Annotated in this window: 187 protein-coding genes and 1 tRNA gene (2 of these 188 only partly in view); 104 read left to right on the top strand and 84 right to left on the bottom strand. The window is 59.3% G+C overall.

Going from position 1 to position 205,513, the window contains the following annotated elements; all coding sequences use genetic code 11:
- The 4 genes from AB8B33_RS22635 to AB8B33_RS22620 form a co-directional block, all read left to right on the top strand.
- A protein-coding gene (locus AB8B33_RS22635; RefSeq protein WP_439016951.1) for an ornithine cyclodeaminase family protein crosses the window boundary here: on the top strand, positions 1–712 show its 3' portion. 236 nt of this gene lie to the left of the window's left edge; only the last 712 of its 948 coding nucleotides appear in the window; its start codon lies off the left edge, out of view; it ends in the stop codon at positions 710–712.
- Entirely contained in the window at positions 709–3,174 is a 2,466-nt protein-coding gene (gene hrpB / locus AB8B33_RS22630; protein ID WP_439016950.1) for an ATP-dependent helicase HrpB, read from the top strand. The genes AB8B33_RS22635 and hrpB overlap by 4 nt, the downstream gene beginning before the upstream one ends.
- A gap of 123 nt (positions 3,175–3,297) precedes the next feature.
- Positions 3,298–4,608: an ActS/PrrB/RegB family redox-sensitive histidine kinase gene (locus AB8B33_RS22625; RefSeq protein ID WP_439016949.1), complete on the top strand. Its 1,311-nt coding sequence runs from the start codon at positions 3,298–3,300 to the stop codon at positions 4,606–4,608.
- Between the two features lie 67 nt (positions 4,609–4,675).
- Entirely contained in the window at positions 4,676–5,254 is a 579-nt protein-coding gene (locus tag AB8B33_RS22620) for an ActR/PrrA/RegA family redox response regulator transcription factor (protein WP_025670009.1), read from the top strand.
- Here AB8B33_RS22620 and AB8B33_RS22615 read toward each other — a convergent pair whose 3' ends face one another.
- A complete protein-coding gene (locus AB8B33_RS22615) occupies positions 5,255–5,749 on the bottom strand; it encodes an MmcB family DNA repair protein (protein WP_037070647.1) in 495 nt (164 codons plus the stop codon).
- A 9-nt stretch (positions 5,750–5,758) separates the two neighbouring features.
- Positions 5,759–5,929, bottom strand: coding sequence for a hypothetical protein (locus AB8B33_RS22610; RefSeq protein ID WP_162747990.1), 171 nt, complete (start codon positions 5,927–5,929; stop codon positions 5,759–5,761).
- A 2-nt stretch (positions 5,930–5,931) separates the two neighbouring features.
- Here AB8B33_RS22610 and AB8B33_RS22605 point away from each other — a divergent pair, with 2 nt between their 5' ends.
- The gene (locus AB8B33_RS22605) at positions 5,932–6,615 is read left to right on the top strand and encodes a L,D-transpeptidase (protein WP_113322127.1); all 684 of its coding nucleotides are present in this window, start codon (positions 5,932–5,934) and stop codon (positions 6,613–6,615) included.
- Positions 6,616–6,688: 73 nt separating this feature from the next.
- On the opposite strand, the gene AB8B33_RS22600 is transcribed toward AB8B33_RS22605, so the two are convergent.
- From AB8B33_RS22600 to hslV, 6 genes are all read right to left on the bottom strand, one after another.
- Entirely contained in the window at positions 6,689–8,860 is a 2,172-nt protein-coding gene (locus tag AB8B33_RS22600) for a malate synthase G (protein WP_439016948.1), read from the bottom strand.
- A gap of 89 nt (positions 8,861–8,949) precedes the next feature.
- Positions 8,950–10,362 (bottom strand): cytochrome P450, encoded by a 1,413-nt coding sequence (locus tag AB8B33_RS22595; RefSeq protein ID WP_439016947.1) that lies wholly within the window; start codon positions 10,360–10,362, stop codon positions 8,950–8,952.
- A 50-nt stretch (positions 10,363–10,412) separates the two neighbouring features.
- Entirely contained in the window at positions 10,413–11,360 is a 948-nt protein-coding gene (locus AB8B33_RS22590) for a DUF1402 family protein (protein WP_439016946.1), read from the bottom strand.
- Between the two features lie 186 nt (positions 11,361–11,546).
- Complete coding sequence (gene hslU / locus AB8B33_RS22585; RefSeq protein WP_113183717.1) at positions 11,547–12,854, bottom strand: ATP-dependent protease ATPase subunit HslU; 1,308 nt, start codon at positions 12,852–12,854, stop codon at positions 11,547–11,549.
- Positions 12,851–13,375, bottom strand: a complete 525-nt coding sequence (locus AB8B33_RS22580) for a GNAT family N-acetyltransferase (protein ID WP_439016945.1) — start codon at positions 13,373–13,375, stop codon at positions 12,851–12,853. The genes hslU and AB8B33_RS22580 overlap by 4 nt, the downstream gene beginning before the upstream one ends.
- Positions 13,362–13,889, bottom strand: coding sequence for an ATP-dependent protease subunit HslV (hslV, locus tag AB8B33_RS22575; RefSeq protein WP_113322131.1), 528 nt, complete (start codon positions 13,887–13,889; stop codon positions 13,362–13,364). The genes AB8B33_RS22580 and hslV overlap by 14 nt, the downstream gene beginning before the upstream one ends.
- A gap of 178 nt (positions 13,890–14,067) precedes the next feature.
- On the opposite strand from hslV, the gene hisB reads away from it, so the two are divergent.
- The 9 genes from hisB to coaA all read left to right on the top strand — a co-directional run bounded on the left by hisB (position 14,068) and on the right by coaA (position 19,494).
- The gene (gene hisB, locus AB8B33_RS22570) at positions 14,068–14,676 is read left to right on the top strand and encodes an imidazoleglycerol-phosphate dehydratase HisB (RefSeq protein ID WP_439016944.1); all 609 of its coding nucleotides are present in this window, start codon (positions 14,068–14,070) and stop codon (positions 14,674–14,676) included.
- 20 nt (positions 14,677–14,696) lie between these two features.
- A complete protein-coding gene (locus tag AB8B33_RS22565; protein WP_439016943.1) occupies positions 14,697–15,167 on the top strand; it encodes a DUF2628 domain-containing protein in 471 nt (156 codons plus the stop codon).
- On the top strand, positions 15,167–15,817 hold the full coding sequence (hisH, locus tag AB8B33_RS22560) for an imidazole glycerol phosphate synthase subunit HisH (protein ID WP_439016942.1): 651 nt from the start codon (positions 15,167–15,169) through the stop codon (positions 15,815–15,817). Before AB8B33_RS22565 ends, hisH begins: the two co-directional genes overlap by 1 nt.
- Before the next feature lie 68 nt (positions 15,818–15,885).
- Positions 15,886–16,068, top strand: coding sequence for a hypothetical protein (locus tag AB8B33_RS22555; RefSeq protein ID WP_113322135.1), 183 nt, complete (start codon positions 15,886–15,888; stop codon positions 16,066–16,068).
- Positions 16,068–16,622: a hypothetical protein gene (locus AB8B33_RS22550; protein WP_113322136.1), complete on the top strand. Its 555-nt coding sequence runs from the start codon at positions 16,068–16,070 to the stop codon at positions 16,620–16,622. The genes AB8B33_RS22555 and AB8B33_RS22550 overlap by 1 nt, the downstream gene beginning before the upstream one ends.
- Positions 16,623–16,627: 5 nt before the next feature.
- A complete protein-coding gene (gene hisA, locus AB8B33_RS22545) occupies positions 16,628–17,374 on the top strand; it encodes a 1-(5-phosphoribosyl)-5-[(5-phosphoribosylamino)methylideneamino]imidazole-4-carboxamide isomerase (protein ID WP_113322137.1) in 747 nt (248 codons plus the stop codon).
- The gene (hisF, locus tag AB8B33_RS22540; RefSeq protein WP_439016941.1) at positions 17,374–18,162 is read left to right on the top strand and encodes an imidazole glycerol phosphate synthase subunit HisF; all 789 of its coding nucleotides are present in this window, start codon (positions 17,374–17,376) and stop codon (positions 18,160–18,162) included. The genes hisA and hisF overlap by 1 nt, the downstream gene beginning before the upstream one ends.
- A 16-nt stretch (positions 18,163–18,178) precedes the next feature.
- Complete coding sequence (locus AB8B33_RS22535) at positions 18,179–18,502, top strand: phosphoribosyl-ATP diphosphatase (protein WP_113322139.1); 324 nt, start codon at positions 18,179–18,181, stop codon at positions 18,500–18,502.
- Complete coding sequence (coaA, locus tag AB8B33_RS22530) at positions 18,499–19,494, top strand: type I pantothenate kinase (RefSeq protein ID WP_310389856.1); 996 nt, start codon at positions 18,499–18,501, stop codon at positions 19,492–19,494. Before AB8B33_RS22535 ends, coaA begins: the two co-directional genes overlap by 4 nt.
- A 12-nt stretch (positions 19,495–19,506) precedes the next feature.
- On the opposite strand, the gene AB8B33_RS22525 is transcribed toward coaA, so the two are convergent.
- The 3 genes from AB8B33_RS22525 to AB8B33_RS22515 form a co-directional block, all read right to left on the bottom strand.
- Positions 19,507–20,118, bottom strand: a complete 612-nt coding sequence (locus AB8B33_RS22525) for an alpha-ketoglutarate-dependent dioxygenase AlkB family protein (protein WP_439016940.1) — start codon at positions 20,116–20,118, stop codon at positions 19,507–19,509.
- A 1-nt stretch (position 20,119) separates the two neighbouring features.
- Positions 20,120–20,557, bottom strand: a complete 438-nt coding sequence (gene arfB, locus AB8B33_RS22520; protein ID WP_439016939.1) for an alternative ribosome rescue aminoacyl-tRNA hydrolase ArfB — start codon at positions 20,555–20,557, stop codon at positions 20,120–20,122.
- A 121-nt stretch (positions 20,558–20,678) separates the two neighbouring features.
- Positions 20,679–22,289: a phosphoenolpyruvate carboxykinase gene (locus AB8B33_RS22515; RefSeq protein WP_439016938.1), complete on the bottom strand. Its 1,611-nt coding sequence runs from the start codon at positions 22,287–22,289 to the stop codon at positions 20,679–20,681.
- Between the two features lie 337 nt (positions 22,290–22,626).
- On the opposite strand from AB8B33_RS22515, the gene AB8B33_RS22510 reads away from it, so the two are divergent.
- The 12 genes from AB8B33_RS22510 to trxA all read left to right on the top strand — a co-directional run bounded on the left by AB8B33_RS22510 (position 22,627) and on the right by trxA (position 40,247).
- Positions 22,627–23,364 carry a response regulator transcription factor gene (locus AB8B33_RS22510; protein WP_439017291.1) on the top strand — a complete coding sequence of 246 codons (738 nt, stop codon included), beginning with the start codon at positions 22,627–22,629 and terminating at the stop codon, positions 23,362–23,364.
- A 77-nt stretch (positions 23,365–23,441) separates the two neighbouring features.
- Positions 23,442–25,232, top strand: coding sequence for a sensor histidine kinase (locus AB8B33_RS22505; protein WP_007813741.1), 1,791 nt, complete (start codon positions 23,442–23,444; stop codon positions 25,230–25,232).
- Complete coding sequence (locus tag AB8B33_RS22500; protein ID WP_439016937.1) at positions 25,229–25,669, top strand: HPr kinase/phosphorylase; 441 nt, start codon at positions 25,229–25,231, stop codon at positions 25,667–25,669. Before AB8B33_RS22505 ends, AB8B33_RS22500 begins: the two co-directional genes overlap by 4 nt.
- A gap of 153 nt (positions 25,670–25,822) precedes the next feature.
- Positions 25,823–26,224: a PTS sugar transporter subunit IIA gene (locus AB8B33_RS22495; RefSeq protein WP_007813746.1), complete on the top strand. Its 402-nt coding sequence runs from the start codon at positions 25,823–25,825 to the stop codon at positions 26,222–26,224.
- Between the two features lie 9 nt (positions 26,225–26,233).
- Positions 26,234–26,509 (top strand): HPr family phosphocarrier protein, encoded by a 276-nt coding sequence (locus AB8B33_RS22490; protein ID WP_007813748.1) that lies wholly within the window; start codon positions 26,234–26,236, stop codon positions 26,507–26,509.
- A gap of 168 nt (positions 26,510–26,677) precedes the next feature.
- Positions 26,678–28,078: an adenosylhomocysteinase gene (gene ahcY, locus AB8B33_RS22485; protein WP_113322147.1), complete on the top strand. Its 1,401-nt coding sequence runs from the start codon at positions 26,678–26,680 to the stop codon at positions 28,076–28,078.
- 202 nt (positions 28,079–28,280) lie between these two features.
- Entirely contained in the window at positions 28,281–30,866 is a 2,586-nt protein-coding gene (locus AB8B33_RS22480; RefSeq protein ID WP_439016936.1) for an ATP-binding protein, read from the top strand.
- Positions 30,863–32,374: a tRNA (adenosine(37)-N6)-threonylcarbamoyltransferase complex ATPase subunit type 1 TsaE gene (gene tsaE, locus AB8B33_RS22475; RefSeq protein ID WP_439016935.1), complete on the top strand. Its 1,512-nt coding sequence runs from the start codon at positions 30,863–30,865 to the stop codon at positions 32,372–32,374. Before AB8B33_RS22480 ends, tsaE begins: the two co-directional genes overlap by 4 nt.
- A gap of 12 nt (positions 32,375–32,386) precedes the next feature.
- Complete coding sequence (locus AB8B33_RS22470; protein ID WP_439016934.1) at positions 32,387–33,118, top strand: nucleotidyltransferase family protein; 732 nt, start codon at positions 32,387–32,389, stop codon at positions 33,116–33,118.
- A gap of 3 nt (positions 33,119–33,121) precedes the next feature.
- Positions 33,122–36,313: a double-strand break repair protein AddB gene (addB, locus tag AB8B33_RS22465; protein ID WP_439016933.1), complete on the top strand. Its 3,192-nt coding sequence runs from the start codon at positions 33,122–33,124 to the stop codon at positions 36,311–36,313.
- Complete coding sequence (addA, locus tag AB8B33_RS22460) at positions 36,306–39,851, top strand: double-strand break repair helicase AddA (RefSeq protein WP_439016932.1); 3,546 nt, start codon at positions 36,306–36,308, stop codon at positions 39,849–39,851. Before addB ends, addA begins: the two co-directional genes overlap by 8 nt.
- Positions 39,852–39,926: 75 nt before the next feature.
- Positions 39,927–40,247, top strand: coding sequence for a thioredoxin (gene trxA / locus AB8B33_RS22455; RefSeq protein ID WP_007813761.1), 321 nt, complete (start codon positions 39,927–39,929; stop codon positions 40,245–40,247).
- Between the two features lie 47 nt (positions 40,248–40,294).
- Here the strand turns inward: trxA and AB8B33_RS22450 are convergent, their stop codons facing one another.
- From AB8B33_RS22450 to AB8B33_RS22405, 10 genes are all read right to left on the bottom strand, one after another.
- On the bottom strand, positions 40,295–41,647 hold the full coding sequence (locus tag AB8B33_RS22450; RefSeq protein WP_439016931.1) for a bifunctional folylpolyglutamate synthase/dihydrofolate synthase: 1,353 nt from the start codon (positions 41,645–41,647) through the stop codon (positions 40,295–40,297).
- Positions 41,648–41,677: 30 nt separating this feature from the next.
- A complete protein-coding gene (gene accD, locus AB8B33_RS22445; RefSeq protein ID WP_439016930.1) occupies positions 41,678–42,580 on the bottom strand; it encodes an acetyl-CoA carboxylase, carboxyltransferase subunit beta in 903 nt (300 codons plus the stop codon).
- Positions 42,581–42,619: 39 nt separating this feature from the next.
- Complete coding sequence (gene trpA, locus AB8B33_RS22440) at positions 42,620–43,459, bottom strand: tryptophan synthase subunit alpha (protein WP_439016929.1); 840 nt, start codon at positions 43,457–43,459, stop codon at positions 42,620–42,622.
- Between the two features lie 6 nt (positions 43,460–43,465).
- Positions 43,466–44,686, bottom strand: coding sequence for a tryptophan synthase subunit beta (trpB, locus tag AB8B33_RS22435; RefSeq protein WP_439016928.1), 1,221 nt, complete (start codon positions 44,684–44,686; stop codon positions 43,466–43,468).
- Between the two features lie 2 nt (positions 44,687–44,688).
- Positions 44,689–45,357, bottom strand: a complete 669-nt coding sequence (locus tag AB8B33_RS22430; protein WP_439016927.1) for a phosphoribosylanthranilate isomerase — start codon at positions 45,355–45,357, stop codon at positions 44,689–44,691.
- Between the two features lie 72 nt (positions 45,358–45,429).
- The gene (locus AB8B33_RS22425; protein WP_007813775.1) at positions 45,430–46,188 is read right to left on the bottom strand and encodes a M48 family metallopeptidase; all 759 of its coding nucleotides are present in this window, start codon (positions 46,186–46,188) and stop codon (positions 45,430–45,432) included.
- Between the two features lie 90 nt (positions 46,189–46,278).
- Complete coding sequence (locus AB8B33_RS22420; protein WP_113300854.1) at positions 46,279–46,713, bottom strand: DUF2852 domain-containing protein; 435 nt, start codon at positions 46,711–46,713, stop codon at positions 46,279–46,281.
- A gap of 144 nt (positions 46,714–46,857) precedes the next feature.
- Positions 46,858–48,132, bottom strand: coding sequence for a polyhydroxyalkanoate depolymerase (locus AB8B33_RS22415; RefSeq protein ID WP_439017290.1), 1,275 nt, complete (start codon positions 48,130–48,132; stop codon positions 46,858–46,860).
- A 207-nt stretch (positions 48,133–48,339) separates the two neighbouring features.
- On the bottom strand, positions 48,340–49,182 hold the full coding sequence (locus AB8B33_RS22410) for a fumarylacetoacetate hydrolase family protein (RefSeq protein ID WP_439016926.1): 843 nt from the start codon (positions 49,180–49,182) through the stop codon (positions 48,340–48,342).
- Between the two features lie 92 nt (positions 49,183–49,274).
- Positions 49,275–50,228 (bottom strand): glutathione S-transferase family protein, encoded by a 954-nt coding sequence (locus AB8B33_RS22405; RefSeq protein WP_439016925.1) that lies wholly within the window; start codon positions 50,226–50,228, stop codon positions 49,275–49,277.
- A 194-nt stretch (positions 50,229–50,422) separates the two neighbouring features.
- Between AB8B33_RS22405 and AB8B33_RS22400 the strand changes: the two genes are divergently transcribed.
- A complete protein-coding gene (locus AB8B33_RS22400) occupies positions 50,423–51,019 on the top strand; it encodes a nitroreductase family protein (RefSeq protein ID WP_439016924.1) in 597 nt (198 codons plus the stop codon).
- A gap of 62 nt (positions 51,020–51,081) precedes the next feature.
- Here AB8B33_RS22400 and gyrB read toward each other — a convergent pair whose 3' ends face one another.
- From gyrB to AB8B33_RS22375, 5 genes are all read right to left on the bottom strand, one after another.
- Positions 51,082–53,517: a DNA topoisomerase (ATP-hydrolyzing) subunit B gene (gene gyrB / locus AB8B33_RS22395; RefSeq protein WP_113322163.1), complete on the bottom strand. Its 2,436-nt coding sequence runs from the start codon at positions 53,515–53,517 to the stop codon at positions 51,082–51,084.
- A 133-nt stretch (positions 53,518–53,650) separates the two neighbouring features.
- Complete coding sequence (locus tag AB8B33_RS22390) at positions 53,651–54,028, bottom strand: helix-turn-helix domain-containing protein (protein WP_113322164.1); 378 nt, start codon at positions 54,026–54,028, stop codon at positions 53,651–53,653.
- Positions 54,025–54,594, bottom strand: coding sequence for a Smr/MutS family protein (locus AB8B33_RS22385; protein ID WP_439016923.1), 570 nt, complete (start codon positions 54,592–54,594; stop codon positions 54,025–54,027). Before AB8B33_RS22385 ends, AB8B33_RS22390 begins: the two co-directional genes overlap by 4 nt.
- A complete protein-coding gene (mltA, locus tag AB8B33_RS22380) occupies positions 54,594–55,709 on the bottom strand; it encodes a murein transglycosylase A (protein WP_439016922.1) in 1,116 nt (371 codons plus the stop codon). Before mltA ends, AB8B33_RS22385 begins: the two co-directional genes overlap by 1 nt.
- Entirely contained in the window at positions 55,702–56,406 is a 705-nt protein-coding gene (locus AB8B33_RS22375) for a Tim44/TimA family putative adaptor protein (RefSeq protein WP_113322167.1), read from the bottom strand. The genes mltA and AB8B33_RS22375 overlap by 8 nt, the downstream gene beginning before the upstream one ends.
- 126 nt (positions 56,407–56,532) lie before the next feature.
- On the opposite strand from AB8B33_RS22375, the gene AB8B33_RS22370 reads away from it, so the two are divergent.
- Together AB8B33_RS22370 and secB are read left to right on the top strand one after the other, a co-directional pair.
- Entirely contained in the window at positions 56,533–57,042 is a 510-nt protein-coding gene (locus AB8B33_RS22370; RefSeq protein WP_439016921.1) for an FxsA family protein, read from the top strand.
- Between the two features lie 98 nt (positions 57,043–57,140).
- On the top strand, positions 57,141–57,623 hold the full coding sequence (gene secB, locus AB8B33_RS22365; protein WP_007813799.1) for a protein-export chaperone SecB: 483 nt from the start codon (positions 57,141–57,143) through the stop codon (positions 57,621–57,623).
- 57 nt (positions 57,624–57,680) lie between these two features.
- On the opposite strand, the gene dnaQ is transcribed toward secB, so the two are convergent.
- Genes dnaQ through AB8B33_RS22340 form a run of 5 tightly spaced genes read right to left on the bottom strand, consistent with a single transcriptional unit; the run spans position 57,681 to position 61,307 of the window.
- Positions 57,681–58,397, bottom strand: a complete 717-nt coding sequence (gene dnaQ, locus AB8B33_RS22360; protein WP_439016920.1) for a DNA polymerase III subunit epsilon — start codon at positions 58,395–58,397, stop codon at positions 57,681–57,683.
- Positions 58,390–59,001, bottom strand: coding sequence for a dephospho-CoA kinase (gene coaE, locus AB8B33_RS22355; RefSeq protein WP_113322171.1), 612 nt, complete (start codon positions 58,999–59,001; stop codon positions 58,390–58,392). The genes dnaQ and coaE overlap by 8 nt, the downstream gene beginning before the upstream one ends.
- Complete coding sequence (locus AB8B33_RS22350) at positions 59,001–59,858, bottom strand: shikimate dehydrogenase (RefSeq protein WP_439016919.1); 858 nt, start codon at positions 59,856–59,858, stop codon at positions 59,001–59,003. Before AB8B33_RS22350 ends, coaE begins: the two co-directional genes overlap by 1 nt.
- Complete coding sequence (locus tag AB8B33_RS22345) at positions 59,851–60,450, bottom strand: Maf-like protein (protein ID WP_439016918.1); 600 nt, start codon at positions 60,448–60,450, stop codon at positions 59,851–59,853. The genes AB8B33_RS22350 and AB8B33_RS22345 overlap by 8 nt, the downstream gene beginning before the upstream one ends.
- Positions 60,451–60,485: 35 nt before the next feature.
- Positions 60,486–61,307, bottom strand: a complete 822-nt coding sequence (locus tag AB8B33_RS22340) for a pyruvate, water dikinase regulatory protein (RefSeq protein WP_007813808.1) — start codon at positions 61,305–61,307, stop codon at positions 60,486–60,488.
- Between the two features lie 402 nt (positions 61,308–61,709).
- Here AB8B33_RS22340 and hemE point away from each other — a divergent pair, with 402 nt between their 5' ends.
- From hemE to AB8B33_RS22300, 8 genes are all read left to right on the top strand, one after another.
- Entirely contained in the window at positions 61,710–62,747 is a 1,038-nt protein-coding gene (hemE, locus tag AB8B33_RS22335; protein ID WP_439016917.1) for a uroporphyrinogen decarboxylase, read from the top strand.
- Positions 62,747–63,283 (top strand): protoporphyrinogen oxidase HemJ, encoded by a 537-nt coding sequence (hemJ, locus tag AB8B33_RS22330; protein ID WP_007813813.1) that lies wholly within the window; start codon positions 62,747–62,749, stop codon positions 63,281–63,283. The genes hemE and hemJ overlap by 1 nt, the downstream gene beginning before the upstream one ends.
- Positions 63,284–63,481: 198 nt before the next feature.
- On the top strand, positions 63,482–64,747 hold the full coding sequence (gene rho / locus AB8B33_RS22325; protein ID WP_113322177.1) for a transcription termination factor Rho: 1,266 nt from the start codon (positions 63,482–63,484) through the stop codon (positions 64,745–64,747).
- A 105-nt stretch (positions 64,748–64,852) separates the two neighbouring features.
- Positions 64,853–66,175, top strand: a complete 1,323-nt coding sequence (gene mnmE, locus AB8B33_RS22320) for a tRNA uridine-5-carboxymethylaminomethyl(34) synthesis GTPase MnmE (RefSeq protein ID WP_439016916.1) — start codon at positions 64,853–64,855, stop codon at positions 66,173–66,175.
- A gap of 65 nt (positions 66,176–66,240) precedes the next feature.
- Positions 66,241–68,115 carry a tRNA uridine-5-carboxymethylaminomethyl(34) synthesis enzyme MnmG gene (gene mnmG / locus AB8B33_RS22315; RefSeq protein WP_439016915.1) on the top strand — a complete coding sequence of 625 codons (1,875 nt, stop codon included), beginning with the start codon at positions 66,241–66,243 and terminating at the stop codon, positions 68,113–68,115.
- Between the two features lie 28 nt (positions 68,116–68,143).
- Positions 68,144–68,761, top strand: coding sequence for a 16S rRNA (guanine(527)-N(7))-methyltransferase RsmG (gene rsmG, locus AB8B33_RS22310; RefSeq protein WP_113322180.1), 618 nt, complete (start codon positions 68,144–68,146; stop codon positions 68,759–68,761).
- A gap of 19 nt (positions 68,762–68,780) precedes the next feature.
- Positions 68,781–69,575 (top strand): ParA family protein, encoded by a 795-nt coding sequence (locus AB8B33_RS22305; protein ID WP_439016914.1) that lies wholly within the window; start codon positions 68,781–68,783, stop codon positions 69,573–69,575.
- A 33-nt stretch (positions 69,576–69,608) separates the two neighbouring features.
- Positions 69,609–70,490 carry a ParB/RepB/Spo0J family partition protein gene (locus tag AB8B33_RS22300; protein ID WP_439016913.1) on the top strand — a complete coding sequence of 294 codons (882 nt, stop codon included), beginning with the start codon at positions 69,609–69,611 and terminating at the stop codon, positions 70,488–70,490.
- Here the strand turns inward: AB8B33_RS22300 and holA are convergent, their stop codons facing one another.
- The 3 genes from holA to leuS are packed head-to-tail and all read right to left on the bottom strand — an operon-like array spanning position 70,491 to position 74,691.
- Positions 70,491–71,537, bottom strand: coding sequence for a DNA polymerase III subunit delta (holA, locus tag AB8B33_RS22295; RefSeq protein WP_439016912.1), 1,047 nt, complete (start codon positions 71,535–71,537; stop codon positions 70,491–70,493).
- A gap of 12 nt (positions 71,538–71,549) precedes the next feature.
- Positions 71,550–72,071 (bottom strand): LPS assembly lipoprotein LptE, encoded by a 522-nt coding sequence (gene lptE / locus AB8B33_RS22290; RefSeq protein WP_113322184.1) that lies wholly within the window; start codon positions 72,069–72,071, stop codon positions 71,550–71,552.
- Entirely contained in the window at positions 72,061–74,691 is a 2,631-nt protein-coding gene (leuS, locus tag AB8B33_RS22285) for a leucine--tRNA ligase (RefSeq protein ID WP_439016911.1), read from the bottom strand. Before leuS ends, lptE begins: the two co-directional genes overlap by 11 nt.
- Before the next feature lie 196 nt (positions 74,692–74,887).
- Here leuS and AB8B33_RS22280 point away from each other — a divergent pair, with 196 nt between their 5' ends.
- Entirely contained in the window at positions 74,888–75,547 is a 660-nt protein-coding gene (locus AB8B33_RS22280; RefSeq protein WP_439016910.1) for a YggS family pyridoxal phosphate-dependent enzyme, read from the top strand.
- 417 nt (positions 75,548–75,964) lie between these two features.
- A complete protein-coding gene (locus tag AB8B33_RS22275; protein ID WP_439016909.1) occupies positions 75,965–76,900 on the top strand; it encodes a flagellin N-terminal helical domain-containing protein in 936 nt (311 codons plus the stop codon).
- Between the two features lie 71 nt (positions 76,901–76,971).
- Here AB8B33_RS22275 and AB8B33_RS22270 read toward each other — a convergent pair whose 3' ends face one another.
- A complete protein-coding gene (locus AB8B33_RS22270; RefSeq protein WP_037102176.1) occupies positions 76,972–77,673 on the bottom strand; it encodes a DUF1013 domain-containing protein in 702 nt (233 codons plus the stop codon).
- 233 nt (positions 77,674–77,906) lie between these two features.
- Between AB8B33_RS22270 and acs the strand changes: the two genes are divergently transcribed.
- Entirely contained in the window at positions 77,907–79,862 is a 1,956-nt protein-coding gene (acs, locus tag AB8B33_RS22265; RefSeq protein ID WP_439016908.1) for an acetate--CoA ligase, read from the top strand.
- A 32-nt stretch (positions 79,863–79,894) separates the two neighbouring features.
- On the opposite strand, the gene AB8B33_RS22260 is transcribed toward acs, so the two are convergent.
- Complete coding sequence (locus AB8B33_RS22260; RefSeq protein ID WP_439016907.1) at positions 79,895–80,311, bottom strand: thermonuclease family protein; 417 nt, start codon at positions 80,309–80,311, stop codon at positions 79,895–79,897.
- Positions 80,312–80,386: 75 nt separating this feature from the next.
- Positions 80,387–80,611, bottom strand: a complete 225-nt coding sequence (locus AB8B33_RS22255) for a DUF1674 domain-containing protein (RefSeq protein WP_310389758.1) — start codon at positions 80,609–80,611, stop codon at positions 80,387–80,389.
- Between the two features lie 110 nt (positions 80,612–80,721).
- Here AB8B33_RS22255 and htpX point away from each other — a divergent pair, with 110 nt between their 5' ends.
- From htpX to purH, 4 genes are all read left to right on the top strand, one after another.
- Positions 80,722–81,684, top strand: coding sequence for a zinc metalloprotease HtpX (htpX, locus tag AB8B33_RS22250; RefSeq protein WP_439016906.1), 963 nt, complete (start codon positions 80,722–80,724; stop codon positions 81,682–81,684).
- Positions 81,675–83,066: an RsmB/NOP family class I SAM-dependent RNA methyltransferase gene (locus AB8B33_RS22245; protein WP_439016905.1), complete on the top strand. Its 1,392-nt coding sequence runs from the start codon at positions 81,675–81,677 to the stop codon at positions 83,064–83,066. Before htpX ends, AB8B33_RS22245 begins: the two co-directional genes overlap by 10 nt.
- Positions 83,067–83,168: 102 nt before the next feature.
- Positions 83,169–84,836: a heparinase II/III family protein gene (locus tag AB8B33_RS22240; protein ID WP_310389752.1), complete on the top strand. Its 1,668-nt coding sequence runs from the start codon at positions 83,169–83,171 to the stop codon at positions 84,834–84,836.
- A gap of 92 nt (positions 84,837–84,928) precedes the next feature.
- The gene (purH, locus tag AB8B33_RS22235) at positions 84,929–86,545 is read left to right on the top strand and encodes a bifunctional phosphoribosylaminoimidazolecarboxamide formyltransferase/IMP cyclohydrolase (protein ID WP_310389750.1); all 1,617 of its coding nucleotides are present in this window, start codon (positions 84,929–84,931) and stop codon (positions 86,543–86,545) included.
- A gap of 45 nt (positions 86,546–86,590) precedes the next feature.
- Here purH and AB8B33_RS22230 read toward each other — a convergent pair whose 3' ends face one another.
- Positions 86,591–88,009 carry an MFS transporter gene (locus AB8B33_RS22230; RefSeq protein ID WP_439016904.1) on the bottom strand — a complete coding sequence of 473 codons (1,419 nt, stop codon included), beginning with the start codon at positions 88,007–88,009 and terminating at the stop codon, positions 86,591–86,593.
- A complete protein-coding gene (locus AB8B33_RS22225) occupies positions 88,006–92,784 on the bottom strand; it encodes an NAD-glutamate dehydrogenase (RefSeq protein ID WP_439016903.1) in 4,779 nt (1,592 codons plus the stop codon). Before AB8B33_RS22225 ends, AB8B33_RS22230 begins: the two co-directional genes overlap by 4 nt.
- Before the next feature lie 276 nt (positions 92,785–93,060).
- On the opposite strand from AB8B33_RS22225, the gene pdxY reads away from it, so the two are divergent.
- The 3 genes from pdxY to AB8B33_RS22210 all read left to right on the top strand — a co-directional run bounded on the left by pdxY (position 93,061) and on the right by AB8B33_RS22210 (position 96,356).
- The gene (gene pdxY, locus AB8B33_RS22220) at positions 93,061–93,936 is read left to right on the top strand and encodes a pyridoxal kinase PdxY (protein ID WP_439016902.1); all 876 of its coding nucleotides are present in this window, start codon (positions 93,061–93,063) and stop codon (positions 93,934–93,936) included.
- 60 nt (positions 93,937–93,996) lie between these two features.
- Complete coding sequence (locus tag AB8B33_RS22215; protein WP_037072467.1) at positions 93,997–94,638, top strand: carbonic anhydrase; 642 nt, start codon at positions 93,997–93,999, stop codon at positions 94,636–94,638.
- Between the two features lie 92 nt (positions 94,639–94,730).
- Positions 94,731–96,356 (top strand): GGDEF domain-containing protein, encoded by a 1,626-nt coding sequence (locus AB8B33_RS22210; RefSeq protein ID WP_439017289.1) that lies wholly within the window; start codon positions 94,731–94,733, stop codon positions 96,354–96,356.
- A gap of 53 nt (positions 96,357–96,409) precedes the next feature.
- Here the strand turns inward: AB8B33_RS22210 and AB8B33_RS22205 are convergent, their stop codons facing one another.
- The 3 genes from AB8B33_RS22205 to AB8B33_RS22195 form a co-directional block, all read right to left on the bottom strand.
- Complete coding sequence (locus AB8B33_RS22205) at positions 96,410–97,231, bottom strand: lytic murein transglycosylase (protein ID WP_439016901.1); 822 nt, start codon at positions 97,229–97,231, stop codon at positions 96,410–96,412.
- A 170-nt stretch (positions 97,232–97,401) separates the two neighbouring features.
- Positions 97,402–98,436 carry an aspartate-semialdehyde dehydrogenase gene (locus AB8B33_RS22200; RefSeq protein ID WP_113322194.1) on the bottom strand — a complete coding sequence of 345 codons (1,035 nt, stop codon included), beginning with the start codon at positions 98,434–98,436 and terminating at the stop codon, positions 97,402–97,404.
- Between the two features lie 114 nt (positions 98,437–98,550).
- A complete protein-coding gene (locus AB8B33_RS22195) occupies positions 98,551–98,781 on the bottom strand; it encodes a hypothetical protein (protein WP_439016900.1) in 231 nt (76 codons plus the stop codon).
- A 69-nt stretch (positions 98,782–98,850) separates the two neighbouring features.
- On the opposite strand from AB8B33_RS22195, the gene AB8B33_RS22190 reads away from it, so the two are divergent.
- The 5 genes from AB8B33_RS22190 to AB8B33_RS22170 all read left to right on the top strand — a co-directional run bounded on the left by AB8B33_RS22190 (position 98,851) and on the right by AB8B33_RS22170 (position 105,235).
- Positions 98,851–100,605: an alkaline phosphatase gene (locus AB8B33_RS22190; protein WP_439016899.1), complete on the top strand. Its 1,755-nt coding sequence runs from the start codon at positions 98,851–98,853 to the stop codon at positions 100,603–100,605.
- A gap of 99 nt (positions 100,606–100,704) precedes the next feature.
- Positions 100,705–101,166, top strand: coding sequence for a hypothetical protein (locus tag AB8B33_RS22185; RefSeq protein WP_113322196.1), 462 nt, complete (start codon positions 100,705–100,707; stop codon positions 101,164–101,166).
- A gap of 6 nt (positions 101,167–101,172) precedes the next feature.
- Positions 101,173–101,862, top strand: a complete 690-nt coding sequence (locus tag AB8B33_RS22180; protein WP_439016898.1) for an ABC transporter ATP-binding protein — start codon at positions 101,173–101,175, stop codon at positions 101,860–101,862.
- Positions 101,859–103,142 carry an FtsX-like permease family protein gene (locus AB8B33_RS22175; protein WP_439016897.1) on the top strand — a complete coding sequence of 428 codons (1,284 nt, stop codon included), beginning with the start codon at positions 101,859–101,861 and terminating at the stop codon, positions 103,140–103,142. Before AB8B33_RS22180 ends, AB8B33_RS22175 begins: the two co-directional genes overlap by 4 nt.
- A 206-nt stretch (positions 103,143–103,348) precedes the next feature.
- On the top strand, positions 103,349–105,235 hold the full coding sequence (locus AB8B33_RS22170; RefSeq protein ID WP_439016896.1) for an MFS transporter: 1,887 nt from the start codon (positions 103,349–103,351) through the stop codon (positions 105,233–105,235).
- Between the two features lie 84 nt (positions 105,236–105,319).
- Here the strand turns inward: AB8B33_RS22170 and lpxE are convergent, their stop codons facing one another.
- Positions 105,320–106,054 carry a lipid A 1-phosphatase LpxE gene (gene lpxE / locus AB8B33_RS22165; protein WP_439016895.1) on the bottom strand — a complete coding sequence of 245 codons (735 nt, stop codon included), beginning with the start codon at positions 106,052–106,054 and terminating at the stop codon, positions 105,320–105,322.
- A 293-nt stretch (positions 106,055–106,347) separates the two neighbouring features.
- Complete coding sequence (leuB, locus tag AB8B33_RS22160; protein WP_037102127.1) at positions 106,348–107,460, bottom strand: 3-isopropylmalate dehydrogenase; 1,113 nt, start codon at positions 107,458–107,460, stop codon at positions 106,348–106,350.
- A 181-nt stretch (positions 107,461–107,641) separates the two neighbouring features.
- Between leuB and AB8B33_RS22155 the strand changes: the two genes are divergently transcribed.
- Positions 107,642–108,574 (top strand): pyridoxal-phosphate dependent enzyme, encoded by a 933-nt coding sequence (locus AB8B33_RS22155; protein ID WP_113322201.1) that lies wholly within the window; start codon positions 107,642–107,644, stop codon positions 108,572–108,574.
- Positions 108,575–108,636: 62 nt separating this feature from the next.
- Here AB8B33_RS22155 and leuD read toward each other — a convergent pair whose 3' ends face one another.
- The 3 genes from leuD to AB8B33_RS22140 form a co-directional block, all read right to left on the bottom strand.
- The gene (leuD, locus tag AB8B33_RS22150; RefSeq protein WP_113322202.1) at positions 108,637–109,245 is read right to left on the bottom strand and encodes a 3-isopropylmalate dehydratase small subunit; all 609 of its coding nucleotides are present in this window, start codon (positions 109,243–109,245) and stop codon (positions 108,637–108,639) included.
- Positions 109,246–109,380: 135 nt separating this feature from the next.
- Positions 109,381–109,800, bottom strand: coding sequence for a VOC family protein (locus AB8B33_RS22145; protein WP_439016894.1), 420 nt, complete (start codon positions 109,798–109,800; stop codon positions 109,381–109,383).
- Positions 109,801–109,909: 109 nt separating this feature from the next.
- Entirely contained in the window at positions 109,910–110,140 is a 231-nt protein-coding gene (locus AB8B33_RS22140) for a hypothetical protein (protein WP_007824784.1), read from the bottom strand.
- 113 nt (positions 110,141–110,253) lie between these two features.
- On the opposite strand from AB8B33_RS22140, the gene AB8B33_RS22135 reads away from it, so the two are divergent.
- Both AB8B33_RS22135 and AB8B33_RS22130 read left to right on the top strand, forming a co-directional pair.
- Positions 110,254–111,159, top strand: coding sequence for an HpcH/HpaI aldolase/citrate lyase family protein (locus AB8B33_RS22135; RefSeq protein ID WP_439016893.1), 906 nt, complete (start codon positions 110,254–110,256; stop codon positions 111,157–111,159).
- Complete coding sequence (locus AB8B33_RS22130) at positions 111,159–111,365, top strand: DUF1737 domain-containing protein (RefSeq protein ID WP_113322205.1); 207 nt, start codon at positions 111,159–111,161, stop codon at positions 111,363–111,365. The genes AB8B33_RS22135 and AB8B33_RS22130 overlap by 1 nt, the downstream gene beginning before the upstream one ends.
- Before the next feature lie 2 nt (positions 111,366–111,367).
- Here the strand turns inward: AB8B33_RS22130 and AB8B33_RS22125 are convergent, their stop codons facing one another.
- On the bottom strand, positions 111,368–111,805 hold the full coding sequence (locus AB8B33_RS22125; protein WP_113322206.1) for a metallopeptidase family protein: 438 nt from the start codon (positions 111,803–111,805) through the stop codon (positions 111,368–111,370).
- A 162-nt stretch (positions 111,806–111,967) separates the two neighbouring features.
- Here AB8B33_RS22125 and AB8B33_RS22120 point away from each other — a divergent pair, with 162 nt between their 5' ends.
- The 5 genes from AB8B33_RS22120 to bfr all read left to right on the top strand — a co-directional run bounded on the left by AB8B33_RS22120 (position 111,968) and on the right by bfr (position 118,782).
- Positions 111,968–112,912, top strand: a complete 945-nt coding sequence (locus tag AB8B33_RS22120; protein ID WP_439016892.1) for an ImuA family protein — start codon at positions 111,968–111,970, stop codon at positions 112,910–112,912.
- Positions 112,824–114,371: a Y-family DNA polymerase gene (locus tag AB8B33_RS22115; RefSeq protein ID WP_439017288.1), complete on the top strand. Its 1,548-nt coding sequence runs from the start codon at positions 112,824–112,826 to the stop codon at positions 114,369–114,371. Before AB8B33_RS22120 ends, AB8B33_RS22115 begins: the two co-directional genes overlap by 89 nt.
- Positions 114,368–117,847: an error-prone DNA polymerase gene (locus AB8B33_RS22110; RefSeq protein WP_439016891.1), complete on the top strand. Its 3,480-nt coding sequence runs from the start codon at positions 114,368–114,370 to the stop codon at positions 117,845–117,847. The genes AB8B33_RS22115 and AB8B33_RS22110 overlap by 4 nt, the downstream gene beginning before the upstream one ends.
- A 109-nt stretch (positions 117,848–117,956) precedes the next feature.
- Positions 117,957–118,331, top strand: a complete 375-nt coding sequence (locus AB8B33_RS22105) for a BFD-like (2Fe-2S) protein (RefSeq protein ID WP_081493316.1) — start codon at positions 117,957–117,959, stop codon at positions 118,329–118,331.
- A complete protein-coding gene (gene bfr / locus AB8B33_RS22100) occupies positions 118,297–118,782 on the top strand; it encodes a bacterioferritin (protein WP_007824799.1) in 486 nt (161 codons plus the stop codon). The genes AB8B33_RS22105 and bfr overlap by 35 nt, the downstream gene beginning before the upstream one ends.
- Positions 118,783–118,868: 86 nt before the next feature.
- On the opposite strand, the gene AB8B33_RS22095 is transcribed toward bfr, so the two are convergent.
- The 6 genes from AB8B33_RS22095 to rsfS all read right to left on the bottom strand — a co-directional run bounded on the left by AB8B33_RS22095 (position 118,869) and on the right by rsfS (position 124,612).
- The gene (locus AB8B33_RS22095) at positions 118,869–119,402 is read right to left on the bottom strand and encodes an RNA pyrophosphohydrolase (RefSeq protein ID WP_439016890.1); all 534 of its coding nucleotides are present in this window, start codon (positions 119,400–119,402) and stop codon (positions 118,869–118,871) included.
- Positions 119,403–119,414: 12 nt separating this feature from the next.
- The gene (locus AB8B33_RS22090; RefSeq protein WP_439016889.1) at positions 119,415–120,614 is read right to left on the bottom strand and encodes a divergent polysaccharide deacetylase family protein; all 1,200 of its coding nucleotides are present in this window, start codon (positions 120,612–120,614) and stop codon (positions 119,415–119,417) included.
- A 77-nt stretch (positions 120,615–120,691) separates the two neighbouring features.
- The gene (locus AB8B33_RS22085) at positions 120,692–122,014 is read right to left on the bottom strand and encodes a S41 family peptidase (RefSeq protein WP_113183655.1); all 1,323 of its coding nucleotides are present in this window, start codon (positions 122,012–122,014) and stop codon (positions 120,692–120,694) included.
- Positions 122,004–123,413, bottom strand: a complete 1,410-nt coding sequence (locus AB8B33_RS22080) for a murein hydrolase activator EnvC family protein (RefSeq protein WP_439017287.1) — start codon at positions 123,411–123,413, stop codon at positions 122,004–122,006. The genes AB8B33_RS22085 and AB8B33_RS22080 overlap by 11 nt, the downstream gene beginning before the upstream one ends.
- 154 nt (positions 123,414–123,567) lie before the next feature.
- Complete coding sequence (gene rlmH, locus AB8B33_RS22075; protein ID WP_439016888.1) at positions 123,568–124,050, bottom strand: 23S rRNA (pseudouridine(1915)-N(3))-methyltransferase RlmH; 483 nt, start codon at positions 124,048–124,050, stop codon at positions 123,568–123,570.
- Between the two features lie 118 nt (positions 124,051–124,168).
- Positions 124,169–124,612, bottom strand: coding sequence for a ribosome silencing factor (rsfS, locus tag AB8B33_RS22070; protein ID WP_007824813.1), 444 nt, complete (start codon positions 124,610–124,612; stop codon positions 124,169–124,171).
- A gap of 209 nt (positions 124,613–124,821) precedes the next feature.
- Here rsfS and AB8B33_RS22065 point away from each other — a divergent pair, with 209 nt between their 5' ends.
- Entirely contained in the window at positions 124,822–125,199 is a 378-nt protein-coding gene (locus tag AB8B33_RS22065) for a winged helix-turn-helix domain-containing protein (RefSeq protein WP_439016887.1), read from the top strand.
- Here AB8B33_RS22065 and modC read toward each other — a convergent pair whose 3' ends face one another.
- The 7 genes from modC to obgE all read right to left on the bottom strand — a co-directional run bounded on the left by modC (position 125,200) and on the right by obgE (position 132,473).
- Positions 125,200–126,270 carry a molybdenum ABC transporter ATP-binding protein gene (gene modC / locus AB8B33_RS22060; protein ID WP_439016886.1) on the bottom strand — a complete coding sequence of 357 codons (1,071 nt, stop codon included), beginning with the start codon at positions 126,268–126,270 and terminating at the stop codon, positions 125,200–125,202. It abuts the gene before it with no gap.
- On the bottom strand, positions 126,267–126,968 hold the full coding sequence (gene modB / locus AB8B33_RS22055) for a molybdate ABC transporter permease subunit (RefSeq protein WP_439016885.1): 702 nt from the start codon (positions 126,966–126,968) through the stop codon (positions 126,267–126,269). Before modB ends, modC begins: the two co-directional genes overlap by 4 nt.
- Before the next feature lie 75 nt (positions 126,969–127,043).
- On the bottom strand, positions 127,044–127,835 hold the full coding sequence (modA, locus tag AB8B33_RS22050; protein WP_439016884.1) for a molybdate ABC transporter substrate-binding protein: 792 nt from the start codon (positions 127,833–127,835) through the stop codon (positions 127,044–127,046).
- 492 nt (positions 127,836–128,327) lie between these two features.
- Positions 128,328–128,927 carry a nicotinate-nucleotide adenylyltransferase gene (locus AB8B33_RS22045; protein WP_439017286.1) on the bottom strand — a complete coding sequence of 200 codons (600 nt, stop codon included), beginning with the start codon at positions 128,925–128,927 and terminating at the stop codon, positions 128,328–128,330.
- Between the two features lie 37 nt (positions 128,928–128,964).
- Positions 128,965–130,248: a glutamate-5-semialdehyde dehydrogenase gene (locus AB8B33_RS22040; RefSeq protein WP_439016883.1), complete on the bottom strand. Its 1,284-nt coding sequence runs from the start codon at positions 130,246–130,248 to the stop codon at positions 128,965–128,967.
- Positions 130,241–131,410 (bottom strand): glutamate 5-kinase, encoded by a 1,170-nt coding sequence (gene proB / locus AB8B33_RS22035; RefSeq protein ID WP_439016882.1) that lies wholly within the window; start codon positions 131,408–131,410, stop codon positions 130,241–130,243. The genes AB8B33_RS22040 and proB overlap by 8 nt, the downstream gene beginning before the upstream one ends.
- Entirely contained in the window at positions 131,403–132,473 is a 1,071-nt protein-coding gene (gene obgE, locus AB8B33_RS22030) for a GTPase ObgE (RefSeq protein ID WP_310389691.1), read from the bottom strand. The genes proB and obgE overlap by 8 nt, the downstream gene beginning before the upstream one ends.
- 83 nt (positions 132,474–132,556) lie before the next feature.
- Between obgE and AB8B33_RS22025 the strand changes: the two genes are divergently transcribed.
- Positions 132,557–133,423, top strand: a complete 867-nt coding sequence (locus AB8B33_RS22025) for an endonuclease/exonuclease/phosphatase family protein (protein WP_439016881.1) — start codon at positions 132,557–132,559, stop codon at positions 133,421–133,423.
- A 137-nt stretch (positions 133,424–133,560) separates the two neighbouring features.
- Here the strand turns inward: AB8B33_RS22025 and AB8B33_RS22020 are convergent, their stop codons facing one another.
- From AB8B33_RS22020 to rplU, 4 genes are all read right to left on the bottom strand, one after another.
- The gene (locus tag AB8B33_RS22020; RefSeq protein WP_439016880.1) at positions 133,561–134,148 is read right to left on the bottom strand and encodes a GNAT family N-acetyltransferase; all 588 of its coding nucleotides are present in this window, start codon (positions 134,146–134,148) and stop codon (positions 133,561–133,563) included.
- Positions 134,145–134,801: a GNAT family N-acetyltransferase gene (locus AB8B33_RS22015; RefSeq protein ID WP_310389685.1), complete on the bottom strand. Its 657-nt coding sequence runs from the start codon at positions 134,799–134,801 to the stop codon at positions 134,145–134,147. The genes AB8B33_RS22020 and AB8B33_RS22015 overlap by 4 nt, the downstream gene beginning before the upstream one ends.
- A 125-nt stretch (positions 134,802–134,926) precedes the next feature.
- On the bottom strand, positions 134,927–135,196 hold the full coding sequence (rpmA, locus tag AB8B33_RS22010) for a 50S ribosomal protein L27 (RefSeq protein ID WP_007824841.1): 270 nt from the start codon (positions 135,194–135,196) through the stop codon (positions 134,927–134,929).
- A gap of 34 nt (positions 135,197–135,230) precedes the next feature.
- Positions 135,231–135,548: a 50S ribosomal protein L21 gene (gene rplU / locus AB8B33_RS22005; RefSeq protein WP_088677425.1), complete on the bottom strand. Its 318-nt coding sequence runs from the start codon at positions 135,546–135,548 to the stop codon at positions 135,231–135,233.
- 303 nt (positions 135,549–135,851) lie between these two features.
- On the opposite strand from rplU, the gene AB8B33_RS22000 reads away from it, so the two are divergent.
- Positions 135,852–135,941: transfer RNA gene (locus AB8B33_RS22000), tRNA-Ser, on the top strand.
- Between the two features lie 307 nt (positions 135,942–136,248).
- Here AB8B33_RS22000 and AB8B33_RS21995 read toward each other — a convergent pair.
- From AB8B33_RS21995 to AB8B33_RS21985, 3 genes are all read right to left on the bottom strand, one after another.
- A complete protein-coding gene (locus AB8B33_RS21995) occupies positions 136,249–136,536 on the bottom strand; it encodes a hypothetical protein (protein ID WP_162747993.1) in 288 nt (95 codons plus the stop codon).
- A 336-nt stretch (positions 136,537–136,872) separates the two neighbouring features.
- Positions 136,873–137,082: a cold-shock protein gene (locus tag AB8B33_RS21990; protein ID WP_007824862.1), complete on the bottom strand. Its 210-nt coding sequence runs from the start codon at positions 137,080–137,082 to the stop codon at positions 136,873–136,875.
- A 414-nt stretch (positions 137,083–137,496) separates the two neighbouring features.
- Entirely contained in the window at positions 137,497–138,441 is a 945-nt protein-coding gene (locus AB8B33_RS21985) for a LysR family transcriptional regulator (RefSeq protein WP_439017285.1), read from the bottom strand.
- A 163-nt stretch (positions 138,442–138,604) separates the two neighbouring features.
- Here AB8B33_RS21985 and AB8B33_RS21980 point away from each other — a divergent pair, with 163 nt between their 5' ends.
- Both AB8B33_RS21980 and AB8B33_RS21975 read left to right on the top strand, forming a co-directional pair.
- Positions 138,605–140,134: an MFS transporter gene (locus tag AB8B33_RS21980; RefSeq protein WP_439016879.1), complete on the top strand. Its 1,530-nt coding sequence runs from the start codon at positions 138,605–138,607 to the stop codon at positions 140,132–140,134.
- Between the two features lie 178 nt (positions 140,135–140,312).
- Entirely contained in the window at positions 140,313–140,570 is a 258-nt protein-coding gene (locus AB8B33_RS21975) for a DUF2934 domain-containing protein (protein WP_439016878.1), read from the top strand.
- Positions 140,571–140,758: 188 nt separating this feature from the next.
- On the opposite strand, the gene AB8B33_RS21970 is transcribed toward AB8B33_RS21975, so the two are convergent.
- The gene (locus AB8B33_RS21970) at positions 140,759–141,403 is read right to left on the bottom strand and encodes a ThuA domain-containing protein (protein ID WP_439016877.1); all 645 of its coding nucleotides are present in this window, start codon (positions 141,401–141,403) and stop codon (positions 140,759–140,761) included.
- Between the two features lie 358 nt (positions 141,404–141,761).
- Between AB8B33_RS21970 and galE the strand changes: the two genes are divergently transcribed.
- Both galE and AB8B33_RS21960 read left to right on the top strand, forming a co-directional pair.
- Entirely contained in the window at positions 141,762–142,745 is a 984-nt protein-coding gene (galE, locus tag AB8B33_RS21965; protein WP_439016876.1) for a UDP-glucose 4-epimerase GalE, read from the top strand.
- Positions 142,723–144,267 (top strand): alkaline phosphatase family protein, encoded by a 1,545-nt coding sequence (locus AB8B33_RS21960; RefSeq protein ID WP_439016875.1) that lies wholly within the window; start codon positions 142,723–142,725, stop codon positions 144,265–144,267. The genes galE and AB8B33_RS21960 overlap by 23 nt, the downstream gene beginning before the upstream one ends.
- 7 nt (positions 144,268–144,274) lie before the next feature.
- Here the strand turns inward: AB8B33_RS21960 and AB8B33_RS21955 are convergent, their stop codons facing one another.
- Positions 144,275–144,778 carry a DUF1993 domain-containing protein gene (locus AB8B33_RS21955; RefSeq protein WP_113319869.1) on the bottom strand — a complete coding sequence of 168 codons (504 nt, stop codon included), beginning with the start codon at positions 144,776–144,778 and terminating at the stop codon, positions 144,275–144,277.
- A gap of 386 nt (positions 144,779–145,164) precedes the next feature.
- Here AB8B33_RS21955 and AB8B33_RS21950 point away from each other — a divergent pair, with 386 nt between their 5' ends.
- From AB8B33_RS21950 to AB8B33_RS21940, 3 genes are all read left to right on the top strand, one after another.
- Positions 145,165–146,094 carry a sugar ABC transporter substrate-binding protein gene (locus tag AB8B33_RS21950; RefSeq protein ID WP_310385441.1) on the top strand — a complete coding sequence of 310 codons (930 nt, stop codon included), beginning with the start codon at positions 145,165–145,167 and terminating at the stop codon, positions 146,092–146,094.
- A 69-nt stretch (positions 146,095–146,163) separates the two neighbouring features.
- Positions 146,164–147,705, top strand: a complete 1,542-nt coding sequence (locus AB8B33_RS21945) for a sugar ABC transporter ATP-binding protein (RefSeq protein ID WP_439016874.1) — start codon at positions 146,164–146,166, stop codon at positions 147,703–147,705.
- Positions 147,706–147,739: 34 nt separating this feature from the next.
- A complete protein-coding gene (locus AB8B33_RS21940; RefSeq protein ID WP_310385437.1) occupies positions 147,740–148,765 on the top strand; it encodes an ABC transporter permease in 1,026 nt (341 codons plus the stop codon).
- Positions 148,766–148,819: 54 nt separating this feature from the next.
- Here AB8B33_RS21940 and AB8B33_RS21935 read toward each other — a convergent pair whose 3' ends face one another.
- Positions 148,820–149,299, bottom strand: coding sequence for an NUDIX hydrolase (locus AB8B33_RS21935; protein ID WP_439016873.1), 480 nt, complete (start codon positions 149,297–149,299; stop codon positions 148,820–148,822).
- Positions 149,300–149,583: 284 nt separating this feature from the next.
- Between AB8B33_RS21935 and AB8B33_RS21930 the strand changes: the two genes are divergently transcribed.
- The 11 genes from AB8B33_RS21930 to AB8B33_RS21880 all read left to right on the top strand — a co-directional run bounded on the left by AB8B33_RS21930 (position 149,584) and on the right by AB8B33_RS21880 (position 168,161).
- Complete coding sequence (locus AB8B33_RS21930) at positions 149,584–150,642, top strand: dipeptidase (RefSeq protein WP_439016872.1); 1,059 nt, start codon at positions 149,584–149,586, stop codon at positions 150,640–150,642.
- Positions 150,643–150,686: 44 nt separating this feature from the next.
- Complete coding sequence (locus AB8B33_RS21925; RefSeq protein ID WP_439016871.1) at positions 150,687–152,327, top strand: ABC transporter substrate-binding protein; 1,641 nt, start codon at positions 150,687–150,689, stop codon at positions 152,325–152,327.
- Positions 152,328–152,348: 21 nt separating this feature from the next.
- Positions 152,349–153,416: an ABC transporter permease gene (locus AB8B33_RS21920; protein ID WP_439016870.1), complete on the top strand. Its 1,068-nt coding sequence runs from the start codon at positions 152,349–152,351 to the stop codon at positions 153,414–153,416.
- Positions 153,413–154,348: an ABC transporter permease gene (locus AB8B33_RS21915; protein WP_310385427.1), complete on the top strand. Its 936-nt coding sequence runs from the start codon at positions 153,413–153,415 to the stop codon at positions 154,346–154,348. Before AB8B33_RS21920 ends, AB8B33_RS21915 begins: the two co-directional genes overlap by 4 nt.
- A complete protein-coding gene (locus tag AB8B33_RS21910; RefSeq protein ID WP_113319860.1) occupies positions 154,345–155,178 on the top strand; it encodes an ABC transporter ATP-binding protein in 834 nt (277 codons plus the stop codon). Before AB8B33_RS21915 ends, AB8B33_RS21910 begins: the two co-directional genes overlap by 4 nt.
- The gene (locus AB8B33_RS21905; RefSeq protein WP_439016869.1) at positions 155,175–155,924 is read left to right on the top strand and encodes an ABC transporter ATP-binding protein; all 750 of its coding nucleotides are present in this window, start codon (positions 155,175–155,177) and stop codon (positions 155,922–155,924) included. Before AB8B33_RS21910 ends, AB8B33_RS21905 begins: the two co-directional genes overlap by 4 nt.
- A gap of 162 nt (positions 155,925–156,086) precedes the next feature.
- Positions 156,087–156,275, top strand: coding sequence for a hypothetical protein (locus tag AB8B33_RS21900; RefSeq protein WP_113319858.1), 189 nt, complete (start codon positions 156,087–156,089; stop codon positions 156,273–156,275).
- 858 nt (positions 156,276–157,133) lie between these two features.
- Positions 157,134–165,635, top strand: coding sequence for a GH36-type glycosyl hydrolase domain-containing protein (locus AB8B33_RS21895; protein ID WP_439016868.1), 8,502 nt, complete (start codon positions 157,134–157,136; stop codon positions 165,633–165,635).
- A 99-nt stretch (positions 165,636–165,734) separates the two neighbouring features.
- On the top strand, positions 165,735–166,967 hold the full coding sequence (locus AB8B33_RS21890; protein WP_439016867.1) for an OpgC family protein: 1,233 nt from the start codon (positions 165,735–165,737) through the stop codon (positions 166,965–166,967).
- A gap of 236 nt (positions 166,968–167,203) precedes the next feature.
- The gene (locus AB8B33_RS21885; RefSeq protein ID WP_439016866.1) at positions 167,204–167,974 is read left to right on the top strand and encodes a 2-keto-4-pentenoate hydratase; all 771 of its coding nucleotides are present in this window, start codon (positions 167,204–167,206) and stop codon (positions 167,972–167,974) included.
- Between the two features lie 28 nt (positions 167,975–168,002).
- Positions 168,003–168,161 (top strand): hypothetical protein, encoded by a 159-nt coding sequence (locus AB8B33_RS21880; RefSeq protein ID WP_310385411.1) that lies wholly within the window; start codon positions 168,003–168,005, stop codon positions 168,159–168,161.
- A 375-nt stretch (positions 168,162–168,536) separates the two neighbouring features.
- On the opposite strand, the gene AB8B33_RS21875 is transcribed toward AB8B33_RS21880, so the two are convergent.
- Complete coding sequence (locus AB8B33_RS21875; protein WP_113319853.1) at positions 168,537–170,300, bottom strand: glucan ABC transporter ATP-binding protein/ permease; 1,764 nt, start codon at positions 170,298–170,300, stop codon at positions 168,537–168,539.
- A 320-nt stretch (positions 170,301–170,620) separates the two neighbouring features.
- Between AB8B33_RS21875 and AB8B33_RS21870 the strand changes: the two genes are divergently transcribed.
- The 3 genes from AB8B33_RS21870 (at position 170,621) to AB8B33_RS21860 (ending at position 175,684) form a co-directional block, all read left to right on the top strand.
- A complete protein-coding gene (locus tag AB8B33_RS21870) occupies positions 170,621–171,361 on the top strand; it encodes a LuxR family transcriptional regulator (protein WP_113319852.1) in 741 nt (246 codons plus the stop codon).
- A gap of 118 nt (positions 171,362–171,479) precedes the next feature.
- On the top strand, positions 171,480–174,944 hold the full coding sequence (gene pyc / locus AB8B33_RS21865) for a pyruvate carboxylase (protein WP_439016865.1): 3,465 nt from the start codon (positions 171,480–171,482) through the stop codon (positions 174,942–174,944).
- Positions 174,945–175,111: 167 nt separating this feature from the next.
- Positions 175,112–175,684 carry an NAD(P)H-dependent oxidoreductase gene (locus AB8B33_RS21860; protein WP_113319850.1) on the top strand — a complete coding sequence of 191 codons (573 nt, stop codon included), beginning with the start codon at positions 175,112–175,114 and terminating at the stop codon, positions 175,682–175,684.
- Between the two features lie 42 nt (positions 175,685–175,726).
- On the opposite strand, the gene AB8B33_RS21855 is transcribed toward AB8B33_RS21860, so the two are convergent.
- The 4 genes from AB8B33_RS21855 to AB8B33_RS21840 all read right to left on the bottom strand — a co-directional run bounded on the left by AB8B33_RS21855 (position 175,727) and on the right by AB8B33_RS21840 (position 179,067).
- Entirely contained in the window at positions 175,727–176,488 is a 762-nt protein-coding gene (locus AB8B33_RS21855) for an amino acid ABC transporter ATP-binding protein (protein WP_113183627.1), read from the bottom strand.
- The gene (locus AB8B33_RS21850) at positions 176,485–177,165 is read right to left on the bottom strand and encodes an amino acid ABC transporter permease (RefSeq protein WP_113183626.1); all 681 of its coding nucleotides are present in this window, start codon (positions 177,163–177,165) and stop codon (positions 176,485–176,487) included. The genes AB8B33_RS21855 and AB8B33_RS21850 overlap by 4 nt, the downstream gene beginning before the upstream one ends.
- Before the next feature lie 104 nt (positions 177,166–177,269).
- Entirely contained in the window at positions 177,270–178,043 is a 774-nt protein-coding gene (locus AB8B33_RS21845) for an amino acid ABC transporter substrate-binding protein (protein ID WP_439016864.1), read from the bottom strand.
- Between the two features lie 154 nt (positions 178,044–178,197).
- Positions 178,198–179,067, bottom strand: coding sequence for a DMT family transporter (locus AB8B33_RS21840; RefSeq protein WP_310385396.1), 870 nt, complete (start codon positions 179,065–179,067; stop codon positions 178,198–178,200).
- 210 nt (positions 179,068–179,277) lie between these two features.
- Here AB8B33_RS21840 and AB8B33_RS21835 point away from each other — a divergent pair, with 210 nt between their 5' ends.
- The 3 genes from AB8B33_RS21835 (at position 179,278) to ispG (ending at position 182,652) form a co-directional block, all read left to right on the top strand.
- Positions 179,278–180,054, top strand: coding sequence for a DeoR/GlpR family DNA-binding transcription regulator (locus AB8B33_RS21835; protein WP_439016863.1), 777 nt, complete (start codon positions 179,278–179,280; stop codon positions 180,052–180,054).
- 61 nt (positions 180,055–180,115) lie between these two features.
- Positions 180,116–181,309 (top strand): MFS transporter, encoded by a 1,194-nt coding sequence (locus AB8B33_RS21830; RefSeq protein ID WP_439016862.1) that lies wholly within the window; start codon positions 180,116–180,118, stop codon positions 181,307–181,309.
- Between the two features lie 95 nt (positions 181,310–181,404).
- A complete protein-coding gene (gene ispG / locus AB8B33_RS21825) occupies positions 181,405–182,652 on the top strand; it encodes a flavodoxin-dependent (E)-4-hydroxy-3-methylbut-2-enyl-diphosphate synthase (RefSeq protein WP_439016861.1) in 1,248 nt (415 codons plus the stop codon).
- Positions 182,653–182,709: 57 nt separating this feature from the next.
- Here the strand turns inward: ispG and AB8B33_RS21820 are convergent, their stop codons facing one another.
- Positions 182,710–183,624 carry a polyprenyl synthetase family protein gene (locus tag AB8B33_RS21820; protein WP_439016860.1) on the bottom strand — a complete coding sequence of 305 codons (915 nt, stop codon included), beginning with the start codon at positions 183,622–183,624 and terminating at the stop codon, positions 182,710–182,712.
- Between the two features lie 134 nt (positions 183,625–183,758).
- On the opposite strand from AB8B33_RS21820, the gene mtgA reads away from it, so the two are divergent.
- From mtgA to AB8B33_RS21795, 5 genes are all read left to right on the top strand, one after another.
- A complete protein-coding gene (gene mtgA, locus AB8B33_RS21815; protein WP_439016859.1) occupies positions 183,759–184,496 on the top strand; it encodes a monofunctional biosynthetic peptidoglycan transglycosylase in 738 nt (245 codons plus the stop codon).
- A gap of 95 nt (positions 184,497–184,591) precedes the next feature.
- On the top strand, positions 184,592–185,314 hold the full coding sequence (locus AB8B33_RS21810) for a DUF1868 domain-containing protein (RefSeq protein ID WP_439016858.1): 723 nt from the start codon (positions 184,592–184,594) through the stop codon (positions 185,312–185,314).
- Positions 185,315–185,326: 12 nt separating this feature from the next.
- Positions 185,327–185,974: a glutathione S-transferase family protein gene (locus AB8B33_RS21805; RefSeq protein WP_439016857.1), complete on the top strand. Its 648-nt coding sequence runs from the start codon at positions 185,327–185,329 to the stop codon at positions 185,972–185,974.
- A gap of 155 nt (positions 185,975–186,129) precedes the next feature.
- Positions 186,130–186,315 carry a 50S ribosomal protein L32 gene (rpmF, locus tag AB8B33_RS21800; protein ID WP_003543812.1) on the top strand — a complete coding sequence of 62 codons (186 nt, stop codon included), beginning with the start codon at positions 186,130–186,132 and terminating at the stop codon, positions 186,313–186,315.
- 144 nt (positions 186,316–186,459) lie between these two features.
- Complete coding sequence (locus tag AB8B33_RS21795; protein ID WP_439016856.1) at positions 186,460–186,867, top strand: hypothetical protein; 408 nt, start codon at positions 186,460–186,462, stop codon at positions 186,865–186,867.
- Here AB8B33_RS21795 and phaR read toward each other — a convergent pair.
- Complete coding sequence (gene phaR / locus AB8B33_RS21790; RefSeq protein WP_113319841.1) at positions 186,862–187,434, bottom strand: polyhydroxyalkanoate synthesis repressor PhaR; 573 nt, start codon at positions 187,432–187,434, stop codon at positions 186,862–186,864. The two genes, AB8B33_RS21795 and phaR, sit on opposite strands and share 6 nt — an antisense overlap.
- A 233-nt stretch (positions 187,435–187,667) precedes the next feature.
- Between phaR and AB8B33_RS21785 the strand changes: the two genes are divergently transcribed.
- Both AB8B33_RS21785 and AB8B33_RS21780 read left to right on the top strand, forming a co-directional pair.
- The gene (locus AB8B33_RS21785) at positions 187,668–188,849 is read left to right on the top strand and encodes an acetyl-CoA C-acetyltransferase (protein ID WP_439016855.1); all 1,182 of its coding nucleotides are present in this window, start codon (positions 187,668–187,670) and stop codon (positions 188,847–188,849) included.
- A 67-nt stretch (positions 188,850–188,916) separates the two neighbouring features.
- Positions 188,917–189,642 carry a beta-ketoacyl-ACP reductase gene (locus AB8B33_RS21780; RefSeq protein WP_439016853.1) on the top strand — a complete coding sequence of 242 codons (726 nt, stop codon included), beginning with the start codon at positions 188,917–188,919 and terminating at the stop codon, positions 189,640–189,642.
- Positions 189,643–189,644: 2 nt separating this feature from the next.
- Here the strand turns inward: AB8B33_RS21780 and AB8B33_RS21775 are convergent, their stop codons facing one another.
- The 4 genes from AB8B33_RS21775 to AB8B33_RS21760 all read right to left on the bottom strand — a co-directional run bounded on the left by AB8B33_RS21775 (position 189,645) and on the right by AB8B33_RS21760 (position 190,612).
- Positions 189,645–189,770, bottom strand: coding sequence for a hypothetical protein (locus tag AB8B33_RS21775; RefSeq protein WP_439016852.1), 126 nt, complete (start codon positions 189,768–189,770; stop codon positions 189,645–189,647).
- A gap of 66 nt (positions 189,771–189,836) precedes the next feature.
- Positions 189,837–189,983 carry a hypothetical protein gene (locus AB8B33_RS21770; protein ID WP_439016851.1) on the bottom strand — a complete coding sequence of 49 codons (147 nt, stop codon included), beginning with the start codon at positions 189,981–189,983 and terminating at the stop codon, positions 189,837–189,839.
- A gap of 193 nt (positions 189,984–190,176) precedes the next feature.
- A complete protein-coding gene (locus AB8B33_RS21765) occupies positions 190,177–190,431 on the bottom strand; it encodes a YMGG-like glycine zipper-containing protein (RefSeq protein ID WP_132655954.1) in 255 nt (84 codons plus the stop codon).
- 25 nt (positions 190,432–190,456) lie between these two features.
- Complete coding sequence (locus AB8B33_RS21760; protein ID WP_007825451.1) at positions 190,457–190,612, bottom strand: DUF3309 family protein; 156 nt, start codon at positions 190,610–190,612, stop codon at positions 190,457–190,459.
- A gap of 859 nt (positions 190,613–191,471) precedes the next feature.
- Here AB8B33_RS21760 and AB8B33_RS21755 point away from each other — a divergent pair.
- The 5 genes from AB8B33_RS21755 (at position 191,472) to AB8B33_RS21735 (ending at position 197,758) form a co-directional block, all read left to right on the top strand.
- A complete protein-coding gene (locus AB8B33_RS21755; protein WP_439016850.1) occupies positions 191,472–194,603 on the top strand; it encodes a helicase-related protein in 3,132 nt (1,043 codons plus the stop codon).
- 2 nt (positions 194,604–194,605) lie between these two features.
- Entirely contained in the window at positions 194,606–195,010 is a 405-nt protein-coding gene (locus AB8B33_RS21750) for an RNA-binding S4 domain-containing protein (protein ID WP_113319837.1), read from the top strand.
- A gap of 195 nt (positions 195,011–195,205) precedes the next feature.
- The gene (fdxA, locus tag AB8B33_RS21745) at positions 195,206–195,544 is read left to right on the top strand and encodes a ferredoxin FdxA (RefSeq protein ID WP_007825445.1); all 339 of its coding nucleotides are present in this window, start codon (positions 195,206–195,208) and stop codon (positions 195,542–195,544) included.
- Positions 195,545–195,941: 397 nt separating this feature from the next.
- Positions 195,942–196,514, top strand: a complete 573-nt coding sequence (locus AB8B33_RS21740) for a CarD family transcriptional regulator (protein WP_007825443.1) — start codon at positions 195,942–195,944, stop codon at positions 196,512–196,514.
- A 380-nt stretch (positions 196,515–196,894) separates the two neighbouring features.
- Positions 196,895–197,758, top strand: a complete 864-nt coding sequence (locus tag AB8B33_RS21735; protein WP_007825441.1) for an RNA polymerase factor sigma-32 — start codon at positions 196,895–196,897, stop codon at positions 197,756–197,758.
- A 53-nt stretch (positions 197,759–197,811) separates the two neighbouring features.
- Here AB8B33_RS21735 and AB8B33_RS21730 read toward each other — a convergent pair whose 3' ends face one another.
- Both AB8B33_RS21730 and AB8B33_RS21725 read right to left on the bottom strand, forming a co-directional pair.
- Entirely contained in the window at positions 197,812–199,356 is a 1,545-nt protein-coding gene (locus AB8B33_RS21730) for a M48 family metalloprotease (RefSeq protein ID WP_439016847.1), read from the bottom strand.
- A gap of 382 nt (positions 199,357–199,738) precedes the next feature.
- Entirely contained in the window at positions 199,739–201,283 is a 1,545-nt protein-coding gene (locus tag AB8B33_RS21725) for an MDR family MFS transporter (protein WP_439016846.1), read from the bottom strand.
- Positions 201,284–201,400: 117 nt separating this feature from the next.
- Between AB8B33_RS21725 and AB8B33_RS21720 the strand changes: the two genes are divergently transcribed.
- The 5 genes from AB8B33_RS21720 to AB8B33_RS21700 form a co-directional block, all read left to right on the top strand.
- The gene (locus AB8B33_RS21720) at positions 201,401–201,925 is read left to right on the top strand and encodes a MarR family winged helix-turn-helix transcriptional regulator (protein ID WP_113319833.1); all 525 of its coding nucleotides are present in this window, start codon (positions 201,401–201,403) and stop codon (positions 201,923–201,925) included.
- Positions 201,926–202,017: 92 nt separating this feature from the next.
- Entirely contained in the window at positions 202,018–202,692 is a 675-nt protein-coding gene (locus AB8B33_RS21715; RefSeq protein WP_113319832.1) for an OmpW/AlkL family protein, read from the top strand.
- Between the two features lie 125 nt (positions 202,693–202,817).
- On the top strand, positions 202,818–203,468 hold the full coding sequence (locus AB8B33_RS21710) for a thiamine diphosphokinase (protein WP_113319831.1): 651 nt from the start codon (positions 202,818–202,820) through the stop codon (positions 203,466–203,468).
- A gap of 3 nt (positions 203,469–203,471) precedes the next feature.
- Entirely contained in the window at positions 203,472–205,292 is a 1,821-nt protein-coding gene (locus AB8B33_RS21705) for an ABC-F family ATP-binding cassette domain-containing protein (protein WP_439016845.1), read from the top strand.
- Between the two features lie 104 nt (positions 205,293–205,396).
- Positions 205,397–205,513 carry the start of a VOC family protein gene (locus tag AB8B33_RS21700; protein WP_439016844.1) on the top strand. The gene runs 282 nt beyond the window's last position, so only the first 117 of its 399 coding nucleotides appear in the window; the start codon lies at positions 205,397–205,399; the stop codon falls past the right edge of the window.

Genomic DNA, 205,513 nt, shown 5'->3' with positions numbered 1-205,513 from the left:
TGCAATCTTCGGGAGCTATCTGCTTTCTTCTGCGGCAAGCGGGCAGATGCTGGCTGTCATGGAGGGCGGAGAATTGACGGCGCGGCGGACGGCAGCGACCTCAGCCTTGGCATCGCGCTATCTTTCCCGAACGGATGCAGAGGAAATGCTGATCTGCGGCACCGGCCGGCTTTCACTTAATCTTATGCAGGCGCACGGGACAGTCAGGCCGATCCGGCGCTACCGTATCTGGGGGCGCAATAGCGAGGCAACGGAGAAGGCGGCGGCGGAAGCGCGGGCTCTTGGGCTGCGGGCCGAAGCGGTGAGCGATATTGAAGCGGCCGCAAGAACAGCCGATATCATTTCCTGTGCGACACTCTCCAGTGAGCCACTTGTTCGAGGCGAATGGCTGAAACCCGGCGCCCATCTCGATCTGGTTGGCGCCTTTAAGCCCAGCATGCGGGAGAGCGACGATGCGGCCGTACTGCGCGCCGCCGTCTATGTTGACACAAGGGCAGGCGCGCTGAGCGAAGGCGGCGACATCGTCCAACCATTGAGGAGCGGGCTGCTGAAAGAGAGCGATATACGCGGCGAACTGGCAGAGCTGATATCAGGTGCCTGTGACGGGCGGAAAGATGCACAAGAGATTACCCTCTTCAAATCCGTCGGCGCAGCGCTCGAGGATCTGGCGGCTGCCATCCTTGCCTATGAAATGGTGACGGCCCGAAAGTGAAGACGACGCCCTCTTTGCCGGAGCTTCCGGTTTCGCATGTGCTGCCTGATATCAGCGCGGCGCTTGGCAAGGAGAAGCGAGCCGTGCTTTCGGCTCCTCCAGGCGCCGGCAAAACGACGCTGGTACCGCTTCATCTCCTTGGCCAGGCCTGGCGTGACGAAGGGAAGATCATCCTGCTGGAACCGCGCCGGCTGGCGGCACGTGCCGCGGCGGGCCGCATGGCGTCCCTGCTCGGCGAGCAGGTGGGCGAAACGGTCGGTTACCGCATGCGCCTGGATAACAGGATATCGGCCAGGACGCGGATCGAGGTTGTCACCGAGGGCGTCTTCGCCCGTATGATCCTCGATGATCCCGAGCTCTCCGGAGTCTCCACCGTCATCTTCGACGAATTCCACGAGCGGTCGCTGGATGCCGATTTCGGCCTTGCGCTGGCGCTCGACGTTCAATCGGCGCTTCGCGAGGACCTGCGTATCCTTGTGATGTCGGCCACGCTCGATGTCGAACGGGTCGCTGCACTGCTTAATCATCCGCCTGTTGTCGAGAGTACGGGTCGAAGCTTTCCGATTGATATCCGTTATCAGGACCGGCCGGGCGGCGAGCGCATTGAAGACGCGATGGTGCGGGCGATCGCCAGTTTTCATGCGAGCGAACCCGGATCGATTCTCGCCTTCCTCCCCGGCCAGGCGGAGATCACCCGGACAGCAGAGCGGCTCGAGGGGCGGTTCGGCACCCAGACGCTGATTGCACCGCTCTACGGTAATCTCAGCCAGAAGGAGCAGGATGCGGCGATCCGCCCTGCGGCACCGGGCACGCGCAAAATCGTGCTTGCGACCTCAATTGCCGAAACTTCGATCACTATCGATGGCGTGCGGATCGTGATCGACAGCGGGCTGCAGCGACTGCCGGTCTTCGAGGCATCGACGGGCATCACGCGGCTGGAAACCGTGCGGGTGTCGCGCGCTTCGGCCGATCAGCGTGCCGGCCGCGCGGGAAGGACAGAACCTGGCATCGCGATCCGCCTGTGGCATCAGGGCCAGACGGCGGCACTTCCGGCCTTCACACCACCACAGATTCTTTCGAGCGATCTTTCCGGTCTCGTGCTCGATCTCGCCCATTGGGGCGTTCAGGATACGAAATCGCTCGCTTTTGTCGATCAACCGCCGGAGACGACAATCAAGGAAGCACGCGCGCTATTGGCGCAGCTTGGGGCGCTGGACAAAAACGGTGCGTTGACGGCGCGAGGCAAGGTGATGCGCGACCTCGCCCTGCCGCCGCGGCTGGCCGCCATGGTGGTTTCGGCTGGCGAATCGGGTCATGCTAGGGATGCGGCGCTGATATCCGTGCTGCTGACCGAGCAGGGGCTCGGCGGCACTGGCATCGATCTGGAAGAGCGTCTGCGACGGTTCAGAGGTGAAAAAGGCGAAAGGGCCGAGGCTTCGAGACGGCTCGCAGGAAGACTCTCAGAAGGTTTCAACGGGGTTTCGAGCGCTGAACCTGCGCTTGCAGGAAGGCTTCTGCTGCATGCGTTCCCGGATCGAATCGCGCTTCAGCGCGGCGCGCGCGGGCGGTATGTCATGGCGAACGGCCGAGGCGCCGAGCTTGCGGAGACCGAGCGGCTAGCCGGCAGCCAGATGCTCGTAATCGCCGATCTGACGGGTCGGGCCGCACAGGGGAGAATTCTGGCGGCAGCGGACGTTTCCCGCGCCGACATCGAAGCCGAGCTGCCGGGCGAAATCCGGACGGACGATCAGACCTTTTTCGATAGGCAGAGCCGGCAGGTGCGGGCACGCCGGGCCACAAGACTCGGCGCGATCGTTTTCGAGGAAGCGCCGCTTCCACGCCCCTCGGGCGAGGCGGTGGTACGGGCGCTTGCGCAGGGATTGCAGGAGCTGGGGCTCGATCAGCTTCCCTTTTCCAAGGAGGCTCTGCAGCTTCGGGAGCGGATCGGCTTCCTGCACCGGACGATTGGTGAACCATGGCCCGATATGAGCGACGAAGCGCTGCTTGACCGCATGGAAGACTGGTTCATCCCTTTCCAGATGGACGCGCGAGGGCTTTCGGATATTTCCGCCTCCGGGCTCTCCAACGGACTGATGGCACTCGTCCCGCACGACCTGCAGCGCGATCTCGCACGGCTTGCACCAACGCATTTCGATGCGCCGACGGGGCAACGCCATCCGATCCAATACGACGGCGAAGAGCCGACGCTGACGATCCGGGTACAAGAGCTCTTCGGTCTCAAGCAGCATCCGGCGGTCGCCGGCGGACGATTGCCTCTGCTGCTGGAGCTTACTTCGCCGGCGCACAGGCCGATCCAGACGACCCGCGACCTGCCAGGTTTCTGGGCGGGCTCGTGGAAGGATGTGCGCGCGGATATGCGGGGGCGCTATCCAAGACATCCCTGGCCGGAAAAGCCTGATGAAGCGGCGCCGACGACAAGGGCAAAGCCCCGTGGTACATAATCCGCGGCGTTGGAGCGCCGTGCGTTCATTCGGACGCGCAACGGACGCTCTAACTCTTTGAATCTACGCATCAAGCTTTCCGAAATCGATTCCGATTTTCGGAAGATGCTGTAGGAGTGTGGCGTGATTGAGAAGACCGAAATCCAGACACGGGAAGACAGGCTAAGCAGCCGCCGGCTACGCCTGCAGACTTTGGTGCGATTGCGATGGCTGGCGGTCATCGGCCAGGCGGTAACAGTCTTCATCGTCGCGTTCCTGTTAAAATTCCCCCTGCCGCTGGTTGCCAGCTGCTCGCTGATTGCCGCACTCGCCGCGGTGAATTTCTATCTGACGATACGCTATCCGCCGACTCACCGGCTTGAGCCGCGTGCCGCTTTCGCGCTTTTGGGTTTCGACCTTCTGCAGCTCTGCGCGCTGCTCTTCATTACTGGCGGCCTTGCCAATCCCTTTGCGGCACTGGTCTGCGTTCCCGTCATCATTTCCTTCGCCTCACAGCCGATCCGCTACAGCACTGCATTGATCGGCTTTGCGATGGTCTGCATTACCGTGCTTGCCTTCTCGCCCTTTCCACTTCCGTGGTTCGACGGGATGGAAATCAACGTGCACAATGTCATGCAGTTCGGCGTCTGGTGTTCAATTGCTTCGACCATGGCCTTTGCCGCCTTCTATGCCTATCGGGTGTCGATGGAAGCAAGCCAGCTTGCCGACGCGCTGGCGGCAACTGAGCTGGTGCTGCAGCGGGAAAAGCATCTTTCCCAGCTCGACGGGCTTGCGGCGGCCGCAGCCCATGAGCTCGGCACGCCGCTTGCCACGATCAGCGTCGTTGCCAAGGAGATGGAGCGCGAGCTCAAGAATGACGACCGGTTCCGCGAGGATGTGCAGCTTCTGCGCAGTCAGAGTGAGCGCTGCCGCGACATCCTTCGCCGGCTGACGACGCTCTCCGCCGAGGGCGAGGCGCATCTGCGGCGGCTACCCCTTTCCTCGATGATGGAGGAAATCGTGGCGCCACATCGCGAATTCGGCATCAAGCTGGAGTTGATGGAAAAGAGCCCGCGCAGGGGCGAGCCTGTTACCGACCGCAATGCCGGCATCATGTACGGGCTCGGCAACCTCGTCGAGAACGCTGTCGACTATGCGCGGGAGAAGGTGACGGTCACGGTCGAGCATGATCACGAAAAGGTGCTCATCGTCATCGAGGACGACGGCAACGGCTACGCGCCCGATATTCTGACGCGGATCGGCGAGCCTTACGTCACCAAACGGCAGAGGGAAGATACGGCTGGAGGCCTGGGGCTGGGGCTTTTCATCGCCAAGACGCTGCTGGAGCGCTCCGGCGCGTCTTTGATTTTCGAAAACCGTGATCCGGAAAATGCCGGCGCTCGCATTCGAATCGAATGGCCGCGCGTGTTGATAGACGCAAATTCGACAAAATGACTTTGTGGGCATAAACAGAATATAAGCGGTTGACGCATTCGGACATTCAACCGCCGGGACCGTAGCGATGACAGATCAGAACCATGAGATTTCCGCCGGCTCCAACGAGGAGCATATCGGGCCTGACCCGAGCCTGCTGATCGTCGACGACGACGGCCCGTTTTTGCGTCGTTTAGCACGGGCTATGGAGGCACGCGGCTTCCATGTGGAAACGGCCGAATCGGTGGCGGAAGGTGTGGCAAAGTCCAAGGGCCGGCCGCCGAAATATGCGGTGGTCGACTTACGACTCGGTGACGGCAACGGTCTCGATGTCATCGAAGCGATTCGCCAGCGCCGCGACGACACGCGCATCATCGTGCTGACGGGCTACGGCAATATCGCCACCGCGGTGACGGCAGTGAAGCTCGGGGCTGTGGATTACCTGGCGAAACCTGCTGATGCCGATGATGTGTTTGCGGCGTTGACGCAACGGCCCGGGGAAAAGGCGGAACTGCCGGAAAACCCCATGTCGGCGGATCGCGTGCGCTGGGAGCATATCCAGCGTGTCTACGAAATGTGTGAGCGCAACGTGTCTGAGACGGCACGCCGGCTCAACATGCACCGCCGCACGCTGCAGCGCATCCTCGCCAAACGCGCGCCGAAATAGTCAGACATCATCCACGTTGAACGGTTTGCCGTTTGCCCATTCGGCCATCATCAGCCGCTGCGCGGCTGCGCGCGAAAAGTTGAGCGTTACGGCCTTGCGGGTCGCCGGCGGCAGGCGGTGTTCAGGTGCCTCGCGCAGCATATGCGCCCCGTAACCATCTGAAAGAAAAAGGCCGCACTCCTCTGGAAATATATCGACAGGCACATCCTTGTGTGTTGCAAAGAATAGCCGGTCGCAATGCAGACGGTAATCCGGCCATTTACGATCGACCTTGAAGTCCTCGATCGACGTCTTGATCTCGATGATCCAGACCTCTCCCTTTTCAGAGATGGTAATCAAATCGGCCCGGCGGCCGCTCGCCAGAGGCAGTTCCGGCAGCACTGCGTGGCGCATATCGTGGAGCAAAATCTGCATGCCACGGCGCACCATCATGGCCCTGTCCGATTGCCGGCCATCGATTAACGGATTGTTATTGTAAACGCTCAAAATCGTCATGGATAAGTGTCAGGGGGCCTTGGTCATTGTTGCAAAAAAGCCATGCGCTTCTAATTTGCGGCGCAGATGGATTTTGTCGCACCGCAGCAGCCTTGCAAAGGCAAAGTTAATCGAAAATAAACCATAAGCAACGATGGTCGAAAGACTATCCTCCCTTGCCCCAAAACCTTCACGAGTCATCCATGCGCATCCGCAATGCATTCCCTGTATTTGGCCTGCTGGCGACCCTGGCACTGGCCGGCTGCTCCACGACGTCCGAATCCGCGTCCGTCGATGACAAGGGCGCAGGTCCGACCGTTCAGACGGCACAAATCTTCAATGACGCCTACGGTGTGACGTCGGATGCCGGATACTCCCTGCCGGCAATTCCGATCGACCGCGTCAAGCCGGAATTCCGCCGGCAGATCGTCAGCTACCAGAGCGACGAGCGTCCGGGCACGATCATCGTCAACACGCGCGAGCGTCACCTCTATTATATCCTGCCCAACGGCAAGGCCGTCCGCTACGGGATCGGCGTCGGCAAGCAGGGCTTTGCATGGTCCGGCACGGCCTATGTCGCCTGGAAGCAGGAATGGCCAAACTGGCATCCGCCGAAGGAAATGGCCGTCCGTCGTCCTGAAATCGCCAAGTATGTCGAAGACGGCATGGGTCCAGGCCTCAGCAACCCGCTCGGCGCACGCGCCATGTATCTCTTCAACGAGAAGGGCCAGGACACGCTCTTCCGCCTGCATGGTACCCCCGAATGGGCATCGATCGGCACCGCCGCTTCTTCTGGCTGCATCCGCCTGATGAACCAGGACGTGATCGATCTCTACAGCCGCGTCCGTCCGGGCAAGACCACCTCCAAGGTCATCGTTATCCAGTAAGCTAGAAGCTGAATTCGGTATAAAAAAGGCCGCCGGACTTTTGAGTCCGGCGGCCTTTTTGTATCTGGCGGGCTCAGGCGGTCTGCTTTGCCTTGAGCTCGATGCGGCGGCGATGCAGGACCGGCTCGGTGTAGCCGTTCGGCTGTTCCCTGCCCTTCAGGACCAGATCGAGTGCTGCCTGGAAGGCAATCGAATCATCGAAATTCCCGGCCATCTGGATGTAGGCCGAATCGCCGGCATTCTGCTGGTCGACGACGGCGGCCATACGCTTCATCGTTTCAACGACCTGCTCCTTCGTGACGATCTTGTGGTGCAGCCAGTTCGCCATGTGCTGGGCGGAAATCCGCAATGTCGCGCGGTCTTCCATGAGGCCGACATTGTTGATGTCAGGCACCTTGGAGCAGCCGATACCCTGGTCGACCCAGCGCACGACGTAACCCAGAATGCCCTGTGCATTGTTGTCGAGTTCGCGCTGGATTTCGTCCGGCGTCCAGTTCGGCCGTACAACGACCGGCACCGAGAGAATGTCGGCGAGCTTGGCGCGGGTGCGATCCTTCAGGCCTTGCTGCACCTTGGCGACATTGATCTGGTGATAATGCGTGGCATGCAGAGTAGCGGCCGTCGGCGACGGCACCCAGGCTGTGTTAGCCCCAGCCTTCGGATGGGCGATCTTCTGCTCCAGCATTGCGGCCATCAGATCGGGCATGGCCCACATGCCCTTGCCGATCTGCGCGTGGCCGGAGAGGCCGCATTCGAGGCCGATATCGACATTCCAGTTTTCGTAGGCTCCAATCCAGGCGGCCTGCTTCATGTCGCCTTTGCGGATCATCGGGCCGGCTTCCATAGAAGTGTGGATTTCATCGCCTGTGCGATCGAGGAAGCCCGTGTTGATGAAGACGACCCGTTCGCGGGCAGCGCGGATGCATTCCTTGAGATTGACCGTCGTGCGGCGCTCCTCGTCCATGATACCCATCTTCATGGTGTTGCGCGCCATGCCGAGGGCGTCTTCAACGCGTGAGAAGATCTCGACTGCGAAGGCGACCTCTTCGGGGCCATGCATCTTCGGCTTGACGACATACATGGAACCGGCACGCGAATTCTTGCGGCGTCCGGACGGGCCGACATCGTAGAGCGCAATCAAGCCGGTAATTACGGCATCCATGATGCCTTCCGGAACCTCGTTGCCATCGCGATCGACGATCGCCGGATTGGTCATCAGGTGGCCGACATTACGCACCAGCATCAGAGAGCGGCGATGCAGTTCGAAGCTCTGTCCGCCGGGGGCCGCGTAGGCGATATCCGGGTTGAGCTTGCGAACGAATGTCGAACCGGCCTTGGCCACTTCTTCCTGCAGGTCGCCCTTCATGAGGCCGAGCCAATTGCGGTAGACGACGACCTTGTCCTCGGCGTCGACGGCAGCAATGGAATCCTCGCAGTCCATGATCGTGGTGATGGCCGATTCCAGCCAGACGTCAGAAATATGGGCCGGATCGGTCTTGCCGATCGCGGTCGAGGCATCAAGCACGATTTCGATATGGATGCCGTTATTCTTCAGGAGAATATGGGTCGGCGCGTTCGCATCGCCGCGATAGCCGGCAAAGTGTCCGGCATCTTTCAACGCCAGTGTTTTGCCATCGACGGCAGCAATCGCCAGAGCACCATTCTTGACGGCGAGGGAGCCGACATCCTTCCAGGAGCTACCATCGAGGGGAACGGCGGAATCGAGGAAATTGCGCACCCAGGCGATGACCCTTTCGCCGCGCTTGGGGTTGTAGCCACTGCCCTTTTCGGCGCCGTCCGTTTCCGGGATGGCATCGGTGCCATAGAGCGCGTCATAGAGCGAACCCCAGCGAGCATTGGCGGCATTCAACGCATAGCGGGCGTTCATGACGGGAACGACGAGCTGCGGGCCGGCAAGAGAGGCGATCTCGGCATCGACATTGGCAGTCGAAACCTGAAAATCCGGCCCTTCGGGCAGGAGATAGCCGATCTCTTTCAGGAAGGACTGATAAGCGTCCATATCCGTCGGTGCGCCGTTCCGGCGATACCAGTCGTCGATCTTTGCCTGTAGCTGGTCGCGCTTCAAAAGCAGCGCGCGGTTCTTCGGCGCCAGATCATGTACGATCGCCGAGAAATCGGCGAAGAACTTGTCCGCATCGATGGCGAGGCCCGACAATGCCTCCTTCACGAGGAAATCATGAAGGACGGCTTCGATGAAGAGACCATTCTTTTCAATGCGGCTCATGCGGTGTCTCCCTTGCAGTGGCAGCTTTTTTCATGCTGCCACTTTGCCCGGCTTTCATTCACAGTCAATTCAGCAACAATTCGAAAGATTTATGCAGGCTTGGAAACAGTCCGGCGGGTCACGCGCATCGGAAGGCCGTTTTGCGGCTGCGTCGTCAGCTTCTGCACCGGCCAGGGATTCGTCTGATCGGTCGAATCGAAACGGTGGTGCTGCATCAAGACGGCCAGCGCGATAACCGCTTCCTGAAGCGCAAAGGTGGCGCCGATGCAGACGCGCGGACCGGCGCCGAACGGCAGGAACTGGAAACGGCCGATGGAGGCACGGTTTTCCGGCAGGAATCGTTCCGGCATATAGGCGCGCGGCCGATCCCAATGGAGTTCATGGCGATGCAATGTCCAGGGCATGACGAGCACGGTGACGCCAGCCTCGATCTCGACACGCTCGCCCTTGGGGCTCGTCCAGTAATCATCTGCAATGGCAGCGCGATTGATCGAAGGAGCGGGCGGATAAAGGCGGAGTGCCTCCTCGAAGGCGGCGCGGGTCTGTGGCATCAGATCCGGCCATTCAACCGGTTCTGCGCCTGATGCGAGGACCCTATCGATCTCCTCTTCCATCGCCTCGCGGATATGCGGGCTGTTCGATACGCAATAGAGCGTCCAGGCGAGCGCGCGGGCGGTTGTCTCGTGGCCCGCACCGATGAAGGTCAGGATATTGTCTTCGATCTCCTCCTTCGTCAGGCCATCGGGACCGGCCTGCTCCAGCAGCAGGGTCAGGAAATCGTTCGGCGCCGTGCTGCGGTCGGCCTTCATCTTGGCGAGCCGCATATCCATGGTGTTGCGGACGATGGCACGGAATTTCTCAAGGACCTTCTGGCCGCCGATGCGTGTCACACGTGGAACCCAGGACGGGGCCCGCAGCAGATCCATCGGATCGACGCGGCCCATGCGATGCAGCAGCTCGTTGACATCGTCGGCGAAGTGGCCGCTCGATGTGACGATCTCACCGGAAAACAACGTGTCTGCGAGGATGGCGAAGGTCAGCTCCGTCATGTCGGTGCTGATATCGAAAATCGTGCCGGCCTCCTCGACATCGGCATATTTGCGGGCGTAGTCCTCCGACTGGCGCAGCATCTGGTTGGCAAAGCCCTTGGCATGCCGGGGCGTGAAGACGGGGGCGACGGCCTTGCGCGAGCGTTTCCAGACAGGGCCTTCCGCAGTCAGCAGCCCGTCGCGAAGGATCGGGCGCAGGACGAGCTGACGGACATCGGACATGCGGTAATTGTTGGCGTTATCGACCAGCACATGTTTGATGAGGCCGGGATCGTTGACGATCAGCGTTCTCTGGCCGAAGAAATTGGTGCGGATCCAGGGCAGCGTATAGGATGGTTCGCCCCAGAGCTCGAGCGGGTTGCGGAAAATCGTCCTGATGATCTCGAGCCGCGACGGCGGCACGGTGCGCGGCAGCGGTGCCGGCGGTACGAAGGGGTCCGGACGCATGTCCATGAGCATAGCCTTTCGCGGGAAGCTATCGTCTTCCCAGCAGGCCTCGAAAGTTAGAGCAGGCCCTTCAGCTCGTCCAGTTTATCGTTGACCAGCCAGCCGTAATAATTCTCTTCCGGCCAGACTGTCGTGCCGGAGGAGCGATTCTTGGCGGCAAGCGCTGCTGCGCGCTGGCGAGAATTGCCGACATTATAAAGTGTGGCCGTGACTCCCGGATTGCCGGAGATATCCATGCCGGCGATCTCCTTGTAGTCGTCGATCGACCTGCGGATCGAGGCGGCGACGAAGGCAAGCGAGATGTCTGGGTCCATGATTGCCTTGTAGACCGAGCCGGCATTCTTCTCGTTCAGGTTCGGATAGCCGGAAACGCGGGATACGAGATCAGACAGCATCAACGCCGTCAGCGGGTTGACCTGGCCAAGGCCGAAGGTCTGGCCTGCGTAGAAGGGCTGGAAGAAGACGGCACTGAAGCGGTTGTTCGGGAAGCTCTTGCCACCGACGGTCTTTCCACGAAAATCACTTTCCCAGACATCCTCGCGGCAAGTCCAGAGCGTGTAGGAATCGCTCTTGCCGTTGCAGGCGGCAAATTGCGGCCGGTCGACGAAATCGTCGACGTTCTCGCCATCATAGGCAAAGCGGAAGCTCTCACCGGCATAGGAAGCGGCCTTCACATAGTAAGCCTGCAGGCGGTCATAGGCATCGACATTATAAGTATGTTCGCCGACGATCGCGCCGATCACGTGAATGGGATTGATGCCGTAAGCGTTTGATACCTTCTTGATCTTGCCCAGGAGCTCATGGTCGGTCGACAGGAGATCGTACACCTTCTCATATTTGATATCGAAGGTCGTCTTGGTGCCCTTGGTGCGGCGGACCGAAGCGCCTGGAATATCCGGCTGCTCGGCATGACGGTTTCCGGGCGGAACAGCCTGCGCCGCAAGCGCAGGGACCGAGCCCACGATAGTCATGGCAATCACAAGGCTTGTCAAAAGGCGTCGCACGATCTGCTTTCCCGTCTTTCCCTGTCGTCTTCGTGGCGGCTGACTGGACCAGAATCTTGTCCGAATAAAGCCGTACAAAAAACAAAGCGGGCCTTTCACTAAAAAGTAAAAGGCCCGCTGTCGAGAGTTCAGATCGTCAAAGTTTTTGCATTACCTGCGCAAAGACAGGAAACGACGTTCCCCCGATCACAGGATGAAGCGCGACAGGTCGGTATTCTGCGCGAGATCGCCGACATGCTCGCGTACGTAAGCGGCATCGATCTTCACATCCGTGCCGGCGCGATCCGGTGCGTTATAGGAGATGTCGTCCAGCACCCGCTCCATGACCGTCTGCAGGCGGCGCGCGCCGATATTTTCGACGGAGGAGTTCAGATGGACGGCGACATCGGCGAGCGCATCGATCGCGTCATCGGTGAAATCGAGCGTCAGGCTTTCGGTTTCCATCAGCGCCTTGTACTGGCGAATGAGGCTTGCCTCGGTTTCCGTCAAGATGCGGCGGAAGTCTTCCTTGTTCAGCGGACGAAGCTCGACGCGGATCGGCAAGCGGCCCTGCAATTCCGGCAGCAGATCCGACGGCTTGGAAACATGGAAGGCGCCGGAGGCGATGAAGAGGATGTGATCCGTCTTCACCGGGCCGTATTTGGTGGAAACCGTCGTGCCTTCGACGAGCGGCAGCAGGTCGCGCTGGACGCCTTCGCGGGAAACGCCGGCGCCAACACCGCCATCGCGGGCCGCGATCTTGTCGATTTCGTCGAGGAAGACGATGCCGTCATTTTCAACCGAGCGCACAGCCTCGCGCTGGATGACTTCGTTGTCGATAAGTTTATCGGACTCGTCGCGGACCAGGTCTGTGTAGGAGGCCTTCACCGTGGTGCGCACCTTCTTGGTGCGGCCGCCCATCGCCTTGCCGAACATTTCCGACAGGTTCAGCACACCGATATTGGCGCCCGGCATGCCGGGGATATCGAAGCCGCCCATGCCGGAGCCGGTATCGGCCACTTCGATATCGATTTCCTTATCGTCGAGTTCGCCATTGCGCAGCTTCTTGCGGAAGCTTTCACGGGTCGCGGGCGAGGCCGTCGCACCGACCAGCGCATCGAGAACGCGCTCCTCGGCGCTCATATGGGCCTTGGCCTGAACCTCGGCGCGCTTCTTTTCACGCACCAGGCCGATGCCGACTTCGACGAGATCGCGGATGATCTGCTCGACATCACGGCCGACATAACCGACCTCGGTGAACTTCGTGGCTTCGACCTTGATGAAAGGCGCGCCCGCGAGCTTGGCGAGGCGACGGGAGATTTCCGTTTTGCCGACGCCGGTCGGGCCGATCATCAGGATATTCTTCGGCATGACTTCATCGCGCAGGCTCGGATCGAGCTGATGACGGCGCCAGCGGTTACGGAGCGCGATCGCCACGGCGCGTTTGGCTTCATGCTGGCCGATGATGTAACGGTCGAGCTCGGAAACGATCTCGCGGGGAGAAAAAGTAGTCATATCAGATCCGTTTCTTCGGGTAGGTCCATAACCATGAAATGGGCTGGACCATATATGGATGTTCTCGTGTCGAAATGCCGGAAGCCTGCCTTTTCGTAAGCGCGGATCGCTCTTGCATTCGCCGGGTCGGGATCGATCACGATCCGCGTCGCGCCGGCAGCGAAAAGTTCGGCAGCCATCTGCCTGACAATCGTGCTGCCGTGACCCTTGCCCAGCAAGTCCGCATCGCCGATCGAAATATCCAGTCCAAGCGTGCCTTTCGGCTGATCCTGATAAGGATGGCCCTCTTCAAGATGCGGATCGTAACTCTGGAGATACGCAATCGGCGCCCCATCCAGCTCCACGATCATCGGCCGCGTTTCCACGCTCGTCATAGACTCCCTGATCGAAGCAAGCTCCTTGTCGACAGCGCCCCACCATTCCGCAATATGCGGCTCACCGAGCCAGCGCGCCAGAAGCGGAAAATCTCCGTCAGTGACATCGCGGAATGTATATCGGGGTACGCTGTCAGCCTTCGACATCCAGCGTTTCCACGATGACGTTGTGGTTCGTATACACGCAGATGTCGGCAGCAATATCGAGCGAGCGGCGGGCAATCTCTTCGGCGGACTTGTCTGTGTCGGCCAGCGCGAGAGCCGCGGCAAGCGCGAAATTACCACCCGAACCGATGGCCATAACGCCATGCTCAGGTTCCAGCACATCGCCATTACCGGTAATGGCAAGCGTCACCGACTTGTCGGCGACAAGCATCATGGCTTCGAGATTGCGCAAGTAACGGTCAGTACGCCAGTCCTTGGCGAGCTCGACGGCGGCGCGCATCAGCTGACCTGGATATTGCTCCAGTTTCTTCTCGAGCCTTTCCAGAAGCGTGAAGGCGTCGGCCGTCGCACCAGCGAAACCGGCGATCACTTCGCCCTTGCCGATGCGGCGGACCTTGCGGGCATTGCCCTTCATGACGGTCTGGCCGAGGCTGACCTGGCCATCGCCGGCCACCACGACCTTGCCGCCTTTTCGAACTGTAATAATTGTCGTCATCAAACACCTGTTGCCCCAACTCGCGGGCTGTTACAGCGGGCCGAACATCGGCCCTGTCCAACCCTATGTAAGAGGGTCCGCCGCGATTGCAAATGGCCTGCCTTTTCTGCCCTCGCGCTTCTGGATATTTCGCAATGCGCCTGATAAGGAACCACCTTGATTTCAAGGAGAAAGCCATATGGCCGGGACCGCAGCAAGCCGCACGGGAAGCCTTTCCCGCAAGACCAACGAGACCTCCATTTCCGTTTCCGTCAATCTCGACGGCACCGGCAAATCGACGATTTCGACGGGCGTCGGCTTCTTCGACCATATGCTGGAACAGCTTTCGCGACATTCGCTGATCGACATGGAAATCGAGGCCAAGGGTGATCTGCATATCGACGACCATCACACGGTCGAGGATACCGGCATCGCAATCGGCCAGGCGATTTCGAAGGCGCTCGGCGACCGCCGCGGCATCACGCGTTACGCCTCGATCGATCTCGCCATGGACGAGACGATGACGAAGGCGGCTGTCGATCTCTCCGGCCGTCCCTTCCTCGTCTGGAACGTCTCGTTCAGCGCGCCGAAAATCGGTACTTTCGATACCGAACTCGTGCGCGAGTTCTTCCATGCGCTTGCGCAAAATGCCGGGATCACCCTGCATATTCTCAACCACTATGGTGCCAACAACCACCATATTGCAGAGACATGCTTCAAGGCCGTTGCCCGCGTTCTGCGCACGGCGACAGAGATCGATCCGAGACAGGCGGGCCGTGTTCCCTCGACGAAGGGCACGCTCGTCTGAGCCCCAGCAGGGAGCGTCAGATGGCATCCAGCTACGTTTTTCTTGTTCCGCCTGATGGTCAGCGCGAGGACACACGCACGGTCCGCGATGGTTTCTCGTGGCTTGCCTTCCTCTTCCCCTGGATCTGGCTGCTTGCGCATCGTCTCTGGCTTCATGCAATCATTGCCTTCGCACTACAGGCGATCGGCGGCGTGTTGGCAGAGGAATCGGGCTTTGGACTGGCGGGCATGGCGCTCGCCATCGCGGTCAACCTGTTCGTCGGCTTCGAAGGACAAAATTTCCGCATTCGCAATCTCGCCTCCCGCGGCTGGCGGGAAGAGGCCGCGATCGGCGCTTCCTCGATCGACCTTGCGGAAGAGATCTATTTTTCCAGTATCGAGACCGGCGCCGATCTGAAAGCGCCCGAATGGAACCAGGTTTCCGGCCCGCAGGCGCGGCAGAGCCATTCCACTTCCCTCGGTCTCTTCGGTTTTGATGGAGGACGCAAATAATGCGCGTCGCAATTATCGATTACGGCTCTGGCAATCTGCGCTCGGCCACCAAGGCTTTCGAACGCGCGGCCCGTGAAGCCGGTATCGAGGCGGAAATCAACTTGACGGACAAGGCGGAGATCGTTGCCGCTGCCGACCGTATCGTGCTGCCGGGCGTCGGCGCCTATGCCGATTGCCGTCGCGGGCTCGATGCCGTGCCCGGCATGACGGAAGCTCTGCTCGAAGGCGTCGAGCGGAAGGCGCGCCCCTTCCTCGGCATTTGCGTCGGCATGCAGCTCATGTCCTCACACGGTCTTGAGAAGACGACGACCCAAGGCTTCGGCTGGATTCCAGGCGATGTCGTGGAGATGACGCCTGCTGATCCGGAGCTGAAGATCCCGCAGATCGGCTGGAACACGCTCGACCTGAAACATGAACATCCGCTTTTCGACGGCATCCCGACCGGGCCAGATGGCCTGCACGCCTATTTCGTGCACTCCTACCATCTCGCCGCCGAAAATGCCGGCGACGTCATTGCCACCACCGACTATGGCGGGCCGATGACGGCCTTTGTCGGGCGGGACAATATGGCCGGTTCTCAGTTCCACCCAGAAAAAAGCCAGAAGCTTGGGCTGGCGCTGATTGCGAATTTCCTGCGCTGGGCGCCGTAAGGGCTGGCTTTTAATACGCGCGCCTTATTTCTCCTGTAATTGAAAGGGCAGTTACAGGAGCGCGCTCGATGCCGGCTTCGCGGAAATCAGGCAAGATATTCTACAGGTTGCGGCCCTCCAGAGAGGGGCAACCGCCTTTTGTCGATATCAGGCTGCCCGGTGGGGCGATCATCCGCCAGGTGGATGAGGCTCTGCATCACAAAGCACTCGCGAACGCGGCCAAAGCACTCAAAGAGAGGCTCGGCGGCTGATGCAGGAGACCTTTCCAGGAAACGAGAATTCACGGTTGCGATCAGGCGAGATAAGCGCCGGCGATCTCGCCGAAGCGGTGCTGGAATTCTACATCGAAAGCGAGGATGATCTGATCGGCCTGCTTGCCTATGCACTTTACGAGCGCCAGAAGCGCGACTTTATTGTCAGCCATCGCAAGCGCAATGCCGGCCGCTCACCCAATGAGGTGGAAATCGCGGCGGTGACAAGCAACTACCTCTCCGCCGATCTGCGCAGCACGCTGCGCGACCGCGCTTCGCAGATCCTTTCGAGCTATGCCGATACCTATGTCGAAGCCATGGAGCCGCAGATCCAGCTCATGGCCACCAACAGCGAGGCGCTGCGGCAGGCGCGGGATATTGAAAAGTCGGTGAAGAAGCGCACCGGCTTCTGGCGCCAGGTCCGGGTGGCCTTCACCGTGACCCTGCTGCTGATCGTGCTTTTTGCCGCGGTCGCCATTGCCGCTGTCTTTTTTCGTTCGGATATCGTAGATGCGTGGAATGCACTGATGGTGCCCACGACGCTACGGACTTGAGACGAATGATCCTTTTTCCCGCGATCGACCTGAAGGGTGGACAATGCGTTCGCCTGAAGCTCGGCGACATGCAACAGGCAACGGTCTACAACACCGATCCGGCCGCTCAAGCGAAATCCTTCGAAGAGCAGGGTTTCGAATGGCTGCACGTGGTCGATCTCGACGGTGCCTTTGCAGGACATTCGGCCAATGGCGATGCGGTTGAAGCGATCCTCAAGGCCACGAAAAACCCGGTTCAGCTTGGCGGCGGCATCCGCACGCTCGAGCATATCGAGAACTGGCTGTCGCGCGGGCTGCGCCGCGTGATCCTCGGCACCGTTGCCGTCCGTGACCCGGCGCTCGTCATCGAAGCCTGCAAGGCATTTCCGGGCCGTGTCGCCGTCGGCATCGACGCCAAGGGTGGCAAGGTGGCTGTCGAAGGCTGGGCGGAAGCATCCGAACTCGGCATTATCGAGCTTGCGAAGAAATTCGAAGGCGCCGGCGTTGCCGCGATCATTTATACTGATATCGATCGCGATGGCATCCTGACCGGCATCAACTGGGCATCGACACTGGAGCTGGCGGACGCTGTTTCCATCCCGGTCATCGCATCTGGTGGACTCGCCTCGATCGAAGACATCAAGCGCATGCTGCAGCCGGACGCCCGCAAGCTTGAAGGCGCCATCTCCGGCCGAGCCCTTTATGATGGACGGATCGACCCCAAGGAGGCGCTCGATCTCATCAAGGCCGCACGGGCAAAGGAGACCGCATAATGACCCTGAAAGCCCGCGTGATCCCCTGCCTCGACGTCAAGGACGGCCGTGTCGTCAAGGGCGTCAATTTCCTCAATCTGGTCGATGCCGGCGATCCCGTCGAGGCGGCGAAAGCCTATGATGCGGCCGGTGCCGACGAGCTGTGCTTCCTCGACATCACCGCCTCCTCGGACAATCGCGAGACGATCTTCGATGTCGTCACACGCACGGCCGAGCAGTGCTTCATGCCGCTCACCGTCGGCGGCGGCGTGCGGACCATTGCCGATATCCGCAAGCTGCTGCTTTGCGGTGCCGACAAGGTCTCGATCAATTCGGCTGCGGTCAACAATCCGGATTTTGTCGCCGAAGCGGCTGACAAGTTCGGTGACCAGTGCATCGTCGTGTCGATCGATGCCAAGCGCCGGCTGACGCAAAAAGTCGGCGGCGACAATCTCAGCGCCTGGGAAATCTATACACATGGCGGCCGCAACGCGACCGGCATCGATGCGGTGGAATTCGCCCAGAAGATGGTCGCCCGCGGTGCTGGCGAACTGCTCGTCACCTCCATGGACCGCGACGGCACGAAGATCGGCTACGATCTGGAACTGACGCGGGCGATTGCCGATTCCGTCCGTGTGCCCGTCATTGCGTCGGGCGGTGTGGGTGATCTCGACGACCTGGTGGCCGGCGTGAAGGAAGGCCATGCCAATGCGGTGCTTGCCGCATCAATCTTCCATTTCGGCACCTATTCCGTCGGCGAAGCAAAACACTATATGTCTGAGCGCGGCATCGCGATGCGCCTCGACTGAGTTTGAAAGCAGTATCATGAGCGGATTTTCCCTTTCCGACCTTGAGCGGATCGTCGAAGAACGGGCGAAGGCCTCTCCGGACGAATCCTGGACCGCCAAGCTGGTGGCCAGCGGGCAGCAGAAAGCAGCCAAGAAACTCGGCGAGGAAGCGATCGAAGCTGTCATGGCGGCCGTCACCAACGACCGCGATAACCTCACCTATGAAGCAGCCGACGTTCTCTATCACCTAATGGTCGTATTGAAGATTGCTGAAATACCGCTAGAGAATGTCATGACCGAACTTGCGCGAAGGACCGCGCAATCCGGCCTCAAGGAAAAGGCCAGCCGGCAGAATTCATGAGCATCGCGACACAGATTATCGGAGTGGCGGAAAAGCTGGATCACTTCCAGAGTGCATCCTTTTCCCCCTATCACTTCTTCACATCGAAACAGTGGGCTAAGTTTCGTGCCGACACGCCGATGACGCTGACGGCCGATGAGGTCAAACGGCTCCGCTCCATGGGCGACCCGATCGACCTCGACGAAGTCAGGCGCATCTACCTTTCGCTCTCGCGCCTGCTTTCGGCGCATGTGGAATCCTCGCAGCTGCTGTTCGAGCAGCGCAACCGTTTCCTCAGCCTGTCGGACGTGACGAAGACGCCATTCGTGATCGGTATTGCCGGTTCGGTGGCCGTCGGCAAATCCACGACGGCGCGTATCCTGAAAGAGTTGCTCGGCCGGTGGCCGTCCAGCCCCAAGGTCGATCTCGTCACGACGGACGGTTTCCTCTATCCCAATGCCGTGCTGAAGCGCGAGAACCTGATGCAGCGCAAGGGTTTTCCGGAAAGCTACGATACGGGCGCGATCCTGCGTTTCCTGTCGGCGATCAAGGCTGGTCTGCCGGATGTGAAAGCGCCTTCCTATTCGCACCTCGTCTATGACGTGCTGCCGGACGAATATAAGATCGTCGACCGGCCTGACATCCTGATCTTCGAGGGCATCAATGTTCTGCAATCGCGCGATCTGCCAGCTGACGGCAAGATCGTCCCGATGGTGTCCGACTTCTTCGACTTCTCGATCTATATCGACGCCGAGGAAACCCAGATCCACAACTGGTATGTGACGCGTTTTATGCGGCTCAGGGAAACGGCCTTCCGGGATCCGAATTCCTACTTCCACCGTTACGCATCGATCAGCGATGAGGAAGCGATCGCGATCGCAGAGGACCTCTGGGCGAACATCAACCTCAAGAACCTGCGCCAGAACATCCTGCCGACGCGGCCGCGCGCCGATCTCATCCTGCGCAAGGGCAAGGATCATCTGATCGAGCAGGTAGCACTGCGCAAGCTCTAGGATTTTGGTGGGTTAGGGATTAACGCGGCGGAGCGTTAGGTTGATGCGGCCGCCGTTCTTCAGACGCGTGGAGGTGGCCGGGTAGATGCGGTCCACGCCGTGGAAGCAGAGCCGCCCCTCCCCGCCGAGAATGACGAGATCACCGCTCGATAACTTGAACGACATGGTCTTGTCGTTACGGTTCACTCCACCCACGCGAAACAGGCAGGCATTGCCGAGCGAAATTGAGACGACTGGCGCTTTCAAGTCGTTCTCGTCCTTATCCTGATGCAGGCCCATGCGCGCTTCATCGGAGTAGAAATTGACGAGGCAAGCTTCGGGCGGCTTGTCATAGCCCGAAAGATCATTCCAGATTTCCAGCAATTCCGAAGGGATTGACGGCCATGGCCTGCCGGTCGCCGGATGCATCGGCTGGTAGCGGTAGCCGCGCTCCTTGTCCGTCACCCAGCCGAGCGAGCCGCAATTGGTCATCCGGACCGACATAGGTTTGCCGGTGCCGGGCATGACCGGCACGTAGAGTGGCGCTTCAGCGACGATAGCCCTGATAATGCCCACTAGCGCTTCCTGACGGGCGCGATCCAGATATTCGGGAAGATGGCGGACGCCGCTTAGGAGTTCCGGCATATCATTCTCCGCCGCCCGGCCGGCCGCGCATCTTCTTGACTTCTGAACGGCCGGATTTTTCCTTCAGCCGCCGTTCAATCGAGCCCTTGGTCGGCTTTGTCTTCTTACGCGGCGGCGGTGGCGGCTTGGCGGCCTCCAGGACCAGCTCCTTCAGCCGCTCGCGCGCATCCTCGCGGTTGCGGTCCTGGCTGCGGAACCGGCTTGCCTCAATCATCAATACGCCGTCCTTCGACATGCGCCTGCCGGCAAGCTTGATTGCATTGGTCTTGACCCGCTCGTTGAGCGAGGGCGAGTTCGGGATGTTGAAGAAGAGCTGGACGGCGGTCGACACCTTGTTGACGTTCTGACCGCCCGGACCGCCCGCCAGAACGAACTGTTCCGTCAGCTCCCATCCGGCGATGGTAATCCTGTCGTTGATATAGAGCGCGTCGCTGGCCATACCGCCTTCTAGCGCATAATGGCTGCGAATTGAAAGCGGGTGAAATCCAGCGCAAGGGCGACGAAAACCCGGCGCTGGGAACGCCGGGTTTCACGTGAATCGCCAAGAGTTTATTGGTGAATTATTCGGCAGCGACCTTGATGCCGGGTGCTGCATCGCGCACGCCGCCGTCGACATGATCTTCGAACTTGGCGAAGTTGGCGATGAACATGGAGACCAGCTTTTCGGCCTGCGCGTCATAGGCCGGCTTGTCGGCCCAGGTCGAACGCGGATCAAGGATGCCAGTTTCAACGCCTTCGACTGCGACCGGAACGGCAAAGCCGAAATTTGGATCAGCGCGAAGCTCGGCCTTGGCGAGTTCGCCCGAAAGGGCGGCCGTCAGCAATGCGCGGGTTGCCTTGATCGGCATGCGCTTGCCGATGCCGTATGCGCCGCCGGTCCAGCCGGTGTTGACGAGCCAGCACTCGACGCCGTGGCGGCCGATGAGCTCCTTCAGCAGATTGCCGTATTCGGCGGGATGGCGCGGCATGAAGGGAGCGCCGAAGCAGGTCGAGAAGGTTGCTTCCGGTTCCACGACACCCTTTTCGGTGCCTGCCACCTTGGCGGTGTACCCAGAGAGAAAGTGGTACATAGCCTGATCGGGCGTCAGCTTGGCGATCGGCGGCATGACGCCGAAAGCGTCGGCCGTCAGCATGATGATGGTTTTCGGATGGCCCGCAAGACCGGTTTCCGATGCATTCGGAATGAAGTCCATCGGGTAGGCGCAGCGCGTGTTTTCGGTCAGCGACGCATCATCGAAATCCGGCTCGCGGTTTTCGTTGAGAACGACGTTTTCAAGTACAGTGCCGAAGCGCTGGGTGGTGGCATAGATTTCCGGCTCGGCCTCTGCCGAGAGGCGAATGGTTTTGGCGTAGCAGCCACCTTCGAAATTGAAGATGCCGTTTTCACTCCAGCCGTGCTCGTCATCGCCGATCAACGTGCGGGCCGGATCGGCCGAAAGCGTCGTCTTGCCGGTGCCCGAGAGGCCGAAGAAGACAGCGGCATCGCCTTCCGGACCAACATTGGCCGAGCAGTGCATCGGCATGACGCCCTTGGCGGGCAGCAGGTAGTTCAGCACGGTGAAGACCGATTTCTTCATCTCGCCGGCATAAGAAGTGCCGGCAATCAGAACGATGCCGTTCGTCAGATCGCAGGCGATCACCGTTTCGGTACGGCAGCCATAACGCTCCGGATCGGCCTTGAAGCTCGGCAGATCGATGATTGTCAGCTTCGGCGCGAAGCCTGCGAGCGCATCGGCCTTCGGGCGGATCAGCAGGTTACGGATGAAGAGCGAGTGCCAGGCGAATTCGGTGACAACGCGGGTCGGCAGCGCCTGCTCTGCATCGGCACCGCCGATAAGATCCTGCACGAAGAGGTCCTTGCCGGCGGCGTGAGCGAGCATGTCCTTGTGCAGCAGGGCGAAATGCTCCGGCGACATCGGCTTGTTATTGTCCCACCAGATCTGGCCATCGGTGTTTTCCTCGCGGACGACGAACTTGTCGCGCGGTGAGCGGCCCGTGTGCTGGCCGGTGGTCGCGCGAAGGGCGCCTTGGGCTGTCAGTTCGGCCTCTCCCCGGCGAATCGATTCCTCATAGAGAAGAGCGGCGGAGAGGTTGTAACGTACGCTCCGTACGTCGCTGAAACCGATCGTCGCCAGCTCGATTGCCTGGTTATGAACTCCGAACGTCTCCATAGCTTTTCCCTTCGCTGAGGCGCCTTGGCCGTTAAAATTAACGCGAAAATAAGAGGAGAAATTTTAAATGGCAATAGCCCTAATCCAGGAAAAGACAATGATATCAAATAATTAATCGATTTAAATTCTATAAGTTCATTTTAAATCGTTTGAAGACCGCCTGTTGAAACAACTTGTCGCACCACTTCCGATTGCTGCTTATACGGGTAGGCAATCTACCCCTTTATCTTTGCCACAATTTGTTCCACCTTTATCCTCCATAAGCGCAACCGGTCACGAAGACCGCCTGGGGACGACCAATCCGGGAGATTGCGCACTGATGACGGAGACCAACACCATGCCGACAATCGCGCTCGTTGACGACGACCGCAACATCCTCACTTCCGTGTCGATTGCACTGGAAGCAGAAGGATATAAGGTCGAGACCTACACGGACGGCGCTTCCGCGCTGGATGGGCTGCTCGCGCGCCCGCCACAGCTGGCGATCTTCGATATCAAGATGCCGCGCATGGATGGCATGGAGTTGCTTCGCCGGCTTCGCCAGAAGTCGGACATTCCGGTCATCTTCCTAACTTCCAAGGATGAGGAGATCGACGAGCTCTTCGGCCTGAAGATGGGCGCCGACGATTTCATCACCAAGCCTTTCTCCCAGCGTCTGCTGGTTGAGCGCGTGCGCGCTGTGCTGCGCCGCGCCTCGAGCCGCGAGGCGGCAGCGGCCGGTGGCAGCGCAACTGTCGGCGCGCCGAAGGCGGGTGCAGTTCAGCAGGCCCGTTCGCTCGAGCGCGGCCAGCTGGTCATGGACCAGGAACGCCACACCTGCACCTGGAAGGGTGAGGCAGTCACCCTCACCGTCACCGAATTCCTGATCCTGCATTCGCTGGCTCAGCGCCCGGGTGTGGTGAAAAGCCGCGACGCCCTGATGGATGCCGCCTATGACGAACAGGTGTATGTTGATGACCGCACCATCGACAGCCACATCAAGCGGCTGCGCAAGAAGTTCAAGATGGTCGATACTGACTTTGATATGATTGAAACGCTTTACGGTGTGGGTTATCGCTTCCGCGAAGCAGCCTGACGCCTCGAGGCGCGGCAAGAGACGGTTGAGGGCGGCGGGCCGGTCAAGCTGGCCCCGCCCTCCGAAAGGGCCTGTCATTGGCACAGTTGGTGCAGGAAAGGGATCTGGATGATGCGGAGGGCGTGAGCACTCGACGCGTCAGAGGCCGGCGTTGGTCGCATCCCTTCACCCTGATCCGCCGCATCTTCGGCAATGCCGTCTTTTCGAGCCTGACGCGCCGCATCGTCTTCTTCAACCTTGCGGCCCTGCTCGTCCTCGTCGGTGGCATTCTCTACCTCAACCAGTTCCGCGAAGGCCTGATCGACGCGCGCGTCGAGAGCCTGCTGACACAGGGTGAAATCATCGCCGGCGCGGTTTCGGCCTCGGCCTCCGTCGACACGAACTCGATTACCATCGATCCGCAGAAGCTGCTCGAACTGCAGGCCGGCCAGAGCATTACGCCGGTTCCGAACGACGAAGATCTCGAATTCCCGATCGATCCGGAAAAGGTGGCACCGGTTCTTCGGCGGCTGATCTCGCCGACCCGCACCCGCGCCCGCATCTTCGATGCCGATGCCAATCTGCTGCTCGATTCCCGGCATCTCTATTCGCGTGGCCAGGTTCTGCGTTTCGACCTGCCGCCGGTGGAGGAAGAAAAACAGACCTGGAGCGAATGGTTCACAGCCCTCTTCAACAAGGCGCTGCAGCCGGGCAATCTTCCGGTCTACAAGGAAGCGCCTGGTGGCGACGGCTCGATCTATCCCGAGGTGATGAACGCGCTGACGGGTGTACGCGGCGCAGTCGTGCGTACGACGGAAAAGGGCGAGCTCATCGTTTCGGTTGCCGTTCCGATCCAGCGCTTCCGGGCCGTGCTTGGCGTGCTGCTGCTATCGACGCAGGCCGGCGATATCGACAATATCGTGCATGCCGAGCGTCTCGCCATCATGCGCGTCTTCGGCGTTGCGACGCTCGTCAACGTGCTGATGGCGCTCGTGCTTTCCTCGACCATCGCCAATCCGCTGCGCCGGCTTTCGGCGGCGGCCATCCGGGTGCGCCGCGGCGCCAAGGAACGAGAGGAAATTCCAGACTTTTCGGCGCGCCAGGACGAAATCGGCAACCTTTCCATAGCACTGCGCGAAATGACGACGGCTCTCTACGACCGGATCGATGCGATCGAGAGCTTTGCGGCCGATGTCAGCCATGAGCTGAAGAACCCGCTGACCTCGCTGCGCAGCGCCGTCGAAACACTGCCGCTCGCCAAATCCGACGATTCCAAGAAGCGGCTGATGGATGTCATCCAGCACGATGTCCGCCGTCTCGACCGTCTGATCAGCGATATCTCCGATGCATCCCGCCTCGATGCCGAGCTTGCGCGCGTCGATGCCGGATCTGTCGATCTGGAAGTATTTCTGCGCGACCTCATCGACGTATCGCGCCAGATCCGCAGCACCAAGAAGAAGGTCGAGATCGACTATGCCGTCGATCGCAAGCCGAACGTCAAGACGCGCTTCGTCGTCAAGGGACATGACCTGCGTATCGGCCAGATCATCACCAACCTGATTGAAAATGCCCGCTCCTTCGTGCCGGAGCAGAACGGCAAGATCACAGTGCGTCTAGTCCGTACCCGTTCCCGTTGCGTCGTCTATATCGAAGACAACGGTCCGGGCATCCAGGCAGAGAATATCGACCGCATCTTCGAACGCTTTTATACCGACCGGCCGGAATCCGAAGGCTTCGGCCAGAATTCCGGCCTCGGGCTTTCGATCAGCCGGCAGATCGCCGAGGCGCATGGCGGTTCATTGCGGGCCGAAAACATCGTCGACGACGAGAGTGGCAAGCTGCTCGGCGCTCGCTTCATCCTTGCGCTTCCGGCCGATGCCGCGGCATGATCAACATCCACGCCACCGCAATCGTCATCGGAAAGACTGGCCTGCTGTTCACCGGCCCCTCTGGCTGGGGCAAGTCGATAACCGCTTTTACTTGCATGGCGGAGGCACGGCGGCAGGGTATTTTTTCTGTTCTCGTGGCCGATGATCAAGTATTTCTTTCGAAACAGGGCGGAGCAATCATTGCCACCTGTCCGCCCGCGATTGCCGGGCTCATCGAATTGCGCGGCACCGGGATCGTAAAGCACGATCATGTCGCCCAGGCAGCGATGCATTTTGCAGTCCTGCCGGCCAGCGCCACGGGCGAAAACCGGCTCCCTGCGGGGGGAGAAACCGTCGTTCTTGCCGAGGGTTTTGAGCTGCCTGTACTGCGACTATTGCCCAATCTTCCCCTGCCTCTTGCCGTGTTGATGGCAAAAGCACCGGAAATAGGAAGTTGAGGCCTTCCGGACGGCCCGATACGGCCTATACATTTATATTTTTATCTTGCACTTCGGCTTTTGATCGCCAAGATGTGCCCCCACCGGTGGACGTAATTGCTGCGTTGCGATATTGGGGCCACGGTTTGCGTATGCCATGGGAGCAGTAATATCATGATCGGACTTGTGCTTGTCACTCATGGCAAGCTGGCTGAAGAGTTTCGTCATGCCGTAGAGCACGTCGTCGGTCCTCAGAAATTCATCGAAACGGTCTGTATCGGACCGGAAGACGATATGGACCAAAGACGACAGGACATTCTCGAAGCCGTTTCCGGCGCAGACGACGGCCATGGCGTCGTCATTCTCACCGACATGTTCGGCGGTACCCCTTCCAATCTCGCAATCTCGGTGATGAGCAGCGGCCACACCGAAGTCATCGCCGGCGTCAACCTGCCGATGCTGATCAAGCTCGCCGGCGTACGCGGCGAGAACAACATGGAAAAGGCGCTTGCCGAGGCTTCGGAGGCAGGCCGCAAGTACATCAACGTTGCGAGCCGGGTCCTGAGCGGAAAGTAAGAAGCCTCCATGACACCGCTCTCCCGGGAACTCCTTATTATCAACAAGCGCGGCCTGCATGCGCGCGCTTCGGCAAAATTCGTCCAGACGGTCGATGCCTTCGATGCAACGATCACCGTTTCCAAAGACGGCATGACGGTTGGGGGAACCTCCATCATGGGCCTTATGATGCTTGCAGCAAGCCCCGGCTCCAGCGTCATCGTCTCGGCGACCGGCAACCAGGCTGCCGAAGCACTAAATGCCCTCGATCAGCTCATCCAGAACAAGTTCGGCGAAGAAATCTGATCTTCAGCGCCATATAAAGATATAAAGACTTCTTTATATCCCCGTTGCCTTCCCGGCTGAAGCCTGCTAAACGGCGAGCATGACGTGCATTCCGCACGTGTTCGATCCGTTGCGGTCATCGTCGCGTCCTTGCGATGTTTTTGAGACGTTTTCAGCCTGGAGAGCCCTATGAGCACTGAAAAAGATTATGTTGTCGCCGATATCGGTCTTGCAGATTTCGGCCGCAAGGAAATCACCATCGCCGAAACCGAAATGCCCGGCCTCATGTCCTGCCGCGCCGAATTCGGTGAATCCAAGCCACTGAAGGGCGCGCGCATTACCGGCTCGCTGCACATGACGATCCAGACGGCTGTCCTCATCGAGACGCTGGTCGCGCTCGGCGCCGAAGTCCGCTGGGCTTCGTGCAACATCTTCTCAACGCAGGACCATGCCGCTGCGGCGATCGCCGCTTCCGGCGTTCCGGTCTTCGCAATCAAGGGCGAGTCTCTTGAGGATTATTGGGTTTACACCGACAAGATTTTCCAGTGGGCCGATGGCGGCTTCTCCAACATGATCCTCGATGATGGCGGCGATGCCACCATGTACATCCTTCTCGGCGCCCGCGCCGAAGCCGGTGAGGACGTTCTCTCCAACCCGCATTCCGAAGAAGAGGAAATCCTCTTCGCGCAGATCAAGAAGCGCCTTACCGCTTCGCCCGGCTGGTTCACCAAGCAGCGTGAAGCAATCAAGGGTGTCACTGAAGAAACCACGACAGGCGTCAACCGTCTTTACCAGCTCAGCCAGAAGGGCCTCCTGCCTTTCCCCGCGATCAACGTCAACGATTCCGTCACCAAGTCGAAGTTCGACAACAAGTACGGCTGCAAGGAATCGCTGGTTGACGGCATCCGCCGCGGCACCGACGTGATGATGGCCGGCAAGGTTGCCGTCGTCTGCGGTTACGGCGATGTTGGCAAGGGTTCTGCGGCTTCGCTTTCCGGCGCTGGCGCCCGCGTCAAGGTCACGGAAGCCGATCCGATCTGCGCCCTGCAGGCCGCCATGGACGGTTATGAAGTCGTTCTGCTCGAGGACGTCGTTTCCTCCGCCGATATCTTCATCACCACGACCGGCAACAAGGACGTCATCCGCATCGACCATATGCGTCAGATGAAGGACATGGCGATCGTCGGCAATATCGGCCACTTCGACAACGAAATCGAAGTTGCCGCGCTGCGTAACCTCAAGTGGACAAACGTCAAGCCGCAGGTCGACCTGATCGAGTTCCCGAAGGGCAACCGCATTATCCTTCTCTCCGAAGGCCGCCTCTTGAACCTCGGCAACGCAACGGGCCATCCGTCCTTCGTCATGTCGGCCTCGTTCACCAACCAGACGCTGGCGCAGATCGAGCTCTTCACCAAGCCCGGCCAGTACGAGAACAAGGTCTACATCCTGCCGAAGCACCTCGACGAGAAGGTCGCGCGCCTGCATCTCGACAAGCTCGGCGTAAAGCTTACCCAGCTCAGCGAAGAGCAGGCTGCCTATATCGGCGTGAAGCCGCAGGGTCCGTTCAAGTCCGACCACTACAGATACTGATTTCGTCTTCGATATCCACAAGATGTGGTAGCCCCAGCATTGACAAATGCTGGGGCTTATTTTTTGGGCGCTCTCTTTCCGACGATTCCCTTCCGAAGTATTGTTTTGAGACTTGATTCGTGGCTTCGGAGCTCTCCGTTTTCCACGAAAATGGGATGTCTTGTCGTGATGCGGCACATTAAAGGACGGAGACATACCGAGGATGTCGGAAATGAAACACAGCCTGCCCAGCCAGGTGGAGGGTCGCGCATATGCCGCTGACCGTCCGCTTCAGGCAGGCCAAAAATATAGGTTTGCCGCGGTCCTTGTGACTGCAAGGCAAAAGCATTGGTCTTTGGCACGTATTGCAAAGCTGTGCGCTGCGAGCACTGCAGTCGTCGCACCGGCTTGGCCGGCTCTGGCGCAGGCGCAGCCAGGTATTGGTGCGTCAGCACATCTTTTCACCTCCTCGCAAGTCGTCGGCCTTTCCGTCGTCATTGGCGTCATTTCAGCCGCCCTGCTTTCGACGCTCTGGCTGGTGCGGCAGCGCGGCAATCTCGAAAATGAAAGCCGCGAGATCCGCTCGGCACTTTCGGACGCGCAGCAGCGCATCTCCCAATATGAGGCGCTCATTGCCGACAAGAACCGGCGCATCGTCATCTGGGATGGCGTCGCCCGGCCGGAACTCCTCGGCCAGCTTCCGCCGGAAACAGGCGCTCCACAGGACAATGAATTCCTTGCCTTCGGTCTCTGGCTGAAGGCGCGGTCGGCTTCCGAGCTGGAGCGGGCGGTCGGCCGTCTCCGTGAACAGGCCGAAAGTTTCGACATGGTGATCGAGACTATCAGAGACGAGGTAATCGAAGCACAAGGCCGTGTTTCCGGCGGTCGCGCCTTCGTGCGCTTCGTGGCGCTCAACAATCTGCGCGCCGAGCTGGCTGAACTGAAGATCGAGCGCGATCGGCTGATGACGTCGATCTCGGCCTTCCAGAGCATGCTGGACGCCATCGATATGCCGGCCTGGCAGCGTGATACCGCCGGGCGTCTGACCTGGGTGAACCATGCCTATGGCGATGCCGTCGAAGCACAATCGCCGCAGCAGGCCGTCAATGAAGGCCGTGAAATCCTGACGACGATCGCCCGCGAGCGCATCCACGCCACGGCGACGCCGGAATCGCCTTTCCACGACACAATTTCGACAGTCGTGCGCGGCAACCGCACTTTCTTTGATGTGGTCGACGTAAAGGTCCCCAGCGGCTCGGCCGGTCTTGCCGTCGATGTTTCCGATATCGAAGCGGTTCGCGCCGAACTGGAGCGGACGCTTAAGAGCCATGCTGAAACACTCGATCATCTGGCGACACCCGTCGCCATTTTCGACGGCGACCGCCGGCTGCAATTCTACAATCAGGCCTTCGTCTCACTTTGGGAGCTCGATATCGCCTTCCTCGAAAGCAAGCCTGACAATAGCGAACTTCTGGAACGCCTTCGTGCCGCCAAGAAACTGCCGGACCAACTGAACTGGAAATCGTGGAAGGAAACGGCGCTTTCCGTCTATCGTTCGCTCGATACGCAATCCGATCTCTGGCACCTGCCGAACGGGCAGACGCTGCGCGTCTTTGCGACCGCGCATCCGCAGGGTGGCGCGACATGGGTCTTCGAGAACCTGACCGAGCAAGTCGATCTCGAGACGCGCTACAATACGCTGGTGAAGGTACAGGGCGAGACGATTGATCACCTTTCGGAAGGCGTTGCCGTCTTCGGGCCTGACGGCCGTATCCGCCTCTCCAACCCGGCCTTCCGGGCACTCTGGGGCATCACGGAGACTGAAGCCAAGCCCGGCACGCATATCCGCGGCATCGGCGAGGCTTGCGCCCCGTCCTATGACCAGCCCGACGGCTGGAAGACCTTCGCGGAGTTGATCACCAGCTTCGACGACGAGCGTCGTTCCAGCCAGGGAACGCTCGAACTGCTGTCCGGCCTCGTGCTCGACTTTGCTGTCATCCCGCTGCCCAACGCTCAGACCATGCTGACCTTCGTCAACATGACAGACAGCGTACGGGCCGAACGGGCGCTGACGGAAAAGAACGAAGCGCTGCGCAAGGCGGACGAGCTGAAGAATGACTTCGTGCAGCACGTCTCCTATGAGCTGCGCTCGCCGCTGACGAACATCATCGGCTTCACCGATCTGCTGCGCACGCCGGGTGTGGGCCCGCTGAACGAGCGGCAGGCCGAATATATCGACCATATCGCCACCTCGTCCTCCGTGCTCTTGACACTCGTCAACGACATCCTTGATCTCGCGACCGTCGATGCCGGCATCATGCGGCTCAACTATGCGGAAATCGATCTCGCCGATCTTCTCGACGACGTCTCCATGCAGATCGCCGACCGGCTGCACGAGAGCGGCGTTTCGCTGGAGATCACCGCGCCCGCCTATCTGGGCTCGATCGTTGCCGATCCGCAGCGGCTGAAGCAGATCCTGCTGAAGCTTCTGGCCAATGCCGCCAATTTCTCGCCCGAGGGCGTATCGATTGCGCTGGAATGCCGCCGGGAAGGTACGGACTTCGTCTTCTCGGTGCGGGATCGCGGACCTGGCATTTCGCCCGATATGATCGCGACGGTTTTCGACCGTTTCGCAACCGGCGCCAAGAGCGGAAAGCGTGGCGGCGCCGGGCTTGGCCTCTCGATCGTCGACAGCTTCGTCAGCCTGCATAATGGCGAAGTCAGCATCGACAGCGAGCCCGGCAGGGGAACAACGGTGACCTGCCGCATCCCTTCCATCAACCTGCCGCATTCCGTCGCTGCCGAATGACGCAAGGCGACGTCATCTCGTTTTTCCTGGAAGACGAGGCAGCAACCCTCCGCCTCGGCAATGATCTGGCGCTGGCGCTGAAGGCCGGTGATTGCTTGGCGCTGTCGGGCGATCTCGGCGCCGGAAAATCCTCGCTGGCGCGGGCTTTCCTGCGCACCATGGCTGATGATGACGGGCTGGAAGTTCCGAGCCCCACTTTCACGCTGGTGCAATCTTACGATCTGCGCATTCCCGTCTCGCATTTCGATCTCTACCGGCTCGGCGACCCCTCGGAACTGACGGAGCTCGGCTTCGACGAAGCGCTTGAAAACGGCATCTGCATCGTCGAATGGCCCGAGATGGCGGAAGGTGAGTTGCCCGTATCGCGCATCTCCCTGCGGCTCGAACATGAGGGTGCCGGTCGTCGCGTGACGATCAATGCACCAGAGAAGGCGGCGGCCCGCATCCATCGTGTTCTCGCAATCCGGAGATTCCTGACAGATGCAGGTTATGGCGATGCCCAGCGGCGATTCCTTACAGGAGACGCTTCGCTTCGGGCCTATGAATATTTCCATCTGAGCGACGGCACACGGAAAATCCTTATGGATTGGCGGCCCCCTCCGGAAGGCCCGCCGATCTATGACGGCAAGCCCTATCCGAAGGTCGCGCATCTGGCGGTCGACGCCTATCCATTCGTCGCGATCGCCGATGCGTTGCGCGAACGTGGTTTTGCTACGCCGATGATCGAAAAGGTCGATTACGAGCAGGGCATCCTACTGATCGAGGATCTCGGCACTGAAGGCGTTCTGGACGAGAACGGCCAGCCGATTGCCGAGCGCTACCGCGCGAGTGTCGCCTGCCTTGCCCATCTTCATTCGATGCAGATCCCGCAGGATATCCCGGTTACGGCCACACATACGCATCACATTCCGGATTTCGATCGCACCGCCATGAAGATGGAAGTGCGGCTCGTGCTCGACTGGCATATCGCCTGGAAACGAGGCACGGGGCCGACGGATGCCGAGCGTGACGATTATCTGGCGATCTGGGATAATCTGATCGACGAGCTGCAATCGGCCGAGAAGAACCTGCTGCTGCGCGATTTCCATTCGCCGAATATCATCTGGCGCGAACATGAAAGCGGCATCCGCAAGATCGGCATTATCGACTTCCAGGATGCGATGATCGGGCCAACAGCCTACGATGTTGCCTCCATCGTTCAGGATGCGCGCGTCACGATCGAACCGGATCTCTTCCAGGAGTTGATGGATGATTATCTTTCGCTCCGACAGGCCCAGGGCGGTTTTGACGAAGCTGGATTCATGAAGGCGTGGGCTATCATGTCGGCGCAACGCAACTGCAAACTTGCCGGCCTGTGGGTGCGGCTCTTGCAGCGGGACGGCAAACCCGGCTATCTGCAACATATGCCGCGTACGCTGTCTTATCTGAAGGTGGCGCTGGAACACGAGGCGCTTGCCCCCTTGCGCGAATGGTGCACAAGGGCTGGAATAGTCCCAGTCGAATCATAAGACCGGATCAGTATGACCATCAGACAAGCCATGGTACTGGCCGCGGGGCTCGGAACCCGCATGCGCCCGATTACCAACACGATTCCGAAGCCTCTGGTGAAGATCGGCGAAAAGCCGATGATCAACTATGCGCTGGATTCGCTTGTCGAAGCCGGCGTAGAGCGAGCTGCCGTCAATGTCCATCATTTCGCAGATCAGATGGAAGCTCACCTTAAGAGCTATCCCGGGCTTGATATCCTTGTTTCCGACGAGCGCGAGGCGCTGATGGATTCCGGCGGCGGGCTGGCAAAGGGGCTGAAGCTCCTCGGCCGCGAACCGGTCTTCGTCATGAATGCTGATCTCTTCTGGATCGGCGAGCCGGCGGGTCAACCCAGCAATCTGCGACGATTAGCCGGATTCTTCGACACCGAACGCATGGATATGGCGCTGCTGTGCGTGCGCATCAAGGACACGACGGGTCATAACGGCAAGAACGACTTCAGCCTGGGGCCCGACGGTCGATTGACGCGCTATCGCGACGATCCCTCCAATCCGGTTGTTTATGCCGGTGCGATTGTCATGCGCCCTGCGCTGCTGGACGATGCACCCGAAGAACCCTTCAACCTCAATGTCTATTTCGACAAGGCGATCGCCCGCGGCCGGCTTTTCGGCATGATGATGGAAGGTCATTGGCTGACGGTCGGCACGCCTGATGCGATTGACGATGCGGAGGAGACGATCCGGCGATTCCGGGCGTTTGCGTGACGCATGGTAGAGCGGCACCGGCCACGCATTCTGACGATCCCATCCGGCCTTCCCTTCCTGAAGACGCTGGCAAGTTCGCTTTGTGACGGACGCCTGACACCGCTTTTCCGGCATGATCCCGCTGATCCGCTTTCGCTTGCCAAGGTGACGATCTATCTGCCGACCCGGCGCGCCGTACGTGTCCTGCGTTCGGAATTCGTCGATCTGCTCGGCGGCCGCTCGGCGATCTTGCCGGTCATCCGGCCACTGGGAGAGACGGATGACGACAGCGGCTATTTTGACGAGGCGCTGCCCGCGACGATCGATCTTGCCCAGCCGCTTTCCAATACCGCGCGCCTTCTGGAACTGGCCCGGCTGATCCTTGCCTGGCGCAACAAGCTGCCGGAGATCGTCCGGCATATCCATTCGGAATCGCCTCTCGTCGCGCCGGCAAGCCCGGCGGATGCCATCTGGCTTGCCCGCAATCTGGCGGAATTGATCGATTCGATCGAAACCGAGGATCTTGCATGGTCTGAACTCGGCAAGCTTGATACGGGTGACTATGCGGCCTGGTGGCAATTGACGGCGGAGTTCCTGCAGATCGCCAGTGCCTTCTGGCCGGAACGCCTGATCGAACTTGGCCGATCGTCGCCGGCCCGCCATCGCAATGCCATCCTGCGCGCCGAGGCCGGCCGTCTCTCGATGATGATGAAGCCTGCCGGTCCGATCATCATCGCCGGTTCGACGGGTTCGCTTCCTGCCACGGCAGATCTCATCGGCGCCGTGGCGAACCTTCCGGAAGGCGTGATCGTGTTGCCCGGCCTCGACCTTTCCATGCCGGAGGAGCACTGGTCTCTGGTCGCTCCTGATCTCCTGCCGGGTCAACGGGCCAACCCGGCAAGCCGCACGCATCCGCAGTATGGTCTTTCCGTTCTGCTGAAGCGGCTGAAATTCAGCCGCGAGGACGTTCAGCCGATCGAGGAAGCGGAAGCCGATCTGCGCTCTCGGGCGGAAGTCCTCTCGCGGGCGCTTACTCCATCAGAGGCGACGAGCGGCTGGGGTGATTGGAAAAAAGACCTGCCGCAAGGGACCGTTGCCGCGGCATTCGCGGACGTATCGATGATCGAAGCCGCCAACGAGCGCGAGGAGGCGACAGCGATTGCCGTTGCTCTGCGGCTTGCACTGGAACAGCCGGGTAGCGATGGCGAAAGCAGAGCTGCGCTTATTACGCCAGACCGCAATCTGGCGCGCCGTGTTATGGCGGAGCTTTCCCGCTTCGGCATTCTCGCCGACGATTCAGCCGGTACGCCACTTTCGGCAACGCCGCAGGGCACGCTGCTGCAATTGCTCCTGGAGGCGACACTGCGTCCCGGCGATCCTGTCGCCATCGTTTCGCTGCTCAAACACCCGCTTGCCCGCTTCGGGCTGGAGCGCGGCTTTCTGACCGGGGCTGTCGAGGCATTGGAGTTGCTGGCACTGCGCGGCGGCGTGACAGAAGTGGATATCGGATCGCTCGAACAGCTGCTCGACCATCAGCTTTCGGAGCAAGCGCTCGACAGGCACGTGCCGGTGTGGCGCAAATCGCTGCCATCTGAAGCAGCGGAGATGGCCCGCAGGTTAGCCCAGAAAGTTGAACGTGCCGTGGAACCACTGGTATCGGCGCTCGTGCGGCATCGTGGGGATGATGATGGCCTGACGACCGGCATCTCGCTCTCGCAATGGGCCGAACGGACGGGCCGCGCCCTGGAAGGTATCGCTGTCGACGAACATGGCAATCTGGCAGGCCTCTGGTCCGGTGAAGCGGGCGATGCCCTGGCGAGCCTGCTTGGCGAAGTCATCGATACCGATGGCCAGATGGAAGCGGATGGGTCGCAATGGATCGATATCATGGTGGCGCTCTCCGCCGGCCATGCCGTCAAGCCCGGTGCCCTCAGCCACCCTCGCCTCTTTATTTTCGGGACGCTGGAAGCGCGCCTGCAGAATGTCGATACGCTGATACTCGGCAGCCTCAATGAAGGATCATGGCCAGGACAGACCGCCAACAATCCCTTCGTCTCCCGTATGATGAAGACAGAAATCGGGCTGGAGCCGCCGGAACGGCGCATCGGCCAGCTGGCGCATGATTTCGAGATGGCGAACGGGACGCGCCATCTGATCTATTCACGCGCCTTGCGCCAGGGTTCGACGCCAACGGTCGCCTCCCGGTGGCTGCAACGGCTGCTGGCGATCGGCGGCGAGGATTTCGAAGAGCAATTGCGCAAGCGGGGCGCGCGCTTCGTTCACTGGGCAAACCAGATAGACCTCGGCGACAATCAGGCGCCAGCGCAGAGGCCCTCTCCCAAGCCGCCACGGGAACTGCAGCCCAAATCCTATTCCTTCAGCGAAGTCGGTCGGCTGCGCCGCGACCCCTATGCGATTTATGCGCGGCGCGTGCTGCGGCTCGATCCTGTCGACCCATTCAATCGCGATCCGGGCGCAGCGGAACGCGGTACTCTCTACCACAAGATTATCGATCGCTTTGTTCGCGAAGACCATACAGCAGGAACGCCGGAGGCGGCAGCGGCGATGGAAATCATCCTGACCGAACTCTTCGACATAGAGCAGTTGCCGCCGCATATCGACGCCGTCTGGCGGCCGCGCTTCCGCGAAGTCGCGCGCGCTTTCCTGAAATGGGAGGCCGGGCGGCAGCCCGATGTGCAAAAGAGGCTGACGGAAGTGAGGGGCGGTGTCGAACTCGATGGGATCGATATCCGGCTCACCGGCGTTGCCGACCGTATCGATATCAAGGGGCCAAACAGCGCCGACATCATAGACTACAAGACTGGCTACAACCCCTCTCCCACACAGGCCCGCGCCTTGCTCGACCCGCAGCTCGCGCTTGAGGCCGCTGCCCTTCAGGCCGGCGCCTTCCGTGATGCCGGGAGCCTTGTACCGAACGACCTCCTCTATGTCCGCTTGCGGCCGGGCAGTCGCTTCCTGGTGGACAAGGTCAATAACGAGGAGGCCAACAGCGACAAGGCAAAATCAGCAATGCAGCTTGCCGAAGAATCGATCGACCAGCTGGTAAAATTCGTCACCCTGCTGCAGTCCGGCGAGAAGGGTTTTACCTCGCGGCTGATCCCCGCCCAACAATTCGATTTCGGCGGCGATTACGATCATCTTGCCCGCGTTGCGGAATGGGCAACTGCTGACCCGGAAGGAGGAGGCGATGAATGATCCGACCGCGCTTCCGGAGGGTGACGATCCCGGTACCTGGATCGGCTGGACGACGATCCAGCAGGCGATCGCTTCTGATCCGACCCGTTCTGCCTGGGTGTCGGCCAATGCCGGCTCCGGCAAAACGCATGTTCTGACCCAGCGGGTGATCCGGCTGCTGCTTGCCGGGGCACGGCCTTCCGCCATTCTCTGCCTCACCTATACGAAGGCTGCCGCCTCCGAAATGTCGAACCGCGTCTTCGAACGGCTGGCGGAATGGGCGATTTTCCCGGATGAGGAGCTTGCCAAGCGCATCACACAGATCGAAGGTCGTGAGCCGGATTCCCTGAAGCTTGCGGAAGCAAGACGACTGTTTGCCAAGGCACTGGAAACACCGGGTGGTCTGAAGATCCAGACGATCCACGCCTTCTGCGAAGCACTGCTGCACCAGTTTCCGCTGGAAGCAAACGTCGCCGGGCACTTCTCGGTTCTCGACGACCGGGCGGCAGAGACGCTGCTTGCCGATGCGCGGCGTTCACTTTTGACGGCAACGGCACCGGAGAACGACCGGAACCTCGCTGGTGCCTTCACCTATGTGCTTAATCTCGGTGATGAATCCGGGCTCGAAAATCTGCTCGGCGAGATCGTTGCCAACCGTAACGCCATACGCCGCTTCATAACCGCTGCCGAACGGCATGGCGGCGCCGATAAGTTGCTGCGAAAGAAACTCGGGCTTTCACCTGATGATACGGAAGAGGGGCTGGCCGAGCGATACTGGCCCTTGCCGGGTCTCTCGGATGCGGTGCTGGAACTTTATCTTTCGCTCGCCGCTGCAAAGGGTGGCGCGAAGGCTCAAGACGTCGCCGAGGGTTTGCGCCGCGCTGCCCGCGAACGGGATGTTACCGCGCGCGCGCAAATTCTGGAGAAAGTTTTCCTGACATCGAAAGGTGAGCCGAAGACGGACGGGCAATTCTTTGTCAAGGTGATGCTTGCCGAAGCGCCGCAGCTTACTGATGCTATCGCCTCTGCGCGCGCGCATGTCGTCAATTGCCGCGACCGGCTGAAATTGATGCGGATGCACACAGCAACCCATGCCGCTCTCGTGCTCGCGGACCGTCTGAACCGGGATTATGAGGAGCTGAAAAAACAGCGCAGCCATCTCGACTTCGAGGACCTGATCACCCGCACTGCGGACCTGCTCACCAAGAGTGGCGTCGGTCCGTGGATCCATTACAAGCTCGATCAGGGTATCGACCATATCCTCGTCGACGAGGCGCAGGATACCAGCCCTGTTCAATGGAGCGTCATCCAGTCGCTGGCGGAGGATTTCTTCTCAGGAGAAAGTTCGCGGCCTCTCGTCCGGACACTGTTTGCCGTCGGTGACGAGAAACAGTCGATCTATTCCTTCCAGGGCGCGCGGCCGGAACGGTTTTCCGAGGAGAAGGAACGAACGCAGCGTCGCGTGCAGAACAGCGGCCTCGCCTTCTCGACCGTTCGCCTGCCGCTGTCCTTCCGCTCTACCTCCGACGTTCTGCTCGCGGTCGATCACATCTTCACCCCACCGGAGAATGCACGCGGCCTCGGCACCGAGCCGGTCGTTCATCGCTCCAGCCGTATCGGCCATCCTGGGGCCGTCGATCTCTGGGAAATGGTCGTGCCCGATGTCGTGATAAAGGATGAGGACTGGACCGCTCCCTTCGATGCGACGCCCGAGAGCGCGCCGGCCGCCATTCTTGCACGGCGCATCGCTCATACGATCGGTACTCTTGTGGGACGCGAAACGATCGTCGAAAAGGGCAAGGAACGCTTCATAGAAGCCGGCGATATCCTCGTTCTCGTCCGCAAACGCGACGCCTTCGTCAATGCGCTGACGCGTGAACTGAAGCGGCGTGGCGACATCCCCGTCGCCGGCGCGGACCGGCTGGTGCTGACCAGTCATATCGCCGTACAGGATCTGCTGGCGCTGGGCCGTTTTCTGCTCCTGCCGGAAGACGATCTTTCGCTCGCCGCTCTCCTGAAAAGCCCTCTCTTCAATCTTTCGGAAGAGGATATTTTTGCGGTTGCGGCGCTCCGCGACGACCATGAAAGCGTCTGGCACCATCTTCGCAAATATGCCGCCGACGGCAATGAACGCCTCGGCGCGGCCGTCGCAAGGCTGGAGCTCTTTCTTGCCCAGTCCCGAAGCCTTTCGGTCCATGATTTCTATGCCCGTGTCCTCGGCAGTCATGGCGGCCGGCGGCAGTTTTTGGCGCGGCTCGGTACCGAAGTCAGCGATATCCTCGACGAATTCCTGACCTTTGCGCTCGACCACGAGACATCGGGTCTCCCCGGCCTGCAATCCTTCATCTCGACGCTTGAGCTTGAAGCGCCGGAAGTGAAGCGCGAACAGGACAAGGGCCGCAACGAGGTGCGCATCATGACGGTGCATGCCTCCAAAGGTCTCGAAGCGCCAATTGTCTTTCTGGTCGATGGCGGCTCGAAGGCTTTTACCCACACCCACCTGCCAAAGCTCCGGTTGCTTGATGCCGGGCCGGACGAGCCGCCGATACCGGTGTGGATTCCCGTCAGTGATCTCGGCAATTCGCTGACGTTGACCGATGCAGCGCGCATCCAGCTTCTTGCCGAAGAGGAATACCGGCGCCTGCTCTACGTGGCGATGACACGCGCCGCCGACCGGCTGATCGTCTGCGGCTATCGCGGCGTGCGGCTGAACAACGACACCTGGCATATGATGATTTCCACCGCGCTCGACGCCGAGCATCCGCATGTCGAAAAGGCAACTTTTGCAGGTCCGGATGGCGAGTGGGACGGCATGCGCTGGCGTGTGCCGCAGGTCGAGCGCAGCTTCGAGCGAATGGACCGTGCGCCTGAACAGGCAACGGTCATAACGGTCCCCCCTGACCTGTTCCGCCCTCTGCCGCCGCAGAAACAACTGCCGCGGCCACTTAGCCCTTCCGGTGCCGGAACGATCATCGATGAGGAGGCCGATGATCTTCTGGTGACCTCACCGCTCTTCGGCGATCAAGAGGGCAGCGATCGTTCCCTGGAAAAGGGCCGTCTTATCCATCGGATGCTTCAGGCTCTTCCCGATATTCCGGCGGAGGAGCGGGCCGATGCAGCGAAGCGTTATGCTGAACGCGCGGCGCGATTCTGGCCGGCTATAGAGCGGCAGGCTTTGGTCGATTCGGTTGTGAAACTTTTGCAAGATGAAAGGCTTCAAGCCGTCTTCAACGTTCATGCCCAGGCGGAAATCTCGATCATGGGAACCTTGACGCTGGAAGGCCGGGAATATGCCGTCTCAGGCCGGATTGACCGGCTTGCTGTCCTGCCAGACAGTGTCGTCATTCTGGACTACAAGACAAATCGCGTTCCACCGACAAGCGAAGATAAAATCCCTTTTGCGCACAAGGCGCAGCTTGCGATCTATCGGGAAATATTGAAGCCGCTCTATCCTGCCAAACGGATCGATTGCATGCTGGTTTATACAGAAAATGCGACCATCCATACTCTTGGCGAACAGGCTTTGGCTTCGGCACTTGCAGGACTCAACACAAAGTGAAATATCGGACATTGAAATTCCGGCACCGCACCCTCACATGTTACGCAACAGCAAATTCCGGTAAAGGAGCAGCCTATGGCTACCGTTAAGGTCGATATCAACAACTTCCAGTCGGAAGTTCTGGAGTCCGCAGAACCAGTCGTCGTCGATTTCTGGGCTGAATGGTGCGGTCCGTGCAAAATGATTGCTCCGAGCCTCGAAGAAATCGCCACGGAACTGGCCGGCAAGGTCAAGGTCGCCAAGCTCAACATCGATGAAAACCCGGAACTGGCCGCCCAGTTCGGCGTTCGCTCGATCCCCACGCTTGCAATCTTCAAGGGCGGTGAAGTTGCCGACATCTCCATCGGCGCAAAGCCAAAGACGGCGCTTTCCAACTGGATTTCCAGCGCAGCCTGATGATATCGATAGTTCGATGCAAAAAGCCCGGCATTTGCCGGGCTTTTTCATTTAGGGGGTGTGCCGTTTTCCGCCAGCACGTCGCCAACGAGATAAAGAGAGCCGCCGATGAGGATACGTGGCGGCGGCGCCTCCGGGTCGACGCTCGAAGCGATGGCGTCCAGGGCATCGACGACTGATGACATCGGTTCGGCCACAAGCCCGGCATCATAGGCGGCGTGGGCCAGAATCACCGGATCGATCATTGCTTCGCTGCCGCGGATTGGCACGCAATAGATCTTCTCCGCCAGATCCGCAAAGGCCTTGAAATAGCCGACCGGGTCCTTGGTGTTGATCATGCCCGATATCAGGAATAGCGGACGGGACTGGCGCTCTTCGAAATTTGCCATGGCTTCGGCAATCACTTCACCAGCACCCGGATTATGGCCGCCATCGACCCAGATTTCCGACCGGGCCGGCGCGTGGCTCAGAAGCCTGCCTTCTGTCAATTTCTGCAGGCGGCCGGGCCACTCCACCGTTTCCATTGCCTTTTCCATCATCGGTTCGGCGACGGTAAAGCCTGCGGCCTTGACCGCCCGGATGGCGGCTGCGGCATTGGCATATTGATGGCGACCGGGAAGGCGCGGCAAAGGCAGATCCGCAAGGCCGAAATCGTCCTGATAGATCAGCCGGCCATATTCCTCATGCGCGATGAAATCCTGGCCGAAAACGGCGCTCGGGCAGTGCAACCGTTCGGCCGTCGACATCAGCACGTCAAGGGCTGCGTCATACTCCTGATGGCCAATGACGACGGAATGGCCGCGCTTCATGATGCCGGCCTTTTCCGCTGCAATCAGTTCCACCCGGTCGCCGAGATAGGGCTGATGATCGAGTGAAATCGGCATGATGACCGAAACGGCGGGATCCTCGATGACATTCGTCGCGTCGAAACGACCACCGAGACCGACCTCGATGATTGCGACATCGGCTGGATGTTCAGAAAAAAGAATGAAAGTGACGGCCGTCAGTATTTCAAAGACGGTAATCTTCTCCCCGCCATTGGCCTTCGCCGCGCGTCGCAAAACTTCTGCGAAAACGCTATCATCAACCAGTTGACCACGCCCGCCTGGAACACCCAGACGGTAACGTTCATGCCAGTTTACGAGATGCGGAGAGGTATGGACATGGGCGCTGTAGCCGCCCGCTTCCAGAAGCGCGCGGCAGAAAGCTGATGTCGAGCCCTTGCCGTTGGTGCCGGCGATATGGATGACGGGGGGAAGGTTGCGCTCCGGATTGCCAAGCGCCTCCAGAAGGCGCTTGATGCGGTCCAATGACAAATCGTAGCCCTTGGGATGCAATCCCATGAGCTTTTCGATTTCCTGCGCCGCCTCACTCACCGCGATCTGGCCTCTGTCTGTCATCGGCCCGCCCTATTCTGTGAGATCTGCTGCTCAGGCGCTCGCCGCCAGAGCAATCACTCCATTGGCATCATTTGCCGCCGTAGCCGGCTTCTTGGTCAGGATTTTCAACAGACGCGCCAGCGTCTCCGGAATATCATGACGCTTGACGACCATGTCGACCACGCCGTGTTCCAGCAGATATTCCGAGGTCTGGAAGCCCTCGGGGAGCTTTTCACGCAGCGTCTGTTCGATGACGCGCTTGCCGGCAAAGCCGATTTCGGCACCCGGTTCCGCCAGATGAATATCGCCAAGCATGGCGTAGGAGGCCGTTACGCCGCCGGTGGTCGGGTTTGTCAGAACCACGATGTAGGGCTGGCCTGCTTCCTTGAGCATGTCGACGGCCACCGTCGTGCGCGGCAGCTGCATCAAGGATAGAATGCCTTCCTGCATCCGCGCGCCGCCCGAGGCCGGGAACATGACGAGCGGGCACTTCTCCGCAATCGCGCGTTCGAAGGCTTTGACGATCGCTTCGCCGGCAGCCATGCCGAGCGAACCGCCGATGAAGTTGAATTCATGAACGACCGCGACGAGCTTCAGGCCCTTCACGCTGCCGAGACCGGCGAGGATCGTATCTTCCTGCTCGGTCTTGAGGCGGCTGTCGCGCAGACGGTCGCTATACTTCTTGGAATCGCGGAACTTCAGCGGATCCTGGGCGACCTTCGGCTGCGGCAAAGCTTCGAATTCGCCGTTGTCGAACAGGTCGGCAAGGCGCGCCTTTGCCGGCATCTTCATGTGGTAGCCGGAAGCGGGAATGACCCACTTGTTGCTTTCGAGGTCCTTGTGAAAAACCATCTCGCCCGTTTCCGGGCACTTGATCCAGAGGTTCTCCGGCACTTCGCGACGGCCCAGCATGGAATTGATCCGCGGGCGAACGTAGTTAGTGATCCAGTTCAACTCGAATACTCCTGATTGACTAGTGCCAATGTGGGGAAACTATTCGGCAGCAACAAGGCGCGCCGAACGCGTTCCTGTGGAAAGACCGCGAACGAGTGTCGCAACGGCCTGAACCGTGTCGGCCGTCGCCTTTCCATCCGACGTCAGGGTGTTGGCTACCTGATTGACGATCGCCGTACCGACAACCACACCATCGGCCGAAGCACCGATGACCTTTGCGTGCTCTGCCGTCTTGACGCCGAAGCCGACGCAAACGGGCAGATCGGTATGGTCCTTGATGCGCTTGACCGCACCCGAAATCAGCGACGGATCCGGCAGAGCCGAACCGGTGATACCGTTCATAGAAACGTAATAGACGAAGCCAGACGTGTTCTTCAGCACGGTCGGCAGGCGCTTCTCATCCGTCGTCGGTGTTGCCAGGCGAATGAAATTGATGCCCTTCTTCAACGCCGGGATGCAGAGTTCGTCATCCATTTCCGGCGGCAGGTCGACGATGATCAACCCGTCGATGCCGGATGCCAGCGCATCGTCGAGAAACTTCTCGACGCCGTAGATATAGATCGGGTTGTAGTAGCCCATCATGACGATCGGCGTTGCATCGTTGGTCTTGCGGAAGTCGGCAGCGAGCTGCAGCGTCTTCTTCAGCGTTTGACCACCCTTCAGGGCGCGCTGGCCGGACAACTGGATCGCCGGGCCATCGGCCATCGGATCGGAAAAGGGCATGCCGAGTTCGATGACGTCGGAGCCGGCTTCCGGCAGCGCCTTCATGATGCCGAGCGAGGTCTCGTAATCAGGGTCGCCACCCATGAAATAGGTTACGAGCGCCGGGCGGCCTTCCGCCTTCAGATCGGCGAAGCGTTTATCCATACGTGCGGTCATGTCTCTTTACTCACCCATTCCCAGAATCTTGCCGACGGTGAAGATGTCCTTGTCGCCACGGCCGGAGAGGTTCATCAGAATGATCTCGTCCTTGCCCATCTTGGGCGCGCGCTTGATGACTTCGGCAAGCGCATGCGAAGGCTCGAGCGCGGGAATGATGCCCTCGAGACGAGTAAGTATCTGGAAGGCTTCGAGCGCCTCATGATCCATGATCGGCACGTATTCGGCGCGGCCGATATCGTTGAGCCACGAATGTTCCGGGCCGATGCCAGGATAGTCGAGGCCGGCCGAAATCGAATGGCCTTCCTTGATCTGCCCGTCATTGTCCTGCAGCAGATAGGTGCGGTTGCCGTGCAGCACGCCCGGTGAACCGGCTGTGATCGAAGCGCAGTGCTCATCGCCCTGCAGACCTTTGCCGCCCGCTTCGACGCCGACGATCTTGACGTCCTCGTCATCGAGGAAAGGATGGAAGATACCGATCGCATTCGAACCGCCGCCGACGGCAGCGATGACGAGATCCGGCAGCCGGCCTTCGGCTTCAAGGATCTGCTGCTTGGCTTCCGTGCCGATGACGGCCTGGAAATCCCGCACCATTTCCGGATAGGGATGCGGGCCGGCGGCCGTTCCGATCAAGTAATAGGTGTCATCGACGTTGGTGACCCAGTCACGCAGCGCCTCATTCATCGCATCCTTCAGCGTGCCGCTGCCGGCCGTGACCGGCTTTACCTCGGCACCCAGCAGCTTCATGCGGAAAACGTTTGGCGCCTGACGCTCGACGTCGGTGGCGCCCATATAGACGACACAGGGAAATCCGAAGCGGGCGGCGACGGTGGCGGAAGCCACGCCATGCTGGCCGGCACCGGTCTCGGCGATAATGCGCGTCTTGCCCATGCGCTTGGCGAGCAGGATTTGGCCGATACAGTTGTTGATCTTGTGCGAGCCGGTATGGTTCAGCTCTTCACGCTTGAAATAGATCTTGGCACCGCCGAGATGCTGGGTCAGGCGCTCGGCGTAATAGAGCGGGCTCGGGCGGCCGATATAGTGGGTACCGAGCTGCTTCAATTCCGCCTGAAATTCCGGATCGTCCTTCGCCTTGTTCCACTCCTCCTGCAAATCGAGGATCAAAGGCATCAGAGTTTCGGCCACGAAGCGGCCCCCATAAATGCCGAAGCGTCCGTCTTCGTCCGGACCGGCGCGGAAGGAATTCGGTTTAGGCGTCTCGTTCACTTTCAACTCCCTGAGGTCGTTTCAGGCAGGCATGCCTGTTCAACCGCATCGAAAAATTCATCGATCATGTCCAGGCTCTTCACGCCCGGCGCACTCTCGACACCAGAGGCAGTATCGACACCTGGCGCCTTCGTCATTGCAAGCGCCTGTCCGACATTGGCCTTGTTGAGCCCACCGGAAAGCATGTAGTCGACATTGCCGTCAAGCCAGGTGAGCAGACCCCAATCAAAGGAAACGCCATTGCCGCCCGGTAGTTCAGATCCTTTTGGCGGCTTGGCATCGAAGAGGAAGCGGTCGGCGATGCCAATATAGGCCTCGACCCTCTTCAGGTCATCGGTGCTGCGGACCGACAAGGCCTTGATCACGGGGATGCCATACATCGCCTTGATGGTCAGCACGCGCTCAGGGCTCTCGCTACCGTGTAGCTGCAGCATATCCGGGCGCAAAAGTGCAACGATTTCATCAAGATCATCATTGCTCGGATCGACCACGACAGCGACGATCTTCGCCTTGCCGCGCGCAGGTTCCGCGAGCTTGCCGGCAATATCCGGCTCGACGTAACGCGGGCTTTTTTGGAAAAAATTGAAGCCGATATGCGTCGCTCCGCGCTTCAATGCGCGCTCGACAGTCTCAGGCGTCTTCAAACCGCAGATCTTGATATCCGGTCTCATGGCAGCGAAGTGACATGAAACGGGCGAAGAGTCGAGCCAATTTGCAATGGCGGCAGCATTTAACGGTGGCGCTTAATCGAACTCTATAGCGTGCAACTGACTGCCGTGACGCTTCAGCCAGGACTTCGCCTCTTCCATGTGCGGGCAGAGCTTCTTGCAGAGCGCCCAGAAGTGTGGACCGTGGTTCATTTCCTTCAGATGCGCGACCTCATGGGCGGCGAGATAATCAATCACCGACGGCGGCGCCATGACGATGCGCCAGGAGAAGCTCAGATTTCCTTCCGAAGAGCAGGAACCCCAGCGGCTGCGAGTATCTTTCATCGAAATCGAGCGGATCGGCGCCTTGATGGAACCGGCATGCAGCCGCGACAATCTCTCAAGATCGCTGCGCGCCTCCTTCTTGAGGAAGGTCGCGATGCGCCGGCCGATATGTTCCGGCATGCCGCTGACGCGAAGTACCGGTTTGCCGTCCATCACGACAGCCTCAGTCAGCCCACGCAGGCTGCCTGTGTGCTCGATGCGATGTCTGACACCGCGAAAGAGAATTTCGCCGCCGTCGCGCAGGCCCGCATCCGTCGAGAATTTCGCAAGCTTGGTCAGCAGCCAGCCCTGATGCCGATCAAGGAAGGCGTTGACTTCGCGGGCGGCAAGCCCCTTCGGCACCGTCATCTTCAATGCACGGCCGCCCGGCTCGATACGGAGCGTGATCCGGGTTGCCCGATCATGCTGCTTGATCGTCAAGGGCATCAGACGGCCGGCGACATCCAGCGTCCGCTTTTCGGGCGGCGACGGTTTTTTCGTCGTACGGCGGATCTTCGGAAGCGGAAACATAGGGGTTTTCTATACGATTCGGGAGAAATCCGGGCAAAGAAAAACCGGCATCGTATCCGATGCCGGCCGTAGATTCTTTGTGATCACGCCTTACGGCGTCTGGTATTCGGCGACCGGGCCATTATCGTCGCGTCGGTTGTTCTTGCGCTCGCGCATGAAGCGATCGAATTCTTCCTGATCCTTGGCGCGACGAAGCTCGCGCAGGTAGGAATCGAATTCCTCACGCATTTCATCAAGCTTGCGGCGCTCTTCTTCCATGCGATCGAGCTCGGCCTTGCGCCAATCGTCGAAGGCGACGTTGCCCGTCGAGAAATGCGGGCGGTGACGGCCGTGCGAACGGCGGCAGCCTGCAAAGAAGCCATCCGTTGCCTGGTTGACGTCACGCTTGAAGCCACGCAGCCGCTCGCCGAAGATGATATAGGCAAGCATGGCCAGCCCCAGAGGCCAGAAAACCATGAAGCCGAGGATCATCAAGGCAACGGTAGCCGGAGTCCAATCCGGGCGAAGCAATGCTGACTGGTTCATCGTGCGGTATCCTCGCGTTCAGCACCCGACAGGATGCCGAGTGCTGAAAAAACAGATGGTTACCGCGGAACCGGCCTTCAAGACGATTTCAGGTTAAATCGAACAAGACCTTGAATCGATGGCATTAAATCAGCGTTTTCTAACTCACGCCGATTTGCCGCCCTTGATGACGCGCTGGACCGGTGGCTTCTTGGCGCGGGAATGCTGGCGCGTGAAGCTGACGATGCGGGGCGCGATCTCGCGGCGGAAGCGGGAACCGTTGAAGACGCCATAGTGGCCGACATCCGGCTGCAGGTAATGCATGCGCATCTCGTCAGGGATGTTTACACAGATGGTCTGGGCTGCATGCGTCTGGCCGACACCGGAGATATCGTCGTTCTCGCCTTCTACGGTCAGCAAGGCCACGTTGCGGATGGCTGAGGGATCAACAAGCTTGCCGCGATGCATCAACTCGCCTTTCGGCAGCGCATGCTTCATGAAGACCTGCTCCACGGTCTGCAGATAAAATTCCGCGGTGAGGTCCATGACGGCGAGATATTCGTCATAGAAATCGCGGTGCTTTTCCGGTTCGCCGTCGTTCTTCACCAGATGCATGAAGAATTCTTTGTGGGCGATCAAATGCCGGTCGAGGTTCATCGACATGAAGCCGGAAAGCTGCAGGAAACCCGGATAGACAGATCGCATGAAGCCCGGCTGCGGCCAGGGCACGTTCATGACGACATTATCGGCAAACCATTCGAGCGGCCGTTCCTTGGCAAGATTGTTGACGGCTGTCGGATTAATGCGGGTATCGATCGGACCGCCCATCAGTGTCATGGACGACGGCGCGAGCGGATCCTTGGCCTCTTCCATGATTGCGGCCGCGGCCAGCACCGGCACGGAGGGCTGACAGACGGCGACAACATGGGTGTCATGGCCGAGGAAATGCAGCATCTCGATGACGTAGTCGATATAATCGGAAAGGTCGAAGGTGCCTTCGGTCATCGGCACCATGCGCGCATCGATCCAGTCCGTGATGTAGATATCGGCGCTGGGCAGAAGGGCCTCGACGGTGCCACGCAGCAGCGTCGCATAATGGCCGGACATCGGCGCGACGATGAGGATGCGCGGGTCGCCGCTGTGGCCGGCCGGAACATCGCGGGAGAAATGGAGGAGATTACAGAAGGAGCGCGCCCAGACGACTTCCTCGCGCACGGAAACCTTCTTGCCGTCGATGACAGTCTCATTGAGTCCGAATTCAGGCTTGCCGTAACGGCGCGTCGTGCGCTCGAACATTTCGAGACTGGCCGAAATGGTGCGCCCTAGCGGGGTCTGTGAGAAGGGGTTCAGCGGATTGGAATAGGCAAAACGCATGATATCTGCTGCAGCGCGGAAAGGAGCCAACGCTGCATGGTTCAATTCATAAAGCTGGTAGAACATGGAGGGCGCCACCTTTCTCTATCCGGCAAAGACGACGCCAATTGAAGGGCACCGGACTCTTTCCGTTAACGCTGGCACATCAACGTAGGCTAACAGGTTTTTGTTGCACAGCAACATAACATTACAGTTTGAAAGAAAAATGCCGGAAAATTGATCTCCGGCATTATCTTGGCGCACAAAGTTTAAGCTTTTCAGCAAGAAAAGTCGTTAACGGTCTGCTACGAAGAGCTGCTTCTGGGTGCCGAGACCTTCGATACCGAGTTCGACGACGTCGCCGTCCTTCAGGTAACGCGGCGGCTTCATGCCCATGCCGACACCTGGAGGCGTACCCGTCGAGATAACGTCGCCCGGGTGCAGGGACATGAACTGGCTGAGATAGGACACGACGAAAGCCACGCCATAGACCATGGTTTTCGTGGAACCGTTCTGCATCGTCTGGCCGTTGACCTTGAGCCACATGCCGAGGTTCTGCGGATCGGCAACTTCGTCTTTGGTGACGAGCCAGGGGCCGATCGGTCCGAAGGTGTCGCAGGATTTACCCTTGGTCCACTGGCCCGAGCGCTCGGTCTGGAAGGCGCGCTCGGAGACGTCGTCGGAAACGCAGTAACCGGCAACGTAATCCAGCGCTTCGGCCTCGCTCACATATTTCGCGGTTTTGCCGATAACCACGCCAAGTTCGACTTCCCAGTCGGTCTTTTCAGAACCGCGCGGGATCAGCACATTGTCGTTGGGACCAATGATCGCCGAAGTCGCCTTCATGAAGATAACGGGTTCGGGCGGAACGGTTGCACCGGTTTCAGCCGCATGGTCGGAGTAGTTCAGGCCGATGCAGATAAATTTTCCGGTGCCAGCAACACAAGCACCGATGCGGCCGGGCGCCAGTTCCGGCAGGCTCTTAGGGTCAAGGGCTGCGATTTTCGCAAGACCTGCCGGCGTGATCGCCTCGCCGCCGATATCGGCCACGTGCGCGGAAAGGTCACGGATCTTGCCATCGGCATCGAGCAGGGCCGGCTTTTCGCGGCCCGCTTCTCCAACGCGCATCAGCTTCATGAATGTCCTCCTCAATGGAAAGTAGATGTGCCACCTATGAACGAATTATTCATCGGTGTCATTATGACTTGCCACGGAAGCGGTACGCCCGCTTAGAAAATTTCCGCCAGTGATGGACCAACCGGAACAATACGCGTGGGGTTGAGGCTCTCGATCGAATAATAGCCGCGCTTGATGTGATCGAGGTTCACGGTCTCGGCAATGCCGGGCCAATCCAGCATCCGCCGGCAGAAGGACTTGAGGTTAACATAGTCAGAGAGACGCCGCAGATTGCATTTGAAGAGACCGTGATAGGCGACATCAAAACGCGCCAGCGTGACGAACAGACGGATATCGGCCTCCGTCGGATGGTCGGCAAAGAAGAAACTGCGTCCTTCAAGCTGCGGTTCTATCCAGTCGAGGCAAGCGAAAACCTCGGCAAAGGCCTCTTCATAGGCAACCTGCGTCGTTGCGAATCCGGTGCGATAAACGCCATTGTTCAAGGACGAATAGATACGCTCGTTGAAGGCATCGATTTCACCCCGTCGAGCGGCCGGATAAAGATCGAGACTGCCGCGGGCAAGATCGCCAAAGCCGCTGTTCAGCATGCGCAGAATGTCGGAGGATTCATTGTTGACGATCGTTGCACGTTTCTTGTCCCATAGAACGGGGACCGTTGCTCGCCCGGTAAAATGGGGATCCGCTTTTGTGTAGATCTCGTGCATGTAGGTGACGCCGTTCAGCTCATCCGAAGTCGCGCCGGGATAATCGCCAAAACGCCAGCCCTGCTTGCTGAGCGCCGGTTCGACGATCGAAACCGAGATGACGTCTTCGAGCCGCTTAAGCTTGCGGCCGATCAGCGTACGCGAAGCCCAGGGGCAGATATAGGCGACGTAAAGATGATAGCGTCCTGCTTCTGCGGCAAAACCACCCTCACCCGTCGGACCAGCGCTGCCGTCAGGTGTCACCCAGTTGCGGAAGCTCGATATCTGGCGGACGAAGCCACCCTTCTCATCCTTCGCCTGGACCGGCTGCCAGTCTTCGGTCCATTTCCCATTCACCAGCATGCCGCATCTCCTGATCGATCGGATTTGACGCTGCTTTACCGGGAGTTCCTCGCGCGCGTAAGGCCAGTTTCTGGAAACAGATTGTGCACTGGCCGTGACCAAACTTTGCTTGCCAAGCAAGCGAGCACGGAAATATCACTTAAGTGATCTCCGCAATGGAATCCCCCGTCCATCGCCAACTTCCGGAAGCCAGCATGACCAAAGCCAATAGCCGCGAATCCGAATATCCAATCGATCCGATGTTTCTCGACCGTTGGTCGCCCCGCGCCTTTACCGGCGAGATCATCGAGGAAGCCCAGCTTCTGACGCTTCTCGACGCCGCACACTGGGCGCCGTCCTCCGCAAATATGCAGCCCTGGCGGTTCCTCTACGCCTTAAAAGGTTCCGAGCACTGGGAAGAATTCGTGAGCCTGCTCAACGAAGCCAACCAGGAATGGGCAAAGAACGCTTCAGCGCTGATCTTCGTGGTCTCGCGCAGCTTCAACGGCGCCCGCAGCGAGGGACGGTCAAGCTATACGCACTCTTTCGATGCCGGCACGGCCTGGGGCCATCTTGCCATGCAGGCCCGCATTTCCGGCTTCCATGCCCATGGCATGGGCGGCATCAAGCATGACGAGATCAAGGAAAAGCTTGAAGTCCCCGATGGTTACCGCGTTGAAGCCGGCATTGCCGTCGGTCGCATCGCCGACAAGAGCATCCTTTCCGAGCGCAACCGGGAGCGCGAATTCCCGAGCCAGCGCAAGCCGCTCTCGGAGGTCGTCTTCAACGGCCATTTCATCGGCAACGATTGATCGCCAAATAAAAAGCCCCGCAAGCCTGATGGCTGCGGGGCTTTTTCGCGACTGATTTTTGGTCAGATATCGAGGTTTGCGACGCTCAGCGCATTGTCCTGGATGAATTCGCGCCGCGGCTCGACTTCATCGCCCATCAGGCGCGCAAAAAGGCCGTCGGCATCGGTCGCATCGTTGACCTTGACCTGCAGCAGCGAGCGAACGTTCGGATCGAGCGTCGTTTCCCAGAGCTGTTCGGCGTTCATTTCGCCGAGACCCTTATAGCGCTGCATCGTCAGGCCCTTCCGGCCGCTTGCGAAAACTGCATCGAGAAGGGCGCGTGGACCGGAAATTTCGACATCGCCATCCCGTCGGCTCAGCGCCGGCGGCGTCTGATAGATTTCCTTCATCCGCGGCGTGAGCTGGTCGATAAAACGGGCATCCTGGGAGCCGATCAGCGCCATATCGAGCACGATGACCTCCTTGACGCCGCGAACCATGCGCTCGAGGCGGATACCGCCCTCGCTGGTGAGGCTGCCTTCCCAACCACGCTCGGTTTCCTCGGCGATGATGTCGAGACGCTTTGCCACCTCGATTGCCAGTTCCTGGGCACGTTCGGCATTGCTGACGGTTTCGGCATTGAGCGCGCCGGCGATTGCCGCCTGTTCGACGACCGCACGATTGTAGCGCGAATGCAGGTTGTCGAGTAGCGCGCGCAGGCGCAGGGCATCGTGAATGACCTCATTCAGATCCTGGCCGACACGGACTTCGCCGCTGGCGAGCTTCAGCGCCGCATCTTCCAGACCCTGGCCGATCAGATAATCTTCCAGCGCTTTTTCGTTCTTGACGTACTGGACCGACTTGCCACGCGACACCTTATAGAGCGGCGGCTGGGCGATGTAGAGGTGGCCGCGCTCGATCAGTTCCGGCATCTGGCGGAAGAAGAAGGTGAGCAGCAGCGTGCGAATGTGAGCGCCGTCGACGTCGGCATCCGTCATGATGATGATCTTATGGTAGCGCAGCTTTTCGACATTGAACTCGTCCTTGCCGATTCCGGTGCCGAGCGCAGTGATAAGCGTGCCGATTTCCTGGCTCGACAGCATCTTGTCGAAGCGTGCACGCTCGACATTCAGGATCTTGCCGCGCAGCGGCAGGATCGCCTGATTTTCGCGCGAGCGCCCCTGCTTTGCAGAACCGCCTGCCGAGTCACCCTCGACGAGGAAGACTTCAGACTTGGCCGGATCGCGCTCCGAGCAGTCGGCGAGCTTGCCGGGCAGCGAGGCGATATCGAGCGCACCCTTGCGGCGCGTCAGTTCGCGCGCCTTGCGGGCGGCTTCACGGGCGGCGGCGGCTTCAACGACCTTGCCGACGAGAATCTTGGCTTCGCTCGGATGTTCCTCGAACCAGGTATTCAAGGCCTCATTGACGAGGCTTTCGACGACAGGGCGAACTTCCGACGAAACAAGTTTGTCTTTCGTCTGCGATGAGAATTTTGGATCCGGTACCTTGACCGACAAGACTGCGGTCAGACCTTCGCGACAATCTTCGCCCTGCAGCGTCACCTTTTCCTTTTTCGTAATGCCGGAATTATCGGCATAGGAAACGACCTGACGCGTCAGTGCGGCGCGGAAGCCGGCCATATGCGTGCCGCCATCGCGCTGGGGGATGTTGTTGGTGAAGCAAAGCACGTTCTCGTGATAGCTGTCGTTCCACCACATGGCCACCTCGACGGTAATGCCATCCTTCTCGCCGCGGATCGCGACGGGCTTTTCGACGAGCGGTTTCTTGGCGCGGTCGAGATAGGAAACGAAGGCCTCGAGGCCGCCGTCATACATCATCTCTTCCTGCTTGATGTCGGAATGGCGCTTGTCCGTCAGCAGAATGCGGACGCCGGAGTTGAGGAAGGCCAGCTCTCGCAGGCGGTGCTCAAGTGTGCCGTAGTCGAACTCCGTCATGGTGAAGGTTCCGGTGCTCGGCATGAAGCTGACTTCCGTGCCGGTCTCGTTGCCCGCTTCGCCCGTCACCTTCAACGGAGCATCCGCAACGCCGTGGGTGAAGCTCATCTCATGAACCTTGCCCTGGCGACGGATCTTCAGCTTCAGCCAGACGGACAGTGCATTGACCACCGAAACGCCGACGCCGTGCAGACCACCCGAAACTTTATAGGAATTCTGGTCGAACTTACCGCCGGCATGGAGCTGGGTCATGATGACCTCGGCTGCCGACACGCCTTCGCCGCTGTGAATATCGGTCGGGATGCCGCGGCCGTTGTCCGTCACGGTCACAGAGCCATCGGGATTGAGCGCAACGGTGACGATGTCGGCATGGCCGGCCAACGCTTCATCGATCGCGTTATCGACGACTTCATAGACCATGTGGTGGAGGCCCGAGCCGTCGTCGGTATCGCCGATATACATACCGGGGCGCTTGCGCACGGCATCGAGGCCCTTCAGGACCTTGATGGAGTCTGCGCCATATTCGGTGTTTACGCCGTTTTCCGTCGCGGGTGCATCGGTCATTCTGTCGAGGTTTTCCCTGTTGTCGTAAGCAACGGCGCGCCTTGCGAATCACCGGCTTTTTCAATGTCGAATATAGGTTTTTTGCAGCGAGTTCCCAATGGCAAGGCCCTAAAACAAGGCATAAATCAGGGGATTATGACGCTTTTCCGTCCCCTTTGCCGTCATTTTCAAGAAGCGCCGATAACCGGGCGATATCGGCGCTGTCAAGGCTGCGAATTCGCTTGGCCAGACGATTGGCAAATTCGGTATATTCGGGCGGCAGGCCCGAGGTATCGACGACCACGCGCGGATCGGAAGAGCCGGCAACGAGGAAGAGTTCTTCGGCCTCGTCCCAGATGATGTTGAAGTAGCCGGCGATGCGCTGCAGCAGATCGAAGCTTGGCACGCCGCGCTTTCCATGCTCGAGCGCCGAGAGATAGGCAGGCGAAACATTGAGCGCCGCCGCCATCTGTTTCTGCGTCACGCCCTTGCGGGCGCGCAGCTTGCGAACTGCTTCTGCAAACGGCGTCACGATGTTTCCCCGGCCCGCCGCGAGAGGCGGATATAGAGGGCGCCCGCGCCACCATGATGTTGGGCCGCTGGCTCATAGGACGAAATCAGAAAACGGAATTCCGGCTTGGAGAACCAGAGCGGCACTGCGCGCTTCAAGGCGCCTTCGCTGCCCATGGAGCTGCCCTTGCCTGTGATGACGAGGACGTGCCGCATGCCGCGTTCATGCGCACGGATCAGGAAATCGAGCAGGAAGGAATGCGCTTCGCTCTGGACCATGCCGTGAAGATCGATCCGTGCTTCCAGCGCCAGTTTTCCTTTGGCGATCTTGCGCTTGACCGGCCGCTCCAGTGGATGGTGGACGCCCGAGGGCTGTTTTACAGGCGTCTGAGCTACCGGTTGCTGCGGAAGTGGCGTGGCCGTCTTCTGCTTTTCCGCCTTTTCCTGTTCGGCTGCCGCTTCGGCCTCCGCCAGGAAGGCGTCGAGCGCAGTCAGTTCATCCGTCTTGCCTGGCATGGGCCGGGTACTGCGGGCTACCCTTCCCCAGAGGATTCTCTCGTCTGAGCTGAGCTTGCGGTCCTTCGCCATCAGAGGAACCTCGCTGCAGCGGCATTTGGGATGAGAATTGCGAAATCGGCATCGTTGCGTACTGTTCCCGCCAACTCGCCTGCAGCATGGCCCGAACCGGTGAAAATGTCGCCGCGCGCGGGGCCGACAATTGCCGAACCAGTGTCCAGCGCCAGCATCAGCCGTTGAAACGGCTTACCGGCATCGAGATGCGTCAGGCTTTCGGAGCGGATGAAGAATGGAAAACCGAAAGTATGGATCAGGCGGTCGACGGCGAGCGAACGCCCCGCAAGCAGCGGCACCTTCGCGGCGGCGATCGGTCCGGCATTCGGATTGTCCACCGGTGCGTCCCGGAAGAAAATATAGGATCGGTTATGCCGGAGGACTTCGTCGACTTGGTCCGGATGTGTGGCAAGCCATGCGCGGACCGACTGCATGGAAATTTTCGCGCGCTCGATCTCGCCACGGTCGATCAATAGCTTGCCGATCGCCGAAAATGGGTGGCCGGCTTTTGCGGCGTAGGTGATGCGGCCGATCCTGCCATCCGGATAGCGCAGACGGGCAGCGCCCTGCACGTGGACGAAGAAAAGATCGACCTTCGATTTCGCCCAGGCGATCTCAAGACCACGGCCCTCAAGATAGCCCTGATCGATGTCGTGGCGATCCGGATAGGCATCGATCAGCCCATCACGCAAGCGTCCAAATGCGTAGGAGCCATCAAACTGCGCGGGACGATTTTGATCATCGAGATCGATGAGATCATCCGGGCGCCGGTAGATCGGAAAACGGAAGGTCGCATCCTGTCTGTCGGAAACTTCAATTTCGGGTTCGTAGAAGGCGGTGACGAAACCACTGACGCCGTCAGCCCGGACAATCCGGAATGGCTGGCAGTGTTTTTCAAAAAAGCCACGCGCTTCCTCCGGCGAAGACGGGCGAAATGTCTCTGCTTCCTCCAGCAATGGAAGGAGATCGGCTGAACTCAGCCCCAGCGAACCGTTACGATAAGGTTTCGTTTCGGAAATATGCCGGCGACAGGTAGCCATGACTTCAAAAAGGCTGGAGGGATCATCATCCCTCCAGCCTTCCATTGCGTCGAAACTGACTGCCTGAAGGGCAAAGCCGGCGGCGTCAGTCATGTTCCGATTCAGTCGCGACGAGTTTCCAGTTGGGGTCGCGCGATCGCGTATCGCGAGCGAACGTCCAGAGATCGTTGACCTCCGCGACATTCTCTGCATCGCCGTCGATCAGCGTGTCGTTCTTGTCGTAGGAGGCAGAGATCAGCTGACTGATGATGCGCACGGTGATCTGCGCCTCGCTGCCCTTGGTCTCGGCATGGGTGATCTCAGCCTTGTCGATGCCCACGAAAGTGGACTTCATCTTCTCGCCCTTGTTTTCGCGATCGCTGATCGCCGCGTCGAAGCCGTCATAGACTTCTCGGGAGAGAAGGTTCTTCAGCGATTTGCGGTCACCATCAGCAAAGGCCATGACGATCATCTCGTAGGCCATACGGGCGCCATTCAAGAATTCCTTCGGGTCGAAGGAGGGATCGGCTCTGTTGAGCGCGCGCAGCGATTCGTTCAGCGGCGTGCCGGCCGGTGCGAAAGCGTCGATGGCGGAAAAGCGGTCTTCCTCTTCTCCGTTCACATCGCGCCGCGGCAGGGTTACGACCTTGCCGGCATCGGCGCTGTCGTTCTGCGCGGCATCCCGTGGCGTATAGAGATCACGCGGCGGCTTCTCATTTCCCGTGCGGCGTCCGAGAACGGATCGAAGCTGAAAGAAAATCAGCACCGCCGCCACCAAGAAAAATAATGTGATGAAGTCGTTTGAACTCATATCCCGCCGTTCACTGTTAACATCCCTGATTTCTACCCCCATATAGTCCGGCTATACGAATGATTCAAATCATGGCTGGTATCTTCGCCAGTGCCAAGAGGAGCCCGAGCCACTCGGGGTAAAGAGATGCGTTTTTCCATGCTGCCGGTTTTCGCGCTGCTTCTGCCGCTTGCCGAGATCGCTGGCTTCGTAATTGTCGGCCGCGCAATCGGACTTGCCGCGACGCTGGCGCTTGTCGTACTGGGCTTTGTCGTCGGCTCCTTCCTCTTGCGCCGGCAGGGTATTGGCATCCTGCGCCGCATGTCCGCCGAAGGGCGCAGCGGTACCGTGCCCGGGCGGGAGCTGCTCAATCCGGCGATGACTGTCATCGCCTCGCTGCTCTTCATCATCCCGGGCTTTCTGTCCGATATACTGGCGATCCTGCTTCTTATCCCGCAGGTTCGCAATCTGCTCTGGCGGTCGATCGCAAAGCGTTTCGTTGTCGTTGGCGCGAGCGGCGACGGTTTTTCGGCTTCCTCGCGTTCGGAATTTCGAGGCAAGCCGGGCGATTCAAAGGTGGTCGATCTCGATGAAGAGGACTATCATCGGGAACCGAACGGCAAGTCGCCCTGGTCCGGCAAACGGCTCGGAGACTGATATGGCGGCGCATTAACTGCGCCGGACGCCCAGGGTTGTAAGCCTATTCCCGAAATGTTAGATGGCGGCACCATTCAATGCCCCTCGAGGAAAATCCCATGGCAGACGATAACAGCAGCAACGGCGCAGCGAGCCCGACCCTTTCGATCCTTGCCCAGTACGTCAAGGATCTTTCCTTCGAAAACCCGGGCGCACCGCGCTCGCTTCAGGCCCGCGACAAGGCACCGGCGATCAACATCAATGTAAACGTCAATGCCAATCCGCTGTCCGAAACGGATTTCGATGTCGTGCTTTCGCTGATCGCTGAAGCCAAGGAAGGCGACAAGACGGTCTTCCACACCGAGCTCGTCTATGGCGGCGTCTTCCGCGTTGCCGGCTTCCCGCAGGAGCACATGCTGCCGGTTCTCTTCATCGAGTGCCCGCGCATGCTCTTCCCGTTTGCCCGCCAGATCATTGCCGACGTCACGCGCAATGGCGGCTTCCCGCCGCTGATGATCGACCCGATCGATTTCGCACAGATGTTCGCACAGCGCGTTGCCGAAGAACAGGCCCGCTCCAAGGTTCAGGCCGTTCCGAACTAAGCCGGTTTTACAGGCTCTCGAACTCAAATGCCCGGGCAAACCCGGGCATTTTTATTTTCAGTTGAGCTGATCGTATTTCGACCAGACGGCCTTTTGACCAAGCTTGGCGATGAGAGCGTCATGTGCCTCAACTTCCGCTTCGCTCAATCGCGGCGCCAACGACCGCGGCCTCTCCATGATGGCAGCGACGACGACTTCTTCCACCTCGGCATCGCTCTTGTTCTGGCTCGCAGATCCCGCAACGCCGAGCCCCAGTGCAGCCTGCCGGCCGCCGATCATCTCGATATAGACTTCGGCGAGAAGTTCGGAGTCGAGGAGAGCGCCGTGTTTGGTACGGTGCGAGTTGTCGATGCCGTAACGGCGGCAGAGAGCATCGAGCGAGTTCGGCCCCATTGGATGCTTGCGCCGGGCAAGCGAGAGCGTGTCGACGACGCGATCCGGCAGGATCGGCGGAATGCCGAGCCTGGCAAGCTCGGCATTCACAAAGCCCATGTCGAAAGTGGCGTTGTGGGCGATCCACTTGCCGTCGCCGAAGAATTCCAGAATCTGCTCGAAGACATCGGCAAAAGGCGGCTTGTCCTTCAGGAATTCGTCGCTGATGCCGTGGACGGCGAGCGCATCGGGATGAACCTTCTGATCACCCGGATTGACGAAGAGGTGGAGCGTCCTTCCTGTCGGAAAATGATTGAAGAGTTCAATACCGCCGATTTCGATGATGCGGTCCATGCGGTTGTCGAGGCCGGTGGTTTCCGTATCGAAAATGATCTCACGCATGTGGGACTTCTTCCTTCGCTATCCGCTTCTTCAAGTCGGCGACGATATCTGCCACCTGTTTTCTTGTCGTCTCGATGCTGTGGCTGCTATCCACGATGTAGTCGGCCCGACGGCGTTTTTCTGTATCTGATATCTGGCGGGAGAGAATCATATTGAATTTTTCTTCCGTCATGTTCGGCCGCGCAAGCACCCTCTCCCGCTGAATCTGTGGATCGGCGCTGACGACGACAATAACATCCACCCTCTGATCGGCGTCGGTTTCGAAAAGCAGAGGGATGTCGAGCAGGACCATATCTGCTCCCGCGGCCTCCTGCCGTGCCAGGAATTCACTCTCCCGCTTGCGCACCAAGGGATGAACAATCTGTTCGAGCCGCTTGAAGCCAGCTGGATCTCGAGCGAGTTGCCGGCCAAGTTCCTGACGGTCGACGGTACCGTTCTTCATCGTGCCGGGGAAAGCTGCATCGACCAGAGGTGCCGCTTCACCCGCATAGAGATCGTGCACAACAGCGTCAGAATCGTTGACCGCGACGCCGGCCTCGGCAAAGAGCTTCGCCGCCGTCGACTTGCCCATTCCGATGGAGCCAGTGAGGCCGATCTTCAGCATCAGTGTTTTTCCATATCCGCTGTTATCAATGCGCGCAGCGTTTCATCAACGACAGGCCGCATGCCGAACCATTTTTCAAATCCCGGAACCGCCTGGTGCAGGAGCATGCCGAGGCCATCTACGATGGCAAAACCTTGTTCCTCTGCCTGTGCGAGGATCGGTGTTTTCAGCGGCACATAGACAATATCCGTGACGACTGCGTCCGAAAGCATTGGCGAGAAATCAATGGCGGGTGCCGCCTCTCCATCCATGCCGAGAGAGGTGGTGTTGATGAACAGCCCCGCCCCGGTCATTACTTCGGCGAGTGCTGCGGTCGGATGCGCATGGACCTTCGGGCCGAAGCGGTCGGCCAGTTCCTGCGCCCGCTCGACTGTGCGGTTGACGACGTGGATTTCTTTGAAGCCGCGGTCGCGGACCGCCTGAATGACAGCGCGACTTGCACCGCCGGCACCGAAGATGACGACTCGGTCATGTCGGTCCCAGCCGGGATGGCGTTCATCGAGATTGGCGGTAAAGCCGCGGCCGTCCGTGTTCGTCGCAAGAAGTTTTCCATCCTCCAGCCACAGCGTATTCGATGCGCCGAGTTCTTCCGAAAGCTCATCCGGTTGGTCCGCCAGTTTGAACGCCATCTCCTTGTGCGGAATCGTGACATTGCCGCCAACGAAACCGGCACTGCCGTTCCTTAACGAGGCGATGAAATCCGCAAAGATTTCCGGGGCAACCTCATGCGCCCGATAGCTGCCGGGCAGATCGAGCGTCTTCAGCCAGTAGCCGTGGATCAATGGTGAGCGCGAATGCTTGACGGGAAAACCCGTGACAAACGCTTTCGGCCCATGTGTTTCACGTGAATCATCCATCGATCGCATCCAGTTCCCGGAGTTTTGCGAGGAGAGGCAACATCGGCAGACCGAGGATCGTGAAATAATCTCCGTCGATCTTCTCGAACAGCTGGATCCCTTCCCCCTCAAGCTGATAGGCACCGACGCTTGCCAGAGCCTTTGGTCCCACGCGCTTGAGATGGCGCGCGATAAAATCATCGGTCAGCGGACGCATCGTCAGTTCCGCATGCGCCACGTGTTGCCATAGGACTCCGCCATCTCTGACAATCGCAATCGCGCTGTTCAAGCTGTGTGTTCTGCCGCCAAGCATGCTCAGATGATTGGCTGCATCCGCCATATCCTTCGGCTTGTGAAAGACCTGAGCGCCAAGCGACATCGTCTGATCCGAGCCGATGACGAGTGCACCGCCGAAGCGCCGGCTGACCTCATCCGCCTTTGCTTCGGCAAGAACGAGCGCCACCTGATCGGGTGTGGCGCCCGATTTTTCCAGAGGAGCCTCGATTGCCCGCTCATCGATGTGAGCGGCATGCGCTTCAAAAGCCAGACCGGCATTTTCCATCAGCATCCGCCGGAATGGGCTCGACGATGCGAGAACGAGCTTTGGTGTCATCCCAGTTCCTCGGGAGCGATTCAGTTGTTCAGCGCTTAACGCAGCTTCGGCCGCAGGGCAACGATCGCCGCAGCCGTTTCCTCGATCGAGCGCCGAGTGACGTCGATCATCGGCCAGTTATGGCGGGCACAAAGAGAGCGCGCATACTTCAGCTCCTCCGAGATTGCTGCACGGTCGGTATAGTGTTCCTGGTCGAAACCCGGCGTCGATCCGAGCAGACGATTTTCACGGACTTGAGAAATCCGATCCGTGGTGGCGATGAGGCAGACTATCAGCGGTTTGGTCGCTGCCGCCAAAGCCTCGGGCAAGGGCACGCCATAGACGATCGGGATATTCGCGGTCTTGATGCCACGGTTTGCGAGATAAATGCTGGTCGGCGTCTTCGACGTACGGCTGATGCCGACGATGACGACGTCGGCCTCATTATAATCCTCCGGCATCTGACCATCATCATGGTCCATCGTGAAATTCAGCGCTTCGATGCGCGCGAAGTAGCCGGCGTTCATCACGTGCTGAGCGCCGACCCGCCTTCTGGAGGGAGCGCCGAGATAGATCTGGAACGCGCCGATAACCGGTTCCAAAACATTGACCGAGGCCACGCCCATTTCTGCGCAGCGTTCATCAATGATGCTGGCAAGCTCCGGATCGACGATCGTGTAGAGAACAATGCCGGGTTCACTGTCGATCGCCTGAAGCACCGGCATCAGCTGCTTGCGGTTTCTGATCAGCGGATAGACGTGTTCGATCGGCTGAGAAGACTTGAACTGCGCCGACGCGGCACGGCCGGCGGAGATCAGAGTCTCCCCGGTCGAGTCAGAAATCAGATGCAGATGGAAGAAGTTCGTTCTGTTCTCCACGCTATTTTCCGCTGCCTGTTGAAAAGACTGGACAGCGAAGAGCTAATGGCGTGGCCGGGATCGAGGCAAGGGAAAACATGCCTCCTTATCCACATCCGGAACTTTCGGAGGTCGTTTCAGAGATACCTGTGGAGTGTGGGGACTGTGGTTATGCTTCCCAAAACAATGCACAGCTTATCCACAAGATGGGTGACAAAATGAATTCCTGGAAGCTTCTGGAATCTCTGCGGGATTCGAGTTTCCTACCGCTTTAAGCGCAAATATACGAATCTTGGTTCCCGCTAACCGAGCCTGCGTGACAAATCGCGCTGTCGGTGGATGGATTTTAATCCTTGATAGACACCGACTCTAAGAAATAGAAACCTTTTAAAATATCTTTGTATTTTTATAGGGAAGAAGCGCTTGAGCGAAACGCGCCGGAAAATTATGCGGGTTCTTGATGGCGAGACCCTGACGCCCCCACCCCTCTGGCTCATGAGGCAGGCGGGTCGATATCTGCCCGAGTACAGGGAAACGCGCGCGAAGGCGGGAAGTTTCCTCGATCTCTGTTATTCGCCTGATCATGCCGTCGAGGTCACGCTTCAGCCGATACGCCGCTATGGCTTTGATGCCGCCATCCTGTTTTCTGATATCCTGGTCATCCCCGATGCGATGAAGCGCAATGTACGCTTTACCGAGGGGCATGGCCCTGAGATGGATCCGATCGACGAGGCGGGTATCGCCGGCCTGGATGGAGAAAGCGTTGTCGATTACCTGCAGCCAGTTCTGGAGACGGTGAAGCGCCTGAGGAATGAGCTGCCCACCGAGACAACCCTCCTTGGCTTCTGTGGCGCGCCCTGGACGGTTGCGACATACATGATTGCTGGTCATGGCACGCCGGATCAGGCACCCGCTCGCCTCTTCGCCTACAGGCATCCGCGCGCCTTCGAATATCTGTTGACGCTGCTCGCGGATGTCTCTGCAGATTATCTCGTGGCGCAGATCGATGCTGGCGCTGATGCGGTGCAAATCTTCGATTCCTGGGCCGGTGTTCTCGGCGAGAGGGAATTTGAAGCTTTCGCAATCCGTCCCGTGACGCGCATGATCGCTTCGATCAGGGCACGGCGGCCGCAGGCGCGGATCATCGCCTTTGCCAAAGGCGCGGGCTACATGCTCAAGACTTACCGGCAGAAAACCGGAGCGGATGCGATCGGGCTCGATTGGTCCGTACCACTTGCCTTTGCGGCCGAGCTGCAGAGGGACGGACCCGTGCAGGGCAATCTCGATCCGATGCGTGTCGTGGCTGGCGGTCGTTCGCTGGAGGAAGGTATCGACGATATTCTTCAAGCGCTCGGAAACGGACCGCTGATCTTCAATCTCGGTCATGGCATCACGCCGCAAGCGGATCCGGAGAATGTACGCCTTCTTGTCGATCGCGTGCGTGGCATGGGTGCTGCGTGATGGAAAAGCAGACGGATCAAAAGCCGGGTGCCTATGCCCGCCGGCGTGCCCATTTTGCGCTGGCCTTCTTCGCTCTTCTGGCTGTCGGACTGTTCGTCTGGAATCCTGATAATCTCTATCTTTGGATCAAGGCGCTTCACATCATTGCCGTGATCTCGTGGATGGCGGGGCTTTTCTACATGCCTCGTCTTTTCATCTACCACACCGATGCAGAACCTGGCTCGGTTCAATCCGAGACCTTCAAGGTGATGGAGCGGCGGCTGCTCAAGATCATCATGAACCCGGCGATGATGCTGACCTGGATCCTTGGTCTTTATCTCGCCTGGTCGGTCTATGGTTTCCACGGCGGCTGGCTACATGCGAAGATCGGGTTGGTTGTCCTCCTGACAATCGTCCATGTCTTTTTCAGCAGAGCCGTGCGGGCGTTCGAACGGGATGAAAACCGTCGCTCGGCACGTTACTGGCGCTTCATGAACGAGGCGCCAACAGCACTGATGATCCTCATCGTCATCCTGGTGGTGGTGAAGCCTTTTTGAAGCCCAGGGGTTGCTGAGGTTAAATTTCAGTCATTTTAAGCAGCCCCCTTGCGGGTCGGGTTCCGACTCGCTATTTTCCGGCCATCTCATCTTCGTGGCATGTGTGTAGAGTTCAGTCGCCTGCGAGCCCCTTTCGCAGTACCGAATACGACCCAACATCGCCTTTCCCCTTATAAAATAACGAGTATTGGTCACTTCATGGCTGAAATGAAGCTTCAGGAACTTAAGAGTAAATCCCCGACGGATCTTCTGGCTTTTGCCGAATCGCTCGAGGTCGAAAATGCGAGCACGATGCGCAAGCAGGAGCTCATGTTTGCAATCCTCAAGGTTCTTGCCAGTCAGGATATCGAAATTATCGGCGAAGGCGTCGTTGAAGTCCTGCAGGATGGTTTCGGGTTTCTGCGCTCCGCAAATGCTAACTATCTGCCCGGTCCGGACGATATCTACATCTCTCCCTCCCAGATCCGCCGCTTCTCTCTGAAGACCGGCGATACGGTCGAGGGTCCCATCCGCGGTCCGAAGGAAGGCGAACGCTATTTCGCGCTTCTCAAGGTCAACACAATCAATTTCGATGATCCCGAAAAGATCCGTCATAAGGTTCACTTCGACAACCTGACGCCGCTCTATCCGAACGACCGTTTCAAGATGGAACTGGATGTTCCAACCTCCAAGGATCTTTCGCCCCGCGTGATCGATCTCGTGGCGCCTCTCGGCAAGGGACAGCGCGGCCTGATCGTTGCTCCGCCGCGTACGGGTAAGACGGTTCTCCTGCAGAACATCGCTCACTCAATCACCGCCAACCATCCGGAATGCTATCTGATCGTTCTGCTGATCGATGAACGTCCGGAAGAAGTCACGGATATGCAGCGTTCGGTCCGCGGCGAAGTTATTTCTTCTACATTTGACGAGCCGGCGGTTCGGCACGTCCAGGTCGCCGAAATGGTGATCGAAAAGGCCAAGCGACTCGTGGAGCACGGCCGCGACGTTGTCATCCTGCTCGATTCCATCACCCGCCTTGGCCGCGCCTACAATACCGTCGTTCCTTCGTCCGGTAAGGTTCTGACTGGTGGTGTCGACGCCAACGCGCTCCAGCGCCCGAAGCGCTTCTTCGGTGCAGCACGTAACATTGAAGAAGGTGGTTCGCTGACCATCATTGCAACGGCTCTCATCGACACCGGTAGCCGCATGGACGAAGTTATCTTCGAAGAGTTCAAGGGCACCGGTAACTCTGAAATCGTTCTCGACCGTAAGGTCGCTGACAAGCGTATCTTCCCGGCCATGGATATTCTCAAGTCGGGCACGCGCAAGGAGGACCTGCTCGTTCCGCGTCAGGATCTGCAGAAGATCTTCGTTCTGCGCCGTATCCTCGCTCCGATGGGAACGACCGATGCGATTGAATTCCTCATCGACAAGCTGAAACAGACGAAGAATAATGGTGACTTCTTCGACTCGATGAATACCTGATTATTAGCCGGATTCCTCAGACTGAGGCTGGTGAGTCGTTCACACGACTGCCGGCCTTTTCTGTTTCGAATTGATTCGGAAACGAACCGATAGGCTGAAGACCATATGGAAACGTGGAACGACACCATATTTGCTCTTTCGAGTGGCGCCCCGCCGTCAGGTGTGTCGGTTGTTCGTGTCAGTGGCCCCCAGACCTGTTCTATCCTCGAGGCACTGGTTGGTCGGATTCCATCACCGCGAACGGCCGCCTACAGAACGATTCGGACTCGGAACGGTTTTCCGATCGATGCCGGGCTGGTTCTTTTCTTTCCTGGTCCGGCTTCCTTTACCGGCGAGGACTCCGCCGAATTCCAAGTTCATGGTTCCAGAGCAGTTATAACGGCTCTCTCGAGAGAACTGGCAACATTCTCCGGAACCAGACTTGCAATGGAAGGCGAATTCAGCCGTCGCGCCTTTGAGAACGGCAAGCTTGACCTCGTTGAGGTCGAGGGGTTAGCGGACCTTATAGCGGCTGAGACGGAAATGCAGCGTCGCCTAGCGCTGGAGCAGAGCTCGGGCGGTCTGTCGCGCCTATACGATTCGTGGGCGGAACGAATTACGCGCTCCCGCGCTTTGATTGAAGCCGAACTGGACTTTCCGGATGAAGACGATGTTCCCGGCTCTGTAGCGGATCAGATCTGGGTGTCGCTGGCGGAGCTTCGGCGAGAGATGGAGGATCATCTTTCTCATGCCGAAATGGGAGAGATTGTCCGAGATGGTTTTAAAGTTGTTATTGCCGGGGCGCCCAATGCTGGAAAGTCCAGCCTGATGAACTGGTTTGCGCAAAGGGACGTGGCGATCGTTACCGACATAGCAGGCACGACGCGCGACGTGCTTCATGTCGATATCAATCTGAATGGCTATCTGGTCAAGCTTTATGACACAGCGGGTCTGAGAGACACCGGCGATATAGTGGAGCAGGAAGGTATCAAGAGAGCACAGCTGGCGTTGAACAATGCTGATCTCGTGCTCTTTCTGACTGACATGGGGTCGCCATCACCAATAGATCCTATCGACTTGGAACGCGCTTCATCGCATGTTATTGTCGGCACCAAGCGGGACCTATATCCTTCAACTGTTTCATACGACCTTCAGATTTCTACAATGACAGGTGAAGGCCTTCCGGAACTTCGGGACTTTGTTTCTTCCTTCATCGAACAGAAGTTTGAGGGATTGTCTCTATCCGTTCCGACACGGGAGCGGCATAAGGATTCGCTCTCGAAATGCCTGATTGCCCTATCGGCGGCAATCGATCAGGCAGAGCAAAGCCTGGAGATCAGGGCGGAATCTTTAAGGCTCGCCGGTGATCATCTGGGGCGCATCACCGGACGGGTCGACGTTGAAGATCTTCTTGGCGTCATCTTTTCGGAGTTTTGTATCGGAAAATGATTCACGTGGAACGCCGGTGGCAGCGGCGTGAGAAGTTTCACGTGAAACCTTTTGTGGAGTAGCGCATGAGCGCCAGTAGTTATGACGTTATCGTGATCGGAGGCGGTCATGCCGGATCGGAAGCAGCCGCGGCTGCCGCGAGGATGGGCGCAAAAACTGCCTTGATCACGCATCGGCGCGACACGATCGGCGTAATGTCCTGCAATCCGGCCATCGGCGGGCTTGGCAAGGGCCATCTTGTTCGCGAGATTGATGCGATGGATGGTCTTATGGGCCGTATTGCTGATGCAGCAGGTATCCAGTTTCGTATGTTGAATAAGAAGAAGGGTGCAGCGGTTCGTGGTCCGCGCACCCAAGCCGATCGTAGGCTCTATCGACTCGCCATGTTGACTGCCATCGAGGCAATTGAGAACCTTGATGTGATCGAAGGCGACGCATTTGATCTGGATATCAAAGGCAATCGAGTCGCTGGCGTAATAATGAAAGACGGAAGGCTCATCGTAGGCCCGTCGGTTGTTATTACGACAGGCACGTTCCTTCGGGGACTTATCCATATAGGAAATGAGAAGACACCTGCAGGCCGCACCGGGGAGCCACCTTCGATGGGGCTTTCAACGACGTTCCTGCAATTGGGTTTGAAGCTGGGCCGTCTTAAGACAGGGACACCGGCTCGCTTGAACGGGAAAACGATTGATTGGGAATCTGTCGGGCGTCAGACTGCCGATGACGAGCTGGTGCCGTTCTCCTTCATGACCGATCGGATCGTGAATCCACAGGTCGAATGCGGCGTAACGCGAACGACAGAGGCGACGCACCGTATCATCGTCTCTAACCTGCAAAAATCGGCGATGTATTCTGGACAGATCGAAGGTGTCGGTCCGCGATATTGCCCATCGATTGAAGACAAGCTCGTTAAATTTGGTGAGAGGGACGGACATCAGATTTTCTTGGAACCTGAAGGGCTTGACGACAATACCGTTTATCCAAACGGGATTTCAACGTCGCTGCCGGCCGACGTTCAAGCCGCGTTCATCAGGACGATTCCTGGTTTGGAGCGCGTAGAAATATTACATCCTGGCTACGCGATTGAATATGACCATGTCGATCCAAGAGAGTTGACAGCAACATTGGAAGTTAAAAAACTACCAGGGCTTTTCCTGGCTGGTCAGATTAACGGGACGACGGGTTATGAGGAAGCCGGCGCCCAAGGTCTTGCTGCAGGTCTCAACGCCGCATTGTCGAGTGGCAATTCCAAACCTTTTATATTCAGTCGTACAAACTCCTATATCGGCGTCATGATTGATGACCTGACGACGCGGGGTGTTACGGAGCCGTATCGAATGTTCACGTCTCGCGCGGAGTATCGATTGACACTCCGCGCCGATAATGCTGACGCGAGGCTTACGCCAGGCGCGATCGAACTTGGGTGTGTTTCCAGTGAACGCCAAGCTCGTTTTGCGGCATATCAAGACGAGTTGGAGAGCGGTCGAACGCTCCTTCAGTCTTTATCCGTTACGCCGAATGAAGCGCGTAAGGCAGGACTTAATCTGAATCTCGACGGCCAGCGCCGAACTGCCTATGAACTTCTGTCCTATCCCGAATATGCGTTTTCGCAGTTGGAGCAGGTGTGGGGAGATCTGAAGTCCTTCTCCAAGAAGGTTGTCGAGGCTCTGGAGATCGAGGCGATCTATTCGGTTTATATGGATCGTCAGACCGCGGCCATCGAGGCACAGCGGCGAGATGAGGCGCGCTTGATTCCTGAGAGCTTTGATTACAGCAGTCTATCGGGACTCTCGAATGAGCTGAAGAATAAGCTCAACACACAAAAGCCCGCCAACATCGCTCAGGCTCTGAAAGTGGACGGTATGACGCCAGCGGCGATTTCGCTCTTGCTCGTGCACTTGCGTCGCGGTGAAAGTGTTCGTGGGCAGGTCGCGTAGTCGCTGCAAGGTTTGAGAGTCTTCGGGAATGGAATTAAACGGATTGCGTGTTTCACGTGAAACACAAGAACGTCTGCAATATTTCGCAGAGCTTTTCACGAAATGGGCCAAGGCGATCAACCTCATCGCCCCTTCGACCATGAGTGATATGTGGAACCGGCATATCGCGGATAGTGCGCAGATATTTCAGATCTCCCCTCACCCGCAAACCTGGATCGATCTCGGAAGCGGCGGCGGTTTTCCGGGTGTGATCACCGCGATCTTCCTGGCCGAACAGCAACAAGGTTGGGTTCACCTGGTGGAGAGCAACAATAAGAAGGCGGCATTTCTGCGCACTGCTTTGCGAGAAACCGGCGCGCGAGGCGAGGTGCACGCTATCAGGATCGAAGATGCGCCGGTAGCAATAGCTGCTTGCGACGCTATTTCCGCCCGTGCGCTAGCCGATCTCGATAAGCTGATTGAATACGCGGCGCCCTGGATGGTTGGAAAGGAAAATAATCGCGCATATTTTCATAAAGGCCGGGATTACCAAAGAGAGATCCAGAAAGCACATGGCCGCTGGACTTTTGATCTGCTAGAACACAATAGCGCTGTTGAGCAAGATTCTGTAATTCTCGAAATATCAAGTCTCCAGCGCCTGGTTTAACGAAACGGATATTGCGGCAATGGCTGGCGAACGTAATCGGATTATCACCATCGCAAATCAAAAGGGTGGCGTTGGCAAGACGACCACCGCAATCAATTTGGCAACCGCTCTCGCCGCCATTGGCGAGCGGGTGCTGATTATCGATCTGGACCCACAGGGCAATGCAAGCACTGGTTTGGGTATTGATCGACGCAATCGTAAGCTTTCTTCTTACGATCTGATGGTCGGGCAAGCTGGTGTCGCCGAGACCGCGTTGGAAACGGCGGTTCCTAATCTCTTCATTGTTCCGTCGACGATGGATCTTCTCGGGGTCGAGATGGAAATCTCGCAGCAGAGCGATCGCGTCTTCAAGCTTAAAAAGGCATTGTTGTCCCCCGAAGCGGTGTCTTTTTCTTACATTCTTCTCGACTGCCCGCCTTCCTTCAACCTGCTGACAATGAATGCGATGGCGGCTGCCCATTCTGTGCTGGTGCCGCTGCAGTGCGAGTTCTTCGCGCTTGAAGGTCTGAGCCAGCTTCTGGAGACCGTCAACCAGGTCCGCCGAACGGTCAATCCGCAGCTCGATATTCAAGGCATTGTGCTGACGATGTTCGATGCTCGCAATAATCTTGCACAGCAAGTCGTCAACGACGTGCGGACTCATCTCGGTGAGAAGGTCTATCACACACTTATCCCGCGGAATGTCCGTGTTTCAGAGGCGCCCTCATACGGCAAGCCGGCTATTCTCTATGATCTCAAGTGCGCCGGCAGCCAGGCCTATCTGCAGCTCGCATCGGAAGTTATCCAGCGGGAGCGGCAGAGACTGGCAGCTTGAAAGAGTGCATGACAGAGTAAGCGAGTTTTAAACATGAATGACGATACATCGAAAAGACGGCTTGGCCGCGGCCTCGCAGCCCTTATAGGTGAAATGGATCAGCCTGTTCCGGCCGAGGCGGAGCGGCCTACGGTCAGCGCCGACCGGATGATCCCTATTGAGTTCGTCACTCGCAACCCTCGCAACCCTCGTCGTTTCTTTGATGACACCGAGCTTCACGACCTTGCGAGTTCGATCCGCCAGCATGGGATCGTGCAGCCAATCGTCGCCAGAACGCTCGCGCGGGACCGCTATGAAATCATAGCCGGCGAAAGACGTTGGCGGGCGGCCCAACTGGCGGGTTTGATTGAAATTCCTGTTATTATCAGAGATGTTGATGACAAGACGGCGCTGGAAATTGCGATCGTTGAGAACGTTCAACGCTCCGATCTCAACGCTCTCGAAGAAGCGCTTGGCTATGAGCAGCTCATCGCCGAATATGGATATACCCAAAATGATCTCGGTGAGATTATCGGCAAGAGCCGCAGCCATGTCGCCAATTCGTTGCGCCTGTTGAAGCTGCCCGAGCCCGTTCGGGACATGCTGGCTGCTGGGAGCCTTTCCGCGGGGCATGCGCGTGCGTTGGTTTCGACATCAGACCCCTCCGCACTCGCGCGTACAATTGTTTCCAAGGGCATGTCGGTGCGCGATGCGGAGAAGCTTGCGCAGAACGACATCAAGGCTCAGTCAGAGCCACACGCGCCTGTTCAAAGAAACCAGAAGGATTCCGATACGCTGGCTCTGGAGCGCACGCTATCGGATACGCTCGGGCTTGATGTATCCATCAATCACAAGGCCAGTGGCGGTCAGATCCGTATCTCCTACAAGTCCCTGGAGCAGCTCGAGGAAGTCTGCCGGCTTCTGGAACGCCGCTGATCAGGCTTGGGGGCGTCTTGCCGACTGCAGTGTCGTGGAGAGCAACGTCTGCATGGCGATGCTGTCTTCCAATATCTGACGCTGTCTCGTTTGCAGGACAGCTGCCTGCAGGCGCTTCGTTTCACGCGAGATGGCGTCTGCGCTCCAGCTTTTTAATGCCTGCTCTATAATCGGCTTGCGGCGGAAATGAAGATGTCTGCCCAACGTCTGCATGATCTGCGCGGGCGGCAGTCTCTTGTCATCCATCTCCGCGCGCATCGTATCGAGAAGCTGAAATTGTCGAAGGCAGGCTTGGAGAACCAGAAAAACCGAGGTTTTGGAACTGGTGATCTTCTGCATCGCATGTAGGAAACTGTTGCTGTTGCCGCTCAATATCGCATCCACAGCATCATCGACCGAAATTGCACTGGCGTCCCCGATTATTTCGGTAACGTGATGATCATCGATCGTTCCCGCGCCTCGGCAATAGAGCGCCAGTTTGCGAATTTCGTTTCTGGAAGCAATTCTGTCGCCCCCGATCAGCGCGACGAGAGCTTGCCTGGCAGCAGGCGTTATGCCCAACCCTTCGGCGGAAAGTTCGTTGTCGATCAGCGCGTTCAGCGCGCGGCCGTCGTCAGCATAGCAGGGGATGGCAACTGTTGCGCTACGAGCAGCCTCGACTGTCTTGCGTAAGGCAGATCCCTTTTTCAGATCACCTGCTTCGATGATGATGCTGACTGCTTCAAGGGAAGCGCCGGACAGAAACGCGACAGCATCGACGAGATATTTCTCGTTCGCGCCACCCCTTACCCATATCAGCTTTTCGCCGCCGAAAAGACCGATGGATTGGGCTTCATCAACCAACCGGCCAGGCTCTTTCTGTAGATCGCCGACATCAAGCTTGGTGACGGAGAACGGATCGTTCTGATCTATGCCCGTCTTTCCAGCGATCATACCGGCGCGCTCGGAAACGAGTCCACGGTCCGGACCATAGATCAGATAAATGCGGTACAGGCGTGCGGATTTCTGCAGAAACCCTTCGAACTCATGGGATTTGATTTCCGCCACGCCACCGCTCCCTTAGCGGCTGAGTGCGGCGGCGAGATCCGCTCCCACGAATTCGGCCGCCTGATTGGCGGCGCGATTTTCCGCATCGAGAATTGCTCGCTGCTTGGCAAATTCCTGGCTGGGGAAGTCAACCAGAGATGTTGCAGAGCGGCTACCGGCCTTGATGATCTGACTGTCCTTCGTCGTCCGCAACGTATAGCTGACCGTCACGGTCGCGCGCCCCGCGCGAGACGTATCCGAGGACTGAACAAGCAAAGTATCGGCAACGTATGACGAAACTTGCATATCAACCATGTAATTCGGCTTATCGACTTCTCCGGCACCGCGGGAAGCCAGGAAGATCAGACGATTGCGAACTACCTGTCCGACACGTGTACTTGCTTCGGAAAAGCCGACGGAGCCGAGCTTTTCGGTAACGCCGGTGCTTTCGGAATAGAGCGGCCGAACCTGGCAGGCGGAAAGAAACGCCGTGGACACAAGGATCGTGACGATGCCGGCGCGGCGCGCAAGCTTGCGGGCGAAATCAGACGACAATGTTTACAATCCTCTGTGGAACCACGATGATTTTCTTGGGTGCCTGGCCGTTCAAGGCGCTCTTCACCGCGTCCAATTCCAGCACGGCTTCGGTGACGGCATTCTGATCTGCGTCGCGCGAAATTGTCAATTCGGCGCGCTTCTTGCCGTTGATTTGTACGGGCAGGATCACGTCGTTCTCCACGACCAGCGATCGGTCATAGTCCGGCCAGGCCGTATGGGCGATCAGCTCCTTGTTGCCAAGGGTCATCCAGCATTCCTCAGCCAGATGCGGCGTCATGGGCGCAACGAGCTGGATGAGGATCTCGGCGGCATTTCGGATGGCAGCCCGATAGGCTGCATCGCCTTCACCGGCTGCGACCTTCGTCAGCGGGCCTGCCAGTGCGTTGACGAGTTCGTAGATGCGGGCGACTGCTTTGTTGAACCAAAGCCTGTCATAGTCGTTCTGGACCGCCTTCAGCGTCTTGTGGGCGAGCTGAGAGATTGCGAGGGCTTCGCCGTCTTTCGCGGTCTTCGGTTCTACAGTGGAGAGCACTTCAGCCGCTTCCGAAATCAGACGCCACAGCCGCTGTGTGAAGCGGTGAGCACCTTCAACGCCAGCTTCCGACCAGATCACGTCGCGCTCGGGCGGAGAGTCTGACAGAACGAAGAAGCGGGCAGTATCGGCGCCGTAGGAGGCAATGATATCGTCGGGGTCCACGACGTTCTTTTTCGACTTCGACATCTTTTCGATCGAGCCGATGGTGATTTCTTCGCCGCCTTCCAGCAGATAGGCGTTGCGCTTCCCGTCAATCTCCTCGATACGGATATCGGCGGGGGAAATCCATTCGCGATGCATGCCGGCGCCGCGGCTATAGGTTTCGTGGACCACCATCCCCTGGGTGAAGAGACCCTTGAAAGGCTCCTTGACGTCCACATGGCCTGTCTCGCGCATCGCGCGGGTGAAAAAACGCGAATAGAGCAGGTGCAGGATCGCGTGCTCGATACCGCCGATATACTGGTCCACCGGCAGCCAGCGATTGGCCGCAGCCGGGTCGGTCGGCTGCTTCTCCCAGGGTGCCGTGAAGCGGGTGAAGTACCAGCTGGAATCGACGAATGTGTCCATCGTGTCCGTCTCACGACGCGCATCCTTGCCGCATTGCGGGCAGGCGACGTGCCGCCAGGTCGGGTGACGATCCAGCGGATTACCGGGTTGATCGAAAGTCACATCCTGCGGCAGCTTTACCGGCAGGTCCTTTTTCGGAACCGGTATGACGCCGCAGTCATCGCAATGGATGACCGGAATGGGGCAGCCCCAGTAACGCTGGCGGGAGATACCCCAGTCGCGCAGGCGGAAATTGACCTTGCGTTCGCCCTGCGGCGCATTGCCGAGCAGAGTGGACGACAGCTTGTCGGCAACGATCTGGAAAGCTTCGTCTGCCGTCTTGCCATCAAGGAAGCGCGAGTTGATCATCACGCCCTCGCCGTCATAGGCGACATCGCCGATGGTGAAGCTTGCGGCATCGCCGTCCTCAGGCATGACGACCGGCACGACGGGCAGACCATATTTGCGGGCGAAATCCAGGTCTCGCTGGTCGCCGGAGGGGCAGCCGAAGATGGCGCCCGTGCCGTAGTCCAGCAAGACGAAATTGGCGACGTAGACCGGCAGCTCCCAGGAAGGATCGAGCGGGTGCTTCACACGGATCCCGGTATCCATGCCCTTTTTGTCAGCCGTCTCGAGTGCGGCAAGAGAGGTACCGGCACGGCGGCATTCCTCGCAGAAGGCCTCGATGTCAGCATTCCTTCCCGCGGCCTCCTTGGCGAGCGGATGATCAGCCGCGATCGCCAGGAAGGAGGCGCCGAACAGCGTATCCGGACGGGTCGTGTAGACCACCACTTCGGTTTCGCCGGCAGGTGCGGTTTCCGGGACAATCTCCCAGCGGATCGTGAGACCTTCAGAGCGGCCGATCCAGTTCTTCTGCATCAGCCGCACTTTTTCCGGCCACTGGTCGAGCGTATCGAGCGCGTCCAGCAGGTCCTGGCTGAAATCGGTGATCTTAAAGAACCACTGCGTCAGTTCGCGCTGTTCGACCAGCGCGCCGGACCGCCAGCCGCGGCCGTCGATGACCTGTTCGTTGGCGAGAACGGTGTTGTCGACAGGATCCCAGTTCACCTTGGACTGCTTGCGGTACACGAGGCCCTTTTCCAGGAAGTCCAGGAAGAGATGCTGCTGCTGCTGGTAATATTCGACATCGCAGGTCGCGAATTCGCGGGACCAGTCCAGCGACAGGCCCATCGCCTTCAGCTGTGCCTTCATCGAGCCGATGTTCTGATAAGTCCAGGATGCGGGGTGTACGCCGCGCTCCATCGCAGCATTTTCCGCTGGCATGCCAAAGGCGTCCCAACCCATTGGATGAAGGACGTTATAGCCGCGAGCACGCTTGTAGCGTGCCACGACATCGCCCATGGCGTAGTTGCGGACATGACCCATGTGGATACGGCCCGACGGATAGGGGAACATCTCTAGGACGTAATATTTCTCGCGCGGATCGGAGTTATCGGTCTCGAAGACCTTTTCCTCATTCCATTTCTGCTGCCAGCGGGGCTCGGCGTCGCGCGGATTGTAACGTTCGGTAGCCATGTATCAGAATTTCCGGAAAATCAGGGGAGGTTGGTCGAGACCTTCACCATGAAACCAACCAAGCGTCAAGTTTTGCGGGCGCTTCACGCGTTCGATCTTGGCTATGAGGCGATTTCACGGAGAGAAGCCTTGGCAAGCCCACGGCAGCCCAGTAGTGCATTGCCGATGAATTTATGCCTGTTATCGGGACGAAACGATGGAACTTCAAGAGCGGTTGAAAGATGTATGGTCCAGGATTGCTGCAGCGGGGCGGGATGCGGGTCGTCCGGAACGTTCCGTGCAGCTGGTGGCGGTCTCCAAGACCTTTGAGGCCGATACCATTCGCCTGGCGATCGAAGCCGGTCAGCGCGTCTTCGGTGAAAACCGCGTTCAGGAAAGCCAGGGAAAATGGCCGGAACTGAAGGCGGAAACGCTCGGCATCGAGCTGCACCTCATTGGTCCGCTGCAATCCAATAAGGCTGCCGAAGCGGTTGCGCTCTTCGACGTGATCGAGACCATTGATCGTGAGAAGATCGCGCGCGCCATTGCCGAGGAAATGAAGCGGCAGGGCAAGACGCTGCGTCTCTATGTGCAGGTCAATACCGGCCTGGAGACACAAAAGGCCGGCATTGCACCTGACGATACGGCAGCTTTCGTGAATTTCTGTCGCGATGAGCTCGGCCTTGCCATTGAAGGGTTGATGTGTATTCCGCCGGCGGATGAAAATCCCGGTCCGCATTTCGCCCTGCTCGCCAAGCTCGCAGAAAAGTGCGGCGTCAAAAAACTCTCCATGGGCATGTCCGGTGACTACGAGATTGCCATTGCGTTCGGCGCCACCAGCGTGCGCGTTGGCTCGGCGATTTTCGGCACGCGTTAACAAATGGCGGAAAACGACCTCTTCGAATCAGAGGATTGCTCATGATTCGAAGAGGTATCCGGTGGCCGTTGTTTGGAAAGCGATAATATTCATTAACACGAAAAAAAGTTTAAGACGGCGGTTTTTCCGGTTAATGCTCGGCCACACATCGTTCGCGGCATTCCCCTAAGATACTTAAATTATTGAATAATTTTTGCCGATTTCTCGCGTTTTTGCAAAGCCGGTTGACTGCCGCCGCAAGCCCTAACGAGAGCTTAAATTAAATTTTCAGCAAAGCTAATTGAGGAATTATTAACTATGTTGGGCGCAACCATTCGTTAACGGCAATGACCCAGTTCTCTTGGGTTTTGCATGAAGCGTCGCCGTTACCGGACTCGTCCGGATGACCCCTTTCACTTTGATTGCGGAAAACGGAACATGACAAGCATCCTCACCAACAACGCTGCTATGGCAGCGCTGCAGACCCTGCGCGGCGTAAATGACAGCCTCAAGGATACCCAGGGCCGCGTCTCCTCGGGCTATCGTATCGACAAAGCTGCCGACAACGCTGCTTATTGGTCGATCGCAACGACCATGCGTTCGGACAACAAGGCCCTCTCGGCTGTCTCCGACGCTCTCGGCCTCGGCGCTGCAAAGGTCGATACGGCCTACACTGCCATGGACAACGCCATCGACGTCGTCAGCGAAATCAAGTCCAAGATCGTCGCCGCAACTGAAAAGGGTGTCGACAAGACCAAGGTCCAGGAAGAAATCGACCAGCTGCAGGAACAGCTGGTAAGCATCGCTCAGTCGGCGTCCTTCTCCGGTGAAAACTGGGTTGCCGGCGCCTCGGGCACGAAGAGCGTCGTCTCCTCCTTCGTCCGTGACGGTTCCAATGCCGTTTCGGTCAAGATGACGGACTATGTTCTCAATGCCGGCACGCTCGGCAACGTGCTGTTCGGCATGAACAGCAACGGCACCATCCAGACGACGAGCGGCATCATCGGCACCGCATTCAACGGCACTTATGGCAACGTCACCATCGTCATGCCGTCGATCTATGCACTCGACATCACCACCTTCACTCAGGGCCAGCTCGATGGAGCGCTTTCCGGCGTCGAACTCGTGCTCCAGGCCATGACGAATGCAGGCTCGCAGCTCGGCTCGATTTCGACCAGAATTCAGTTGCAGGAAACCTTCGTCAGCGCTCTGGGTGACTCGATCGACTCCGGTGTCGGCCGCCTCGTCGACGCCGACATGGAAGAAGAGTCCTCCAAGCTCTCTGCCCTGCAGACGCAGCAGCAGCTCGCGATCCAGTCTCTCTCGATCGCCAATTCCTCGGCGCAGAACATTCTCTCGCTCTTCCGCAGCTAGTAGCGCGCAGGAGAACGGCAACAAAAAACCCCGCCATTGGCGGGGTTTATTCATTTCAGGATATGACGATCTCAGAAGTGATCGTCTTCATCCTCGTCCTTGGGGGTCGAGCGCAGCGAGCTCAGCTTGCGGAAGACGGCATCGGCGTCGATTTCCTTTTCTTCCTCACGCTCGTAGCTCGGCGTCAGACGCTCGGTCTCCTGAGCGGACTGCAGCGTTGCTCCGAGTTCGGCAGCGGTTGGCAGCGGACGACCCTTGGATGCCTTTTCCACTTCCATGTCGAGATCGATCTGGCTGCAAAGGCCGAGTGTGACGGGGTCCATCGGTGCCAGGTTTGCCGAATTCCAGTGGGTGCGCTCGCGGATCTGCTCGATCGTCGACTTGGTCGTGCCGACGAGACGCGAGATCTGGGCATCCTTCAGTTCCGGATGGTTACGAACCAGCCAGAGAATGGCGTTCGGGCGGTCCTGACGCTTGGAAACCGGCGTATAGCGCGGGCCACGGCGCTTGGATTCCGGCACGCGGACCTTCGGCTCGGAAAGCTTCAGCTTGTAGTTCGGGTTGCCCTCCGCGCGGGCGATTTCATCACGGGAAAGCTGGCCGGTGGCGATCGGGTCCAGGCCTTTGATGCCCTGCGCGGCTTCACCATCGGCAATCGCCTTGACTTCGAGCGGATGCAGTTTGCAAAACTGAGCGATCTGGTCGAAAGACAGGGCTGTATTGTCGACGAGCCAGATGGCAGTCGCCTTTGGCATGAGCAGCTGTTGAGCCATGGATATAGTCCTTCTATCGTCCGCGCCGGTCGCGGTCCGTGGATTGTCACCACAATGTCCGGGAAATATGGCGCTATATAACCGCACTGTCGCAGAATTGCAATTCTTCAGAAATGAAATGACCTTTGTCTAATTGCCGTCATCAGACTACCTGATATGAATTGCGCAATTCGAGTCCCGGTCGCTGCGTCGAAACCATCGGCCGTTGCATAGCCTTGTGAGGAGGAGTTCCCATGTCGGAGAAGATCTATCCGGTTTCCAAACCGGTGAAGACCCGCGCGCTGATCGATCAGGCCAAGTACGAGCAATGGTACGAGGAAAGCATTGAAAACCCCGACAAGTTCTGGGGTAAACACGGCAAGCGCATCGACTGGTTCAAGCCCTATACCAAGGTCAAGAACACGTCCTTTACCGGCAAGGTCTCGATCAAGTGGTTCGAGGATGGCCAGACCAATGTTTCCTATAATTGCATAGATCGTCACCTGAAGACGAACGGCAACCAGACCGCCATCATCTTCGAAGGCGACAACCCCTATATCGATAAAAAGATCACCTATAACGAGCTCTACGAGCATGTCTGCCGCATGGCGAACGTGCTGAAGAAGCATGGCGTCAAGAAGGGTGACCGCGTCACCATCTACATGCCGATGATCCCGGAAGCGGCCTATGCGATGCTCGCCTGCGCCCGCATCGGCGCGGTGCATTCCGTCGTCTTCGGTGGCTTCTCGCCGGAGGCGCTGGCCGGCCGTATCGTCGACTGCGAATCCACCTTCGTCATCACCTGCGACGAGGGTATCCGCGGCGGCAAGCCGGTTCCGCTAAAGGACAATACAGATACCGCCATCCATATCGCGGCTCGCCAGCATGTCACGGTCAACAAGGTGCTCGTCGTGCGCCGCACCGGCGGCAAGACCGGCTGGGCGCCGGGTCGCGACCTCTGGCACCATCAGGAAATCGCCACGGTGAAGCCGGAGTGCCCGCCAGTGAAGATGAGGGCGGAAGACCCGCTTTTCATCCTCTACACTTCGGGCTCTACAGGCAAACCGAAGGGCGTGCTGCATACGACGGGCGGTTATCTCGTCTATGCGGCGATGACACATGAATATGTCTTCGATTACCACCCCGGCGATATCTACTGGTGCACGGCCGATGTCGGCTGGGTTACCGGTCACTCCTATATCGTCTACGGGCCGCTCGCGAACTGTGCGACGACACTGATGTTCGAAGGCGTGCCGAATTTTCCGGACCAAGGCCGTTTCTGGGAAATCATCGACAAGCACAAGGTCAATATCTTCTACACGGCGCCAACGGCGATCCGCTCGCTCATGGGCGCTGGCGACCATTTCGTTACCCGCTCTTCCCGCGAGAGCCTGCGCCTGCTCGGCACGGTCGGCGAACCGATCAATCCGGAAGCCTGGGAATGGTATTACAATGTCGTCGGCGACAAGCGTTGCCCCGTGATCGATACCTGGTGGCAGACGGAAACTGGCGGCCATATGATTACGCCGCTGCCGGGCGCCACCGCCCTCAAGCCTGGTTCGGCCACCAAGCCCTTCTTCGGCGTCAAGCCGCAGCTCGTCGATAATGAAGGCAACGTGCTGGACGGTGCCGCCGACGGCAATCTCTGCATCACCGATAGCTGGCCGGGTCAGATGCGTACGGTCTATGGTGACCACGAGCGCTTCATCCAGACCTACTTCTCCACCTATAAGGGCAAGTATTTCACCGGTGACGGCTGCCGCCGCGACGAAGACGGTTATTACTGGATCACCGGCCGCGTCGATGATGTTCTGAACGTCTCCGGCCATCGTCTCGGTACGGCGGAAGTCGAATCCGCCCTCGTCTCGCACAATCTCGTCTCGGAAGCTGCTGTCGTTGGTTATCCGCACCCGATCAAAGGCCAGGGCATTTATTGCTACGTCACGCTGATGGCGGGCAATGAGGGCACAGACGAGTTGCGCCAGCAGCTTGTCAAACATGTGCGTGGGGAAATCGGCCCGATTGCAGCACCCGACAAAATCCAGTTCGCGCCCGGCCTGCCGAAGACCCGGTCCGGCAAGATCATGCGCCGCATCCTGCGCAAGATTGCCGAGGACGATTTCGGTTCGCTTGGCGATACCTCGACGCTGGCAGATCCGGCGGTTGTCGAAGATCTGATCGCTAACCGGCAGAACAAGGCTACGGCTTGAGTCAAAGGGCCGCTCCACCGTCAGGAGCGGCCCTATTCTTCCGCGCAGAAAACCTGTGGTTTGCGACCGCCATCATAGGCGCGGACCAGTCCTTCCGAAAGAAGATCCTGTGCGGGATTGCGCCCATCCGCGAAGGTGACATTGGCGAGAATTCGTCCGAAATATTTGTCGCCGGCGATCTCCCTCAGCTGGATAATGGAGACGCCTGATATCATTTGTTCAAGCGCATCTCGTGCCTCAAGACCAGCCTTCCGGATTTCAGCGCATTTCGAATGGATTTCGGGCGCATCTATGCCGCGAATGCGGACATAGACTTCCATGGTCTGCTGCGGCCAGGGTGTTGCGGCAACCAGCAGCGTATCGCCGTCAATGATCCGGATAATCTTCGCCGATACAGGACCTTCGATTTCGTCCCGTGCCGCAAGGGCTGGCACAGACGAAAGAGACAACAGAAGAATCAAAAGCGGCTTAAGCATAACAGGAATAAATTCCGATTATGTCCTGAAGTCAATGGGAATATTTACCTAGAAATCGATCGCACGGCCGTTGATTTCATAGTCGCCGAAGCGGGAGGGCTCAGCTCCGCCCCGTCCGCCGATCTCCGGTGGCAGATCGGCAAGCCTAGCGTTTTTGCGGCGCTCCTCGGCTTCGGCCAACGCACGCTTTGCGGCAGGGGAAAGCATCTTGCGCGGCGGCTCGGAGCCCTCTGGCACCGGGGTTTCCACATTATCGTTATCGGCCGTCTGCATGCTGACTCCCGCCTGAAAATATTGAAAATGGCTGGCGAATAACCAAATCATAGTGCGTTGGCGCCAGGATTTAAAGCATCGCGCTGCAATCAAGGAGATGGAGACCTCTGATGAACCTCGTGCGTACTGCCATGTTGCTTGCCTTCATGACGGCGCTTTTCATGTTTGTCGGCTTTTTGATCGGCGGCAGAGGCGGCATGATGATCGCCTTTCTCATCGCTGCCGGCATGAATTTCTTCTCCTACTGGAATGCCGACCGGATGGTATTATCGGCCTATCGGGCGCAGGAGGTCGATGAGCGCAACGCCCCGGAATTTTACCGTATCGTGCGCGATCTCGCCCATAATGCGGGCCTGCCGATGCCGAAGGTCTATCTCTACGACAGCCCTCAGCCGAATGCCTTTGCGACCGGGCGCAATCCGGAGAACGCTGCCGTCGCGGCCTCGACCGGCCTGCTTGCCGCCCTCTCGCCAGAAGAAGTTGCGGGCGTGATGGCGCATGAGCTTGCCCACGTCCAGAACCGCGATACGCTGACCATGACGATCACCGCCACGCTTGCCGGTGCGATCTCGATGCTCGGCAATTTCGCCTTCTTCTTTGGCGGCAACCGCGAGAACAACAACAATCCCCTGGGCTTCGTCGGCGTGCTCGTCGCGATGATCGTTGCACCGCTTGCCGCCATGCTGGTGCAAATGGCAATCAGCCGCACGCGCGAATATTCGGCCGACAGGCGGGGTGCTGAAATCTGCGGCAACCCGCTGTGGTTGGCCTCCGCGCTCGGCAAGATTGCCCGCGGTGCGGCGCAAGTGCCGAACTACGACGCTGAACGCAACCCGGCCACTGCGCATATGTTCATCATCAATCCGCTCTCCGGCGAGCGCATGGACAACCTGTTTTCGACCCATCCGAACACCGAAAATCGTATTGCGGCCCTACAGGAAATGGCACGGGGAGGTTTCGACGTCTCGACGCGGCCGGTTCGTGCTGCTAATCCGACACGCAAATCGCGCTCGGTTCCGAATACGGGTTCCGGCGGCGGTGGCTCGCAACCGCCAAAGGGTCCGTGGTCTTGAATTCAGACGGCAAGAAGAAGCCAGTTCACAAACATAAACCTTCCCCAGAACGCTCAGCGCAGGCGCCGATAAAACCCGGCCTGCCGGCGCGTGCTGCAGCCGCAAAAATCCTTGCCGCCGTCGTCGACAAAAAACTGCCGCTCGATGGCGCGCTGGATCACGAGCATGGAAATCCGGCCTACAAGGCGCTCGGGGAAAGCGATCGTGCTCTGGTGCGCGCCATCCTCAACACCACCCTTAGGCATCTGCCTCGCATCGATGCCGCCATTGCCTCGCTGCTCGAAACGCCGTTGCCGGAAGGTGCCCGAGCTTTGCATCATGTGCTTGCCGTTGGAGCTGCGCAGATTCTCTATCTCGACGTTCCCGATCACTCCGCCGTCGACCTTTCGGTCGAACAGGCCAATCAGGATCCTCGCAATCGGCGTTTCGCCAAGCTCGTCAATGCGATCCTGCGCCGTCTTAGCCGTGAGAAGGAGCATATCCTTGCCGAGATCGCTGACATTCCGCCAATGCCGGCGTGGTTCATCGCGCGGCTTGCGAAAGCCTACGGGAAAGAGCGGGCACTTGCCATTTCGGAATCCCAGCTTGAGCCGGCGGCGATCGATCTTACCGTTAAATCCGATGCCGCAGGCTGGGCGGAGCGCCTGAACGGCACGGTGCTACCCACTGGCGGCGTGCGACTTTCCGCTTTTGAAGGCGGTATTCCCTTGCTTGCCGGCTTTGACGAGGGTGAATGGTGGGTTCAGGATGCGGCTGCGAGCATTCCCGCGAAGCTCTTCGGTGATCTCACCGGCAAGCGTGTTGCCGATCTCTGCGCTGCGCCGGGCGGCAAGACCGCACAGCTCATCCTTGCCGGTGGCAAGGTGACGGCGATCGACCAGTCCGAAAATCGGCTGAAGCGCTTACGCTCCAATCTGGAGCGGCTGGGCCTCGAAGCCGATACGATCGCGGTGGATCTTACGAAATTCGAACCGTCGGAGCGTTTCGACGCGATTCTTCTCGACGCGCCCTGCTCTTCGACAGGTACGACGCGCCGGCATCCCGACGTGCTCTGGACGAAAGGCGCCGAGGATATCACCAAGCTCGCAGCACTGCAGGAGCGTCTTCTGCGCCATGCTATTACCCTGCTGAACCCTGGCGGCGTGCTCGTCTTTTCCAACTGCTCGCTCGATCCGCAGGAAGGCGAGGAGGTCGTGGCGCGCGTTCTCGAAGATGTGAAGGTCGTTGAACGGGTGCCGATCGACACCGAAAAATGGCCCGGTATGAGCCAGGCGATTACACCACTGGGCGAGTTCCGCACACTTCCTACAATGCTGGATATGCCTGATGGTTTTGCATCGGGCCTCGATGGCTTCTACGCTGCGGTGCTCAGACGCGTCTAAGTTCTATTATATTCCAACTTCATCACAAAATAATACATCGTGGCTAATGAAATCGGTTTTGATTCATCTATTCTTAACCACGAGGGGCAATAGACAATTGATATGCAGTCCGGTCGGCGTCTTGCGAGCATGTATGTTCGGGAAGCTTGGCGGCGCGGTACGCGCCGTGCCGCACTTCTGCGCTTGCGTTTCTTCCGCCATGCCATACCGGTGCCGGAACGCCTGATCGTCGCGCCGACGGATCTGAGAGGCGTCGATTCACACGTTGCCGAAGAAATCATGGACGGCCGGTTTCCGCTTGCCGGGCGTATGTTGGAAACCGGCGGCAAATCCCCCTTCACGTTGACGCTTCCGTCACGCGCTTTTGCGGTCAGGCTTCATAGCTTCGGCTGGCTGCGGCATATGCGGGCCAATAAGAGCGAGCGCGGTTCGGCCGTTGCCCGTGTGATCGTCGATAGTTGGCTCTCTATTCACGGGGGTCGTATTGAAGGGATCGCCTGGGAGACCGACGTCGTCTCGCAGCGTGTCATTGCCTGGCTGGCGCATTCTCCGGTCGTCCTGCAGAATGCCGATCGCGGTTTTTATCGCCGCTTCATGAAGTCGCTCGCCTTTCATATCGGTTATTTGCGCCGCATGGCGCCCTATTCGACTGGTGAAGTCCGCTTCCGCTTGCGCATCGCGCTCGCGACGGCCTCTGTCGCTATGCCAGTGCGTGCCTCGACAGTGCGGCGGGCGGCCCAGGCGCTCGACCGCGAATTCGACAGCCAGATTCTGCCTGACGGAGGCCATATCTCCCGCAATCCACGCGTCGGGCTTGAGCTGCTGCTCGATCTGCTGCCGCTGCGGCAGACCTATGTCAATCTCGGCCACGATCTGCCACAGAAGCTGATCTCCGGTATTGACCGCATGTACCCTGCCCTGCGCTTCTTCCGCCATCAGGATGGAGATCTGGCGCTCTTCAACGGTGCGACATCCACGCTGGCAGACGAGCTGATGTCCGTGCTGCGCTACGACGAGACTGCAGGCCAGCCGTTCAAAGCGCTACCGCATTCCCGCTATCAGCGACTTGCCGCCGGCAAGACGGTGATCATTGCCGATACCGGACCACCCTCGCCCGCCTGCTTCAGAACAGCCCATGCAGGCAGTCTCTCCTTCGAAATGTCCTCAGGCCGCTACCGCTTCATCGTCAACTCGGGATCGCCGAAATTCGCAGGCCAACGCTATGTCCAGATGGCCCGCACCACGGCTGCCCATTCCACCGTGGTCCTGAACGATACGTCCTCTAGTCGGTTCTCTCCCTCGGCTTTTCTGGCCCATATGATGACGGAGCCGGTGGAAACGGTTGCCGCCGAGCGCGTGGAGACCGAGGATGGCCGTGAAGGCATCAAGGCGAGGCATGACGGCTATCTCGATGCTTTTGGCGTCATCCATGAGCGGGAGCTGACGCTGAACGCCGCTGGCTCCATTGTGACCGGCATGGACCGTTTTGTGACGGACGACCGGTATCACAGTGAAGGTCCGCTGCGGGCGGTTGCCCGCTTCCACATCCATCCCGCCATCGTGCCTAGGCAGAACGATACGGAATCCGTGCTGCTGACGGCGCCGGATGGCGAAAGCTGGTTGTTTTCCTCTCCCGGCAATGAAGTGCTGATCTCGGAAGATATTTTCTTTGCTGACAGCGCCGGTATCAGCAGCTCGGACCAGATCGAGATCGATTTCGATTTGGCGGAGAAACCTGAAATTCGCTGGTTTTTATCGCGCAAGGGCTAGCAGCTGTTTGCGCCGGCTCCAAGCTGTGGTAACGCGGCCCCATCAAGCGTCCCTTGCCCGGATGTCTCCCGAAGCCCGAACGGAGAAGGTTCATGGCCGTCATTTCCAAGAAAATCCCCGCCCCCGACAAGGTCGAAGTCAAGACCGCGCTGCTCTCTGTCTTCGACAAGACCGGTATCATCGAACTTGCCCGTGCGCTTTCGGCGCGTGGCGTGCGCCTGCTGTCGACCGGCGGCACTTACAAGGCGATCGCGGCCGAAGGACTTGCGGTGACCGACGTTTCCGAAGTGACGCAGTTTCCGGAAATCATGGATGGCCGCGTGAAGACCCTGCATCCCAAGGTGCATGGCGGCCTGCTGGCGATCCGTGACGATGTCGAGCATCAGGAAGCCATGAAGGCCCATGGGATCGACGGCATCGACCTGCTGGTCGTCAATCTCTATCCCTTTGAGGATGTTCGTGCGGCCGGCGGTGACTATCCGACGACGGTCGAGAATATCGATATCGGTGGCCCGGCAATGATCCGTGCTTCCGCTAAGAACCATGCCTATGTCACCGTCATCACCGACCCGGCCGACTATGCCGAGCTGGCCGAGCAACTGTCGGCCGATGCCGGCAAGACAGCCTATGCCTTCCGCCAGCGCATGGCGGCCAAAGCCTATGCCCGTACTGCCGCCTATGACGCTGCCATCTCCAACTGGTTTGCTGAAGCGCTTTCGATCGATACGCCGCGTCATCGCACCATTGGCGGCGTGCTGAAGGAAGAGATGCGCTACGGTGAAAACCCGCACCAGAAGGCCGCCTTCTACGTGACGGGCGAAAAGCGCCCGGGCGTTTCGACAGCCGTCCTCCTGCAGGGTAAGCAACTTTCCTACAACAATATCAACGATACCGATGCAGCCTACGAACTCGTGGCCGAGTTCCTGCCGGAGAAGTCGCCGGCCTGCGCCATCATCAAGCACGCCAATCCCTGCGGTGTCGCAACCGGTTCAACACTTCTCGAGGCCTATAAGCGGGCGCTTGCCTGCGATTCCGTCTCGGCTTTCGGCGGTATCATCGCATTGAACCAGACGCTCGATGCGGCGACGGCCGAAGAAATCATCCAGCTCTTCACCGAGGTCATCATTGCGCCTGACGTCACCGAAGAAGCCAAGGCAATCGTGGCACGCAAGCCGAACCTGCGCCTGCTTTCAGCCGGCGGCCTGCCGGACGCGCGTGCGGCCGGCATCACTGCCAAGACCGTTTCCGGCGGCCTGCTCGTCCAGAGCCGCGACAACGGCATGGTCGAGGATCTGGAACTGAAGGTGGTCACTAAACGCGCGCCCACGGCTCAGGAACTCGAAGACATGAAGTTCGCCTTCAAGGTCGGCAAGCATGTGAAGTCGAATGCCGTGGTCTATGCCAAGGACGGCCAGACCGCAGGTATAGGCGCCGGCCAGATGAGCCGTGTCGATTCCGCCCGCATCGCTGCGCTCAAAGCTGAGGAAGCGGCCAAGGCGCTTGGTCTCGCCGTTCCGATGACACATGGTTCGGCAGTCGCCTCCGAGGCCTTCCTGCCCTTCGCCGATGGCTTACTGTCGATGATTGCTGCTGGCGCCACCGCCGTGATCCAGCCGGGCGGTTCTATGCGCGATCAGGAAGTCATCGATGCGGCAAACGAGCACAATGTCGCGATGGTCTTTACCGGCATGCGCCATTTCCGCCATTAAGCGGAGCAACGGATATGCCCCCGGCTTTGCGGCCGGGGGAATATGTCAGGCGCGATCCGCCGGATAGGGCGTGCGGATCAGCAGCACCAGGCCTCCGGCCAGGAACAGGATCAGCGTCGACATGCCGAGATGCGCCGATCCGGTCAAATAGGTCACAATCGAAAACAACAGCGTTGCCATGAAGCTCGTGGCGCGGCCGGACAGCGCATAGATGCCGAAATAACGGCCCGCTTCTTCGAGGCTGACGCTGCGCGCCAGATAGGAGCGCGATGAGGCCTGCACCGGGCCAAAGGCAAGACCGATCAACAGGCCATAGAGGATATAGGCTTTTTCTGCCATCGTGCCGAAAAGTCCACCGCCGTCGGCGGTCGAAAGCGGCATCAGTCCGAAGAAAGTGTAGCCGGGGCCGGTGGAAATAATGCCGATCGTGGCCAGCAACAGCATGGTGAGGCTGATGATAACAGTCACCTTCGAGCCGATCCCCCTGTCGACGCGTCCGGCAATCAGGCAGCCGAGGATTGCCACGACATTGAGAATGATCCCGTAGATGCCGATCTCGATCGTGGCCCAGCCGAACATGCCCGCCGCGAAGGCGCCGCCAAGGATCAGCAGGCCGTTGACGCCATCCTGATAGATCATGCGGGCGATAAGGAAGGTCAGGATATTGCGGCGCGTCTTCAGTTCGCCGAGCGTATTGCGCAATTCCCTGAGGCCGAAACGCACGGCAAAGCCGAAAGGCAGTCCCTTGCGGGCATCCGGTGTGAAGAAAAACATCGGCAGGATGAAGATCAGATACCAGACGGCCGAAATCGGACCGGTGACGCGCGCATCCTCGCCCGTATGAGGATCGAGACCGAAAAGCGGATCGAGGCCCAGAATGGTCTTGCCGCTTTCGGGGCTGCCGGCCAGCAGTGCCACGACGGCGATCAGCACGATCATACCGCCGAGATAACCAAGACCCCAGGCGGTGTTGGAAAGCCTGCCAACCTCATCCTTGCCGACAAGGCGCGGCATCATGGAATCGTTGAATACGATCGAAAACTCCGCCGAAATCGAGGCAAGGATCATGAAGATGACGGGATAGATAATTGGCGAGCCCGGGGCAGCAAACCAGAGGCAGCAGAGGCTGACGATCTTGATCACAGCGAAGAAGGCGATCCAGGGTTTGCGTGCGCCGGACTGGTCGGCAATGGAGCCTAGTATGGGAGACAGGATGGCGATGATGATCGAGGAGATCGTCGCCATATTGCTCCACATCGTCTGCGCGGAGACGGGATCGGCCGTCAGCCGCGAGACGAAGTAGGGGCCGAAAATGAAGGTGGTGACCACGGTGAAGAAAGGCTGGGCTGCCCAATCGAAGAGCATCCAGCCCCATATGCCCTTCTCCGTGGCTTTCGGCGGCTGCGTTCCTGTCCAGTCAATGCGATTCAAGCGTCCGCTCCTTTTTGGGGCGGACTGTCTCATCTCGCCCGGTCGCGCGCAAGGTCGGTCAGGATGCCTGCGGCAACAGTGATGCGGGCGAGGTTCGGATCGGCACCGTCGCTGAGGCTCGCAAGCTCCTCGACGATGCGGTTGATGCGGATCCTGTCCTGCGCATGCCAGGCCTGGACCGGCTGCTTTTCCTTGCCGTGATCTGAAAGTGCGGAGATCACGATATCGCGACGGGCGCTGGCGATCTGGTCGATGCTGCGGGCAAGCGCGAGGTTTTCATAGTGGTCCGACGTAATGATGCGGTTCCCCGCAGCAAGCAGCCGGCCGACACGGAAGGTCTGGGTGACGGCAAAATAGTTTTCGGCCGCACGCGGGAGCGCCTCGCCGGTCCGTTCGGCGATCTGCATGATTTCCGGCACGAGGGCGAGGGTCGGTAGAGCTGCAATTTCGGCGGCCAGTTTTTCCGGCAGGCCGGCCTGCTGGTACTCCTGCTGGCGCGCTGAGACTTCGGCTGCTGCCTGCTCGGCAAAGGCGGGTTTAAGTTTTTTCAGAGTAGCCTGCAGCCGGCTAATGATTTCCGCCATCCCGCCTCGGGTCATGCCGGTCTTCAGCAGCAGACGTGTCAGCACGGTGAAGTTATTGGTGATCTCCTCGTAAATCCGGTTCTGGACCTCGCCGGAAACCTTGTTGTCCAGGGCATCGGTTTCGGCCCATAGCCGGTTGAGATCAAAGCCGTCACGGGCGACGATCGCGGCGCGTACGACCTCAGAGGCAGAGGCCGCTGTGGCATCCATCATGCTCACCGTAAAGCCCGGCCCGCCGCGGTTGATCGCCTCATTTGCGAGGACGGTCGCGACGATTTCCCGCTTCAGCCGGTGGGTGTCGATGTCGGATGCGTTAGACTTCTGCATCTTGGCCGGGAAGTAGTTGAATAGCGTGCTGATGAAATAAGGGTCATCAGGTAACTCACTGGCGATCAGCGCGTCGAAGAGGACGATCTTGGCATAGGAGAGCAGCACGCCGATCTCGGGGCGCGTCAGTGGCCGTCCGGCCGTGTAACGTTCGGACAGCGAGGCGTCGTCGGGAAGCGTCTCGACCTTACGGTTCAGTTGGCCGGCTGCTTCCAGCACGCTCATGAAGCGGCCGAGTTCCAGGCCGTTTGCCGTTCCTTTGCGGGATGTCAGTGAGATCGCCAGGGACTGCAGGTAGTTGTTGCGCAGCACGAGGCCGGCCACTTCATCGGTCATGCTGCCGAGAAGCTGGTCGCGCTTTGCCCGGTTGAGGCGCTGTTCATGCATGGCGTTTGCCAGCGCGATCTTGATATTGACCTCGACGTCCGACGTGTTAACGCCGGCAGAGTTGTCGATAGCATCGGAATTGCTGCGTCCGCCCTTCAGGCCATAGGCAATGCGGCCCTTCTGCGTGACGCCGAGATTGGCGCCTTCGCCGATTACCTTGGCGCGCACTTCGTCGGCCGTGATGCGGATCGGATCGTTGGCGCGGTCGCCCACTTCCGCATCGGTTTCCGACGCGGCCTTCACGTAGGTGCCGATGCCGCCAAACCAGAGCAGGTCGACCGGGCTCTTCAGGATCGCCGTCATGATCTCGAAGGGCGTGGCGACCGCCTTGTCGATGCCGATTGCGGCTACGGCCTCCGGCGTCAGCGTAACCGACTTTGCCGAGCGCGAAATGATCATGGCGCCTTTCGAGAGCACGGACTTGTCGAAGTCCTGCCAGCTTGAGCGCGGTAGGTTGAACAAGCGCTGGCGCTCTGCGAGCGTCTTTTCCATATCAGGGTCGGGGTCGATGACGATGTCGCGATGATCGAAAGCGGCGACTAGCCGGATCTTCGGCGAGAGCAGCATGCCATTGCCGAAAACGTCACCGGACATGTCGCCGACGCCGGAAACTGTGAAAGGTGTCGTCTGGATACCGATGTCCATTTCGCGGAAATGACGCTTCACGGTTTCCCACGCGCCGCGTGCGGTGATGCCCATTTTCTTGTGATCGTAACCGGCCGAACCACCCGAAGCGAAGGCGTCGTCCAGCCAGAAGCCCGCTTCCTGAGCAAGGGCATTGGCGGTGTCGGAAAAGGTTGCCGTGCCCTTGTCGGCAGCGACGACGAAATAGGGGTCATCGCCATCGAGACGCACCGTGTTATCAGGCGGGACGATGTCGGCGCCGGAGATATTGTCAGTGATGGAAAGCAGCGTACGGATATAGGTTTTGTAGGCTTCCCTGCCTGCATTGAAGACCTCATCGCGGCTGCCGCCGATCGGCAGTTTCTTGGGATAGAAACCGCCCTTGGCACCGACAGGCACGATCACAGCATTCTTGACCTGCTGCGCCTTCACGAGGCCCAGAACTTCGGTACGATAGTCCTCGGCGCGGTCCGACCAGCGCAGGCCGCCACGGGCAACGCGGCCGAAGCGCAGATGCACGCCTTCCACTTCCACGCCATACACGAAGATTTCACGGAAAGGCTTCGGTTCCGGCAGGCCGTCGACCAGATGCGGGTCGAGCTTGAAGGCGAGCATCGCCTTCGGTGTCCCATCGGCATTGCGCTGGAAATAATTGGTGCGCAGCGTTGCATCGACGATATTGACATAGCGGCGCAGGATACGGTCGTCATCCAGGCTCGGCACGTCGGCAAGCTCGGCTTCGATTGCCTGATGCAGTTCGGCGAGCTTCTTGATACGCGCCTTTTCCGACAGCTTCGTATCGAGCGTGTCGTGGAACAGGCGGAAGATCGAAGCGGCGATAACAGGATATTTGTCGAGGGTGGTTGCGATATAATCCTGCGAATAGGCGATGCCGGCCTGGCGCAGATAGCGCGCATAGGCGCGCAGCACACTAACCTCGCGGGCCGAGAGACCGGCCGACAGGATCAGCCGGTTGAAGCTGTCATTGTCGATCGTGTCACTGAAGGCTGCGACGAAGGCTTCTTCGAGCGGTGCGCCAAAACGTGCGAGGTCAATGTCCGCACCGCTGCGAGCCTCGAGTTCCATGTCGTGCAGCACGACAATGTTGATGGCGCTGTCGGCGGCCGGAACTTCGATATCGAAGGTCCGTTCGCTCAGGACGTTGAAGCCGAGGTTTTCGAGTAGAGGCACGCGGCGCGACAGCGGCAGCTGTTCGCCGCTATGGAAGATCTTCAGCGACAGGATGCGGCCGCGTTCATCGTCCTGGCGATAGTAGAATTCGATGCGGATCGGCTCGCCGGCGGCGCATGCGGCGATGTCGGGCAGATCGCCGACCGCTTCATCCGGCGTGAAGGCTTCCTGGAAGGCGTTGCTGACGCCGAGCTTCGGCGCCTTGGGACCGGCGAGCATCTCGAAGCGGCTGTCCCAGCGCGCGGTGATCTGGCGGATCGTCTCCTCGAGCTTGGCCTGATGGATGCGTGGCGTCTTACCGCCCGAGCGGCCGATGATGAAGTGAACGCGAGCCACTCCACCTTCCGGGAAGGCCGGATAATAGGCGGAAACACGGCCGTCATAGACGGTTTTCAGATAGGCGCCGATGCGTTCGCGCACGATCGAGTCATATTCCTCGCGCGGCACGAAGATGATGACCGAGACGAAACGGTCGAAATGGTCGATGCGCGGCAGCACCCGCACGCGCGGGCGATCGGCGAGGTCATTGATCTGCTCTGCAAAGGTCGCGAGCAGCGGCGTATCGATCTGGAAGAGGTCGTCGCGCGGATAGGATTCCAGCGTATTGTCGAGCATACGGCCGGAGTGGCTCATCGGGTCGAAGCCGAAATGCTCCTTCACCTTCTCGATTTTGGACCGCAGTAGCGGGATTTCGGTGGCCGAGGACGTATAGGCTGTCGAGGTGAACAGGCCAACGATGCGGAGTTCCCCCGTTACGTTGCCCTGTGCGTCGAAGCGCTTGACGCCGACATAATCCATGTAGGCGCGGCGATGGACAATGGATTTCACGTTGGCTTTGGTGACGATCAGGAAATCGGGACCATCGAGGAAGGCGAGAATTTCCGGCGTCGTCGTCACGGCGTCCTTACCGGTGCGCAGAACAAGAACCTCGGGATTGGAGAGAATGCCGAGGCCTGTTCCCTTGTCGCGTTCGACCTTGGAATCGGGACCCTTGCCGGAATAGACGTAGTCGCGCATGCCGAGGAAGGTGAAGTTCTCGTCACGCAGCCAGGTCAGGAAGGCGATCGCCTCGTCACGGTCGGCTTTCTTGCGGCTGGCGTTGTAATTCGAAAGCTCTGAAATCACTTCATCGACGCGGGCAAGCATCGGCTTCCAGTCGGAAACGGCAAGCTCTACCTGCTCGAGTACTGCCTTGATCCGCTTGATCAGGTCGGCGGCCTGGGAGGGGCTCAGAGGCGAAATGTGAAGCTGGATGTGGCTCACCCGCTTTGCCGGGTCGCTCGGCACATCGGCGGAATAGAGTTCCGGAGCCTTGCCGTCTTCCAGGATCAGGATCGGATGAACTGCCATGTAGATGTCGCGGTAGGTGCTGGTCACCTCACCCATGACGGATTCGTAGAGGAAGGGCTTATTGTGATCCGTCACCGAAAGAATGGAGATTGCAACGCCATCGGGCGTGACATCGGCGACCGTGTCGATGCTGACGCGCGGCACCTTGCCGTTCCAGGCGCCGAGCTCGGCTGCCGAGTGTACGGAGGAAAGCGCAAGCATTTCCGGCGTGTAGAGTTCGAGGTCGTCGCCGCTGGCACGGCCGAAGAGAATTTCGGGATCGAGATGGGGTTCGCCGGTCGCGGCCGCGATTTTGCGCGCGCTCTCGATCTGCTTTTCCCGTTTTGGATTGTTTCTGGTGGCCATGGATCATCCCCCCGATTGTTTTGATGTGGGCAAGGTAGCAGAAGGTTCTTCGAAAGAATCCTTAAAAGAGCGCTTCGAAAAGTAGTTTTCGTGCTTTTTTGGCTATGCTGGCGAGAGATTTCGAAAGCTTTTAGGTCGTTTTATGCCTATCGACGGCGAAATGACTTTATCCGGCTTTTTCGTCCCGCCGCACATTTCCACGCTCCCGTGAAGAATGGTTGACAGCGCCTCGTCAAAAAGATCATCAACGGCGGTCGAAATTCGGATTCGGATGCCATGTCGGAAAACGCAGCGGGCGCAGTCATCGTCATCTCCAGCCATGTCGTGCGGGGGTCGGTTGGAAACCGTGCTGCGGTCTTTGCGCTGGAAACGCTCGGCCATCAGGTCTGGGCGCTGCCGACGATCGTGCTGCCCTGGCATCCCGGTCATGGCCGCTCGACACGGCTGACCTTCGCCGATGCCGATTTCGAGGCGGCGATTGACGATCTCATCCGCGCGCCATGGATCGGCGAGGTCAAGGCCGTCTTGTCGGGCTACTTCGGCAACGCCGCCCAGGCCCGCTCCGTCGCGAAACTCGTTGCATCCTTGCGCGAGAAGAATCCGGAGCTGCTCTATGTCTGCGATCCGGTCATGGGTGATCTCGGCGGCCTCTACGTCCCGGAAGCGACAGCCGAGGCGATCCGTGACCATCTGATACCGCTTGCCTCGCTCGCAACGCCGAACCGGTACGAACTTGCCTGGCTTTCAGGGGCGGCACTCGATGACAACAACGCGGTCATGGAGGCCGCTCTTTCGCTCGGCCCCTCACGCATGCTGGTCACATCGGCGGTGCCGATGATGGCGGGGGGCACCGGCAATCTCTATCTCTCCGGAAGGCATGCCCTGCTTGCCGAACACCGTGTCGTTGAAAACCCACCAAATGGGCTCGGCGACCTGCTTGCCGCCCTTTTTCTCTCTCGCCTGCTTTCGGGAATGGAGGATGAAAAGGCGCTGCAGCTGGCGACCGCCAGCGTGTTCGAAGTGTTGGCGCGCGCTGTCAAGCGCGGCAGCAACGAGCTGATGCTGGCAAGCGATGCCTCCAGTCTTTCGACGCCCATGGCAATGGTGCAGATGCGTCACCTGGTCCATCCTGCCCAGCGGCGGAAAAAATAGGTCTCAGGCTTTTGCAGCGCAGCAGTTGATCTTGGCTCACGCGCGCGCTAATCCAGAGACATGATGAGCTTCCCCAACTCCCTGCTGGACGGTTATCGCAACTTCATGAGCGGGCGATATGCCGATGCCCGCGACCGGTATCGGCAGCTTGCAGAAAACGGGCAGAACCCGACGACGCTCGTTATTGCCTGTTGCGACTCGCGCGCTGCTCCCGAGCTGATCTTCGACGCAGGGCCGGGCGAACTCTTCGTCATCCGCAACGTCGCCAACATGGTGCCGCCCTATGAACCGGATGGCCATTTCCATTCCACGTCGGCAGCGCTCGAATTCGCCGTGCAGGCGCTGAAGGTCAAGAATATCGTTGTCATGGGCCATGGCCGCTGCGGCGGTATCCGCGCAGCCCTCGATCCCGATGCCGAGCCTTTGTCATCCGGTGATTTCATCGGCCGCTGGATGTCGCTCGTTCGCCCTGCCGCCGAACAGATTGGCAGCAACAACGTCATGACGCCGGCCGAACGGCAGACTGCGCTGGAGCGGGTCTCCATCCGCAATTCGATCAACAATCTCAGATCTTTCCCTGATATCAAGGCGCTTGAAGAAGAGGGCAAGCTGGAGCTTCACGGCGCCTGGTTCGACATTTCGACCGGCGAGCTCTGGGTGATGGATTCTGAGACACTCGATTTTATCCGTCCCGAAATCTAGGGATAGACCGCTTTAGCAGTTTTTTAAGATATTCCACTAAGCTGCGCTTGCAGGCGGTATATGCGCGTGGATCAGTTATGAATTTCGAAGTGCTGAAATTCAAGAATATCAGAAGGGCAGTACTAGCCGCCATTCTGCTGCCCTTCGTCTTCATGATTGTCGAAGGAGTGGTGTTGATCCGCTCCTCGCTCATGCAGTACCGCGCGCTCGAAAATGACCATCTCTTTGCCGATGTTCTTGCTCGTGGAGGATCGATTGCTGCCAATGAGATCCTGGCGGAACTCGTCGCGACGCGAACCTACATCAACAATCCGGACGAGATAACCAGGGCGGCCATGATGGAAAGGCGGAGCGCGCTCGACAGCGAACGCGCGCGTTTCAACGCCAGTCTCCCGCCCGTTGAAACACTTGATCTCGGTCTGCAGTCACAGCTTTCCGATCTCCGCCTTGCTTACAGCCGTATCGTTGCGGCGCGTTCGGCGGTCGATCGAGGTTATTACGGCAAAGGCGGCAACCCCGTTCATATCTATGGTCAGGCCGGATTGAAGCAGCTTGGTCTCGTCTCGTCGCTTTCGTCGAGGATCCATGATCCCGTGTTGATGCGCAAATCCAGCGAGCTGATGAGTATCCTGCTGACCTACTACGGTGAGCGGCTGATCGGCAACCTTGGCCAGCGTTATTTCGACCAAACCGACTTTTCCGCCATGTCGCACGAGCAGCTCGTTCAAGGCGAAATGATGCTCGGTAACGGCATGGATCGCCTGCGTTTTCATTCTTCCTCGCCTGTCGTCCGGGAGATCCTTGCCTATAGGGCTCAGCCCGACGAGGTCTGGGCCGATACCTTCACAAAGGCCATGGTTTCCGGTGCGCTGCGGCCGGACAAGGCGATCCGAGACAAATGGATTGGTATCCAGAACGAGCGGCTGGATTTCCTGCGGCAGAAAATCGCCTCCGTAACCGATGATATTCATGTGACCGGACAGAAGCTATCGATGCGCTCGCACATTCACATGACGATCGTGCTTGCGTTGTCATCCGGACTGGTTCTGCTCGTTGCCCTTATTGCGGCGCTTGCGGTTCGGGGCATCCGCCTCGTCGCCCGTGTCACCGAAGAGCGTGAACTACTCATCAACGAGCTGCGCAATGCTGCCCAAACCGATCTTCTGACAGGCCTTTATAATCGCCGTGGCTTCGAGGCTGCCGCTTTAGCGCTTCTGATGCAGGCTGAATATGGATCACGTTGGATTTCGGTCGTGTTGTTCGATCTCGATCACTTCAAGAAAATCAACGACGTGTATGGTCATGATGCCGGCGATATCGTGCTGAAGCACGTAGCCGGCGTCGCGCGGGAAAGCTTCCGCTCCTTCGATCTGCTGGTGCGCCACGGTGGCGAGGAGTTCATGGCGTTGCTGCCGGATTCGACACCTGAGGATGCGGCGATCGTTGCGGAACGTGTCCGATTGGCCATCGAGGCTGCTGACATCGTGTTGCCGAGTGGCGAGCGTCTGCGGGTTACCGCAAGCTTCGGCTGTGCGGGGCGTGCAAATGCCGTGAGCAATCGCAATTTCGATGATCTGGTGAAGCGCGCCGATCTGGCGCTCTATGCCGCCAAGGCCTCGGGACGCAATTGTGTCGTTGCCGGGCCGATTGTTCCTTCGGCGGCACCGCAGGAAGAGCGGCGCAAGGCTGCCGGCGGAACCCACGATATCCGCAGTTGAAAAACGCCGCATTCGTATGCGGCGCTCGTATCATTTTCCTATTGAACGTCTCTTCAGTTGCCGTCGATCTGCTGACCGATATAGGCGATTGCCTGCTGATAGACCGTTGCGGCATTCCAGCCCTGGATGGCGACGAAGTTCGGCTCGCCCGGCTGGTAACCGGTGCCGGCACGCCAGCCGTGACCCTTAAGGAAATTGGCGGTAGAGGCCAGCGCATCAGCGCGGGAGCCAACCATATCGACGCGGCCGTCACCGTCACCGTCCGCGCCGTAGCTTACGACGTTGCGTGGCAGGAACTGCGTCTGGCCGATTTCGCCATGGGCAGCACCGCGGGCTTGCGGGCTGAGATAGCCTTCCGAAACGAGCTGCAAGGCTGCATAAAGCTGGTCGGTGAAATATTCCGAGCGACGGCAGTCATAGGCGAGGGTGGAGACTGCGGACATCGTATGCTGGTTGCCCATATAGCTGCCGAAGCCGGTTTCCATGCCCCAGATGGCGATCAGCGGACCGGCCGGAACGCCGAAGCGGCGCTCGATCGAAGCGAAGAGAGCCTGGTTGGCGGCTTTCATCGAACGGCCGCGAGAGATGACGGCCGCACCGCCGCGCTTCTTCATGAATGCGTCGAAGGACAGCTTGAAGCTCTTCTGGCCGCGGTCGGCGGCGATCGTCGGCTTGTTATAGCTGACATTGGCGAAGGCACGGCTCAGGACCGACTGGCTGACGCCATTGGCCGCTGCCGTCTGCTTGAAGTCGGCGACCCAGGCATCGAAACCGGCGCTGGTATTGCCGCATTGGGGACCCTGCGCGAACGCCGGTACCGTATGGAGGACGCCCATTGCCGCGGCGGCCGCCAAAATCAATTTTTTCATGCGCATTGAGAAACCCCGCTCTCGATCTGCATAGCTTTTAAGCCGGGCAAGAGAATGCCAGCCACCGGCGACTTTGTCACGATCACCTTTTAGCGAACGCTTATACGGCGGTATTTGCCCGAAAAAGCCCCGCTCGTCGAGCAGGGGCTTTAGCATATTATGGTTTACAAATGGTATCAGGCTGCCTGCTTGCGCGGCTTGACGAGGCCACGATTGATGAGCAGCTCGGCGATCTGGATGGCGTTGAGAGCCGCACCCTTGCGCAGGTTGTCGGAGACCACCCAGATGTTGAGGCCGTTTTCGACGGTCGCATCTTCGCGGATGCGCGAAATGAAAGTCGCATCCTCGCCGGCGGATTCGTATGGCGTGATGTAGCCGCCATCCTCGTGCTTGTCGATGACGAGGCAGCCCGGCGCATCGCGCAGGATATCGCGGGCCTGGTCAGCCGTAATCTCGTTTTCGAATTCGATGTTGACCGATTCAGAATGGCCGATGAAGACCGGAACGCGGACCGCGGTGCAGGTCACCTTGATCTTCGGATCCAGCATCTTCTTCGTTTCAGCCAGAACCTTCCACTCTTCCTTCGTGTAGCCGTCTTCCATGAAAGTGTCGATGTGCGGAATGACGTTGAAGGCGATACGCTTGGTGAATTTCTTGTTCTCGATCGGATCGGCAACGAAGACGGCGCGTGTCTGGTTGAAGAGCTCGTCCATGCCATCCTTGCCGGCGCCGGAAACCGACTGGTAAGTCGAGACGACGACACGCTTGATCTTGGCGAAGTCATGCAGCGGCTTCAGCGCAACGACGAGCTGGGCAGTCGAGCAGTTCGGGTTGGCAATGATGTTGCGCTTTGTGAAGAGCGAAATCGCATCCGGATTTACTTCCGGAACAATCAGCGGCACGTCGGCGTCGTAGCGCCAGGCCGAAGAATTATCGATGACGACGCAGCCCTGCTGGCCGATCTTCGGGGAGACGCGCTTGGAAACCTCGCCGCCGGCCGACATCAGGCAGATATCGGTGTCGGAGAAATCGTAATTCTCCAGATTGGAGACCTTCAGCGTCCGATCGCCGTAGGAAACCTCGAGGCCCTGGGAGCGGGAGGAGGCGAGTGCTACGACTTCATCGGCCGGGAAACCACGTTCGGAGAGAATGTTGAGCATTTCGCGCCCGACATTTCCGGTGGCTCCGGCAACTGCAACTTTGAAACCCATTTCTCAAGCTCTCTTTCTCTTCTCTCCTCTTGTCCGGTGAGGGGGGGGAAGCGCGATATCATCGCGGCTTCCTGTCCCCAGCCGGGCCGGGGAGAGAGCGGCAGGCCAGAGACGTCAGACGGTTTTCGTCGTCGTTTTGGCCTTGGTTTTGGAAGAAACCGGAACGGCAAAATCCAACCGGGCATTTTCTGCCAGGTTATTGCGCTCAGCGATGGCGTGCTCGTGGCGAACCATGGATATTCCTTTTCCGTCGTTGCTCATAAAAGGTTTTCCACAGGAGTCAAGGTTTTTACGTGTGGGACGAGAGTAGGAGAAGGGTGCTGCAATGCTGCGGCGTTTTGTCATCCCTCTGTCATTGCCGGGGGGTATCCCCGACCCGTTGTAATAACTGCAACGAAAAACGGGGGTTTTTCCATGCGTATGCTTCTCGCCGCTTTCGCGGCCACCACGATTCTTGCCGGTGCCGCTCAGGCAGCTTCGATCTATCCGCTTGATCGCGCTACGATTCTGGCTGGTTCACCGTTCGACTTCAAGGTCGAGCTCAGCAAGCAGGTCAAGCCGGAAGACGTGAAGATCACGGTCAACGGCCAGGATTACAAAACTGTCCTCGGGGGCGAGGCACAGTTCGTCGAGCTGGAAAAGGGTAAGGAAGACAAGGCTCTCGGTTCCGCTCTCCTGCTGCGCGGCCTGAAGATTTCCGCTCCTGGCGCCTATAAGGTCGAGATCGCCGCCGGCGACGAGACGAAGTCCGTAACCTGGAACGTCTACGACACCGCGGCCCAGCCGAAGGCAAAGAACATCATCTTCCTGCTCGGCGACGGTCTTTCCGTCGCGCATCGCACGGCTGCCCGCATCATGTCCAAGGGCATGACGGAAGGTAAAGCGAATGGCCGCCTGAACATGGACGATCTCGAGCGCATGGCGTTCATCGGTACGTCGGCGACGAATGCCGTTGCCACGGACTCGGCCAACACAATGTCGGCTTACATGACGGGCCACAAGACGGCCGTCAACGCGATTGGCGTTTATGCAGACCGTACACCTGACTCGCTCGATGATCCGCGCGTTGAAACCTTCGCAGAGGCCGTTCGCCGCATGACGAAAAAGTCTGTCGGCATCGTTGCGACGGCCGAAGTCGAAGACGCCACGCCGGCTGCCGTCGTTTCCCATACCCGCAACCGCAGCGACAAGGCCGACATCGTCGGCATGTTGCTCGAAGTCAAGCCGGAAGTCCTCCTTGGCGGCGGCTCGGCCTATTTCCTCGGCAAAGAGGTCGCCGGTTCGAAGCGCAAGGACAATCAGGATTACATCAAGCTCTTCCAGGATGCCGGCTACAAGCTCGCGACCGACAAGAACGAGCTTGCGGCCAATGCATCGGCTGAAGGCAATCTTCTTGGTCTCTTCCATACCGGCAACATGGACGTCACGCTTGATCGTGAGTTCCTGAAGAAGGGCACCGTCGAAAAGTTCCCGAACCAGCCGGGTCTCGTCGACATGACCAAGGTCGCGCTCGACCGTCTGTCCAAGAATCCGGAAGGCTTCTTCCTCATGGTTGAAGGTTCCTCGATCGACAAGATGTCCCATCCGCTCGATTGGGATCGTGCCGTCGTCGATACCATCGAATTTGACAAGGCGGTCGGTGTAGCCCGCGAATTCCAGAAGGCTCATCCGGACACGTTGATCGTCGTCACCGGTGACCACACTCACGGCGTTTCCATCATCGGTACCGTCGATGATGAGAAGCCAGGCACGGAAATGCGCGAAAAGGTCGGGACCTATGCCGAAGCCGGCTTCCCTAACTACAAGGACGAGAATGGCGACGGTTATCCCGATAAGATCGACGTCAGCCGTCGCTTGTTCCTGAGCGCCAACAACGGCCCTGACCATTACGAGACCTTCCGTCCGAAGCTCGAAGGCCCGTTCGTTCCGGCTATCCAGAACGAAAAGAAGGAATATGTCGCCAACGAACAGTACAAGGATGTTCCTGGCGCTGTCTTTGTTCAGGGCAATATTCCGAAGAGCGGCGACAGCGGTGTTCACGCCGTTGACGACGTCGTTCTGCAGTCGGCCGGTCCGGGTGCTGAAGGCTTCCATGGCTACATGGAACAGAGCGATGTCTACCGCGTGCTGGCAGACACTTTCGCTCTCGGCGCCAAGCAGACGAACTGATCCAAGTCGATCCGGCAAGGCCACTTGCTGGCCTTGCCTCTTTCATCGATCATGATCCCGGCCGCTAAGCGGCCGGGAATTTGGTTCCTGGAGATCGCCATGGAAAAATTCTCTTCGCTGCAGCTCAGCAGACGCCAGCTGATCAGTGCTGCCGTCACGCTTCCCTTCGTCGGTTCCCTTGCTCGCGCTGCCGATTCTTCGCTCACTTTCGACGAGCTCTACGGCAAGTTCGGTGTGCTGGGGCTCGAATTCTCCGACAAGGTGAAAACGCTTGCCGGCAAGGACATCAGCATGAAGGGCTTCATGGCTCCGCCGCTGAAGGCAGAGGCACAATTCTTCGTGCTGACCGAAGTGCCGATGTCGCTCTGCCCGTTCTGTTCGTCGGATGCGGATTGGCCGGACAATATCGTCGTCGTTTATCTTGGCGAGAAGCAGACCTTCGTGCAGCCGAGCCAGACGATCGAGGTGCGTGGTATGCTGGAGTATGGATCCTGGCAGGATCCCGAGACTGGTTTCGTCAGCCTGCTGCGCATCCGCCAGGCCGAATATTTCACTGTCTGAGCGTCGATGCTGGCTCTCGATATTGAACATCTCGCCGTGACCTTTCCCGGCTTATCGGCGCCTGCGCTCGCGATCGATCATTTGTCGATTGCCGCCGGCAGCCGTATCGCAGTGACGGGCGGCTCGGGCTCCGGTAAAAGTACCTTCGTCAATGTCATCACCGGACTAGAGCGGGTTCGTGAAGGCCGCATCCGCTGGAAAGGCGAGGACATCGCCGCGCTCTCCGAAAGTCGCCGTGACCGCTTCCGGGCCGCCAATATCGGATTGATCATGCAGGAATTTCACCTTTTTCCCGGCCTGTCTGCTGTCGAAAACGTGTTATTGCCTGCGCGTCTTGCGCGTGCCGCTACGTCAGTAATAGTCGAGCGCGCCCACGATCTCCTTAACATCGTCGGCCTTGAACGCGCCGGGCAGAAGATTGAGACCATGTCGCGCGGCGAAATGCAGCGTGTGGCGATTGCCCGGGCGCTCCTGCGCAAGCCCGGCGTCATCGTCGCCGACGAGCCGACCGCCAGCCTCGATGCGGAAAGCGGCGATGCCGTCGGTGATCTGCTGCTCGATCTTGCCGTGGCCGAAGGCAGCACTCTGATCGTCGTGTCGCACGATTCCCGCCTTGCCAGCCGTCTCGATCGCCGCCTTACATTCCGCTCCGGCCGTATCATCGACGATTCCGACATTAAGGGAGCGGCCGCATGATCCGCTTCATCCTCGCCGATCTGCGCCGGTTGTGGGCTGGTTCCTTCGTTGTCGTGCTGCTGGTGGCGCTTGCAACGGCGCTCGGCGTTTCCGTCATCCTGCAGGAACGTGCCTTACGTCTTGGCAGCGCCCGTGCGGCCGACAAGTTCGATCTCGTCATCGGCGCGGGCGGCAGCGAAACCCAGCTCGTGCTATCGTCGATCTTCCTGCAGCCGTCTGCGCTGCCGCTGATGTCCGGCGACGTTCTGGCCAAGCTTGCCGCCGATCCGCGCGTTGAATGGGCTGCCCCCGTCGGCTTCGGCGATTCCTTCTCGGGCTATCCGATTGTCGGCACGACGAGGGCGTTGACGGAAACGATTTCCGGCGGCTTTTCCGAAGGCCAGGTTTTCGCCAGTGAGGGCGAGGCTGTCATCGGCTCGAGCGTCGACCTTGCCGTCGGCGGCGAGATCAAGCCGATGCACGGCACGATCGAAACCGGCGGCCACACCCATACGGAGCTCGCCTATCATGTGACGGGGCGCCTGCGGCCGACAGGCACAGCCTGGGACCGCGCTATCCTCGTTCCAATCCAGGCCGTCTGGCATATCCATGGACTGGAAGCGGGCGAAGAGCATGAGCATGACCACGCCGGGGAGGCGGATCCTCATGAAGAGGCCGTACACGCGGAAGGTGCCCATGAGGATGCCGACCATCATGCGGAGCCTGATCCCCATGCCGGCCTGAACGAGAGCTGGACCGCGGAAACGCCCGGTCTTCCGGCCATCCTCATCAAGCCAAAGACGATTGCCGATGCCTACAAGCTGCGGCAGGACTATCGCAACGGCACGACGATTGCCGTCTTTCCCGGCGAGGTGCTGACCAGCCTCTATGCGACGCTCGGTGATGCCAAGCAGATTCTCGTTGCTGTTGCCTCCGGCGCGCAGGGGCTCGTCGCCGCCTCGCTGATCCTCGTGACTGTCATCCATATCGGCCAGCGTCGGCGGCAGATTGGCGCGCTACGCGCCTTCGGTGCTCCCCGCGGCGCGATCTTCGGCATTGTCTGGCTGGAATTCTATGTCCTCGTCGCCGTTGGAGTCGGGCTTGGCTTTACACTCGGCTATGGCGCAGCACTCATTCTTTCCGGCTTGTTCTCGCAAAGCAGCGGCGTCAACCTGCCCGTCGGCTTTGCACGCGAAGACGGAACGCTTGCGGTGATCCTTCTCGCCTTCGCCGCTGTTCTCGCCGCCTTGCCGGCAGTGCTCGCCTACCGGCAGTCCCCGGCCCAGGCTTTGCGAGTGTGACGATTGCAGCGTGCCTGTTCCGCCACGACAAGAGCCATGCTAGAGCAATTCCATGCACAAAAATTAGACTAAAGTCATAATCCCAAAGCATCCCTCTTTCTGGCTCGTCTTTTCTGTCAAACTCTCGTCAGGCGTGTCGCGGCTAGGGGTATGCTTTGAGGAGAGTAGGCCGCGACCGTTGCTCATCACTCTGTGGAGGACAGACAATGGCAAATGTCGCAAGCGTCGACGGCGCGAAAGCCGGTCCGATGACGGGCGAGGAGAAGAAGGTCATCTTCGCCTCGTCGCTAGGCACGGTTTTCGAATGGTATGATTTCTATCTTTACGGTTCGCTCGCCACCTATATCGGCGCGACCTATTTCACCCAGTATCCGGAAGCGACACGTAACATCTTCACGCTGCTCGCCTTCGCTGCGGGTTTCCTGGTGCGTCCGTTCGGCGCATTGGTCTTCGGCCGCCTCGGCGATCTCGTCGGCCGCAAATACACCTTCCTGGTGACCATTCTCATCATGGGCTTCTCGACCTTCCTGGTCGGCATCCTGCCGGGTGCTGCCTCCATCGGTATTGCCGCTCCGATCATCCTGATCGGCCTGCGCCTGCTGCAGGGCCTGGCGCTGGGCGGCGAATATGGCGGTGCGGCCACTTACGTTGCCGAACATGCGCCGAACGGCCGCCGCGGCTATTTCACGTCCTGGATCCAGACGACGGCAACGCTCGGTCTCTTCCTGTCGCTGATCGTCATCGTCACGGTCCAGTCGATCATGGGCTCGACCGCCTTTGCCGCCTGGGGCTGGCGCATTCCGTTCCTCGTCTCGGTCGTCCTGCTCGGTATCTCCGTCTGGATCCGGTTGAAGATGAACGAGTCGCCCGCCTTCCAGCGCATGAAGGCGGAAGGCAAGGGATCGAAGGCACCGCTGACAGAAGCATTCGGCCAGTGGAAGAATGCCAAGATCGCGCTGATTGCGCTTTTCGGCGCTACCATGGGCCAGGCGGTCATCTGGTACGGCGGTCAATTCTACGCCCTGTTCTTCCTGCAGAACGTGCTGAAGGTCGATCTGCAGTCGGCCAACATCATGGTCGCGATTGCCCTCTTCCTCGCCACGCCATTCTTCGTCATCTTCGGCGGACTGTCGGACAGGATCGGCCGCAAGCCGATCATCATGGCGGGGCTGCTCATCGCAGCGGTCACCTATTTCCCGCTGTTCAAGGCGATGACTTATACGGCAAATCCAGCCCTCTATGAGGCGCAGGCGACGATCCGGGCAACGGTGACGGTGGATCCGGCGGATTGCAAATTCCAGTTCAATCCGACCGGTACCTCCAAGTTCACCAGTTCATGCGATATCGCAACGGCGTTCCTGACCAAGAACTCGGTGCCTTATGACGTGGTGCCGGGTCCGGCCGGCCAGCCGGCGACCGTGAAGGTCGGTGACGACACGATTACCGGTTACGACGCTGTCGCAGCCGGTGCCGATGCCGCCAAGACCAATGCTGCCTTCGAAAAGGGCGTCAATCTTGCCCTTCATGATGCCGGCTATCCGCTGAAGCGCGGTGTTGCCAAGGTTGCCGATGCCAAGCTCGATGCCTTCATCGCCGCCAATCCGGAACTCACCCTCAATGCCGATGCGATACGCGCGGGCCAGAAGGAAACGCTGCCGGCCGACAAACTCGTTGCCGGCAAGCTGCTGACGGCGGATGAAGCGAAAAGTGTCACCGACATGGCCGTCTACACGATCCCTGGCGGTGGTACGTTCGCGATGGTGGCTGATCCTGCTCGCGTCAACTGGATCGGCACGATCGCCGTCCTGTTCGTGCTCGTACTTTACGTGACGATGGTCTACGGCCCGATCGCGGCGCTGCTGGTCGAGCTCTTTCCGACCCGCATCCGCTATACCGGCATGTCGCTGCCCTATCATATCGGCAACGGCTGGTTCGGCGGTCTGCTGCCAGCTACGGCCTTTGCGATGAGTGCTGCCGCCGGCAACATCTATTACGGCCTCTGGTATCCGATCGTGTTCGCATCGATCACGCTGGTCATCGGCCTGCTGTTCCTGCCGGAAACCAAGAATCGGGATATTCACGCGCTGGATTAAGGCACGGCGGATATCTTGAGAACAAAGCCCGGCGCTCGAAAGGCGCCGGGTTTTTCATGCGTTATTTTTCTTACGCGTCATTTCTTATGCGTTTGGGAAGTATCGCTTGGACATCGGCCAGCCATCCGGCGCAAGTTTGAAAAGCAGGCCGTAGCGCGCACAGACGATTGCTGTCAGCAGCGAGAACCACGCGCCGAAGGCAAGGCCGGCAATGACATCACTTGGATAGTGCGCGCCGACCATGACACGCGTCATGCCGAGCCAGATGGCACCGGCGATGAAGGGCACCCGGTAACGCGGGAAGAGCAGGGCGAAGGCGGCAAAGAAGGCGCCCACCGTGGTTGAATGGCCTGACGGGAAACTTTCCAGCGCTGCATGGCCGGAGAAGGGTGTGAAGGAAAGCACCCCGAGGTCCTGGAAATGTTCGGGGCGCGCGCGGCCGATCGTGCGTTTCAGAAGGTTTGCGAGCAGGCCGGAAAAGACGACGGTCGTAAACAGGTAGGCGCCGATCCAGCTCACATAGAGTGCCTGGGCCCTTGCTTTTGCACTGTTCAAAAGCTTGTAGCCGGCTCTGCCGTGGAAAAAGAGCAGGACGCTGGTGAGGATTAGCCAGGCGGAATTGCCGAAATCGGTCAACATCTCGCCGAAGCGCTGAATGGACTCCGGCAGATGGCCGGCACCGATTGGCGCATCAAGGATCAGCATGGAAAGGATGACGGCGTTCAGCGTAATGAAAAGGCATGCGCGCCACCGCAATGGTGGCATGACGCATCTATTTCTGCGCCAGCGCCTGTCCAAGGAGACTAGAAGTTCCCGCATTCCGACTATCCGTATAACCCTTGGGTATGAGATAGGCGGTAAAAATGCACAGGATTACGACAGAGGGCGGGACTCCCGAGATAATTCTAATCAATTTTGGTAATGGTCCAATTCGTGCCCTGAAGGAGAGGATCAGGCAGAGGCGAGTGAGCGTGATAGCGATGGCAAATGCGACCCGTGCGCTGAATGCCAGACCCTACCGTGACATCATTCATAGGAGCGGGGACGCTGGCTTCAACAAAAAAGCCCTCCGCATGAGGTGCGAAGGGCCGAAAAGCGTTTCACGTGAAATATCAGGCAGAAAGGGCCTTGAACTCGTCGAGGATCGCGTCGCCCATCTCGACGGTGCCGACCTGGCGGCTGCCTGGTGCCATGATGTCGCCAGTGCGGATGCCCTTGTCGAGCACGTTGGCGATCGCCTTTTCGAGGTTGTCTGCTTCCTTGACCAGATTGAAGGAGTAGCGAAGGCACATGGCGAAGGAGGCAATCATGGCGATCGGATTGGCGATGCCCTTGCCTGCGATATCGGGTGCTGAGCCGTGAACCGGCTCATAGAGCGCCTTGCGCTTGCCGGTCTTTCCGTCAGGTGCTCCGAGCGAGGCCGACGGCAGCATGCCGAGAGAGCCGGTCAGCATGGCGGCAACGTCCGAGAGCATGTCGCCGAAGAGGTTGTCGGTGACGATGACGTCGAACTGTTTCGGCTGGCGCACGAGCTGCATGCCACCGGCATCGGCCAGCATATGCTCGAGCTGTACGTCTGAATATTTCGCCTTGTGCGTCTCGGTCACGACCTGGTTCCAGAGCACGCCAGATTTCATGACGTTGCGCTTTTCCATGGAGCAGACGCGGTTGTTGCGGGTGCGGGCCATTTCAAAGGCGACACCGGCAATGCGCTCGATCTCGTAGGTGTCGTAAACCTGCGTATCGATGCCGCGCTTCTGGCCATTGCCGAGATCGATGATTTCTTTCGGCTCGCCGAAATAAACACCGCCCGTCAGTTCGCGAATGATGAGGATGTCGAGACCCTCGACCAGTTCCGGCTTCAGCGAGGAAGCGGAGGCGAGTGCGGGATAGCAGATCGCCGGACGCAGATTGGCGAAAAGTTCCAGATCCTTGCGCAGGCGCAGTAGGCCGGCTTCCGGGCGTACTTCATAGGGAACGCTATCCCACTTCGGGCCGCCGACGGCGCCGAAGAGCACAGCGTCGGCTGCTAGCGCCTTCTTCATGTCGTCTTCGGAGATCGCTGCGCCATGCGCATCATAGGCGCAGCCGCCAACGAGGCCCTCGTCGGTGACAAAACCGGCATTCATCGCCTCATTCATGTAAGCGATGATCTTGCGGACTTCACCCATGGCTTCGGGGCCGATACCGTCACCCGGCAGCAGGAAAAGATTGCGCACTGTCATGAAACCCTCCGCGGAAAAACAAGCTGCGGCTTCTTAGACCCCGGAAATGGGCATTTCAAGCGAGAGAAGGGGTGAATCGGTACGCTTGCCTCCGCGTCATGTGATGTCTGACAAGGTTGCTCCCGTGCCTGCAAACGAGCTAGAACGACAGGCCTGCCTTTCTTTCCCTGGATATTCTCCCATGTCTTTTGCGCCCCTTCATCTCGACACTCCTCTGATCCAGACAGCACCCGATTTCAGCGCCAGCGGCAAGCCGCTTTGGTTAAAGCTCGATGCGCTACAGCCTTCAGGCAGCTTCAAGCTGCGTGGTGTCGGCCGCCTTTGCCAGCATGAGGTTCAAAACGGTGCGCGCGAGATCTTCTGCGCCTCCGGCGGCAATGCCGGCATTGCCGCAGCCTATGCCGGGCGGGCACTTGGCGTGCCTGTTACGATCGTCGTGCCTGAGACGACGGCACCTGACGTGCGTCGAACGATTGCCGCAACGGGCGCCAATGTGCTGGTTCATGGTTCTGTCTTCGATGAGGCCAATGCGCATGCGATCGAACTCGCCGAAAGCCGCAAGGCGACCTATGTGCATCCTTTCGACCATCCGCTCCTGTGGGATGGCCATGCGACGCTGATCGATGAGGTGGTGGCAAAGGGTGCCAAATTCGATTGTGTCGTTACCAGCGTCGGCGGTGGCGGTCTGCTTGCCGGCATCGTCGAGGGGCTGAAGCGGAACGGGCTTTCGGACGTGCCTGTCATTGCCGTCGAGACGGAAGGAGCTGCATCATTTCATGCAAGCCTCAAGGCCAATGAGCGTATTTCGCTGCCGGCCATTACATCGATTGCCACCTCGCTCGGCGCGCGGCAGGTGGCGCAGCATGTCTTCGATCTGCCGAAGCATCACCCGATCGAAAGTGTTCTCGTCAGCGATGCCGATGCCGTGGCCGCCTGCCTGAAATTTGCCGATGCGCAGCGCATCCTGGTCGAACCGGCCTGTGGTGCCGCACTTGCCGTTGCCGATGTGCATGCCGGTCTGCTGTCGCGCTTCGACAATCCGCTGATCGAAGTTTGCGGCGGTATCGGCGTGTCGCTTGAAAAGCTCAGCGTCTGGAGAGAAAAGTTTCTCTGAGATCCGGACAAAGAAAAAGCCGGGCGAAAGCCCGGCTCGATCTCAAAGCAATTTGGTGAGGCTCAGGCGGCCCAGGGGTGCGAAGCGGCGTTCTTCTTTTCGAACTCGTCGATCGCCTTGCCCTTTTCCATGGTCAGGCCGATATCATCGAGGCCGTTCAGCAGGCAGTGGCGCTTGAACTCGTCGAGATCGAACTTGATCGAGCCGCCGTCCGGACCGGTGATTTCGAGGTTTTCAAGGTCGACCGTCAGAATGGCGTTGGAGCCGCGCTCGGCGTCGTCCATCAGCTTGTCGAGGTCTTCGTGGCTGACCTGGATCGGCAGGATGCCGTTCTTGAAGCAGTTGTTATAGAAGATGTCGGCGAAGCTGGTGGAGATCACGCAGCGGATGCCGAAATCGAGCAGCGCCCATGGAGCGTGTTCGCGCGAGGAGCCGCAGCCGAAATTGTCACCGGCAACCAGGATCTTTGCCTCGCGGTAAGCCGGCTTGTTCAGCACGAAATCAGGGTTTTCGGAGCCGTCTTCGTTGTAGCGGGCTTCGGCGAAAAGGCCCTTGCCAAGGCCGGTGCGCTTGATGGTCTTCAGATAGTCCTTCGGAATGATCATGTCGGTGTCGATGTTGACGACCGGCAGAGGGGCTGCAACGCCCGTGAGCTTCACGAATTTATCCATGACCTATGCTCCATTTCAGCAAAACGTACTTTCTGACTTTGCATCTATTCCAGTTTCCCGCCGAAATGAAGAAGAATCTTTCGTTGATGGTGGCCACGCGGTGTTTCGCGCGGCCTGCCGATTGCGCGTGTCCCTTTACTTGGACGGTGCGTTCAGGCCCCAGAGCACGCCGAACGGATCACGAAGCTGGCCGTAACGGTCACCCCAGAACATCAGTTCGACCGGCATGACGACTTCGGCGCCGGCGGCCACTGCGCGGTTCCACCAGAAATCGATATCGTCGATCACCAGCTGGATGGCAAAACCTTCATGGCCTTTGAAGGGATGGCCGTATTCCGGATAGGCATCCGACAGCATGAGCGAGCTGCCATTAATATAGAGATGCACATGCATCGTGCGGCTGCTCTCGTCGACCGGCACGAGATAGGCTTCTTCAGCGCCGAAAGCTTTCTTGTAAAATTCCGCAGCCTTTACCGCGCCGTCGACCGTCAGATAGGGAAGCAGGCCGTTCTTGACCGGCGGCATCTTGGTCTGGTTGTTCTCCGTTGCATCCATGCTCGTCCTCCATTCGTTTTTAAAGTGCCGGCTGAATGCCTGGCTGCTTCAAGGACGTAGCATGGGAACGTGAGCCGACAATGTCGGTCAGAATTTTCAGAGAAAATGATCAGAGATCGATGATCGTGCCGCGGCCGTCGTTCCAGATGCGCATCTCGCGCTTACCATCGGCGCGGGCGCGGACGGGAGCGGGCTTCATCTTCATCGAAAGGGCGCGGCCGACCATGAGCACGGTCAGGATGCCGCCAACGGCGAGCGTGACCGAGAAGGTGAGAAGCAGCATGGCCACGAAAACGGTGGCGCCGGCAAGCATGAAGAAGATGGAGCGAATGTTCTGCATTGGTTTGAAACCTTTCTACGGAAAGGAATGTGGTCCTTCTTTTTCCTCTCTGCAAGCCAAGCGTGGCTTTTTGTTGTCTTGCCGGGCTTTGCGAAGCTTGGCACTAATGGTCCATGAGCCGAACACCACCTCTTCGTTCCCTGCGTCTGCGCCGCTCGGTGCTGAGCGTACCCGCCATCAATGCGCGTGCGCTTGAAAAGACCCATTCCCTTGATTGCGATGCGGTTATTCTCGATCTGGAGGATTCCGTCGCGCCCGAGAGGAAGGCGGAAGCGCGCGACAATCTGAAGGCCTTTTTTGCCGGGTCGCCGCTTGAGGGCAAGGAAAGGATCATCCGTATCAATTCTTTGTCATCCGGATTCGGACTGGCGGATCTGGAACTGGTCAAGGCGCTTTCGCCCGATGCCGTTCTGCTTCCAAAGGTGGATGAGCCACAGGATGTAATGGCTGTCAGCGATCTGCTTGCCGAGGCCTATGCGCCGGAGGAGTTGCGCATCTGGGCGATGATCGAGACGCCGCGTGGCGTGCTGAATGCTGCAGCGATCGCCGAATCCGGCCGCACGCCGGGCTCGCGGCTCGATTGCCTCGTGGTCGGCCTCAACGACCTGCGCAAGGAAACGGGCGTCTTGCCGCAGTCGGGGCGGACCTATCTCGTGCCCTGGCTGATGCAGGTCGTTCTGGCGGTCAAGGCCTATGGGCTCGATGCGCTTGACAGCGTCTTCAACGATTTCCGGGATGACGAAGGTTTCGATGCCGAGTGCGGGCAGGGCCGCGCCATGGGTTTTGCAGGGAAGATGCTGATCCATCCGGCGCAGATTGCAGCCGCCAACGCGCATTTCGGGCCTGACGCGGAGGAGATTGCGGAGGCGGAAGCCATCATTGCCGCTTTCGCTGATCCGGCGACCGAGGGGCTCAACGTGATCAATGCGAACGGGCGGATGATCGAGCGGCTGCATCTTGTCCAGGCCGAAGCTCTGGTCCATAAAGCGCACCTGATTTCTGCAAGAAAGCCCGCCTGATGAAACTCTACCGCTTCCTGACTGGTCCCGACGACGCTTCCTTCTGCCACAAGGTCACGACGGCACTGAACAAGGGCTGGTCTCTGTCCGGCTCGCCCAGCTATGGCTTCAATGCTGCGACCGGCCAGATGCAGTGCGGCCAGGCCGTCGTCAAGGATGTCGAGGGCAAGGATTATCACCCGGACATGAAACTGTCTGAGCAGTAAGCTTAACGTTCGGCCGCCTCTTCGGCGCTCGCCTCGATGCGCTCCATGTCATCGTCGCTGAGGCCGAAGTGGTGGCCGATCTCATGGATCAGCACATGGGTGATGATGTCACCCAGCGTTTCGTCGTTTTCGGCCCAGTAATCGAGGATCGGACGGCGATAGAGGCGGATGCGGTTCGGCATCTCGCCGGTTTCCACGGTAAAGCGCTCCGAAATGCCGCGGCCCTCGAAAAGGCCGAGCAGGTCAAAGGGCGTTTCCAGCGCCATATCTTCAAAAACTTCGTCGTCGGGGAAGTCTTCGATTTCGATGGTCAGATTGGTCGTCAGCTTGCGAAATTCGTCCGGCAGATGACTGTAGGCCTCCATTGCCAGCGACTCGAAGGTGCTGATCGCCGGCGCATGGCGGTCCCGCCAATCATCGCTCTGGTCTATGCGGGCCATAAGTATTCCTTCCTTTGCCGGCCCATATAGAACCTTTATCGCCGATTTTCGAGTGCGGAATCAAAGGCAGGAATAAATTCTTATGAAATGATTGTTGACTCTTCATTAGAGCTCTGGAATCTATAAGAACATAACAGGAACAAGACGAATGGAGAGAACGCCATGGCGCAGACCGCCCTGGCGCGCGAGCGGCTTTTTGCGCTCCGCGAAACCATTGCCCGACTGGAGGGAAAACCCGCGCCGGCGCTTGCCGCGGCGGAACGGGAAGCCCTGGCGGAAGGACGCAAGCGGCGGCAGGAGTGTATGCTGCCACACCTCCCCTTCGGGGTGGAAGCACTCGATGAAGCGCTGGAAGGCGGCCTTCAGCTCGATGCGATTACCGAATTCCGCGCGGCGAGTTCCGGTGATGCAGGGGCGGCGAGTGGACTGGCGATGGCTATTGCAGCGCGACTGCAGAAGCACGAGGAGGATACCGGCAGGTTGCTGCCGCTGCTCTGGATCGGTGATGCCGTCGGCACACTGGAGGCGGGTCGTCCCTATGCTCCGGGGCTGAAGGATTTCGGGCTGAAGCCGGAAAGGTTTTTCCATGCCGCGCCGCGCAAGCTGGAGGATGCGCTCTGGCTGGCGGAAGCGGCCATCGAAAGTGCTGCCTTCTCGGTTGTCGTCTTCGAAGTGCGCGGCAATCCCCTGCATTTCGGCCTGACCGAAAGCCGCCGGCTCAGTCTCAGGGCACGCGCCGTCCGCCGTCCGCTCTTTCTCGTCCGCCAGGCCGGGGAGGAGGAGGCGAGCAGCGCTGTCTTCCGTCTGCATGTCGAGCCGGCGCCGTCTGATCTGCGGTCGTTGCCGGATGGATCAAAATTTTCCGGCAGCATCGGCAATCCGATTTTCCGTCTCACGCTGGAGAAGAGCCGCAATCCGGCCCCGCTCTCCTTTCTTCTGGAGTGGAACCCCCATGAACGCGAATTTTTCCCCGTCGACGAGCCAAGCTTCGCTCGGCCTCCAAGCGAACAGTCAGCGCATTCTGGCGCTCAGCTTTCCGCATCTGCCAACGGACCGTATCGCCCGCAGGCGATGGGGCCTGTCCTGGCGTTCGAAAGGGCGTCCTGAAGCGGCACCCCTCGTCTGTTCCGGCAAGCTCAATAATGCCATGCGGCTGACAGCGCTGGATGAATTCGCCGAGAAGCTGGGGCTGAAGAAGGAACAGGGCGTTGCCGAAGCGCGCGCCATGTTTCCGGCGCTTGATGTCCTGGAGGAGGATCCAGCAGCCGATCGACGGTTACTGGAAGGGATCGCCGACTGGTGCGACCGCTATACGCCGATGGTGGCGCTCGACGGCAAGGACGGGCTGTTTCTCGATATTACCGGCTGCGCCCATCTCTTCGGCGGTGAGGAGGCGCTTCTCAAGGATATTCTGTCCCGGCTCTTCCATATGGGGCTCGATGTGCGGGGTGCGATCTCCTCATCGCCGGGCCTTTCCTCAGCCGTCTCCCGTTTCGGGCAGGGCGGCGTCGTGGAGGATGAAGAGATGGAGCGCATGCTGATGCCGCTGCCTGTCGCGGCCTTGCGGCTGGAGGGCCAGACCGTTGATGCCCTGAGGAAACTCGGCCTCAAATATGTCGGCGACGTCATTCATGCGCCGCGGTCGCCGCTGACCCGCCGCTTCGGGCCAACGCTGCTTCTGCGCCTTGATCAGGCGCTCGGCCGTGAGGAAGAACCGATCTCGCCCCGGCTTCCTGTCGCTAGCCTCTCATCCGAACGCCGTCTGGTCGAGCCGATCGGCACGGAAGAGCAGATCCTCGCGGTTACCGGACAGGTCGCCGTGTCGCTAAAACCGTCCCTGGAAGCGCGCGGTGCCGGCGGCCGGGTGTTCGAACTGGTGCTGTTTCGTGTCGACGGCAGGGTTTTCCGCATTTCCGTCGGTGCCTCCCGGCCGCTTCGTGAACCGAAGCTCATTGCCGGGCTGTTTTCCGAGCGGTTGCAGGTGATCTATGACGATATCGATGCCGGCTATGGTTTCGAGATCTTGCGCCTGAACGTGCTGCGGCATGACCCGTTCAACGAGGCGCAGGGCGATTTCGAGGGCGACCGGCAGGGGGAGATCTCGCTTTCGAGTTTTGTCGACCGTGTCGCGGCCCGGCTTGGTTCGGACTGCCTGCAAAGCTTCCAGCTTCGCGAGAGCCATGTGCCGGAGCGCGCCGTGATCACGGTGCCGGCAATGGAGAGCCTTCCGGCCCGGCGGAAAGCGGAACAGGGCAATGCGCTGCCTTTTCGTGAGGAGCGTCCGCTGCGGCTTTTTGCAACGCCGGAGCCAGTCGAGGTCGCATTTGCCGAAGTGCCTGATGGTGCGCCGCAGACTTTCCGTTGGCGTCGCCTGCAGCATCAGGTGGCGAGGAGCGAAGGCCCTGAACGGATTGCCATGGAATGGTGGATCGATGGCGATGATGCCGAAGCGCGAGACTATTTCCGGATCGAGGATGAGGCCGGACATCGCTTCTGGATCTATCGCCGGGGTCTCTACGGTGAGAACCCCGATCCTCGCTGGTTCATGCAGGGGGTCTTTGCATGAGGCCCGAACCCGCATTTTTCGAGATCGGTGCGAAGACGAATTTCTCGTTCCTGGAAGGTGCTTCGAAGCCTGAAGAGATGGTCGTGCAGGCCGCTTGGCTGAAGCTCGGCGGTCTCGGCATTGCGGACCGGAATTCGGTTGCCGGTGTAGTGCGGGCTCATGCGCAGGCAGAACAGCTCAGAGAGAGATACAGGAACAGGGATGCGATTTTAGCCGAGGCGAAGAAGAAGGGAAAAACGGAGATCATTCTCGACCCTGTCTGGGTTCAGCCGGGCGCCCGTCTCGTTTTTTCGGATGGAACGCCTGATATCCTTGCCTATCCGCAAAACCGGCGGGGCTGGGCAAATCTCTGCCGCCTTCTCAGCGCCGGCAATCTGAAGGACGAAGCTGTAAAGGGAACCTGCATCCTGACGGAAGCGGAGCTTATGGAATGGGGTGACGAGATGATGCTCGCCCTTATCCCCGATCGGGCCGCCGTGAATGATCCTGCCCGCCAGTCGGCACTTGAAGAGTATCTGGAACGGTTTCGCAAACGCTTCCGCAAGGCATTTTTTCTGGCGCTGTCGCCGACCTATGACGGCCGCGACCGGCAGGCTTTTGCAGCGCTTGCCATGCTTGCCGTCCGCAACCGGGTGCCGCTGATTGCGACCAATCAGCCACTCTATCATGACCCCGGGCGCCGGCCGCTTTCGGATATCGTGATCGCCATACGGGAGCATGTGGAGATATCGAAAGCCGGATTCCTTCTGGCGCCGAATGGAGAGCGGTATCTCAAGGATTCACGTGAAATATCCAGGGTCTTCCGAGATTACAGAGATGCGGTCGAGAATACGCAGCTGTTTTTCGGCAAGCTGACCTTTTCGTTGAACGAGCTGAAACACAATTATCCCCCTGAAAACGATCCAGGTGAAACGCCGCAGGAAACTCTCGAAAGGCTGACCAGAGCGGGTGCGCTAGTACGTTATCCTGGTGGCGTTCCCGAGAAAGTGGCCAAGCAGATCGATTATGAGCTGAAGCTCATCGGCGACAAGAATTACGCTTCCTATTTCTTGACGGTTCACAAGATCATTCATCACGCCCGCTATGTGCTCGAAGTTCTCTGTCAGGGGCGAGGGTCGGCGGCCAATTCAGTCATCTGCTATTGCCTGGAGATCACGGAAGTCGATCCCACAAAGACCACGCTTCTCTTCGACCGGTTCATTTCGATGGATCGGGACGAACCGCCGGATATTGACGTCGATTTCGAGCATGATCGACGGGAAGAGGTCATCCAGTCCATTTATAAAAGATATGGCCGTGAGCATGCCGGTCTGACGGCGGCTGTCACCAGCTATCGCACCCGTTCGGCCGGCCGTGAGGTCGCCAAGGCCTTCGGTCTGTCGGAGGATGTTCAATCTGCGATCAGCAGTCTCGTCTGGGGTTGGTCGGAGGATAATCTCTCCGAACGGGACGCGAAGGCGGCCGGCCTCGATATCAAAGACCCGGTGACACAGAACGTGCTCAAATATGCCTCCGAGCTTCTTGGCTTTCCCCGTCACCTTACCCAGCATGTCGGTGGTTTTGTCATTACCCGGGATCGGCTTGATGAAGTGGTGCCGATTATGAAGACGGCGATGCCGGATCGTTACATGATCGAGTGGGACAAGGATGATCTCGACAATGTCCAAATCCTCAAGGTGGATGTGCTGGCGCTCGGCATGCTGACTTGCTTACGCAGGGCCTTCACGCTGCTTGAGCTACACTACGATGTGAAAAAGACACTCGCCGACCTCGGCAATAAGGAGCACGGAGAGGAAGGCGAGCCAGTTTATAAGATGATGTGGCGTGCGGATACGCTTGGCGTTTTCCAGATCGAAAGTCGGGCACAGATGAGTATGTTGCCGCGTCTCCGCCCAAAAGAATTCTATGATCTCGTCATTGAAGTAGCGATTGTTCGTCCGGGGCCGATCCAAGGTGACATGGTTCATCCCTATCTGAAACGTCGGGAGGCAAGGGATAAGAATATCCCGATTGAATATCCGAGTCCGCAGCTAAAGGATGTTCTCAAAAGAACTCTTGGGGTTCCCTTGTTTCAAGAGCAAGCGATGCAGATCGCCATCACTGCTGCCGGATTCAAGCCAGCGGAAGCCGACCGCCTCCGACGGTCAATGGCGACCTTCAAAAGAACAGGCACAATCGATAATTTTGAAGAGCGATTTGTCGAGGGCATGGTTGAGAATGACTATCCTCGCGAATTCGCGGAGCAATGTTTCAAGCAGATCAAAGGTTTCGGCGAATACGGTTTCCCAGAAAGCCATGCAGCTTCTTTTGCACTGCTCGTCTACGCCTCTTCGTGGTTGAAGGCCTATTATCCCGACGCCTTCTGCGCTGCGATGCTGAACTCACAGCCAATGGGATTCTATGCGCCGGCGCAGCTGGTGCGGGATGCGCGCGAGCACGGGGTGGAAATCTTGTCGGCCGATATCAATCGCTCGGATTGGGAATGCACCCTTGAGGAAGCGGTTTTTGACCGAGCAAGTGTCGATTTTCGCCACGGTGAGATGCGAAATATCATTAAGACTCGCCACGCTGTGCGACTTGGCCTTCTGCAGATCAAGGGTGTTTCCATTAAAGATATGGAGCAGCTCGTCGAGAATCGTGGCGAGGGTTACCATTCTGTGCGTGATCTCTGGCTGCGCTCCGGTTTGCAGAAATCCGTTATCGAACGGCTGGCGGATGCGGATGCTTTCCAATCTCTTCAGTTATCACGACGTCAGGCGCTCTGGGCGGTGCGGGCGCTGGATGTGAAAAGCGCAACCGAGGAGCTGCCGCTCTTCGAGAAGGTCCGCCATATCGATCTTCAGCCTGAGCCGGCTGCGAAGCTGCCGGATATGCTGCCGGGAGAACAGGTCATCGAGGATTACCGTTACCTGTCGCTATCCTTGAAAGGGCACCCCGTTTCCTTCCTGCGCGAGGAGTTAGGCAAGGCAGGTGTGACGCGCAATGTCGATCTGCTTCGTGTCGCGAATGGGAGACGAGTGACGATCGCGGGGCTGGTGCTGGTGCGCCAGCAGCCGGGTTCGGCGAAAGGTGTGATCTTCATGACGTTGGAGGATGAGACCGGTGTTGCCAATGCCATCGTCTGGAAGAAGGTCTTCGAAAAATACCGCGCAGTGGTCATGGGCGCCCGGCTTGTGAAGATCTACGGCAAATTACAAAGCCAGAGCGGTGTCATCCATACCGTCGTCGAACATATCGAGGATATGACGCCGCTACTCGGTATCCTTCAGCGAGAGATAAAACGCTTTGGCGTCAGCGAGCGCTCGGACGAGGTGCTGCGCCCGACACAGGATCATCGACAGCGGAAGGCGGCGGATATTCTGGCGCGGGACAACCTGCTCAGAAAGATCGGCGAGCGAAGCCCATCAGAACAAGCGAAAGATGGTGATATCGCAGAGACTGCGAGCGTGATGCCGCGCGGGCGTAATTTTCACTGATGGGCCTTTGCAGCCAGGAAATTGATGCTTCTTAAGGACTTAAGGATGCGCTCGCTGGCGTGTGATATCCTGTCGCTGAATCGTGATCGGATGAGGGTCGCGAATTTTCTTGACAGTTCCCATCTTCTTTTGCAGAAAACACGATAGTAAGTGTCATGTTTGGAATGAAGACGTGCTCGTCTGCAGTTGCAATTACATAACCGACAAGGAAATCCGGGACGTCATCAACAATCTTCTCGATGAAGATTGTTGGCAGCTTATCGTGCCGGCGAAGGTCTATCACGCCATGGCCAAACGCGGCCGTTGCTGCGGCTGTTTCCCGAACGTTGTCGATATCATCATCCAGACAACCGAAGATTATCATGCCCGTCGCCACTCGACGGAAACGGAAATATTTGATTTCATGTCCCGCTTGAAACAATTCCACGAGGAAAACAGGAGAGCGGACATTGAAAGGCGACAAAAAAGTCATCGAGCGGCTTAACGAGGCCCTCTTTTTAGAGCTCGGTGCAGTCAACCAGTATTGGGTCCACTATCGCCTTCTTGAGGACTGGGGTTACACCAAGCTCGCCAAGAAGGAACGTGCCGAATCGATCGAGGAAATGCACCATGCCGACCGTCTGGTCGCGCGCATCATCTTCCTCGAAGGCCATCCCAATCTACAGACGCTTGCGCCGCTGCGCATCGGTCAGAACGTCAAGGAAGTTCTGGAGGCCGATCTTGCCGGCGAATATGACGCCCGCACTGCCTACAAGAAATCGCGCGATATCTGTCATGACGCCGGCGACTATGTTTCCATGAAGCTTTTCGAAGAGCTGTTGGCAGACGAGGAAGGCCATATCGACTTCCTCGAAACGCAGCTCGAACTGCTCGAGAAGATCGGCGAAGCCAAATATGGTCAGCTCAACGCAGATTCGGCCAACGAAGCCGAATAATTCGCAATCGGCAATCTTATCTCAGCCGGCCGCCTGAAAGGCGGCCGGTTTCCTTTTGGAACGCATTGCTGAGCTTCGTTCGATGCTCAATCTTCCGGGATCAAGCCGGAAAGGTGGCTGAATTCCGCCACGACCCGTTCATAGACGGCGCGCTTGAAGGGAACGATCAGGCCGGGCAGGTCTTCCATCGGCTTCCATTCCCAAGCGTCGAATTCCGGCTCATGGCCGCCGGGCGGCGGGTTGATGGCGATCTCACATTCGTCGCCCTCGAAGCGGAAGGCGAACCAGCGCTGCGTCTGGCCGCGGTACTTGCCCCTCAGCCCGATGCCGATCAGCTGTGGCGGCAGGTCGTAATTGATCCAGTCCTTGGCCTCGGCAAGCAGGGTCACGGTCCGGATGCCGGTTTCTTCGTAAAGTTCGCGATAGGCCGCCTCCAGCGGGTCTTCGCCCTTGTCGATGCCGCCCTGCGGCATCTGCCAGAGCTGGGGTGAACCGTCATACTCCGAATTACCATCAGGAATGCGCCGCCCGGCCCAGACGAGGCCCTCGCGGTTGAGGATCATCACACCGACGCAGGGGCGATAGGGCAGGTCCTCAGCTTTTACGGTCGCTTGGCTCATGGTTTTCTCCGGTCAGGGATTCTTGGGGTCGTTGACGAGTGCAGCAACGCCGACAATCTCGATGCCGCGCATGGTCGCTTCCTCGCTCCATTTGGAGATCGCGTCAATGCTCTCGTCGAAGGCCGAGGCAACACCGATTGCCTGGCCGTTGCGGCGGGCGATGCGCTCCAGTTCGTCGAGTTTCTGCAGGATGGTGTTCACATCGACCTGGCTGTCCAGTTGCAAGTCGGCGAAAGCGTAAGGAAGCTCCGTGCCTTTGGCGACCACGGCGGTCTTGGATTGCGCTGAAGTGCCATCGTCGAGAAACAGCAGCCCGCGCTTGCCGATATCCCGCATGACCGGCTCCATGGCCTTGGGATCGGAGAGGAAACGTCCGCCCAGATAGTTCATGATGCCCGTATAGTTGGTGATCTCGCCCATCGCCCGGTGCAGGCTTTCGAGGTTGTGCGCCACAGGCTTCGACGTCAGCAGCGTATCCGGTCCTGGATCATTAGCTGGGTAATCGAACGGCTCCAGCGGCACCTGCAGCAATATTTCATGGCCGCCGCGCCGCGCATCTTGCATCCAGCGCTGCAGGCTGTTGCCACTGGCGGCGAAGGCAAAGGTGATTTCCTCCGGCAATTGCTTGATGGCGCGCTGCGTGCCGGTCTGGCTGAGACCGAGGCCGCTGAGGACGATCGCGATTCGGGTGCCGCGCGTGCCGGACCACGGCCGCGCATATTGATCCATCGGACGCCGGCCATCGGGACCCGTGATGGGCAGCCGGCCGAAGGGTGTCTCTTCGAGCAGATTGTCGTTGGGGATGGCCGTCATGCGGGGATCCTGGCCCATCTGCATGGAATCGACCAGAACCGGGCCGCTGCCATCGCGCTGGCGAGGGCTGTATTTAGTGACGACAGAACCGTCGCCTGTCACCATCCGTTCTACATTGGCGCCGGATTGTGGCTCGGAGCGCGGCATGCCGTTTGCTGCCTGATTGCCAGATGCCTGCGGCTCCTGGATCGCATCGGTCGGCGGCGCGGCCGCTGTGTCCAGCGATGCCGGAGGCTTCGACTGCTCGAGGCCATCATTGCGAAATGCCGTGTAAAGGGAAAAGCCGCCAATCGCGACAAGACAGACGCTCGCGGCAATCTGTCCGATCCGCAATATGCCGGGGCGCTTTCGCGCGGCCTTGCGGTTGCGGCCTAGAGGTGCATGCAGGTCCGTTCCCAATTCGTTGCCACTCCAAAACCGGGAAACAGCAGAAAGTCTCAAGGCCGGGCGGGCTGCCCGGCCTTGAGATCGATGGATTACTTGGCGACGACGGCCTTTTCAGGGTCCGGCGGGAAGGACGGGTCAGTCTTCTTGCCGCGCAGCAGATCGAGCGCGTAGTTGAGCTGGACGTCATCCTTCGGATCCGGCGGGACGTAGGCAACCGAGCCCGAACCTTCGTCGGTCTCGCTCTGGCCCTTGATGTGGCCGCGCAGGGCAGATTCGCCCTCGGTCACCATCTTGCCTTGCAGATCGGCCGGAAGGGGCTCTTCCACCTTGATGTCAGGCGTAATGCCGGTGCCCTGGATCGAGCGGCCCGACGGTGTGTAGTAGAGCGCCGTCGTCAGGCGCAGCGCACCGTTTTCGCCAAGCGGAATGATGGTCTGGACCGAACCCTTGCCGAAGGAACGCGTGCCGAGAACCGTGGCACGGCGCAGATCCTGCAGGGCGCCGGCAACGATTTCCGACGCGGAAGCCGAGCCGCCGTTGATGAGGACGATCAGCGGCTTGCCATCCGTCAGATCGCCCGGGCCAGCATTGAAGCGGCGGGTTTCATCCGGATTGCGGCCACGGGTCGAAACCACTTCGCCGCGCTGCAGGAAGGCGTCGGAAACATTGATCGCCTGATCGAGCAGACCGCCGGGGTTGAGACGCAGGTCAAGGACGAAGCCCTTGAGCTTGTCGGCCGGAATGGTCGCCTTGATCTTCTGGATCGCCTTTTCGAGGTCCGGATAGGTCTTCTCGGTGAAGGAGATGACGCGCAGATAGCCGACATCGTCCTCGACGCGCGACTTGACCGCCTGAACGGCAACGACGTCACGTACGATCGTAAGTTCGATCGGCTTGTCGGCGCCCTTGCGGATGAGCGTCAGCTTGATCGGCGTGTTGACGGCGCCGCGCATCTTTTCGACGGCGTCTTCGAGCTTCAGGCCGCGAACAGACTGGCCATCGATTTCCGAAATATAGTCGCCGGCCAGAACGCCAGCCTTGGCAGCCGGAGTATCGTCGATCGGGGTGATGACCTTGACGAGTTCGTCTTCCATGGTGACTTCGATACCGAGGCCGCCGAACTCACCCTTGGTCTGGGTGCGCATGTCTTCGGCGTCCTTCGCATTCATGTAGCTGGAATGCGGGTCGAGCGATGAAAGCATGCCATTGATGGCGCTTTCGATCAGCTTGTCCTCGGCCGGCGGCGTTACGTATTGTGCACGCACGCGTTCGAAGACGTCACCGAATACCGAAAGCTCCTTATAGGTCGATGCTCCCGCCGCCTCTGCAGGCACGCCTGCGGAGTAAATGACGCTCATCGCGGTCGCGCCCATCAGTGCGCCGACCAGAACAAGAGAAGCCCTACGAATCATTGCGTGCCTTTCCAGTGTCTTTGGCGGTCCACCACGGTCGGGAATCGACCGGTTTACCGTCCTTTCGAAACTCAATGTAAAGCGTTGGCCGATCTGTTTCCAGCGCCAATGCGGTTGCGCTTGCCACTCTTTTCGCACCCATCACGGCCAGGGGCTCGCCGGAGAAAACGAATTTTCCCTGACGGGTGTTGATCGTATCCATGCCTGAGAGAACCAGGTGATATCCGCCGCCAGCGTCGAGGATAATCATCTGGCCATAGCTGCGGAAGGCGCCGGCGAAAACCACCAGCCCGTCAGCAGGTGCGGTCACCACCGTTTCCGCATTGGTCGCGACCGTCATTCCCATGGCCTCGTGTCCGGTGCCGTCGGCATCGCCGAACTGGCGCAGAATATCGCCTGCCACAGGCAGCTCCAGTTTCGCCTTCAATTCTCCGAAGGGATATGCGGGCGCAATGCGGTTTTTATCGGGCACTCCGCTGTCGGCCAGGGCCTTCGCCTGGGCGCGCTGCTCGTCCGTGAGGAGCTTGCGGTTCTCCTCTGCCTGCCTGGCGGCGGCGGCGGCATCGCGCACGGAGGCGATTTCCGTTTCCATCGAAGCGACGAGGCTTTCGAGCGTCGTTGCCTTGCTTGCCAGCTCCTGAGACCGCTGCTTTTCGGCTTCCAGTTCGGCGGCATTGGAGCGGCTCAGCTTGTCGTTTTCGGCAAGCAGCAGATCCATGCGCCGCTCCTCCTCCAGGCTGTTTGCCATAGTGGTGGTCAGGCCTTCCTTCTCCTTGGCGCTTGCCGTCTGCAAAGCCGCGAGATCGGCGAGATCGGCTGCCAGCTTTTCAGTCTCCTTGCGGATACCGGGAACCACGGCGCCGAGCAGAATGGCGCTGCGGACCGAGGCAAGCGCATCATCGGGTGTGACGAGAAGGGCGGGCGGCGGGTTGCGGCCCATGCGCTGTAAGGCGGCGAGAACCTCGGCCAGGAGGCCGCGGCGCTCATGCAGCGAACGGCGGATGCCATCTTCCTTGACGCCGAGCTCGGCGAGTTTCTTCTCGCTGTCGAGAATTTTGCCTTCCAGGGATTTCCGGCGGGCGGCGGAATCGATCAGTGCCTGTCGAATACTTGCCGTACTCTTTTCCAGATTGTCGATGCTGCTCTGAAGCTCGCTCGCCTTGTCCGAGGAGAGGCTGATCGTCTTCGACAGCTTGTCGAGCTCGGCCCTCGTTTCGTCGCGCTTCTTCGCAAGTTCGGCGGCAGGATCAGGCGGCGGCTGTTTGGCTGATGTGATTGGGGCGGCCGGTTCGGCTGCTGCGGGCGGTGGCGGCGCATCCTGCGCCTGCACGGAAAAGGGGTTTCCCGAAATAACAATGGCGGCCGCACCGAGCCCTGCGGCAACGGCCGGCAGAAACAGGCGGGATCGCTTGGGGGCAGCTCTCGTCATGCGTGTCGGGGTTTACTCGTTCAAATCGCCCGGAACCTAAGCTGATTTGGGGCTGTTGGCCAGAAAGTTTGAATGAGAAGAGGCCCTGAGGCAAAACACGGCTGCGTGAGTGTTTTGGTCTGCATCAGACGCGATGATAAGGGTGGCCGGACAGGATGGTCACGGCCCGATAAAGCTGTTCGGCAATGAGCGTGCGGACAATCTGATGAGGCCAGGTCATCTTGCCAAGGCAAAGGATCATGTTGGCGCGGTCGTAGAGGGAAGGGTCGAGGCCATCGGCACCGCCGATTGCGATCATCAGGTCGCGTTTGCCTTGATCGCGGTAGCCGCCGAGAAGATTGGCGAAAGCTTCGCTGTCCAACGCCTTGCCGCGTTCGTCGAGGAGAACGAGGACACTGCCTTCGGGGAGCGATTTCAGCAGCATGGCCGCTTCCTCGCGCTTGCGGGTGTCCGCATTGGAGGCGCGGCTTTCGGCTACTTCGGCGATACGAGAAAATTCCAGGCCGATCGCAGGACCGGCCTTTGCAAAACGGTCGAAATAACGGGCCGCAAGATCCTTTTCGGGGCCGGGCTTCAGCCGTCCCACCGCAAAAAGACCAATCCGCATTCATCCGCTCCTGCTATGCCGCGCTTCCGAAGCGCAATGTGGACTTACCGGCCAGCTATCGAAAGCCGGCCCGGTCAGCTACCACGTCTCAGGCGCCGGGCGAATGCCAGGCTGCCTGTCAGTGCCGCGTTTCCTCGTCCATATCCGGAGCCGCCCACATCTTTTCGATGTTGTAGAACTCACGAATTTCGGGACGGAACACATGCACAATGATGTCACCGGTATCGATCAGGATCCAGTCACCGCCTTCCTGACCTTCGACGCGGGCAGTACCGAAGCCCTCGTCCTTGAGATCAGTCAGAAGATGATCGGCGATCGCCATGACATGCCTGTTCGAACGGCCGGAGACGACAACCATGTAGTCTCCCAGCGCCGATTTTCCGGCAATGTTGATGGTGACGATATCTTCAGCTTTGGAGTCCTCGAGGCTGACGAGGACGGCTTCCAGAGCACGGGCGGCGGCATCGGCGCCACGTTCCGCACCCTTCGGGATAACGGCAAGCGTTTTTCCCTTGGCGTGTACTGTTGTCAGTGCTTTCCCTTTCCTGGAATGACAAACCATGCACAACACGGATCCAGCACAACCGGATCATGGTTAAGATAGGCATCAAACCATTAATGTTTCAAGACGCGGCGCAGCGCGCGAACGGCCGAAAGCCGCATTTGGCGTCACGAAATCGAGATTTCGACCCTCGGTCGAGATGGAGGTGCGGTGTACAGCGTCTGCGGTCGGGCGTAAAGTGCCGGTGATTTCCGCAAATACCGACCGACATGACCGAAACCGCCAAAAATCCGCTCGCACCTGTCCTGCGAATCACCTTTCCCGATGACGATCGCCTCGGCCACGGCAAGATGGAGCTGCTCGAGCATATCCGCGAGACAGGTTCGATCTCGGCCGCCGGCCGCGCCATGGACATGTCCTATCGCCGTGCCTGGATGCTGGTCGCCGAGATGAACCGCATGTTCAAGGCGCAGGTGGTGGAATCGCAGCGCGGCGGCCAGAAGGGCGGCGGCGCGGCACTGACGCCATTCGGGGAGCAATTGCTGGCGCGCTTTCGCGACATGGAAAAGACGGTGCGCACCAGCCTTGCCGATGATCTCGCCTGGCTGGAAAACAACCGTAATCTGCAGCCGGACGATCGGCGCTGATCAGGCTTCCAGCGCCACGGTCTTGATAACGGCGAAAGCCGGCATGCCCGGGCGTAATCCCAGACGCTCGCAGGACAGCGCGGTGATGCGCGAGAGCACGGCGTTGCCGGTGCAATCGAGGCGGATCTCGACGGTTCCATCCTCCGTCGGCGAAATCTGCGTGACGGTTCCTTCCAGAATGTTGAGGGCGCTCAACCCTTCCGGCTTCCGTGTTGCCAGCATCACGTCTCGGGCGGGGATGTGGATGCGCACAGGCTTGCCTATGGCGGGCGCAGCACCCGGAACATAGAGCCTGCCCGCCTTCAGCAGCACTGTCGAAATCCGATGGGCCAAATCGATACTTTCGACTGTGCCCTCCAGCACTGCACCGGCTTCCTTTCGGTCTTCCGGGAGCAGCGACGAACGGCTGAGGATTTCTGCTGCGGGGCCTGCGGCTTCCACTTTGCCGTCGCGCATGACCACGACCTGATTTGCCAGGCGCGCGACTTCGGAGATCGAATGGCTGACGTAGACGATCGGAATATCCATCTCGTCACGCAGACGCTCGAGATAGGGCAGAATCTCGGCCTTGCGGGCTTCGTCCAATGCGGCCAATGGCTCGTCCATCAGGAGCAGGCGCGGCGAAGAAAGCAGTGCGCGACCGATCGCGACACGCTGCTTTTCGCCCCCCGACAGCTTTGAAGGGCTGCGGGCGAGCAACTGGCCGATGCCGAGCAGGTCGACGACACGATCGAAATTTTCAATGCGTGCGGATCTCGGCGTGAACCAGCGGCCGTAGGCGAGATTTGTCCGGACGCTCAAATGCGGAAAAAGCCGGGCTTCCTGGAAGACGTAGCCGAAGCGGCGGCGGTGCCGGGGAATGAAGATGCCCTTTGCCGTATCCGTCAGCGCCTCGCCGTCGAGCAGGATCCGGCCTTCGGTCGGTCGGGTAAGGCCAGCAATGATGCGGATCACGGAGGTCTTGCCAGAGCCGGAACGGCCGAAGAGCGCCGTCACGCCGCGTTCGGAGGTGAAGGCGGCATCGAGCCCGAAGGCGCCGAGGCGATGTCTTGCTTCGACGATGAGTGTCATTCCGGATCGATCCTCCTGCCGGCGAGATAGGCGAGGAATTCCGAAGCGAGCAGGGCCAGCATGGAAATGGCGATGGAAATGAGGGTGAGCCGCATCGCGACGGCGTCACCACCGGGCACCTGGGTAAAGGTATAGATGGCAGTCGACAGGGTCTGCGTTTCGCCCGGGATATTGGAGACGAAGGTGATGGTGGCGCCGAACTCGCCCATCGCCTTGGCAAAGCAGAGGATCATGCCGGTAATGACGCCGGGAATGATCAGCGGCAGCGTGACGGTCAGGAAGACCAATGCCGGGCTCGCGCCGAGCGTTCCGGCCGCTTCCTCGAGCTTGCGGTCGACGGCCTCGATGGAGAGACGGATGCTGCGCACCATCAGTGGAAAGCCCATGACGCCGCAGGCGAGTGCTGCACCCGTCCAGCGGAAGGAAAGCACGATACCCAGATATTGATCCAGCAGGCTGCCGATCGGGCCGCGGCGGCCGAAAAGGATGAGGAGAATGAAGCCGGTAACAACAGGTGGCAGGATCAGCGGCAGATGGACGATGCCATTTAGGATGGACTTGCCCCAGAAGCGGCCGCGGGCAAGCAGCAGGGCGACGAGGATGCCGAGCGGCAGGCTTGCCACCATGGCGACGAAGGAAATGCGCAGGCTCAGCAGGATCGCCGTCCATTCCTCATCGCTCAAGCCGAACATATCCAAGCGTCATCTTCTCCGAAACAGTGAAGGCCCGCCGAAGCGAGCCTTCACGCTAAGCTTTGGCCCCCAATTACGCAATTATTTCAGGATGGTGAAACCCTGCGCAGTGAAGAAAGGGGCAGCCTTGTCCGACTTCAGGAAGTCGAGATAGGCAGCGGCATCCGGGTTCTTGCTCTCGGCAAGCAGGGCGATCGGATAGATGATCGGCGGGTGGGAATCGGCCGGGAAGGTGCCGACGATCGCAACGCCCTTATCGGCGGCCGCATCGGTCTGATAGACGATGCCGTATGGCGCTTCGCCGCGGGAAACGAGGGCGAGGGCGGCACGCACGCTTTCTGAATAGGCGACCTTGGTTTCCACGGACTTCCAGACGCCGAGTTTGTCGAGTGCTGTCTGGCCGTACTTGCCGGCCGGAACCGATTTTGGCTCACCCATGGTGAGCTTGCCGTCGCCGATGAGGCTTGCGAGATCGAAGCCCGCCTTGATTTCAACTGGCTTCTGCTTGCCGTTTTCAGCGACCAGAACAAGGCGGTTGCCGAGCAGGTTGGAGCGTGTGTCCACCTTGATCAGCTTTTTATCGGCGACGTAATCCATCCAGTTCAGGTCGGCAGAAATGAAGACGTCAGCCGGGGCTGCATTTTCGATCTGCTTTGCCAGCGCGCCGCTTGCCGCGTAAGAAGCAACAGCTTCCTTGCCGCTTTCCATGGCCCAGGCGGCGTTGGCCGCATCAAGCGCATCCTTAAGGCTTGCGGCGGCGAAGACGGTTACCTTTTCGGCGGCTGCGACAGGCGTCGAAAGCGCTGCTGCGCCAAACCAGATCGCCGAGATCACGGCGGTTGCCAGTTTCATCCAGTGGCGGCGGCTCTGCATAATTTATTCTCCCCAGGCTCGAAATATTTAGACGAATATAACGGCGTGTGAACTTTGGCTAGTTGTATTTCATAAAACATAACGACGGCGGAGACGTGATTTGCCCGCGCCGTCTCTTCACGCATTCGTGAGGCGCATGGCTCCCGTCAAGCCGAGAGTTCGTGAGGCAAAAATGTGGCGCTTCTGCTTGGTAAATGGCAAGGGATCTGGCGAGCCAGTTTGGATCAACCTGTTTTTGCTGATAAAACTGGCAGGGAATTCAATTCAGTTCCACGGAGGTTTGCATTTCGTGCATTGCTGCAATGCACTAGCCTATATTCACCTTCTGAACAAATGTGCTAAAACACAATCATCCGACGGCTTCTCCTCCTCCCATAGCCGTCCGATAGGATCGACAACACTCCTCCTCCCAGTTGTCGGTCAAGTTTTAAGCCCGACGCACCTCCTCCCGCGTCGGGCTTTTCATTTCTGGGAACTTTCAAACAATCCGATTTATTCCGCGGCCTTGTGCTGATCGCCGTTGCGGATGGCTGTCGAGCTCAAAGTCGAGCGTGGACCGTGAATGAAGGTCCAGGCGGGCGCCGGCTTCTTCCAGAGAACACGGGCATCATCTTCGTCGATGCGGGCAAAGGCAAAGGTCTTGGCCATTTTCGAGGAAAGGTAAGAGAGCGTCGAGCCCGGTCGGTCGATGACAGCGATCGGAAAGGTTCGCGCGATATTCTGCCATTTCTGCCAGCGATGGAAATTTTCCAGGCTGTCGGCGCCCATGATCCAGATGAAATGCACATGCGGATTGCGCGCCTTCACGCGGGCAAGCGTATTGGCCGTGTAGCTCACGCCAGATGCCTGTTCGAAGGCTGTGACCTTGATATGCGGGTCGGTGGCAATGCTTTCGCTGCGCGCTATACGCTCCGAAAGTGGTGCCAGATAATTGCGGCTTTTCAACGGATTGCCCGGTGTCACCATCCACCAGAGCTGATCCAGACCCAGGCGGCGGATGGCGATTTCGGCAACCAGGGCATGGCCCTCATGCGGCGGATTGAATGAGCCGCCGAACAGACCGACGATCATGCCGCGTTCGCTATGCGGCATGCGGAGATAGCGCCGGTCTATATGCTCTGTGGTCACGTCAGGGCCGCGTCTGTCCATGACCGCGAACGCGGTATTTGAAGGAGGTGAGCTGCTCGACGCCAACAGGGCCGCGAGCATGCATCTTGCCGGTGGCGATGCCGATCTCCGCACCCATGCCGAATTCGCCGCCATCGGCAAACTGGGTGGAGGCGTTATGCAGCAGGATGGCCGAGTCGATCTCCGTAAAGAAGCGTTCGACGACTTCGGGGTCTTCGGCAAGCACGGCTTCGGTATGGTTCGACGAATATTTCTGGATATGGTCGATCGCGCAGGAAATGCCGTCAACGACTGCAACGGAAATGACGGCATCCAGATATTCGGTCGACCAGTCTTCTTCGGTGGCAGGCTTCAGGCCCGGCACGACCTTGAGAACCGTGGCCGAACCGCGAACCTCGCAGCCGGCTTCAACTAGGACCTCGATCAGCGGCGTCAGATGCGTGCCGATGGCGGCGCCGTCGACCAGCAGGGTCTCGGCTGCGCCGCAGACGCCGGTGCGGCGCATCTTGGCGTTGACGATGATGTTCTTGGCCATTTCGAGATCGGCGGAGGCGTCGACATAGATATGGCAGAGGCCTTCGAGATGGGCGAAAACCGGTACGCGTGCCTCGCTCTGAACGCGAGCAACGAGGCTCTTGCCGCCGCGGGGCACGATAACGTCGATTGCACCATCAAGCCCGCGCAGCATGGCGCCAACAGCGGCGCGATCGGTCACGGGCACAAGCTGGATCGCATGCTCCGGCAAGCCGGCTGCCTTCAGGCCCTCGACCATGCAGGCATGGATCGCAGCCGAGGAACGGCGCGAATCCGAACCGCAGCGCAGGATCACCGCATTGCCGGCCTTCAGGCAGAGCGCACCGGCATCGGCCGTGACGTTCGGCCGGCTTTCGAAAATGACACCGATGACGCCGAGTGGCGTACGGACACGTTCGATCTTCAGGCCATTCGGGCGATCCCAGGCGGCGATGACTTCGCCGACGGGGTCGGGAAGAGCCGCAATCGCGCGAATACCCTCGGCCATTTCCGTGACGCGCTTATCGTTCAGCGTCAGGCGGTCGACGAAGGAGGCGAGCATGTCCGTGCCCTCCACATCCTTCAAATCCTTGGCATTTTCCGACAGGATCTGAGCCTTGTTCGCCATGATAGCATCGGCCATGGCGTTCAGTGCCTTGTTCTTCGCATCGGTGGAGGCAAAGCCCAATGGTCGCGCGGCGGCCTTGGCCTTGCGGCCGATGTCGTTCATCAGCACGTCAATGTCAGGGCTCTGCGCAACTGTATCAAGCATAGCTTGCGTCCTTCTTCTGCCTTTCCGATTTCGAACCGATCTGTGCCGTCATGACCATATCGTCGCGATGGACCATGGCGGCGCGGCCGGGATAACCGAGGATCGCCTCGATGTCAGCCGATTTGCGGCCGGCGATCTGGCGGGCCTCCTCCGCATCGTAGCTGACCAGCCCACGGGCGATCTCGCGACCGGAGGGGGCGATGATCGCAACCGTATCGCCGCGGGCGAAATTGCCGGAGATGCTGCGCACGCCAGCGGGCAGCAGGCTCTTGCCAGCGCCGAGCGCCGTGACTGCGCCTTCATCGAGATGCAGCATGCCGGCCGGCTGAAGCTGTCCGGCGATCCAGGTTTTCCGGGCAGTGACGGGCGTGCCCGAAGGCGCAAACCAGGAGGAGCGCGCACCGTTTTCGATTGCCGAAAGCGGGCTTTCCGTCTTGCCCGACGCGATGATCATGGCGCAGCCCGAAGTCGTCGCAATCTTGCCGGCATCGATCTTGGTGCGCATGCCGCCGCGTGAGAGTTCGGAGGCCGCACCACCGGCCATGGCTTCGATCTCGGGGGTGATTTCCGCAATGGTTTCCAGGAATTGCGCATCCGGATCGAGATGCGGCGGGGCGGTGTAGAGACCGTCTATATCGGAGAGAAGGATCAGGAGGTCGGCGCCGGTCATGGTGGCGACGCGGGCAGCGAGGCGATCATTGTCGCCATAACGGATTTCGCTGGTCGCGACCGTGTCGTTCTCGTTGATGATGGGCACGGCGCCGATCTTCAGAAGCTGGTTGATGGTGGCGCGGGCGTTGAGGTAACGGCGCCGCTCTTCGGTATCGCCCAAGGTCAGCAGGATCTGGCCGGCGACGATCTCATCATGTGAGAGGCTTTCGGACCAAGCCCGGGCCAACGCGATCTGGCCGACGGCCGCTGCCGCCTGACTTTCCTCCAGCTTCAGGGCGCCGGAGGGAAGATCGAGCACCGAACGGCCAAGAGCGATGGCGCCGGAGGAGACCACGAGCACATCGACGCCTTTGGATTTCAGCGCAGCGATATCGGCGCACATGGCATCGAGCCATGATTTCTTCAGGCCGGTCTTGCGATCGACCAAGAGCGCCGAGCCGATCTTGATGACGACGCGGCGATAGCGATCCAGCGGCTTGCGGCTACTCATCGCTCTCGTCCTCGTCGGTGAGGATCATGTCGCGATGGCGCAGTTTTGGCGTCTTGGCCGGCTTCTCTACGGTATTGGCTTCGACGATGATGTCGCGCAGCGCGCGCAGCACTTCCGTCATTCCCTTGCCGGTGACGGCGGAAATCAGGAAGGGTGTTTTGCCGCAGGCCTTGGCGAGTTCCTTGGCCTTCTTCTTCAGGGTCGCATCGTCGAGTACGTCGATCTGCGAGAGTGCAACGATTTCCGGCTTGTCGACCAGGTCGTTGCCATAGGCTTCGAGCTCGTGCTTCACCGTCTTATAGGCTTTGCCGACCTTTTCCTCCTGGGCAGAGACGAGATGCAGCAGCACGCGCGTGCGCTCGACATGGCCGAGGAAGCGGTCGCCGATGCCCACGCCCTCATGCGCGCCTTCGATAAGACCGGGAATATCGGCAAGGATGAATTCCCGCTCGTCGATGGTGGCAACACCGAGGTTAGGGTGCAGCGTCGTGAAGGGGTAATTGGCGATCTTCGGCCGGGCGCGTGTCACGGAAGCGAGGAAGGTGGACTTGCCGGCATTCGGCAGGCCGACGAGGCCGGCATCGGCAATCAGCTTCAGATGCAGCCAGATGGTCTTTTCTTCGCCCTCCAGGCCGGGATTGGCCCAGTCCGGCGCCTGATTGACCGAAGACTTGAAGTGGGCGTTGCCGAAGCCGCCATTGCCACCTTTTGCGAGGCAGAAGCGCTGGCCTTCCTCGGTCAGGTCGCAGATGAGGCTTTCCTGATCCTCTTCGAATATCTGTGTGCCGACGGGAACCTTGAGCGTCACGTCGTCGCCATTGGCGCCGGTGCGATTCTTGCCCATGCCGTGCATGCCGACCTTGGCCTTGAAGTGCTGCTGGTAGCGAAAATCGATCAGTGTGTTGAGGCCATTGACGGCCTCTACCCAGACGTCGCCGCCGCGCCCGCCGTCGCCGCCATCCGGCCCGCCGAACTCGATGAACTTCTCACGACGGAAGGAAACGCTGCCTGCGCCGCCATCACCCGACCGGATATAGACCTTTGCTTCATCGAGAAATTTCATTTTACTTCCAGTACTCGGTGCGTTTGGGCGACCCCTCTTGGCCCATTCGATATAGGCGGTTCAGGCGGAGGTCAAAGAATATCGTGATTTTTGCGAGCTATAACATACAGTACGGCTTCGGTCTCGATGGCAGATACGATCTGGAACGCATCGCCAAAAGTCTCGAAGGCGCTGATGTCATCGCCCTGCAGGAGGTGACGAGAGGTTTCGTTCGGAACGATTATGCCGACATGCCCGCCATCATTGCGGCCTTGTTTCCCGACCATTTCTGGGTCTATGGACCGGCCTGCGACATACATGTCGAGGCGCCGGAAGGCCAGGTTTCCCCGCCGCGCGGCACCCGTTTCCAGTTCGGCAATATGGTTCTGTCGCGCTGGCCCATCCTGTCGACGCGAACGCTGCTTCTGCCGCGCAGCCGCACGGTCGACAAGATCAATTTGCAGCGCGGCGCGACGGAAGCCGTTATTGCCATCCCTGATGGTGCTGTCCGCGTCTATTCCGTCCATCTCGACCACGTTTCCATCGACGAGCGCATTGCGCAGCTCCACCATCTCGGCGACCGCATCAATGCGTTCACTCAGGAGGGTGCGTCGCTGACCGGAGCCTGCGAATTCGGGCTTCCCGAGCCGCCGCTCCCGGAGGATTACGTGATCATGGGCGATTTCAATATGGAGCCGGAATCGCCGGAATACTGCACCTTCGCCGGCGCTTTTGACGGGTTTTATGGTCGCACGGCGCGGATCGGCACGCCGATCGATGCCTTTGCGGCGCTTGGCGCCTATGGGCCCGGCAGCTACAGCTGGATGGATCCGGAAGATCACGGCAAGCGCATGCATATCGATTACTGTTTCGTCAGTTGCGGCCTCAAGGACCGGTTGAAATCCGCTGTCATTGATACGAATTCCCTGGGTTCCGATCATTTTCCCCTGAGGGTCGAGATCGGCGATTGAAAGGACGCCGCCCTTAAAGCGTGCCGCGATCTTCAGATCGCTCACCTCGCTTTAAGGTCTTTGTTTCGTGCATGTCGTTATCGCAAAACCGCTGCACACTTTTGCGCGACATGCATCAGAGCGGCGTCCTTCCGATGTCAGGCGACCTTTTTCTGCTGCAGAGCACCTGGCTGCAGCACGGTTTCGATATGGGCGACCATGGTGTTGCGGGCGAAAGAGTAGATTTCGCTGCAGCCGGTCATCCGGAAACCGAGCTTCTCCTGCAGCCGGAGCGATGCAGGATTGTCGGCAAAGACGCCCGAATGAACCGGAACGTCAGGCATGCGCCGCGAGAAACGCTCCAGCACGGCTTCCGCCGCCTCGCTCATATAGCCGCGCTGCCAGTAGTAGCGGTTCAGCCAGTAACCGAGGTGCCAGCGGCCGTGACGAAGTTCTATCGACACATTGCCGATGTGGACGTCGTCATTGCCTGTTATTGCCAGCGCCCAATCCGGCATGACGCCCGATATGACCGGAATCAGCCAGTCCAGCGCATCCTGCCGGTCGTAAGGGGCGGGAACGCGGGCCAGCATGCGGGTGACTGCGAAATCGGAAAGTGATTCCGCAATCGCCGAAGCGTCACTCAGCCTATGGGGACGAAGCGTCAGCCTCGCCGTTGATATGAGCGGCGCGGGGCCGGGCATCATGGGCTTGGTCCCGGGTCTTTGTAGGGGTGCGGCGTTCATGAGATTGCACCCCAGCTTCTGAGCGACATCCAGGTCTTGCGGTCGAGCCGGTACCATTCGACCGGCACGTTGCTGCCGAGTGCCAGCGATGCGGCAAGGCCGGATCCCTGGAACTGGAAGCCGCACTTCTGGATGACGCGGCGCGAAGCGACGTTCATGACCCGGCAGCGGGCATCGATCTGCTCGACCTGCTGCCGCGTCCTGAACACCATGTCGACGAGGGCATGGCAGGCCTCGGTCATATAACCCTGGTTCCAATAGGGTTCGCCCAGCCAGTAGCCGATCTCGACGGTCTTCTCGTCGGTATGCGGCTCTATTCCGCAGCAACCCATGAAGGCGCCATTCTCGGCCTTGGTGATGGCATAGACGCACTTGCCAATCTCGCCATTTCGCGTACGCCAAACAAAGTCGGCGGCATCATTGGCGGTATAGGGGTGCGGCATACGCGATACCATGGTGGCGACTTTGGCGTTGTTGGCGAGATGGGCAAGGGCGTCAATGTCTTCTTCGTGGGGCGCGCGCATGACGAGCCTTTCCGATAACAAGACAGGGCAATCGGTCCTTAGCCGCTCCGGCCTCAGCCGTTCCGTGGAAGACCGCTGGTCTTCCCGGGTTGACCGTGATTGGTCGACCCTTATCAATTCGCCTTGCATGTTCAGTCCTCCTGTTTGGACAAAGAAAAAGGGGAGATGGCGCCCCATCTCCCCTGTTTTCTGGACTGAACCTGGTACGGTCAGCCGGGTCGATGAGACGCCGGCTGTTTTTGAGCGCTACCGGCTTATTCCGCTGCTTCCGCTTTCGGCATTACAGACACGTACACGCGACCATTGGCCTTCGTTCGGTAGTCCACATTGCCAGCCGTAAGCGCAAAAATGGTATGATCCTTGCCGAGGCCGACATTGGCGCCCGGATGCCACTGCGTACCGCGCTGGCGAACGATGATGTTGCCGGCTACGACGTTCTCGCCGCCGAACTTCTTCACGCCGAGGCGCTTGGAATCGGAATCGCGACCGTTACGCGAGGAACCGCCAGCTTTTTTATGTGCCATTGGAGTTCTCCTTTAAACCTGAAACCCGTTGATCTTACTTGGCAGCCACGATGTCCGTGATACGGACAACCGTGTGATGCTGGCGATGGCCGCGCGAACGCTTCGAATTTTGACGACGGCGCTTCTTGAAGGCGATAACCTTCTTGCCGCGGGTCTGGTCGACGACTTCCGCCTTGACGGAGGCGCCGGCTACGAAGGGCGCACCGATCGCTGCGTCGGCGCCTTCGCCGATCACGAGGACTTCGGTGAATTCAATGGAGTCGCCAGCGGTGGCTTCAAGCTTCTCGATGGTCAGCACGTCGTTGGCTGCCACACGGTACTGCTTACCGCCGGTCTTGATGACTGCGAACATTATTTTATCCTTTCATGTTCGATCCAGCTCTCCCCGCAATACGCAGGTGGCTGTCTTCTTATCAGTCGAAGTTAAGCAGGGATTTCAGGGACTAGCCCGGAACTCTGGTCTGCCGGTGAAACCCCGCGCGAGCGCGAGGCGGGCAAGGGGCGGATTACTCCACTCCTATTGCGAAAGCGGGATACGCGAGTGACAAAAAGGTGTCAAGGCAAAAGGATGGAAAAGCTTGAGATTTCGGCTTGCCAGTCTGTCATTTGCTCGTTATGAGAACGCCCGCGCCGAACAAGCGCCGACCAAATATGCGGAGAGGTGGCAGAGTGGTCGAATGCACCGCACTCGAAATGCGGCATACCTGCAAGGGTATCGTGGGTTCAAATCCCACCCTCTCCGCCACGTCCTTTTCATAACCCTTATGAAAAGTGCTTTTTCAGCGCGGATGGCGTGATACCTGTTGTTTACCCTGATCTCAATTCTGCCAATAAGGTCGATTTCAGTTCGCAGAACGTGATCGGCTAGTGGGATATGCTTACGAGTCAGTGCTTTAACCGGCAGTGATGTGGCGCCACTATGTCGCTGATAACTAAAGGCTTTTCATAATGCTTGTTTCAGCCTGAGGTCGGCCGCGTCGAAACAGCATGCGAAACCTGCCGATGTCACAGATCAAACCTCCAGCGCTCACAATATCCGTTCTACTCAGCGATCATTTATTCTTCAGGAGCCACATTTTGCCTGCCATGGTAATGCCCTGCGCGGAGGTTTCCGGGGTCGCATCTGCGTCCAGGCTCTGCAGAAAGCCGTAATCTCGCAATTCGTTCAACGTGGCCGTTGTCAGGAATTTCACCTTGATTGGCCGCTCCTTGAAACGGTCGGTCCTGGCATAGGTGACGGTGGCGTTCAGATGGGTCCATTTATTGCCGTCCTGGGCAAACAGGTCACCGTCCTTGGCGAGCTTTAAACCCCTGATCTGGGTCGGCGTCAGCGAGACCAGTGGCGCCGGCGCGGTGTCTTTGGTGCTTTTTTCGGTTGTAGTCAAAGTTAGGTCCTTGAATGGTGTAATCGTTTTGAAATGCGGGTCTGTGACATTCTCTGCAGTCGCCTTTTATCGCCGCGCGCAGCACGGACATGGCAGGCTTGGCAGCGGGTTTGCGACCGGCATCTGCGATTTCGACCCGATACGGTTGAAAGCCGGCGGTAGCAGCTCTTCGGCATGGGCAGATTGCGGATCGGTGGCAGTTCAATACCAACGAAAAAGGCCAGACATCCGCCTGGCCTTCTATGCCTTCATCACCATGCCAGTACATCCGTGGTCATGGGGAGTTAAGCCTTAAGCGGCCTGAAGCTGGCCTGCGGACATTTTGCCGGACCTTTGGTCCTGCTCAAGTTGATAGCCAAGCTTCTGACCTTCAACGATCGAGCCCATGCCGGCGCGCTCGACTGCGGAGATGTGAACGAAGACGTCCGCACTGCCGTCGTCAGGCTGAATGAAGCCGAAGCCCTTGGTGGCGTTGAACCATTTAACTGTGCCGGTGGTCATAACAAACCCTTTCATAGCAACGATTAATCTGCCGCCGGGCGACGCACGGCGGTTGTTTCGACTTTTGAGAGGGAAAGTTGATCAAGAAGCGCGAAGCGCAGCAAAAACAAATAACGGCAAACAAAGTATCGATGGCGCTCTATATCCATTACTGGTTATCGCGTCAACCTTTGTTCCTCAAAGTTTTGAATTCGCTACCAGAGGATGTATTTCTGACTCGTTGATCTGGATCTCACTCTAATCGGCTTCGGAGATCGATATTGCGTTCGCGGGTTGGGTTGCGTGTGCGACCGACAAGACCAGCTTTCTCTTCGAGGCGGCAAGCGTCTTGACCGTTCATCCGGGTGCCCGCAACGGATTTACCCCTCAATTTCTCTCGCGAAACTATGCAATCATCTGTGGTGGTGCAACTTTTCAGGGCTTCAAGGGCTGTGATCGCCGCTCTTCCTCCGTGTAAATCTCACAACGATTTGAAAAGAGCTTTTCGCTGAGAAAATCGACGAGAACGCGGACCTTGGGTGAAAGATGCCGGTTGGATGGCCAGAGCAGGTGGAACTGGGCAGGGGCGTCTATATGGGCGTCCAGCACGGTGCGCAGCCTGCCGTCGGCCAGTGGGTCGCGCGCGAGAAAATCCGGCATGCAGCCGATGCCCATTCCGCTGATGGTGGCGCCGCGCAGCGCCTCCATATTGTTGCACGTCAGTACCGTTCGCGTTCTGATTTCCGGATGGTCAGGGGAGAGGCTGAGCGGCCAAGGCTGCAGCTTTCCGGAATTGGGAAATCGGAACCGGACGCTCCGATGGCCTTCGAGATCACGGAGGCAATCGGGGGTGCCGTGTTTCTCCAGATAGGCAGGCGCGGCGCATAGCAAGAGTTGAAACGGGCGCAGCGCACGCGACATCAGTCTCGAATCCGGTAAGGTTCCACTGCGGATTGCAACATCGACGCCTTCTTCGATCAGGTCGACAATCCGGTCGTTGAAGTCGAGATCCAGTTCGACCTCCGGGTAGAGTTTCACAAATTCCGGCAGGATCGGCAGGATCAGATGGTAGCTGACAAGCGGCACGCTGACGCGCAGCCGTCCCCGAGGGGTCGCGACAGCCTGTGCCAGTGAGGCCTGGGCGTCTTCCAGGTCATCAAGGATACGCCGGCAACGCTCGTGGAACAGGCGGCCTTCTTCCGTCAGCCGCAAGCTTCGTGTCGAGCGCTGGAACAGGCGGACGCCCAGCTGTTGTTCAAGCGCGGTCACAGCCTTGCCGACAGCGGAGGCGGAAAGGCCGAGAGCACGCCCGGCGGCGACGAAACTTCCGAGATCCGCCGTTCTGACAAATGCCGTGAGGCCACCCAGCGGCTGGTCCATATGCAGGTCCATTCGAGCGGTTTCTTCCTTTATACGCGGAACAAACCATAGGTTATCGAAGAATTATCCTCAATTTATGCTGCTTTCCGCAATCGAAGTCCAGGCGTTTCAGCGCCCCGCGCCCCTCCCAAGCGCGTCCCACCCTCGAACCAGCGGATATCAGATGACCGTTCCCCACAAGTCCAAACCTACAAGTATCGCGGAGAAAATCTTCGTCTTGATCGCCGTCTGCTCTGCGGCCGCGGCTATGCCGCTCACATTCACTGGTCCCGCGGTGGCCCTGCCGGCGATCAGTGCCGAACTTGGCGGCAGCCCTATTGCCCATAATTGGGTCACCAATGCCTTCATGCTGACATTCGGCAGCACATTGATGGCGGCCGGCGCGCTGGCAGACAGCTATGGCCGCAAACGCATCTTCCTGTGTGGCCTTGCCGCCTTCATCCTGTTTGCCGGCGGGCTTGCTTTTTCGCCTGACATTATCTGGTTCGACAGCCTTCGCGCGCTTCAGGGTTTCGGCTCGGCCGCGGCCTTTTCCGGCGGAATGGCATCGCTGGCACAGGAGTTTGACGGAAAGGAACGCATGCGCGCCTTCAGTCTCGTCGGTGCAAGTTTCGGTATTGGCCTGGCGTTCGGACCGATGGCGTCGGGCATGATGATCGAGGCCTTCGGGTGGCGAGCGATTTTCGCACTCGTGGTTGGCCTCGCAATCATCGCTTTCGTTTTCGGGGCGGTATTCCTGACGGAAACCCGCGACCCCGAGGCAAGGGGGCTCGATTGGCCGGGCGCTATCAGCTTCACGCTCGCCCTATCGCTCTTTACTTATGGCGTGCTGCGGGTGCCGGAAAGCGGCTGGGGCGATGCTCTCACGCTTGGGCTCATTCTTGGCTCGGCGCTGCTGATAGCCCTCTTCTGCTTCATCGAGCATCTCGTAAAGCGGCCGATGCTTGATCTGACGCTTTTCCGCTACCCTCGCTTTGTCGGTGTGCAGCTTCTGGCGGCGGCTCCCGCTTATGCTTTCGTCGTCCTGCTGATCCTGCTGCCGGTGCGCTTCGTCGGTGTCGAGCGTTTGAGTGCGGTTGCCGCCGGACAGATGATGATCGCGCTTTCCGGTCCGCTTCTCATCCTGCCGATCGCGGCCGGGCTGCTGACCCGGTGGTTGCCGGCAGCAACGATCTGCAGCGTCGGTCTCGTCATTTCGGCTGCCGGTCTCTTCTGGCTCGCGCACATTCCCGTCGGTTCGGACCATGTGGCGCTTATCGCACCGCTGCTGACGATCGGTATCGGCATCAGCCTGCCCTGGGGTCTCATGGACGGACTTGCCGTCAGTGTCGTGCCGAAGGAGCGTGCCGGCATGGCAACCGGGATCTTCAGTACGACCCGCGTTGCCGGCGAAGGGGTGGCGCTCGCTATCGTGAGTGCGGTCCTCTCCGCACTGACGCAGTCCTATCTTGGAACAAGCCATGAAGCGACAGTGGCGGCACAGCGACTGGTGACGGGGGATCTCAACGGTGCGGGCCAGGCTCTTTCCGGCATGGGAGAACTGGAACTCATCCGTGCCTATAATAGTGCCTTCGGCCTGCTTCTGTGGTTTCTAACCGGCATTACCATTCTGACGGCAATCGTCATTTTCACCTTCATGGGACGAGGTACCGGTGAAGCCGAGGAAGCGGTTGAAGAGTCTATCGCTGTTTGAACATATCAGGGCGGACGAACGTTTCCGCCCTTTTAACTATAGCCAACGAAAAACTACTCTTTTCTAAGCAATTTATCCTGCAAAATTACATCCCGCAGTAACGACTCCTAAAGTCCAGGCTGGCACCTTTATTCTCATTGGTATTGCGTGTGCGTATTTATTGGCTGGGGTTTTTGCAATGAGTCGTAATCGGGATGATTGGGTCAGCCAGCGGGCATATGCCATCTGGGAAGAGGAAGGCCGGCCGCATGGTCGGGGCGAAAGCCACTGGGCGCAGGCGCACAGAGAATTCGAACAGCTTGAAGCCACCAAGGCCTCTGCCGATGGGAGCGATCTCATCGAAAAGCTGAAGGCAGCCGGGCGCCTGATGCGCGCTTATGACGAGGCTGAGGCGCAGGATAGTGATAGCAGCCGGCGCAAGGCGGCTGGCCGCTAGGCTCGGCTGAGGCCGGCGTCGCAGAGGCGCTTTTATATACTGAATGCTAAAGGCTGCTGGCCGTCGCGCCGGCGGCTTTTTCATTGTCAGGCGGGCTTGTTCGCAATCATGGCCTGAACGGTCCTCGGTTCTGTATGTTCATCGAAGCCCCCAACCGAGCATCGCAGCTCCTTCCGATCCTGCCCCGATTACTGGCGAGCGGCCCAACTGAGACCGCGCCGGAGAATGAGGGGCATGTAGGGGTGGCTGAATTCAGCGGCGACATGGCCAAGTGCGGAATAGAAGATGCGGCCCTCGCCGAAATGTCGCTTGAAGACGACGGGCATCGCGACATTGCGCGCGGCAGGATCGTACTGGCCGGTGAAGGTCGTGGTAGCGAGGATTTCGACCGAGGGATCATAGTGCAGATAATACTGCTCCGAGCGGTAGTCGAAGTCTGGAATGCCCTCCATTAACGGATCGTCCTGCCGCGTTACGGCAACCCGGAAGTCAATGACATTGCCGGGATGGGCAACCCAGGTGACGCCGGAGACGTAGCGGAAGGGGGCACTTTCCTTGAAGGAGGTGGCAAGGCAGCCGTGATGGCCGCCGAGGCCGAGGCCACCGCGAACAGCTTCGACCAGGGCATCCGCATGCGGCTTTTCCAGCTTCTCGCCGGTAATGATCGGCACCAGCAGATCGGCGCTGGCGAGGAGCGGCGACCCGAATATGCCTAGATCATTGGTGATTTCGACTGCAAAGCCATCCTCGCGCAGCAATTCGCCAACGATATTGGCGGAGGGCTCCGGCTCGTGGCCCAGCCAGCCGCCCCAGACGATGATCGCCTTTTTCATATTTCCTCCTCTAGGCCTGAATAAGCAGGCTTTCGACGGTAACATTATAGCGCAACGGTTCGTCGGCCAGATGTCGCCTGATCTCTGCGACAACTAAACGGCTGAGACGGCCGCGTTCATTGCCGACGTCGCTAGCGATATAACGAATGTCTCCGATGCGAAAGCCGTTGCCGGCACACTCGAGACGTGTCCGGTTTTTTATGTGGCCGGCAAGTCAATCGCCCTGCCGAAAGGCGTATTCCGTATGCAAGCCGTCTCTAATCTTCTTATTTTTGCAGATATGTAACCGAGATAACTTTTTACTGACGTGTAACTTGGCTAAGGTCTGCGCATCTGTGGCTTGCAAAAGGTGAGATGTATGGCAGGTGAAACGGTACTCGTCGTTGGCGGCGCTGGGTATATTGGCTCGCATACGTGTCTCGATCTGGCGAACAAGGGTTACAAGCCCGTCGTCTTCGATAATTTTTCCAACGGCCATCGCGAATTCGTCAAATGGGGACCGGCGGAAGAGGGTGATATTCGCGATCGCGCCCGGCTCCATGAGGTGCTGGCAAAGCACAAGCCGTCGGCGATCCTGCATTTCGCGGCGCTGATCGAAGTCGGCGAATCGGTCAAGGATCCGGTCTCCTTCTATGAGAACAACGTCATCGGCACGCTGACGCTGCTGTCGGCAGCGCAGGCCGCCGGCATCAATGCTTTCGTCTTCTCCTCCACCTGCGCGACCTATGGTCTGCCGCAGAGCGTGCCGCTCGATGAGACGCACCGTCAGGTGCCGATCAATCCCTATGGCCGTACCAAATATATCGTCGAGCAAGCGCTTGCCGATTACGACCAGTACAAGAGCCTTCGCTCCGTCGTGCTGCGCTACTTCAATGCTGCCGGTGCCGATTTCGAAGGCCGGGTCGGCGAATGGCACCAGCCGGAAACGCATGCGATCCCGCTGGCGATCGATGCGGCGCTGGGCCGTCGCCAGGGCTTCAAGGTTTTCGGCAGCGATTACGAGACGCGCGACGGCACCTGCGTGCGCGACTATATCCATGTTCTCGATCTTGCCGACGCGCATGTGCGCGCCGTCCAATATCTGCTGGATGGCGGCGAATCCGTCGCGCTCAATCTCGGCACGGGCACCGGTACCACTGTGAAGGAATTGCTCGGCGCCATCGAGGACGTCTCCAACAAGCCCTTCCCGGTCGAGTATATCGGTCGTCGCGAAGGCGATTCGCACACGCTGGTCGCCAATAACGACAAGGCGCGGGACGTGCTGGGCTGGGTGCCACAGTATGATCTCTCGCAGATCATTCAGTCGGCCTGGAACTGGCATGCGAGATCAAATCATCACTGAACGCGGGTCACGGCGCAACGTTCTCGTCATCACTGCGGATCAATGGCGCGGCGATTGCCTCTCGGCTGTGGGGCACGCCTGCGTCCGGACACCGAATGTCGATGCCCTGGCGAAGGAGGGAACGCTTTTCCGTCGCCATTATGCCGGTGCGGCTCCCTGCTCGCCAGCGCGCGCCACACTTTATACCGGCCTCTACCAGATGAACCACCGGGTCTGCCGGAACGGCTCGCCGCTCGACCGGCGGTTCGACAATCTGGCGCTGGCGGCAAGACGGGCGGGTTACGATCCGACGCTGTTCGGCTATACGGACACGGCGCCCGATCCGCGCGATATGGATGTCAATGATCCGCATCTGACGACCTATGAAGGTGTGCTGCCGGGTTTCACTGTTCGCCAGCTTCTGCCGGAGCATGAGAGGCAATGGCTTTCCTGGCTGCGTTCGCGCGGCCGCGCTGATGCCGTCAGCCGTGATATCCATATTCCGGTCGGCACTGCAGCAGGGGAAATCTCGAATGCGGCGCCAGCCTATTCGCGCGAAGAGACGCAGACCGCTTTCCTGGCCGGGGAATTCACCCGCTGGATGGGCGAGCAGGATGCGCCGTGGTTCGCGCATATTTCCTTCCTGCGGCCGCATCCGCCCTTCTCTGTGCCGGAGCCATACAACCGCATGTTCAAGCCGGACGAAGGCCCGGCATTTGCACGTGCGATAGGCCGCGAAATGGAACAGCAAGGCCATCCCTATCTCGCCTATGCCATGCCGCGTGCCGACAAGGGCAGTTTCATCCATGGGGCGGAAGGGCCGCTCAGCGATTTGAGCGCTGCCGACTTCGACGCCATCAGGTCGATCTACTACGGCATGATTGCCGAGGTAGACGACCAGCTCGGGCGTATCTGGCAAGCGCTGAAGGATGCCGGCGAGTGGGACAACACGATCGTCGTCTTCACGTCCGATCATGCCGAGATGGCGGGTGATCACTGGACCCTCGGCAAAGGCGGCTATTTCGATGGCAGCTATCATATTCCGCTCGTCATCCGCGATCCTGGCGCGGCTTCCGCCGGCGGTATCGTCGAGAAATTCACCAGTGCCGCCGATGTGTTCCCTACGCTCTGCGATCGGCTCGGTATGAGGCCTGCCAATGGCATCGATGGGCGCTCGCTTGCGCCTTTCCTCGATGGCGGCGCAGCGCAGGGCTGGCGGGATGCGGCTTTCTGGGAATTCGATTTCCGGGATATCGTTCATGGCGAGGCGGAGCGGTATTTCGGCCTTCGGTCGAACGAGTTGAATCTTGCCGTCATCCGCGACGAGCAATTCAAATACGTGCATTTCACCGCATTGCCGGCGCTGCTTTTCGATCTCGTCAACGATCCGATGGAGCTGCGCAATCTTGCCGATCATCCGGCCTATGCCTCGGTGCGGCTCAACTATGCTGAACGGCTGCTGTCGCTCAGGGCGCGGCATCTGGATCAGACGCTTGCCTATACCGAACTGACGGAAAGAGGGCCGGTAATGTACCGGCCCTGATTAAACATCAGAAGTTTCCGAGGAAATCCCGCTTGCCGACCGGCGCACCCTGGTTGCGCAGGATGGCATGTGCCGTCGTCACGTGAAAATAGAAGTTCGGCAGCGCGAAGAGGGCGACATATTCGATGCCTGGAACGACGGAGCCATTGCGGCCCGGCACGGTGATCTCTCTCACATCGCTACCATCAAGAGCTCCGGCGGTGAAGCTCGCAAGGAAAGCTTCGGTCTTTGCCATACGTTCGCGCAGGTCGGCGATCGTCGCTTCATTGTCCTCGAATTTAGGCGCGTCAGTCGCCGTCAGACGGGCGAGCGCGAACTTGGCGCTATCGCTGGCACGCTGGTACTGGCCGGAAAGCGGCAGCATATCCGGGGCGAGGCGAGCGTTTACGAGGATGGTCGGGTCGATCTTCTTTTCCTCGGCATAGGCTTCCGCCTTGTCGAGATAGGTCTTCAGGCTGGCAATGCCGCGCTGGAACATAGGCACGGTCAGGCGATACATCGAAATGGACATTGTCCTGTCTCCAAAATCTTTAAAAAACAGCCGGTGTGCGCAGGCTGTTCGGGGCTCCGACTAGATGGGGATCTCTACGGCTTTCGCAATAAGCGCCTGTGACGGTTCACCGCCCATGATGGCCGGATTGCAACAGGCTGATCATGCAGAATTCACCACAGCAGGCGTCGGCTATTCGGCAACGACAGCCGAAATCAGCAAAGAGGCTTGACGCCGTTTCGATAAAATGGAATGAATATTCCGCGAAACAAATTTTACGGTTTGTTTGTTCCGTTTTGACGGGGCCGCCACGGGAGAGGCGGCGTGGGATTGAGGTCTGCAGACGGATGTCTGGGGCCCCGGCGTGAGGAGGGTGCAGCCGGGCACCGCTTTGTGGAGGAAATGCAATGAAAAAATTCATTCTGGGAACTGCGATGGCGCTCGTCCTGTCGACGGCCGCACACGCAGAAACCGTCGGCGTTTCGATGGCCAAATTCGACGACAACTTCCTGACCGTTCTGCGCAACGGCATGACCGATTATGCAAAGACGCTTAGTGGGGTCACACTGCAGGTTGAAGACGCGCAGAACGACGTCTCCAAGCAGCAGAGCCAGATCCAGAATTTCATCGCCTCCAAGGTCGATGCGATCATCGTCAACCCTGTCGATACCGATGCGACGACGGCGATGTCGAAGCTTGCGGCTGATGCAGGCATTCCGCTGGTTTACGTCAACCGCCAGCCGGTCAACGTCGACACGCTGCCGGACAAGCAGGCTTTCGTGGCTTCCAACGAGCAGGAATCCGGCACGCTGGAAACCAAGGAAATCTGCCGTATTCTCGGCGGCAAGGGCAAGGCCGTCGTCATCATGGGCGAACTCTCCAACCAGGCTGCGCGCATGCGGACCCAGGACGTTCATGACGTCATCAAGACGGACGAATGCAAGGGACTGGAGATCGTGGAAGAGCAGACGGCCAACTGGGATCGTACCCAGGGCGCCGACCTGATGACCAACTGGCTCTCCAGCGGCATAGAGTTCGACGCCGTGATCTCCAACAACGATGAAATGGCGATCGGCGCCATCCAGGCGCTGAAGGCAGCCGGCAAGGATATGAGCAAGGTCGTCGTCGGCGGCGTTGACGCCACGCAGGACGCGCTTGCTGCAATGCAGGCGGGTGACCTCGACGTCACCGTGTTCCAGGATGCCGCCGGCCAGGGCAAGGGCGCGCTCGATACGGCACTCAAGATTGCCAAGGGCGAAAAGGCCGACAAGAAGGTCTACATCCCCTTCCAGCTCGTCACGCCTGCCAACGTCAAGGACTTCGTCACCAAGAACTGAGGCAAACGCCAAGCAGGATGCGGGCTCTGCCCGCATCCTTTCAGCCTGTCCGTATCCGGAGGAGATGATATGGCCGTCAGCCCGTCAACCATGGCCGCCGTGCGCGCGAGCGGCGCAGTTCCGAATGCGGAATATCTCTTGAGCGCAGAGGGTGTTCGCAAGGAATTTCCAGGCGTCGTCGCGCTCGACGACGTGCAGTTCCGGCTGAAGCGTGCCTCCGTGCATGCGCTGATGGGGGAAAACGGCGCCGGCAAGTCGACGCTGATGAAGATCCTCGCCGGCATCTACACGCCCGACAAAGGCGATATCCGCCTGAAAGGGGTCGAAATCCGGTTGAAATCTCCGCTCGATGCGCTGGAAAACGGCATCGCCATGATCCATCAGGAACTGAACCTGATGCCGTTCATGACGGTTGCGGAAAATATCTGGATTCGCCGCGAGCCCAAGAACCGCTTCGGTTTCGTCGATCATGGCGCGATGCATCGCATGACCGAGGAGCTGTTTGCCCGGCTCAATATCGCGATCGATCCTGATATCGAAGTCCGCTATCTCTCGGTCGCAAACCGGCAGATGGTCGAGATCGCCAAGGCGGTTTCCTACAATTCCGACGTCCTCATCATGGACGAGCCGACTTCGGCGTTGACGGAGCGCGAGGTTGAGCATCTTTTCCGCATTATCCGCGATCTCAGGGCCCAAGGCATCGGCATCGTCTACATCACCCACAAGATGAACGAGCTTTTCGAGATCGCCGACGAATTCTCTGTCTTCCGCGACGGCCGTTATATCGGCACGCATGCCTCGACCGAGGTCACCCGCGACGACATCATCCGCATGATGGTCGGGCGCGAGATCACCCAGATGTTCCCCAAGGAAGAGGTGCCGATTGGCGAGGTCGTGCTCTCGGTCAAGGATCTCTGTCTCAACAGGGTCTTCCGCGACGTCTCCTTCGAAGTGAGAGCCGGCGAGATTCTCGGTGTGGCCGGCCTCGTCGGCTCCGGGCGCTCAAACGTCGCCGAAACGCTTTTCGGGGTAACGCCGGCGAGTTCCGGTTCGGTCGAACTCTTCGGCAAGCCGGTGACCATATCCTCGCCGACCGAGGCCATCCGTCACCAGATGGCGTTTCTGACCGAGGATCGGAAAGACACCGGTTGCCTGCTGATCCTCGATGTTCTGGAGAACATGCAGATTGCCGTCCTGCAGGACAGATATGTCAAGGGCGGCTTCGTGCAGCAGGGTGCGATCGAGGCGACCTGCGAAGACATGGCAAAAAGGCTACGCGTGAAAACGCCCAGTCTTTACGAGCGGGTCGAGAATCTTTCGGGCGGCAATCAACAGAAAGTGCTGATCGGGCGCTGGTTGCTCACCCATCCGAAGATCCTGATCCTCGACGAGCCGACACGCGGCATCGATGTCGGCGCCAAGGCGGAAATTCATCGGCTGGTCACCGAAATGGCGCGAAACGGCGTGGCGATCATCATGATCTCGTCCGAGATGCCCGAAGTGCTCGGCATGAGCGACCGCATCATGGTCATGCATGAAGGACGCGTGACCGGTTTCCTCAATCGCGATGAAGCAACGCAGATCAAGGTGATGGAACTGGCTGCGCAGTGATGCGCTGTCCGCGATCGCCAAAGGGAGGTTTGACATGACTACCAAGGCAGCAGAGGGTACGGCTCCGCTCGCAACCCGGCCGAGAAGGCGGCGTGTGCCGCCGGAACTCAGCATCTTCCTCGTGTTGGTTGGTATTGCGCTCATCTACGAAATCCTTGGCTGGATCTTCATCGGCCAGAGCTTCCTTCTGAACTCGCAGCGCCTGACGATCATGATCCTGCAGGTTTCCGTCATCGGCATTATCGCCGTCGGCGTCACCCAGGTCATCATCACCGGCGGCATCGATCTTTCGTCGGGCTCGGTCGTCGGCATGACAGCGATGATCGCAACGAGCTTCGCCCAGTCCTCTACCTGGGGACGAGCCGTCTTCCCGTCGCTGACCGACCTGCCGGCTCTCGTGCCGATCATGATCGGCCTGCTGATCGGGGCGGCGGCCGGTCTCATAAACGGCGCGCTCATCGCCTACACGAAGATACCGCCGTTTATCGCGACGCTCGGCATGTTCGTTTCGGCCAGAGGTGTGGCGAAGTGGTATACGAAGGGACAGCCGGTTTCCGGCATTACCGAGCAGTTTCATTTCATTGGAACCAAGGCGTGGCCGGTTGTCGTTTTCCTCGTCGTCGCGCTGATCTTTCATATTGCGCTGCGCTACACGCGCTATGGCAAGTTCACCTATGCCATCGGCGCGAACCCGCAGGCTGCGCGCGTATCTGGCATCAATATCGAGGCGCACCTCGTCAAGGTCTATGTGATCGCGGGACTGCTTGCCGGTCTTGCCGGTATCGTCACGGCAGCGCGCGCTGAAACCGCGCAAGCGAGCATGGGGGTCGGGTATGAACTCGACGCGATTGCCGCGACCGTCATCGGCGGCACCTCGCTTACCGGCGGCGTCGGGCGCATCACCGGCACCGTCATCGGCACCATCATCCTCGGCGTCATGACGTCAGGCTTCACTTTCCTCAGGATCGATGCCTATTACCAGGAAATCGTCAAGGGCGTCATCATCATCGCGGCCGTCGTCATTGACGTCTACAGGCAGAAGAAACGAACCAAGCACTGAACCGAAAAAAGGGGGCTTCGGCCCCCTTCATTGTTTCATGGAGAATGACTGCGATCACAACGAAGAATCCAGGGCTCCCGATATCTTCACATGTTGCATGAGTTTCTGGCGATCACCCAAAATCATCTCGGAAGGAATATCGGCCGGGTAGAAGAGAGCGATTTCCAGTCCCTCCGCGATAGCGTCATCCATTGGTCCCGGCAGCTCTTCCTCACGCATCCGTGCCTCGAAGACGGTGAGCAGAAAATCGAAGGTTTCGCCTTGTGGTGAAATAAACTTTTTTCGTTCGACTTCGATCAGATCTACCAGGTCCAAAGACACGCCGATCTCTTCAGATATCTCCCGGCGAAATGCGGCGGAGAAATCCTCGCCTTCTTCGACCGTTCCGCCCGGCAGAGACCAGCCTGCATGCATACCGCTTCTCTTCGCCAAGACGATTTGGCCTCTGGCATTATGGACGATGCCGATCGCTCCGCCCAACGCCCGGCGGGAAAAGTGCTTGTGTTTCTGTGTCTCAAAATCGGTTTCCTGCAAGGGCTGATCGGCTGTCGTCAGCCTGGCATCCGGGTATTGTCGAATAAGCGCCTGGAAAATTTCCTCACTTATGGGGTTCTCTCAGATCATTGGCAGAAAAAGACGTTCCGCGGCGGTTGAGCCTGCGGACTGCGGCATCCAAGGTATTTGCGACGTTACCTTTTTACATCGCAAAATTGCACGGTTTCTCCATTGCGCATTTGTAAAAAAATAGGTGGCGCTTTCTGCCAGCTTTTCTATTCTTGCCGCTTCGATCCGCCCGTTCGGGCAGTGCAGGAAAGCAGATGCAACTCGTATTCGACGGTCATAACGACGTTCTCCTTCGACTCTGGTCCCATGCGAAAGACGGAAGTGATCCGGTTGCGGAATTTGCGAACGGCACGACCGCAGGCCATATAGATGCCCCGCGGTCAAAGGCCGGCGGTCTGGCGGGTGGCCTTTGTGCTATCTACATTCCCTCGGGCGATCTGGTTTTTGCCGATCCGGATGGGAACGGCCACTACGCAACGCCGCTTGCTGCCCCCCTTGATCCACTGCCGTCGCTCACAATTGCTACGGAAATGGCGGCGATTGCGCTCCGGCTCGACCGTGCCGGCGCCTGGCGGCTCTGCCGCACGGTGAAAGATATCCGTAAGGCGATGGCATCAGGCATTTTCGCTGCTGTCATGCATATCGAAGGCTGTGAGGCGATCAGCGCCGATCTTGCTGCGCTTGATGTCTTTTATGCCGCCGGGCTGCGCTCGCTCGGCCCGGTGTGGAGCCGGCACAATATCTTCGGTCATGGCGTGCCCTTTGCCTTCCCGAGCTCGCCGGATACGGCGCCGGGTCTGACGGAAGCCGGCTTCGCGCTGGTGAGCGAGTGCAATCGTCTCGGCATCATGGTCGACCTTGCCCATATCACCGAGAAGGGCTTCTGGGATGTGGCGAAGACGAGCGATCAGCCGCTTGTAGCCAGCCATTCCAACGTCCATGCGCTGACGCCGGTCGCGCGCAACCTCACCGACAGGCAGCTTGATGCGATCCGTGAGCGTCGCGGGCTCGTTGGCGTGAACTACGCCACCGCCATGCTTCGTCCAGACGGCCGCTCCGATGTAGACACGCCGCTTTCCGACATGATCCGCCATATCGACTATCTCGTGAACCGCGTCGGGATCGACTGCGTGGCGCTCGGCTCGGACTTTGACGGTGCTACCATTCCGGAAGAAATCGGTGATGCCTCGGGCAACCAGAGGCTGATTGCCGCTCTCCGGCAAGCTGGCTATGGTGAGGAGGACTTGACCAAAATGGCCAGCGAAAACTGGCTTCGCATTCTGGCTTCGGCGTGGAGGGAAGAGGACGCCTGAAACCAAATAATACTTAGTAATCAATCAAAACAGGGGAACAAACCATGATGATTACCAAACTCAACCGCAGCTTTCGTCTTCTTTCCGCAGGGGCTGCGCTTTCGCTCCTGATGGTAGCAGCGCCTGCGGTCTTTGCAGAGACGCCGAAGGACACGCTCGTCGAAGGTTTTGCCATCGACGACATCATCACGATGGATCCGGGCGAAGCTTTCGAGCTTTCGACTGCGGAAGTCACAAGCAACACCTACAGCCTGCTCGTTCGTCTCGACATGAACGACACGTCAAAGATCAAGGGCGATCTCGCCGACAGCTGGACCGTTTCCGATGACGGCCTGACCTATACGTTCAAGCTGAAGCCGGATCTGAAGTTTGCTTCCGGCAATCCGATCACCGCCGAAGACGTTGCCTGGTCCTTCGAGCGTGCCGTGAAGCTCGACAAGAGCCCGGCCTTCATTCTCACCCAGTTCGGCTTGACTGGCGATAACGTCACCGAAAAGGCAAAGGCCGTCGATCCGACCACCTTCACCTTCACTGTCGACAAGGCCTATGCGCCGAGCTTCGTGCTGAACTGCCTGACGGCAACGGTGGCTTCTGTCGTCGACAAGAAGCTGGTTCTCGATCATGTGAAACCGGTCACTGTCGATGCCGACCACAAATACGACAACGACTTCGGCAACGAGTGGCTGAAGACGAATTATGCCGGCTCCGGCGCTTACAAGCTGCGTGAGTGGCGCGCCAACGAAGTCGTCGTCATGGAGCGTAACGACAATTATTACGGCGAGAAGGCAAAGCTTAATCGCGTCATTTACCGCTACATGAAGGAAAGCTCCGCTCAGCGCCTGGCGCTTGAGGCCGGTGATATCGATATCGCCCGCAACCTGGAGCCCGGTGACCTCGACGCCGTGACCAAGAATGCGGATCTGGCGACGACCAATGCGCCGAAGAGCACGGTCTATTATGTCAGCCTTAACGGCAAGAACGAGAATCTGAAGAAGCCTGAGGTCCAGGAAGCCTTCAAATATCTCGTCGACTACGATGCAATCGGCGCGACCCTCATCAAGGGCATCGGCGAGATCCACCAGACTTTCCTGCCGACCGGCCAGCTCGGTGCGCTGAATGAGAACCCCTACAAGCTCGACGTTGCAAAGGCGAAGGAACTGCTCGCCAAGGCCGGCCTGCCGGATGGTTTCTCGGTCACCATGGATGTGCGCAACACGCAGCCGGTCACCGGCATTGCCGAATCCATGCAGCAGACACTCGCCCAGGCCGGCGTGAAGATGGAAATCATCCCCGGTGACGGCAAGCAGACGCTGACCAAGTACCGCGCTCGCACGCACGACATATATATCGGCCAGTGGGGCTCGGACTATTTCGACCCGAACTCCAACGCCGACACGTTCACATCCAACCCGGACAATTCCGACGCCGGTACGGTGAAGACGCTCGCATGGCGCAATACCTGGGAAGCGCCCGAACTCGACAAGGAAACGAAGGCCGCCCTTCTTGAACGTGACGCCGCTAAGCGTGCGGCCATGTATGAGGATGTCCAGAAAAAGTTCCTGGCCAACAGCCCCTTCGTCGTCATCTTCCAGCAGATCGAAGTGGCCGGCTATCGCAAGAGCCTCAAGGACTTCAAGCTGGGTCCCAGCTTCGACACGAACTATGTAGGCCCGATCTCGAAGTGATGAGCCGGCTAGGCTGATCCAGTGAGCATCGTCGAAACAAGACAGGAGGCGCGGCCCCGCAAGGGCCGTGCACTCTCCTTTGCGAAGGCGCTGGGGCGTTTCCTCTTCGCCGCCGCCACCACCTATCTCGGCCTTCTGGCCGTCACCTTCTTCATCGGCCGCGTTGTGCCGATCGATCCCGTGCTCGCCATACTCGGCGACCGCGCGCCGACCCATGTCGTCGAGCGAGTCCGCCGCGAGATGGGCTTTGACCTGCCGCTCTACGAGCAGTTCTATATCTATCTAAAAGGCATCCTTTCCGGTGATTTCGGCAATTCCGTCCTGACCACCAATCCGGTCATGGTCGATATTCGCCGCGTCTTCCCGGCGACGCTGGAACTTGCGACCGTCGGCACGATCATCGGCTCTGTTGTCGGTGTGCCGCTTGGCGTTCTCGCTGCCGTGCGCCGCGGCAGCATTGCCGACCAGGTCGTGCGCGTCATCGGCCTCGTCGGCTATTCGGTGCCGATCTTCTGGCTGGCGCTGATCTCGCTCGTCATCTTCTATGCGCGGCTGCGCTGGGTGGCTTTCCCTGGCCGTATCGACATCGTCTATGAGTACAGTTTTACGCCGGTCACCGGCTTCTATCTCCTCGATAGTGCCTGGCAGGGGCAGTGGGATGTTTTCTACGACGTCTTCCGCCACATCATCCTGCCGGCCTCGCTGCTGGGCTATTTCTCGCTCGCCTATATCAGCCGTATGACCCGCAGCTTCATGCTGAATGAGCTGTCGCAGGAATATGTGGTGGCAGCCCGCGCCAAGGGCCTATCGGAAACGCGGGTGATCTGGGGTCATGCGCTGAGAAATGCGGCGGTGCCGCTCGTCACCGTCATAGCGCTTTCCTATGCGGGCCTGCTTGAAGGCTCGGTGCTGACGGAGACGGTCTTCTCCTGGCCGGGCATCGGCCTCTACATCACCAACTCGCTGCAAAACGCCGACATGAACGCCGTACTTGGCGGCACGATCATCATCGGCACGGTCTTTGTCGGCATCAACCTTATTTCCGATCTTCTCTATCGGATACTCGACCCGAGGACGCGCAACCGATGACGGTTCCGACCACGCCTTCCACGCCCTTGAGCCGCCGTGACTGGTTGCTGTCCGACCGGCCGCAGTCACGCATGCAGGCCCGGCTCGGCCGCGCCTACGTTACCTGGCGGCAGTTTACGGCAAACCGGCTTGCCGTCGTCGGCCTGCTGATCATCGTGGCGCTGCTACTGATTGCTGCGTTTGCCAATCTGATCGCCACCCACAATCCCGTTGTCGGCGATCTCATGAATGCCCGCCTGCTGCCGCCCGGCAGCGCCGGCTATCTGCTCGGCACCGACGATCAGGGCCGCGATATCTTCTCACGTCTCGTTTACGGCTCGCGGCTGACATTGCTCGTGGTCGTGCTGGTCGCCATCATCTCCGCGCCTGTTGGACTCATCGTCGGCACTGTGTCGGGCTATGCCGGAGGATGGGTGGATGCGACGCTGATGCGTATCACCGATATCTTCCTTGCCTTCCCGAAGCTCGTCCTCGCGCTCGCCTTCGTCGCAGCCCTCGGGCCCGGCATCCAGAACGCCATCATCGCCATCGCCATCACCTCCTGGCCGCCTTATGCGCGCATCGCCCGCGCCGAGACACTGACGGTCCGGCGGTCCGACTATATCTCGGCGGTCAAGCTGATGGGCGCCTCGCCGCTGCGCATCATTATCAGGCACGTCATGCCGCTCTGCATCTCCTCGTTGATCGTGCGCGTGACGCTCGACATGGCGGGTATCATCCTGACGGCCGCCGGCCTCGGCTTCCTCGGCCTCGGCGCACAGCCGCCACTGCCGGAATGGGGCGCAATGATCGCCTCCGGGCGCCGCTTCATCCTCGACCAGTGGTGGGTCGCGGCCATGCCCGGCATTGCCATCCTCGTCGTCAGCCTCGGCTTCAACCTGTTGGGTGACGGCCTGCGCGATGCGCTCGATCCGAAGGAGGCCGGCCAATGAGCTCGCTTCTGACCGTCGAAAACCTGCGTGTCAGCTATCCGACCCGCACTGGTGTTATCGAGGCCGTGCGCAGCGTGTCGTTCACGCTCGGCAAGGAGCGTCTCGGTATCGTCGGCGAATCCGGCTCCGGCAAGTCGCAGACCGGCCGCGCCATCATGGGGCTGACACCGACGCATGGTGTCGTCACCGCCGACGCGCTGGATTTCAGCGGCCTCGATCTCCTCAAGGCTTCGGCTGCCGAACGGCGCAAGCTGCGCGGCAAACGTATCGCCATGATCCTCCAGGATCCGAAATATTCGCTCGATCCGGTCATGACCATCGGCAAGCAGATCTGTGAAACATTGCGCACCCATGAGAAGGTCGGCAAAGGCGAGGCGCGAGACCGTGCGCTCGACATGCTGGAAGCGGTACAGATCCGCGATCCCAACCGTGTCTTCGGTCTCTATCCTCACGAGGTTTCGGGTGGCATGGGCCAGCGCGCGATGATCGCCATGATGCTGATCGCCGGGCCGGAACTGCTGATCGCCGACGAGCCCACTTCGGCCCTCGACGTAACAGTCCAGCTCGATGTCTTGAGGATCATGGACCGGCTGGTGTCCGACCGTGGTATGGGGCTGATCTTCGTCTCCCACGATCTGAGACTCGTCTCCTCTTTCTGCGACCGTGTCATCGTCATGTATGCCGGTCGTATCGTCGAAGAGATCGCCGCATCCGAGCTTCGCAACGCGAAGCATCCCTATACGCAAGGCCTGCTGAACTGCATGCCGCAGATCGGTGAAGACAGGCATCCGCTGCCGGTTCTCGACCGCAAGCCGGAGTGGGCTCTATGAGTACGGCGCTGTCTGCAGACCACCTTGGTGTCGTCTACGACCATTTCCATGCGCTGAAGGATGTGAGCGTTTCCATCGAAAGCGGCGAATCCTTCGGCCTCGTCGGTGAGTCCGGCTCGGGCAAATCGACGCTGCTGCGCGCGGTCGCCGGGCTTGCGCCTGTCAGCGAGGGAACGATCCGCATTCACGGCGAGCCGCTTAAAGGTTCGAAGCGCAGCAAAGGCTTCTATCGAAGCGTCCAGATGGTCTTCCAGGATCCCTACGGGTCGCTGCATCCGCGCCAGACCGTCGACCGGCTGCTTCTGGAACCGCTCGCCATCCACGGTATCAGCGACAGCGAGAAGCGCATCGCACGGGCGCTTGACGAAGTCGGGCTCGGCAATGGTTTCCGCTTCCGCTACCCGCATCAGCTTTCCGGAGGCCAGCGGCAGCGTGTGGCGATCGCCCGCGCATTGATTGTCGAGCCATCCATCCTGCTGCTCGATGAGCCGACATCGGCGCTCGACGCCTCCGTACAGGCGGAGGTTCTCAATCTGCTGGAGCAGATCCGGCGGGACCGGAAACTGACATTCGTCATGGTCAGCCACGATCTTGGGGTCATCACCCATATGTGCAAGAGGCTTGCCGTGATGCGCGGCGGCGCTGTTGTTGAACGGCTGACATCGGCCGAACTTGCCGCCGGGAGCGTTCACGAGGAGTACACGCGAAATTTGATGATCGCGAGCAAGGGTTTCGTGAAGGCTTGAAAGCCAATGTTTTCAAGCCCTTGAAAAATATCGCATGCCGTCGGCGTTAAGGATAATGTTTCCCTAAAACACGACCATTCGACTAGACTATTGACAGCTGCCTTAGTTCTGTCATGATCCCGTTAACGACCGTTTGCTTTCGTGATCGATGGAGGTTGAGGCATGTTCTTTCTCGGTGGGATGACCATGGGTTACCTCGATCCTCCTGTTAAGGTCGAGCGGAGGGAAACCGCCTCCGTGACTATCCCGGCAGAAAAGGATCGCCGGTTGATCGAGACATCCCCCAATGCACCCCAGAGCGACAGCGCCGTCGAGCGTTCCTGGATCTGGGCATGGCGCACGCTCTGCTGAGTTGGCGCCTGGGTGGATTTTCTCTTCCGTCTGCTCTGGACGGAATTTTATCTCTATCTACCTTATAGAGAATGTAAGAATATAAATGCGAGCTGGCAATTCGGCCGCAAAACAAACAGGCGGAGGCGACACATGGCAAATCTGGGTATTTCGCATACTCACGTGAACCAGTACGGATCCGTACCGGCAAAGAAGCCGGTCACTACGCGGCACAGAATCCAGACCGCGATCCATGCAACATTTTTCACGGCGGCTTTCCTTTTCGTCGTCGCTATGGTTTGCGGCGTCGTCGGCTGACACCGGCGCGTTCGAGGCGCTGACTGATGGCGTCTATTTGATTGAATATTCTCCTATCCGGAACAATTGGGATGCGTTGGCATTCTCCTGACACTTCGGTGTTGTTTAGGGAGAGTGGTCGTGAAAGGCATCCTGCTATGGCAGATCGGTATCCCGATCCCGTCATCATCCTTCTTTACCTGTTCCACGCAATCTAGCCCATTCCGGAAAGTAGACGTGAGGCGCTGATAGTGCCGTGAACGCCGTGCAGGCGCATGGATATCGTCCATGCGCCTTTTTCACGCCGGCGGAAGGGCAGCGGAGAAACAGGGTCCTTTGACTTGAATTATCGCAAGAATGTCCAACTTTCCCGGGTGGCTTCGCAGGGAGGGCATAAGTCGGCCATGACCGTCGCAAAGTTACGTCCGAAGCCGGTCGGTTCGTTACTCCAAAGCGCTCCGACCGTCCGTTTATCTTGCTTTCCCGACTTCGAAGATGACCGGCGCGTTCATGCAAGAGTCATCGTAAGCAATGCAGAACCTAGCCGAAATCATAACGTCGTTTGGATCCAGAACCGAACCCATGGCCATTTCAAGTCCGTCTCCGAGCCTGTCGTACGAGCCTGAGAACAAGCAGATCGACCACAGTGATTCGATCCGCTCGACTTATCTGTCCAACGAGGACATCAGGGCCATGGGCGAAAGCGTAGCCTGCGGCACCGTGAGCGAGTTGCCGGCCTTCGCAGCGTTCGATTTCTTTGCGCGCCACAAGGAAAACGAGAAGGAAATCCTGCGCGTCTACCGCACAACTGCGACCGACGCCGAGGCCGGGGAGGCGATCACGCCGGCCGCCGAATGGCTGCTGGACAATCACTACATCGTCGAGGAAGCAATTCAGGAAGTCCGCCGCGACTTCCCGCGCCGGTTCTATCAAGAACTGCCGCTCATGAAAGTCGGCGGCGTCGAGATCCCCCGCACGCTCGTACTGGCCTGGCTTTATGTCGCCCATACTCACGGCACCATCTCACAGGAAAGCCTGACAGCGCTGGTCGACGGCTTCCAGCAGCACGAAACCCTCAAGATCGGTGAGCTCTGGGCGTTGCCGTCGCTGGTGCGCTACGTGCTGGTCGAAAACCTCCGTCGTATTTCGAGCCGCGTCGAGCGAAGCCGCCGCCTGCGCCGTCGCGCCAACGAGGCCGCCAACGAATTGGTGCGTCTCGCTGATACCGCAAAGGCTGCCGCCTATCTGAAGACGCTGGAAGAGCTTGCCGAGGATAACACTTTCTCGACCCAATTCCTCTACCGCATGCGTGATGGTTCGCAGACGTCGAGCCTGGCGATCTCCTGGCTCGACGAGCGTTTGGAAAAGCTTGGGCGCGACAGCGAGGAGGCGATGATGGCGGAGCATAGCCGCCTCTCCGCCGGCAATGTCACGATGGGCAACATCATCCGCAGCCTGCGCGAGATCAACGATGCGGAGTGGTCGGTTTGGGTCGAGCAGGTCAGCCACGTCGACAGGTTGCTCTGGGATCAGTCCGGCTACGGTGCTCTCGACTCCGGTTCGCGCAACAGCTATCGCCGGCAGATCGAAAGGCTTGCCAGGCGCTCGCCGCTGAGCGAGGTGCAAATCGCCCAGCTTGCTGTCGATATGGTGTCCGAGGCCAGGCTTTCCGATGAGCCGCTGCCGCATGAGCCTGACATTGGCGGCTTCATTGCGGGCGCTCAACGCCTAAAATTCGAAGCGCGCGCAGACTACCGCCCGACGCTGGCGCAGCACGTCATTCGCGCGGTGCGCAAATTCAATTGGATGGCCATCGCCATTCCGGTCGCGCTGATCACGATCATCGCCATGGGGATCGTCGGCGGGTTTATGGCCAATGCCGGCATGGGGTCGGTTGAAATCGCCCTGCTGCTCATCCTGTTCGCATTGCCGGCCTCGGAAGGTGCGAGCGGGCTTTTCAACACTGTTCTCTCTTTCTTCGTCACGCCGGCGCGGCTTGTCGGTTATGAGTTCAAACAAGGCATTCCGGAGGATGCGCGCACGCTCCTCGTCGTGCCGTGCTTGATTTCTGATCGCGATAGCGTCGATGAGATGGTGCGCAATCTCGAGGTCCATTATCTCGCCAATCCACGCGGCGAGATCTATTTCGCGTTGCTGAGCGACTGGCCGGATAGCGAGGTTGAGGAAACTTCCGCCGATCTCGAAGTGTTGGAATATGCACGCCGGGAGGTCGCTAATCTCTCAGCCCGCTATGCCCATGACGGCAAGACGCGCTTCTATCTGCTGCATCGCCGCCGCCTCTACAATCCATCTGAAGGTGTGTGGATGGGCTGGGAGCGCAAGCGCGGCAAGCTGCACGAGTTGAACCTGCTGCTGCGCGGCGACCGCGATACGACCTATCTGCCAGGCGCCAACACCGTGCCGGCCGATATAGAATATGTCATGACGCTCGATGCCGATACGCGCCTGATGCGCGATACCGTCACGAAACTCGTCGGCAAGCTCCATCATCCGATCAACCGCCCGGTCATTAACCCGGAAAGCGGGCGTGTCGAAAGCGGCTACGGCATTCTGCAGCCGCGCGTCACACCGTCGCTGACGACGGGCAAGGATGCGTCAGTCTTTCAACGCGTCTTTTCGATCAATCGCGGTCTCGATCCCTATGTTTTCACGGTTTCGGATGTCTATCAGGATCTTGCCGGCGAAGGCACATTCACCGGCAAGGGCCTCTATCATGTCGATGCCTTCGAGGCTTCACTGAAGGGGCGTATCGAGGAGAATTCGGTGCTCAGCCATGACCTTCTCGAAGGTTCGATGGCACGTTGCGCACTCGTCACGGATCTCGAACTCGTCGAGGACTTTCCGGTACGCTACGAGGTCGAAACCTCGCGCCAGCATCGCTGGGTGCGCGGCGATTGGCAGCTTCTGCCCTATATGTTCAGTCCGAAACACGGCGTCACCGCGCTCGGGCGCTGGAAGATGTTCGACAATCTGCGCCGGTCGCTGACACCGATCACCTGGTTCGTCGCTTCCGTGCTCGGCTGGTATCTGATGGAGCCATTTGGGGCGCTGATCTGGCAGATCCTGTTGATTTTCTGCCTATTCGTGGCGCCAACCCTTTCGCTCATCAATGGCATCATCCCGCGCAGCAGCGATATTGTCGCCAGCGCCCATCTTTATACTGTCTGGTCGGATATTGCGGCTGCCGATGCCCAGGTGGCGCTGCGCATCATCTTCATTGCCGACACCGTCTGCATGATGGTGGATGCTATCGGCCGATCGCTCCACCGTCTCTTCGTCAGCCGCAAGCTGCTCTTGCAGTGGCGCACTGCGGCCAGCGTCGGGGCAGGCAGGCAGGGTACCATCCTCTCCTACTATAGAGCGATGTGGCATGCTCCGGTTCTGGCGATTCTGTCGGTCGCTTTCGCCGCATTGTCGGGAAATAACTCATTCCTCGTTGGCATTCCCTTTGCGCTCCTTTGGATCTGCTCGCCCGTCGTCGCCTGGTATGTGAGCCAGTCGGCCGAGACGGAAGACCGGCTCGACGTGCCGGATGCAGTCTCCAGCGAGCTGCGCAAGATCGCGCGCCGCACCTGGCGCTACTTCGAGACCTTCACGACGGCGGAGCAGAACTATCTGCCGCCCGACAACGTGCAGGAAACGCCCCATGTCATCGTGGCGACGCGCACTTCGCCCACAAATATTGGCGTCTATCTCCTGTCCGTCATTTCCGGTCGCCATTTCGGCTGGTTCTCCTTCGAGGAGACGATCGAGCGCCTGGAGCAGACGATCGCCACGGTCGACCGCATGGAAAAGTTCCGCGGCCATCTCTTCAACTGGTATCACACCGATACGCTGCAGACGCTGGGACCTCGCTACGTATCGGCGGTCGACAGCGGCAATCTCGCTGGTCACCTGATTGCCATTTCCTCGGCCTGCCGTGACTGGGCGGAAGCACCCTCGGCACATGTCCAGGGCAATCTCGACGGTGTCGGTGACACGGCCGGCATTCTTGATGAAGTGCTGGCTGACCTGCCTGACGACCGCAAGACCGTGCGGCCGCTGCGCCGCCGTCTGGAAGAGCGAATTGCCGGCTTCCAGAATGCGCTTGCCGCCGTCAAGCGCGAGCACGAATTTGCCTCGATCCGTGTCATCAACCTTGCCGTTCTGGCGCGCGACATCCAGAACCTTGCCGGCAACTTGCATCACGAGGTGAAGTCGAAGCAGACGGAAGAGGTCACGTTGTGGGCGGCCTCGCTGGTCAAGGTCTGCGAGGCACACATCTCCGATAGTACCTTCGACCTTTCCAATATCGATGCGTTGCGCCCCCGCCTGATCGCGCTCCGCGACAAGGCCCGCGATCTCGCCTTTTCGATGGATTTCGGCTTCCTATACCGTCCGGAGCGTCGCCTGCTGTCGATCGGGTATCGCGTGGAAAGCGGCGAGCTCGATGCGGCCTGCTACGACCTTCTGGCCTCGGAATGCCGTCTTACCTCGCTCTTCGGTATCGCCAAGGGCGATTTGCCGACGGAGCATTGGTACAAGCTTGGACGCCAGGTCGTGCCGGTCGGCTCTCGTGGTGCACTGGTCTCCTGGTCCGGCTCGATGTTCGAATATCTGATGCCGCCGCTCGTCATGCAGGAGCGCGGCGGAGGCATCCTCAACCAGACCAACAATCTCGTCATTGTCGAACAGATGAACCATGCCCGTAAGCTCGGTACGCCCTGGGGCATCTCGGAAGCGGCCTTCAATGCCCGCGACCATAACCTCAACTATCAGTACACGAACTTCGGCGTGCCTACGCTCGGCCTGAAGCGCGGTCTCGGCCACAATGCCGTCATCGCGCCCTATGCCTCGCTGCTCGCCAGCCAATATGACCCGGAAGCATCGCTCGAAAACCTGCAGAGGCTTCGCAAGCTCGGCGCTCTCGGCAAGTTCGGCTTTCACGACGCCGTCGACTTCACGCCGACACGCGTTCCTGAAGGCAGGAAATGTGCAGTCGTCTATAATTACTATGCCCACCACCATGGCATGTCGATCGCCGCTGTCGCCAACGTTGCCTTCAACGGCCATCTGCGTGAACTCTTCCACTCCGATCCGGTCATCGAAGCGGCCGAACTGCTGCTGCAGGAAAAAGCGCCGCGCGACATCCCGGTCATGAGCGGCAAGGATGAATCCGATACGCCCGCCAGCATCCAGGACGAGTTGATGCGGCCCGTCATCCGTAAAATCGCCGATCCGGCATCGCGCGAACGAGAGCTCGTCTTCCTGTCGAACGGCCATTATTCCCTGATGCTGACTGCAACGGGCGCGGGTTATGCCCGCTGGAACGGTCTATCCGTCTCCCGCTGGAAGCCAGATCCGACCGAAGACCGCTGGGGCAATTTCATCTTCCTGCGCGATACGGTGACCAATGAATGGTGGTCGGCAACATCAGAGCCGAAGAGCGTGGAGGGCGAAACAGTCCGAGTGGAGTTTGCTGACGAGAAGGCCGTGTTCAGCAAGGTTCTTGGCGAGCTTACGAGCGAGGTCGAATGTATCGTTGCCACCGAGCATGATGCGGAAGCCCGCCGCCTGACGCTGTTCAACATGGGTGTGGAGGATCGCTTCATTGAAGTGACGTCCTATCTCGAACCGGTCATCACATCCGACGACACGGACAACGCGCATCCGGCTTTCGCCCGCATGTTCGTCAAAACGGAGATCGACACGCGCGGCGATGTCATCCGTGCCGAGCGCAACAAGCGCGATCCGAACGAAGCGAATATGAGTATCGCGCATCTGATTGTCGACAACGCCGGGGATACGCGACATACGGAATTCGAAACGGAGCGGAGGACGTTCATCGGTCGTGGCCGCAGCCTTTCGAATGCCGCTGCTTTCGATCCGGGTGCCAGCCTTTCCGGCACCGACGGTTTCACGCTGGATCCTGTCCTGTCGTTGCGCCGGACTGTGCGCGTGCCGGCTGGCAAGAAGGTCAGCGTGATCTTCTGGACGATTGCAGCACCTAGCCGTGCCGAGGTGGATAAGGCCATCGATCGCTACCGCCATCCGGATGCCTTCAACCACGAACTCATCCAGGCCTGGACGCGTACACAGGTGCAGATGCGCCATGTCGGTGTCAGTTCGCAGCAGGCGGCAGCGTTCCAGTATCTCGGCCGCTATCTTGTCTATCCCGACATGCAGCTTCGCGGCGAATATGGCGCCGTCCGGGCCGGCATGCAGTCGCAGTCGGCGCTCTGGCCGCTGGCGATTTCGGGCGATTTCCCGATCTTCACGCTGCGCATCGATGACGAGATGGATCTAGAAATCGCCCGCGAAGCGCTGCTGGCGCAGGAATATCTGCGTTCACGCGGGGTGACCGCCGATCTCGTCATCATGAACGAACGGGCCTCTTCCTATGCACAGGATATGCAGCACGCGCTCGACGCCATGTGCGAGGGCGTGCGCCGCATGGGCCAGGCCGATGGTCTGCGCCAGCACATCTTCGCAGTCCGTAAGGATCTAATGGAAGAGGGCACCTATCAGGCACTGCTCGGCGCCTCGCGCGTAACGCTGCATGCGAAGAACGGTAAGGTGGTTGATCAGATCAACCGCGCCCGCCTGCTGTTTACCCCTGTCAAGGAGGAGCCAGAGGACACGGAGACGCCGGTCAAGCGCATACCGCCTCTACCTGCCCCGGCTATCAAGACTATTGCCATTGAGGAGGAAGGCGATCTCGACTTCTGGAATGGCATCGGTGGCTTTGCCCGCGACGGCCGTGAATATGTCGTGCGCCTGCCGGGCGGACAGGCGACGCCGCAGCCTTGGATCAATGTCATCTCGAATGACCGGTTCGGCTTCCATGTATCGGCGGAAGGTGCCGGTTTCACCTGGAGCGTCAATTCGCGTGATTACCAGCTCACCTGCTGGTCGAACGATGCAGTCATCAACCGTTCCGGCGAAGCCCTCTACATAGCGGACCTCGAAAGTGGCGCGGTCATGACGCCGTTTGCAGGGCTTTCCCGTCGCAACGACATTCGCTTCGAAGCGCGCCACGGTCTCGGTTACTCTACTTTCTCCAGCACGCAGCACGAGATCGCGCTGGAAGTGACGCAGACCGTGCATCGCGAGAAGCCGGTGAAGCTGCAGCGCCTGCGTCTGCGTAACACCGGTTCGGCAAGCCGCAAGCTCAGGCTCTACGCCTATGTGGAATGGGTCCTTGGGAATAATCCGCAGAAGACCGCCTCTTTCATCCTGTCGAAACGTGACGAAGAGACAGGCGCGCTGTTTGCGACGAACCCCTACAGCATCGACTATTCGGGTCGCACCGCCTTCCTCGCCGCAAGCGAGACGGTTTCGAGTTTCTCGGCAAGCCGTCGCGAGTTCATCGGCAAGAGCGGGACGATTGAGGCGCCTGTCGCCGTGACCACAGCCGCTGCTCTTTCCGGCTCCACGGACCTTGAAGGCGATCCAGCGGCGATCCTTGCGATCGATATCGAGCTCGGCGCTGACGAAGCGCGCGACGTCACTTTCTTCCTGGGTGATGCGTCCACCGAAGAGGAGGCGCGCACCCTGCTTGCCGATATCAGAAAGGCCTCGTTCGATGAAGCGGTGCAGGCGAACCGGGGCTTTTGGCAGGAGTTTACCGGCAAGCTGCAGATCTCGACGCCGGATCAAGGCATGAACAACCTCGTCAATACCTGGCTGCCCTATCAGAGCCTCGGCTGCCGCATCATGGCCCGGACGGCCTTCTACCAGGCGAGCGGCGCCTTCGGCTTCCGCGACCAGTTGCAGGATACACTCGCCTTCGTGCTGCAGGAGCCTGCGCTTGCGCGAGGCCAGATCATCAATGCGGCCTCGCGCCAGTTCCGCGAGGGGGACGTACAGCACTGGTGGCTGCCGGGGACGGGAGCCGGCGTACGCACCATGATTTCCGACGATGTCGTGTGGCTCGCCTATGCGATCGATCATTATTGCAGTGTCAGCGGTGACAAGAGCGTGCTCGATGAGCAGCTTGCCTTCCTCGAAGGTCCGGCGCTGCTGGAGGGTCAGCACGACTCCTTCTTCAAGCCGGAAATATCCGAGGATACGGTAAGCATCTACGAACATGCAGCCCTCGCGCTCGATCTCGCCATTGCTCGCAAGGGAACGAACGGCCTGCCGCTCTTCCTCGGTGGCGACTGGAACGACGGGATGAATCGCGTCGGCATCGACGGCAGTGGCACGAGTGTCTGGCTCGGCTGGTTCCTTGCCGGCACACTGCGCTCTTTCATACCGTATGCCGAAGACCGGGGCGACAAGGCCCGTGCGAAGCGCTGGAAGGCTCATCTCATCGAACTCAAGAAGGCGCTCGAAAGCGCTGCCTGGGACGGCGATTATTACCGCCGTGGCACTTTCGATGACGGCACGCCGCTCGGCTCGAAGGAGAGCCTGGAATGCCAGATCGATTCGATTGCACAGTCCTGGAGCGTGCTCTCAGGTGAAGGTGATCCGAAGCGGGCCATCAAGGCGATGGATGCGGTGCTCGACCGGCTGGTTGACGAAGATGCACGGATCATCGGCCTCTTCACACCGCCTTTTGAAAGGTCGCTGAAGGATCCGGGCTATATCAAGGCTTATCCGCCGGGCGTTCGCGAGAATGGTGGCCAGTACACACACGCCTCGACCTGGGTGGTCATGGCGCTGGCGGAATTGAAGCGGGGTGACGATGCCCTGCGCTGCTTCCAGATCCTCAATCCGATCACCCATTCGCTGGACAAGGCGGCGGCCGAACGGTATCGCGTCGAGCCCTATGTCGTGGCGGCCGATGTCTATGGCCATGCCCCCTATGTCGGGCGCGGTGGCTGGACCTGGTACACCGGCTCGGCCGGCTGGCTCTACCGCGCGGCGGTGGAAGGTATCCTCGGTATCCGGCTAAAGGGTGGACAACTTTTTGTGAACCCGTCGCTCCCTTCCAATTGGGACGGGTTTGCGGCAGAGATCGAACGCGACGGAAGCAAATACCGCATTTCGGTCTCAAAAGCGTCCAATGCTGAAGGCTACACTCTGTCGATAAACGGCAGCGAAGTCGCCAATCCCCACGAGGGATATCCGGTCGGATAACAGCAATCTCCAAGCTGATTTTCCGACGATTCGCACGGCCAAAGGGGGAACCCTTTTGGCCGGCGTAGCGTTTGCAAAACGGATAACAGGAGAGACACCATGGCAGGTATGCCGACCAAAGCCATTGGCGCCCAACGAAGTTCCATATCAGTGGCGGCGTCCAAGCGTGATACGAGGCTCGATGTGATTCGTGGTCTCGCGCTCATCACGATCTTCATCAATCACGTTCCGGGGCAAATCTTCGAATATATCACGACCAAGAATTTCGGCTTTTCCGATGCCGCCGAAGCCTTCGTGCTGATCTCGGGCATTGCAGTCGGTCTTGCCTATGGCTCGCGCTTCAAAGCGGGTAAGCGGCTGGAAATGGCGATCAAGGCGGCAAGGCGCGCCTTCACACTTTACCTCGCCCATATGATTACCACCTTCGTAACGCTCGCGCTCTTCATCTGCGGCGCCTGGCTGTTCCACCGGCCGGGCCTGTTGGTCGAAATCAACATTCTGGCGGTGCTGATGAACCTGAAGGAGGGCATTCCCGCACTGCTCTTGCTCGGCCATCAGATCGGCTACAACAATATCCTGCCGATGTATGGCGCACTGATGCTGATGGTGCCGTTGATCCTGCTGCTGAACGAGAAGAGCGCGTTGCTGGCGCTTGCCGTTTCCGGCACCGTCTGGCTGCTTGCGGGCATTTACCAGATCGCGCCGCAGAACATGCTTTTCGAGGGAGACTGGTTCCTCAATCCCTTCTCCTGGCAGTTCCTGTTCACGATCGGCATCGTGTCGATGATGCATGTCAAGCGCGGCGGCACGCTTCCCCACCATCCGCTGCTTTTCGCGCTGGCACTCGGCTATGTCGTGCTCTCCTTCATCTGGGTGACGGCGCGTCTTTGGGATATCGGAAACTATCTTGCAGCACTTGGCCTGCCTGCCGTGCTGACCGGCTTCGACAAGACATTCCTGTCGCTGCCGCGCCTCCTGCATGTGCTGGCGCTCGCCTATCTGGTGATCAATATTCCGACGGTGTCCCAGGCTTTCCGCCGCCCGGCCGATCATCCGCTGACGATCCTCGGCCGGCACTCGCTCAATATCTTTGTCGCCGGCACCATCCTGGCGATGGTCGGGCAGGTGCTGCTCTACATTACCAACCGTGACCAGATCATCGGTCCGATCTTTGTGCTTGTCGGCATCGCCGCCCAGTTCGCCTATGCCTATCATCTCGAATACAAGCGCGAACAGGAAAACACTCGGCCTCTTGCCAGCGGCGGCGCTATTCCGGTGCCCGTCCGCATCAGCCGTGGAGTGGACGCCTATAGCCAGGGCAAGCGCAAATAGGCAGGCTTCCTTAAGGAATACGGAGCCGGCGGTCGAAGAGGCCGCCGGCTTTTTCGCCGAGCGTTGGGTGGTTACGCCTTGACGCAGTTGTTCCAGGTGGAATGCGCAGCCGCAAGCGGGACCTCCGGGATCACTATGAGATTTTGATTTTTTAGCTGTTCATCACGAATGGAACGGCTACGCGCCTCGCTCCATTTTGGCTTCCTGAGGCAATGCCAATGATAGGGAGCACGAAGATGTACTTCGAACTCAAGGACGCCACAGCCGATATCCTCGCCAGGAGCCGTCGGCATAACGAACTCTGCGATCTTCCGCTTGACCTGATCTCCTCCAAACGTGAGGCCTATGACATTCAGGCGATTGCGCAGGATGCGCTGGGTTTCGAGCGTAAGGGCTATGCGCTCGTCGGTACGAGCGAGGAATCGCGCCACACTCTCGGTCTTGCAAAGCCGATCTATTCCGAAATTCCTGCCTCCGCACTGTTTGCCGGCACGAAGGAATTCCGGCTGCCGCAAGGCACCATCGGTGTCCAGGGTGAGCTGGTTTTCAGGATGCTGCGGTCTTATCCGGATATCGGAGAACCGATCAACCTCGACAGTGCTGCTGAAGCCGTGCTCGATTGCCGCCCGGCCGTCGGCATTCTCGGCCGGCGCACGCGGCGGGTCTTTACGGGAGATTACGCAGCGATCGCCGACTTCGGCCTGCATGTCGCAACCCTGTGCGGTGATCATACCGGGGCGCTGACATCAGCCGATCTTGCCAGCATCGATATTACAACCTTCCTGTTCAAGCAGACGGTCTTTTCGGGGACATCCGCATCGGTCATGGGCAATCCGCTCAATGCCGTCGTCTGGCTGGCAAACCAACTTTCGGCGAACGGCAGGCAGCTTCAGGCCAACAATATCGTTGCGACGGGATCGTGCACCACCATTCTTCAGGTTTGGCCCGGCCAGCATCTGGCGGCTGATTTCGGACCGCTTGGACAAGTCGAATGCATCTTTGCGTGACACGCATTTCAAGCGGAAAGGACAGGTTATGAGGTCGCAGCGAAAGCCATTCATTGTCGAGATCAAGAAGACGAAACAGTTCTGCCGCAAGCCGGTTCCGGCTGAGGCCAATCGCCCGGACGCAGCGATGAAGACAGGGACAAAGACGGCTGTCGGCCTGGCCATCCGGAGCGAGGGTCGCGCCTGATGGTTAGTCGCAACATTCCTCACGAATATTTCCTGCTTGATGCCGCGAAGGCAGACGGCCCTGTGGTCGGTCATCTTCGCGGCAAACCGATTTCTGCCGTGGTCATCGACCGGAACGGTGGCTGCTATCGGTTTGTCGGCGTTGCCGCCAGAGATGGCCGCGGCAGACTTGATGTCATGTCGCTCAAACAGGGCGAATGGATACTTGCACCTGACCTCGTCTATGCAGAAGCGGCTAAGAGACTCTACGGATCAATCCTTACCGATGATGAGAACAAGCGGGTCTGCCCACAGCGATTCACAGGGAATCCCGCGCAACAAAAAGGCCGGAAGAGCGATGCCCTTCCGGCCTTTTGTCGTGTCCTTGCGAAGCCGATCAGGCAGCTTCGGTCGTATGGGCCTTGCGGACTTCGTCGTCCGTCAGGATGCCGCTGGCGCGGAGCAGAGCGGCGAAGCGGCCGTTCGAGTGGCTGAGCTCATCGAAGCTGCCGTGCTCGACGATGCGGCCGTTATCCAGGAACAGCACCATATCCGCCTCGCGGACCGTCGAGAGACGGTGGGCGATGATGAAGGTGGTGCGGTTCTGGCGCAGGTTGTCGATCGCCGCCTTGACGCGGGCTTCCGTCTCGACGTCGAGAGCGGAGGTCGCCTCGTCCAGCACCAGGATCGGCGCATCCTTAAGAATGGCTCGGGCGATCGCGATACGCTGGCGTTCACCGCCGGAGAGCTTGTTGCCGCGCTCGCCGACATGGGTGTCGTACTGCTCGTCGCGGTTCTCGATGAAGTCGGCAGCGGCAGCCGCTTCGGCGGCGCGGCGCATATCCTCTTCCGAAGCGTTCTCGCGGCCGAGGCGGATATTGTCGCTGATCGAGCGGTTCAACAGGCCCGCGTCCTGGAAGACGGTGGCGATATAGCGGCGCAGCGACTTGCGCGTGACCTTGCTGATATCGTGGCCGTCGACGAGGATCTGGCCGCCCTGCGGGTCATAGACGCGTTGGAGCAGGTTGACGAGCGTCGTCTTGCCAGCGCCGGTCGGGCCGACGATCGCAACCGTCTGGCCGGCCTTCACCTTGAAGGAGACGTTGTGCAGGCCCTGCGAGCTGTTGGCGAAGCCGAAGGAGACGTCGTTGAACTCGACATCACCCTTGACGTCCTTGATCTCGCCGTTGCCGGCCGGCTCTTCGCGTTCGCGGACGGAATCTTCCAGATTGTAGAAGTCTTCCAGCTTCGAACGGGCTTCGAAAATCTGCGTGGCGAACTGACGCATCAGGTCAAGGCGGGCAATCAGCAGGTTGGCGAAGCCAATGAAGGCGATAACGTCGCCGACGCGCAGTTCGCCGTTCTGGACGAGCACGGTGCCGATGACGAGCACGACCATCATGGCGATCGTCGAGGCCATGCGGTTCAGCGCGCTCGCAAGCGCCCACCAGTCGAGTACCGGATACTGCGCCTGCAGCAGGCGATCGGCGAAGGACTTCAGCGCACGCGTCTCGGCATCGATGCGGTTATAGCTATGGAGAACCGAGACGTTGCTGATGGAATCGCTGACATGGCCGAAGACGGTATGATAGTGGTTTTCGACCGAAGCCTGGCCGTCCTTGGTGCGGCTCATGACCACACGGCCGATGATCCAATAGGCGATACCGAGCACGATCAGGACTGCGGAGAGGCGCAGATCCATGGACATTGCGGTCGGAATGAGCAGACCAAGCGCAATGACCGTCGAAAGATGGTTGCGCATGAACTCCAGCCACAGGCCGAACAGGGTTTCGCAAGCGCGCAGCAGCGTGTGCAGCGCGTTGGATGTGCCCCGCTGGTGGTGCCAGGAAAGCGGCATGGAGATGATGCGGCCGAATGCCTCGGTCAGAAGCGTCGCGCGGCGGCCATGGGCCAACCTGTCGGCTTCGCGTGCCACGAGGACGAACGCTATGGTGTTGAAGACGGCAAACGCCGCCCACATCATGAGGATCGGCTTGACCTCGCCCTTGCCGGAAATCGCATCGATGATACGGCCGAATAGTATCGGCTCGGCGATGGTGATGGCCGCCAATACGATATTCGCGATAACGACGAGGGATACGCGGAGCTTGTAGGCGCCAAGATAGCGCAGAGCCCTTGCATAGACCTTGAATAACGACACGTCGGGACCTCTTTTGCATCTGCGAAAAAACGGGATGGTGCGATGCTACAAAGATCTACCTGAACCGACGATTAACGGGATATTCAGGTTTGGAATCCGGCTTCGAAATTCGCGCGTACGGTGCGATCGCTCAGTGCGATAAGTGACCATAGTTTCGAAATTGTTGCTTAGGCATACATCGCGACAATTTGCGCTTGCATTCCCTGGAGCGTCTAGCGCACCATCCAGTTTGTGAACTGCAATTTTTTAATAAAGACCGTTCAGCGGCGGGTTATCAGGCCTGCTCCGGCGGCCTCGTTGGTCCGGGCAAGGGGCATTTTGTGCAAATTCATTCTTTAATTCAATTACTTGTGATTCTAGAGGAACATTCCGACAGCGAAAGCGCGATCGAAGAACTCGACAAGGTGATCCGCGCGAGCGGATTCGATTTCTATGGTCTGCTTCGCCACCCCAAGCAGGGAGACAACCCATGGAGTGTGACTATGGCCAGCCGGTGGCCGGACAGATGGTCACACGTCTATGCAGTGAAAAAATATGTGCTCGTCGATCCGACCGTGCGGTATCTTGCACATGCGCAGCGGCCCTTCCGCTGGCGCGACAGCATGGCCGCTTTTAGGGCCGACCCGCATCAGCGCCGCATGGAGCAGATGATGGTCGATGCCTTCGGCCATGGGCTGGAAGACGGCTATGTCTTCCCGATCTATGGACGAAACGGCATCTTGGGCAGCCTCAGCCTCGGCGGTAAGCCCGTTGAGCTTTCACCGGCTGAAATCTCGCTTTTCGAGGCGATCGCCCGCAAAACCTTCTGGCGGCTGCTCGATCTGCAGGGCGAAGCTGCGACGCTGGAAACGGTGCCGATAACCGACACACAGCTGACCCGGCGCGAAATGGAAATCCTGCATTATCTCGCCGAGGGTATGACGTCGATGGAAATCAGCAAGCATCTGAAGATCTCCAATCATACGGTCGACTGGTACATGAACGGTCTGCAGGATAAGCTGAAGGCCAAGAACCGGCAGCAGGCGGTGGCGCTTGCTTTCCGGTATGGTTTGATTACCTGAGATCCAGAGAAATTCTATTTCGTCGAGACGAGGGAAATTGAACTTTCTGTAACAGCACGTTAAGAATTCTCTTCGCGGGTGCAGCATGGCCCGTTTTTCGTGCTTTGAGGAGAGTACATTGCCCATATCGAAGATCCTTGTCGCCAACCGTTCCGAAATCGCCATCCGCGTCTTCCGCGCGGCCAATGAGCTCGGAATAAAAACGGTCGCGATATGGGCTGAGGAAGACAAGCTGGCGCTGCACCGCTTCAAGGCCGACGAGAGCTATCAAGTCGGCCGCGGCCCGCATCTCGCCCGTGATCTCGGCCCGATCGAAAGCTATCTTTCGATCGACGAAGTGATCCGTGTCGCCAAGCTTTCCGGCGCCGACGCCATTCATCCGGGCTACGGTCTGCTTTCGGAAAGCCCCGAATTCGTCGATGCCTGCAATGCTGCAGGCATCACCTTCATCGGCCCGAGGGCCGATACTATGCGTCAGCTCGGCAACAAGGTGGCAGCGCGCAATCTCGCCATTTCCGTCGGCGTTCCGGTCGTTCCGGCGACTGAGCCGCTGCCTGACGATATGGCGGAAGTTGCCAAGATGGCTGCCGCGATCGGCTATCCCGTGATGCTGAAGGCGTCCTGGGGCGGCGGCGGTCGCGGCATGCGCGTCATCCGCTCCAAAGCAGATCTCGCTCGCGAGGTAACCGAGGCCAAGCGCGAGGCGATGGCTGCTTTCGGCAAGGACGAAGTCTATCTCGAAAAACTCGTCGAGCGCGCCCGCCACGTCGAAAGCCAGATCCTCGGCGATACGCACGGCAATGTCGTGCATCTCTTCGAGCGCGACTGCTCCATCCAGCGCCGTAACCAGAAGGTCGTCGAGCGCGCGCCCGCCCCATATCTGTCGGAAGCGCAGCGTCAGGAACTTGCCGCCTATTCGCTGAAGATCGCGCAGGCGACGAACTACGTCGGCGCCGGCACCGTCGAGTATCTGATGGATGCCGATACCGGCAAATTCTACTTCATCGAAGTCAATCCGCGCATCCAGGTCGAGCATACGGTCACCGAAGTCGTGACCGGCATCGATATCGTCAAGGCGCAGATCCACATCCTCGACGGTTTCGCGATCGGCACTGAGGAATCCGGCGTGCCGAAGCAGGCGGATATCCGCCTCAACGGCCATGCGCTGCAGTGCCGCATCACGACGGAAGATCCGGAGCACAATTTCATTCCGGACTATGGCCGCATCACTGCCTATCGTTCGGCATCGGGCTTCGGCATCCGCCTCGACGGCGGCACGTCCTATACCGGCGCGATTATTACCCGCTACTACGACCCGTTGCTGGTGAAGGTGACGGCTTGGGCGCCGAACCCGCTGGAGGCGATTTCGCGCATGGACCGCGCACTGCGCGAATTCCGTATTCGCGGTGTTGCCACCAACCTGACCTTCCTGGAAGCGATCATTACGCATCCGAAGTTCAGAGATAACACCTATACGACCCGTTTCATCGACACCACGCCTGAGCTCTTCCAGCAGGTCAAGCGCCAGGACCGTGCCACCAAGCTTTTGACCTATCTCGCCGATGTCACCGTCAACGGGCATCCCGAGGCGAAGGATCGGCCACGGCCATCGCAGGATGCCGCCAAGCCGGTCGTACCCTACGCAGACGGCGGCAAGATCCCCGATGGTACGAAGCAGCTTCTCCACCAGCTCGGTCCGAAGAAATTCGGCGAGTGGATGCGCGAGCAGAAGCAGGTGCTGCTGACCGATACGACGATGCGCGACGGTCACCAGTCACTGCTCGCCACCCGCATGCGCACCTATGACATTGCCAAGATCGCCGGCACCTATGCGCATGCGCTGCCGAATCTCTTGTCGCTGGAATGTTGGGGTGGTGCGACTTTCGACGTCTCCATGCGCTTTCTGACCGAGGATCCATGGGAGCGTCTGGGGCTGATCCGCGAGGGAGCTCCCAACCTGCTGCTGCAGATGCTGCTGCGCGGCGCGAACGGCGTCGGCTACAAGAACTACCCCGACAATGTCGTCAAATACTTCGTCCGACAGGCCGCCAAGGGCGGTATCGACCTTTTCCGCGTCTTCGACTGCCTGAACTGGGTGGAGAATATGCGCGTGTCGATGGATGCTGTGGTCGAGGAGAACAAGCTCTGCGAGGCAGCGATCTGCTATACGGGCGATATCCTCAATTCGGCGCGACCGAAGTATGACCTGAAATATTATACGGATCTTGCCGTCGAGCTCGAAAAGGCCGGCGCGCATATCATCGCGCTGAAGGACATGGCGGGCCTCCTGAAGCCGGCCGCGGCCAAGGTGCTGTTCAAGGCGCTGCGCGAGGCAACCAGCCTGCCGATCCACTTCCACACGCATGATACGTCGGGCATTGCCGCGGCCACGGTTCTTGCTGCCGTGGATGCAGGCGTCGATGCCGTCGATGCAGCGATGGATGCACTGTCAGGTAATACCTCGCAGCCCTGCCTAGGCTCCATCGTCGAAGCGCTGCGTGGCTCCGAGCGCGATCCGGGCCTCGATCCGGAATGGATCCGCCGCATCTCTTTCTATTGGGAAGCGGTTCGCAATCAATATGCGGCCTTCGAGAGTGACCTCAAGGGACCTGCTTCGGAAGTCTACCTGCACGAAATGCCGGGCGGCCAGTTCACTAACCTCAAGGAACAGGCCCGTTCGCTAGGGCTCGAGACCCGCTGGCACCAGGTGGCGCAGGCCTATGCCGACGCCAACCAGATGTTCGGCGATATCGTCAAGGTGACGCCGTCGTCCAAGGTCGTTGGCGATATGGCGCTGATGATGGTGAGCCAAGACCTGACAGTTGCCGACGTCGTTAGCCCGGATAGGGAGGTTTCCTTCCCTGAATCGGTGGTCTCGATGCTGAAGGGCGATCTCGGCCAGCCCCCATCAGGATGGCCGGAGGCGCTGCAGAAGAAGGCGCTGAAAGGCGATCAGCCCTATACGGTGCGCCCTGGCTCGTTGCTTGACGATGCCGACCTCGACGCGGAGCGCAAGGCGATCGAGACCAAGCTGGAGCGTGAGGTCAGCGACTTCGAGTTTGCCTCCTACCTGATGTATCCGAAGGTCTTCACCGATTTCGCATTGGCTGCGGACACTTATGGTCCGGTCTCGGTGCTGCCGACGCCCTCCTATTTCTACGGCCTCAAGGATGGCGAAGAGCTGTTTGCCGATATCGAAAAGGGCAAGACGCTGGTCATCGTGAACCAGGCGATGAGCGGTACCGATAGCCAGGGCATGGTCACCGTCTTCTTCGAACTCAATGGCCAACCGCGCCGCATCAAGGTGCCGGATCGGGCGCACGGCGCTTCGGGGGCTGCGGCCCGCCGCAAGGCGGAAGCCGGCAATGCCGTCCATGTCGGGGCGCCGATGCCAGGCGTCATCTCGCGTGTCTTCATTGCGCCTGGCCAGGTCGTCAGTGCCGGTGACGTACTCGTCTCCATCGAGGCGATGAAGATGGAAACGGCGCTGCATGCGGAAAAGGACGGCACGATTTCGGAAGTCCTGGTCAAGGCCGGCGACCAGATCGACGCCAAGGATCTGCTCGTCGTCTATGCCGGTTAAGAAGACGACGGACGATCGTTTCCGGCATCACCCGATTGTGTACGATCGTGTCGTTAAAAAGCTGATTTTTCTATGAGTTAGCAGCCTTCTCGCCTTGCCGGGCGAGGAGGCTTTCTCATAGACTTGAGCTCCCATCACCGCCCCCAAGATCAATCAGGGATCATCTCATGAGCAAGTTGAAGATTGCCGTCATCGTTGGCAGCACGCGTATTGGCCGTTTCGCTGAACATCCGGCCAAGTGGATCGCCGAGCTCGTCGACCAGCGTTCCGATCTCGAAGTCGAGGTTCTCGATCTTCTCGACTACCCGATGCATTTCTTCGGCGAAGCGCGCGCCACCACGGCGGAAAGCGAAACCGCCGAGCGCTGGAAGAAGAAGCTGCGCGAATTCGACGGCTTCATCTTCACGGTCGCCGAATATAACCATGCTCCGACGGCTGTTCTGAAAAACGCGATCGATCTCGGCGAATTCATCCATAAGCCGGTCGGCTTCGTCGGTTACGGCGGCGTCGGTGGCGCACGCGCCGTCGAGCAGCTTCGTCTGGTCTTCGTCGAAATGAGTGCAGCTTCTGTCAGGACGGGGGTACACATCGCGTTCAGCGAATATCTTGCCGTTCTGAAGGAAGGCAAGAGCCTCGGCGATTACGCGCATCTGAACGAAGCTGCCAAGAACCTGCTCGATCAGCTGACCTGGTGGGGAAATGCGCTGAAGGCAGCACGTGCCGTCGTCACTGCCGCCTGATCGGGATTTCCGTATGCTGGGATTTCGCATCCCGGCATCGCCTCAAATATCGTAGGTATGAGCGGCGTTGATGGTAGAGATGAAGCGCTTGGTGCGCTCCTTCTCCGGCGTATTGAAGATCGCTCTGGCGCTGCCGGTTTCCACCACGCTGCCGGCCTCCAGAAAAACCACGTCATTGGCAATCTTGGAGGCGAGGCGAAGATCATGGGTCGCCATGACCATGGTCGTGCCTTCCCTGGCAAGCTGACCCAGCACATCCACCACTTCCGCTGACAGTTCCGGATCAAGCGCAGACGTCGGCTCGTCGCAGAGCAATACGCGCGGCGAAGGCGCAAGAGCGCGGGCGATCGCCACGCGCTGCTGCTGGCCGCCGGAGAGCGTCGAGGGCCAGGCATCGGTCTTGTGCGCCATGCCGACCTTGGTCAGCAGCTCCATGGCGCGTTCGCGCGCCTTTTCCCTTGGCCATTTCAGCACTGTGACCAGACCTTCCATGACGTTTTCGATCGCCGTCTGATGCGGAAAGAGCTGAAAGTTCTGGAACACCATGCCGGTCTGACGACGGATCTTCTGAATTGCCTGCCAGCCGACACGCTTGCCGGGCGTGAAAGAGAGCGTTTCTTCGCCGAGGCGGATGGTGCCTACAGTCGGAATCTCCAGGAGATTGATGCAGCGGAGCAGGGTGCTCTTGCCGCCGCCGGAGGGGCCGACGAGGGCGGTAACGCTGCCTTCCGGGATGCGGATGCTGATATCCTTCAAGATGACGGCGTCGCCGAAGCGCTTTTCGATATTGGAAAGCTCGATCATGCATTTGCCTCCAGCATTCCGCCATAACGGGCGAAGCGACGCTCCAGCCGCTGCTGCAGCGTCGAGAGTACGGAGCTCAAGGCGAGATAGATCAGCGCCGCCTCGATATAAAGGATCAGCGGTTCGTAGGTGGTCGCGACGATGCGCTGCGCGGCCTGGAAGAGCTCGGGTACTGTGATGGCTGCTGCGAGCGAGGTATCCTTGACCAGTGAAATGAAGGTATTCGACAGCGGCGGTACTGCGACGCGGGCGGCTTGTGGCAGGATGGTGCGGCTCATGGCCTGGCGCCAGCTCATGCCGATGGAATAGGCCGCTTCCCATTGGCCCTTGGGCACAGAGGAGATGACGGCACGGATGATTTCGGAGCTATAGGCGCCGATATTCAGCGTGAAGCCGATGAGCGCTGCCGGGAAGGCGTCGAGCAGGATGCCGATGCTCGGCAGGCCGTAGAAGATCACGAAGAGCTGGACGAGCAGCGGCGTGCCGCGGATGACCCAGACATAGAAACGGGCAATGGCTGCAACAGGCGCGGGTCCGAAAAGACGGGCGATGGCGGTGATCAGTCCCAGGATCAGGCCGAAGGCGAAGGAAAGCAAGGTCAAGGGGATGGTAAAGATCAGCCCCGCCCAGAGGAGCGAGGGAAGCGATTCCGCCATCAGTTGGAGCCAGTGCGGCAAGGGCGTGTCCTCAAGAAAAGACGCGTCCGGCGAGTGTTCGCCGGACGCTTTCTCATGCAGCTATAAATGATATGGCGGCAGCGCGAAACCGCCGGTGTCAGGACTTACTTCGAAACGTCCTGGCCGAAATACTTGTCGGCGATCTTCTTGTAGGTGCCATCAGCCTTGATATCGGCGAGCGCCTTGTTGATCGCTTCGAGCAGTTCCGGCTCGCCCTTGCGGATGATGATGCCGGAATAGTCGGCATTTTCCTGCTGGGCCACGATCTTCACTGGAGCGTCCGGCTTGTGCTTCTTGAAGTCCAGGAAGGAGAGGCTGTCGTTGATCGTTGCGTCGGCGCGCTTCGTCAGGACGAGCTGGATCGACTGATCGAAGCCGTCGGTGCCGACGAGTTCGGCGCCCGCTTCCGTGGCGATCTTGCCGAAGTTGCTGGTCAGCGACTGGGCGGACTTCTTGCCCTTGAGATCGGCGAAGGTCTTGATGCTGTCGTCGCCGTCGCGAACGATCAGTACGGCCTTCGACGCGATATAGGGTTCGGAGAAGTCGTACTTCTGCTTGCGTGCGTCGGTGATACCGACCTGGTTGATGACGGTGTCATAACGCTTGGCGTCGAGGCCGGCGATCAGGCCGTCCCATTTGCCTTCGATGAACTCCGCCTTGACGCCGAGCTTGGCGGCCACCGCTTCGCCGATCTCGACGTCGAAGCCGACGAGCTTGCCGCTTTCGTCATGATAGGTGAAGGGCGCATAGGTGCCTTCCGTGCCGATCTTGAAGACGCCGGCAGACTTGATGGCGTTGAGGTTTTCGCCGGCATGGGCGGGCAGCAGGGCTGCAGCCTGAATGAGGGCGGCGGCGGCGACGGTTTTCAACCAGTTCATTGTTCTATCCATCCTTGGGAAGATTGTGTTCGGATGGTCGATACATCGCAGAAAATTGCGGTATCGAAAGCGTAGAAAACTGCAAATAAAAGCGGCAACTGCGAATATTTTTCTCAAGCTGCCACTCTGACCACGAATCTGGCTGAAACCGGTATCAGGCCACGGCGCGACGACGCAATTTTTCGCTGACGATGATGATCAAGCCCGCGCCAAGAATCATCACCGCACCAACGACGACATTCTGCGTGGGTACATCAGCCCAAATCAGATAGCCGAGGATGAAGGCCCAGACGAGCGATGTATATTCGAAGGGCGCGAGCACCGACACTGGAGCCTGACGCATGCCTTCAAAGAGGGCGAACTGGGCGCAGCCGGCGACGACACCGGTGCCGATGAGCAGGGCGAGTTGCGTGAGAGTTGGGGTCTGCCAGGTGTAGATCACGGCAATACCGGTCATTATGAGGAAGAAGACGTTGGAGACCGCAAGCTGGATGATAGTCTTCTCATGCAGCGAGGTTTTGCGCAGCAATACCATGGCGGAAGCCCAGAGCACGGCTGCCTGCAGCGCCAGATAGACCGGCCAGGAGATCGTGAGCCCGACGGGATTGCTGGCGATGAGCACACCGACGAAGCCGACACCGACCGCTAGCCAACGGGCGGGGGTGACCTCTTCCTTCAGGATGAACCAGGCGAGCAAGGTGCCGACGACAGGCGCTGCGTAATAGAGCGTCGTGACCTCGGCGAGCTGCAGATGACTTGCGGCCGTGTAGTATGAAAGCCATGCACAGAGCAGAAGGATGCTGCGGGCAATCATCGGCTTGATGATCGGCGAGGTGATCGCCTGATGCACAAGTTTGCTGCGGCCATAGGCGAGGCAGCCGAGAAGGATGGTGAGGCTGCGGAAGAACAGGATCTGCCAAACGGGAATGCTCGCCGTCAAAACCTTGACGATCGCATCATGGAAAGTGAACGCCATATAGGCGGCGGTCGTGAGCAGGATGCCCAGGCTGACGGAGTTTTTCACGGGGATGTACCAGAGGCGGGCTATGCCGGCGGGAATCGGGAATGCCTGATCGATAGTCCTGCCCCCGGACACGGTCAATATGCGAGATTTCGCCCTGTTCGTGGAGCTTTGTTTCAGAGCGTCAGAAAACGTGTGATCGTGCATGTTGCGTGCACGGTTATCAGTGTTTATGCATGATTTCAGATTTTGAAGGGTTGATCCGGTATAAACATGCAAGATTTCCTGTTGCGGGAACGCCAGACTGTCATTTCCGAGCGACTGAAGACGCATGGCCGCGTGCTGGCTGCAGAACTGGCACTCGAATTCGGCGTCTCGGAGGATACGGTGCGGCGCGATCTGCGCGAGATGGCGGCGGCAGGGCTCTGTGAGAGGGTATATGGCGGAGCGTTGCCGATTTCGCCGGCGCACGGAAGTCTGACCCAGCGCATGAGCTTTGCTGCCGACCGGAAACAGGCGCTGGCCCGCGCCGCGGCAGAGGAAATCGTCGCAGGTACGACGGTATTCTTCGATGCCGGCAGCACCAATCTGGCGATTGCCAATGCTCTGCCGGCCGATCTTCCGTTGACCGCTGCCACAAATGCGCCGGCGATTGCCGCGGCCCTGATCGAGAAGCCCGGTGTAAACGTGATCCTGATCGGTGGTCTGGTCGACCGCCAGACCGGCGGATCGCTTGGCGCAAAAGCCTTGCGGGACATGGAGCAGCTAGCGCCCGACCTTTGCATCCTGGGCGCCTGCGGCGTCGATATCGAGGCGGGTTTGACGACATTCGGCTTCGAGGATGCGGAGTTCAAGAGGTTCGCCACATCCAGGAGCAAGCGGGTCATGGTCGCTGCGACATCGGAAAAATTCGGTACGGCTGCGCCACACAGCGTTCTGCCGGTCGCGCATTGCGAATGCCTTATCGTCGAGCACGATGCGGATGCCGCCATGCTCGAACAATACCGTGCACGCGGGTGCCGGACGATCATTGCGGATAAGACGGCTTGAGACCGTTCCGCCTTTTACAGGGATCGGGCAGGCAAGCCCGATCAAGAGGAAAGACAAGGAAATGGATAATAATGTGAGTGCAGCGCCGTGGGTACGGAGCGGCTTCATTACCAGGAGCAGAGCGGCGGTCTCGCTGCTCTTTCTCATGAATGGTTTCGTCGTCGGCTGCTGGGCGCCGAAGATTCCCGACTTTGCCGAGCGGCTGGGACTCACCAAGTTCGAGCTTGGGCTGATGATTCTCGTCTTCGGTTTCGGCTCGCTGGTGATGATGCCAATCGCCGGCGCGCAGATCGCCAAGCATGGTTCACGCGTTGTCGTGCGGGTGCTTGCCGTCTGTTTGCTGCCAATGCTTCTGGCGCTGACGCTGTCTCCCAACGTCATCACAGGGGCGATCTCGCTCTTTCTGTTCGGCGGTTTCATGGGCGCGATGGACGTGGCAATGAACGCCAATGCCGTGGCGGTGGAAAAATCCATGCGCCGCGCGATCATGTCATCCTGCCATGCGTTCTGGAGCCTTGGCGGTCTGATAGGCTCCGGCCTTGGCGGCCTGGTGATCTCCAGGCTCGGCATTCTCGGCCACGCGGAACTGGCGACCGTGCTGGCCGCTATCTTCCTTGCCGTCGCCTGGCCGATGGTTCTGGCCGATCCGCCGCATCCCGATACCAAGAAGGAGAAGACGAAGCTGCCGATGGTGCCGCTGCCGTGGCTGCTCGGCGTTATGGCGCTGTTCTGTATGGTGCCGGAAGGTGCTGTCCTCGACTGGGGTGCGCTTTATCTCAGGCAGGAAATGGGTGCGTCGGTTGCCCTCTCCGGCCTCGGCTTTGCGGCCTTCTCGGCGGCCATGGCGACCATGCGCTTTGCCGGCGATCTCGTCCGCGATCGTCTCGGCGGGGTTAAGACGCTGCGCATCTGCACGCTCTTTGCCATCGTCGGCATGCTGCTTGCTAGCCTTGCGCCGAATGCCGAAATCGCCATCATCGGCTTCGCACTTTGCGGTATTGGTATTTCGAACATGGTGCCGATCGCGTTTTCGGCGGCGGGCAACATCCCCGGCCTGAAGCCCGGTATCGGCATCTCCGTCGTCACGACCCTGGGCTATTCCGGCATGCTGGTGGCGCCTTCGGTGATCGGCTTCGTGGCCGAGCATGTGGGTTTTGCGGCCGTCTTTATGGCGCTGCCGGTGCTGCTGCTCGTGGTTCTCGCATTCTCCAGGCTCGCGCAATATGCCGACGGGGTCTCGGGCGGCGGCCACTGAGCCGCCTCCAAACAAAAGTGATATACGGGGCGGTTGACAAGCTCGCGGGCTTGATCCACCTGAAAGGCTCTGTTTTCCGGGTGTAAGAGCTCTTTATGTCTGCTTTTGATTTCGATCCGAAACCGCGCCGCGCTTCCGTTGCCGTCGATGTCGGCGGTGTCATCGTCGGCGGCGGTGCGCCGGTCGTCGTGCAATCCATGACCAACACCGATACGGCGGATGTGGATTCCACGGTTGCGCAGGTGGCCGCACTCCATCGCGCCGGTTCGGAGCTGGTGCGCATCACCGTCGACCGCGACGAAAGCGCTGCCGCCGTGCCGAAGATCCGCGAGCGGCTGCTGCGCCTCGGCATGGATGTGCCACTGATCGGCGACTTCCACTATATCGGCCACAAGCTGCTTGCCGATCATCCGGCCTGCGCCGAAGCGCTGGCGAAGTATCGCATCAATCCCGGCAATGTCGGCTTCAAGGACAAGAAGGACAAGCAGTTCGCCGAAATCATCGAGATGGCGATCCGCTATAACAAACCGGTGCGCATCGGGGTCAACTGGGGTTCGCTGGACCAGGAACTGCTGACGCAGCTGATGGACAAGAACCAGGCCGAAGGATCGCCGCTTTCGGCCCGGCAGGTGACGCACGAGGCGATCGTGCAGTCGGCGCTGCTGTCTGCCCAGCTTGCCGAAGAGATCGGCCTGCCGCGCAACCGCATCATCCTGTCGGCCAAGGTCAGCCAGGTTCAGGATCTGATCGCCGTCAATTCCATGCTCGCCGAACGCTCCAACCATGCGCTGCATCTCGGCTTGACCGAAGCCGGCATGGGCACCAAGGGCATCGTCGCCTCTTCGGCTGCCATGGGCTATGTGCTGCAGAACGGCATCGGCGATACGATCCGCATTTCGCTGACGCCGGAGCCGAATGGTGACCGCACCCGCGAGGTGCAGGTGGCGCAAGAACTGCTGCAGGTCATGGGTTTCCGCCAGTTTGTGCCTGTCGTCGCGGCCTGTCCCGGCTGTGGACGCACGACCTCGACGGTATTCCAGGAGCTCGCGCAGAACATCCAGAGCGACATCCGCAAGAACATGCCGATCTGGCGTGAGAAATATCCGGGTGTAGAAGCACTCAATGTCGCCGTGATGGGCTGTATCGTCAATGGACCGGGCGAAAGCAAACATGCCGATATCGGCATTTCGCTTCCCGGCACCGGCGAGACGCCGGCTGCCCCCGTCTTCATCGACGGCAAGAAGGCCCTGACGCTGCGCGGCCCAAATATCGCCTCGGATTTCGAGGCGCTCGTCATCGACTATATCGAGAAGCGTTTCGGCCAGAAGACGGCAGCGGAGTAATCACTCCGCTTTTCGATGAACTGGAGCAGGGCTGGATGGTACCGCCCTTCCTCTGTCTCAATTCTTGCGTTCGGCCACGAAGTGGGCCGTGGCGATCAGCACTGCGGCGCGTTCACCATAGGGGGCGAGCAGCTCTTCTGCGTCCTCGACATGCTGACGCAGCCGCTTCTCCGCCCATTCCATGCCGTGAAGCGCCACCAGCGTTCCCTTGCCGCGGGCGGCATCTTTGCCGGTCGCCTTGCCCATCGTCTTGATATCGGAGATCAGGTCGAGAATATCATCGGCAAGCTGGAAGGCGAGGCCGATCTTCTCGCCGAAGCGGCGCAGGCGCTGCCGGTCTTCGGCCGAAGCGCCGGCAATGATGGCGCCGGCCTCGCAGGCGAAGCGGATCAGCGCACCCGTCTTCATCGCCTGCAGGCGGATGATGCCAGCTTCATCGGGCGCCTGCTTTTCCGCTGCAAGATCAAGGGCTTGCCCGCCGGCCATGCCGCCGAGGCCCGCGGCGCGGGCGATCGCCAGAACGAGTTCTGTCTTGCTGCGGTCCGGCAGGTCGGTTTCCGGGGCTGCGATGATGTCGAAGGCGTAGGTCAGCAGGCTGTCGCCGGCCAGAATGGCGGTCGCTTCGTCGAATTTGATGTGTACGGTCGGCTTGCCGCGGCGCAGGTCGTCGTCGTCCATAGCGGGCAGATCGTCGTGAACGAGCGAATAGCAATGGATGCATTCGAGTGCTGCGCCGACGCGAAGTGCTGCCTGCCTGTTGCCGCCGAGAAGTGCTGTGCTTTCCACGACAAGAAAGGGGCGCAGGCGTTTGCCGCCATTCAGGACGGCGTAGTGCATGGCGCTACGCAAGAGGTCGGGACGGGCGATCTCGTCGGACAGTACGGTGGGAGAGAGCAGGAGATCGAGCAGCGCCTCGATCTCAGCGGCGCTGTTTTTCAACCGTGTCTCGAATGTTTCCCGCTTAGCGTCCATGCGCGCTCTTTGGCACGGCAGAACGGCTGCTGGCAACGGAATTGTCGATCGCCGCGTCAAGATTTCCGCTGCACTCTGGCAATGATGGTTTTCAGGCGGTATGACAACGACAAGGGCGAAATCGGACTGGGACATTGGATATAGCGCCGCAGACAGAGGAGAGCGTCGAGGCGCCGGTTCGCCGGCGCTGGGTTGGAGACCGCCAGGTGCTGAAGCGCATTGTTCTTGCCGTTCTGGCGGTGATGCTTTTTCCCTATGTGCTGATCCTTCTCTATCTGCTGCCCTTCATCCATCCGGTTTCGACGCTGATGCTGCGCGATCTCTTGCTTCTGCGCGGTTATGACCGACGGTGGGTGTCGATCGACGATGTTGCGCCTGTGCTCGTGCAATCGGTGATGATGTCGGAAGACGGGCAATATTGCTTCCACGGCGGTGTCGACTGGGGCGAGATGCGTATGCTGGTCGAAGACACGCTGAAGGGCCAGGAGACGCGTGGCGGCAGCACCATTCCCATGCAGACGGCGAAGAACCTCTTCCTCTGGAACAGCCGCTCCTTCATCCGCAAGGGATTGGAACTGCCGCTGGCTGTCGGCTCCGATTTCGTCTGGTCGAAGCGACGGCTGATGGAGATTTATCTCAATATCGCCGAATGGGGGCCAGGCATTTACGGTATCGAGGCGGCTGCGCAATATCACTTCAAGGTGCCTGCCTCGAAGCTTACGCGCCGCCAGGCATCGTTGCTTGCGGTTTCGCTACCGAACCCGATCGATCGCAATGCCGGAAAACCCGGACGAGGGCTGCGCAGGCTTGCAGCGCTCATCGAACGGCGGGCGCAGGGCTCGGGCGATTACATCAAGTGCATCTATGATTGAATCAGAACTTGTCGTTGGAAGCGGCAAGCGTCATCTGACATTCTTGATCCTGCCATATGGGCGAATGCATCAGCAATCAAAGCCCCGAGTCGCCCATGACCACCACGACACTTTCGCCCGAGCTTCTCCAGTATTCGAAGACCCATAATCCGGCTCCGCCGCGGCATCTCGGCTCCCGCTACCAGAAGCTCGGCGGCTTCCTGCCCGAGCGGGGTAACACGATCGTCTGCCATCCCCCGAGGGGCTCACGAACGCAGCAGGTGCTGATCGAAGCGCGTGAGAGATATCTGGCGATGCCCGAGGCACCACAATTCATCTTCACGCCAATCACCAGCCTCCATATGACGCTTTTTGAAGGCGTGATCGAGACCGGCCGCAAGGAGAACCATTGGCCTGATAATATTCCGCTCGATACGCCGATCGATGACATGACAGAGCTCATGGGCGCGCGGCTCGAAGGCTTCAAGATGTTCGATCCCTTCAAGGTCGCGATCGTCGAAGCCCGTCCGTCCGGCCTGCTCCTCGAGGGTGCGACAGAGGATGACCGCAAGGTTATGCGCGCCTGGCGCGACGCATTCGCCGATCTCCTGGGTTACCGTCAGCCCCACCATGAGAATTACAAGTTCCACATGACCTTCACCTATGCGATCGAGCGGCTGGAAGACGAGGCGCTGCCGCGCTGGCAGGCAATGCTTGACGAGGTGACAGAGGATATCCGCAGCAGGGCGCCGGTACTGGAACTCAACCCGCCGGCCTTCTGCGTGTTCGAGGATATGAACCACTTCCACGAACTGCTGATCTTCGATTTCGAACCCTGACAGGAACACACCATGGACAAGCTGACGCTCTATATCGCCAACAAGAACTACTCTTCCTGGTCCTTCCGGCCGTGGATGGCGCTGACGGGCGTCGGCATCGATTTCGAAGAGGTGCTGATCCCCTTCGATTATCCAAACAGCAATCCCAATATCAAGGCGGTCTCTCCGAGCGGCCATGTGCCCCTGCTGCAGCATGGTGCGCTGAAGATCTGGGAATCCTTCGCGATCATCGAATATGTAGCCGAGCTTTACCCAAATGCCGGGTTGCTGCCGAAGGATCGCGCCGAGCGGGCGCTCGCCCGTTCGGCCTCCATGGAGATGATGTCGAGCTTCCGGGCGCTGCGCAGCGCCTGCCCGATGAATATTCGCCGCCCGAAGGGCAAGATCGCGCTGCCTGACGGCGTCTCTGCCGATATCAGTCGCATCGAGACAATCTGGCGCGACCTGCTGCAGAAATCCGGTGGACCGTTCCTCTTCGGTGCATTCAGCGGAGCGGATGCGATGTTTGCGCCCGTCGTCAATCGCTTCGATATCTATGATCTCGTCAGCAGCACCGATATACTGGCCTACATGAGCGCGATGAAGGCGCATCCGGCCTGGCGGAAGTGGGAAGAAGCAGCCCGAGCCGAGCCGTGGATTGTGCCGGAAGACGAAGTCTGAGCAGACAATCAGAGGCATCGCAAAAAATACATATGGGGACTGGTCAAGGCCGCCCCTTGCATGTATAAGCGCGCAAAATTCCGAAATCGCGACATGTCCGTTTCGGCCGCCAGTCTGGCCGTGGGAATGTTTTGCCCGCAAGTGGAGTAAGAGAAATGGCTGTACCGAAGAGAAAAACGAGCCCGTCCAAGCGCGGCATGCGCCGTTCGGCTGATGCGCTGAAGGCTCCGACCTATGTCGAAGACAAGAACTCCGGCGAACTGCGCCGCCCGCACCATATCGATCTAAAGACCGGTATGTACCGTGGCCGCCAGGTTCTGACGCCGAAGGAAAGCGCATAATTCTTTATGCGGCTTGTCCGATGAAAGTTTTGAAGGCCGGCTCTATGCCGGCCTTTTCTTTTCAAGATATTATAATCTTCAGTGCCTTGAAGTGAGACGGTGATGTCAGGCAGTATTCCCTAGAGATCTGGGAGATATTTCTGCATGATTACCGTAATGCCGCTGATGGTTATTCCATTTATTCTTTACAATCTGGCGATGCTGGGCCTGATGGGTGGCGGCGGCATTCCCTCGCTCCAGCACGATGTGATCGTACTGTCGATGCTTTCGGGAGCGATCTGGAGTATGGCGCTCGGCGATCTTTTCATCGTCGTGGCGCTCGTCGTACTCTTCTTCGAGATCTTGAAGGCGACCCGGAACGCTTCCGGCAACCTCATCAACCACATGCTGTCGATGCTGGTCTTCATCGCCTTCCTGGTCGAGTTTCTTCTCGTCCAGGATGCGGCGACCCAGGTCTTCTTCATCCTGATGACCATTGCGCTGATCGACGTGATCGGCGGCTTTGCGGTGTCGATCCGCAGCGCCGGCCGGGACGTTTCTATCGGCCTATAGGTTGTCGAGCTTGTTCTGCAGCGCGCGAAGCTGTTCCTTCAGCTCGTCGATGTCCTTCGCCTCCGCCTTGCGGCTTTCCTTGGGCGGCGGCGTCATGAAGGGTGAGAACATCTGCATGGCCTGCTGGAACATCTCGGTATTCCGGCGGACCTGTTCCTCGACCATTTGCATGGGAAGCTGCAGGTTCTTGCTGAGCGGCGTTTCGCCGAAGGCACGGTTCACCTGCTCACGGATCTGCGACTGCTGTTCCGTGAAGGCGCGCATGGAATGTTCCAGGAAGCTCGGAACGACCATCTGCATCTGGTCGCCGTAGTAGGTGATCAGCTGACGCAGGAAGGAGATCGGAAGCAGCGTGTTGCCGGTCTTCGATTCCTGCTCGAAAATAATCTGGGTCAGTACCGAATGCGTGATGTCGTCACCGCTTTTGGCGTCCTGAACGACAAAATCCTCCCCCTTCTTCACCATCTCCGCCAGGTCTTCCAGCGTCACATAGGTGCTGGTGCCTGTATTATAGAGGCGGCGATTGGCATATTTCTTGATTACGATCTGACCCTCAGTCTTCGCCATATCAGTCTCCCGAACCCCGTCTGATTGTATGGATACTCCTCCACCAGAGACTGTAGACGCAAAAGAAGGGCGGTGACAATCTCTTTGTGCGATGCGGCAAGCCCTTTCCCTGTACGGATAAATCCATTTGAGGGCGCTGCAGCAAATGGTGGAATAGTCTTGGCATTTGACTTGCGCCTGCAGCTTTGTCAGTTTCCACTTATATGTGTGACGAGAAACGAGGAAACCACCCCATGAGCAGTTCATCCGTCGTCATCGCCAGCGCAGCGCGCACCGCTGTCGGTTCCTTCAACGGTGCTTTCGGCACAATTCCCGCTCACGAGCTCGGCGCTGCCGCCATCAAAGGCGCGCTGGAGCGGGCAAGTGTTTCCCCTGAAGACGTGGACGAGGTCATCCTTGGCCAGGTCCTGCAGGCGGGCGAGGGCCAGAACCCCGCTCGCCAGGCGGCGATGAAGGCCGATGTTCCCAAGGAGGCGACGGCCTGGAGCGTCAACCAGCTCTGCGGTTCCGGCCTGCGTGCCGTTGCCCTCGGCATGCAGCAGATCGCGCTCGGTGATGCGAAGATCATCGTCGCCGGCGGTCAGGAATCCATGTCGATGGCGCCACACGCGGCACATTTGCGCGGCGGCGTGAAGATGGGCGACATGAAGATGATCGACACCATGATCAAGGACGGTCTAACCGACGCCTTTTACGGCTATCACATGGGCGTTACTGCTGAAAATATCGCACGCCAATGGCAGCTTTCACGCGACGACCAGGACCACTTCGCCGTCGGCTCGCAGAACAAGGCGGAAGCCGCACAGAAGGCTGGCCGCTTCCGGGACGAAATCGTTCCCTTCATCATTCAGGGCCGCAAGGGTGACGTAACCGTCGATGCCGACGAATATATCCGCCACGGCGCGACGCTGGAGGCCATGGGCAAGCTGCGACCCGCCTTCGACAAGGATGGCACGGTGACCGCGGCGAATGCCTCCGGTCTTAACGACGGCGCTGCCGCAGCCGTGCTGATGAGCGAAGCGGAAGCGTCGCGTCGCGGCATCCAGCCGCTTGCCCGCATCGTTTCCTGGGCAACAGCCGGTGTCGATCCGCAAGTTATGGGGACCGGCCCGATCCCTGCTTCCCGCAAGGCGCTGGAAAAGGCCGGCTGGTCCGTCGGCGATCTAGACCTCGTCGAGGCCAATGAAGCCTTCGCGGCCCAAGCCTGCGCCGTGAACAAGGATCTCGGCTGGGATCCTGATATCGTCAACGTCAATGGCGGCGCGATCGCGATCGGTCATCCGATCGGCGCTTCGGGTGCGCGCGTCCTCAATACGCTCCTCTTCGAAATGAAGCGCCGCGGCGCCAAAAAGGGTCTCGCCACGCTTTGCATCGGCGGCGGCATGGGTGTCGCGATGTGCTTCGAGGCAATGTAAATAGCGTACAATGCATGTTTCTTGAGGCCTGCCCGAGAGCGGGCTGACAATAACTGGGGAGCGGAACATGAGCAGAGTGGCTTTGGTCACTGGTGGTACGCGCGGCATTGGCGCGGCAATTTCGATGGCTCTAAAGAATGCCGGCTATAAGGTTGCTGCCAACTATGCCGGCAATGATGAAAAGGCCAAGGCATTTCATAATGTTACCGGCGTGCCCGTCTTCAAGTGGGACGTGTCCGACTATCTTGCCTGCGGCGAAGGTATTGCGAGGGTCCAGGCCGAACTCGGCCCGGTCGAGATCCTCGTCAACAATGCCGGCATCACGCGCGATGCGATGTTTCACAAGATGACGCCGCAGCAGTGGCATGAGGTGATCAATACCAACCTCACCGGTCTCTTCAACATGACGCACCATGTGTGGAGCGGCATGCGTGACCGCAGCTTCGGCCGCATCGTCAATATCTCCTCCATCAACGGCCAGAAGGGCCAGATGGGGCAGGTGAACTATTCTGCCGCCAAAGCCGGCGACCTCGGGTTTACCAAGGCGCTTGCCCAGGAAGGTGCGGTCAAGAACATTACCGTCAATGCCATCTGCCCCGGTTATATCGGGACGGAGATGGTGCTTGCGGTGCCGGAAAAGGTGCTGAATGAGAAGATCATTCCGCAAATCCCGGTCGGGCGCCTCGGCGAACCCGAGGAGATCGCGCGCTGCGTGACCTTCCTCGTTTCCGAGGATGCCGGTTTCATTACCGGTTCGACGTTGACGGCCAATGGCGGTCAGTTCTTCGTCTGAACCTATTTCTTCTGGCTGTGGGCGTAGTTGCTCGGGAAGCTGCCGGCACTGTCATAGGGGCCGGCAGATGCGCCATAGGCCGCGAGGGCAATGGTGATGAGGGCGGCGATTGCGATGATCTTGTTCATAGTCTTATCTCCCTGCAGACGGGCGCTCGTATAGTTGCCGTTACGCGGTTCGGTTCATTGATGGCGTCAGGCGTTGGGATGGCGCCGTCTATTGGCTTTGACGGGCACTTTCTGGACGGCGCGGTCCTGGCTGCGGAGGGCGGCGACTGCCGTCGTGAGGAAAGCCGAGGCGATCAGGACGGCGACGGCGGAATTCAGGAAAATCTGGGCCATGGTAGCGTTCCTTTTCTTTCACGGGCGACACAGGCTCTGCTCTTGTGATGTTGAAAGGAATATGCGCTTGGTCCCGGTGGCGCGGTAGATTTGACTTCAGCGACCGATCGTCAACGCGGCGTTGACGACAAAAGCGCGCAAGAAAAACGGGCGCCGAAGCGCCCGTTCAAAATTTCCGATGGGCCGATGCTGATTAGCGGCAACGCGCTTCGTAACGGCGGCCGTAACGGTCGCGATAGATGCAGTAGCCTTGACGTTCGACCGAATGGCCGATCAGTGCGCCTGTCAGACCGCCGGCGACTGCGCCGACTGCCGCGCCACCCCAGCTGTTGCTGACGGCGCCGCCGATGATGGCGCCCGTGCCCGCACCAATCGCCGTGCCCTGCTCCGTCGGGGTGCAGGAGGCGAGAGCGCCAATGAGAGCGCAGCTAAGAACAATCTTTTTCATGTCTAACTCCCCAGGTTACCGGCCTTTAAATTCGGCCCATCAGTACAAGAATGATAATGATGACGAGAACTAACCCCAAACCACCGGAAGGTCCATAGCCCCAGCCGCGGCTATAACCCCAATTCGGCAAGGCGCCGACCAATAACAGAATAAGGATAATAAGAAGTATCGTGCCAAGCATGGTTTTTGTCCTGCCTCATTCTCATTTCGACTGGACTAGAAACCCGCATCCGCGATTTTTGTTCCCGGCTAAACTCTCAGAATATCACGGCGGCGTTATCACCATTGCGACAGAAGCCGTATTTAGCCGGTTCCTTCGAAAGCAAGTCGGCGAAATGCTATCTAGTATTTTCCGGGTATGGTTAAAATTCTCTTTGAATACAATATGTTGCGGTGAACAAAGCAGGAAAATGAAGATGTCTCCGATTCGTCGGCGATTCGTTCCGGCTTTGATCAGCCATGACTTTCCTCAGCCTGTCGGCGCCAGCCTGCTTAAGGCTCCGTAAATTCGGCATGCAAAATATTAATGCGATCCGACCGCTCGGAACGGCTGCGGCAAACCCGGAACCCGTATGTTGGGATCGGTGGCGAAAGTGCCCACAAGATCTCGCCGTGAACGAAAGGGGAAAACCTCGAGATCGGCGATTCGTCTCCGATTCGTTCCGGCTTTGGTCGAAGCGTTAATTTCGGGCTTGACCTTTGCGCCTTTACGATGCGGAAAAAAGCGTTAATCGCGGTTGCCAGCATTTGTTCTCAGGCGAGTCTGCGGATTCAGCATCTAGTGTAAAAAAGCGATTCAAAATCAATACTTAGCCGTGAACAAAAGCTGAATCCGCCGGAGTCAGCGATTCGTCTCCGATTCGTTCTCAAGCTGTTCCGAATCTTAAATCAAGGACTTAGCGGGCTGTGACTTCCGTGCTCAATCCCAAGTCTATTTCAAATCTGCCCTTGCGTTTGAAGCTTCGGCTGTCCATGTGTTCTGTGCCTCATTCGCAGCTCCGACTTGACCCTGGGGCGTCACCGCCTCACTTGCATGGAATATGACCCTGACTTCGCAGCCGATGATACTGAGCGGGCGCGGCGTGACCGCGGTGCTCGGGCCGACCAATACCGGCAAGACCCATTATGCGATCGAACGCATGGTGGCGCATGGGACGGGTGTCATCGGCCTGCCGCTCCGCCTGCTGGCGCGCGAAGTCTACACGCGCGTGGTCGAAAAGGTCGGCGCCCACAACGTGGCGCTAGTGACCGGCGAAGAAAAGATCTCGCCGCCGAATGCGCGTTTCTCGGTCTGTACGGTCGAAGCGATGCCACGGGAAACCAAGGCAGCCTTCGTCGCCATCGATGAAGTGCAGCTCGCTGGAGATCTCGAGCGCGGCCATATCTTTACAGACCGCATCCTGCACCTGCGCGGGCGCGAGGAGACGCTTCTGCTAGGTGCTGCCACAATGCGGCCGATCCTGCAGCAGCTTCTGCCGGGGATTACGGTCACGGAGCGGCCGCGGCTTTCCCACCTTCTCTATGCCGGGCAGAAGAAGATCACCCGGCTGCCGCAGCGTTCGGCAATCGTCGCCTTCTCGGCGGACGAAGTTTATGCGATCGCGGAACTGATCCGGCGCCAGCGCGGCGGTGCGGCTGTCGTGCTCGGAGCGCTCAGCCCCCGCACCCGCAATGCGCAGGTCGCGCTCTATCAGGAGGGCGACGTCGAATATCTCGTCGCGACCGATGCGATCGGCATGGGTCTCAATCTCGATGTCGACCATGTGGCCTTCGCGCAGGACCGGAAGTTCGACGGGTATCAATTCCGCAACCTCAACCCCGGCGAACTCGGCCAGATCGCTGGCCGCGCCGGCCGTCATGTGCGTGACGGAACCTTTGGCGTAACCGGCCAGGTTTCACCCTTCGACGAGGAACTGGTGCAGCGCATCGAGGGCCATGAGTTCGACAATATCAAGGTTCTGCAGTGGCGTACCAAGGATCTCGATTTTTCCTCGATACAATCCCTGCGGGCAAGCCTTGAGACCGGCCCCCGCGTACCGGGTCTGACCCGGGCGCTGCCGGCCGTCGACCAGCAAGCGCTCGAACATTTGTCGCGCTATCCGGAAATTATTGATCTCGCTAGCACGCCGGCGCGGGTCGAAAAGCTCTGGGAGGCTTGCGCTCTGCCGGACTATCGGCGCATAACGCCTGCGCAACATGCCGATCTTATTTCTACCCTCTTTTCCGATCTAGTGCGCTATGGCACGGTGAACGAGCAGTTTCTAGCCGAACAGGTTCATCGTTCGGATCGGACGGATGGAGAAATTGACACGCTTTCGGCGCGAATCGCGCAGATAAGGACCTGGACCTATGTATCGAATCGGCCCGGCTGGCTTGCCGATCCGACACACTGGCAGGAAAAGACGCGGGAAATCGAAGATCGATTGTCCGATGCGTTACATGAAAGGTTGACGAAACGCTTTGTTGATCGCAGGACATCTGTGCTCATGAAGCGCCTGAGAGAGAATGCGATGCTGGAAGCTGAAATCAGTGTGAATGGCGATGTCTTTGTTGAAGGACATCATGTGGGGCAGTTGACCGGGTTCCGTTTCACGCCTGTTGGGGGAACGGACGGGCCGGATGCCAAGGCGGTTCAGGCTGCGTCGCAGAAGGCGCTTGCTCTCGAATTCGAAGCTCGTGCCGCACGCTTGCATGCCGCAGGCAATGCCGATCTGGCGATCGGATCGGATGGACTCGTCCGGTGGCTCGGCGATCCTGTCGGCCGCCTTTCGGGCAGCGATCATGTGATGCGTCCGCGTGTCATCCTGCTTGCCGACGAGCAGCTCACGGGCAATGCGCGCGACCATGTCGCCGCCCGTATCGAGCGCTTCGTCAATCATCATATCAGCACGGTGCTGAAGCCGCTCGACGACCTGTCGCGCGCCGAAGACCTGCAGGGCCTTGCCAAGGGGCTTGCCTTCCAGCTCGTCGAGAATCTCGGCGTGCTCTTCCGCCGCGACGTGACGGAAGAAGTGAAGTCTCTGGATCAGGATGCGCGCGCTTCCATGCGCCGATACGGCATTCGCTTCGGCGCTTATCATATCTTCGTGCCGGCGCTTCTGAAGCCGGCGCCGGCGGAGCTCATCACCCTGCTCTGGGCGCTGAAGAATGACGGTCTCGACAAGCCGGGCTACGGTGATCTCATTCCGGTGCTCGCCGCCGGCCGTACCTCTGTGGTCACCGATCCGAGCTTCGAGCGTATGTTCTACAAGCTCGCGGGCTTCCGTTTCCTCGGCAAGCGCGCCGTGCGCATCGACATCCTGGAGCGTCTTGCCGATCTCATCCGTCCGCTCCTGCAGTGGAAGCCGGGTCAAGGCACGCGTCCCGAAGGCGCCTATGACGGTCGCCGTTTCACGACGACGACGGCGATGCTATCCATTCTCGGCGCGACGCTCGAAGACATGGAAGAGATTCTCAAGGGTCTCGGCTACCGCGCCGATGCCGTGAAGGCCGAAGAGGCAGCCGCATTCCTCGCAACGCAGGATGCAGCATCCGTTCCGGCTTCAGCGGTGACTGAGGCCGCAGCAGAGGAAACGGCTGAAAAGGCCGACCACGATGACGCAGACGGCGCTTCGGAAGAAACGCCCGCTGTCGAAGCCGCACCTGTAGCTGAGGAAACGCCTGCAGTTGCCGAAGATTCGGCTGAGGCGGGCGAAGCTGCAGAGCCGAAGCCGGTTCTCCTGTGGCGCCTCGGTGGCCGCAACGAAAACCAGCGCCAAGCGCGCGGCCATGGCGACCGCCGCGGCGGACAGGGCCAAGGCCAGGGTCAGGACCGCGGTGAGCGCAACAATCGCCGTCAGGGCGGTGGCGAAGGTGGCGAGAGCCGGGACGGTAATCGCAACAACAACCGCAACCGGGATGGCGGCAATCGCGACGGTAACCGGGAAGGCGGCAATCGTGACGGCGGCAATCGTGATGGGGGCAGGCCTCAGCATGCGCGTAATGACCGCAACGAGCAGCGCGGCGACCGTCAGGACCGCAAGGATCGTGGCGATCGCAACGACCGCAACAACAATCGCGGCAATTCGCAGCCGCTGCGCTTCGAGGCCAAGCCGCCGCGCAAGGAGAAGCCGATCGATCCGGATTCGCCGTTTGCCAAGCTTGCAGCGCTCAAGGAGCAGATGAAGAAGTAGTCATGAGTGGAGAGACACAGCCAGGGAGCGGTTCGCGCCAGCGCATCGACAAATGGCTGTTCTTCGCACGCATGGTGAAATCGCGCTCGCTGGCGCAGAGCCATATCCAATCCGGTCACGTCAGCATCAATGGCGCACGCTGTGCACAGCCGAGCCAGATGGTCAAGGTGGGCGATCGCGTTGAGCTGAGGCTGGAGCGGCGGGATGTCATTCTCGTTGTCCGGCTGCCGGGCGAGCGGCGCGGACCCTATGAGGAGGCGAAGCTGCTCTATGAGGATCTGTCGCCGCCTCCGGATGTGGCAAAACGCCTCACGCCCTATGAGCAAGCTATTCGGGCCACCGGCTCCGGAAGACCGACGAAAAAGGAACGGCGCGCAATCGACAGGCTGATGTCGGATGAGGATTAGAAAACTCTTCCTGCCGTCAGCTTTTCGGAGATCGTTTGTCCTTGAAATCCTGCTGTAAAGCCGATACGTGACACACAACCTGCCGGGTAGCGTGCTTGCCTCCCAAGCCTGTCCACGCTTTCTCTCCGGCTTAGGGGACAGGCGCGACGTTCCAGGTTGCCCGGCCCCGCCCGCGTGGAAATCCTGGAGTTCTTCATGACCTATGTCGTGACCGACAATTGCATTCGCTGCAAATATACCGACTGTGTTGAAGTCTGCCCCGTCGACTGTTTCTACGAGGGCGAGAATTTCCTCGTCATCCATCCCGATGAGTGCATCGACTGCGGTGTTTGCGAGCCGGAATGTCCGGCCGAGGCGATTAAGCCCGATACCGAACCGGGTCTCGACAAGTGGCTGAAGATTAACGCTGAATATGCGAGCATCTGGCCGAATATCACGGTCAAGAAAGAGCCGATGGCCGAGGCCAAGGAGATGGACGGCGAGACCGGAAAATTCGAGAAATACTTCTCGGAAAAGCCCGGTAGCGGCGACTGAAAATTTCGACGTGCGGTGCCGATGAAACCGGGTTCAGCGGCAGGTTAAACGTTTCAAATTACGCGTGAGTCACATGGGGGCTATGTGTTGCCCACATGACTCACGTTAAGCAAATTATTGATTTCCTCATATTTTTGTGATACGTTCACCACACTGTTCCATTTGTGGCATGACGCATGCCCAAAACCATCACGAAAGTAAAACAAATCCGTACGCGGTTTCCGTGACATATCAATAACTTGAGCTGTCGGATCCCAAGATCGCGCGCAAGGATACCTTTTGCTTCTGTCTGGTGGAACCAGAGTGAAGTCACCCGACGGATTTAACCGTCTCATCCGGGCCTGACTGACCCGGCTCCGGCCGCCGCCGGTAGCGTAACAGGGAGTTTTTGATTAGAATGACCACCCAGCAGAAAAAACCTTCTACCGCACGTCACGGCTTCAAGACTGGTGAATCGATCGTGTACCCCGCACATGGCGTCGGTACCATCACGGCTATCGAAGAGCAAGAAGTCGCCGGCATGAAGCTTGAACTTTTCGTCATCGATTTCGAAAAGGACAAGATGCGGCTGAAGGTTCCGGTCGCGAAGGCCATGAGCATTGGCATGCGTAAGCTTTCCGAGACCGATTTCGTCGAGCGCGCCCTCAAGGTCGTGCAGGGCAAGGCTCGCGTCAAGCGCACCATGTGGTCCCGTCGCGCTCAGGAATATGATGCCAAGATCAATTCCGGCGACCTGATTTCCATCGCAGAGGTCGTTCGCGATCTTTATCGTGCCGAGAACCAGCCGGAACAGTCCTATTCCGAGCGTCAGCTCTATGAGGCTGCTCTTGACCGCATGGCTCGCGAAATCGCTGCCGTCAACAAAATGTCTGAAACCGAAGCAGTTCGCCTCGTCGAGACCAATCTCAACAAGGGTCCGAAGCGTGGCAAGGTAATCGAAGAAGACGACTCGCAGGACGAAGCCGCTTAATAGCGCATTGTTTTTGCTGATGAAAAAACCCGGCCTTGGTGCCGGGTTTTTTATTGGAACTTTTTCGCCGCTACGACGTTCATACACAGTAGTGCGGACATGACCGGAGCCTATAAAGCTCGGTTTGACTTCCGCCGAAGCTGTCAACGTTCGATGAGGAGAGGATCATGATTTCCAGAATTTGCCTTTCCGGTAATCTCAAGAAACAGATCCAATCCTGCCGTCTTGGCGGCACATGACGAGAGATAGGGCCTCCTCCTGAAAAGTCCAGGAGGAGGCCTTTATGCATTCAAGACCCTAGTTTGCTCCGGCGCAGCGATGTTCCGGAAACGGTGTTTGCTTGTTCATTTTTAGGCACGTGGCCCATTTAGGAGAGCGATATGAAGAACATGTCTGCAGATCGGCGCATGATCAAAATAGCAATGGCGGCTCCCTATCTTGCCCGTGAAGAAGAGCATAACCTGGCCATTCGTTGGAAAGATCATGAAGACCGCGGCGCCCGCAACCAGATCGCCATGGCGCATATGCGCCTCGTCATTTCCATGGCAGGCAAGTTCCGCAATTTCGGCCTGCCGATGAGCGATCTCGTACAGGAAGGTTATGTCGGGCTTCTGGAGGCCGCGGCCCGGTTCGAACCGGCGCGCGATGTGCGCTTTTCCACGTATGCAAGCTGGTGGATCCGCGCCTCGATCCAGGACTATATCCTGCGCAATTGGTCGATCGTGCGCGGCGGTACGAGTTCGGCGCAGAAGGCACTTTTCTTCAATCTGCGGCGCCTGCGCGCCAAGCTGGCCAAGGGCGATACGCAGCTGACACTGCAATCCATTCATCAGGAAATCGCGGCTGCCCTCGGTGTCAGCCTTGCTGACGTGCAGACCATGGATGCGCGCCTTTCCGGCAACGATGCCTCGTTGCAGGCGCCTTCCGTTTCGGGTGATGCCGACAGTGCAGAAAAGATGGATTTCCTCGTCAGCGACGAACCTCTGCCGGATGAGCAGGTCTCAAACATGATCGACGGCGAACGCCGTCGTGTCTGGCTTGCCTCTGCCCTCAAGCATCTCAACGAGCGTGAAATGAAGATCATCAGCGCGCGCCGGCTTGCCGAAGACGGGGCGACACTCGAAGAGCTCGGCGCTGACCTCGGCATTTCCAAAGAGCGCGTGCGCCAGATCGAAAGCCGGGCGATGGAAAAGCTTCGTACGGCGCTCGTCAGCGCCGATCCGCACATGGCAGCCTATGCCTGACAGGAATTACTCCCCAGCAGCACAGACTGGCCCGGCACAAGCCGGGCCTTCTTTTATTCGGAGATAATCTTCACGCGGTCGCCGGGAGAAACGGCAGCGCCCGTCGGCAGGGCGTTGATCAGTTTGAAGAGATCGAGCTTGCGATCGGTACCCATCATGCGGGAAGCGAGCGTGGTGATGTTCTCGCCAGGGCGGACTGTGACCACCCGCACGCGTAGCGGCTTCAGCGAAGCGGCTTCGTCCGGCGTCATACGGCGGAAGCTTGCGCGCAGAACGTCTGCCGTCGGCTCCAGCGACGGGCTGCCTTTCGGCACCGCCGTCAGAAAGCGGAAGATCTGATTGTTGTTTCTGATGACCGTGACATCGAAGTCCCAACGGTCGGCAGTGGCGCGCGCGGTCGCAGCCTCCATGCCATTGACGTTGATCGGCTGGATGGTCGACGGATCGAGGCCGGTAACCCAGCCGCTGGAAATGTAATTCGTCAGGCTCTGGTTCTGGTTGTCGGCCACGCCGTCAAAGCGGATGGCGATATCGTTCGGGCCGGTTGCCATGACGGCCTCGACCTTGTTGTCGATGCTGAAGTCAGGCGGCACGTCGAAGCGGATGCCGAGGCCGCCGTGCAGGAAGGTCTGGCCGCGCACATAGCCCTCTTCCGGACTGTCGCCGTAGAGAAGGCCGTCGATGCCATCGAGATAGTAGTCACGGCCTTTATCGCCGACGGAGCCTTCCTGGCCAAAGGCGCGAGCGTGGGTGCGGGCAAGCTCGATGCGCTGGGCGGAATTCGGATGGCTCGACAGGAAGTCCAGGCTCTGGTCTGCCTCGGGATCGACCGACATGAAGCGGCTGTAAGCGGCCATGGAGTCGAGGAAACGGGCTGCGGCATAAGGATCATAGCCGGCTTCACCGAGCATGCGTACGCCGATGACGTCGGCCTGCAGTTCCTGCTGACGAGAGAAGGCGGCAAGACGCAGCTTGCCGCGGGCAAGCGCCTGTTTGCCGGCTATATCGCTCGACAGCACTTCGGCGACGACACGGCTGGCAATGACTTCCGCCTCTTCACGCTTCTGCCGCTCGATGCCATGGTTTGCGGTGACGTGGCCCATCTCGTGTGACAGCACGGCCGCGACTTCCGAGGCATCGTTGGCGAGCGCCAACAGGCCGCGGGTGACATAGAGATAACCGCCCGGCAGCGCGAAGGCGTTGATAGCGGGCGAGTTCAGGATGGTGATGCGGTAGGACTGGCTCGGATTCTCCGAGACGGCCGTCAGTGCGCCGGCGATACGCGCGACGAGGCGCTCGGTCCTGGCGTCCTTATACTCGCCGCCATAACTCGCAACGATGCGCGGATGCTCGCGGGCGCCCATGGCGGCGCGAGGGTCGTTCTTCTGCACTTCGTCGACGATTTGCGGATTAGACGAAGGGCCGACGGTCGGCTGATAGGATTGTTGGATCAACGACTCGCAGCCGTTCAGCGCGACGGCGCAGGCCAACAGCAGCAGGAAACGGCGCGCCCAACGGCGCGGCGCAAAAAAGGCATCACTGGAAAGCGCGGGCGATTTCCACGTCGTCATACTGTCCAGTCTGTCTCTCCGCACCATTTTAAGTCGCCGGTCTGCCGCATCTTCGGGCCGGCCGTTGCCAGGAAAATTCAATAGGCTTCCGCCTCGGTTCTCGCGCTGTACAATCGGCCGATCCAAGTCTTTGCTGTAGCCGATTTCCGCGTGGGTTGCATAGCGAGACTCTATCTAAATGTGGCGCCGTTGCATTTCGGCAATGCCCCGCCTGTCGAGGCACTTCTCGCTCCGATGAAATTATGGCGAAAGTTCCATCGCGAGTGCAGATTCCGGCTGCACTGCGGAAAAAATCGGTCAGTACGGCGACCGATGCGGGCACGCGTAACATTCGCGCGAATAATACAATTAATAGTGGTGTTTTCGAGCCGACTAAATTGAAGAGGCGCGGAGGCCGCGCGCTCTGTGCTTACTCCGCGGCTTCGGCGGCGGCGGCGGTGGTCTGGCTGGTCTTCTGTTCGCCGGCGCGGGGGAGCTGCACCGGCTTCAGCATGATGGCGGCGATCAGACCGATCAAAGCGATGCCGCAGGAGGTCATGAACAGCGGCGAGAAGGCGGAGGCGTAAGCATTAGCCACCGCCTGACGGCTGGCCTCGGGAAGTGCTGCCATCATTTTCGGCGTCAGCTCCTCGATATTGGCCACCCCTGGGATGGAGGAGCCGAGCCTGCCGAGCTGCGATGCAATGATTGCACCGTAGATGGAGATGGCAATCGAGGCGCCGCCCATACGCGACAGCGTGACCGAGCCGGTTGCAGCACCCACATCGCGGGCCGGTGCGGCATTCTGAACGCCGATGACCGGAACCTGCTGGGCAAGGCCGATACCGACGCCGTGCAGCAGCATGATCGCGCCGATGAAGGCAATCGGTGTGCCGGCGTGAACCTGTGAGATCAGTGCAAAAGCGATGGCGCTGCAGGTGAGGCTGGCAATTGCGAAGGGCTTGTAGCGGCCTGTCTTCGAAATGATGCGGCCGGCATTCAGGGAGCCGCAGACGAGACCGCCTGTCAGCAGAATGAAGAGCAGACCGGCGCCCGACGGCGAAAGGCCTGTCGTCGTCTGAAGGAACAGCGCGAGGTAGTTGACCATGCCGATGGCGATTGCGCCGCCCATGATGGAGATCACCAGCAGCAGGCTGAACGTGGAATTGCGGAACAGCGGCAGCGGCACGATCGGTTCCGGCGCGCGACGTTCGACGAAAACCCAGGTGATGGCGCAAACCACGCCGAAGGCGATTATGCCGATGCTCTGCGGCGAGATCAGCGCACCGAAAAGCTCGCTGCTGTCGGTCGCAAGCACGATGCTGGTTGTTGTCAGCGCCAGCAGGAGTGCGCCGGCATAATCGATCTTCGGCCGGCGATGCGGCTTGCGGTAGGGCAGCATGAAGGCGAGGCCGGTAAGCACGATGAAGCCGATCGGCACGTTGACGAGGAAGATCGAGCGCCAGCCGAAGAGATCGCTCATCGTGCCGCCAAGGACCGGGCCGATGGCGCCGGAGGCCATCAGTACGAGGCTGGAATAGCTCTGGTAGCGGGCGCGTTCGCGCGGCTCGAAGAGGTCGGCATTGACGGCGAAAATCGAAACCATGATGCCGCCGCCGCCGAAGCCCTGCAGCACGCGGGCGGCAATCAGCGTGTTCATCGAGACGGCGAGACCGCAGACGGCGGAGCCCACCGTGAAGATCGCGATTGCCGTCATCATCACATATTTGCGTCCGAAGAGATCGCCGAGCTTGCCATAGAGCGGCATCACGGCGCTGAGCGCCAGCAGATAGGCCGAACCGATCCAGCCGAAGCGGTCCAGATGACCGAACTCGCCGACGATGGTCGGCAGTGCCGTGGAGACGATCTGGTTATCCAACGTCGCCATGAACATAGCGGTCATCAGGAAGAAGAAGAGGATGAGCCGCCGACGGGGATCCGTTACGAGCGGGGCGGGGGCAAGTTGCATATCCATGGGATGGGCCATTCTCGTTATATAGATATGTTATGTGCTAATGTCATATATTTGTCAACGGCACATTGTTGATATTGGCATATTTTATTTTCAACTCCGGTCTGTTATGATTCCGTCATGAACGAGACCTTGACCAAGACAAGAACGACCGAGCTTGATGATCCTTTGGACAGCGTGCCGCGCATCGGCCGCACCATGACGCGCATGCGAATGATGACGGGACGCCGGCTGATCGGCCGCCTGGCGATCCAGAGCGTGGCGCCGGATCTGGAGCTGTCTCATCTCGACGTACTCGATGCCGTGCGTCGCGCACAGGAAAATGGCGAGGTGACGGTCGGCGCCATTGCCGAGATGCTACGCATCGACCCGTCGAGGGCAAGCCGCGTCGTGTCCGATATGGTGGGCCGCAACGTCCTGCGCCGTGAGGCTTCGCAGGCGGATGCGCGACGTATCGTCGTCGTCATGACTCCGCTCGGGAAGGATCTGCTGGCGGAAATCCGGGCCCAGAAGCTCGCCTTCGTTTCCGAGGTTGTGCGGGACTGGCCACAGGAGGAGATCGACACTTTCTCGCTGCTGTTCGAGAAATTCATCGGCGGCTACGAGGCGATCTTCCTTTCGCGCGACAAGGATACGCCGGGCTAAGAAAATAGTCCGAGCGTTTGATCTCGCTCAAGCCGACCCATCCAAGGCAAGCCTAAGTCTCTCCTCGTTCGACGACATCAGGAGAGATTCACATGAAACATCATCCGCTTCGGCTGAGGGGTATTTTTGCCGCTATCGTTTTCGCATCCTTCGGGCATGCGGCGCTTTCGGCCGATCTGGCGCCTTCGGCGGGCTCGCCAATGGCCACGCAAAGCCCATGGCAGGTACGTCTTCGTGCGCTTGGCGTGATCACGCGCGACAACGGCTCAGTCGATGGCATCCCCGGATCCGATCTGTCCTATTCGGACACGGTGATTCCGGAAGTGGATATCTCCTATTTCTTCACCGACAATATTTCCGCGGAGCTCATTCTCGGCACGACCTATGCCAATGTGCATGGCGAAGGCTCGATTGCCGGCCTCGGGGAAATCGGCAAGACGTGGCTGCTGCCGCCGACGCTGACGCTGCAGTATCATTTCACCGATTTCGGTGCCTTCCAGCCCTATCTCGGTGCCGGTGTGAACTACACTGTCTTCTACAACCAGTCCGGCAAGAGTGCCGACAGCCTCGATGTGAAGAACACATTCGGCGTCGCGCTGCAGGCCGGTTTCGACTACATGTTCGATGAGCATTGGGGTGCGAACCTGGATGTGAAGAAAATCTTCCTGCGTCCGGATTTCGATGCGACCGTCGGCGGTGCCGATGTCAGCGGCAAGGCGAAACTGGATCCCTGGCTGATCGGTGCCGGTGTCACCTATCGCTTCTAGAGCATTTGATTACGCAATTCCCGCAAAACGGCTGCACGCTTTTGCGGGAATTGCTTTGAGGGAAAGGCACCGGATCTGCGGCGCCTCTTCCCCTTCACCCCCCGTTTGCGCTATGGGCAATGCCCATGAGCCAATCCACCTTCACCATCCTGCTCGGCGGGGCACTCAGCCTGACGGATCGTCTGCGCGACGCCGTGCGGGAAAGCCGGTTCATCGCGGCCGACGGCGGCATGCGGCATGCGGCGGCGCTGGGCGTGGTGCCGGAACTGTGGGTTGGCGATTTCGATTCGACACCGCCCGATCTCGACCGCGCTTTTCCTGACGTACCGCGCCAGCCCTATCCAGTCGCAAAGGCTGCGACGGATGGTGAAATTGCCGTTAGCGAGGCGATCGAGCGTGGTGCCAAACGCCTGATCCTTGCGGGTGCGCTGGGCGGTGAACGGTCCGACCACGCCCTGCAGCATCTGCTCTACGCCGTGGAGTTGGCGGAAGAAGGCTTCGATATGCTGCTGACCTCGGGCAGTGAGGAGGCCGTGCCTTTGCTTCCCGGCTCGCTGGAGATCGATCTTCCGCCGGGCAGTCTGTTTTCCGTGCCAGGCTTCAGCGAGCTGCGTGGCCTGTTCATCGAAAATGCCCGCTATCCGCTCGCCGACTTCCATTTGCCCTTCGGCTCGTCGCGCACCATTTCCAATGTGGCGGAGGGGCCTGTGCGCTTCACGCTTGCCAGCGGCAGGGCCATCGTGCTCGCGCGGCCCTATGATCTTTCCGGAGTCTGATACTTGGCGCCTCCCATTCTGAAACTCGACGATATCTTCCTGAGCTTCGGCGGTGCACCGCTTCTGGCGGGCGCTGCCCTGCAGGTGGAGTCCGGCGACAAGATCTGTCTCGTGGGCCGCAACGGCTCGGGCAAATCGACGCTTCTGAAGATCGCCGCCGGCCTGGTCGACGCGCAGTCAGGTGACGTCTTCCGCCATCCAGCGTCAACGGTGCGCTATCTGGAGCAGGCGCCGGATTTTGCCGACTTCCAGACCGTGCAGGCCTATGCCGAAGCCGGTCTCGGGCCGGGCGACGATCCCTATCGTGTCAGCTACCTGCTCTCGCATCTCGGGCTGACCGGCGAGGAAAATCCTAAGAACCTTTCTGGCGGCGAAGCGCGTCGCGCAGCACTTGCGCGCGTACTGGCGCCGGAGCCCGACATCCTGCTGCTCGACGAGCCAACCAACCATCTCGACCTGCCGACCATCGAGTGGCTGGAAGGCGAATTGCAGAAGACGCGCAGTGCGCTGGTGCTGATCTCGCACGACCGCCGCTTCCTCGAAAAGGTCTCGACGGCCACCGTCTGGCTTGACCGCGGCACGTCTCGACGGCTCGACAAGGGCTTTGCGTTTTTCGAGGCGTGGCGGGACCAGGTGCTGGAGGCAGAGGAGCTGGAGCAGCACAAGCTCGGCAAGGCGATCGAGCGGGAAGAACACTGGCTGCGCTATGGCGTGACGGCACGACGCAAGCGCAACATGCGCCGGCTTGGCGAGCTGCAGACGATGCGTTCGCAGTATCGTGGCCACAAAGGGCCGCAGGGAACGGTACAGGCAAGCGCTTCCGATGCGCAGGAATCCGGCAAGCTGGTGATCGAGGCCGACAAGATCACCAAAAGCTATGACGACCGGCCGATCGTCGCGCCGTTCTCGATCCGCGTGCATCGTGGCGATTGCATCGGTCTCGTCGGCCCGAACGGCGCCGGCAAGACGACGCTTTTGAAGATGCTGACCGGCCAGCTTGCGCCCGACAGCGGTACGGTGAAGCTCGGCACCAATCTTGATATCGCGACCCTCGACCAGAAGCGTGAGGATCTGAACCTCGACGATACGCTTGCCAACTACCTGACGGATGGGCGTGGCGAGAACCTGCTGGTCAATGGCGAGCAGCGGCATGTGACCGGCTACATGAAGGAATTCCTGTTCCAGCCGGAGCAGGCGCGCACGCCGATCAAGAACCTCTCCGGCGGCGAACGCGCCCGGCTGATGCTGGCGCGCATCCTGTCGCGGCCGACGAACCTGCTCATCCTCGACGAGCCGACTAACGATCTCGACATCGAGACGCTGGACCTCTTGCAGGAGATCGTCACGGGTTTTGCCGGCACCGTCATCCTCGTCAGCCACGATCGCGACTTCCTCGACCGGACGGTGACCTCGACAATTGCGCCGGCCAATCCGGAAGCGCCGGACGGGCGCTGGATCGAATATGCCGGCGGCTATTCCGACATGCTGGCGCAGCGCAAGGGTGCAGCCGAGGAGCGCCGCAGGGCCGAGAAGGCGGCGGAAAAGCCTAAGGCGCAGGAGACGGCTGCCGCACCTTCTGCCTCGAAGGTCAAGCTCTCCTACAAGCAGAAATTCGCACTCGAAAACCTGCCGAAAGAAATGGCCAAGGCAGAGGCGGAGATCGGCAAGCGTGAGGAGAAGATGGCCGATCCGAACCTCTTCACCAAGGACCCGGCAACCTTCAACCGGCTGGCATCCGAGATGGAGAAACTGCGCGAAAGCCTGACCAAGATGGAAGAGGAATGGCTGGAACTCGAAATGCTGCGCGAGGAGCTGGAAGGCTGATCCGATAAAAATTTCCTGAAATGTCGGATCGGGTGGTTTTCTCCGTCCTTGGGCCGAACGTGATCAACGGCATGGTGCCGCCACGTCATTAGGGAGATTTTTTCATGCGCACGATTTTCGTGAACCTGCCGGTCAAGGACCTCGTCAAGTCGAAGGAATTCTTCTCGGCGCTCGGCTTTTCCTACAATCCGAATTTTACCACCGACGATGCTGCCTGCATG

The sequence above is a fragment of the Rhizobium sp. 768_B6_N1_8 genome (assembly GCF_051811225.1).
GTDB lineage: Bacteria > Pseudomonadota > Alphaproteobacteria > Rhizobiales > Rhizobiaceae > Rhizobium.
The sequence above is the reverse complement of the archived record's forward strand: the minus strand, read 5'-3'. Positions and strand labels throughout refer to the sequence as shown.

Excerpts from the sequence above, each read along its gene's own strand:
- AB8B33_RS22620 (WP_025670009.1), top strand. The coding sequence starts at position 4,676 with ATGACAGATCAGAACCATGAGATTTCCGCCGGCTCCAACGAGGAGCAT.
- AB8B33_RS22615 (WP_037070647.1), bottom strand. The coding sequence starts at position 5,749 with ATGACGATTTTGAGCGTTTACAATAACAATCCGTTAATCGATGGCCGG.
- AB8B33_RS22610 (WP_162747990.1), bottom strand. The coding sequence starts at position 5,929 with ATGACTCGTGAAGGTTTTGGGGCAAGGGAGGATAGTCTTTCGACCATC.
- AB8B33_RS22605 (WP_113322127.1), top strand. The coding sequence starts at position 5,932 with ATGCGCATCCGCAATGCATTCCCTGTATTTGGCCTGCTGGCGACCCTG.
- AB8B33_RS22600 (WP_439016948.1), bottom strand. The coding sequence starts at position 8,860 with ATGAGCCGCATTGAAAAGAATGGTCTCTTCATCGAAGCCGTCCTTCAT.
- AB8B33_RS22595 (WP_439016947.1), bottom strand. The coding sequence starts at position 10,362 with ATGGACATGCGTCCGGACCCCTTCGTACCGCCGGCACCGCTGCCGCGC.
- hslU (WP_113183717.1), bottom strand. The coding sequence starts at position 12,854 with ATGACTACTTTTTCTCCCCGCGAGATCGTTTCCGAGCTCGACCGTTAC.
- AB8B33_RS22580 (WP_439016945.1), bottom strand. The coding sequence starts at position 13,375 with ATGTCGAAGGCTGACAGCGTACCCCGATATACATTCCGCGATGTCACT.
- hslV (WP_113322131.1), bottom strand. The coding sequence starts at position 13,889 with ATGACGACAATTATTACAGTTCGAAAAGGCGGCAAGGTCGTGGTGGCC.
- hisB (WP_439016944.1), top strand. The coding sequence starts at position 14,068 with ATGGCCGGGACCGCAGCAAGCCGCACGGGAAGCCTTTCCCGCAAGACC.
- AB8B33_RS22565 (WP_439016943.1), top strand. The coding sequence starts at position 14,697 with ATGGCATCCAGCTACGTTTTTCTTGTTCCGCCTGATGGTCAGCGCGAG.
- hisH (WP_439016942.1), top strand. The coding sequence starts at position 15,167 with ATGCGCGTCGCAATTATCGATTACGGCTCTGGCAATCTGCGCTCGGCC.
- AB8B33_RS22555 (WP_113322135.1), top strand. The coding sequence starts at position 15,886 with ATGCCGGCTTCGCGGAAATCAGGCAAGATATTCTACAGGTTGCGGCCC.
- AB8B33_RS22550 (WP_113322136.1), top strand. The coding sequence starts at position 16,068 with ATGCAGGAGACCTTTCCAGGAAACGAGAATTCACGGTTGCGATCAGGC.
- hisA (WP_113322137.1), top strand. The coding sequence starts at position 16,628 with ATGATCCTTTTTCCCGCGATCGACCTGAAGGGTGGACAATGCGTTCGC.
- hisF (WP_439016941.1), top strand. The coding sequence starts at position 17,374 with ATGACCCTGAAAGCCCGCGTGATCCCCTGCCTCGACGTCAAGGACGGC.
- AB8B33_RS22535 (WP_113322139.1), top strand. The coding sequence starts at position 18,179 with ATGAGCGGATTTTCCCTTTCCGACCTTGAGCGGATCGTCGAAGAACGG.
- coaA (WP_310389856.1), top strand. The coding sequence starts at position 18,499 with ATGAGCATCGCGACACAGATTATCGGAGTGGCGGAAAAGCTGGATCAC.
- AB8B33_RS22525 (WP_439016940.1), bottom strand. The coding sequence starts at position 20,118 with ATGCCGGAACTCCTAAGCGGCGTCCGCCATCTTCCCGAATATCTGGAT.
- arfB (WP_439016939.1), bottom strand. The coding sequence starts at position 20,557 with ATGGCCAGCGACGCGCTCTATATCAACGACAGGATTACCATCGCCGGA.
- AB8B33_RS22515 (WP_439016938.1), bottom strand. The coding sequence starts at position 22,289 with ATGGAGACGTTCGGAGTTCATAACCAGGCAATCGAGCTGGCGACGATC.
- AB8B33_RS22510 (WP_439017291.1), top strand. The coding sequence starts at position 22,627 with ATGCCGACAATCGCGCTCGTTGACGACGACCGCAACATCCTCACTTCC.
- AB8B33_RS22500 (WP_439016937.1), top strand. The coding sequence starts at position 25,229 with ATGATCAACATCCACGCCACCGCAATCGTCATCGGAAAGACTGGCCTG.
- AB8B33_RS22495 (WP_007813746.1), top strand. The coding sequence starts at position 25,823 with ATGATCGGACTTGTGCTTGTCACTCATGGCAAGCTGGCTGAAGAGTTT.
- AB8B33_RS22490 (WP_007813748.1), top strand. The coding sequence starts at position 26,234 with ATGACACCGCTCTCCCGGGAACTCCTTATTATCAACAAGCGCGGCCTG.
- ahcY (WP_113322147.1), top strand. The coding sequence starts at position 26,678 with ATGAGCACTGAAAAAGATTATGTTGTCGCCGATATCGGTCTTGCAGAT.
- AB8B33_RS22480 (WP_439016936.1), top strand. The coding sequence starts at position 28,281 with ATGTCGGAAATGAAACACAGCCTGCCCAGCCAGGTGGAGGGTCGCGCA.
- tsaE (WP_439016935.1), top strand. The coding sequence starts at position 30,863 with ATGACGCAAGGCGACGTCATCTCGTTTTTCCTGGAAGACGAGGCAGCA.
- AB8B33_RS22470 (WP_439016934.1), top strand. The coding sequence starts at position 32,387 with ATGACCATCAGACAAGCCATGGTACTGGCCGCGGGGCTCGGAACCCGC.
- addB (WP_439016933.1), top strand. The coding sequence starts at position 33,122 with ATGGTAGAGCGGCACCGGCCACGCATTCTGACGATCCCATCCGGCCTT.
- addA (WP_439016932.1), top strand. The coding sequence starts at position 36,306 with ATGAATGATCCGACCGCGCTTCCGGAGGGTGACGATCCCGGTACCTGG.
- trxA (WP_007813761.1), top strand. The coding sequence starts at position 39,927 with ATGGCTACCGTTAAGGTCGATATCAACAACTTCCAGTCGGAAGTTCTG.
- AB8B33_RS22450 (WP_439016931.1), bottom strand. The coding sequence starts at position 41,647 with ATGACAGACAGAGGCCAGATCGCGGTGAGTGAGGCGGCGCAGGAAATC.
- trpA (WP_439016929.1), bottom strand. The coding sequence starts at position 43,459 with ATGACCGCACGTATGGATAAACGCTTCGCCGATCTGAAGGCGGAAGGC.
- AB8B33_RS22430 (WP_439016927.1), bottom strand. The coding sequence starts at position 45,357 with ATGAGACCGGATATCAAGATCTGCGGTTTGAAGACGCCTGAGACTGTC.
- AB8B33_RS22425 (WP_007813775.1), bottom strand. The coding sequence starts at position 46,188 with ATGTTTCCGCTTCCGAAGATCCGCCGTACGACGAAAAAACCGTCGCCG.
- AB8B33_RS22420 (WP_113300854.1), bottom strand. The coding sequence starts at position 46,713 with ATGAACCAGTCAGCATTGCTTCGCCCGGATTGGACTCCGGCTACCGTT.
- AB8B33_RS22415 (WP_439017290.1), bottom strand. The coding sequence starts at position 48,132 with ATGTTCTACCAGCTTTATGAATTGAACCATGCAGCGTTGGCTCCTTTC.
- AB8B33_RS22410 (WP_439016926.1), bottom strand. The coding sequence starts at position 49,182 with ATGAAGCTGATGCGCGTTGGAGAAGCGGGCCGCGAAAAGCCGGCCCTG.
- AB8B33_RS22405 (WP_439016925.1), bottom strand. The coding sequence starts at position 50,228 with ATGCTGGTGAATGGGAAATGGACCGAAGACTGGCAGCCGGTCCAGGCG.
- AB8B33_RS22400 (WP_439016924.1), top strand. The coding sequence starts at position 50,423 with ATGACCAAAGCCAATAGCCGCGAATCCGAATATCCAATCGATCCGATG.
- gyrB (WP_113322163.1), bottom strand. The coding sequence starts at position 53,517 with ATGACCGATGCACCCGCGACGGAAAACGGCGTAAACACCGAATATGGC.
- AB8B33_RS22385 (WP_439016923.1), bottom strand. The coding sequence starts at position 54,594 with ATGGCGAAGGACCGCAAGCTCAGCTCAGACGAGAGAATCCTCTGGGGA.
- mltA (WP_439016922.1), bottom strand. The coding sequence starts at position 55,709 with ATGACTGACGCCGCCGGCTTTGCCCTTCAGGCAGTCAGTTTCGACGCA.
- AB8B33_RS22375 (WP_113322167.1), bottom strand. The coding sequence starts at position 56,406 with ATGAGTTCAAACGACTTCATCACATTATTTTTCTTGGTGGCGGCGGTG.
- AB8B33_RS22370 (WP_439016921.1), top strand. The coding sequence starts at position 56,533 with ATGCGTTTTTCCATGCTGCCGGTTTTCGCGCTGCTTCTGCCGCTTGCC.
- secB (WP_007813799.1), top strand. The coding sequence starts at position 57,141 with ATGGCAGACGATAACAGCAGCAACGGCGCAGCGAGCCCGACCCTTTCG.
- dnaQ (WP_439016920.1), bottom strand. The coding sequence starts at position 58,397 with ATGCGTGAGATCATTTTCGATACGGAAACCACCGGCCTCGACAACCGC.
- coaE (WP_113322171.1), bottom strand. The coding sequence starts at position 59,001 with ATGCTGAAGATCGGCCTCACTGGCTCCATCGGAATGGGCAAGTCGACG.
- AB8B33_RS22350 (WP_439016919.1), bottom strand. The coding sequence starts at position 59,858 with ATGGATGATTCACGTGAAACACATGGGCCGAAAGCGTTTGTCACGGGT.
- AB8B33_RS22345 (WP_439016918.1), bottom strand. The coding sequence starts at position 60,450 with ATGACACCAAAGCTCGTTCTCGCATCGTCGAGCCCATTCCGGCGGATG.
- hemJ (WP_007813813.1), top strand. The coding sequence starts at position 62,747 with ATGGAAAAGCAGACGGATCAAAAGCCGGGTGCCTATGCCCGCCGGCGT.
- rho (WP_113322177.1), top strand. The coding sequence starts at position 63,482 with ATGGCTGAAATGAAGCTTCAGGAACTTAAGAGTAAATCCCCGACGGAT.
- mnmE (WP_439016916.1), top strand. The coding sequence starts at position 64,853 with ATGGAAACGTGGAACGACACCATATTTGCTCTTTCGAGTGGCGCCCCG.
- mnmG (WP_439016915.1), top strand. The coding sequence starts at position 66,241 with ATGAGCGCCAGTAGTTATGACGTTATCGTGATCGGAGGCGGTCATGCC.
- rsmG (WP_113322180.1), top strand. The coding sequence starts at position 68,144 with ATGGAATTAAACGGATTGCGTGTTTCACGTGAAACACAAGAACGTCTG.
- AB8B33_RS22305 (WP_439016914.1), top strand. The coding sequence starts at position 68,781 with ATGGCTGGCGAACGTAATCGGATTATCACCATCGCAAATCAAAAGGGT.
- AB8B33_RS22300 (WP_439016913.1), top strand. The coding sequence starts at position 69,609 with ATGAATGACGATACATCGAAAAGACGGCTTGGCCGCGGCCTCGCAGCC.
- leuS (WP_439016911.1), bottom strand. The coding sequence starts at position 74,691 with ATGGCTACCGAACGTTACAATCCGCGCGACGCCGAGCCCCGCTGGCAG.
- AB8B33_RS22280 (WP_439016910.1), top strand. The coding sequence starts at position 74,888 with ATGGAACTTCAAGAGCGGTTGAAAGATGTATGGTCCAGGATTGCTGCA.
- AB8B33_RS22275 (WP_439016909.1), top strand. The coding sequence starts at position 75,965 with ATGACAAGCATCCTCACCAACAACGCTGCTATGGCAGCGCTGCAGACC.
- AB8B33_RS22270 (WP_037102176.1), bottom strand. The coding sequence starts at position 77,673 with ATGGCTCAACAGCTGCTCATGCCAAAGGCGACTGCCATCTGGCTCGTC.
- acs (WP_439016908.1), top strand. The coding sequence starts at position 77,907 with ATGTCGGAGAAGATCTATCCGGTTTCCAAACCGGTGAAGACCCGCGCG.
- AB8B33_RS22255 (WP_310389758.1), bottom strand. The coding sequence starts at position 80,611 with ATGCAGACGGCCGATAACGATAATGTGGAAACCCCGGTGCCAGAGGGC.
- htpX (WP_439016906.1), top strand. The coding sequence starts at position 80,722 with ATGAACCTCGTGCGTACTGCCATGTTGCTTGCCTTCATGACGGCGCTT.
- AB8B33_RS22240 (WP_310389752.1), top strand. The coding sequence starts at position 83,169 with ATGCAGTCCGGTCGGCGTCTTGCGAGCATGTATGTTCGGGAAGCTTGG.
- purH (WP_310389750.1), top strand. The coding sequence starts at position 84,929 with ATGGCCGTCATTTCCAAGAAAATCCCCGCCCCCGACAAGGTCGAAGTC.
- AB8B33_RS22230 (WP_439016904.1), bottom strand. The coding sequence starts at position 88,009 with ATGAGACAGTCCGCCCCAAAAAGGAGCGGACGCTTGAATCGCATTGAC.
- AB8B33_RS22225 (WP_439016903.1), bottom strand. The coding sequence starts at position 92,784 with ATGGCCACCAGAAACAATCCAAAACGGGAAAAGCAGATCGAGAGCGCG.
- pdxY (WP_439016902.1), top strand. The coding sequence starts at position 93,061 with ATGTCGGAAAACGCAGCGGGCGCAGTCATCGTCATCTCCAGCCATGTC.
- AB8B33_RS22215 (WP_037072467.1), top strand. The coding sequence starts at position 93,997 with ATGATGAGCTTCCCCAACTCCCTGCTGGACGGTTATCGCAACTTCATG.
- AB8B33_RS22205 (WP_439016901.1), bottom strand. The coding sequence starts at position 97,231 with ATGCGCATGAAAAAATTGATTTTGGCGGCCGCCGCGGCAATGGGCGTC.
- AB8B33_RS22200 (WP_113322194.1), bottom strand. The coding sequence starts at position 98,436 with ATGGGTTTCAAAGTTGCAGTTGCCGGAGCCACCGGAAATGTCGGGCGC.
- AB8B33_RS22195 (WP_439016900.1), bottom strand. The coding sequence starts at position 98,781 with ATGACAAAACGCCGCAGCATTGCAGCACCCTTCTCCTACTCTCGTCCC.
- AB8B33_RS22190 (WP_439016899.1), top strand. The coding sequence starts at position 98,851 with ATGCGTATGCTTCTCGCCGCTTTCGCGGCCACCACGATTCTTGCCGGT.
- AB8B33_RS22185 (WP_113322196.1), top strand. The coding sequence starts at position 100,705 with ATGGAAAAATTCTCTTCGCTGCAGCTCAGCAGACGCCAGCTGATCAGT.
- AB8B33_RS22180 (WP_439016898.1), top strand. The coding sequence starts at position 101,173 with ATGCTGGCTCTCGATATTGAACATCTCGCCGTGACCTTTCCCGGCTTA.
- AB8B33_RS22175 (WP_439016897.1), top strand. The coding sequence starts at position 101,859 with ATGATCCGCTTCATCCTCGCCGATCTGCGCCGGTTGTGGGCTGGTTCC.
- AB8B33_RS22170 (WP_439016896.1), top strand. The coding sequence starts at position 103,349 with ATGGCAAATGTCGCAAGCGTCGACGGCGCGAAAGCCGGTCCGATGACG.
- lpxE (WP_439016895.1), bottom strand. The coding sequence starts at position 106,054 with ATGCGGGAACTTCTAGTCTCCTTGGACAGGCGCTGGCGCAGAAATAGA.
- leuB (WP_037102127.1), bottom strand. The coding sequence starts at position 107,460 with ATGACAGTGCGCAATCTTTTCCTGCTGCCGGGTGACGGTATCGGCCCC.
- AB8B33_RS22155 (WP_113322201.1), top strand. The coding sequence starts at position 107,642 with ATGTCTTTTGCGCCCCTTCATCTCGACACTCCTCTGATCCAGACAGCA.
- leuD (WP_113322202.1), bottom strand. The coding sequence starts at position 109,245 with ATGGATAAATTCGTGAAGCTCACGGGCGTTGCAGCCCCTCTGCCGGTC.
- AB8B33_RS22145 (WP_439016894.1), bottom strand. The coding sequence starts at position 109,800 with ATGGATGCAACGGAGAACAACCAGACCAAGATGCCGCCGGTCAAGAAC.
- AB8B33_RS22140 (WP_007824784.1), bottom strand. The coding sequence starts at position 110,140 with ATGCAGAACATTCGCTCCATCTTCTTCATGCTTGCCGGCGCCACCGTT.
- AB8B33_RS22135 (WP_439016893.1), top strand. The coding sequence starts at position 110,254 with ATGAGCCGAACACCACCTCTTCGTTCCCTGCGTCTGCGCCGCTCGGTG.
- AB8B33_RS22130 (WP_113322205.1), top strand. The coding sequence starts at position 111,159 with ATGAAACTCTACCGCTTCCTGACTGGTCCCGACGACGCTTCCTTCTGC.
- AB8B33_RS22125 (WP_113322206.1), bottom strand. The coding sequence starts at position 111,805 with ATGGCCCGCATAGACCAGAGCGATGATTGGCGGGACCGCCATGCGCCG.
- AB8B33_RS22120 (WP_439016892.1), top strand. The coding sequence starts at position 111,968 with ATGGCGCAGACCGCCCTGGCGCGCGAGCGGCTTTTTGCGCTCCGCGAA.
- AB8B33_RS22110 (WP_439016891.1), top strand. The coding sequence starts at position 114,368 with ATGAGGCCCGAACCCGCATTTTTCGAGATCGGTGCGAAGACGAATTTC.
- AB8B33_RS22095 (WP_439016890.1), bottom strand. The coding sequence starts at position 119,402 with ATGAGCCAAGCGACCGTAAAAGCTGAGGACCTGCCCTATCGCCCCTGC.
- AB8B33_RS22085 (WP_113183655.1), bottom strand. The coding sequence starts at position 122,014 with ATGATTCGTAGGGCTTCTCTTGTTCTGGTCGGCGCACTGATGGGCGCG.
- rlmH (WP_439016888.1), bottom strand. The coding sequence starts at position 124,050 with ATGCGGATTGGTCTTTTTGCGGTGGGACGGCTGAAGCCCGGCCCCGAA.
- rsfS (WP_007824813.1), bottom strand. The coding sequence starts at position 124,612 with ATGGTTTGTCATTCCAGGAAAGGGAAAGCACTGACAACAGTACACGCC.
- AB8B33_RS22065 (WP_439016887.1), top strand. The coding sequence starts at position 124,822 with ATGACCGAAACCGCCAAAAATCCGCTCGCACCTGTCCTGCGAATCACC.
- modC (WP_439016886.1), bottom strand. The coding sequence starts at position 126,270 with ATGACACTCATCGTCGAAGCAAGACATCGCCTCGGCGCCTTCGGGCTC.
- modA (WP_439016884.1), bottom strand. The coding sequence starts at position 127,835 with ATGCAGAGCCGCCGCCACTGGATGAAACTGGCAACCGCCGTGATCTCG.
- AB8B33_RS22045 (WP_439017286.1), bottom strand. The coding sequence starts at position 128,927 with ATGCCGCATAGCGAACGCGGCATGATCGTCGGTCTGTTCGGCGGCTCA.
- AB8B33_RS22040 (WP_439016883.1), bottom strand. The coding sequence starts at position 130,248 with ATGCTTGATACAGTTGCGCAGAGCCCTGACATTGACGTGCTGATGAAC.
- proB (WP_439016882.1), bottom strand. The coding sequence starts at position 131,410 with ATGAGTAGCCGCAAGCCGCTGGATCGCTATCGCCGCGTCGTCATCAAG.
- obgE (WP_310389691.1), bottom strand. The coding sequence starts at position 132,473 with ATGAAATTTCTCGATGAAGCAAAGGTCTATATCCGGTCGGGTGATGGC.
- AB8B33_RS22020 (WP_439016880.1), bottom strand. The coding sequence starts at position 134,148 with ATGAACGCCGCACCCCTACAAAGACCCGGGACCAAGCCCATGATGCCC.
- AB8B33_RS22015 (WP_310389685.1), bottom strand. The coding sequence starts at position 134,801 with ATGCAAGGCGAATTGATAAGGGTCGACCAATCACGGTCAACCCGGGAA.
- rpmA (WP_007824841.1), bottom strand. The coding sequence starts at position 135,196 with ATGGCACATAAAAAAGCTGGCGGTTCCTCGCGTAACGGTCGCGATTCC.
- rplU (WP_088677425.1), bottom strand. The coding sequence starts at position 135,548 with ATGTTCGCAGTCATCAAGACCGGCGGTAAGCAGTACCGTGTGGCAGCC.
- AB8B33_RS21990 (WP_007824862.1), bottom strand. The coding sequence starts at position 137,082 with ATGACCACCGGCACAGTTAAATGGTTCAACGCCACCAAGGGCTTCGGC.
- AB8B33_RS21985 (WP_439017285.1), bottom strand. The coding sequence starts at position 138,441 with ATGGACCAGCCGCTGGGTGGCCTCACGGCATTTGTCAGAACGGCGGAT.
- AB8B33_RS21980 (WP_439016879.1), top strand. The coding sequence starts at position 138,605 with ATGACCGTTCCCCACAAGTCCAAACCTACAAGTATCGCGGAGAAAATC.
- AB8B33_RS21975 (WP_439016878.1), top strand. The coding sequence starts at position 140,313 with ATGAGTCGTAATCGGGATGATTGGGTCAGCCAGCGGGCATATGCCATC.
- AB8B33_RS21970 (WP_439016877.1), bottom strand. The coding sequence starts at position 141,403 with ATGAAAAAGGCGATCATCGTCTGGGGCGGCTGGCTGGGCCACGAGCCG.
- galE (WP_439016876.1), top strand. The coding sequence starts at position 141,762 with ATGGCAGGTGAAACGGTACTCGTCGTTGGCGGCGCTGGGTATATTGGC.
- AB8B33_RS21960 (WP_439016875.1), top strand. The coding sequence starts at position 142,723 with ATGCGAGATCAAATCATCACTGAACGCGGGTCACGGCGCAACGTTCTC.
- AB8B33_RS21955 (WP_113319869.1), bottom strand. The coding sequence starts at position 144,778 with ATGTCCATTTCGATGTATCGCCTGACCGTGCCTATGTTCCAGCGCGGC.
- AB8B33_RS21950 (WP_310385441.1), top strand. The coding sequence starts at position 145,165 with ATGAAAAAATTCATTCTGGGAACTGCGATGGCGCTCGTCCTGTCGACG.
- AB8B33_RS21945 (WP_439016874.1), top strand. The coding sequence starts at position 146,164 with ATGGCCGTCAGCCCGTCAACCATGGCCGCCGTGCGCGCGAGCGGCGCA.
- AB8B33_RS21940 (WP_310385437.1), top strand. The coding sequence starts at position 147,740 with ATGACTACCAAGGCAGCAGAGGGTACGGCTCCGCTCGCAACCCGGCCG.
- AB8B33_RS21930 (WP_439016872.1), top strand. The coding sequence starts at position 149,584 with ATGCAACTCGTATTCGACGGTCATAACGACGTTCTCCTTCGACTCTGG.
- AB8B33_RS21925 (WP_439016871.1), top strand. The coding sequence starts at position 150,687 with ATGATGATTACCAAACTCAACCGCAGCTTTCGTCTTCTTTCCGCAGGG.
- AB8B33_RS21915 (WP_310385427.1), top strand. The coding sequence starts at position 153,413 with ATGACGGTTCCGACCACGCCTTCCACGCCCTTGAGCCGCCGTGACTGG.
- AB8B33_RS21910 (WP_113319860.1), top strand. The coding sequence starts at position 154,345 with ATGAGCTCGCTTCTGACCGTCGAAAACCTGCGTGTCAGCTATCCGACC.
- AB8B33_RS21905 (WP_439016869.1), top strand. The coding sequence starts at position 155,175 with ATGAGTACGGCGCTGTCTGCAGACCACCTTGGTGTCGTCTACGACCAT.
- AB8B33_RS21900 (WP_113319858.1), top strand. The coding sequence starts at position 156,087 with ATGTTCTTTCTCGGTGGGATGACCATGGGTTACCTCGATCCTCCTGTT.
- AB8B33_RS21895 (WP_439016868.1), top strand. The coding sequence starts at position 157,134 with ATGGCCATTTCAAGTCCGTCTCCGAGCCTGTCGTACGAGCCTGAGAAC.
- AB8B33_RS21890 (WP_439016867.1), top strand. The coding sequence starts at position 165,735 with ATGGCAGGTATGCCGACCAAAGCCATTGGCGCCCAACGAAGTTCCATA.
- AB8B33_RS21885 (WP_439016866.1), top strand. The coding sequence starts at position 167,204 with ATGTACTTCGAACTCAAGGACGCCACAGCCGATATCCTCGCCAGGAGC.
- AB8B33_RS21880 (WP_310385411.1), top strand. The coding sequence starts at position 168,003 with ATGAGGTCGCAGCGAAAGCCATTCATTGTCGAGATCAAGAAGACGAAA.
- AB8B33_RS21860 (WP_113319850.1), top strand. The coding sequence starts at position 175,112 with ATGAGCAAGTTGAAGATTGCCGTCATCGTTGGCAGCACGCGTATTGGC.
- AB8B33_RS21855 (WP_113183627.1), bottom strand. The coding sequence starts at position 176,488 with ATGATCGAGCTTTCCAATATCGAAAAGCGCTTCGGCGACGCCGTCATC.
- AB8B33_RS21845 (WP_439016864.1), bottom strand. The coding sequence starts at position 178,043 with ATGAACTGGTTGAAAACCGTCGCCGCCGCCGCCCTCATTCAGGCTGCA.
- AB8B33_RS21835 (WP_439016863.1), top strand. The coding sequence starts at position 179,278 with ATGCAAGATTTCCTGTTGCGGGAACGCCAGACTGTCATTTCCGAGCGA.
- AB8B33_RS21830 (WP_439016862.1), top strand. The coding sequence starts at position 180,116 with ATGGATAATAATGTGAGTGCAGCGCCGTGGGTACGGAGCGGCTTCATT.
- ispG (WP_439016861.1), top strand. The coding sequence starts at position 181,405 with ATGTCTGCTTTTGATTTCGATCCGAAACCGCGCCGCGCTTCCGTTGCC.
- AB8B33_RS21820 (WP_439016860.1), bottom strand. The coding sequence starts at position 183,624 with ATGGACGCTAAGCGGGAAACATTCGAGACACGGTTGAAAAACAGCGCC.
- AB8B33_RS21810 (WP_439016858.1), top strand. The coding sequence starts at position 184,592 with ATGACCACCACGACACTTTCGCCCGAGCTTCTCCAGTATTCGAAGACC.
- AB8B33_RS21805 (WP_439016857.1), top strand. The coding sequence starts at position 185,327 with ATGGACAAGCTGACGCTCTATATCGCCAACAAGAACTACTCTTCCTGG.
- rpmF (WP_003543812.1), top strand. The coding sequence starts at position 186,130 with ATGGCTGTACCGAAGAGAAAAACGAGCCCGTCCAAGCGCGGCATGCGC.
- AB8B33_RS21795 (WP_439016856.1), top strand. The coding sequence starts at position 186,460 with ATGATTACCGTAATGCCGCTGATGGTTATTCCATTTATTCTTTACAAT.
- phaR (WP_113319841.1), bottom strand. The coding sequence starts at position 187,434 with ATGGCGAAGACTGAGGGTCAGATCGTAATCAAGAAATATGCCAATCGC.
- AB8B33_RS21785 (WP_439016855.1), top strand. The coding sequence starts at position 187,668 with ATGAGCAGTTCATCCGTCGTCATCGCCAGCGCAGCGCGCACCGCTGTC.
- AB8B33_RS21780 (WP_439016853.1), top strand. The coding sequence starts at position 188,917 with ATGAGCAGAGTGGCTTTGGTCACTGGTGGTACGCGCGGCATTGGCGCG.
- AB8B33_RS21775 (WP_439016852.1), bottom strand. The coding sequence starts at position 189,770 with ATGAACAAGATCATCGCAATCGCCGCCCTCATCACCATTGCCCTCGCG.
- AB8B33_RS21770 (WP_439016851.1), bottom strand. The coding sequence starts at position 189,983 with ATGGCCCAGATTTTCCTGAATTCCGCCGTCGCCGTCCTGATCGCCTCG.
- AB8B33_RS21765 (WP_132655954.1), bottom strand. The coding sequence starts at position 190,431 with ATGAAAAAGATTGTTCTTAGCTGCGCTCTCATTGGCGCTCTCGCCTCC.
- AB8B33_RS21760 (WP_007825451.1), bottom strand. The coding sequence starts at position 190,612 with ATGCTTGGCACGATACTTCTTATTATCCTTATTCTGTTATTGGTCGGC.
- AB8B33_RS21755 (WP_439016850.1), top strand. The coding sequence starts at position 191,472 with ATGACCCTGACTTCGCAGCCGATGATACTGAGCGGGCGCGGCGTGACC.
- AB8B33_RS21750 (WP_113319837.1), top strand. The coding sequence starts at position 194,606 with ATGAGTGGAGAGACACAGCCAGGGAGCGGTTCGCGCCAGCGCATCGAC.
- fdxA (WP_007825445.1), top strand. The coding sequence starts at position 195,206 with ATGACCTATGTCGTGACCGACAATTGCATTCGCTGCAAATATACCGAC.
- AB8B33_RS21740 (WP_007825443.1), top strand. The coding sequence starts at position 195,942 with ATGACCACCCAGCAGAAAAAACCTTCTACCGCACGTCACGGCTTCAAG.
- AB8B33_RS21735 (WP_007825441.1), top strand. The coding sequence starts at position 196,895 with ATGAAGAACATGTCTGCAGATCGGCGCATGATCAAAATAGCAATGGCG.
- AB8B33_RS21730 (WP_439016847.1), bottom strand. The coding sequence starts at position 199,356 with ATGGTGCGGAGAGACAGACTGGACAGTATGACGACGTGGAAATCGCCC.
- AB8B33_RS21725 (WP_439016846.1), bottom strand. The coding sequence starts at position 201,283 with ATGGATATGCAACTTGCCCCCGCCCCGCTCGTAACGGATCCCCGTCGG.
- AB8B33_RS21720 (WP_113319833.1), top strand. The coding sequence starts at position 201,401 with ATGAACGAGACCTTGACCAAGACAAGAACGACCGAGCTTGATGATCCT.
- AB8B33_RS21715 (WP_113319832.1), top strand. The coding sequence starts at position 202,018 with ATGAAACATCATCCGCTTCGGCTGAGGGGTATTTTTGCCGCTATCGTT.
- AB8B33_RS21710 (WP_113319831.1), top strand. The coding sequence starts at position 202,818 with ATGAGCCAATCCACCTTCACCATCCTGCTCGGCGGGGCACTCAGCCTG.